The sequence below is a fragment of the Rothia terrae genome, from assembly GCF_014705925.2.
Lineage (GTDB): Bacteria > Actinomycetota > Actinomycetes > Actinomycetales > Micrococcaceae > Rothia > Rothia terrae.
Map to the genome: position 1 here is coordinate 1,672,475 of NZ_CP061539.1, position 230,686 is coordinate 1,903,160.

Consider the following 230,686-nt stretch of genomic DNA (forward strand, 5'->3'; position numbering starts at 1 on the left):
ATCGCTCAGATTCACGGCTGGAACGATGAGCGCATGACCCACCTGCTGGAGCGCTACGGCTCAGATATCCACGAACTTCTGGCACTCATCGAAGAAGATGGCTCGTTGGCAACTCCTCTGGCTCATGCACCCCAGTTCTTGCGCGCTGACGTTCTGTTTGGCGTTCGCTTTGAAGGCGCACTTCACCTTGAAGATATCCTGATTCGCCGTGTGCGCCTGGATCTTGAACAGCGTGACCGCGGACTTTCCAGCGCTGAAGAAATCATCGAGATTATGAGCGAAGAACTCGGTTGGGATGCTGCTACCGAACAGCACGAGCTAGATACGTACAAGGCACGCGTTGAGGCTATCGCAGCAGCAGAAAATGAGACCACCGACTCAGCTGCAACCGGGCACTTGAGCAACGCTCAGACCGTCGTTTCACGCGCATAAACCCAATAAGGTTTAGCTCGTTTGAATGAAGCGGTGCGAACATCGACACTAAAGGTGCTCAATTATGTTTGCACCGCTTCACCCCTTAAACTTTTCGAATCTAGACTAACCGGTCAGATTCGCACAGGGGTATCGCCTACGGTGAATACCCCGCGCATCGGTACAACGCCGTGCCGTGCGAAACACACCTTTCACAGTTCAAGGACGAACTATGTCAGAGCATAAATCCTCTCTCGGATTTCTTACAGCGCCACCTGCTGGGTGTAGTTGTTCTTGCGTTGATTCTCATGACGATCATTGGCAAAGAAGAACGCAAGCTCCTGGCGGTCTCTCGTTCGCACCAGCCCTAAGGATGCGTGCGCGCTGGTGGCCGGGAAACGGCACTGACCACCGGTTTCATGTTTTGGAAATGTTTTCGCGGATTTAATGTCTCACGGCGTTGGATCAGCCCCTAGACTACTCATCAGTAGCAAAAACAATTTAAAAGCTAAGACGATTGCTTGAGAATTCGAGCCAACGTCTTTCACTGGAAATCTATACGGTTTCCACTGACTTGATGCACAAGGTTGTGCAGAAAGGACACCTACGTATGTCTCTTATGGCTCAGGCACCGATGCTTCTTGCCGACGGTGCGACTGCCCTGAAAACTGCTGAGGGTACGGCAACAACGTTAGGAGTTTTCTCCTCTGAGGTTTTGGGTACTGCGGTGCTCTTGCTGTTGGGTGCCGGTGTATGTGCAGCTGTTACTCTGCCTAAATCTGCAGCGCGCAATAATGAGTGGTTGTTGATTGCTTTTGGTTGGGCAATGGCTGTGTTCGCAGCTGTATATGTTTCTGCGCCCTCGGGTGCGCACCTTAATCCTGCGGTGACCATTGGTCTTTTTGTAGCGGGAAATGATTTCGCCCCCGGTGTAGCTCCCACCGTAGGCAACATGTTTGTCTACTTCGCCGGTGAATTCCTCGGTGCCTTTATCGGTGCGTGGCTAGCTTACCTGGCGTATAAGAAGCTCTTTGATGAAGCAGAGCCCGGCAGCACTCTCGGCGTATTCTCAACCGGCCCCGCTGTACGCTCTTACGGCTGGAACGTAGTTACCGAAGTTATCGCGACTTTTGTCCTCGTGGGATTTGTCGTGGCATCGGGTCTTACCCCCTCCGGTCTGGGTCCGCTCGGTGTATCGCTGGTGGTTCTCGCCATTGGTATCTCACTCGGTACCCCCACCGGTTACGCCATCAACCCTGCACGTGACCTTGCACCCCGCGTCGCTCACGCCCTCATGCCTATCAAGGGCAAGGGCTCATCAAACTGGGCATACGCGTGGGTACCGGTTGTTGGTCCTATCATTGGCGGAGTCCTGGCGGCGCTGATTGTCCCCGCGATGCTCGCTATCTAAATTTTTCGCGCGGACGCGGGCAGGTGACAATCAGCTAATGCCCAGCGTCCGCACCTACACTTATATAAACCCACCGGTTGAACTCAAACTTTGTTTTAACCGCACAACGATGTGAGGAGTCATCTCATGGCCGAGAAACTACCCGAACGCAAGAAGTACATCCTGTCCATCGACCAGGGCACTACCAGTTCCCGCGCTATCCTGTTCAACAAGAAGGGCGAGATTTGCTCGGTTGGTCAGATGGAACACAAGCAGATTTTCCCCAAGGCTGGCTGGGTTGAGCACGATCCCATGGAGATCTGGCGTAATATCCGCAAGGTCGTGGGTGAAGCGATGACCGCCCAGGAAATCAACCATCACGAAATCGCTGCTGTTGGCATCACCAACCAGCGCGAGACTGCTGTGGTGTGGGATAAGAACACCGGTGAACCCATCTACAACGCTATCGTCTGGCAGGACACCCGCACCCAGAAGATTTGCGATGAGCTCGGCGGAGAAGCCGGCGCGGGCAAGTATCAAGACATTACCGGACTGAATCTTGCAACCTACTTCTCGGGCCCCAAAGTCAAGTGGATTCTCGATAACGTTGAAGGCGCCCGCGAAAAGGCTGAAGCAGGCGATCTGCTCTTCGGCAACACCGACACCTGGGTTGTTTGGAACCTCACCGGTGGCACCAACGGCGGTGTTCACGTCACCGACGTTACCAACGCATCACGCACCATGCTCATGAACATTCGCACCCTTCAGTGGGATGAAAAGATTGCAGCTGAGATGGGTATTCCCATGAGCATGCTGCCCGAGATTAAGTCTTCATCTGAAATCTACGGCAAGGGCCGCGAAAAGGGCTTGCTCAACGGCGTGCCGATTGCTGGCATCCTCGGCGATCAGCAGGCTGCTACCTTCGGCCAGGCATGTTTTGAAAAGGGCATGGCAAAGAACACCTACGGTACCGGTAACTTCATGTTGATGAATACCGGCACTGAACCCGTTATCTCTGACAACGGTTTGCTGACCACGGTTGCGTACAAACTGGGTGACGCTGACCCCGTCTACGCTTTGGAAGGCTCCGTTGCGGTCTCGGGTTCACTGATTCAGTGGTTGCGCGATAACTTGGGTATGCTCAAGGACGCTGCGGAGTCAGAGAAGCTGGCTACCAGCGTTGAAGATTCCGGTGGGGCGTACGTCGTTCCCGCTTTCTCGGGTCTGTTCGCACCGCACTGGCGTTCAGACGCCCGCGGCGTCATCGTTGGTTTGACTCGCTATGTCAACCGCGCACATATTGTGCGTGCAGCTCTTGAGTCCGTGGCATGGCAGAGCCGTGAAGTTCTCGATGCTATGAACGCTGATGCTGAGGCAGCCGGCGTTGGTGTGCAGCTGGGCGAACTCCGTGTAGACGGCGGTATGACCGCTAACGAGTTCCTCATGCAGTTCCAGGCTGACATTTTGGGTGTTGAAGTTGTTCGCCCCAAGGTTATTGAAACCACCGCTCTCGGCGCGGCCTACGCAGCAGGTATCGCTGTTGGCTTCTGGGATGGCGAGCAGGATGTGACCGACAACTGGGTTGAAGATAAGCGTTGGACGCCTCAGATGGACTCAGAAGAGGTCGAGCGTCAGTACCGCAACTGGAAGAAGGCAGTCTCAAAGACCCTCGACTGGGTTGATGATGACGTTGAGCAGCACTAATTTGTGATGCGCTGATATCGTACGAGTTCTCGCCGGGTGAAAGCTCCCGGCGAGAACTCTTTTGTTTTAAACCTGTAGGGTGGAGAACATGGCTACTTCATCTTCGTTGGCTCAACGTTTACGTTCACTCGATGGAAAATCCTACGGTGCTCTCAAATCTTTGATGGGCACGTATGAATTTGAGGGGTTTTCCCTTCACATCGATAGGGTGCAGTCTGACCCGTATGCGCCGCCATCGCGCATCCGCATCAGCGTGCCGATCAGCAAAACCAACCTGTCAGAAGATACTTTGAGCACCTATGAGCAGAAGGTGGCTGTTCGCGACTTCATCGCTCGCGATATTGCGGATGCTATTGCTCACGGTCCACGAGATTTTCGGTTTGTATCCCCCGGCCAAGAAATTTTGGAACGATCATCGGTTGTTATTGATGACAGCGAGGTTCAGATTCGTCTAACGTTCGGGTTTCCTGCTGCCGGACGACGCGTCAAAGGTGCTCTTGCCGCGCGGTTACTGGTGGATGATTTGCCCGACCTTGTGCGTTTTAGTGCCCTGGGTGAGGACCTCGATCGTGAGGCATTGGCTGAGCACGTTATCACCTACACCGATTTTTTATGGCTGCAGAATAGTCTCACACATGACGGTCTGATTGGTTTTGTTGCCAATGGCTCGGTGCTCGCACGCGCTAGCGGTGATTCTGACCGCCCGCTGGCGCAGGCAGTGCCCTTTGAGTCGCCGGAGTCTTTGCAGGTGGACCTTACGGCCCCTAGCGGTCGCGTCCTTAAAGGTATGGGAATTCGCAAGGGCATCACTCTCATTGTGGGCGGCGGCTACCACGGCAAATCCACCGTGTTAAAGGCTTTAGAACGCGGTGTCTATGCTCATGTTCCCGGCGATGGACGCGAGTTTGTTATCACCGCGGCCGATGCTATGGCGGTGCGCGCTGAAGACGGACGAGCTGTCACGGGCGTCAATATCGATCCGTTTATCTCAAACTTACCCGGTGGAATCGATACGAGTGATTTTTCAACGTCTAATGCATCGGGCTCAACATCGCAGGCGGCAAATGTTGCAGAAGCTTTGGAAATTGGAACATCGGCTCTGCTGATGGACGAGGATACCTCAGCGACTAACTTCATGATCCGCGACACCGCCATGAAAGAACTGGTGGCTCCGCGCTTTGAGCCTATTACCCCGTTTGTCGATCGGGTCAGGGCAATGTATGACGAGCTAGGCGTATCGACTGTGATTGTGATGGGCGGCTCCGGGGCATTCTTCTCGGAGGCTGACACTGTGATTGCCTTGAATGAATACGTTCCGCAGGACGTCACCGCTCGAGCCCACGAAATCGCTGCGAGCTATGCGCCGCCACGGCCAGTCAGCGATATCCACAGTGAAGGTGAGAAAATTTATACCGGTTTTCTCAGTGCCTCTGAGCAAAAAATGCTCAAGCAAGATCCTGCGCCTTACCGCGTTGCCCGCCCGGGTGCTCTAGGTACTCAACAGGCGCGTAAAGCCCCGCGAGCGCGAGGTTTGCATGAGGTTGAGATCGATAAGCAGAGCACCGAGCTGCGCTATGTGTCTCAGCTTGTTGATTCCTCGCAGACCCAGGCTATTGCACTTGCGTTGAAACAGGTGGATCAGCAACTGACTCCGACCACCAGCATTGCCAGTACCGCGCAGCTTGTGATTGCGCAGTTGCGCGCTAATGGGCTGGATGGTTTAACCGGTGGCGGCAAGAACTTTCGCGGTGACCTTGCGATGCCGCGCGCGTCCGAGCTGATGGCGACCATTAACAGGATGCGCAACCTGCGTGTGCAGACACCTACTGGCTGAGGAAAGGCTTAGCTATTTACCAGCTTAAGTTCAGCAAAACAACAAGTCACGCCTAGCTTTGGCCGCTACTATACAACCCTCAGTTCCCAGGAAACTCATAAGCTACACAAAAAACGCACAGGTATTCTCAACGAGTAACACAGCGAATTAGACCTCAGCGGTCATTTTGGTTTTTGTTCTCAAGGGGAGTTTCATGCAGGTTTTGGGTTTACCGGCGCACCCGTTGGTTGTTCACTTTGGTGTTGTGCTGATGGTAGTTCTGGCTTTTGTAGGTATAGCACTTGCTGTCTCATCGCGTTTTAGCCGGTGGCTGGGCTGGGGTCTGCCGGTGCTGGCTGTGATCGCAGGCGTTGCAGCTCTGCTGACGAAAGAAACCGGTGAAATGCTGGGTAAGACAGTCACCGACGTGAATTTTCACCAGCATGAAAAGTATGCGGATGCGGCTGTAGCTAGTACTGGCGTGCTTGTGATTGCGTGCCTGCTGTGGTGGGTGTTGAGCTCGCAGGCACACCGCGTTAGCGCTTTAGAATCGCTTGCCGGCAAGCCTTGGGTATTTGCGGTTCTGCGCTTTGTTCTGATTATCGGTGCCCTAGCTGTTTTGGTCACCGGCGCACTGACCGGTCATACCGGCGCGGCTCTCACCTGGCAGCAGTAGCCTCTCAATAGCGCATCCTTGAAGTTAAGAGGCAGAAGGTGCAGATACGGCCTTGTATCTGCACCTTTTGTACCTGTGGCGTTATTTCTTTAGTTCTTCAAAACGTTCGATGGCAAAATCGTAAGTAGCTACAACATCAGCAATTTCAACGATGGGCGGCAGCAAACCTGCTTCTTGGTGCTCCAGTAAAAATTCAGCCAGGATGTACGCTGATTCTTGATCTTCACTAAGGATGCCTTCGGTGACGTCTTCTGCGCCGTTGAGATCAAGAATAGGTTTTGCAACACCGTAGTGTCCCATAAGCTGAGCCTGGTAGGTACCTTCATTTTCTTCGGTGATATCGATAATAAGGTCTGACAATTTTCGACTCCTCTTCAGGGGGTTTGCATCTTTTTCACCATACACCCGGGAGCACCCACCGCTTGAAAATTTGCTTAACAGATGCAACAAATATTTTCATGTCACAATATTGATATGGACGCACAACACACAGCAGACATGACCGACAGTTCTCAGCCGCTAGAATCTAACGACGCCACAGTTGCCTCCGGCGCACCGCAGACAGACGCCGAGGGCACTGAGGCAACCACGGTACATGCTCTGTACGAATCTCCACTGGGCACGCTCTATCTAGCTGCCACAGGCACTGCATTGGTGGGCTCCTGGTTTCAAGGCCAAGCACACTTTCCCACCCCGCACGTGCTCGGTGACCGCGTCCAACTCAACGATTCTCCCATACTGCAACAGGCCGCTGAAGAACTGAGCGAGTACTTTGAAGGTAAACGCACCAGCTTTGACCTCCCCCTAGCCCCTGACGGCACTGACTTTCAGCTAGCTGTGTGGGAGGCCCTAAAAGATATTCCCTACGGCTACACCACCACGTACGGGCACATCAGTAAAATCGTTGGCCCGGGAGCTCCTGCCCAAGCAGTAGGACAAGCCGTGGGCCACAATAAAATTTCAATCTTTGTCCCCTGCCACCGTGTGCTATCTGCAGACGGCAAACTGACCGGTTATGCAGCAGGCCTCGACCGCAAGCAATACCTGCTCGATCTTGAAGCGCCGTCCGCCGAAGAAGAAGGTCGCCTGTTCTAATAAGAGCTCACTCATGTCTGATTCTCTTTTTACCGACAGCGATTTACCGCGCCAGGCACGCGAAATTTTACCGGGAGTTATTCACCTTCCCGGCTGGTTAGACGTGACTCAGCAGCTCTTTTTAGTCCGCCAGTTTCAGCTCTTTGCCCAGCGCGGCATCCCGCCGCACAGCCCCGATATTTTCGGCAAGAAAATGTCTGTTCAAATGACGTCCTTGGGCTGGCATTGGAGCAACTACGAATACACGCAGTCTGTACCTGAACTAGGCGGCGCCGCTCCCCTGCCCGTCCCGGATTGGATTGTAAGGTTAGGACGCCGCGCGGTAGAGGACGCCTATGCCCGGCCAAATCTGCAGTGGCCGGTGGAGGAAACCGAACGCACGATACGTTGGGCGCGCTCCTACACCCCGGATATGGCGCTGGTGAACTATTACTCACCGCAGGCGTCCATGGGTATGCATCAGGACAAAGAAGAACGCTCCAGCGCCCCCATCGTTTCGCTATCCATAGGCGACACCGCCATTTTTAGGGCAGGAAACACAGAAACCAAAAACCACCCCTACATTGACCTTCGGCTGGCATCCGGCGATCTTGTTGTTTTCGGCGGCCCCAGCAGATTCATGTACCACGGGGTGCCCAAAATTCTTGTCGGGACAGCTCCCACCGACATCGGTTTGCACAGCGCAGGTCTTACCGAAGGTAGGTTTAACTTGACCCTGCGAGATACTGGATTAGCAGCGCTAGCAACAGCCGGATTACCGCTGAAATAGCAGTGAGGAAGACATGACTGACCAACTCGTTCGCCCCGCATGGGCACAAGCAGATTCGCTATTGCAGCGCTACTATGACACCGAATGGGGCGTGCCGGTGACACACGAGAGAGGCGTCTTCGAACGGGTGTGCCTCGAAGGTTTTCAAGCAGGTTTATCGTGGCGCACCATTTTGGCCAAACGCGAAGCGTTCAGGAAGGTCTTTGCCCATTTCGACCCCGAGGCCGTAGCCCAATTCACCGAGGACGATGTTGAGCGTCTTGCCCATGATTCCCGCATCATTAGGCATCGCGGAAAGATTCGTGCCGCCATCGCTAATGCGCAGGTAACTCTCGCGCTACGTGAGCGCGCAGCCGCAGGTGAGGCATCCTTGCAGGGCTTCACGGTAGATCGTGTTCGAACCAACGACGTTGAACCTGCCGGTACGCTCGACGTGGACGCAGGTCTCCCCGCCCTCATCTGGGGCTTCAGACCCGCCGCTACCCCGTGTCCTGCGTCCTTAGAAGAGATTCCAACGCAGGACGCGACGTCGGCAGCCCTTGCGCTAGAGCTAAAAAAGCAAGGGGTTAAGTTCATTGGCCCCACCAGTGCCTACGCTCTGATGGAAGCCATTGGCCTGATTGATACGCACCTGGTAGATTCACACCGGCGCGGAATCTCAGGTATTTACCGCGATTAAGTCAGAAATCCCGCCGGCGATTACCTGAGAAAAGATACAGTGCTGTGCTTACGCAACTGCCAGCAGAAGGACGCCCAACAGCGGAGGTACAAGCTGAATCAGGGCAGGTTTACGCTTATCGGGTGAGGTCAAAAATAAGAAGATTCCTGCTACAGCCATTGAGCCAGCCCCGGCAAAGATGAGTGCCGGACCCCAGGATGCGCCGGCGACAGTTGCACCTGCTCCTACCGCAGTTACAAGTGCCAGCATCAGGTTATACAGCCCCTGATTTACTGCCATTTCTTTGGTGATAGCGGCACGTTCGGGGGTGCTACCAAAGACTTTCATGCCCTTGGGCTGGTCCCATAGAAAGGTCTCAAGAACCCAGATATAAATGTGAATCAAAATTGCGCCAGTAACAAAAACTAAAGATGCGATAAGCACGGCAGACCTTTCAGGGGCAAAGTAGTGTCGTTCAAATATACAGCTGAGTTCTTTACTGCACAGTGAGTAGAACTATTGTGTTAATTACTTTCCTCAGTCTTTAAGCAGATAAGAGGTACTGCAAAGAATCTCTGCACATCTTTGGGAAAAGTTTACTGTCTGTCAGGATTATTAAAGAGTATCTTCATGGTATCGACGAGACGTAAGAAAAATGTCTAAGCATCCAACTCCACCGGTGAATCCAGATAATTCTAAAGGTCAACTGGAAAAGCTAGTTGATGATACAACGGATCCTCAGGTTGATTACACCATTGTCACGTTCTTTGCCACGGGTATTATCAGCGCGCCTGTGCTTCTGTACTTTATATCTGCGCTTACAGAACACCACTTTGAGTTCAATTTCTATGACGCTAACTTTTGGGCGAGCCTCATCGGCCTTATCGTTTATCTTGCCGGTATAGCTTTTCTTGGTCGCAAGTTATCAAGTGAGAATTTCAACGGCGAATGGTCAAAGTTTCTTATGCTGGTAGCGTTGACATTTACTCTTTTAGCTACTTCTGCGATGAAGTTCGAGTGAGTAAATTCAATTCCGAGTTTTATGGTCGTTGGCGGTCTTTTCGCTCAAATTTTCAAGATTTATCGCTGCATACAAAATTCCCGAGATACACACGGAAACTGTATGTATCTCGGGAACATCATATGTATCTGACGAAACCGCCTAGTCTAGTTGAGCTTGCCGGTTACGGACTGCGCCGCATCCAGAAGCTCGCCGTTTGCAACCATTTCTACTGTTGCCTCAATTTCAGGTGAGAGGAAGCGGTCGGTGCCCGGCCCCTGGACCTCTTGACGCAGGCGATCAATCACAGCGGCGGTTGCAGGTGCAGGCACCTGAGGTGCACGCAGATCAATACCGCGGGCCGCGGTCAGAATCTCGATAGCGATGACGCGGGTCAGACCATCGATGGCGCGGCGTAGCTTGCGTGCAGCGCTCCAGCCCATGGATACGTGGTCTTCCTGCATTGCCGATGACGGAATGGAGTCAACGGATGCGGGGTTAGCCAGACGCTTCAGCTCAGAGACGATTGCTGCCTGGGTGTACTGGGCAATCATATGGCCGGAGTCTACGCCGGGATCATCTGCCAAGAAGGGAGGCAGGCCGCGGTTACGGGCGGTATCCAAGAAGCGGTCGGTGCGTCGTTCCGAGATGGATGCGGCGTCCGCCACTGCGATAGCGAGGAAGTCCAGCACGTATGCCACGGGTGCGCCGTGGAAGTTACCGTTGGATTCTACGCGACCGTCGAGAGTTACCACGGGGTTATCGACTGCCGATGCGAGTTCGCGCTGAGCGACGGTGCGGGCGTGAGCGATGGTATCGCGTACAGCGCCTGCTACCTGGGGTGCGCAACGCAGGGAGTAGGCATCCTGTACGTAGGTGCTGTGGTTGCCTGAGTGGTGCTGAATAATGTCTGAGCCTTCGAGGACCTTGAGCATATTTGCTGCGGCATCTCCTTGGCCGGGGTGAGGACGCAGTTCGTGCAGGTCTGCAGAGAACACGCGGTCGGTGCCTACAAGACCTTCAACGCTCATTGCTGCGGCAACGTCTGCCAGCTTGGTCAGGCGGTCGAGATCATCAAGTGCCATCACGAGCATACCCAGCATACCGTCAGTACCGTTGATGAGGGCAAGACCTTCTTTTTCAGCCAGTTCTACAGGCTTAAGTCCGTACTTTTCCATGGCGTCTGCGGTTTCGTACAGTTCGCCGTTTTCATCGCGGACGTAGCCTTCGCCGATGATGGCAAGTGCACAGTGAGCCAGCGGTGCTAGGTCACCGGAGCAACCCAGTGAGCCGTATTCGTGCACTACCGGGGTGATACCGGCAGAGAGCATATCTGCGTAAGCCTGTGCAACTTCGGGGCGAACGCCGGTGCGTCCGGTCGCAAGGGTTGAAAGACGCAGAAGCATGAGCGCGCGGATTACTTCGCGTTCAACCTCCGGGCCAGAGCCTGCAGCGTGCGAACGAATCAGACCGCGCTGCAGTGCGGTGCGCATCTCCAGCGGAATGTGCTTGGATGCGAGCGCGCCGAAACCGGTGGAGACACCGTAGACGGGCTTTTCGTGGTTAGCAAGTTCGCGGATGCGTTCTGCTGATTTTCCGATTTCTGCCAGTGCGTCTTCGCTGAGCTTTACTTCAGCGTTGTTGCGTGCGACGTTGATGACGTCTTCGAAGCTGACGGCGCCAATGCCGACAGTTACGGTGGGGCGTGAGGTAGTCATTGTTTTCCCTTCGCGAGATTTTGCTCAGTTTATGCTGAGAAAGGTTGGTGGTGAGTGAGGGCGGTGTGGGCTAGGCGTGCCGCTGTTTTGGCGGTGCGTCCGTCGATGTCGAAGCTCGGGTTGAGTTCGGCGATGTCGAAGGCAATCAGTTTGCCGCTACGGGTGACCTGTTTGATGATGCTGTTGATGATTTCCAGTTGCACACCGTAGGCTGCTGGAGCGCTGACGCCGGGGGCGTTTGCTGCCGGTAGCACATCGAGATCAAGCGTCAGGTAGACGATATCAACGGATTCGATGAACCAGCGCACAAATGTTTCAATGTGTTCTTTATTCGAGACGGTGCATTCTTCATCGAGCAGGTATTTCACGCCGTACTCTTGGGCGGTGTCAAAGAGAACCTGGGTGTTGGATGCTTCTGAGATACCGATGACCGCGTATTTGGCGTTGGTGGCGTGAGCGCGTTCAGCATCCAGTGCCTGTTTGAAAGGTGTCCCTGAGGTGGGGCGATCAGCCTGGCGCAAATCAAAGTGGGCATCAAGGTTGAGGATGCCCACGGTACGTGGTTTGCCGTTGTGAGCGCGTAGCTTTGAACCGGCAACGCCGCTGTAGGTACCGAACGCTACTTCGTGGCCACCGCCGAAAACAACAGGCAGAGTTCCCGCGTCGATGGCAGTGGCAACGGCTTCAGCAAGTTTGCGGTGGCCGTCTTCAAGGTCGGTATCGACAACGATAGTGCCCGCATCTGCCAATGCAAGATCGGTGACGCGAGTGCTCTTGGGCGCCTTGGCTAAGGCAAGAGAACCCAACGCTGTACGTAGCGCATCGGGGCCAGCAGCTGCTCCGTCGCGTCCTGAATTGCGGCGCACACCCTCATCGGATGAAAAACCGATGAATACGGCGTCGCACTCCCCCAAAGAAGTCTCGGCTAAAGGCTTCACATTGGTGTGGATGCGGGCGTGTTCGGCGCCATCGCCGTCAACGCGCCCGCTCCAAGCGGCGGCTGGTTGGTCAACACTGATGGAGGTGCTCATGCACTTCTCCTTTCATACAATGATGCGCCGTCACGCCACACACCGCTGATGAGGTCAACGCCGGGGCGGTAGGCCAGGTGCAGGTGGTTGGGCGCATCCAGGGCAATAAAGTTGGCGCGTGCACCGACTGTCAAAGAGCCGATGTCGGTGCGCTGCAGTGCCGCGGCACCGCCGGCGGTAGCTGCCCATACGGCTTCATCCGGTGACATGTGAAGATCACGCACAGCAAGCGCAATGCAAAACGGAATGGACGTGGTGAAGCTAGTGCCCGGGTTGCAGTCCGCGCCCAAAGCCACGGTAGCCCCGGCGTCAATAAGACGACGCGCGTTAGGGTAATCGTTACGGGTTGAGAAATCAGCACCCGGCAAAACCGTAGCAACGGTTGAGCTGTTGGCGAGCGCATCCACGTCAGCATCGCTGAGGTAGACCACGTGGTCCACGGAGGCTGCCCCCAGTTCCACTGCAAGTTGCACACCGGCGCCATAGGTGAGCTGGTTACCGTGCACGCGCGGAATCAGACCGTGTTCCATTCCTGCTTTGAGGACAGTGCGGGACTCATCCTCGGTGAACGCGCCTTTTTCGCAGAACACGTCGATCCACTTGGCATGCGGTGCGCATTCGGGAATCATACGGTCAACGACCATCTGCACGTATTCATCGTGCTTATCGGCATATTCGGGCGGGGCAACGTGAGCGGCAAGCAGAGTCGCCTCATCGCTACAGGATGATGCCACCTGGATGCCGGTCAGCTCAGACTCAGCAGACTGCCCATACCCTGTCTTGATTTCAACGGTGGTGCTTCCGGAACGAGCGTACTCATCAAGGAGCTTACGCGCGTTGTTCTCAAGTTGTTCAGGTGATGCGGCACGGGTCTGCTCGATGGTGTAGCGAATACCGCCAGCTGAGTACTTGGTGCCTTCCATGCGCGCCGCGAAATCGTGTGAACGGTCGCCCGCAAAAATCAGGTGCGAATGCGACTCCACAAAGCCGGGCAAAACGGCGCGGTGATCCAGGTCAGTGCTGGAATCAGCATCGGGCGCCTGGGCAACTTCACCCACCCAGGCGATCCGACCATCTTCCACCACTACTGCCGCGTTATCGATAACGCCCAAGGCTCCTCGCTCGTGCGACGCATCGTTCGTCACGAGTGAGGAGATATTGGCGAAAAGATGAGAACTCAAATTTAGTCCTGTTCCTTCATGGGGATGCGAACGCCGCGTTCTTCTGCAACGTTTGCTGCGTGCTCGTAGCCTGCGTCCACGTGGCGGATAACGCCCATGCCGGGGTCGTTGGTGAGCACGCGCTCAAGCTTCTGCGCTGCCAGGTCGGTACCGTCAGCAATGCAGACCTGACCTGCGTGGATGGAGCGACCCATGCCAACGCCGCCACCGTGGTGGATTGAAACCCATGACGCGCCGGATGCGGTGTTAACCAGTGCGTTGAGTAGCGGCCAGTCAGCAACAGCGTCGGTGCCGTCCTTCATCGCCTCGGTCTCGCGGTAGGGTGATGCCACAGAACCTGAGTCAAGGTGGTCACGACCGATTGCGATGGGGGCTGAGATTTCACCGTTTGCAACCATTTCGTTGAACTTCAGACCAGCCTTGTGGCGCTCGCCGTAGCCCAGCCAGCAGATGCGTGCGGGCAAGCCCTGGTATTCAACCTTTTCGCCTGCCATCTTGATCCAGCGTGCAAGGTGCTCGTTCTCGGGGAAGAGTTCGAGGATTGCACGGTCAGTTGCTTCGATATCCTTGGGGTCGCCTGAGAGAGCTGCCCAGCGGAAGGGTCCAAGGCCTTCTTCGAACATGGGGCGGATGTAGGCGGGTACGAATCCGGGGAATTCGAAGGCGCGCTGGTAGCCTGCCTTGCGTGCTTCATCGCGGATTGAGTTGCCGTAGTCAAAGACTTCAGCGCCCTTATCCATAAAGCCGACCATTGCTTCTACGTGTGCCGTCATTGCCTCGCGTGAGCGCTTGGTGAACAGTTCGGGGTCGCGAGCTGCTTCTGCCTTCCATTCATCGAAGGTGACGTCGGTGGGCAGGTATGACAGCGGGTCGTGCGCGCTGGTCTGGTCGGTGACGATGTCGATGGGTGCGTCCTTGGCAAGAAGCTCGGGGAAGATTTCTGCTGCGTTACCAACGACGCCGATGGACAGCGGCTTCTTAGCGTCGCGAGCCTCTATTGCCAGCTCAAGGGCGTGGTCGAGGTTGTCTGCCTTGACGTCGAGGTAGCGGTGCTCGATGCGGCGGTCGACGCGAGATTCGTCGACATCCACGGCGATGACAACACCGTCGTTCATGGTAACTGCCAAAGGCTGTGCGCCGCCCATACCGCCGAGACCAGCGGTGAGGGTGATGGTGCCTGCGAGGGTTCCGTCAAAGCGCTTGCGAGCAACAGCGCCGAAGGTTTCATAGGTGCCCTGCAGGATGCCCTGGGTGCCGATGTAGATCCATGAGCCTGCGGTCATCTGACCGTACATCATCAGGCCTTCAGCTTCGAGCTTGCGGAAGTGCTCCCAGTTAGCCCAGTCGCCGACCAGGTTTGAGTTAGCAATCAGAACGCGAGGTGACCATTCGTGGGTGCGGAAAACACCAACGGGCTTACCTGACTGAACGAGCAGGGTTTCATCATTCTTCAGGGTCTTGAGGGTGTTGGTAATCGCGTCGAAGGCTTCCCAGCTACGAGCTGCTTTGCCGGTGCCACCGTAAACCACGAGGTTGTCGGGGTGTTCAGCGTTTGCCGGATCGAGGTTGTTCATGAGCATGCGCAGTGCGCCTTCTTGCTGCCAACCGAGGGTATTGAGGTCGGTGCCGGTGGGCGCGTGTACTTCGCGGGGTTCGTGAGCAGTCATAGGTGAGACTCCTTGTGTTCTTGAATCGACGGTGATTCATGAAGTGACTTATTGACGAGTTTGTTTAGTTGTGGCGTACCTTGCAGGTAGAATTTCTAGGTACGTGGCACAGCTTACACGATTTATTGTCTTGTATATACAACCTATTGTCAATGGAGAAGCGCGTGACTAAAGACCAAGAACTCGCGGAGATGTTTACATCGCACGCGACTCTCAAGCTGCCCGCCTACAAACTGCTCAAAGACATCATTGCCTCACAAGTACGGTCAGGACGCTGGAGCGCCGGCGAAATTATCCCCAGCGAAAATGAGTTGGTGGCGGCTCTTGGCATCTCGCGCATGACAGTCAACCGCGCCATTCGCGAACTTACCGGCGAAGGGCTACTCACCCGCATCCAGGGCATCGGCACTTTTGTTTCAGACACCAAGTCAACCTCATCGCTCTTTGAGGTACGCAATATTGCCGATGAAGTCACTGAACGAGGCCACCAGCACAGTACCGATATTGTGCTCATGGGCGTGGAGTACCGCAAGGATAGCGTGCAGCACTTTGATATTGAATTCGGTGAAAGCGCCTTTCACTCCGTGCTGGTGCACTATGACAATGGACGCCCCATTCAGCTAGAGGATCGCTACGTCAACCGCGAGGCCATCCCCCAGTACATCGAGCAAGATTTCACGCAAACCACCCCGAATACGTATCTGACTGACAAGGCACCGCTCACGCGCGGTGAGCATGTTGTAGAGGCAGTTCTACCCACCTCAGAGCAGGCCGAACTTTTGGGCATTAGCCCGGCTGATCCCTGCTTGCGACTGTCACGCAAAACGTGGTCGGGTACCACCCTAATTAGCGCGGCTGTGCTACTTCACCCCGGTAGCTCCAGCAGGCTCGAAGGCACATTCGGGGCATAGCCTCACCCTTTTCTCATAGGTGGGTACCAAAGCGTCCGGTCGAAATTTTGAGAGCGCTTTGAGACCTCTCTTGTGTGCCAGAACCTGAAATTTTGCGCCATACAGTAGACGGGCGTCACATAGTGTGATTATATAGACGCCATACGGTTAAAAACCGGCAATCCTAGGGTTGTTACTTAGGCAGTGATCTCACAAAATTCTGCGGAGTTTTGACGAAAACTGTACTGGAGGCAAGACCTAAGTGCTCTCGCATATTTGTGTACAGCACTTGGGTCTTTTTTGTTACCTGATGCCAGCGCACGCGCGTTGCACCGGCACGCAGAGGGAACGAAAAAGACTTGGAGTTGCTCGTTCTGCACCGCCTGTGGGTGGTGTTTGGCGTGCGCAACCCCGGGCTCGTCGGTCAGATACAAGGGAGATCCCGTGGCAACTAAAGTTGACTACGAAGCAACCGGCCAAGAGGTGCTACGCCTGGTCGGTGGCGAAGAAAACGTGAACTCACTCGTTCACTGCGCAACGCGTCTGCGTTTCAAGCTCAAGGATGAGTCCAAGGCGAACGATGCCGCTATCAAGGCGACCGAAGGCGTCGTCACCGTCATGAAATCGGGCGGTCAGTACCAAGTGGTTATTGGTAACGATGTACCGCGCGCCTACGCTGGCATCGTCAACAACTCGCGTTTAGGAAGCGACGCTGCAGACGACTCAGCCAAAGGTTCAAAGGGTAACCTGCTCAACCGCTTTATTGAACTGATCTCTTCAATCTTCTTGCCCATTTTGTGGACGCTTGCCGGTGCCGGTCTAATCAAAGCTTTCACTGCGCTGGCAGTTACTTTTGGTTTCAGCACCGAAAGTCAGGAATACATCATCCTGAACGCCATTGGTGACTCCATTATCAACTTCTTGCCCTTTGCCATCGCAATCACCTCGGCAAAGCGTTTCAAGGCTAACCAGTTCACCTCTTTGGCGCTGGCAGGCATTCTGCTCTACCCCACCATTATTGGTCTGCACACTGCTGGCGAGCCGGTTCATTTCTTCGGCATTCCGGTAGTGATGGTTTCATACGTTTCATCGGTTATCCCGATTATCCTGGCTGTTTGGGTGCAGAGTATTCTTGAACGCTGGCTACAGCGTGCACTCCCCTCAGCTATCCGAAACTTCACCGTTCCCATGCTGGTTCTGCCCATTGTCGGCCTGGCAACCCTGATGGTCGTCGGCCCCATTACCACCTTTGCATCTAGCCTAATCGCATCCGGCATTACCTCAGTCTGGAACTTCGCACCGTGGCTAGCAGGCGGTATTCTCGCTGGCTTCTGGCAGGTACTAACCATCTTCGGTCTGCACTGGGGCCTGGTTCCTGTCATGCTCAATAACCTCACCACGCTCGGTCACGACGTTATGGCAGCAACCATCTTCGCTCCTGTGCTTGCTCAGGGTGCAGCTGCACTGGCAGTTATGCTCAAGACCAGCGACAAGAAACTCAAGCAGGTTGCAGGCCCCGCATCGCTCTCCGGCATTCTTGCAGGTATCACCGAACCCGCAATCTACGGCGTTAACCTGCCCCTGAAGAAGCCCTTTATCTTTGGCTGTGTGGGCGGTGCAATCGGTGGCGCACTGGCAGCAGCAGGTGGCGCGCAGACCAGCGCATTCGTCGTACCTTCAGGTCTGACTCTGCCCGTATTTATCGGTACCCCCGCAATGTTCATGGTCTTCCTCGGCGTAGCAGTGGCAATGATCTTCGCGTTCGTCATGACTTTCCTGTTCGGTGTGCCCAAGGTAGAAACCGAAACCGAGAACGCCTTTGTTGAAAAGCTCGACAACGGCGAAGACTCAGGTATTCCGGCACAGACTGTTCCCGCCAATTCCAAGGTAGTTCCCGCCGACGCCGTAGTTGTACCCGCCGGAACCGTCGTTCCCACCGCAATTACTGAAGAGAACACTACCGACCTCGTCGCGCCCGTCTCAGGTACCGCCATCGCCATGAAAGACGTCAATGACCCCGTCTTCGCATCCGGCGCAATGGGCAAGGGTATCGTGATTGTGCCGACTTCAAACCAGGTGGTCGCGCCCATCTCAGGCAAGATTGTCACCGCGCTGGATTCCGGCCACGCCTACGGCATCCGCTCAGAAACCGGTGTTGAACTGCTCGTTCACGTCGGCATCGACACCGTGCAGCTAGAAGGCAAGCACTTTACCCGCCGCGTCGCCAAGGGCGACACCGTACGCGCTGGCCAGCCACTGGTCGACGTTGACTTCCCAGCTGTAGCAGCCGAAGGCTACGATACCTCCGTTCTCACCATCGTCACCAACACCGGCAACTTCTCCGTTGTCGAACCCCGCGTTGACGAAAAACTAAACGTTGGCGACCTCGCCGTCATCATCGAACGCTAATACCTAAGGACGCGCCGCACAGCAAACGCCGTGGGGCGCGTCCTGGATATGACCGCACCGCTGGCAACAACGATGCGACTCTTTTTCAGGGACTGGAACCACCATTGAGCACCGCAGTGAAGCTCAACGAGCGGTACCAGTCCCTGATTTCATGCCATGATTAAACAAAAACCAGCGCGCAAAGGAATTCTAAATGAGTACCGCTGATAAAGCCGCTATTGCCAGCATCGTCGATACAGCCCGGTCTGCCTTTAACACCGGCGTCAACTCGAGCCAAGAACAGCGCCGCACCCATTTGCTCGCGCTGCGACGTCTTGTGACAGAGAACGAGAACGCTCTACATGAGGCTCTACACGCCGACCTCCACAAAAACCAATTCGAGGCAGACTTCTCAGAACTCAACGTGCTCATCTCAGAGATCAACGCGGCGTTGCGCTCGCTGAGCAAGTGGATGAAGACTTCGCGAGTACGCACCGGTATGCCCGCTATTGGTGCGCAATTGCAGCCTGAGCCGCTGGGTACGGTGCTGATTATGGCTCCGTGGAACTACCCTGTTCAGCTGTTGCTTAATCCGCTGATTGGCGTACTGGCTACAGGTAATACAGCAGTACTCAAACCGGCACCTGAGACAGCGCATATGGCGGCGCTATTGGGTGAGCTGATTCCTCGGTATTTTCCCGATGGCGCGGTCACTATTGCTACCGGCCCCGTTGAGGTGGCGACTGGGCTTCTGACCCATCGCTTTGATTTCATCGTTTTTACGGGGTCAGGCAAGACCGGCAAAATTATTCTTGAGGCAGCTGCCAAGCATCTAACCCCGGTTCTGTTGGAGCTTGGCGGTAAGTCACCTACGTGGGTGGATGCGCAGGCTGATTTGGAGGATGTTGCACAGCGTATTGTGTGGGCTAAGTTTTTGAACGCTGGCCAAACCTGTGTGGCACCGGATTATGTGATGACTCCCGCGGCAAATGTTGTCCCGTTGAAGGATGCGATGGAAAAAGCGATCAGCCAAAGCTTTGGTGATGATCCGCAGACTGCCAAGAATTTTGGTCGCATTGTTTCAGAGAAACGTTTTGACCGCTTGGTGGAGTTGTTGGGCAGTGCCCCGCTTGATGATGAGGTATCTTACGATAAGGGTGACCGCTATATTCAGCCGACTGTTGTGGTACTGGATGAGTGGAATCAGGTTCTTGGTGAGGGCTCGAATCAGCCGTTGATGAGCGAGGAAATCTTCGGACCTGTTCTGCCGATTGTGCCTGTTGAGACGCCTGAGCGCGCTGTTGAGATTATCAACGCGTGGGATAAACCGCTGGCGCTCTACACTTTTGGTGCTTCCCGGGAGACACAGCGATTGTTTGAGCAGAAAACGTCGTCTGGAGCAGTGGCACATAATGCTGCTTTGATTCAGGCAGGCTTGGGCGCACTCCCCTTCGGTGGTGTGGGTGCCTCAGGTATGGGGCGCTACCACGGCAAATTCTCGTTCGACACGTTCTCGCATCACAAACCGGTGGTCAAGGTTTCCCCGCGCATCAATCCGCTGAAGGTTATGGATGCGAACAGCCCCAAGTGGCTGACGGACGCGATCACGAAGTTCCAGCGGAGGGGCTAGGTGAGACTAAACTGACGAAAAACGCGCCGCCCACCATTGACGGTGGGCGGCGCGTCCTTACGTCGCTAAAAACTAGGCCTTAACGCTCACTCGCACGCCGGTTGACGGGCGGGTCAGCACGCTAGTCCACGAGAAGGTAGTGTCGGCGGGGTCGTCTGAGATTTCAACCTTTTCGTCGCTCATCGCGGCCACGGTTGCTGACAGTGCCGCGATAGCGATTTTCTCGCCGGGGCAACGGTGGCCAGTCAGCACGTCCGCACCGCCCTGAGGCAAGAAACCCTTCACAGCTTCGTAATCCTCAACGCCCATCCAGCGTTCGGGATTAAACTCCGCAGGCTTCTCCCAAACGGACGGTGAGTTGTGAGTACCCACGATATCCATAAGCACGCGCTGGCCCTTATGAATCGGGCATCCCGAAATCTCAGTCTCCACCATCGAGAAGGCAGGGAGCATAGGGACGAAGGGGTATGCACGGCGGACTTCCTGCGCGAAAGCCACAGCCTCGGCAACGTTAATGAGGCGTCCGCCGTTGGCAACAACAGCCTCGCGAACCTTGAACGCCTCATCGGGGTTCTGCACCAACGCAACCGCCGCAAAAGCAGCAAAACGAGAGACAGCAACGGTAGGACGCGTCAAGTTCTGCAACTCAATGCCAGCAGTTTTAGCGGGTACAAGCTCACCGTTTTCATCGACCAACCGTGCAATGTGCGCCAGCACCGAATCCTGATCAACGGTCAAAGCACCCGAGCGAACATCGGTAATCAGCTTCTTTGCCCACTTATCGAGCTTGATGCGATCAACCTGCGCCAGCGCATTGTGCAAGGGCGAACCGAAGTTATCGAGCAGGTGGCTGTACTGTTCAGCGCGCTTTTGCAGTTCTTTATCGTTCATTGGGATGCCAGCCCAGCGGAAAGCCGCGCGACCGTAAGCGATAGCAACATCGTCGTAGACGTTGCCGGGTTTCTGCGCCCAACCGTCAATCACACGCTGAATTTCTTCTTCAACCAGAACTTTGAATTTCTCTACGCGGTCATCATCGTACGCCATAGCGGCAAGCTGGGTTTTGCGAACCTTGTGCGCCTCACCATCGAGGGTATGCACCGCGCCTTTACCAAACAGGGCGTCGCTAATCGGGCCGGGCATCGCTCCCCCGCGCGCAATCTTTGACTCATCGTAGAAGAAATCAACTGCTTCTTCACCGCGAATAATGGTTGCAGGCTTACCCAGCAACGGGAAGGTGAAGGGCTGGTGCGATGCCGGGGCTATGCCAGCCTTGCGGCGCATCTCAGCAGCAAAGAGGTAGCCCTTAGTGATAAAGCGTTGAAAATTTTCTGTGGTTGGAATTTTTGAAAATGAAGTAGCCATACTTAAAAACTACTGACTGGTAGGTGTTACTAAGCAATATGACAACAGTGTGTCGATAAGAAATTTTGTTCCACTTTGATGTTGAACATCGAAACCGTAGGTAATCTACAAAGTCTCAAGTCAGCTGGCTGTCCGATGAATACCATGCATATTTGAGGACGCCCAACTCGCTCTTGGATGAAGAATCTACGGTTACCTTTCATTTAGACTTAAGACGGTTTTCGTTTTCTACGCCACAGTTTTCTCAACCGCTAGGAGTCTCATGCGCATCGTGCATATCTACAACAACAACGTTGTTCTTGCGCAGTCAGATTCTGGTGAGCAGGCTGTGGTTTTAGGGCGAGGTCTTGCCTTTGGTGCTAAGAAGGGGCAAGAGATTGACTCCGCAAAGATTGAGCAAACCTTCACGCCGCAGTCAGCTGATGATGACCATGTGAGCGCTCTGCTGTCTGAAATCCCGTCCGATGTTCTGCAGGTGGCAACAGAGCTAGAAATCTACGCCAAAGAATAGCTTGGTCTCAAGGTCGCTCACTCGATGGTGTTGCCCCTGGCAGATCACCTCAATTACGCGCTATCGCGAGCGCGTGACGGTGTTCAGGTAGATTATCCGCTGAGTATAGAGGTGACGCAACTGTACCCGCGTGAGTTTTCGTTCGGCAGGTACGCTTTGCAGCTCGTGAAAGAGCGCTTTGACGTGGCCCTTCCTGAAGAAGAGGCCACGCCGTTCGCGCTTCACCTGGTGAACACGCAGTTCTCCAACGAGGATTTGAGCAAGATCTATCGCATGACCGAGGTCTTTGCGCAAATCTTCAACGTGATTGCTTTTGCTTACGGTCATCCGCTGGATCAGACGCATATGTCGGTGGCTCGTTTTGTCACGCATCTTCGCTACCTTTTTGTGCGCGCTGAGCAGGGTAAGACTGTCGCTGGCGGTGATCTAGCTGCTCCTGCCATCCGTGAGGCGGTGCGCACCAGTTACCCGAAGGCTTACGAGTGCGCTCACCGCGTCAAAATGCTCTTGGAGCTACATCTGAATGTTGATCTTTCGGCGGATGAGCACACTTACCTGACTATTCACGTTGCGCGTCTTGCCAAGGATTCGTGGGACGAGGCATCTGCCTAAGCATCTCTTGCAACAACTATTTACGACGCACGATGACAACGGTATCCTCGAAAGTCATGATTTCGTTGTGCCCGTGATGCGTACCTTCACGCGTCCAAATCTCTGCAGTGGCAACGTCCCACAGTTCCGGATCGAGATTTAGGGCGGTTAAGTCAGTGTCTGGTTGAGGGAACATCGAGCGGTCAAAATTTGGTTCTTTGCCTGACGGCGGCGCGGTATGCGAGGTAATCAGCATGGTGCCGCCGGACGCTACCGCCTGGGTTGCGCGCTTGAGAATCTCATGACGTTCCAAAGCTACCGGCGATTGGAAGAAGGACGCGGTCACCAAGTCATACTGTTGTTCTGGCTGCCACTGGTGTAAGTCCTGGGCAAAGAAATGTGTGCGCTCAGACAGGCCAGCTTTTTCTGCCGCCGATTCAGCACGCGCCACTGCGGTGCGGGAAAGTTCAAGACCTGTCGCATCCCAGCCTAAAGATGCCAGCCAGAGAACATCGCCGCCTTCGCCAGCGCCCAGATCAAGCGCGGTACCGGGGGTTAGTTCCGATGCCACTTTTTCAAGTACAGCGTTCGCTTTGCCTGACCAGATGTTATCGCCGGTACCGTAGCGTCCTTCCCAGAATTCGGTGGGATCCATCGTGGGGTCTACATCGTGCATTGACATTTTCGTTCCCTATCGTTGAAAATCGTTCTCATTCATTCTGTCATTCAACCGTGCAGAGCAACTGAGCAGTAGCATTCGGTTCACCGACAGCGTCATAGCTACTGCACACAAAAATCGGGTAGGCACTTGAGAAAAGTACCTACCCGATGAGTCAGTTACTCGCATCAGAGCAACCATCCCTCAGAAGCTGTTTCTATCTAGCCTCACAGCTCTTTAGACGAAGAGCGAGAGAACGAAAATCCACACCATTGAGATGACGAGCAAAGCAATGGAGTACTTGATAGCGGCAGAGGTAATCTGCGACTCCTGACCGCCTTTTTCTACTGCAGCAGCCGCAATAGCGATGGACTGCGGTGAGACGATTTTCGCCATAACGCCACCGGTGGTGTTGGAAGCAACCAACAGCGCGGGGTTAGCGCCAATCTGCTGCGCGGTAACGCTCTGCAGTCCGGCAAAGAGAGTGTTGTTGTTGACCACTGAGCCGGTGACGAACACGCCAATCCAACCGATGATCGGCGAGAAGAACGGGAAGATTGAACCTGCCGTAGCTAGCGCCAAGCCGAGTGACGATGACATGCCCGCGTAGTTCATCACGTTAGCAACGCCCATGACCAAGCAGATCATAAGAATCGGCATCCACAACTGTTTGATAGCACCCTTGAATTCTTCAAAGGCAGCGCCCCATGAGATGTTCGAGATGGCGATGGTAATCAGAACTGCAATCAGGATTGCGGTACCGGATGCGCCAATGATTGACCAGCTCCAGGTTGCGGGCATCGGGGTGGTCTGCGGTGCAATGGGAGCAACTTTCTCCATGACGTTGTGCAGGCCGGGAATCTTGAAGTTCAAGGTGGTAAAGCCAAGCAGACCTGCTTCTTTACCGGTCTTGGGGTCGGCAGCAGCGAAGAGGCCCTTGATGAAGGGGACGCTCCACAGCAGAATCATGGCGGAGAGAATGAGGAAGGGGCTCCATGCCTTAGCAATCTGTGAGCCAGTGTGGCGAACAGTCTGCGATTCAAGTTCTGCGAGAGTTGGCGCATTGGGTTCGCGGTAAATGTGCTTGGGCTGCCATTTGCGCATGATGAGTGCAAGTACAACCAGGCCAAGGAGCGGCGGGATAATGTCCACCAGGTCGGGGCCAAGAGCAACAAGGACGATAGCCTGAGCTGCAGAGACTACAAAACCGATGAGCAGTGCAACCCACCAGGTTTCCTTGATTCCGCGTACGCCGTCAAGAATTGCAACGAGCAGAAGCGGAATGAAGATAGCGATAACCTGCGCGCTAAGCACCATCATCAAGGCGAATTCGGCCTTGTCTACGCCACCTTGCTGAACAGCAACAATGGAGGGAATACCGATAGCACCATAGGCACCGGCAGCTGCGTTCGCGACCAGGGCAACAACACAGGCCTTAACAGCATCAAAGCCTAGGTTCACGAGCAATGCCGCGCAGATTGCGATAGGAATACCGAAGCCAGCGGCACCTTCTAAGAAGCCACCGAAGCAAAATGCGATGAGCAAAACCTGAATGCGCTGATCAGCTGAAATAGATGAGACGGAAGAACGGATAATGTCGAAGTTACCTGCTCGTACAGTAACGCGGTAGAGCCAAACAGCCATCAAAACAATCCAGCCGATGGGCCACAGACCACCCAAGAAACCCAGTCCGATCGCGCCCAAGGACGCGGTGAAAGGAAGCTTAAAGAGCAACACACCGATCGCAACAGCTGCAACCAGCGAGATAATTGCTGATTTGAGGCCTGTCAGCTTCAGTACCGTCAGACCTAAAAGAAAGATGATGATGGGCACTGCGGCAACCAAGGCTGAGAGCGCTTGGTTTCCTAGCGGGTCGTACACCTGTTGCATGGTGTTGGTGTCCTTTCACGAGGCGGTAGCCTCACGGGAGTGATGTGTTGTGGAGTTTGTTCCGTTAGAAAAATTACCACATAAAACCAACTTGATTTTCCGGTTTTATGGGGCGCAACTCCCCGCAAAATAGAGTCAAAACCAACATAAGTCCACAGCTCCACAAAGAACCGCATCACTATGCATAGTCACATCTAAACCTTATGACGCAGATTACTAAGTACTGTGATAGATGAAATAAAAAATATTTTCATCCTTCCTCAGCAACACACTCACTACCGCATCAAAACCCACCACTTCTTCAATCTCAAAATAAACCCGCAGTTAACCCCGCCGTGACTCGAGCCTCCCTATACTGAAGATGGAACCACCGCACTAACCACTGATCGTCACTAGGAACCTCCTATGAACATTCACTACCGCTGGCGCAAGCTCTCCTGCCTTGCCGCAACAACCTCCGTTGCCGCACTCGGCTTGGGCTCACTCGCGTCCTTACCCGCAGCACAGGCCGCCGAAGAAGTCAGTATCGCTCAGGTGCAAGGAACCACCGATGTCTCGCCTCTTGCCTCGCGCAGCGTGACAACCACCGGCATCGTCACCGCGGTCTACGCTGAGGGCGGTTTGAACGGTTACTTCATTCAGACACCCGGTTCTTCTTCCGCTGACTTCACGCCCGGAGAATCAGACGGCATCTTCGTGTACTCCGTCGACACCGTCAAAAACGTTGGTATCGGTGATCTCGTCAAAGTGACCGGCACGGTGAGCGAGTATAAGAAGCAAACTCAGCTGACCGTTCGAACCGGTGGACTCGAGAAACTCGGTGCTGGCCAGAGCATTGAACCCATTCGCGATGTTCTGCCTGAGGATGCCACCGCCCGCGAGGCACTCGAAGGCATGCTAGTTCAGCCAGCCGGTGACATCACGGTAACGGATAACTACAGCACCAATCGATACGGATCGTTTACCCTGGTCAACGGCGACTCTCCCCTGCGCACCGCCACCGACGTTGTAAAACCCGGTGAAGAAGCCATCGCGTACGAGGCTGCAAATAAAGAGAAAACTTTTGTTCTCGACGACGGGTCAACCGTTGATTACACCCGCGGTGGTTCTGAGACTCCAGTCGCCTATCTCTCGCAGGATAACCCGTTGCGCATCGGCGCGCCCGTAACCTTCCAGCACCCTGCCGTGCTGTCCTATTCTTTCGACGCGTGGACGTTGCAGCCCACCACCACGGTCAACGGGTCAACTAGCCCCAGTGATCTTCCCGTCTCATGGACAAACACTCGCGAAGCTGCCCCTGACCCTGTCGGCGGCGAAGTCAGCATCTCAAGCTTTAACGTTCTGAACTATTTCTCAACCACCGGCGATGAGCTCACCGGCTGCACCTTCTATAAGGACCGTCAGAATAACCCCGTGACCGTCAATTCAGGATGCGATGCGCGCGGCGCCGCCAACCAAGAGAATTTTGAGCGTCAGCAGGCAAAAATTGTCTCGGCCATTAACACTATGGACGTTTCGGTACTGTCTCTTGAAGAAATTGAGAACTCGGCCGTCTTTGGCAAAGACCGCGACGAAGCCCTGAATACCCTGGTGGATGCGCTGAATGCCGCCGCCGGTGAGAACAAGTGGGCGGCTGTGCCTTCACCTGCGCAGCTTCCAGAAACTGAAGACGTTATTCGTACCGCCTTCATCTACCAGCCCGCACGCGTCGCCCCGGTCGGTGAATCAGAAATCCTAACTGACACCACCGCTTTTGAAAATGCCCGCAAGCCGCTGGCTCAAACCTTCGCATCTGTAAACAGCGACGATAACGATGAAATCTTCGTAGCGATCGTCAACCACTTCAAGTCCAAAGGCTCTGGCTCCGGCGAAAATGCGGATCAGGGCGATGGTCAAGGCACCTCAAACGCATCACGAGTGACGCAGGCAACCGACCTCGTGAAGTTTGCTGACGCCCAAGAAGCTAAACACAACACCGGCAACGTTGTAGTGCTCGGCGATTTTAATTCCTACCTGCAAGAAGATCCGCTCCAGGTTCTCTATCGGGCAGGCTACATCAGCCTCGACACTCACTTTGACGCCGGCCAAACCTACGCCTACGGGGGCCGCACCGGCTCGCTCGACCATGTACTCGCGTCCGGCGATTTTATCGACAATTTCACCGACGCAGATGTCTGGAACATCAACTCCGTTGAATCCATCGGCTTTGAATACAGCCGCTACAACAGCAACATCACCAACCTGTACTCGGCTGATCCTTACCGCTCGTCGGACCATGATCCGCTAGTGGCTGGATTCAATCTTAGCCAACCCAACGATGAATCTGTAACGCCGCCTACAGGCAAGAAGAATCCGCGCGGCGAGTGCAACAATGGCAAGGGCAACACGGGATGCAAGAAAACCGTTTTGCCTCCGAGCCAAGCTAAAAAGCACGGCTAGTCGTTAGTAATTTTCAATCAGAAAAACGGGGCGCCCTCACACAGTGTGGGGGCGCCCCGTTTACGTAGCTTGACGGGATTTTCTAGCGGTTTAGCGGTAAATCTGAACCACCGAAGGACGCGGGTGCGCCAAAACACCGTGCTTTTCAGCAAGGGTTGACTGAGCCTGCCCCTTCTTGAACCACTTATTCTTCTTGTTCACGTAGTCCGGGAAGTATGAGTGAGGCTCGGCGAATGAACCATCTTCACCCGGGTGCTGCACGCAGACGTAGACCATCTTCTCTTGGTCGTGGATAACGGGACCACAGGTTTCAGCCTCACGAGGTACTGAAAGGAACTGCTCTACCTTGCCGCGGTTAGCACCTTCAAGACCAACCTTGAACAGTCCGTCGTTCTTCTGAATCTTATCGGGAGCGCCGTCTGTGGTCAGCCACAGGTTACCTTCCGAATCGAAGGCAACGTTGTCGGGGCAAGAGATAGGTGAGACGCGGGCGGGATCGTACCCTGCGAAGTAAACGGGTTCATCACCTGCAGGGTCACCACAAACCAGCAGAAGATTCCATGTGAAGGTTTTAGCGTCCACCCGGTTGTTGTCTTCGGTGATCTCGATGACGTGACCTGAGCGGTTATTAGCGCGCGGGTTCGCCTCATCGGGGCGAGCAAAAGTGCCGCCCATGCCGCGGTCGGTGTTATTGGTCAGCGCCGCGTAAATCTTACCGGTGTAGGGGGAGGGTTCAACGTCCTCAGGACGGTCCATCTTAGTGGGGTTCATCTTATCTGCAGCCTGGCGGGTGAAGACGAGCACCTCTTCAATAGACATACCGGGCACCAGCGACTTGTTACCGTCGGTGAGCTGAATCCACTCGCCAACGCCGTCGAACTCACCGTCTTCAGGCAGACGTCCTGAACCATCAATCAGGCTTGGAGTATCACCGGTAAAACGACCGACAAACAGTGAGCCTTCAGAGAGCAGAGTCTTGTTGTGCTCGCGGTCGCCCTCAATGTAATTCTTGGACGAGACGAACTTGTACATGTACTCAAACTTCTGGTCATCACCCATGTACGCCGCAACTTTGCCGGTCTTAGGATCAACGTGAATGTTCGCACCCTCGTGCTTGAAGCGACCCAGCGCGGTGTGCTTGCGCGGGGTTGAGGTGGGTTCCTCAGGATCAACTTCAACTACGTAGCCAAAACGCTGTGCCTCATTTTCGAAGCCGGGCACATTCGCATTAAAACGGTCATCTGCACGTTCCCAACCGTAAGAGGTTGCCTTGTTCTTGATGCCGTAACGCTTTTCTTCATCGGTGCCGCGGCCAAAGAAGAATCCGTCAAATTTCTCCTCGCCCGAGAGCACTGTACCCCAGGGGGTGTACCCACCGGAGCAGTTGCTGTTAGTACCCGAGACAAAACGACCTTCGGGGTCAGCCTTTGTCTTGAGCAAATCTGAGCCAGCGGCAGGGCCGTCAAGCTCAAAGGTTGTGTCTGCAGTGATGCGGCGGTTACGGCGTCCGTCGACAACATAGTTCCAGGGGCCGCCAACCTTCTTGCGTTCCAGTTCAACCACAGCAAGGCCGGTGGCCATCATGCACACGCGAAGCTGTTCAACAGAAAGCGGCGAGTTTGGGAACATGAGCGCGGGGTTAATGTACTCGTGGTTATTCACGAGGATGCCACGCAATGGGTTGTCGGGGTCCGGTACAACTGTCAGGTAGTCGTTGTTGTAGCCAAACTGTTGCGCCTGAGCTTCAGCGGTTTGATTGTTGATATCGAATTCAGGCGCGCTTGAGAACAGGGGATCTCCCCAGCGAATAATGGGTTCCCACTTGAAGCCACTGGGTACGTTGAAGTCATCAACAGTGGACGCAACCGGCGCGATGGGATTAAATTTTAGCTTGCCGTTGGCGCTACCGGGAACGCCACCAGGTGCTGCATAGGCTGAATTCTGAGAAGTAGCCCCGGTACCAACCACGAGTGCCGCGCCGGCAACGCCGCCGAGCATCGCGCGTCGTGAGATAGCGCCTTCAATTACGTCTTTGAAGTAGTGGTTATCTGAGCAGTTTGGGGTGGGTTCCAAACATGCATTGTTGCACTTGAGCGCGCAGGTTACAGCAGAGCGCTTACCGCGCACGTGGTTGAGCATGGGGAGCAGACGACGCTGTTGCGGTGAGTTCTGAGTGGTCATGAAAGCAGTCCTTTACATCCTGTGTGATCAGATGTTTGTTGTATGAGACTGCTTTACTCTGTCAGGTTCATGTGACGTACTTACTACCGGTAGGTGAATCGAAGGTTACTAGTGCTTGAATCTTGCTCACACGCGATATGAAAGATCCTTAGCTACCGATAGAGCATTTGCGACATCCCGGCAGCCCGGCAGGACGCGGCCGTAAGGCGGGTGGCGCGAGGTCTCCCGGTCGGGAGCAGCGTCCGAACCTGCGCAGGTAGGAGCCTCAACATTCTTTTTCCCCCTCTCCCTTTGTCTTCACCGTAGCCTTCTCACAACACAGTGACCACGTAAACGTCAAAGTACTGCTCAAAGTGCGCTGTTTGTGACGGTTTTGTGGTCATCCTGATGTTTTTGTGGTCACGCATCGTGGACGAGCAGGTGAGACAGCTGAGAAAAGTTAAACAAAAAATCCCGCCTACCGAAGTAGACAGGATTTGTTTTGTCGGGTTGACAGGATTTGAACCTGCGACCCCTTGACCCCCAGTCAAGTGCGCTACCAAGCTGCGCCACAACCCGATTGTTTTCAAGGGCTTGTGCCCTGAACACTCGTACTACTATACAGACCCTTTTTGCACTTTGCCAAATCGAGAACCCCACTTTTAGCAAGTTTTTTGCGCGCTCTATGTCACGTTTTTGAGAGCTCACCCATAAAACACTCTTTCCTCCCCGCATATCGTCTGCAGGTCTAGGATAAAAGTAGAAAACCCAGGTGCTCCACGCACCGCAAAAGGAGGAAACCGTGGCTGAGAAGACCAACCGCGTCCAACAAACCGAAGACAAACTTCAAGAACTTTTCGGCGGCGTCACCGGTGGAATGATGGACACCGACCCGGAGTTCATGGCAATTTTGCAACGCCAGATTTTCGGCGATATCTTTCACACCGCTGATTTAGATGATCGTGCCCGCGAAATTATCACCATCGTTGCTCTGGCAACGCTGCAGACGCTCCCCCAGCTTGAGGCACATATTCACGCCGCGTTAAACATTGATGTCAGCCCTGTGACTATTCGTGAAACTATTTACCAAACCGCACCGTTCATCGGTTATCCCAAGACGCTCAACGCTATTGCAACAATGAACAAGGTCTTTGAGTCTCACGAAATTGCTCTGCCGTTGCCGTCCTCAGCTACCACCACCGAAGATGACCGCTTTGAAAAAGGACGCGAGCTTCAAGAGTCTCTCTACGGTACAGAGATTAAGGGTGCGTTTGCATCGCTTCCAGCGCCGTTCAACGAGGCGATTGCCTACCACCTGTCGGCTACAGGTTTCGGTGATTTTGAGACGCGCAAAGATTTATCGGTCGCTCAACGCGAGTTGTTGATTGTGGTTATTCTGACCGCGCACGGTGATGTCGCGAACCAGCTGGTACCGCATTTTCACGGAGCAGTTAAGGCCGGCAACTCTCCCGAGAAAATCCTTGCCGCGCTACTTCAGGCTTACCCCTATGTTGGGTTCCCGCGTTTTATCAACGCGGTGCGGATCTTCCGCGAAACCGGACTGCTCGACTAGTTCAAACAGCAAAGGCCCCGTGCTCGATGTTGATCGGGCACGGGGCCTTTTTAGTTTCTAGACGCTGAGAACGTTAGCGGCGTCCACCACCGCGCTTCTTGTTATCAGCGTTCAGTGAGCGACGTTCGCGCACGCGCATGCTGACCTCAATAGGAGTACCGGTGAAGTCGAAGGTCTCGCGCAAGCGACGAGTGATGAATCGACGGTAGCCGGGGTCAAGGAAGCCGGTGGTGAAGAGAACGAACTTCGGCGGGCGTGAAGACACCTGGGTACCGAACAGGATGCGAGGCTGCTTACCACCGCGGACGGGGTGCGGGTGCGCTGCAACAATCTCGCCCAAAAATGCGTTCAAACGGCCGGTGGGAATACGTGAATCCCATGATTGCAGTGAGTGTTCCAAAGCGGGAACGAGCTTGTCCTTGTGCCAACCGGTCTTCGCTGAAATATTCACGCGAGGTGCCCACGCAACGTGCGCCAAATCGCGGTCGATTTCGCGTTCCAACAGCTCGCGGCGGTCTTCATCTAGGGTGTCCCACTTGTTGTAGGCAAGAACCATGGCACGGCCCGAGTCGATTGCCATCTGAATAATGCGAACGTCCTGCTCAGAGATAGGTTCTGAAACATCCAACAAAATGACGGCAACTTCAGCGCGCTCAATCGCGGTCTGTGTACGTAGCGATGCGTAGAAATCAGCACCCTTGGACATGTGAACGCGGCGGCGAATACCCGCGGTGTCCACAAAACGCCAAGGCTTATCACCCAGGTGAACGATTTCGTCAACGGGATCGCGGGTGGTGCCGGCAAGGTCGTTCACGACAGCTCGCTCTTCGCCAGCAATCTTATTCAGCAGTGATGACTTACCAACGTTGGGTCGACCAATCAATGCCACACGACGCGGGCCGCCACGAACCTCGGGTTCAGCAAACTGTGAGTGCTCCGGCAGAATCTCCAACAGCGCGTCCAGCATATCTGCCAAACCGCGTCCGTGAAGACCTGAAACGGGGTACGGCTCGCCCATACCCAGCGACCATAGGCTGGCAACTTCAGGTTCTTGGTGCAGGTCATCAATCTTGTTAGCCACCAGGATGATGGGCTTTTCGCTACGACGCAACATACGAACGATTGCCTCGTCAGTTGCGGTAATGCCAACCATGGCGTCAACAACCAAGAGCACCACGTCAGCACCGGCAACAGCGATTTCAGCCTGAGCTGCAACCTGCGCGTCAATACCCTTAGCGTCGGCCTCCCAACCGCCGGTATCAACTAAGGTGAAGTCCTTGCCGGAGTGTTCAGCCTTGTACGACACACGGTCGCGAGTTACGCCGGGCTTATCTTCAACGACAGCTTCGCGACGGCCAAGAATGCGGTTGATAATAGTTGACTTACCAACGTTAGGGCGGCCAACAATCGCTACAACCGGGTCTGCCTCATCGTCATCGTCTTCATCGATGTCAAAGCCCCACACACCCAGAAGGTCGCGGTCTTCTTCATCAAGGTCGTAGTCTTCAAGACCTGCAAGCAGTGCTTCTGCACGCTGATTCGCGGTCTCATCATCGATTTCGGCAAGGCGCTCGGTGACGTCGTCCTCGCCACCGCCTAAGAATTTGTCTTCGTAATTACCGGTGCTCATATCTAAGCGACCTCCCTGTTGTGGCGCCTCACGGCGCGTCAAGCATTGTGTACAAGTTTAGTGGAAACAACCTCAAAGGGTGTTACTTTTGGCGTGCTTCTTCGACGGCCTTGATGACGGCGTCGATAGTTTCTTCGAAGTTCAGGTCTGAGGAGTCTACGAGGGTCACGCCTTCTGCAGCCTCGGTGAAGTTGTTGACCTTGGAATCTTTGGCATCGCGAGCCGAAACCTGCTGAGCCAGCTGTTCGTTATTTTGCGTTCCGCCCAGCTGCAAGCCACGACGCGCCAAACGCACTTCTTCTGAGGCGGTGAGCAGGATGCGCGCATCAGCATCGGGGGCAACGACGGTGGTGATGTCGCGTCCTTCTGCCACCATGCGGTAGCCGGAATTCTTAATCGCGTCGCGCTGCATGTTGATCAAAAGGTCGCGCACACCGCGGTTGGACGCGATAGCCGAAACGTTCTCCGAGATGCGGGGTTCGCGGATTGCCTCGACCACGTCTACACCGTCGACCTCAATCATTTCTACGTCGGCGGTAGTTCCTTGAGACAGCGGGAAGTTTTGCGCAGCAGCCAACACAGCGTCTGCATCGGTTAGATCAACCTGCTGCTGGAGGCAGTACCAGGTCAGGGCACGGTACATCGCACCGGTATCGAGGTAGGCCAGACCAAAGTGCTGAGCTACAGCTTTAGCAACTGAAGACTTGCCCGAGCCTGAAGGGCCGTCCATAGCAATCACAAGACGTTCGGAGGTCATGAAATTTTCCTTTTCTAACGGTGCGTACCGTCAACTATTCTAATGGTTCTTAGCCGTGAACGTGCGGGTTTCTGCCCTAGCGCACAACCTTCCAACCGCGTTCGGTGAGGTCTTCAACCAGCTTTTCGTGTTCGTTAGGGTTGACCGAGATTTCGACAAGACCAGCGGGTTGCCCCGGTGAATGTTCAAGTCGAAGGTCCTCGAGGTTCACGCCCAGCTCGCCGATTTCTGCCAGCAGCTGCGCAATTTGGCCTGGGGTATCGTCTACCAGCACTGTCATCTGTGAGAAAGCCGCCGGTGCACCGCCGTGTTTACCGGGAATACGGTTCACGCCGTTATTTCCTTCGCTCATAAGCTGAGCGATATCAAGGCGAGCGCCGGATGCTGTGGGAGATTCAAGTGTTTTGATCAGGCGTTCGAGGTCTTCGCGCACACCGTAAAGCGTTTGCACCACAGGTTGCGCGTTGGCAGAAAGAATTTGCACCCACAACCCGGGGTCGCTGCCTGCGATACGAACGGTATCGCGTAGTCCCTGCCCCGCAAGCCCCAGGGCGTACAGCGGAGTGTCTTGCAGACGTGAGGCTAACAGTGAGCTCATGACCTGAGGTACGTGACTAATCAACGCCACGGTACGGTCGTGTTCTTCCACATCGAGGTGAGTCACCGTCGCGCCGAGTTCTACCGCAATAGTAACCGCAGTTTTCACGGCTTCTGGACGCGTGCTCTCGTGTGCGCAGATAACCCACGGCATAGAGGTAAAGAGCTCACCGCGTGCTGCCACAGGGCCGGATTTTTCGCGTCCTGCCATGGGATGCGTGCCCACGTAGCGCGATGCATCTACGTTAGCGGCAAGAACGTCCTCGACAATAGAGCGTTTGACGGAGGAAATGTCCATCACCGTTGCGTGCGGGTACTTACGTAAAGACTCAATAACGATGGAGGCCGTGACGTCCGGAGGGGACGCCACAACTACGACAGCGGGGTCTGGTAGGCTCTCTTGCGATTGCTCGAGAGCACGCAAAGAACGGCCCGCGCCAATGTCCTCAGCAACAGCCTCGTTTGTGGGCGAAGCATCAGACACCACAACATCAACGCTCTGAGCGCGTAGCCCCAGACCGATTGAACTTCCTAAAAGGCCGGCACCAATGATCAGCACCGGCCCTTCAACAGCTGAAAGACCGACGCTCATTACATGCCTACGGATGCCAGCAGCTCGCCGATTTCTACCTTCGACAGGTTACGAATGGTGCCCTGTTTCTGCGAACCAATACGCACGGGGCCCATCTGCACGCGAACCAGCTTCTCAACGGGGTGTCCCACTGCTTCGAACATACGGCGCACGATGCGGTTCTTACCCGAGTGGATGGTGACCTCAACGAGAATGTGACCGGGAGTTGAATCGATGAGCTTGAAGGTATCAACACGCGAAACGCCATCTTCAAGGCGGATACCCTTCTTCATCGCTGCGCCGATGCCCTGGTCCATCGGACCGGGAACCTGCACCAGGTAAGTCTTGGGCACTTCGTAGGACGGGTGGGTTAGGCGGTTAGCCAGCTCACCGTCGTTGGTCAGCAGCAGCAGACCTTCGGTTTCAACGTCCAAACGTCCAACGTGGAAAACGCGCTGGGACATGGACTTACGCAAGAAGTTGGAGATGTCGGGGCGACCGTCGGGATCATCCATGGATGAAACCACGCCAGCAGGCTTGTTCAGTGCCATGTACACGAGCTTTTCGTTGGTCTGAATACGCATACCGTCAACGTGTACTTCTGCCTGATCAGGGTTAACACGAACGCCGAGCTCGGTGACGAGCTCACCATTGACGGTCACGCGGCCTTCTTCAATCATCTGCTCGCACACGCGACGTGATGCTACGCCTGCCTGAGCCATCAGCTTCTGCAAACGTACGCCATCGTGATCGTAAAAATCGTAGTGATCTACAGGTGCGTTCTTGGGACGACGCGGACGGTGCGGACCAGCGTAGTTGTCGTTACGCTGAAAGTTCGATGACGGGCGGTACTCGCCGCGTTCTGATGCGAAAGGCTTGCCGGAACGGAAAGGCTTGCCCTGAGCTGACTTGCCGGGAGCGCCCTTACCGCGAGCGCCACCATTTTTAGCGCCGGGCTTACCGGGCTTGCCCGGCTTACCGCCGCCGAATCCTGCGCCTCCGCGAGGACCGCCGCCCTTTCCGCCGCGTCCACCTGCACCGGGCTTGCCACCGCGGTACTCATTGTTCTTGCCGAAACCGCGGCCAGCGCCGCCGCGTCCGTGGTTACCTGAACGTCCTTGTGCCATGTTGTTTCTCTCTTTCTGCGCTGTTTTCTCTAGCGCATATGTTCGTTGAAGTTAGTAAAAATTATGAATTTTCGGTTGCTATTTCGATGTCATTGATATCGGGGAGGAACGGCGCGAGCTTAGGTAGCTCGTCCAGGCTGTTTAACCCGAGTTTTTCAAGGAAGGTGTCGGTGGTGATGTACTGGGCTGCTCCGCTACCGGTTTCTGGAACGGTCTCGGTAATGAGGCCACGCTGTTTGAGCGTCCTAAAAGCTGCATCAACATTCACTCCTCTCACCTGCGAGACATACCCGCGGGTTGCCGGTTGCTGGTAGGCAATAACAGCGAGGGTTTCCATTACCGATGCGGTCAGTTTCTTTCCTTGCCCGCCGGTGACGAAGCGCGCTACCCACGGCGAGAAATCCTTGCGAGCATACAGGCGCCATCCGCCGTTGATGCGTCGTAGTTCAAATCCTCGGGGTTCATGCGAGTTGCCGTCAGAATCGGTATAGCCGTTATATTCCATGTACAGCTCGTCTAAAGCGGCATCAACCGCTCGTTCCGAGACGATTAAAGCGGATGCGAATTCTCGTGTGCTCACCGGAACATCAGCGACTGCCAGAATTGATTCCACTGCGCTTTTCACGCCGCCAGGAATCAGTTCGACTTTAGAGACCGCGTCCTCACCCGCTGCAATAATGGGTTCGTTAACAGTGGTCGCTGCATAGGTCTGAGCGGTGTCAGGAGTGTCCCAGGGGTTAGAAGGGGCGACGGTTGGCATTTCGCCAGCCGGTTCTGCATCAGCAGTTTCAGGTTCTGTGTCGTTTTCTGCAGGGTCAACATCTTCAGCCGGCTCTGAAGGAGCATCGTCGTCTGCACCAGGATCCCAGTAGCCTAGGTTCACAATCGACTCGTCATCGCGGTTGAACTCTTGTCCGGGGTAAATGCTCATTGCTCCTCCTTTCGGGCGCTGTCTGAAGTTTTGCCGTGTTCAGTTTCGACTGTTCTGGATGCGAGCTTAGTCAGGATAATGCTCGCTAACGGTTGATCCTGGCGCACATCGATGCGGTGTTCCTTGTAGAGTTCAAGCATCGCCAAAAATCGCACTACAGCAATCTCAAGTTCTTGGCTTCGGCTGGCAAGTTCTTCAAAGCTTACTGTCTGTTCCGTTTCTAACGCGTCCAAAATTGCTTGTTCTTGCGCTGCGATAGTTGTGAGGGGTGCTCTCAGGTGTTCGGTTTCAACCTGCTCAACGCTCTGCGACTCTTCTGCCGGTGAAAGCGCCTTATACGCGATGGACGCGAATTCCTCGGGCGAAACGTCAAAAACCAGTTCAGGTAGTGCTTTAGCAAAACGAGGTTCGAGGGTGACATCACGCATGTATCGTGATGATTCCTCACCAAATCGCTGTTCTAAAACAGAGGCAACTTCTTTGTAGGCTCGGTACTGCAACAACCGCGCAAATAGAAGGTCGCGGGCTTCAAGAGCTGCAAATTCTTCCGCGGTTTCTGGGGCATGCTGGGGCAAAAGCCTCGAAGCTTTGATATCAAGCAGGGTTGCCGCTGTGACAAGAAAATCGCTGGCCTGATCTAAAGCGGCTTCAGTGCCCAGCTCGTACATACGGTTGATATAACCAATAAATTCGTCCGTGACCTGCGCCAGCGCAATCTCGGTGATATCAAGACGGTGGCGGGCAATCAGTTGCAAAAGGAGGTCGAAAGGACCTTCAAAGTTATGAAGGTGTAGCGTGAATTCGTGGCTCTGCTGAGAAGAAGTGCTCGCAGAGCTCTTAGGCTGTGTCGGTACCCTCACGGCAGCGACTGAGTGTGCGCTCATAAAAGTGAAAAAGCGTCCTTTACGACTGAAAAATGATGTGCACTACAAAGTGCAGAATACTCGTATAAAGATTGTGCCGGTAAATGCCTGCGGTTTCAAGGTCTTAACGTCATTAGGTGCGCCACTACCCCATTCCGCCCGTCTCCTTCCCCTCACTGACACATCCGGGAATATTTTGAAAATCCCTCTTGTTTTACATCATGAACGTGTGTAGTGTTGAGGGTTCAGCAGTAGCAAGCACTTTGGCACGGCGCTACAGCTGACATCCCAACTCGTGGATTTTTCTTTTTCTTGCGCACTCATCACAAAGAGTTCCCAGCAAGAACACTGGCGCAATACACAGCAGATGCACCGCGCATCCTCGCGTCCATTCCATCAACTCACGAGTTCATGCGCTCACTTTTTACCCGAGCGCGCCATCAAACATTCTGGCGGGCGGTCCCATAGTAGAGGCGCGCCCCTTATAAACACCTTGTGGAGAAGATAATGACTATTGCAACTTTTGAAACCCTACCCACCAACACCCCGACTGCACGCCTCGATAAGACTCGTGTGCAGGAGCTTGCGAACCACGCAGAAAACATCATCCGTGCGCATGTGCCGATGCTCGAGAATCTTTGCGACGCTGATGCTGATTTCGCGGCTCGCGTGGTTGAGGTTGAAACCGACATGGTGATGCGTGTGCTCACCCGCGGTGAAGACATGTTCATGACGGATGCTGAGAAGGATCAGTTGCGTCAAAACGTTTACGCACGTCCTTCAGTTTCGCTCTACCAGCCAGTAGAAGATAACTTCATAATCAACGTGGGTTCAGCGGCAGCAGTAAGCACCGTGAACTAAAACCATGCCGCAGGTTCGTAGAACCTAGGAGGCTATCGATAGCAAAAGGGGCGCCCGCTCATCACGAGCAGGCGCCCCTTTTGCTATCTCAAGGCCTGGGCTTTAGGGTGCCCCACCGCGAGAAATCAGCTCGCGTGCGAGCTGGCGGTAAGCATCAGCACCGGGATGGTTGGATGCGTAGGACAGAATCGGTTCTGCTGAAACAGTTGCATCGGGAAACTTCACGGTGCGTTTGATAACGGTGTCAAAGACCTTGTCACCGAACGCATCGATAATACGAGCAAGAACCTCTTTAGAGTGCAGGGTGCGGGAATCAAACATGGTTGCCAGCACCCCGTCAATCTGAAGTTTAGGGTTCAAACGCTCCTGGACCTTCTCAATGGAATCAACCAACAAAGCCACCGCACGCAGAGCAAAGAACTCGCAGATCAGCGGAATAATCACACCGTGGCTCGCCGTCAGAGCGTTAACCGTCAACAGGCCCAGTGAAGGCTGGCAGTCAATGAGAATAACGTCGTAGTCGTTCTCCACCTTACGCAGAGCCGATGCAAGTACCTGCTCGCGTGCAACCTCGTTCACCAGCTGCACTTCAGCCGCTGAAAGGTCAATGTTTGCAGGCAACAAGTCAATATTTTCAGTATCGGTTGACTGAATAACCTCGTGGATATCAACCTTGCGATCCATCATGACGTTGTAGATGGTGAGGTCGAGCTCATGAGGGTTAGCGCCAAACCCAGCTGATAACGCCCCCTGCGGATCAAAATCAACCAGCAAAACCTTGCGTCCTGTCTCAGCTAAAGCAGCACCGAGGTTAATGGTCGAGGTAGTCTTACCGACTCCACCTTTTTGGTTCACCATTGAGATGATGCGCGCCGGACCGTGCGAAGACAGCGGCGCTGGGTCTGGGTAAACGCGCAGAGGACGGCCGGTTGGGCCGAGCTGTTCGTTTCCTGCGGTATCGGTCAATGTTTTCACCTTCGAGTCTTGGAGAAAAATATCTACAGTCAGTCTATAGGGTATCGCGTCTTTACACCCCATTGGTGACGTTCACCGTCGCACATCTGAAACATTTAGCGCCTCATCAGCGGCGATTTTCGAAAGTGATGGCATAAACGAAAAGCACACAAAAGGACGCGGTACCCTCCCCTACCCGGGAGGGTACCGCGTCCTAGTAGTAAGTGTTCAGAGCTTACTTATCGAGAACGGTAATTTTGCCGTCTGATGCTCGCACAATGTTCATCTGACGAGTCGGTGATTTTTCCATAATCGCGTGATCAACGCGCTGGTCACCGTGAATCTCGTGGGCATCGCCCATTGAGGATTCATCGAACGGAAGCTTGCCGTTGAGCACCTGGTGGGCGCGTTCCACATCGAGCTCGTGGTTGAGCTTACCCATGAGAACAGTAGCCACTGCGTTACCGGTAAAGTTGGTGAGCGCACGTGCTTCTGACATAAAGCGGTCGATACCAACGATCAAGCCCACGCCGTCGATGAGGTCGGGGCGGTGCGACTGCAGACCTGCCGCAAGCGTCGCAATACCCGCGCCAGAAACACCTGCTGCGCCCTTCGACGCAATGATCATGAAGACCAGCAGTGAAACCTGCTCGCCCAGAGCAAGAGGCTTACCCATTGCTTCAGCAACGAACAGTGATGCCATGGTCAGGTAGATCGCGGTGCCGTCCAAGTTGAAGGAGTAACCGGTGGGCACAACGATGCCTGCAACGGGCTTTGAAACACCGAGGTGTTCCATCTTTGCAATCAAACGGGGCAAAGCAGCTTCTGATGATGAAGTGGAGAAAATCAGCAGGTATTCGCGCGCCAGGTACTTCATGAGCTTGAAGATATTGAAACCTGCACCGACCTTGAGGACGCCGCCGAGGATGATAGCGATAAAGAGAATACAGGTGATGTAGAAGGCAACCATGAGTACCAGCATCGAACCAATAGCTTTAATACCGGTTGAACCAACAACGCCTGCAATAGCGCCGAACGCACCTAAGGGAGCAACCCACATAATCATCATGAGCAAACGGAAAATGAGAGCCTGCGCGTAGGTGAGGAACTTCAGAATCGGTTTACCGGTATCGCCCATTTTCTGCAGAGCAAAACCGGTGAGCAAAGCGACAAAGAGCGTCTGCAAAATATTGCCTGCAGTCAATGATGACAGCAGAGAAACAGGGATAATACCGAGCAAGAAATCAACAGTGGGGTTACCGGTAGATTTAGTATCCCCGCCATGGCCAGCTGCAGCAGGAGGCTCGTAGCCGGTGGGTTGGTAGTGGAGGTTGTGACCGGGTTCAATCAGGTTACCCACGACTAGACCGATAGCGAGCGCAAAGGTAGACATGAGGATGAAGTAGCCCAGCGCCATACCGCCAACGCGTCCCACCGTTGCTGCCTTAGCAATTGAGCCAACGCCCAGAACAATGGTGCAGAAAATGACCGGCGCGATCATCATCTTAATGAGGTTAATAAAGGCGGTACCAATGGGTGTCAGCGCTTTACCAAGATCAGGAGCAACCAGACCAACGATGCAACCCAAGATAACCGCGATAATCACGGAAACGTAGAGCATGTGGGTGGGATCTTTGTACCACGGCTTGTGCGCGGTAGCAGTTGAATTCATGTGTGCTCCTTCCAGCATGACGAACAGGTAAGTCGTGTGCGCGTATTTACACATGGTTGTGCAAATCACTTACTGTATTCGAAAAATTGTAAAGTCTCGCACATTCATTTAGTCACCCAGACCCTAACTGTGTCTTTTTATTACCTTAACTTTTACCGCCTTAACTACCGGGACGGATAAAAAATACCACCGGGGCTGTATGCCTGATTCGGCCGTGTTGAAGGGGATAAAAATGCGGGCACTTGCAGAAGTACCCGCATCCTTAAGGCTTACTCGGTTTATTCGAAGGTCATCAGAAGATCCAGCATCTGCGGGTCACGGTGGTCAGGTCCGCCGTTGCCGGTCTCGCGCTTGTCAATAGCATTGATTGCAGCTACTTCATCGCTAGACAGTTCGAAGTCCCAGATGTTGAAGTTTTCCTGCAAACGGTGAGCATGAACCGACTTCACAACGGCAGATACACCGGTCTGCACCAGCCAGCGCAGGATCACCTGGGGAACCGATTTGCCGTACTTACCTGCGATACCTGCGAGAACAGCATCCTCAAACAAAGCAGGGTTCCCCTGCCCCAACGGTGACCACGCCTGCAAAGTGGTACCGTACTTTGCAGAAAGTTCACGAATGTCTGCCTGCTGGTCATAAGGGTTAATGCGACGCTGATTGATTGCCGGAGCAACCTTGGTGAACTGAGCCAAATCGTAGAAACGATCCGGGTAGAAGTTAGAAACGCCTATAGCGCGAATCTTCCCTTCATCGTAAAGCTCCTCCATTGCACGCCAAGCACCGTAATAGTCGTTGAACGGCTGGTGAATAAGGTAAAGATCCAGGTATTCCAGGCCTAGATTTTCAAGCGACACTTCGAAGGCTTTCTTGGTGGACTCATAACCATGATCTTTAAACCAGAGCTTAGTGGTGACAAAAAGGTCTTCACGAGGAACATCGAGCTCAGCAAGCGCAGCACCCAGCGCTTTCTCGTTGTAATAACGGGATGCGGTGTCGATCAGGCGGTAGCCAGCATCAACCGTTGCAGGCACAGCTTCACGCACCTCTTCGTCAGACATCTGAAAAACGCCAAGACCAAGAGCTGGCATTTTCACGCCATTGTTGAGTTCGAAATAAGTCTGTTCGGCCATGATTTTCTCCTTATGCTTCAGGAATAGGAAATGAAAAGTCTTCAAAGGTCATGTCTACGGGTTCAGGCCCGCCACGCTTACCGGTATCGAGGGCATCGATAGCTCCCAGCTCTTCTTCGGTCAGTTCGAAATCGAAAACATCGAAGTTTTCTTCAATGCGAGAAGGCTTGACTGATTTGGGGATAACCTGGCGTCCTTCGTGCAGATGCCAGCGAAGCATCACTTGAGCAGGCGTCTTACCGTACTTCGTAGCAATCCCACCGATGGTTTCGTTGTCCAGGGTGCTGGGTAGACCGTTCTCAAAGCCGGGGTAAAACGGAATACCGCCGATGGGCGACCAGCACTGAGTTAAGATGCCGTATTTTTTATTGGTATTTACTACATCGCGTTGTTGAAAGTAAGGATGCACTTCAATCTGGTTGACTGCTGGAACGGTATCGGTCTGCTCTATCAGATTTTCAAGGTGTTCTGACATGAAGTTTGAAACGCCGATTGCACGAACTTTGCCGTCTGCCAAAAGCTTTTCAAGTGCCTTGTAAGCTTGAACAGTACGATCAAACCCCGTCGGAACTGCCTGGTGCAAAATCAGAAGATTGATGTGGTCGACACCAAGCTTCGTTACCGATTTCTCGAAAGCATGCAGGGTCTCTTCATAGCCGTAGTCGGTAATCTACACTTTGGTTTCGATAAAGATTTCTTCGCGCGGAATACCGGAGCGGCGGATGCCTTCTCCCACGCCAGCTTCATTCATTTATGCGGCTGCCGTATCGATGTGACGGTATCCAGATTTAAGAGCGTGTTCAACAGCCTCAGCAGTTTCTTCTGGCGGGGTCTGGAAGACACCCAGGCCCAAAACCGGCATTTTTACACTGTTATTTAGTTCAAAAAACATTTGTTCAGTCATGATGCTTTCTCCCTCTAAACCTTGTCACTGATACTTACTTGTTCTTGACATCCACGAATGAAAATTCGAAGGTTCCCAGCTTGAGCACTTTATCGCCGATATTTTCAGCGCTGGCAAGTCCAAGAGCGCTCATAGTATGGACGCCACCCGTCGCGTTGATAATAATGTCAGCAGATTTCGTCGCATCGGCGAAGGTTGCTACTTCAATGGTGGAGTGATTCTTATACCATTCGCTGAAGCTAACGGGGTCAAGCTGGCTGGTTTCGGTACTAGCTTTTGTTTTCTCAGGGTTACGAGTGCCGATGACAACGCTGTGCCCCACCTCAACTAATTTTTCAGAAAGTGCTTGGCCGACCATTTTTGAACCGAGTACTGCGATTTTCCTTGTTACCTTCCCACATTTATCCGGACTTACCATGTCCACTCCATCGGTGTAGCACTATACGGACACGATTTATCCATTTATGGCATAATCATCTGTATGACTAAAGCATCACCACGCAAGACATCACAAGAAAAGCCGCTCCGCAAGGACGCCGCCAGCAACCGCGTCCTCATCGTTGAGGCAGCTAAACGAGTGTTTTCCGAACACGGATTTTCTGCAACACTTCATGATGTCGCCAAAGAAGCTGGTGTGGGAGTCGGCACCGTCTACCGCCGTTTTGCAAATAAACAAGAACTCATGCAAGAAATCTACGAAGAGCAGATTGAAGAACTGCTCGGCATTCTGCACACGGCACTTGCTTTTGAAAATTCGTGGGAATGCTTGGTGCACTACCTGGAGAATGCAACTAGAATCCAGGTACGCGATCGCGGTATGGCACAAATTATTTCAGGACAAGACATGAGTTCCGAGGTCTTTGCATCTTCAAAGAACCGCATCGCTCCCCTGGTCAACCAAGTAATTGAGCGAGGAATCCAGGACGGTGTCGTGCGTGCGGATGCCCAGGGCACCGACCTTATCTTCATTCAAGTGGGGCTTATCAATATCGCCCGTTTAGTTGGCTCTAACCGTGCAGAGCATAAACCTGACACCAGCGAGCTATACCGCCGCTATTTGTGGTTAGCATTAGAGTCTTTACGAAAGCATCGCCCAACAGATTTACCGTTGCCGGTTCCGGCACTCACCACAGAAGAAACTCATCTCATTTTCTCCCATCATGATTAAGTACTAACCCCGCGAAATTCGCTGAATACTGCTGTTTGCAGAAGCTCATTACCCTTTTGCACAGCAAGAATTCCTATGTCCCAGAAAAGTTAGACGCTGGTAAAATAGTACTAATGAAGTTTCTGAATAATATGACGCCGTCAACTGACTTGACGTATTCTGATGTTTTCATGGTTCCCTCCCGCTCTAACGTGGGTTCTCGTATGGGTGTTGACCTCGCAACCAACGATGGCACCGGTACAACTATTCCGCTCGTCGTAGCGAACATGACCGCTGTCGCCGGTCGCCGTATGGCTGAGACTGTTGCCCGCCGCGGGGGCATTGCGATTATCCCTCAAGATATTCCCACCGAAATCGTGGTTGAAACCATTGAAAAGGTGAAGTCTTCTCACCTGATTTTTGATACTCCTATTACAGTGCGTCCGCACCATACAGCGGGCTACACCAAGCATTTAATGCCCAAGCGGTCCCACGGTGCCGCAATCGTCGTGAACGACGCAAACGAGCCCGTTGGTATTGTCACTCGCAAAGATCTTCGCGGCGTCGACAATTTTGATCAGGTGGGCGACATTATGTCTACTGCCCTAGTGACGTTGTCCGATACGGTGGATGCACGCGAAGCTTTTGAGCGCTTGCACGAGACCTCACGCAAGATCGCCCCTGTGGTTGATTCCAGCGGCAAGCTCGTGGGTGTCTTAACCCGAAAAGGCGCGCTACGCGCTAGCTTGTACGCTCCAGCAACCGACGCGAACGGTAAACTTCGTGTAGGCGCGGCAGTTGGTATTAACGGCGATATCCAGACGCGCGCTAAAACTCTGATCGACGCCGGTGTTGATGTGCTTGTTGTAGACACCGCGCACGGTCACCAAGAATCGATGATTGAGGCTCTCAAGAAGGTTCGCGCTCTCAACCCTGACATCCCTATCGCCGCAGGTAACGTGGTCACTGCCGATGGCGTCCGCGATCTTGCTGAAGCCGGCGCTGACATCATCAAGGTCGGTGTTGGTCCCGGTGCAATGTGCACCACCCGTATGCAGACCGGTGTAGGACGCCCGCAGTTCTCAGCCGTACTCGAATGCGCAGCGGCCGCACGTGAACTCGGTCTTCATGTGTGGGCCGATGGTGGCGTCAAAGATCCCCGCGATGTTGCCTTGGCACTAGCTGCTGGTGCATCCAACGTCATGATTGGCTCATGGTTTGCTGGTACTTATGAGTCACCCGGCGATATCCTGCAGGATTCCGATGGACGCGAGTACAAAGAGTCCTTTGGTATGGCATCGCGTCGTGCGGTCAAGAACCGCAACTCCAAGACTGAGGCATTTGAAAAGGCACGTCGTGAGATGTTTGAAGAAGGTATTTCTTCAGCTCGCATCTACCTGCCTGAGAATGCTGGCGGTGTTGAGGATCAGATTGACAGCATTATCTCCGGTGTCCGCTCGTCATTCACTTACGCGGGTGCATCCAGCATCAACGAGTTCTTTGAGCGCGCAACCGTTGGCATTCAGTCGGCGGCAGGTTACGCTGAAGGTCAGCCGCGAGCTACGCGTTAGGCGTGTTTGATATAAGAAAAACTGCCGGTGTGCTCTATAGAGCACACCGGCAGTTTCTGTATCTCACCGGTAAGAAATTTATCGAGCTCTAGGATGCGCCATTACAAAGACCTCACGCAAGGTTTCAGCCGTAACCTTGGTGTAGATCTGAGTGGTATTGACAGATGCGTGTCCCAAAAGCTCTTGCACCACCCGAATGTCCGCCCCACCTTCAAGAAGGTGCGTTGCAAAAGAATGACGCAAAGTATGCGGTGAAATTTCCTCGGTAAGTTGCGCCCTGTCGCAAGCCTTTTTCAGAATCAGCCACGCGCCCTGTCGGGTGAGGCGTCCACCCCGAGAATTTAGAAATAGCGCGGGGGTTCCCTTACCGCGGGCAGCGAGTTCTGGGCGAGCGCGCACAACATAGTCTTCAATAGCTTTAACCGCGTATGAGCCAACGGGCACAATGCGTTCTTTATTTCCTTTACCGAACAACCGTACGACTGCGGGCACAGGCGAATGCGAGTCTTTGGCAGAATGTGAAAGATCGTCCAGGTCAACGTTAATAACCTCAGAAATGCGGGCACCGGTTGAGTATAGAAACTCTAAAATGGCTTTATCGCGCAGCCCGGCCGCCGATGACACATCGGGGGCGGCAAGCAGACGTTCAACGTGAGCAAGAGGAATAGCTTTCGGAAGCCGCTGAGCCGGCGAAGGTGGCGAAACCGCCGCTGCCGGATCGGTAGTTGTTACTTTTTCGACCAGCCAGAACTTATGAGCACCGCGCACCGCAACCAGTACCCGAGCCACACTACGCACGCTTAGCCCCTGATGCTCGCCGTCCCCCGTAGCTAGCGACTGGGCAAAGTCACGAACGTGCTTTTTAGTGACCGTGCGGGCATCAATGATACCGACGCTTGAAAGGTACCCCCGGTACCGCTGTAGATCGCGGGTGTACGATTCAACGGTATTTTGCGCTAAACCGCGCTCAATGACGAGATGCTGAAGATACTTCTCGATACTCAGTGCAAGAGGTGTCTGCTCAGTTTTCTCGCGCTGCGTAGCAGATGCCTGGGCTACCAGATCCGGTGACTTACTCATGTGCTTTAGCTCAGGGACCCGCGGAAATCGCCGTCTCGTAGGTAAGGATGCGCGGGCCAGGGAGCGTCCGCAGGCTTGTTGCCCACGGTGCCGCGATGAAGAGCCGCATAGGTCGCCAAGATAGCCTGATTAGCGCTGGGGCTGTGCAAACGCGCGTTGAGTACAGCATCCACAGCCTCATCTAAATCGAACCAGCGCATAATAATCTCGGCCTCTTCGCCTTCGCGCTCAATCTTTTGATCATGCGGAATTTCAGTGATGCCGCGTGCCAGATACATACGGTTAGCTTCTGCCGAACAACCGGGGCTGTTATGGTATTCCATCAGCAGATCCCACTGTTCAGCCTGTAAATCTGTCTCTTCAGCAAGCTCTCGCTGAGCAGCATCCAGCGGCGCTTCGCCCTCAATATCGAGCATGCCCGCAGGAATCTCCCACAGGTTCATACCCACCGGCTGTCGGTACTGGTTAATCAACAGAATCTGGTTTTTGTCGTTGAGAACCGAGATGCACACAGCCCCGGGATGAGTAATGAAGTCGCGTCCCAAAGCCTCGCCGTCTTCTGTTAGTGAAAAATATTCACGAACAACGTCCCAGATAAAACCCTCAAATTTGGTCTCATGCGAGCGCACAAACCGCGGATTCACGACGTCTGCAAGCTGCTTTTGGTGAGTTGCTTCAGCGTGCGCGTCGATGCGAGGTGCGGTGCCGGTCTTTGCTGTTACTTGCTGTTTCATACTTTTATACTCCCCTAGTATTTGTTCTCTGTTAACTCTAGTCTGTGGCGGGCGCCGGCAAAAATAAGGGTGAGACGTATTGCTGTTCACCCTTGCGACTGCCAAAAAGGACGCCGGTGTGCGGCGCCCTTAGTGGTTGGGGTGAATAGGTTCTTCTATCAGAAATATGGTGGTTTCGGTTAGCTGTCTGCGATCGGTGGCAGCAGAAAGCTGACCGAATCCCCCATATTTCTAACAGCGTTTTAGATGAGCGATTACCCTTACTTCATCGGTGCAGGTGGTTTCGGTGCACCTGCGGGAGGTGCCAGCTTGGCAAACTTTTTCTGCTGTGTTGGAGTAGCTGCGGTGGGCGCTGAGCTAGTGGCGGTGGCAGAGACGCGACGCGGCGCCGGATCCCAGCGACCATCCACAAATTTCTTCTGCACGACCATAGCAGCTGCCAGAAGAACAAGCCCAATACCAGCAATCAGAATAGTTCCTACAAACAGCCCTGCTTTAGCTGAGTAACCAATCAGAATACCGAACCAGCCAAAGTCAGCATCGCCAAAGGTTGTGTTTGCATCGCCGAAGGAGCCAAGCACCTTCATCAGAAGCGCCGGTAAGAAGGTCACCAGCAAGCCGTTGGCAAAAGCACCAGCGATTGCACCGCGTCGACCGCCCGTTGCGTTACCGTAGACACCTGCCGCGCCACCGGTAAAGAAGTGCGGCACAAGTCCAGGCAGAATTAGCGCCAGGCCAAAGATCGGGCCAAAGACAGTGCCGAGCAATAGCAGCCCAATCAGACCACCCACAAAACTTGAGATAAAGCCGATTAGCACTGCGTTTTGTGCGTAAGGAAAGACGATGGGCGCGTCCAAAGCGGGAATAGCACCGGGCACGACCTTTGCGGCGATGCCTTGAAAAGCAGGTACAAGCTCACCCAAAATGGTGCGTACACCAAAGAGAATAATGGCAACCGAAATACCAAACTGCAGACCCTGAGTTACAGCTTTCATGAGGTAGTTGCCGATGCCCGTGGCAGCTCCCGCGCCGGTAGCATCCGCGAACGATAGGAAAGCGGCCTCTGCACCGGAGCGTACCAAGAACATGATGGCAACCACTAGGTACATGAGAACCATAGAAAGTGCGGTAGCCACCATGGAATCTCGCAAAAAGCGCAGCCCCTCAGGCACTTTGATATCTTCGGTGGAACGGCTCTTACCTTTGGGATCCACCCAGCGTCCAACAGTTCCCGATACCACGTAGCCTGCGGTGCCAAAATGGCCAATAGCGATGCTGTCATCACCAGTAATTTTGCGGGTCCAGGGGTGGGCTAAGGCAGGTAGAGCAACCATTAAGATGCCTAGCAAAACTGCTCCAAGGCCAACGACTAAAGCGGTGGGCAGGTGTGCTGATGCGAGGACGATAGTGATTAGTGTTGCCATAAAAAGCAGGTGGTGTCCGGTAAGAAATACGTACCGCAAGTTGGTAAAGCGCGCCAAAATAATGACCACGACAAAACCCAAAATCATGAGCCATGAGACCTGCGCACCGAACTGTTCTTGGGCGATACCGACAATAGCTTCGTTAGTCGGTACGACGCCTTGAACACCGAGTGCCCCCTCAATCATGAGTCCAAGGGGTGCTAGGGATTGGACGACCAGCCCTGCACCTGCGCCGATGAGTAAGAAACCCAGCGTTGCTTTGACGGCACCACCCAGTACCTGACCGGTATTTTTGCGCAATGCAGCCAGCCCGATGGCGGTGATGATGCCGATGAGAAATGCGGGAACGGAAAGGATCTCGTTCACCAGAAACTCTGCAATAGAAACTAGAGGATTCATTGAAGTTCCAAAAAGTAAAAATGTTTATACGTCGTAGAGTTCGCGCAGTGCCGCATCAATTTCTGCCTGTGAGGTGAAATCGTTGATGACGCGAACAGGCACGTCAACTTCGCCGAGGGTTTTGGCAATTTCACCTGAAGTAAGAATGAAGTCTGCGTCGCTGGATTTGCCGCGGGCTGAGATAGTGTCGGTGGCTTCAACAGTGAGATAGGGCGACCACCCCCAGTAATCCAGTACCTGCTCTAAGGTGTTTTTGAGAAAGAGACTGGTTCCTAGCCCGTTGCCGCATACGGTGAGAACAAGGTTCTTTCCGGTACGAGTTTCTGCGGCGGTGCTACCGGATGCGAGCGCTTGAGATTCCGAGGACGCTGTGGCTTTTCCGTCCCGGGCCTCAGATGTCTCAGAGCGAATGTGAGCGTCGAAAACCGCCAGAATTTCATCTGCGGTGAGTGCTTTTTCAAGTGCTGTGCGCTTGTCTGTATTGGAAAGTACCTTGGCTAACTGAGCAAGAGCAGCTTGATGTTGATCGGCATTTGTCGCAGCAAGTGCCATTACTAAAGTGACGGGGTCGTTATTCGGGTGACCGAATTTCACCGGTTCTTGCAAACGCACCAGGGACATTCCGGTCGCTGTCACTGAGTTATCGGGGCGGGCATGAGCAAAAGCAAATCCCGGCGCAATGACAATGTAAGGGCCGTGCCGGTCCACGGAATCTATCATCGCTTGGGTGTAGCTAGGTCCGGCTATCTTCCTGTTCTCTAAAATCGTCCCGGCGCGGCGGATCGAGTCTTGCCAGGTACGTTCGTCAATTCCTAGCTCAATAGCGTCTTTGCTGAGTAGGTCACGTATATCAGACATGGTGATACCTTCGTTGGTTCGTGTCTTTTTAGACCTAGTGAGCCTAACACGGTTTGGGGGCTAACAGATAAGGTGGATCACACCTTACCGAACAGTTATTTCATTCTTAGCTGTTGGCTAGATAAGCGCTCGCTCCATCATTTCACCTAGCCAAAGTGCTAAAGTGTCGTATTCAGGGCGGGTGACGATAGTGATACCGACGGGTAAGCCAGCGGTCGTAAAGCCCACGGGTATCTGGACGCTGGGTGAGCCGGTGTTTGCACTGATATCGGCTGCCGCAGTGCCCGCCCAGTTTTTACTGGCGGTCTCAGCAGATGTCGCAAAAACCAAAAAATCTACCTGGTTTTCTGCGAGATATTCGCTGAATCGATGCTTGTTATCAGCTGTTTTACGCTTATTAGCATCGATGGTTGAAGCGTCGTATTCAGCATCGTGGGAGCGCCAATTCGCCACGGTTTCGTCGCTAAGAGTGCTCTTTTTCAGGGTTTGGACGCAGGTAGGAATCGTGTTCTGGTCAGGTGCTCGAAAAGAGGTATTGTGTAGGTAGCCATCGATACCGTGGGTGATGCCGGTGAAGTCGCTTCCTGAAAAGTGATGGGCAAAGTCGATGCGGGTTAGTTCAGGCAGCTCTTGATGTCCTGCCTGAATATTTTCAAACAAAAGAGTGGCTGCCCGTTCAACTAATTGACGAACTTCTGCCTTATCCTGTCGGTGTTGGGTTCTCGGTGCACCAACAGTTTCAAACGGCCAGGTCAAAAACGTTCCCGTTAACCCCGTCGTTTTAATGTCTTGGTTGCCTAGCGCTGGATTCAGCAGCCGAGCAACCGTGCAAGTATCATGGGCTGTTGAAGCAATAACTCCCACGGCGTCCTGAGCAGCAGACAGCGGAATAACGCCATCGGTACTGACGCTTCCGTGGGTTGGACGAAAGCCTACTAAGGATGCGTGTGCCGCCGGTCCTGTGATGGATCCGCAAGTGTCGGTGCCCAGCGCAAACGGGGCGTATCCGGCGGCAACAGCCACTGCGCTACCGCCGCTTGATCCCGAGGCACTCAACAAGGAATCAAAAAAATTACCAGTCGTTCCGCCCACAGTGAAGTGGGTAAAAGTACCATGCCAAGCGTACTCCGAGGTGTTAGCAGTGGCAAGCACAATAGCACCGGCCTCTCTCAAGACTCTCACAGCGTCAGAATCATAGGTCGGCTGCATTTTTGCCAGGGACAAGTTACCCGATGAATTCGGCAATTCGGAGGTACCGATGTTCGCTTTCACGATGAACGGCACACCGGCAAGAGGCCCTATCTGCTTCCCCTGAGCAAGACGCTCGTCGATAGCTCCTGCCTGCACCAACGCGTCCTTATTGATATCAATAATTGCGTTAAACCTGCGCGATACATCGAAATCTTTTATTCGTTGCAGGCACTCCTGCACCAGGCTGAGGGAAGATCGTTCCCCTTCAGCAATCTCTTGAGCGGGTTCGTTTAGCCCTGTGCCCGCCCAACTACTTGGGGGCAATAGGGGCAGGTATCGCGGTGGGAATCACGTTATTTTCAGGCACTTTACAGCTGACCGGCGTCCTTGAGTAGCTCGCGTGCATGCTCCTGGGCAGAGGCAGACTGGTCATGGCCAGAAAGCATACGAGCAAGCTCAACAACTCGCTGTTCAGTAGATAGCACCTCAACCTTGGATTGAGAGGCGTCATCATTCTTTAGTACAAGAACATGGTGGTCAGCGAATGCCGCCACCTGTGGCAGGTGAGTTACTACGAGCACCTGCACGTGCTGCGCGAGTATTGCAAGACGACGCCCGATTTCAATAGCTGCTTTACCGCCTACGCCTGAGTCCACTTCGTCGAAGATAAAGGTGGGAACGGGGTCAACTTCAGCCAGCACGACCTCAAGAGCCAGCATCACGCGAGAGAGCTCACCACCGGATGCGCCTTTGCCCAGCGGACGCGGCACAGCGTTCTTGTGCGGTGCAAGCATAAAAGTTACGGTGTCTTTGCCGTGTGCTCCGAACTTTTCGGTCTGCTCAACCTCTACCACCAAGGACGCGTTGGGCATGGCAAGGGCTGTCAGCTCGTCAGAGACAGCCGCCGCTAGTTTCTTCGCGGCTTTGATGCGTAACTGGTAGAGTTCATCAGCCTGTTGGGTGAGATTCTCCCGCAATTCGCGTAGTTCACTCTCGAGTTCCTCGTTACGCGCGGGGTCATCGGAGAGTTGCTCTAGGCGCATCCGAGATTCTTCTGCCCACTCTAGAACCTCTGCAATATCTGCACCGTATTTACGGGTCAGCCCTTTGAGCTGTGCGCGGCGAGCTTCCACTTCAGCCAGACGTTCTGGTCCTTCACTGTCTAGCGATGCGGTGTAGCTACTGATTTCTTCGACGATATCAGTAATGTTGATGAGCGCCTCGTTCAGGCGGTTAGCGATGGTTTTGAGGTCGTCATCAGCGTCTGCCTCATTCAGAATTGCGGATCGCGCAACGTCTAAAAGCCCTAAAACGTTAGATTCGGTTCCGTCTGCGTACTCGTGCCCAGCCAGGGCTGCCGAGGCTGTCGTTGCCGCAATTCGCAGTGATTCCACGTTGGCGAGCTTTTGACTTTCTGCCTGCAAGCTCGTGTCTTCACCTTCAGCAGGGTTGACGCTATCGATTTCGGCGAGCGCCCCTTGCAGTGTCTGAGCCTCTAAAGCGCGGGCACGTGAATTTTCACGTACTTCTTTGAGTTCCGCGGCAGCTTCACGGTAGCGGTCATAGTTTTTTCGGTATTTTTTGAGGACGCGTGCAAGCTTGTCACCGGCGTAGGAGTCCAGTGCATGACGCTGTTCTGATGATGATTTCAGTCGGAGCTGGTCAGATTGTCCGTGCACAGCAACGAGGCTGTGACCGATTTCTGACAGTGTACCGATGGGCGCGGATGCTCCACCCACGTGCGCGCGGGAACGTCCAGTTGAATTCACAGTGCGTGCCAGCAGCAGTTCAGCACCGTTCTCGTCCTCAAATTCTTCAATGAGCCCGCCAGCATCTTCGGCAAGGGCGATGGCTCGATGGTCTTTGGGCAGGCGAATCACAGCCTCAGCGAGCGCGCTTTTAGCGCCGTTGCGCACTGAGGACGCGTCGCTTCTGGCACCGAGCAACATGCCAAGAGCAGTCACCACCATGGTTTTACCGGCACCGGTTTCACCGGTTAGCACCGAAAAACCGGGTTCAAGCGGTAGGCGGGCATCGTTGATAACGCCTAGATCGCGTAGATGAATTTCTTCAATCATTAGTTTTCCTCGATGCTTGTTGATGATGGTGAGGCATTACTTGGCCCGCGCCACCCCGTGGTCGGGAGCTCAAATTTACGAACAAGTCGTTCAGAGAACGGCGCAGGATGCATACGTGCCAGTCGTACGGGCTTACGTGAGCGCACGATTTCTACGCGAGTGCCAGGTTTGAGGTCGCGGGTGCGGCGGCCATCGCACCACAGAACACCGCCGACGCGGTTATGCGGCAAGATTTCTACGGCCATCATAGAACTTGGAGCTGTGACCAGGGGACGAGCAAACAAAGCATGAGCACTCAGAGGCACCAGAAGCATCGCATCTACAGTCGGCCACACAACCGGTCCGCCACCTGAAAAAGCGTATGCGGTTGACCCTGTAGGGGTTGCAAATACCACGCCGTCGCATCCAAAGGTAGAAAGCGGACGCCTATCAACTTCGATAGCAACTTCGAGCATCTTTTCGCGGTTGCCTTTTTCGACGCTGGCTTCGTTTAACGCCCAGTCAGTGAGAATCTTACGGTGGCCTTCCCACACATGAACGTCAATCGCCATACGCTCTTCAACGGTATATTTCTCGTTGACAATGTTTTCTACTGTTTCGGTGAGATCATATTCTTCAGCCTCGGCCAAGAATCCTACGTGCCCCAGGTTGACGCCAACCAGCGGAATATCAGTGTGTCGAATCTTCTCAGCAGCACGTAAGATAGAGCCGTCACCACCAAGAACTATGCCCAACTCGATATCTACAAGGGCTACTGTTTCACTCACGACCTCTACGGGAACGCAGTTATCCCAGCCAGACTGCAAAATCGCTAAGTCTTCTCGTTCCATGACCGGTATTAGTCCGGCCTCAACCAGTTGACGGCATACTGTTCGGGCTGCGTCACGAGCGTCTTCACGCCCCGTGTGCGCAAAGACCAAAATTTTACGTCTCATAAAGCATCCCTTACCGGTAAGATTCTCGTTAAGATCTGGGCTAATCCTTTACTAGGCTATTGCACTGCGCTGTTGTTTTTATGGATTTTTACTTACGAAACCACATAAAGAATTCGACATTGCCATCTTGTCCGGGCAGCGGAGATTCTTTAACAGCTTGCAGAGTCAGCCCGTGTTCAGTTGCCGATGCCGCTACCTTATCAACCGCTTGCTGATGTGCTTGCGGGTCGGTGACTACTCCACCGCGGCCGATCTGGTGTTTACCCACTTCGAACTGAGGTTTAACCATAAGAACCAAATCAGCACCTACTCGCGCAGAGTCAGAAAGAGCCTCCATGACGAGGGTGAGCGAGATAAACGAGAGATCAGAAACAACGAGCTCGGCTTCTCCCCCGATATCCCCCGGACGCATGTAACGTACGTTCATGCCTTCGTGGACGTCTACACGTTCATCTTCGCGAATACTTTGGACGAGCTGGTCATGTCCGACGTCAACGGCGACGACGCGTTGCGCCCCGCGCCGCAAAAGCACATCGGTAAACCCGCCGGTTGACGCGCCTGCGTCCAAACAGCGTTTGCCTGAAACTTCGATCTCGTCAAAGGCATCCAGTGCCCCCGCAAGTTTATGTCCGGCGCGGCTCACGTACTGGGTAATTTCGCTGTGTAAGACCTGCACATCATCAGTAGCTGATACCTTGTGCGAGGGTTTGGTAATCATCGCACCGTTCACTTGCACGCTACCTTCTTCAATCAGCTTGACAGCAATAGTGCGTGAACGCACTAGCCCGTTAAGAGCTAGGTACTTATCAATACGTTCCATGCGTGTTTCTTTCACGGTGAGATTAAAGGCGGTCACACTCTAGAGTGACCGCCCTTAGTTATATGCTTTTCTTTTACCGAAGATCCTCGCGAAGGTCTTCTGCCGTTTGGTCTAGTCTGGAGAGCCTTTCGATAGGATCCAAAGCCAGGATCGCTTCAAGTTCTTTCTCGAAATCTTTGAGCTCTTGGCCTTCGAGCGGTTCTGGGTTAGTCACGAGAAATATTTTCTGGTAGAACGGGCAATTCGTTATCGGGGTTTTGAGCCCACCAAGCGGCAGTAGCTGCGCGCCACCCATCGACGTCGTTTTCTGCAAAAATATTCAGGCTCTTACCGTCCACTTCAGCACGCGCGTCCGCACAGGTAGCGGTAAAACCGTTATCTGTTTTTTCTACAGACACCTGCGGGTACTCCTCAAAGAATCCGTCTAGCGTTTCGATGATATAGGTCGGACGCTCAGCAGGTACTGCAGAGAGCACGCTCTCATAGGTTTCAACGCCCGTCATGACCAGTGCCGTTGCCATGTGAGCGCGATTGCCGCCCAAAATGTCGGTGTCAAGTCGGTCACCCACCACAACGGGTGAAGAACTTTTCAGGGCTTTTGCAGCCGTCTCAAAGATAGGTGATTCTGGTTTACCCGCCACCAGAGGAGAACGCTTAGTAGCTGTTGCTACAGCGTTGACTAACGTACCGTTGCCCGGGGCGATACCGCGCTCTTTAGGGATTGTAAAGTCCGTGTTGGACGCCACCCACAGAACGTCGGCATCTGAAAGGGTGTAAGCAGCCTCTGCTAGGTTTTCCCATACCATCTTGGGGTTGAACCCCTGCACGACGGCTACAGGGGCCTCTGCCTGTGACCAGACGGGGGTTAGACCTGCAGCCTCTACACAGTCGGCCAGTGCCTGCGCACCGGTAATCAGGACGCGAGCCCCCGGCTCAAGGCGCTGAGCTAGAAGCTCCGCAGCAGCTTGGGCAGAGCTCACCACGTGATCAGCGTCAGTTTTGACTCCCAGCTCGATCAGGTGTTGAGCCACGGCGTCTACGCTTCGCGAAGCATTGTTCGTCACGAATGCTACCGGGGTGCCTTCTTCTTGTGCGCGGTTGAGCGCTTCGGGTGCACCTTCGATAGCGTAGGGACCAGCGTAGACAACGCCGTCTAGGTCAGACAGAATGGCATCGTGTGCAAAGAGCAACATTATGCTTAGTTCTTTCCTTCTTCGTTTTCTACAACGGTGAGGCGGTCTTCGGCAGCGTCTTCATCCGTATAAGAAAGAGCTTCCAGTACCTCAGGTTCGAGAGTGATGTCGTCGTCTACCGAGGAATCCTCAGTAATTTCTGATGTTCTTTCTTCTGAAGAGGGGTTCTCGGTATTCTCAGTGGGCTGTTCGGCTTCAACCTCTTTTTCTGATTCCTCGGACAAGTCTACGAACTTCTCTTCGGGCTCAAGCAGTTCCTGCTCGGTGAAGATATCGAAGATTTCAGGTTCAATGAAGTCGCCCTGTCCCAGTGCTGCTTCAGTCATCACTGCCAAGCGCATCCAGCTCTGTGCCTCTTTGCGGCGACCAGCTTCAGTGAGCAGATCTGCATAAGCGCTGAAGAGGCGGGGGCTGTATTCAAAACCGCGTTTTTTGTTAAGCTCTGGAATCTCTAATGCCTTGAGCGCTCCGTCAAGGTCTCCTGCATCATGTTTGATGCCTGATACTACGAGAGATACTTCTACGCGTGTGGCTGGTTGCAGCTCATCGTTGAGAGCTTCTTCCGCTAGTTCTAGAGCCTTTTCGATACGTCCTAGAGCGCGCTCATTATCGATTAGTAGAGCGATGTGCTCATTTGATCCCGAGATACGTCGATGTGTACGCAGTTCGCGCAGGGACATCTCAAAGTCTTCTGCTACGTATGCGGCGATGCCCGCTGCTTCTCGGACTGCAGCGATGCGTCCAGCGCGCTTGGTGGCGTACTTTGCGTGTTCGAGAGCGAACTGAGGGTCGATTTCGAGGTAGCGGCCAGCCATTACCAGGTGTTTAGCCACTGCTTCAGAATTTTGAGATTCAAGTGCACGTAGCTGGCGGAGAGTTGAGCCGTCTAGTTCTTTACCTGTTACGTCGGTATCGATATCGGGGCCAGTGACCTTCACAGGAGGTGTGTATGAGCCGTCTTCATGTTTTGTTCCACGACGCGCATTGTTACCTTCTCCGCCTCGGCGACGGCCGCCGAAACGCTTATCTTCGTTGTGGGAGGTGCGCGCGTTCTTGTTGAACTTACGGTCGTTGTTGTCACCACGTTTACCGGCGTAACCGTCGCGATCGTTGCGACGGCGGTCGCGGTTCTCGTCGCGGTTGCCGAAAGAAGAGCGTTCTGATCGTTTTTTGAATCCGTTGCGTGAATTGTTGGATCCAAAATTCTTCTTGGAATCTCGACGCGAGTATTCAGCCAAAGGTGCTCCTCTATTGAGTTTATGTTTGGGCGGCTCTACTGCTGTAGAGCAAAGGCAATTAGGCTCTATTTTATACGTAGTTTGAGGACGCGAGAAAGCCCTGGTTTGAAACTGGGATGCGGTTTTAGGCACACTCGCCGGTGTTATGTAGCAGCAAGACCTTTGTTGAAGGAAAACAATAGGTCCTACAACAGTAGTTGTAGGACCTATACGCTAGGATTTTTGGCGTAGCGAAAGTGTTGTTAAATGAAAAAAGACTGCCCGATAGGACAGTCTAAGTTCATATTAATAAAAAACCCGCGGTGACCTACTCTCCCACACCCTCCAAAGTGCAGTACCATCAGCGCAAAGAGCCTTAACTACTGGGTTCGGGATGGAACCAGGTGTTTCCCTCTCGCTATAACCACGGAAAACCTAACAAACCCCAAAACAACAGGGCAGCGGGATTATTACCCGAAAACCGCATAGTGGACGCAACAACAACCAAACAACTATTCATACCAACCACCAAAAAATGATTGAAAAGTAAGCCTTCGACCTATTAGTACCAGTCAACTCCACACCTCTTCAGTCGGCGCTTCCATACCTGGCCTATCAACCCCATCATCTATAGGAAGTCTCACACAGCACAACACTGCCAGGAAATCTCATCTCGAAACAGGCTTCCCGCTTAGATGCTTTCAGCGGTTATCCCTCCCGAACGTAGCCAATCAGCCATGCACCTGGCGGTACAACTGACATACCAGAGGTTCGTCCGTCCCGGTCCTCTCGTACTAAGGACAGCCTTTCTCAAATTTCCAACGCACGCAGCGGATAGGGACCGAACTGTCTCACGACGTTCTGAACCCAGCTCGCGTACCGCTTTAATGGGCGAACAGCCCAACCCTTGGGACCAACTCCAGCCCCAGGATGCGACGAGCCGACATCGAGGTGCCAAACCATGCCGTCGATATGGACTCTTGGGCAAGATCAGCCTGTTATCCCCGAGGTACCTTTTATCCGTTGAGCGACGGCCATTCCACAATGTACCGCCGGATCACTAGTCCCGACTTTCGTCCCTGCTCGACCTGCCAGTCTCACAGTCAAGCTCCCTTGTGCACTTACACTCAACACCTGATTGCCAACCAGGCTGAGGGAACCTTTGGGCGCCTCCGTTACTCTTTAGGAGGCAACCGCCCCAGTTAAACTACCCATCAGGCACTGTCCCTGAACCAGATCATGGCCCGAAGTTAGACATCCAGAATGACCAGAGTGGTATTTCAACAACGACTCCACGAACACTAGCGTGCCCGCTTCAACATCTCCCACCTATCCTACACAAGCCACACCGAACGCCAATACCAAACTATAGTAAAGGTCACGGGGTCTTTCCGTCCTGCTGCGCGTAACGAGCATCTTTACTCGTACTGCAATTTCGCCGAGTTCATGGTTGAGACAGTAGGGAAGTCGTTACTCCATTCGTGCAGGTCGGAACTTACCCGACAAGGAATTTCGCTACCTTAGGATGGTTATAGTTACCACCGCCGTTTACTGGGGCTTAAATTCTCAGCTTCGCACATAAATGCTAACCAATCCTCTTAACCTTCCAGCACCGGGCAGGAGTCAGTCCGTATACATCGTCTTACGACTTCGCACGGACCTGTGTTTTTGATAAACAGTCGCTTCCCCCTGGTCTCTGCGACCCATACACGCTCCAAGCAGCAAGTGCCCTTCACGCTCAAGGTCCCCCTTCTCCCGAAGTTACGGGGGCATTTTGCCGAGTTCCTTAACCATGATTCTCTCGATCGCCTTAGTATTCTCTACCTGATCACCTGTGTCGGTTTAGGGTACGGGCAACTAGAACCTCACGCCGATGCTTTTCTCGACAGCATAGGATCACCAAATCCCCCACAAACGGGGTCCCATCACATCTCAGGCAAACACGGCCGCATTTAACAAACCGATACCCTACATGCTTAGACCACGACAACCATCGCGTGGCTTGGCTACCTTCCTGCGTCACACCTGTTAATACGCTTACCGCCACAAATCGGGTCCCACAACCCACGATAAGCTCCCCTTGAAAAACAAGAGGTTACAAACCGCTTCGCATGGTTAGCATCAAAGTCTTGGTATGGACGGTTCTTCGTCGGTACGGGAATATCAACCCGTTATCCATCGACTACGCCTGTCGGCCTCGCCTTAGGCCCCGACTAACCCAGGGCAGATTAGCTTGACCCTGGAACCCTTGATCATCCGGCGCACGGGTTTCTCACCCGTGATTCGCTACTCATGCCTGCATTCTCACTCGCATACCCTCCACCACTGGTTTACACCGCAGCTTCACCGGATACACGACGCTCCCCTACCCAACATACAAAACGTACATTGCCATAACTTCGGTGGTGTACTTGAGCCCCGCTACATTATCGGCGCAGAATCACTTGACCAGTGAGCTATTACGCACTCTTTCAAGGATGGCTGCTTCTAAGCCAACCTCCTGGTTGTCTAAGCAACTCCACATCCTTTCCCACTTAGCACACGCTTAGGGACCTTAGTTGATGGTCTGGGCTGTTTCCCTCTCGACAATGAAGCTTATCCCCCACTGTCTCACTGCTACACTCTCACTTACCGGCATTCGGAGTTTGGCTGACGTCAGTAACCCTGTGGGGCCCATCGGCCATCCAGTAGCTCTACCTCCGGCAAGAAACATGTAACGCTGCACCTAAATGCATTTCGGGGAGAACCAGCTATCACAGAGTTTGATTGGCCTTTCACCCCTATCCACAGCTCATCCCCTCCATTTTCAACTGAAGTGGGTTCGGTCCTCCACCACGTCTTACCGTAGCTTCAACCTGGCCATGGATAGATCACTCCGCTTCGGGTCTAGATCCTGCCACTCAAACGCCCTATTCAGACTCGCTTTCGCTACGGCTACCCCACACGGGTTAACCTCGCGACAGAACACTAACTCGCAGGCTCATTCTTCAAAAGGCACGCTGTCACCCCAAAAGGCTCCAACGGCTTGTAAGCACACGGTTTCAGGTACTATTTCACTCCCCTCCCGGGGTACTTTTCACCATTCCCTCACGGTACTGATCCGCTATCGGTCATCAGGAAGTATTTAGACTTACCAGGTGGTCCTGGCAGATTCACACGAAATTCCACGAGCTCCGTGCTACTCGGGTGGTCACACATGCGGCGTGCCAAATTTCAGGTACGGGACTCTCACCCTCTCCGGCCGTCCATCCCAAGACGTTCCCCTATCCAACACAACATCACAACAGCAGCCAGTTAGAACTGCAACGGTAACTCCCACAACCCCCATGATGCAACGCCTAACCGCTATCACACACCACAGGTTTAGTCTCATCCGCTTTCGCTCGCCACTACTCACAGAATCATTACTTTATTTTCTCTTCCAGCAGGTACTGAGATGTTTCACTTCCCCGCGTTCCCCCCAACCAGCCTATACATTCAACTGGTGGTAACTAATATCACTACTAGCCAGGTTTCCCCATTCGGAAATCCTCGAATCAACGTCCTGTTATCGACTCCCCGAGGCTTATCGCAGATTCACACGTCCTTCATCGGCTCCTGATGCCAAGGCATCCACCGTGTGCCCTTAATGACTTACAAAACACACAAATAATCAAAGAATAAAATCTAAGTTGTTACAAAATCATGAAAACACCAAACAAACAATAAAAATCATTCGCTCACAGTTTCCAGAAGATGCTCGCGTCCACTATACAGTTCTCAAACAACAACCCACACACACAACTCAAAACAACCACCAACGATCATTCATCATCACGCGCCAGGCAAACAACAGGATAAACAAACCAAACGATTTGCTACCCCAAAACCCAACAGTATGCTCCGCTACGCCACCACAACGCGACGCCAAAAAACTAAATGCAATATTCCACCCATGAGCAAACCCAATGTCCAACACTCGTGAACAAACTAGGCCAACCAAAATGTTGTGCTCCTTAGAAAGGAGGTGATCCAGCCGCACCTTCCGGTACGGCTACCTTGTTACGACTTAGTCCCAATCGCCAGTCCCACCTTCGACGACTCCCTCCAAAAAGGTTAGGCCATCGGCTTCGGGTGTTACCAACTTTCGTGACTTGACGGGCGGTGTGTACAAGGCCCGGGAACGTATTCACCGCAGCGTTGCTGATCTGCGATTACTAGCGACTCCGACTTCATGGGGTCGAGTTGCAGACCCCAATCCGAACTGAGACCGGCTTTTTGGGATTAGCTCAACCTCACAGTATCGCAACCCTTTGTACCGGCCATTGTAGCATGCGTGAAGCCCAAGACATAAGGGGCATGATGATTTGACGTCATCCCCACCTTCCTCCGAGTTGACCCCGGCAGTCTCCTATGAGTCCCCACCATCACGTGCTGGCAACATAGAACGAGGGTTGCGCTCGTTGCGGGACTTAACCCAACATCTCACGACACGAGCTGACGACAACCATGCACCACCTGTATACCAGCCCCGAAGGGAAACCCTATCTCTAGGGGTGTCCAGTATATGTCAAGCCTTGGTAAGGTTCTTCGCGTTGCATCGAATTAATCCGCATGCTCCGCCGCTTGTGCGGGCCCCCGTCAATTTCTTTGAGTTTTAGCCTTGCGGCCGTACTCCCCAGGCGGGGCACTTAATGCGTTAGCTACGGCGCGGAAAACGTGGAATGTCCCCCACACCTAGTGCCCAACGTTTACGGCATGGACTACCAGGGTATCTAATCCTGTTCGCTCCCCATGCTTTCGCTTCTCAGCGTCAGTTACAGCCCAGAGACCTGCCTTCGCCATCGGTGTTCCTCCTGATATCTGCGCATTCCACCGCTACACCAGGAATTCCAGTCTCCCCTACTGCACTCTAGTTAGCCCGTACCCACTGCAAACCCGGAGTTAAGCCCCGGGCTTTCACAGCAGACGCGACAAACCGCCTACAAGCTCTTTACGCCCAATAATTCCGGACAACGCTCGCGCCCTACGTATTACCGCGGCTGCTGGCACGTAGTTAGCCGGCGCTTCTTCTGCAGGTACCGTCACTTTCGCTTCTCCCCTGCTGAAAGAGGTTTACAACCCGAAGGCCGTCATCCCTCACGCGGCGTCGCTGCATCAGGCTTGCGCCCATTGTGCAATATTCCCCACTGCTGCCTCCCGTAGGAGTCTGGGCCGTGTCTCAGTCCCAGTGTGGCCGGTCACCCTCTCAGGCCGGCTACCCGTCGTCGCCTTGGTGAGCCATTACCTCACCAACAAGCTGATAGGCCGTGAGCCCATCTAAAACCAGTACAAACCCTTTCCACACAGATTTCATGCGAAACTGTGTCATATCCGGTATTAGACCTCGTTTCCAAGGCTTATCCCAGAGTCAAAGGCAGGTTACTCACGTATTACTCACCCGTTCGCCACTAATCCAACCAGTGCAAGCACCGGTCTTCATCGTTCGACTTGCATGTGTTAAGCACGCCGCCAGCGTTCGTCCTGAGCCAGAATCAAACTCTCCGTTGAAAAACAAAAAAGAATGATAACTGTTATAGCTCAAAATAAAACAAACCATCACTTACACCCACGAGGCGGGCGCACTCACCGTGCTTAATGGTGAGACAAAGAGCGATGATCATAGCTGTCAATTATGAAAACCAAAGTTATCAAAATATAAATAAATAATTTGGTATCACATAAAGTTCTTTATAAACAAAGCACACTATTGAGTTCTCAAGCAACAAACCACCTCAACAACCACAACCCCACGCTCGGTGAGTCTTGCTCGTGTTGAGCAGTCAATTCTGTTATCATGTCACCCGCTCTCGCAGGCAACTCGTCTAGCTTACCAGGATCATCACCGCCATGCAACCCGAATCCATATGATCCGCACCACACTGTTTGCTACCAACACATCAACCACAACAGGACCAACACGCCGTCACAAACCAGCAACAACAACCCTATAAACTTCTCAAAACCACCGTCTGACTAGGAGCTTTACTCACTCCCTCGCCGCGACGACTCATACAACTATACGCACATGCTCCCCGGTGTGCAACTCGAGAGACCGTACCCTACGTCACAAAAATACTCCTTTTGCAACATTTGCCCACGTCAACCCACAGAAAACAAAGTGAAAAGTTTTTCTAAAAACTTTCAAAAGCCCTGTTTTACCTAGTAAATAGCCCATTTTTGTAAACCAGAGCATAAATCTACATCACAGATAAACACAAAGCGGGGTCTTTCACTCTGAAAGACCCCGCTTATTTCCACCGTCAATTAGCTAGTGGCAACTTCTACGACTGCCATGTTCTTTTTGCCTCGACGTACAACTGCGTACTTACCGAGCAACAACTGTTCAACCGAGATAGTCGCATCCTCACCCTGAACCTTCACGTTGTTAATAGCGGCACCGCCCTCTTTCAACGTACGACGCGCTGCTGACTTCGACTCTGACAAACCGGTCTCAGTCAAAACAGTAATCATATCCAGCTCATCGGCAGACAAGACTGCATGAGGAAGTTCAGCAGTAGCAGCCTTCAGAGTTGCTTCATCAAGTGCCTCAAAATCGCCCTTACCGAACAACGCTTCAGATGCCGCAATCACCTTACGAGTAGCATCCTCACCGTGAACCAGCTTGGTGACCTCAAACGCCAAAGTCTTCTGAGCCTCACGCTTAAAGGGAGCTTCATCAGTCAACTTCTGCAACTGAGCAATCTCATCACGAGACTGAAAGGTGAACACCTTCAAACGATCAGCGACATCGGCATCAGCAGTATTCAACCAGAACTGGTAGAAAGCGTACGGTGAACACATCTCGGGGTTCAACCAAATAGCATTGCCCTCGCTCTTGCCAAACTTAGTACCATCCGCGTTAGTAATCAGCGGTGTACCAATAGCATGAACGCTCTTGCCTTCAGTTTTACGAATTAGCTCGGTACCCGAAGTAAGGTTGCCCCACTGATCTGAACCACCGGTCTGCAACGAACAACCGTAACGACGGTTAAGCTCGCGGAAGTCATTACCCTGCAAAATCTGGTAGGAGAACTCGGTGTACGAAATACCCTCATCAGAATTCAAACGCTTAGCCACAATCTCTTTTTTGACCATGGTGCCCACGCGGAAGTTCTTACCAATCTCGCGCAAGAAATCAATAGCAGAAAGCTCAGAAGTCCATTCCAAGTTATTGACCATACGTGCAGCGTGCTCGCCCTCAAAGTCAAGAAAACGCTCAATCTGCTCACGCAACTTATCAACCCAGCCCTGGACAATCTCGGGTGAGTTCAACACGCGCTCTGACGTCTGACGGGGATCACCAATCAAACCAGTCGCACCGCCCACAAGGCCCAGCGGGTTATGCCCCGCCAACTGGAGACGACGCATCAACAACAGCTGAACCAAATGACCCAAATGCAACGAGGCAGCCGTGGGATCGTAACCGGTATAGAAAGTCAAAGACTCCTCAGCAAGCGCCTTCTCCAACGCTTCTTCATCGGTAGAGACGTGAACGAGTCCACGCCATTTGAGTTCCTGCCAGATGTTCTCAAAAGAATCATCGTTATGTTGTTCTGCCAAATGCTGAGCAGTCAAGACTTACTCCAATTCAAACTAAGGGCGGTATACAACCGATATGACTAAAAAATTACCAGTTCTGCCCGTCCTAATCCACCGGCGGGTAGTGCCTCAGCCAGTGAAAAGACAGGGCAATGAACCGTTAGTTGATTCCTGCCGGCAGCGGCTTTGACGCAACAAGATGCAAACGCTGAGTAGGACGAGTCATCGAAACATACAAGTCACCCACTGAACCGTTGGCTGCTTCGACTAGGTGAGCCGGTTCAACGATGATGACAACATCAAATTCAAGACCCTTTGCTTCCCACGGTGTGAGCACAAGAATCTGATGCTCCAATGCGCTCTCGCTCGTCCCTGTTTTACCTCGATGTGCGCGTCCAACCGCCTGAGCAACCTCTGCGTACTGACGGGGATCGACAATGACACCAATCAGACCTCCACCCGAAGCCTCAATCTCATGAGAGACAGTCTCCACAGTTTGAGCCACCAGCCGTTCCGGTGAGACTTCAGCAATCAAAGGGCCAGATTCGCCCTCTCGAACCGCACGAGGAGCAGAGATTTCAAGACCGGCGGCACGAGCCACTGCAACCGCCGTATGCGAAATCTGGGCAGGAGTACGGTAATTAACCGTCAGCTCATCAAGGTGGAAGCGCTCCCCCACAAAAGGTTCCAATGCCTGCGCCCACGACTTAGAAGCCGCTGCAGAGGACGCCTGCGCAATGTCACCTACGATAGTGAAAGACTTCATGGGGCAACGGCGCATCAGCAAACGCCACTGCATCGGCGAAAGCTCCTGAGCCTCGTCGACCACCACGTGACCGTACGCCCAGGTGCGATCGGCATTCGCCGCAGACGCCGCAGTCATACGACTGATGCTTTCCTCATTGAGATTAGTAATCTGCTCGGCAGTAATAATGCCATCTGCACCAATATCTTCAAGCGCATAGTGCATGTTCTCCAACGCCTTATTCGCGTTTTCAATATTTGCCTTATGCTCAGCTACCGCACGCGCAGCAGCAGCGGCACCGGTGACCTTTGAAAAATCGCCCAGTAGCTCAGCTGCCTCATCAAGCAAAGGAACATCAGACTCAGTAAACGGCGCATCGGATGACCGGTGCAGAAGATCGCGCTCTGTTTCAGAAAGTACCCCCGCAGTAGCGGATTCCAAGTAATGACGCTTCGCAAACAAAGAACGCACAAGGGTCTCCGGCGATAGCGGCATCCACAACAAATTCAGTGCACGGCGGACGTCCAAAGACTCGCGGACATCGTCCTGAAGGTAAGGACGATCAACCGCGCGCCCCGCTGAAGCGTCCAGCTTTTCATTGAGCTGCTTGGTGAGGTCTTTGAGAAGAACCTTCACGAATGTCTCGCGAGCCTCATTATGAGTCTTGCCCGTTGAACGGGCAGTTGCACGAGCATGTTTGACCATCTTAGGAGTCAACTCAATATCGGTAGAGTCAACATACAGACGCTGGTTCTTGGCGGGAACCTTCTGACGATCAGCTACAGCCTGTTTGATAACATCAGCCATTTTTAAATCGCCCTTGATACGCGCAATCACCGGGTTAGTTTCCGGTACCGCGCGCAAACCCGGATACAGGGTTCCCAACGAAGACATCACCACGCCGGTCTCACCCAGCGAAGGCAAAACTCGCTCGATATACCACATGAAAGATGCGCTCGGACCAACGACCAAAACGCCGGCATTATTCAAACGTTCACGGTAGGAATAGAGAAGATACGCAGCACGGTGAAGCGCCACAGCCGTCTTACCTGTACCGGGGCCCCCCTGAACCACGCGAACACCCGGTAAATCAGCACGAATAATCTTGTCCTGCTCAGCCTGAATCGTTGCAACGATATCGCCCATGCGTCCGGTACGCTTACGGTTCAGCGCCGCAAGAAGCGCGCCCTCACCATGCAAAGCATCATCGCCTTCAAGAACAGAAGCATCCAGTACATCGTCTTCGATACCCACAACGTCACGTCGTTCCAGCATCAAATGACGACGGCTGCGAACCCCCCGACGATCAAACGCAGTAGCCTGATAAAAAGTGCCTGCCTCAGGTGCACGCCAATCAATCATCAAGCGCTCATGATCCTCAGTGGCCAAGCCGATACGACCGATATAGCGCGAGCTCTCATCATCCATATCGAGCTTGCCAAACACCAGACGGTGGTCCACAGCATTCAACTGAGCCAGGCGATCCTCATAATGTTGCGCATAAGCATCACGTTCAGAGCGATTTTGATGGCCGCCCACCGACTGATTACGCCGCACGCCCTTCAATTTCGATTCGTTCTCAGCACGCAACTGATCAAGGCGTGTATACAACATCGAAACGTACTCACGCTCAATAGCAATCTGCTGAGCTAACGCGTCGTTAGACGTCTGAGTGCCCTGCTCATTTTGACGCTGCTTAGATTCGGTCACAAGTACCCTTCCACCTGAAAAATAAAAACTCTGCGCTATCATCGATTTGACGTTGAAAGTACGATGCACAGAAAGCGGAGATTAATCTTACTCGCTTTACGTCCCAACTAAAACCCGCTCCCTTAGGTTCGAGAACCGGCAGGTATAAAAATAGCCAAGAAGCGAAAATATCGCGTCCTCAGCCATTTTTCTTTATCTACTTACTCTGTAGTGAGACTCAAGCTCTCCACACGGTGATCGCCCATCTTAGAACGGCCGCCCAAACCATCAAGCTCCATCAAAAAACCGACGCCTGCAACTTCAAGTTTGGCCTGTTCCATCAATGAGATTGCGGCCTCAACGGTTCCTCCCGTGGCCAAAATATCATCGAGAATAAGAACTCGCTGACCTGCCGGGATATCTTCTTTATGAATCTCAATCGCAGCGGTACCGTACTCCAAGGTGTATTCAGCTTGGAAAGTTTCACGCGGAAGCTTACCCGCCTTACGAACTGTCATGACTCCCTTGCCCGTCTTATATGCGAGGGCGGCTGCCATCAAAAACCCGCGAGCTTCAACACCTGCCACAATGTCGTACGTACCCTCAAAACGGTCCGCTAACTCGTCGATACTGCGCTTAAAAGCAACGGAATTAGCAAACAAAGTGGTGACGTCATAGAACAAAATACCCTCTTGCGGAAAATCAGGAATCTGCGCACAAGCAGCAGGCACAAGTTCGTCAATTGGCATTTCAGCAAAATTGGGCTGAGACATCAAAAACCTTAGAAAAATCGACAGTAAACCAGATGCAAGTATACGTCACGCATCAACAACACACCGAGCTAGTAAAACATCTCCAGCGTTCAAGTAACGTCCCCGTACGGGGTCATAGATTCTTACGCTATTCACTTCATATTGATGTTTTACTAGCTCGGCTGAAGTACGTACTAACGTAAAGGGCTACTAGCTAATAACTTGCGGACGCTGTGCAAAATCTCGCTGGGCAGACAGCTCCTTCTTGAGCTGAGCCAGCTGTTGCTCAACAGCTGACGGTGCAGTACCGCCCTGGGCGCTTCGCGAGTTCAAAGAACCCTCAACCGTCAGCACTTCGCGGACGCCAGGCGTAAGATCTGAGGAAATCTGAGCGAAATCCTCGTCAGTGAGATCCCAGAGCTCAATTCCCTTTTCTTCGCACACCCGCACCGCGTCCCCCGCAACTTCGTGCGCGACACGGAAAGGTACTCCCTGACGCACCAGCCACTCCGCAACGTCCGTGGCTAAAGCGAACCCCTGGGGCGCAAGCTCCGCTAAACGCTCCGTGTTGAACTCGAGAGTATCAACCATTCCCGACACAGCAGGCAAGAGCACTTCAAGCTGATCAATAGCGTCAAAAACAGGCTCTTTGTCTTCTTGCAAATCGCGGTTGTAAGCCAGCGGAAGTGCTTTCAACGTCGCCAACAGCCCCGTCAGATCACCAATCAAGCGTCCTGCCTTACCGCGAGCAAGCTCAGCGATATCGGGGTTCTTCTTCTGAGGCATGATCGATGATCCAGTCGAGAAGCTATCGTGCAACTTGACGAACGAGAACTCTTTCGTCGCCCACAAAATCACTTCTTCGCTCACACGAGACAGGTCTACAGAAATCATGGCAGCAATCCACGCGAACTCAGCGTAAACATCGCGAGATGCGGTACCGTCGATTGAGTTCCACGTTGCCGAGTTGAAGCCCAAATCCTCGGCGACAGCCTCAGGATCAAGCCCCAGTGAAGACCCTGCGAGCGCACCAGATCCATAGGGCGATACCGCCGCGCGTTTGTCCCAATCCAATAAACGGTCTAGGTCGCGGCTAAGTGCCCAACCATGTGCTAAAAGATGATGCGAGAGCAACACCGGTTGCGCATGTTGCAGGTGGGTTCGCCCGGGCATGGGTGCGTAGGGGTGCTTTTCGGCTTGGGCAATCAACCCGTCAATGACGGCGATTATCCCACTGGCAATAATGGATGCGTGGTCGCGCAGGTACATGCGTCCCAGCGTCGCAATCTGGTCGTTGCGCGAACGTCCTGCTCGCAACTTGCCACCGAGTTCTGTACCGGCACGTTCAATCAGCCCTCTTTCAAGAGAACCGTGTACATCTTCATCTGACTCCGCCGGGGCATAGTCGCCAGAACGCACATCGGCTTCGAGCCGATCAAGAGCATCGAGCATTCCACCTAATTCTTCGTCTGTCAGCAGCCCAGCTTTCTTCAGCACTCGAGCGTGGGCTCGGGAACCGGCAATATCGTAGGGCGCCAAACGCCAATCGAATTGGGTTGACTTTGAAAGAGCAGCCAAAGCGTCCGACGGACCGCCAGCAAAACGACCGCCCCATAGCGCGCCGTCATTAGTGCCGTGTTTTTCGTGAGAAGACATCACTAAACCTCATTGTTGACCTGGTATAGAACGGTGAAAATTCAAGTTGGTAGGGCTCAGATCCAGGTGTCCAAGCCCTACCAGCTATTGCGTCTTACAGCGGGTTAATTCCCAGGTTCTGATCGCGACGTGAAGCAACCTTTGAAGACATACCGAACAACTCGATAAACCCACGTGCCTGTGACTGGTCGAAGCTGTCGCCTTCATCGTAGGTAGCCAAGTTAAAGTCATAAAGCGAAGTATCAGAACGACGGCCGGTAACAACCGCACGTCCACCGTGCAGATCCATACGAATCTCGCCGTTAACCATTTGCTGGGTATCAGCGATGAAAGCATCCAATGACTTCTTCAGGGGTGAGAACCACTGGCCGTCGTAGACAAGCTCTGTCCAGCGCTGACCAACAGTCCTCTTAAAGCGAGCCTGTTCACGTTCAATCGTTACGTTTTCGAGCTCTTTATGTGCCGCGATGAGAGCCATCGCGCCGGGAGCCTCGTAAACCTCACGAGATTTGATGCCCACCAAGCGGTCCTCAACAACATCGATGCGTCCAATACCCTGAGCGCCTGCGCGGCGATTCATCTCTTGGATAGCCTGCAAAGGAGTGACAGGCTGACCGTCAAGAGCAACGGGAACACCTCCTTTGAAGGTGATAACTACGGTGTCGGGAGCGGGAGAGAACGTGGGATCGTCAGTGTAGTCGTAGACATCTTTGCTGGGACCGTTCCAAATATCTTCCAAGAAACCCGTTTCAACCGCGCGACCCCATACGTTCTGATCGATAGAGAAAGGATTCTTCTTAGTAGTAGCAATGGGCAGATTATTCTTCTCTGCGTAGTCAATTGCCTTATCACGAGTTAGGGCAAGGTCACGCACAGGCGCGATGCACTTTAGATCTGGGCCGAGGGTCTGGATACCAACCTCAAAACGAACTTGATCGTTGCCCTTACCGGTGCATCCGTGTGCAACGGTCGTAGCACCAAATTCACGAGCTGCCTTGACCAAGTGCTTTGAAATAACGGGACGCGAGACAGCTGAGACCAGCGGGTAAGCCTCCATGTATAGTGCGTTAGCTTGCAAGGCAGGCATGCAGTATTCATTAGCGAACTCATCACGCGCATCCGCCACATAAGCTTCTACCGCGCCGCAGTCTAGAGCGCGCTGGCGAATGGTTTCAAGGTCTTCTCCACCCTGCCCTACGTCTACCGCCATTGCGACTACTTCAGCTCCGGTAGCCTCAGCAATCCAACCGATTGCTACTGAGGTGTCGAGACCACCCGAGTATGCAAGTACGATGCGCTCTTTCATTGCAGTTCCTTTCAAAGTTTTATTCAACTACACATAATTATTCACAAGTATTTATATTCATGCAACCCAACCTAGGTAATACTTAGAAATTTTCCATAAAAATTTGCTTTTTAACATCAAAAACGGGCAAGCTATTCAGCTTGCCCGCCTTGAACGACCTCTTATTGAGCGCCTAGCGCTGTGTGCGTTCCACCATCATCTTTCGCAATTCAGTCTTCAAAATCTTACCGGTCGGCCCCAGCGGTAACTGACGAATAATCTCATAGCCACGGGGGTACTTATACGACGAAAGCTTTTCACGACACAGCTCTTCAACTTCGCTCAGCACAGTGGCCTCATCTTCTTCAGTCACATCTTCGGTTGGGGTAATGAATACCTGCACCTCTTCATCAACCTTAGGATGCGGGTAGCCCACAACCGCACACAGGTGCACTCGCGGATGGGTGTAGATGATGTCTTCGATATCGCGCGGATAAATGCTGTATCCATTGCGCAACACCATATCTTTCTTACGATCAACAATAAAGATATTGCCCTTTTCATCGAGCCTCACAATATCGCCCGTTGCAAACCAAGCACCGTCAAAGACTGCCGCATTAGCTTCCGCGTTATTCCAGTAACCAGCCATCACGTTCTCACCGCGAACCCACAGCTCACCGGTTTCGCCCTGCGCCACAGGCTGACGATTTTCATCGCGCACCTCAACCTCAACACCGGGAATAGCAGGACCAACTGAGCCAATCAGCGTGCCAGTTTCGGGACGGTTGAAAGATACAACGGGCGAGGTCTCGCTCAGACCGTAACCCTCATAGATAGGCACGCCCAACGAGTTCTTAAACTGTTCATGAATGTGCTCCGGCAAAGCGGCACCACCAGAAATTGTTGAACGCAAAGTACCGCGATATTGTGCTGCGTCCTCCCCCATCTTTTCTAAAGCAACCGCAATAGCGGCAAACATACTGGGCACCGCAGAGGCATTGGTAACGCCGGTTTCTTTCATCAGGTTAAGTGCGCCCTTAGGCGTAAAACGAGGAAGCAAGGCCACGGAAGCGCCCGCAAAGAAAACAGCGTTCATAGCTACAGTCTGACCAAATGCGTGGAAAAGCGGCAAGCCACCGAAAATCACATCTTCACCGGTATACCCAAAGACGCTCGCAGTTTCAGAGGCATTGGACATCATATTCCGATGAGTCAACGTTGCACCCTTAGGATGGTTTGTCGTGCCGGAAGTATAAAGAATCACGGCAGGATCAGCACCGGTTACAGGCTCAGGCCCCCACGAGTAATCATCAAGGACAGGTAGCTGATAGGTAGCATCTAATTGCTCTACGGCAACTCCTGAGGACTCAGGAAGAGCCCGCGCGCTCTCAGCAACACGGGTTCCATCCCACGTCACTAAGATCTCCGCCTCGGAATGCTCTAACTGGTATTTCAGCTCATGAGCGCTCAGCAAAGGGTTGAGAGGAACACAAATCGCACCCAAAGAAATAATCGCGTAGTAGTAAACCGGCATGAAAGGCACGTTAGGCAGCGACAGCGCAACACGCTTGCCCGGCTCAGCACCGTGGTTTTGAAGGACGCGGCGCGCAGCAGCTACCGAAGCATACAGCTCACGGTAGGTCATCGATTGATCCGCCCAATACATAGCGGGACGGTTATTGGAATGATGATTGGCCACGAAAGATGCAAGGTTGTGCGTTGAAGTCGCTGATTCTACGGTAAGGCTCACGTTATCCTATCTCGGTCAATTACTAATACAAGGTACTAAGTTATCAGTGTCTGAGTTCACGAGGGATGCGTACTCGCATCTGTTAGCGTTTTTCTTGTGTGTCCACTAAAGGACCTCTACGAAACACCCGCCTTGCGAACCAGACGATGTGTACAGTTAATACACACTAAAAATCTCCCCATTATAAGGATTTCCATGTCAGGCGAACTCGCGCAAGAAGAAATTGAATTTCTCAATTCTGTCTTCGATTTAGCTCGCGATGGCAAGGTCACCGGTCTACATTCTCTGATCACTCAGGGTGTGCCGGTAGATCTCACCAACGCGAACGGCGATACTCTGCTCATTCTCGCTTCCTACCACGAAAACATTGAGGTCGTGAACATGCTGATTAACGAGGGCGCTGATTTAGACCGCATGAATGACCGCGGGCAAACGGCGTTAGTGTGCGCAGTTTTTCGCAATAATCTACAGCTTGCCCAGTTGCTTCTCGATAGTGGAGCGAACCCTTCATTGGGAAACCAGACTCCGCTGGATGTTGCTCGGTATTTTGAATACGCGCATATGCAGGAGTTACTAGAGAAACACTAAGCACAGATCAGATGCGCTAAAGGCCACCTACCGTCAGATGATAGGTGGCCTTTGGTGTCAGTCCTTATTCTGCCCAGGTTAAGAAACGGTCAGCGAGCGCTTCTCCGCCTTCTTTGTCGCGAGTAATCACCATGACGGTGTCATCGCCCGCGATGGTGCCTAGAATTTCGTCAATTCCTGAGTGGTCAATTGAGGATGCGAGGAACTGCGCCGCTCCAGGCGGAGTGCGAAGAATGACAAGATTTCCTGAGGCTTCTGCGGTGACAAGGAGTTCTTTGAACAGGCCAACCATGCGAGAGTCCGGTGCATCGGATGCTGTGCGACGTACCGGGTGGTTGGGGACCGCGTAGATGAGGCCGGCTTTAAGGTCGCGTACGCGCTCTGCGCCGATTTCGACGAGGTCGCGTGAGAGGGTTGCCTGAGTTACTTTGACGCCATCGTCAGTGAGTAGCTGTGCAAGTTCAGCCTGCGACCGCACTCGGTTGCTCTGCAGAATTTCAATGATGCGAGCTTGTCGAGCTGTTTTTGTTGCTGGAATAGCCATGATTTTTCTCTTTGAGGGTTGGTGGTTGGTGAGAATCTTGAGTTTCTACCTCTAGGTTCTTCATAGCTTTCGGTGTACGGATATTGCCCGTTTGCGCCCTTTTAGTATAGTGCATAATTTTTTAATATTTATTCAAAATTTTTGATTGTTCCCAGTTTTCTCAACAATTATCAGCCTCGCTTACTATTGCTGGGAACTGGCGGCAAAAATTTTCCACCTCGACGATGCTGATGTTGAGGGCTGGCGCTAGCCTTACCACGCTTGGTCCTGTCGCGTTGATAATAAACCCGTGATGACGCGCGCGTTCTACGACTGTTGGTGCTAGTGGCAGGCCTGAACGCGTTTTTTCATGGGTTAATCGGATGCCTATGAGTAGCCCTCTACCTGTTGTTTCGTCCACTTCGGGCAGAGAGCCTACACGCTCACGAATATATGCACCGACCTTTTCTGCGTTTGACAGTAGGTGTTCTTCATCGATGGTTTCGACAGTTGCAAGAGCTGTCGCTGTCGCCAGCGGATTGCCGCCAAAGGTTGTTCCGTGCATTCCCGGTTGAAAGAGCGCAGCAGGGTTCTGCCCCACCACTATCATGGCGCCGACGGGAAAACCTGCCCCTAGCCCTTTAGCCAGAGTAATGACATCGGGGAGGTTTTCTGCAGAAAGCTCGCGAGTACATTCAAACCAGAGACCTGTTCTGCCCATTCCTGTTTGAACTTCATCGACAATGAGCAGTGCACCATTTGCTCGCGTCAGTTCACGAGCGCGGGCTAAGTAGCCAGGAGGTAGCGGTAGCACGCCGGCCTCGCCTTGAATGGGCTCCACGATGAGAGCTGCAACTGTTTCATCGCAGTGCGCTTCAAGCGCCTCCAGGGTGGCGGGAATGTGCTTGATGCCGGTAGGCAGCGGCTCAAAGGGTTCTCGGTAAGCCGGTTTATGGGTCAGAGCAAGTGCACCTGTAGTTCTGCCGTGAAAACCGTGTTCGAGAGCCAAGATAGTAGTTCGTTGGGGGCTTGATAAATTACCATGACGACGAGCCAGCTTATAAGCGGCTTCGTTGGCTTCGGCACCCGAGTTACAGAAGAATACACGAGCGTCCTGCACCGGAGATAATTTTTCGATCAAAGTGGATGCAAGCCTTACCTGCGTGGGCGAAGTAAAGAAGTTAGAAATATGTGCAAGTTTGGCGGCCTGCTGCTGCACGGCTTGTACCCATCGGGGATGAGCGTGCCCCAAAGAGCTGACAGCAATACCTGCTAATAAATCAAGATATTGCTTACCATTGGCATCCGTGACGATGTTTCCGGAGCCTTCGACAAGCACGAGCGACGGGTCGCCAAACACGCCCAGAAGATCGTGTTTGTACTCGTCCAATATCTGTTGCTGAGTCATGAGAGACCTCCTTGCTCTAAAGTGGAAGACGCAATGCTGAAATCAGGTGGCGGCACCTGCCAGCCAGCATCATCATCAGCAGTTACCTGAGTACCAATGCCGGTGTCTGTAAAAATTTCAAGAAGTGATGAGTGCGGTAATCGTCCATCGACAATGGTCGCTCGGGGTACTCCCTGTTCGACTGCCATCAGACAGGCCTGCGTCTTAGGAATCATGCCCGACACTAAAGTTGGAAGCATCGCTTTGAGCTCACTGACCGTCAGCGAAGAAATCAGCGAGGATGCATCGGGCCAGTTGGCGTACAGACCCTCAACGTCCGTCAGCATCACAAGTTTTTCAGCTCCGAGAGCTGCAGCGACTGCGCTGGCAGCAGTATCCGCATTCACATTCAAAATTTCACCGGTCAGGCCTGCGGTTCCGTGACGATGATCAGGGTATTTCATCGGATCGTGCAGCTCGGGAGCTACCGATGAGATAACGGGGATTTTTCCTGCGTCAATCATGGATGCGATAGCGGTGGTATTCACACCAACGACTTCACCAACCAGCCCCACATCGGTAGCAACACCGTCAACTTGAGCTTTGATACGACGGGCACGCAATAAGCCGCCGTCTTCTCCACTCATTGCCACCGCGTAAGGACCGTGCGCATTAATAAGACTCACCAACTCACGGGCAACCTGCCCGGTAAGCACCATACGCACTACGTCCATCGCATCGGGCGTCGTGTAACGCAACCCTCCCCTGAATTCAGAGGGGATATTCATCTTTTCAAGCATGGCTGAGATTTGCGGACCCCCGCCATGCACTACTACCGGTTTGATACCGACAGACCGCAAAAAGACCATGTCCTCAGCAAACGCGGCGCGCAACTCATCAGAGACCATGGCGTTGCCACCGTACTTAAACACCATCACTTTGCCCGCAAACCTCTGGATCCACGGCAGCGCCTCCATGAGGGTTTGAGCTTTGCTTTGTGCCTCTAAAAATCGCGGTGCAGTTCTCCTCTGTTCAGTCATAAGTTCCCTAGCTCGAATACGCGGAATTCTCGTGAACATAATCGTGGGTGAGGTCATTCGTCCAAATCGTCGCGCCAGACTCCCCCATGTTCAAATCAATCTCAACAGTGACCTTGCGGGAGTTCTTCATCTGAACCTTTTCGCGAGGCTCACCAATCCCACCGCCGGTACACACCTGCACACCGTTGATAGTTACGTTTACTTTCTCAGGCTCAAAAGCTGCAGAGGTTGTGCCAACTTCGGATAAAATCCTGCCCCAGTTAGGATCATTGCCAAAGATGGCAGCTTTGAAAAGATTAGAGCGGGCAACAGCACGCGATACTTCCTCAGCGTCTTGCTCAGTCACCGCGTTCACCGTGATGACGTGAATATCGTGGCTTGCGCCTTCGGCATCACCAATAAGTTGAAGCGCTAAATTCTTACACACCTGAGATAAAGCCCACGTAAATTCATCCAATGACACCTGAACATCCTGAGCTCCCGAGCTCATCAATACCACGGTGTCATTGGTTGACATACAGCCATCAGAATCAGCCCTGTTGAAGCTCACCCGCACTGCCTCGCGAAGCGCATGATCTAACTGTTCAGCAGGCAACGGCGCATCCGTAGTGAGCACCACCAACATTGTCGCAAGGCCAGGCGCTAGCATGCCTGCACCTTTAGCCATACCGCCAATCGTCACACCGTTCGCAAGCTTGATACCAGCTTCTTTTGAAACAGTATCGGTCGTCATGATCGCTTGAGCTGCGGCAGTTGCGGACGCGGGCGATGGCGAAAGCGCCGCAGCAGCGTCCTCGATGCCCTCTGCCAGCCTCTCCATCGGTAGACGCTCGCCAATCAGCCCGGTCGAACACACCAGCACATCGCCGGCAAATATACCCAGGCTGTTCGCTACCTGCTCGGCACTTGCATGGGTATCTTGAAATCCTTGTGCCCCCGTGCACGCATTCGCCCCTCCGGAGTTCAGCAGTACTGTGTCCACCCTTCCATCAGAAATCACTTGCTGCGACCATATCACCGGAGCTGCAGCAAAACGGTTAGTCGTGAAAACAGCAGCTGCCTCAAAACTCGGCCCTTCGTTGACGACGAGTGCAACGTCTTTCTTGCCTTTTGTTGCGCTAATACCGGCGCTGACGCCAGCAGCGGTAAACCCTTCAGGGGCGGTAACACCTAACTGTTCTACAGTGTCAATATGATTCATTAGGGACTCAAACCTTCCTGCAAAAGTCCTAGGTTCTCGGGGAGTCCGAGCGCGATATTCATTGATTGGATAGCCCCACCAGCGGTGCCTTTGACAAGGTTGTCAATGACGCAAGTGACGATTGTTCGGTGCGCGTGGGGGTCAAAAGCCAGTTGCATAATGGCGTGGTTAGAGCCCTGAACCATCTTTGTCTGCGGCCATTGCCCTTCAGGAAGCAGGTGCACAAACTGTTCGTTGCCGTAGGCGGCTTCCCACACGTCGCGGAGCTGTTGTTCAGTGACCCCGCTGACGACCTTTGCGGTAGCGGTTGCGAGAATCCCGCGTGGCATCGGAGCTAAGGTCGGGGTGAAAGAAACCTGGACAGGCTGGCCAGCCGCCAACGAATAGCCCTGTTCAATCTCGGGTGTATGCCGGTGCATACCACCCACACCGTACGGACTCATACCACCGCTAGTTTCCGATCCCAGCAGGTGAGTTTTCGCTGTCTTTCCTGCGCCCGATGTTCCCGATGCCGCTACGATAACAACGTCTTGAGGCTCTAACACTCCAGCCTGAAACCCCGGTGTCAGTGCCAGTAAGGACGCCGTGGGGTAGCAACCGGGCACCGCAATGCGCTGGGTGTTTTTTAAATTTTCGCGTTGCTTAGAACCACATGGAAAGAGAAATTCAGGAAGGCCGTAGGGCCAGGTTCCGGCATGCTCTGTTCCGTAGAACTTCTTCCAGTCTTCAGCACTGTTGAGTCGGTGGTCTGCACCGGCGTCGATCACCAGCGTCCCTTCAGGCATACCGGCTACAAGATTTGCGGATGCGCCGTGGGGCAGGGCGAGGAAGACCACGTCGTGACCGGTCAACGTTTCAACAGTTGTGTCTTGCACTGTCATATCAGCAAAACGTCGCACATGCGGTGCCAGGTCTCCAAGTCGCTGGCCAGCACTTGAGTGTGCGGTGACTGTCTTAACCTCAACCTCCGGGTGCGTAGCAAGCAAACGAAGGACTTCTCCGCCCGCATACCCGGTGGCTCCTGCTACTGCTACTGAAATGCTCATATCGGCAGTTTACGCACATTTATTCATACATTGCTATATTTATTCATAGATTACTTGTAAATACGCCCCAAAATTTCACTATATGAATTTTTTATGCTGTGTGTAGATGCGTTCTCGGAGTATTCTGGGGGTATGAACAAGAGCATGAAAGCAACATCAATATCAGAGATAGGGGCTCCCTCAGTCCTCCAGAGCACCCAGATTCAGACCCCAACTCCCGGTAAGAATCAGGTACTGGTCAAGACAGCAGCCGTCGGTGTCAACTTTATTGAAACCTATCAACGAAGCGGCGTATACCCTGTACAGCTCCCTTTTATTCCGGGTTCAGAAGCCGCCGGCACGGTAGTAGAGCTGGGTGAAGCCGTTCACAATATTCAGGTGGGTCAACGTGTAGCAACCGCGTCCGCTACGCATACTTATGCCGAATACTTTCTGGTAGATGCACAAAAATGTGTGGCTATTCCAGATTCAGTCAGCGATGAAGACGCCGCCGCTGTACCGCTACAGGGCATGACAGCGCACTACTTGATTAACTCAACTTTCAACGTCAAAGCTGAACATACCGTGGTATTTCATGCAGGGGCCGGCGGTGTAGGCGGAATCGCCCTTCAGCTACTCAAGGCAAAAGGGGCAACCGTCATTGCCACCGTTTCTACCGATGCAAAAGAAAAGATAGCGTATTCTCACGGCGCTGACCACGTCGTTCGCTACGAAAATTTTGCCGATCGCGTCCTGGAAATCACCGATGAACAGGGCGTTGATGTAGTCTACGATTCCGTTGGCAAAGATACGTTCGACGATTCTCTGCGCTGTCTCAAAAAGCGCGGCATGATGGTGCTCTTTGGCGGCGCATCGGGGCAGGTTCCCCCGCTTGACCCGCAAAAATTGAATCAGCTGGGTTCGCTGTTTCTCACGCGTCCGACCTTAGCCGATTACACTCTTACCCGCGATGAAATTTCGTGGCGTATGGGAGATCTTTTCGATGCAATTACCGCAGGCACCCTGACTGTCACCGTCGATCAGGTCTTCCCCTTGAAGGACGCTGCGTCCGCCCACGAATACCTTGAAGCACGTAAGACCCGCGGCAAGGTAGTGCTGGTCCCCTAGCTCCGTAGCCCTCTCCACTGATAGAAAGATCATTTTCATGACGTCGCCTACCCCGCATATCAATCCCAACGGTGTTCCCATTGCAGAACCCGTACTCCTGCCAGGCGACCCCCTGCGTGCGCAGTTCATTGCAGAAAACTATCTCACTAACGTCCAACAATTCAACGGCGTACGCAATATGCTCGGCTTCACCGGTGAGTTCAAGGGACAACAGGTTTCGGTCATGGGCACCGGTATGGGCATCCCGTCTGCAAGTCTCTATGCGTGGGAACTCATTCACGTCTTTGGCGTCAAACGACTCATCCGCATTGGCTCATGTGGCGGACTGCAACCCGATCTCAACCTCTTTGATATCGTGGTCGCCTCCGCATCGTCCACAGATTCTAACTTTATGAACCAGTACAATCTGCCCGGTACGTTTGCGCCCACGGCCTCCTGGTCTTTGCTGAGCGCTGTTGCACAAGAAGCAAACCGTCAAGGGGTGAAGCTGAACGTCGGCAACGTCCTCTCTTCAGATGTTTTCTACAATTTCGATTCCACAGCTCACCAGCGTTGGGCTGACATGGGCGTGCTTGCCGTCGAAATGGAATCAGCCGGTATCTACGCCACTGCGGCACAAGCAGGAGCTGAGGCACTGGCAGTCTTCACTGTCTCTGATCACATCTTCAACGGACAAGAGACCACTTCTCAGCAAAGAGAAACCGCTTTCACCACCATGATGGAACTGGTACTGCCGGTTGCAGCGTCCTAACTCAAATACACCGCTGAGGTTCAAATAGAGCTCAGATATAGCAAAGGGGCGGGTGGATGCTAGTGCATCCACCCGCCCCTTTGAACAGCTGGCAAAACTTATGATTCTTTGCGGAAGAAATAGATAGTGCCGAGAACACCGCCAACCAGGACAAGTAGCGAAGCCACCATCATGGCCCAGCCTGTCACGCGTTGCATCGTCACGGTAGAGTTAGTCACCTCTTTCAAAGAACCTTCCTCGCCCGTTCTGACAACCTGCAACTCACCGTTATCTTTTTCGACCAACAAGGCATCAACTTTCTCCGGGAAGTCCTCACGCACATCGCCAGTCTGCGAGCCACGGAATTTAACGGTCTCACCCACCGACTTCACCTGCTGGACGTCCTGCAGGTCAGAACGGTAATCCGCGCCCACCAAACGCTGGTCAGCAGGCAGTGCCCCCTGATAAATCGCGACATTGGACTTAGTCTGCAGATCCGGGGTCAAATCCACGTAATCACCGCTGATCACCCAGGTGTGCCCTTCGTATCCTTCGTTAGCACTTGCCTCGTTCATCGAACGAACGCCAAACAAAGACAGCAAAATTGCGATGATGACGGCAGCTAGCATGGTTCCGATAGCAGCCAAACGAAACTTATTATTCTCGCGAGAAGAACGCTGCTCGTCTTCATCATCAAATTCGAAAAAATCAGTCTCTTGGTAATCCTGGCTCACGGTTTTCTCCTACCATTTCACCGAACATCTGTGAACAGTCAACTCTACCTCACATCACACTTATCAACGACACCGTTTGGGTAATATAACCGCCGATTCGCACCGAGTTCACAGATTTTACGGCTGAACACTCCAGCAAAAAGGGACGCTAGCTCACTAGCGTCCCTTTTCACTATCATCGATAGAATGTTTTAGCGCTGAGTAGCTCCAAAACGTTCAGCGGTTACAGCTACAGCAGCCTCACGAGCGGCTGATGCTTCATCAGCAGTCAAAGTGCGGTCATCTGCGCGGAATCGCAGGGTAAACGCAACAGACTTTTTGCCCTCTTCGATGCCGGTGCCACGGTAATCGTCAAACACGCGGATATCTTCAAGCAAGTCGCCTGCACCTTCAGCGAGCGCCGCCTTGATGTCGGATGCGGGAATATCCGCGTCCACAATCAACGCCACGTCCTGGTTGGTGGCAGGGTAACCGAAAATACCGGTTGCCTCAATCACGCCGGTCTTAGCCTCGATCAGCGCTGAGAAGTTCAGCTCGTAGGCCGCAGTGCGCTCGGGCATATCAGTGGTTGCAAGGAGCTTAGGATGCAACTCACCGGCATAGCCCAGGTGGGTTCCGTCAGCCAACGATAGGGCTGCGGTACGTCCCGGGTGGAAGGCCTGGTGAGTACCCCGAGAAATAACAATCTCTACCCCGGTCACGGAAGAAATCAGACGAACCGCATCTACTGCGTCCTGCCAATCGTAAGCTCGCGGGGTGACGCCGGGGGTTGCTTCGGTGTCAGTACCAGCGAACAAACCAGCGATGTAGCGAGGCTGTTCGGGTAAACCTGCGTTGATAGCCTCAAGAACATCGTCGGCGGGCTTCTGGCCCAGGCCGGGGATGCTCCCTACACCGAGTTCAGCCTTCGGAATGAAGACGTAACCGGTTTCGAAAATCGCTAAGTTGCGGAAGCCGCGCGCAGTATTGCGCTTGAGCACGGTGGTGAGCCCGGGAAGCAGTGATCGGCGCATCCAACCGGTGTTCTCAGCAATGGGGTTAGCCAGCTTGATGGATTCAACGGTCTCGTTGGCTGATGCTGATGCCCACAGGTTGTTATCGTCGGCTGATACGAAGGGGTACGCGAAGACTTCAACGCTACCTGCAGCAGCCAAAGAGTTGAGCACGCGACGGCGCACTGTCTGCTCAACGGTGTAGCCGCGTCCGGGAGGAGCTACCGGAAGGGTCGAAGGAATCTGGTCGTAGCCCACCAGACGTGCGACCTCTTCGGTCAAATCTTCCTTATCGATGATATCCGGACGCCATGACGGAACGGTGACGCGGTAAGCACTCTCCCCCGCTTCAACGCTGGCGCCGATTTCAGTCAGTGTCTGAGTGATCTGCTCGGGAGTGTAGTTGATGCCCACACGCGATGCAGTGTATGCGTTAGGAAGCTCTACCACGGTGGGTTCAAACGCATCGCCGAAATCGGTGACGCCTTCTTCAACAGTTGCCCCGCCGAGCTCTACCAGCAAATCAACAGCACGCTGGGCAGCTGCCGCCTGAATCTGCGGGTCAACGCCGCGTTCAAAACGCTTGGATGCCTCGGACGTCAGCTTGTGACGGCGCGCAGTGCGGGCAATCGAAACCTCGTCAAAGCGAGCAGCTTCAATCAGGATGCTGCTGGTTGATTCGGATACCTCAGTGGATGCGCCGCCCATAACGCCGGCTAAGCCAATGGGGCCGGACGCATCGGTAATCAAAAGATCTTCAGCGTGCAGTTCGCGTTCTTTTTCATCCAAGGTGGTGAGCTTTTCACCTGCGGATGCGCGTCGTACGGTGATGCTACCGTCCAGCTTGTCTGCATCGTAGAAGTGCAGGGGCTGGCCGGTCTCAAGCATGACGTAGTTGGAGATGTCCACTGCCAGCGAGATGGAGCGGACGCCTGCCAGACGCAGACGCGATGACATCCAGGTAGGTACGGGTGCGGATGCGTCGAAGCCGGTTACCTTGCGAGTGACAAAGCGGGTGCAACCTGAGTTTCCGTGAATAGGAGCTGAGTCATCAACTTTGACAGGGAAGCCTGCCGCGTTAGCAGCCGGTGCTTTCGCAGCCAACTCGAGCACGAAATCGTCGAAGGAGTTGCCGGTCGCGTGGCAGTATTCGCGGGCAATACCGCGAATGGAGAAACCGTAACCGCGGTCGGGAGTCACATTGACTTCAGCAGCCTGGTCGTACAGCCCCAGCAGTTCCATCGCGTCAGTGCCGATTTCAGGATCAAGACCGAGAGCAGACAGAACGAGGATTCCGCCGTGGTCGTCACCAATACCGAGTTCTTTGACGGACGCAATCATGCCTGCTGACTTGTGGCCGTAGGTTTTACGCGCAGTAATCGCAAAACCACCGGGCAGAACAGCTCCGGGCAGCGTTACTACCACCTTGTCACCGGGTACAAAGTTGTGCGCACCACAAATGATGCCCTGCACACCAGATTCTTCAATGCCCTTACCGGTCAGAGTCTGGGTCTGTCCCTCAGGGACAACTCGAACCTGGCACCAGTTGACAGTCTTACCGTTGGAGTGAGTTTCGGGTTCCATCGACAGAACCTGGCCAACGACAATTGGGCCGGACAGCTCGTCAGAGGGGCGGTGAACGTCCTCTTCTTCAAAACCAACCTTCACCAGGTCAGCCATCACATCTTCTGCAGTAGCATCTGCAGGAACAGGCGCGTATTCACGCAGCCAAGACAAAGGAATTCGCATTATTAGATCTCCATTCCGAACTGCTGTGAGAAACGAATATCGCCCTCAATCATGTCGTGCATATCGGCAACGCCGTTGCGGAACATGAGAGTGCGTTCAATACCCATACCGAAAGCAAAGCCAGAGTAGACTTCAGGGTCAATCCCAGCAGCGCGCAGAACGTTGGGGTGAACCATGCCGCAACCGCCCCACTCGATCCAACGGGGACCGCCCTTAGCGGTGGGATGCCAGATATCAAGCTCAGCGGAAGGCTCAGTGAACGGGAAGTAATTAGGACGCAGGCGAATCTTCGCTTCGGGGCCGAACATGGAACGTGCAAGGTGTTCCAAAGTGCCCTTCAAATCAGCCATGCTCAGGCCCTTATCAACCGCCAAACCTTCAATCTGGTGGAAGACGGGGGTGTGCGTCGCGTCCAGCTCATCGGTGCGGTACACCTGACCGGGGCATACAATATACAGCGGAACATCACGTGACAGTAGCGAGCGCATCTGCACCGGTGAGGTGTGAGTACGCAGCATCAGATGCTTCTCAACAGGATCAACGAAGAAAGTATCCTGCAACTCACGCGCGGGGTGGTCGGGTTTGAAGTTCAGCGAATCGAAGTTGTACCACTCAGATTCAAGCTCGGGGCCATCAGCAACTTCCCAGCCCATACCCACAAAGATGTCGGTCAGAGATTCCTGCAAAACGTTGATGGGGTGACGCGCGCCGGCATGACGACGACCGGACGTAGCGGTCACATCGACAGCTTCTTCAACGAGGATGCGAGCCTCGCGCTCAGCTTCAAGCTCGGCGGTACGGCCCTCAAGAACCTTGTTCAAGCGTCCGCGAGCCTGACCCATGAGCTTACCGACCTCAGCCTTGTGCTCCTTTGAGAGACTACGCATCTGCTTATTCGCCAGGGTAAACGCGCTCTTGTCGCCTGTAAATGCCAAACGCACGCGCTTGAGCTGATCGAGATCAGTTGCCTCTTCAGCCACTGCCTGCTGAGCACGCTCAAACTCGCCGTTAAAAGCCTCACGAACTTTCTCTAAACCGTTGTCGGGATCGTTCTCTAGGACCTGTGCGATATTCGCCAAAACCTCGTAAGATTCTGGGTTCTGCGCATTCTCGGTCGGTGAATCAGTCATAAAACTCTTCTTCACATCGATGAATCTGGGATAACTGCCGTATTTCAGGCATTCTCTACCAGTCTAATACAGGTAAGGGACGCGAGAAAAAGGTGAAGAGATAGTGGGAATAAATTACTGCTTCAGCTGAGATCCAAAGTGCTGTTTGGAGGGTCTTTGGTAGTCGAAAACAAACCACGCTAAGCCCAATACAAGGTAGCTAGAAGCTACAGCAATATCTGCGAAAGTGTATGGGTTAGACAGCGTCAGCACCAACCCCAAGCCACCACCGATGACAGAGAATATCGCGCAGATAAAGCCAATCATGCGCGCGGTACCGTTGCGGGCGCCCAAACCGCGCACGACAAGCCTGCAGATAAAAAAAGCATAGGAAAGCACCAAGAAGAATGCTGATCCACCCGCGCCGGTCGGTTAAGAGGTAGGTATCAAGATACGTGAGTATTGGTCCCACAATTGCCACCGCTTGCAGAACCCGCACCGTCGCTGGGGTGGCTGACACGTCTTTGCCTACAAAGCGCTCGGTCACGCGCTCGCTATACGTACTGTGCTCGGAAAAGTCGTTGTGGTTTTGACTCATTGTTCCTGCTCACTAGGTATCTAGGACTTCTTCCACCTTGCCGGCGTCAAAAGAGTATCTCTACTGTGCGGAAACATACTGCGTTCCGAATGGGCTTGCAGGTGCCTATGAGTAAGCCCTTTTCTATTCGAACAGGCCCGAGGCAATGAAATCATTTTCATCGCGGATACCCGGCGGCACCGCAAAGAGTGCTGAGCCATTGTGTTTGAGGTACTCGCTGAGCGCATCTGAACTGGTCATGGTGCGAAGCATCGGAATAAAGTGCGTGCGCGGGTCGCAGACAAAGGCAATAAAGAATAGCCCTGCATCCAGGTGACCGAGACCGTCCGTACCATCGGTGTAATTGAAGCCGCGTCGGAGCATCTGCACACCATTATTTTGGTCGGGATGCATCAGATACAGGTGCGAGTTATGCGGGATAATCGGCCCGCCGCGTCCCTTCATCGAAAAGTCGGGAGCATCGAATTCACCACCGCCTGAAAGCGGTGCACCCTCACGCTTAGTACGCCCGATAATATCCTCTTGCTCGCGCAACGGCGCCCTATCCCACGGTTCAATGAGCATACGGATGCGGCGCGTCGCAAGGTAAGATCCACCGTTCATCCAGTTGGGATTCCCCTTAGAATTCTCGGTGGACGTCCACACGTGTTGCGCTAGCAAGTCTGCATTCTCAGTTTTCAGGCTGTTCGTGCCGTCTTTAAAACCGAAAAGATTACGCGGAGTTTTCTGCGTGGTTGAGGTGGATGAGGTTCGCCCGAAACCGAGCTGGCTCCACGCGACGACGGCCCGTCCGGATGCGATACGCACAAGGTTACGAATGGCATGGACGGCGACCTGCGGATCATCAGCGCAGGCTTGAATGCAGAGGTCTCCCCCGCTACGGTTCTCTTCAAGTGCGTCCCCGCGCATTTTAGGAACTTCCACAAGAGCTTCGGGGAGCTGATGGGCAAAGCCAAAACGGTCCTTGCCGTTGCCATCTACAAAAAGCGAGCGTCCCAACCCGAAGGTGAGAGTCAGGTGAGCTGCAGACAGATCCATTGCTTCGCCAGTGTCATCGGGCGGAGTTTCGTAGTTTGTGGCGTCTCCTAGTTCGTGGCCTGCCATCAGAATCGCCGCGGCTTCACTCCATTCCTGGAACAGCTCCTTGAGTTCTTCGGCAGTTTCAACTTTGACGTTGAGAGCAACAAAGTGCATGCGGTCCTGTGCCGGGGTTTCGATACCGCTTTGGTGCTCTCCGTAAAAGGCGTGAGAATCATCAGCGGCCTGGGCTGGGGCTGGACGTCCTGCCCAGTAGCCTGCGCCGGCCGCCGATGCCGCCGCAACAGCAGCACCTGCACCACCGAGCGCGGCGCGGCGAGTAAAACGCGGTTGATTATTGGTGGGCATGGGTGCTCCTGTCGCGGGGGTAAGTGGGTGATGAAATTTAGCTGACGACTGTTCCGGTGAGTTTAGAAAGGGGTTCGCTCAACGAATCGATTGCGTCTGAAAGCTCGCGTACTTGGTCTTCAGAGAGCTCTTCGTAGCTGACAAATGTGCCGTCAGTTGAGTGCTGGTCAAGAAGCTGCTGAACATCAGCAAATTTCTTGTCGAGGTCCTTAGTTAGCTCGGCGTCCTTCTTTTCTGCGATGGGTTTGAGAACGTCGTATGCGACCTTAGCGCCGTCGATGTTTCCTTGGAAGTCTGACAGATCGGTGTGCGACCAGATTTCTTCTTCACCGGTTACCTTACTTGCTGCGACCTCATCGAGAAGTCCCTTCGCACCGTTGCCAATCTGGTCAACGGTCAAGGCCAGGTCGCGAGATTTCTCTTGGAGACTCTTGGTATCTTCAACGAGCTTGTCAGCTACTTCTGCGCGCTCAGCGTCGGTCAACGGCGTGTACTTTTTGCCGTCATTTTCTTCAGCGGTAGGCTGCCACAAATCCTTTTCGATGCGATGCCACCCCGTCCATTCCTGACCTTCTTCAAGGTCAGCTTCACGCGCATCCAGTGCGGGGTCGAGATCCCCGAATGACTCCGCCACCGGTTCTACTCGTTCAAAGTGCAGTCGTGCAGGTGCGTACTGTTCACGAGCAGCATCATCGTCACCTGATTTGTAGGCTTCGGCAAAAGATTCGGTGGCAGTAACCAACTGATCAATCTGATCCTTGGTGTACGCAGCGTACTGGGTCTGTGCGTCTTCGCGGAGTTTTTGCTCGTCGGCTGAGACTTCTTGTGCATCGGGGTTAGCCGTAACCGTGAGATCACCGCGGATGCCATCGCCAACCATACCCGGCTTACACGCGGTCTTGTAGTTGCCCTCGGACAGGGTGACTGTCAGATCGCGAGTAATGCCTGGCCCGATGTTTTCAACTTCTGAAATGATGCGCAGACCGTCCTCTGCCAGAATGTAGAACTCGGTAACCTGTGAGCCATCGTTGGTCACGTTAAACACTGTGTTACCGGCTTTAATTTCGGTGGCGGACACCTTGCATTCGCTCTCGGTTGACGAAACCTTGATCGAGCCGTCGAAACCTGAAGCTGGATTATTAGGAGTGCACCCTGCCAGCGTCATTGCTGCCAAAGAGGTGATTGCGAAAGTGCTGAGAATACGATGAGATGTCATGGTTTTCTTTCGATTGAATGTGAGTGAATTAGCGGCGCGCGCGGGTGTTTCTACGCTGAGCAGCGATAAAGAAGAAAAGGGCGATTGCTACGTAAAGCACCCATACAATAGCCTGAGCCCAAGTGGTCGCGGGCGAGAAGTTAAAGATGCCCTTCAGCAAGGTTCCTGTCACTGAGGTGGGTGCAATAATATGCGAGACATCAAACGCAAGATTGTGCAGGCCGGGTAAGAGGCCAGCCTCTTGCAGGTCATGGACACCGTAAGCGAGGACGCCCGCGGCAACAAAAATCAGGAAGGCACCTGTCCAGGTGAAGAAGGTTGAGAGGTTCAGCTTGAGAACGCCCTTCATCAGTAACCAAGCAAGGACGATTGCCACCGCGATACCGGCAAGAGCACCCATCAGAGCCACGCTGATTCCTTGGCCACTGGCCTTAGTAGCTGCCCATAAGAAGAGCGCAGTTTCTAGCCCCTCGCGTCCAACAGATAGAGCAGCCAAGACAATCACAGACCATGTGCTGGTCTGTACCGCATCAATTTTTTGGCCGAGTTCGGACGATAGATGTCGCGCGTTGCTTGCCATCCAGAAAATCATCCAGGTAACAAAACCAACGGCGATAATGGACAGTGAGCCACCGATTGCTTCTTGAGCTTCGAAGGTGAGGCCCTGCGGCCCGAAGGTCAGAAGCGCGCCAAACCCAAGTGAGACGAGCACTGCGAAACCAACGCCAGCCCAGATTTTAGGTACAAGGTGGTGACGGTTGGTCTTACGCACGTAGGCAAGCAAAATGCCTACGACGAGAGCTGCTTCAAGCCCTTCGCGCAAGCCAATCAAGAAATTTTGTAGCACCGTAAACCTTACTTAAATGAGACTTAGAAGTTATTTAGGCAAGACTAATGTTACTCTCAGGGGTGGGTAATACGAAAAATTTGTATGTTCAAATTATTTATTACTTAACGAAAAAATGGCGACGTCCACGCTAGACGCCGCCATATCACTATTTTTTATCTCTGAATGGTCGCTAAAAGGGCCTCAACAATAGGAAAATCTGCAGGAATCCAGTCGATTTCCTTCAAAGTCTCAGCCACATCAAACCACTGCACTGCGAGTTGCCTTTCAAGCGCTCGTGGCTCTCCCGCTGAAATCTCAGCACACCACACTCGCATGGCGTGGCGTTCAGTCAGTTGCCACCCCTGCTCAAAAGGTCCGGGGATTTCTACGCTGAGCTTTGTCTCAATACCGAGTTCTTCGACAAGTTCACGCACAAGCGCCTCTTGGCAGGTCTCCCCCGCCTCCACTTTGCCACCGGGAAACTCCCATTTTCCGCGCAAAGATTCAGGACCACTTCGCTGGCTTAACAAGATTTTGGTGGGATTCTCTAGAGAATCCAGGATGGCGGCACCCACTACCTGAACGTCAAACTGCTTGGACATCGAACACCTCAAGCCTCATGAATCGCACGAGCAGACGCGTACAGACAAACGGCCGCGGCGATACTCACATTCAAGGACTCAGCGCTACCGTGCACCGGCACAGCAACTCGCGTATTCGCCAGACGCTTTTCTTCAGGACTCAGCCCCTGAGCCTCATTACCGAACAGCCACATGGTCTTACGGGATAGATCGTACTTCGGCTTATTCTCCAACTCAACGTCAAGACGCTTTGCCGCAGCCGCATCCTCAAGGTCGTTGAGGTTAACCTTGCCGTAGCCATCAGCTGCCAGAACACCAATGCCTTGGGCTTTAGCGTCCTCGGCAAATTCTTCGAGCTCAACGCCTGAAATCATGGGTACGTGGAAAATTGATCCCGCTGTTGATCGAACCACCTTAGGGTTATAGACATCAACGGTACCTTTAGACAGAACCACAAGATCGGCACCGGCGGCATCGGCAGTTCGAATAATAGTGCCTGCGTTACCCGGGTCCTGGACGCGTGCCAAGACAGCAACAAGGTGGGGGTTGATAGCGTCTGCACCCCAAATATCGGCAGGGGTTTTATCTAACATAAATGAAACCGCAAGAACGCCCTGAGGAGTCACAGCCCCAGCCATGGCATCCAGAACCTCATCGGTCACCATACGCATAAACACCTTGCGTCCAGCTTCAGGGGTCGGTGTTCCGTGGACCTCTTCCATCAGCTCAGCAATGTCATCGTGACGTTCAAACGCCGCCTCGGTAATATAGACCGCGTCCAAGACTGGGTTCTCAAGGTGAGCTTTCAGCGCCTCACGCACAGCCTGAGGTCCCTCCACCAAAAATTGCTTCTTCTTAGTGCGGACGCTACGGGTAGCGAGCTTAGCGATATCCTTCACGCGATCAGCGTGAGGGTTTTCCATCATGACGGGGGTGCACAGGCGTTCTTTAAAATCCATAGCCTTCATTGTCTCACGAATGCCAAAATGCTGTACCGCTCAACGACTAGCGGGAAAAAGGCTTGGCGTGCAGTCTCAAGTATCAACTGCTCATAAAGGCTACGACGAGCACGTATTAGACCGTAACTGGTGAATGTTCCACGTTCGAAAATCTAAATCACCAACCGCAAACTGATCAGTCTCATGACTCTGCGTAGGCAACCAGTAGAAAGGGCTCTGCCGAAACATAATCTGCTGACCGCTGTATGATTTCAGCTTTGATTCTAAGTCACGAGGACAAAGATCAAAGTTGAATCCTTCATAGATAAAGGTAGTGCAACCTTCGGTTTTAAAAACCACCCGAGCTTCATTTCTTTCAGCCCGCTCAGCACGTTCAGAAACACTAGCGTCCTTGAGAGTGCAGGTTATGTAGGTGTCAGTATGCTCAGCACTATAACGCTGGATAGCTAGATAGCCAGTAGGCACGCAGATAAATACCATGGCAACAAAGCCTGACCAGAGATAGAGCATCAAAGGAGAGACATCAGGTTCAACGTAATCATCCGGTACAATGCGAAAACCCAAAGGCTCAAATAAAATTTTCACAGTTCCACCTTTTTCACGGAATTTTCTTTAAAAGGCGTCCCCGGAATTTCTTCTCTTTGAAGAGGGAAAACCTCAACTTCTATCTCTTGCCCTACGCGATTCATAAAATGAAACCTGCTCAGATGATATCTGCTCCCGCAGATGGAGCTTCCCACACTCAAGGGTGGAAAGATCAACGGTCCAGAAGTTATCTTCTTCTCGTGTTTCAACGAAATACACCGAACACTTCTTGCTTTCCACCGCACCCCGGGTAGAAAAATGCCAGATATGAAAGGCCAGAGCAACGATAGCAAGCAGGATAACCCAAACAATAATGGCAATTTTTAACTTTTTATATTCTGGCCAGTCTATTCTCTGCCCATTGGTTGCTTGCTCCATTGTGCCTCTTCATCAGGAGTGGTTTACCTCATCATATCTGATTGTTCGACTCAGCCTGAGAAGTTTTTTAAGAGCAAAAATGCCGCCCACCTGACAGTGAGCGGCATTTTCAAACGCTAAAAAGCTAAAACTTACGCAACTTTGGGAGCTGAGGTGTCCTCAGGCAGGTTATCCTTAGCAATCTTAACGAGAGCTGAGAAAGCAGCTGAATCGTTAACAGCGAGCTCAGCGAGCATACGACGGTCAACCTCAACCTCAGCAGCCTTCAGACCCTGGATGAAACGGTTGTAGGTCAGACCCTCTGCGCGAGCAGCTGCGTTGATGCGCTGAATCCAGAGACGACGGAAGTCGCCCTTCTTCTTGCGACGGTGATCGTAGCTGTATACCAGTGAGTGAGTGACCTGTTCCTTAGCCTTACGGTAAAGGCGTGAACGCTGGCCACGGTAACCTGATGCGCGATCCAATACGACGCGACGCTTCTTGTGCGCGTTAACCGCGCGCTTCACACGTGCCACGTGTGTCTCCTTCGTCTTATGTCCCCTACCAGCAAAAACTAACGCCGGTAGCAGGAGCGAGTTCTAAAAAGTTCTATCAGCCCAACAGGGCACAAGCGGTGAAAAGAAGGGTGAACCTTACTTGTTCAGCATCTTCTTGATGACCTTAGCCTGACCACCGGTTACGATCTGGTCAGATGCCAGACGACGGGTCAGACGTGAGGACTTGTGCTCCAGGTAGTGGCGGCGGTTTGCCTGCTGGCGCTTTACCTTGCCAGTACCGGTGAGCTTGAAGCGCTTCTTAGCACCAGAGTGGGTCTTCTGCTTCGGCATGTCTGCCGTTCTCCTTTACGTTTCGCCTTGCGTCCGCCTAAAACGAGCGCAAGAAACTTGTGTCTGTAGCAATTGTTTGCACAATGCCACCTCGAAAGGTTTGGCTTATCGAGATCCAATGGAGTGGCCTCTAGCAGCCTGCGTGTGCTTCCCGGTGGGGTTCACCGTTCAGTCACGCATTGACATTCAGTTCTTTATTCTGCTGAAGCCTGTGCCTTCAATTCCTCGGGCATTGCATCTGCCAAAGAATTGGATACAGGGGTTGCAGTGGTGGTGTCGACGCGTTCACGACCCTTGCGTCCGCCTGAGTTCTTGTTAGAGTCACGGCGAGCTTCTGCCTTACCGCGAAGCGGTGCCAGAACCATCACCATGTTACGGCCGTCAACTCGGGGGTTAGACTCTATGGTGCTAACCTCGGCCAAATCTGCAGCCATACGCTCAAGCAGGCGCACACCCATCTCGGGGCGCTGCTGTTCACGACCACGGAACTGAATCATAGCCTTGACTTTGTCACCGCCGTTGAGGAAACGACGAGCGTGCCCAACCTTGGTTTCATAGTCATGGGTGTCAATCTTGAGGCGGAAACGAATTTCCTTCAAAGCAGAGTTAACCTGCTTCTTGCGGGATTCACGTGCCTTGACAGCAGCTTCGTACTTGTACTTACCGAAGTCCATGAGTTTACACACCGGCGGCTTAGCGTTCGGTGCAACTTCAACCAAGTCAAGATCCGATTCGCGCGCCAGACGCAGTGCATCTTCAACGCGAACGATGCCTACCTGTTCGCCGCCCGGTCCGACAAGTCGTACTTCCGGAACACGGATTCTTTCATTGATACGGGGATCGCTAATGACAAAGCTCCTGTACTAGATGGGGGTGAAACCCTCAATTTTAAGATTGTTATACAAACGAAAAAAGCCTTCGTTGCATACGCAAGCGAAGGCTCAAATACTCCTTTGAGTACAGATGATAATCCGCGAAAGGACCTATCTCTGTAATACCTGTCAGCCATACGACCGATGCAGGTGGGAAGCGAACTTCCGCTTGCAAACTTGACACTACTTTACACGGGGATAATTTTTAAGACAAGGTTTACCGCGATATTCCGGTGTGAATATGACGATATCCCTGCGGTTTAGGACGGTAGATTTCAGCTCACCTCACAGATGTGAGATTCTTATGACATGGCTAACGAAGAAAACAACACCTTCCGTTTTGAAGAGACCTCCGCTGAAGCATCCAACGGGTACGACCCTTCGCAGGAAGAAATTGATGCAGTAAACGCACAGATGCGTGATATCGCCGAAGTACCTGCAGTCGAGATCATCACAACCGCCGCTGTACATCTGATGAGCGCTGCAGCAGTCAAGTGCGGTCTAGCAGCTGAAGAAAATGCGCAGGAACTCAAAGACCTTGATGAAGCCCGCAAACTCATCACCGCACTTGCAGGTTTTGTCACCGCAGCAGCTCCCGAAATCGGATCACAGCACGCAGCCCCCTTGCGCGATGGTCTACGCACCCTCCAGCTTGCATTCAAAGAAGCATCCCAGATTCCCGACGCCCCCGGACAGGGACCGGGCGAAAAATTCACCGGCCCCGTTTACTAAGAGGTGGCTGACGCATCCGCCACGGAATGCACGGTAAGACGGCGGCCGATGCTAGATACGCTGTCAAACAAATGAGGGCGGGTACTTCAGTGAAGAAGTACCCGCCCTCACGCGTCATCCGAGAAGGTTTTAGACTCGCTAAGGCTACAGCTAAGCCGAAGCCAAGGCTACATGCACAGAGTCGACCTTTTCAGAGACCACCGTTGAAGCAGCGAGAAGTTGCTGAAAACCCTGCACCGTCGCGTTGAGCTCCTCACGCGTCAGGGCAGGACGCAAAACCAGCGTAATTTTGAGCTCTGGACCGTGGCCGCCACCATCCAACTCGCGTCCGGACGCATGGACAGTATTAACTCCCTGACCGCGCGAAGCGCGAACCGCCACCACGGCAGGCAATTGAGCCCCGATGCGGGTGAGCTCATGAGCAACCGCATCATCCTTATAGGAAGGAACCCACGGCTCATCCTTTGCCAGCGCCCAAACAGCTGGTCGACGCACCACAAAAGTCACGTCTTGACCAGGATTTACAACCATCAGCTGATTCTCGTCTTCCACAGCACTCAAAGACGTCTTGCGGATATCAGCCGCCACAGGACGAGCCTGAGGGTGCCACTGCGTCAGTGCATCAACATCAGTGAAAAGAGGAAGAGCCTTGCGCCCGTCAGGAGCCTGGATGCTCACCAACGCCATGTCCGACTCCTTATCTGAAACCAAACCTTCATCAGTGATATGCGCCTGAGAAAGTTGCGCAACAACCGGCGCAAACACGCGCGTACCCCGCAGAGCCTGAACAACATCTTCTTCTCCAGCTTCACCGTGTGAAAACATCTCAAGCACACGCGCAAGCTTCTGTTCAGTTTCACCGGTATCAGTCGGATACTGATGCGTATGAGACGTGCCCTCCCCTAAGTTTCGCCCAGACCACGGCTGACCACCGGTATCAGTTTCTCTACCGGCACTTGCCAACTGAGCTTGAATATGAGCGGGAAGCTCACGCTTGCTATGGTGTTCGTGCGAGTGCTCAGCCATTATTCAGGACGTCCCGCAACCTTAAGAGCTTCCTCCAAGGTGAACTTACCGGCGTACAGAGCCTTACCCATAATGGCTCCTTCTACGCCCTCGCCCACCAGCTCACGCAAAGCACGAATATCATCTAATTGAGAAATACCGCCGGATGCGACAACCGGCTTATCAGTGCGGCGGGCAACATCGCGCAGAAGATCAAGATTTGGGCCCTGCAACGTGCCGTCCTTCGTAACATCCGTAACGACATAGCGAGCGCACCCATCATCCTCAAGACGATCAAGTACCTCCCACAAGTCGCCGCCTTCTTTAGTCCATCCGCGGGCCGCGAGCGTGGTTCCACGAACATCCAACCCCACAGCGATAACGTCGCCGTGCTCAGCGATGACACGACGCGTCCACTCGGGATCTTCCAAAGCAGCGGTACCCAAATTGATGCGAGCGGGGTTCAAGCTCAACGCACGAGCCAGCGACTCGTCATCACGAATGCCACCGGACATCTCAATCTTGATATCCAGCTTCTCAGCAACGCCCTTCAAGACTTCGATGTTGTCGCCGCGCCCAAACGCCGCATCCAAATCGACAAGGTGCAGCCATTCGGCGCCGGCTTCCTGCCAAGCCAGGGCAGCCTCCACGGGGTCGCCATAACCGGTCTCAGACCCAGCTTCGCCCTGAACCAAACGCACTGCCTGACCGTTTGCAACATCTACTGCAGGCAACAGTTCCAAATATTTTTTAGCCATCGAAAAACCTTCTCTCTTCACTCGCTGCCTGATTTAGTACGCGAAAAGCACGTAACCGCCGTAGGCAAAAGCAGCTAACCCAAGAATCAACAAAACAATCTGAGCGATAAGAGGCAGCCCCTGCTTGCGAAAGGAATAGCCACCGCCCACCAAGAACGCTCCAAAAGTCATCAAAATCAGACCGGATACTGTGGGATCCATTTATTCTCCTTCACTCTCGTCCAGGCGACCGGTCACAGGCAAAGAACCAATCCAGTTGCGCAACAGCTGCAAACCAGCCTCCGCTGACTTTTCAGGATGGAACTGGGTTGCACTCAACGGACCATTTTCAACCGCAGCAATAAAAGGACCACCGTGGTCAGACCACGTCACTTGAGGAGGAACCATCGACTCGTTGTTCTGATCGAAGTTCCATTCTTGAACAGCATAAGAATGCACAAAGTAAAAACGCTCATTCTCAATCCCGTGAAAGAGAACCGAGCCTTCAGGAGCTGAAATAGTGTTCCACCCCATATGTGGAACAACATCTGCTTTCAGTCGCTCAACAACACCGGGCCACTCCCCCATACCGGCAGCTTTAACACCGTGTTCCACGCCCTTATCAAAGAAAATCTGTAGCCCAACACAGATGCCCAGCACCGGACGCCCGCCAGCCACGCGGCGTCCAATCATACGCGGAGCATCGACCTCTTTCAGACCGTCCATCACAGCCTTAAAAGCTCCAACACCGGGAACAACCAAACCATCAGCACCCAGCACATCTTTTTCTCTACGCGATAAAACAACGCGAGCGCCAGCCGCTTCAAGTGCACGCACCACAGAACGCACGTTGCCCGCGCCATAGTCCAAAACGGTAACGGTAGGTTTACTGGTATTAGTCATTATTTACAATGCACCCTTAGTCGAAGGAATATCATTATGTCGGGGATCCGATTCTACGGCTTCTCGCAGAGCACGCGCCAATGCTTTGAATTCTGCCTCCGCAATATGGTGCGGATCGCGTCCGCCCAACACCTTGATATGCAGGCAGATTCCCGCATGATACGCGAACGCTTCAAATAGATGGCGCACCATCGATCCCGTGAAATGACCGCCGATTTGATGGAACTCAAACCCTTCAGGCTCACCACCATGCACCAGATACGGACGCCCTGAGATATCCACAACAGCCGAAGCAAGAGCTTCATCAAGGGGAACGGTCGCCTGACCAAAACGGCGGATACCCTTTTTATCACCTAAAGCCTGCTTGAGAGCCTCGCCCAGAACAATCGCGGTGTCCTCCACCGTATGGTGTACATCAATGTGAGTATCACCCGTGCACTTAATGTTCATATCAATCAGAGAGTGCTTGGAAAGGGCCGTCAGCATGTGATCGTAAAACGGCACAGAGGTATCGATGTTCGATGCACCGGTGCCATTCAGGTTGATCTCTACGCTGACACTGGATTCACTGGTAGTACGTTCAATTTTGGCAGTACGAGAGCCAAAATCTGTTGAAGATTGAGTCATGTGGTTAGCGTCCTTAACGAGGTGGTCTAGATTTTCAGAGCATGAAGCGAAACGGTTTTTCTCACAGAACTGTATGGCGGCTCTAGTGATCAGATGCAGGCAGGTAAGCGCCGGTGCTCACCAAATAATTCTCCAAAGATTGCAAGAAAGCTGTGGTTTCTTCTTGTGTACCTGCCGTCACTCTTAAATGCCCGGCAATACCGTTATCTCGAACTAAAATACCGTCTGCCAGCAAATACTCCCAGGCCTCCTTCTCATCCTGCAGCCCCGAGAAAAATACAAAATTAGAATCAGATTCAGCAGGCTTAAGTCCCAGCTCACGGAGCCTAGTCACGATGCGGTTTCTCGCATCCTTAATATCCTCAACGTTTGCTAACAGTTGCGTACGATGACGCAAAGCCGCCAAAGCTGTTGCCTGTGTGACCGATGACAGATGATAGGGCAAACGAACCAGTCGAACCGCATCCGCAATGGCAGGGTGCGCCGCGAAATAGCCCAGTCGCACACCAGCAAATGCAAACGCTTTACTCATGGTGCGACTAACCACCAAACGATTGCGTCCAGGTAACAGCGTCAGAGCTGTCTGCTCTGGATCTTGCGCAAACTCGGCGTAGGCTTCATCAACGATGAGAATGCCATCAAGTTCTTCGACCGCTGAGTAAACCCGCTCGATAACTTCTTTTTCCAGAGCGGTGCCGGTGGGATTGTTCGGCGAACACAGCACCACAATATGAGGGCGATGCTTGATAACTTGAGCAACCGCAGACTCTGCGGTGAGGGTAAAGTCCGCCGCACGCTCTCCGGCGATAAATTCGGTATTGGTACCATCAGCCAAAAGCGGGTACATGGAATAGGTAGGCACAAAGCTCATGACGCTTCGCCCTGGCCCGCCAAAGACTTGGAAAAGTTGCTGAAGTACTTCATTTGAGCCGTTAGCAGCCCATACATTGTCAGCTGTGAGCCCGTGTCCTAAAAACTCTGCGAGTTCTTGACGCAACTCAACGAATTCACGGTCGGGGTAACGATTGAGTCGGTGGGCAACTTTACCGATTTCAGCACCGATGGCTTCTACCACCTCATCGGGCATCGGGTGCGTATTCTCATTGACGTTCAGCGTAATAGGAACATCAATCATGGGCGCGCCATACGGTGAGCGACCACGCAAGTCGTCGCGAATAGGCAGGTTCTCAAGTGCTTGTAATGCTTCACTCACACTGCCAGTCTAATCACAACTACGACGTACTAACCATTCATTACGGGGATTTCCAGATTCTGACCAGTATGCAAAGTAGTGCTGGAAAGATTATTGACGTCGATAATCAGATTCACCACATCACGAGGATCCGATTCGGGGCTCACTTCTCGCGCAACATCCCAAAGGGTTTGACCAGCATCAACAGTCACTGTACGACCCACTGATGATGAATCAACCGGGCTTGAACCAGCTTGGGCATCCTGAGGGGCGATAAAGGATGCACCGACTAGGACGATGAGGGCACCTAGAGTCATGAAAGAAAGTCCCTTGAGCATAGAAAGTAGGCGGCCTCGACGAGATGTCCGGGCAGCCGGCGCGACGCTCGGGTTTAAATCTCGTTGGTTTCGAACAGGCTGAGGAAGCTGCCGCGCAGGCTTGATCACTCGAAGCTGAGCAGAAGGAAGCGGTGCGCTCTCTACCCGTTGCGGACGAACCACAGCGTTAGCACGCGAAAAAGCCGTGCCGGGGCGGACAGGACGCGGGATAACTACAGTACTCACTATCGGAACTCCTTCTTACTGAACAGGAAACCAAATATTCGAAACTTTGTTCGAACTTCGTATATATGTTCTATCAGAAAATTCGAACATAGTCGAGAAAAATTAGAACAAATGTTTGGTTTTCGAATAAAAGTGCCATAGGCTGATAGAACTAAGACACCAGTGAGCACTAGTCAAACACTGGGGACTGACAAAATAAGGACTACAGAAACGAGCAACCAGTGAGTTACAGCACGCCAGATACTCCGCAGGGTAAGCGTCCTCGCGGTGCTAAGCCCCTCACCGCTCGCCAACAGAAAATTTTGACCGCCATTTCCACCGCCATTGATGAACGCGGTTATCCGCCGTCAATGCGCGAAATCGGAGATCTCGTTGGTCTAGCATCGCTTTCTTCTGTCACTCATCAGCTCTCGCGTTTGGAGCAGATGGGATATATCCGTCGCGATTCAAAACGTCCCCGCGCTATTGAAGTCCTCAATTTTGGCGATGCGGAGCATTCTGCTGAAGAGACCACCGCAGACCTTGTGGCTTTACCGCAGATTCCCTCTTTCGAACCGCCCTCTCACGATCTTGCACAGGTTCCTTTGATGGGCCGCATCGCAGCGGGTGCTCCCATTACAGCGGAACAAAACATCGAGGATGTCATGGCACTACCTCGACAGCTTGTTGGAAACGGCGAGCTGTTCATGTTGCGTGTTAAAGGTGATTCCATGGTTGATGCAGCAATTATGGATGGTGACTGGGTGGTTGTACGTTCGCAGCACACCGCTAACAACGGGGATATTGTGGCGGCTCTTCTTGATGATGAAGCGACTGTCAAAACTTTCCGCCAACGCGATGGTCATACCTGGCTACTGCCCCAAAACACCCAGTATGAGCCCATTATCGGCGATCACGCTCTTATCATGGGCAAGGTAGTTTCGGTTCTCAGAAGCCTTTAGAGCAAAAGCATCTGCACATCAAAAGAGGCCGCCCCACCATCGTGAATATGGTGGGGCGGCCTCTTTTATGTGTTACCTGATTTTAATGGCGGGCAAACCTTCACTATTCTGCATGAACGCTATGCCCCGCACCAGGGTTATCTATTCTCGAAGTTACGAGCGATTTCTTCAGGGGTCTGAATCGGGATCATGCCGGTAACAGGCAGGTGCTCACGTTCCAATTTAGCTTTGGTAATCTTCCACAGAATGGTGAGGACAACAAACCAAAGCGGGATAAGAATCAAAGCGATACGGGTATCTTCGCCCAGTGCCAGTGCAAAAACGATAAAGGCAAAGAACGCAAGAATAAACCACGGAGTGATTTTAGGAAGTGGCATGCGGAACTGCGAGGCCGCATGACGTTCAGGGAACTTGCGATGGTAGTTGATGTAGCTGACCACGATGCTACCCCAAGTAAAGAGGATGCAGGTGGAGCACAAAGATGAGATCACGGTGAATGCCGAAACCAGGGTATCACCGGCTAGCAGCAACGGGATCGACAAGAATGCGAAAACCGCGGTGAAGAAAACAGCATTAGACGGCACATGACGCTTGTTTTTGCGTGCAAAAAGTTTAGGCGCATGCCGGTCAAGTCCCAGCGAGTACGCCATACGGCTAGCCGAATAAACACCGGAGTTGGCGCTGGACGCGGCAGAGAGCAGAACCACAAGGTTGACCACAAACGCTGCGCCGGTGAATCCGACCATGCCGAACATGGAGGTGAAGGGGCTCTGTTCTGGATCGATGTCTACCCAGGGAGTAACCATCATAATGATGCTCAGTGCACCCACGTAGAACACCAAGATACGCATGATGATGGAGTTAATAGCCTTAGGTAGGTTTCGGTGCGGGTTTTCGGTTTCAGCAGCTGTGGTACCTACCAGCTCAATACCGATAAAGGCAAAAATACCCATCTGGAAGCCCAGAATAAAGCCGCTCAGACCGGTGGGGAAAAATCCACCGTAGTTCCAAAGGTTAGATACCTGAGCTGTCGTTCCGTTGGGATTATGGTGACCGCTGAAGATCAGGTAAAGACCAACAACGATAAGCGCCAGAATCGCTACGACCTTGATAATTGCGAACCAGAACTCTGTTTCGCCAAAGAATTTAACCGGCTGAAGGTTCAAAATTAAGAGCGCTGAAGCCGTGAGCAAAGCCGGTAACCAGACAGGAATATCGGGGTTGAAATACTGGGCGTAGGCGGTGATAGCTACGATATCAGCGATACACGCAACAACCCAGGAGAACCAGTAGTTCCATGAGACGAAAAAGCCGGCCCAGGGACCGATAAGGTCTTTGGCGATATCGCCAAAGGTTTTGTAGTTGAGGTTGGACAGCAGGAGCTCACCGAGTGCTCGCATCACGAAGAAAAGCACGAACCCGATAATCATGTACACAAAGATTACCGAGGGGCCGACAAGGCTGATGAGCTTACCCGAGCCGAAGAACAGACCGGTACCAATCGCGCCGCCAATTGCAATCATTTGCAAATGACGGTTTGACAGGCCGCGATCCAGTTTTTGCTCAGAAATATCTTTAGTTTGAGCGCTAGATGCCATTGCTATTCACCTGTATTGATGTGTATTTCACGGTGTTGAAAGCTCAATACCTTGAGGCTACTGAACGTTTGGATTTTATGAATAAAATCCGCCAGTGAAAATTATAGATTTACTATGCTCTCAAGCACACTAATACCAATGGTACTTCCTTTTAAAACTGAAAGGATGGAAACCGCACAAAATAACGGGGGTTCTTCCTTCCTTTGTGCGGGGTTATCGATGATTACCCGCATCCAGCGAAGGAAATGACAGAGTTTGCTATGCAACGCTGATGCTCGTAAAAACAAGATGACGATGTATGTTCAAGTTTCTACAGTTGAGAAATAAAAATCGCGGGGCTGGTTTTCAGAAACCAGCCCCGCGACACCAAGACGTTTTCAAGGATCGGCAAAGAGCCTAGTCAATGCTGGCAGCGAGTCTCTCCAAAGCACCGACCGTAACGTCCTTATTTTGGGTCGTCCAAAAAGGCGGTAGAGCTTTCACGAGGTAGCTTCCGTACCGCTGAGTGGCGATGCGCGAATCTAGAACAGCAACTACACCGCGGTCGTTGACGGATCGCACTAGACGTCCTGCTCCCTGCGCCATACGAATCGCAGCGTGGTAGGCAGAAACAGCCATGAATCCGTTGCCGCCGGACTCAGCCACCGCGCGTGTACGAGCGGCAGACAGAGGATCATCAGGACGAGGGAAAGGAATGCGGTCCATAATGACCAGTCGGCATGAGTCACCAGGCACATCGACACCTTGCCATAGGCTCATTGTGCCAAACAGGCAAGAATCCGTGTCTGCGCCAAATTCTTTGACCAGCGCACGCAACGATGATTCTCCCTGCACGAGAATATTGAGATTGGTGCGTTCACGTACGTATTCTGCAGCAAGCTCTGCCCCACGTTTCGAGGAAAACAGTCCAAGCGCACCACCACGAGAAGCCTCAATCAGCTCTAGCACGCGCTCAAGTTGCTCTTCAGACACGCCGCGTCCGGGTTTGGGCAGGTCAGACGCAAGATAAAGGACGCCCTGCTTGGGGTAGTCGAAAGGCGAACCTACGTCCACGGCCTCCCAGCGAGGTGCGCCCGTTCCTTGAAGCCCCAGTGCCCCCGCGACGGAATCGAAAGACTCCCCCACCGTCAAGGTAGCCGATGTAAGCACCACGGTGCGGTCTTCGAAGAGTCCTTCGCGCAGGCGGCCTGCTACTGACAGCGGTGCGACGTGTAAGGTTGCAGGATCCGTATCGGAAGCAGCCACATATCCGCGTCCTGGCTCCCAAGAACCTACACGCGAGATCCAGACAACCTCGTACTTTTCATCGGCATTGAGCATGCGCTCGGCAAGCTCCATCACCTCGGTGAGCTTAGCGCGAGCCATCTGGCGGCCGGCATCGGAGTCTTTAGCGTCGCTCTTGGTATCGGACAGCGCCGTGCGTGTAGCGTCCAAAACCTGGCTCATGGCATGCCCAACACGTTCGGGCAGTCCCTTCGGCAACAAGGCGGCAGGAATTCCGTCTAACGCGTTATCCAAGTTTCGTGCAGCTGACTCAAGCGGAGAAGAATCTGCTTTCGTATTCTTCTTCATGCTGCGGGCTGCGGAATGAACCATCGCCGGTGAGAGCGCACCGGTAACAGCTCCGGTGACGCGGTCAGCAAGTTCATGGGCCTCATCAATGACCACAATTTCGTGCTCAGGCAGAACGCCGATGCCTTCAAAGGCGTTAATTGCCAAAAGAGCATGGTTAGTAATCACGATGTCAGATTCATTGGCACGAGTCTTTGCAAGCTCTGCAAAACATGACTCTACCAACGGGCATTTACGTCCCAAACACTCAGAGGCGTTAACTGAAACCTGTCGCCACGCTTTATCGCTGACACCTGGAATGAGCTCATCGCGGTCACCGGTATCGGTAGTTTCAGCCCAGGCGCGCAAACGCAGAACCTCTTCGCCTAATCTGCCGGTAGCTCCACCGGGATCAACATCGAAGAGAGTTTCTTGCTCATCATCGGGGTAACCGCCCTCAAGCTTGTGCAAGCAGACGTAATTGTTGCGCCCTTTAAGAATCGCTACCTCTGTCTCGCGCTCAGGGCGATCTCCCACTGACTCGAGCAGACGCGGAATATCGCGGTTAACAATCTGAGACTGCAAGGCCAAGGTAGCGGTCGCCACAATGATTGGTTTATCACTGTGTTGAGCATAGTGCAGGGCTGGAACAAGGTAGGCCAAAGACTTACCGGTACCTGTGCCCGCTTGAACCAGCAAGTGACGGTCTAGTTCGAGAGACTGCGCAACGTGAGCGGCCATGGTTCGCTGGCCGTCGCGTTTCTGCCCGCCGCTGGCGTCCACCACCGCGTCGAGAAGGTCAAGGACGTCTGCAGCCCCCGGCAAAGTCTCAAGCTCTTGACCGGTCAAGGGCTGGCGCTGGGATTCCTGCCCACCGCTCATTAGCGCACCGTTTCGGTTGCACCGGCATCCAGTGCTTCTTGAATTTCAGGTTCTAGAACTTCTAAAAGTTCTTCATCAAGCACGTACTCTGATAGCTCTGATGCGACTTCATCACGCACGAGTGCCTGTACGTAGGTGCCATCTGAGATAAAGGCGGTACGCAAAATTTCTGCGTCCCATTCGTGCAGTCGTGAGACTACCTCACCGTGTGCGTAAGGAACCATCAGATGGACCTCAATGGAAGGACGCGGAATCATATCCGCAATCAGCTCTTTGAGCTCGTCGACTCCCTCGCCGGTACGAGCTGAAACAACAACGCTGTTTTCCTCGCGTAGACGCAAACGCTCAACCACGAAAGGATCAGCAGCGTCAGCCTTATTGAGAACGATGAGCTCGGGAACGTGCCGTGCATCGACCTCAGTAAAGACCTCGCGTACTGCCTTGATCTGCCCCTCAGGGTCGGGGTGTGAAACGTCAACCACGTGCACAATAAGATCGGCGTCTGCCACTTCTTCTAGAGTGGAGCGGAATGCCTCAACCAGCTGCGTAGGTAGCGAGCGCACAAAACCGACGGTATCAGAAAGGGTGTATCCCACACCGTCAGGTGTTTGTGCCTTTCGGACGGTCGGGTCAAGAGTTGCGAACAGGGCGTTTTCGACGAGGACGCCGGCGTCGGTGAGGCGGTTAAGCAAGGAGGATTTACCCGCGTTGGTGTAACCCGCGATAGCCACCGACGGCACGCGATTGCGCTTACGGTTAAGACGCTTGGTCTCGCGGGCGGGCTTCATCTGCGCGATTTCACGACGCAGTTTTGCCATGCGAGCACGCAGGCGGCGACGGTCCAACTCAATCTTTGTTTCACCGGGGCCACGCGAACCAATACCTTCACCACCGGCGGCGCGTCCACCGGCCTGACGGGACAGGGATTCACCCCAACCGCGCAAACGCGGCAGCATATATTCAAGCTGCGCCAGCTCGACCTGGGCTTTACCTTCACGAGATTTAGCGTGCTGCGCAAAGATGTCAAGAATCAAAGCGGTGCGGTCGATGACCTTTACCTTGACAATATCTTCAAGTGCACGACGCTGTGAGGGCGCGAGTTCGGAATCAACAATCACGGTATCGGCGCCCTGCATCTCAACAATTTCTTTGAGTTCCAGCGCTTTGCCTGAACCGAGAAAGGTACTGGGGTCGGGCTTCATGCGACGCTGAACAAGGCCATCAAGCACCTCAGAACCAGCAGTTTCTGCCAGCGCTGCAAGCTCGCGAAGGGAGTTTTCAGCGTCCTGAACCGTACCTTCAGTCCACAACCCGGCTAAGACAACGCGCTCAAGGCGAAGCTGTCGGTACTCAACTTCGGTAACGTCTTCAAGCTCCGTTGAAAGACCTGCAACACGGCGAAGTGCGCGACGTTCTTCAAGATCCCGCTGTTCACCGTCATAGGATGAGTGTTCTTCGCGAAGGTCAGAGAGTTCGCGAGCGCGTTCGTCTAGGACTTTAGAGGATTTCGGTGTTTCTGCTCTGCCCAACACTCGCTCTACAGTTGCTCGCAACTGCTCGTCGCTGGGCAGTTTATCGGTGTTGGGAGTGTCAGTCACTACGGAAAAGTCCTTTCGACAAAAATAATGCTCCCCTATTCTATCGAGGGAATGAGCGTCCTGACTATGCTCGGTGTTGGCTTTTCCCCCACGGCGTACAGCTTGCGCGTTTAGGAACTAAGGTGTGAGCACGTAAAATGGGTTTTATGGCAGAGCAGCATTATTTTTCATCGAATCCCGTTTCTGAGTTCACTCCTCAGCAGGTGAAAGTTCGGTTGGCGGGGCAGGATCGTACCGTGGTGACGGCACCCGGCATCTTTTCACCTGCCGGTATTGATAAGGGCACCGCTGTTCTGCTCGCTGAGGTTCCGCCGGCTACCGGTTCGCGCATCCTTGATATCGGATGCGGGTGGGGTCCAATTACCCTCACAGCGGCTTTAGAATCGCCTGATTCGCAGGTTTATGCCGTTGACGTCAATCAGCGTTCAATGGAACTCACCCGCATGAATGCAGAGCGTTTAGGAGCTACCAATGTGCAGGTATCTTTACCCGAGGATGTTCCAACCGATGTTGAGTTCGATCTTATCTGGTCGAACCCGCCTATTCGCGTGGGTAAGGACGCTCTTCATAACATTATGCGCACCTGGCTACCGCGTCTGACGGTTGGCGGTAAAGCCTATTTGGTGGTGCAGAAAAATCTGGGGTCTGACTCATTGCAGAAATGGTTGGTGAACGAACTGGGGTCTGACTACTCAGTCAATCGCTATGCGACTTCTAAAGGTTTCCGCATATTGCTGGTGGAAAGAATGAGCTAAAGTTCGCAACGTTAGCGCTACATTAGCCATGACATAACGGTTAACCCGAAAAGAATTAGAGCAATTAAAGTAGCTACCGCGTTCCATCGGGTGCGAATGGTGGCGGAGGTTTATTCATAAGGGGTCCGACGCCGCAAAGAAAATCAACGCCCGCACCACCGAAGACACCTGCGAATAAGAACTCACCGGACGCCGAGAACCAGTTCGTAGAACTTATCAAATGCAAATAACATGTATGGGGACTAACTTCAGCCATACACCAAAACGCCCAAACATAGCTCACTACCTGTCACGGTGAATCATTGAAGGATCAGTTTCACCCCAATTACCTTCCGGAGTAACCAAAAAGGTACCCACAGTTCCAGACCAGAGCCCCCAGCTTGACGCATAGAGCCCGATCGAGCCACCACCACATACTGACCAGGTGCTCCCTGAACGTCGGGGAGATCCTGAGTGACAGCGGCTGTAATATCAGCGTTATTGTGAAATTTCTCCTGGAAAATGTATTCTGCTCTTCCCTGTTGGTTATCCACAATATTGGGGTATCCCGGCAGGGTGGGGCAGGCTGGTTTCTTCTCTAGAAGTCGAGATATTGAAATCAATTACCTTCAGGGAAAAACTCAGAATCCCTAGCCATCTACAAAATAATGAGTATACTCATAAATGAGTAAACTCATTATTTAGGTAAAGGTCAACCATGGGGTTAAGAGAAATCAATCGCGTAGCCACCCTCGAATCAATATTGAAAGTAGCCTCCGCACTCTTTGCCGAACACGGCTTCCATGCCGTGACGACCCAAAGCATCTCCAAACAAGTCAACATCGCATCAGGCACATTGTTCCGCTACGCCGCTACCAAAAGTGAACTACTGCTGATGGTTTTCAACAAAAAATTTGAGCACATCTTTCAATGCGGATATACAGACGCACTTGGACAGGACACAGCCCTAAAAGCCGTATTAGCCATGGTTCAACCTGCCTTTGAACTCTCAACCCAAGAGCTAGAAAACACTCTCGTATATCAACGAGAACTTCTATTCGGCGCTGACGGAAAATACCGAGACGAAGGACTGAAGATGATCGACACCTTCGAAAACACGATTTCTTCCACCTTATTAACCTTCGCACAAGAACAAGACCAAACCCTCAGCCAAGAAAATGCCGACAGTGCAGCTCGATCCATCTTCGCCACTTTTCAGCTTGCTTTGACACGTATCGGCCGAACCAACAATCCCGATGAATGTCAGCGAGAATTAATCCGCCAGATTGAACAAATTATTGCTGGCGCCACAAAAATCAACGCCCTATCCGAGGGCGAGTGTGAAAGTAGATGATAAACATGCAACTCACTGCAGGGAACTATGAGGCTTTTGCCCAGCCGCGTAAGCCAGAAGGAGTAGAAAAGAAAACTGCCCATATCGTCGGGGGAGGATTAGCGGGACTAGCGACGGCTGGCTTTCTCATCCGAGACGGGCGCATGGATGGCTCTCGCATTACAATCTACGAAAAATCAAGGTTACTCGGAGGCGCACTTGATGGCATCGAGAGACCAGAAAAAGGCTTTGTTATTCGCGGTGGCCGAGAAATGGAAAATCACTTTGAAACCCTCTGGGATTTATTCCGCTCAATCCCCTCTCTAGAGATAGAAGGAGCAAGTGTACTTGACGAGTTTTACTGGCTCAATAAAGATGACCCCAATTACTCACTCTGCCGAGCCACCTATGAGCAAGGTAAATCCTGGCCAACCAACGGCAAATTCACGCTGAGCAACAAAGCCCAAAAAGAGCTCATGAAGATTTTTCTAGCTGACACTGACTCTCTACAAGACAAACGTATTGACGAAGTATTTTCCTCAGAGTTCTTCAGCAGTAACTTCTGGATGTATTGGCGAACCATGTTCGCCTTTGAAACCTGGCACTCAGCCTTAGAAATGAAGCTCTATCTACATCGCTTTATTCATCATATTGACGGCCTGCCAGATTTCTCTGCCCTTAAGTTCACTAAATATAACCAATACGAATCATTGACTCTTCCCCTGGTCAAATGGCTTTCGGAGCAAGGCGTGCAGTTTAGCTATGATTCCGAAGTAACCGATGTTGATTTCGCAAATGACCCCCACAAAGGCACAAAACGTGCTGTGTCTTTCAATTTATTGGATCACCAACAAAAGCGTGTGATCAATCTGAGCGATGATGATCTTCTTTTTCTCACCATTGGCTCCCTCGTGGATAATTCCGATGAAGGCGATCATCATACCCCGGCTCAACTCAATAAGGGGCCAGCACCAGCGTGGGATTTATGGAAGAAGATTGCCCTCAAGGACCCCAGCTTTGGTCGTCCGGAGGTCTTCTGCTCGAATATAGACCAGACAAAATGGGAATCAGCTACTATTACTACTTTAGATGAGCGTATTCCTCGCTATATTGAGAAGATTAGCCATCGCAATCCCTACAGTGGTCGTGTTGTTACCGGTGGGATTGTAACGGCAACAGATTCAAGCTGGCTCCTGTCTTGGACAGTTAATCGTCAACCTCATTTCAAGAACCAGCCTAAAGATCAGATAGTTGTCTGGTTCTATGGTTTATACAATGATGTTCCTGGCGATTATGTAGGGAAGACCTTACAAGAATCCACTGGCGAAGAGATTGTTCAGGAATGGCTCTATCACATGGGAGTTCCAGAAGACGAGATTGCAGAATTAGCAGCCACTGGAGCTCAGTGTGTCCCCGTGATGATGCCTTATGTGACTTCCTTCTTTATGCCACGTAAGCATACTGACCGCCCTGCTGTTGTCCCTGATGGTTCAAAGAACTTTGCTTTTATTGGTCAATTCGCCCAGTCTGCCACTAGGGATTGCATTTTTACTACTGAGTATTCAGTGCGTACTGCGATGGAATCGGTGTATTCCCTGCTGGGTATTGAGCGAGGTGTGCCGGAAGTTTATAACTCCACTTTTGATGTGCGAGTGCTTCTGGGAGCTGCGCATAGCTTAGCTGATGGGCAGAAGGCTAAGCTTCCTGGTGGGCATTTCAGCAAAGGATGGCTTGATAGGAAGTTTAAACATACTGAGATTGTCCGGTTACTCAAAGAGTCTGAGCTTCTTTAGTTTTCATGGTGTGATATAAAAATAGTTTGGATTCTATAGCTGTGGCCCTAGGTGTAGAAAGCTACCCTTAGGGCCACATGTTGTACGGGGATTGGCGGATTCTATTGGGTGTTGCACCGAGGCTTGTTCATAAAGGTTCCGACGCCGCAAAGGCACTTTAGCTGATAAGGGTTACATCGGGTTGGGGTTGGTCACCCCGACGCGGCGTAGTAAGGCCCGTAGGATAGCTGCGGATGTGAAGGCGGTGAACAGGTTCATTAATTCACGCCGGGCGGTGGTGGAGCCGGTGATTGCCTAGATCAAGACGTGGCGTATTTTGCATTCTGGGTTTCGTAGGCCGCTGGGCTTGTATGGGCGGGTTTTTTCGGTGGTGCGGGGGTTGGTGTTTTGTGCTACTGGGAGGACTTTTGAATAAGTCTCATAGTCAATCATATGCGTGTGAAAGGGATTAATAATTTCTATTCTGGTTTCGTTGAGTACCACATGAGGATGCACTAGTACCTGCCATGCTAAAAAGACCAGCAGATACCAGCCCCAGCACCGCGTCCACAAAGCACTGGCACCATCAGTCATGACAGCGACGGTGCACATACCCGCCGCAAGAGCTAAGGCAAGCAGAAAGTAAAGATACACCAGTTTGAGTCTGCATTTCACAGGAAAACGGGGGATGTATCGGGTTTTCATGCGTTGCTCACCTCATACTTACCGTAGTGCAACTCATATCATTGTTGAGTTGGCATAATAATAGCCCGGTTCCTCCGTGAAACCGGGCTGAGCATGTAGGACGCGAGTCGTGGAGCCTTATGCCAGCGTCATTTTTCCTGTCATGACAGCGGGGCCAGCCAATACTACGTGCTCCAGGTTATCCGGGCCAAGCACGAAGGTCACCGCAAGCGTGCCACCGGGTACATGCACGAGCCATTCATCGGGAGCTTCTTCACCGCCCCAGAAACGAGTCGCGGCCGCAGCGGCGCACGCACCGGTACCGCACGAAAGAGTCTCCCCTACACCGCGTTCATGAACACGCATGCGAATAGCACCCACATTCACTTCGCCAGTCTCAGCCTCAGTCTCTTCAATCTCCTCAGGAACCACGAATTCAACATTGGTTCCGTTGGGAGGCACAGGGGTCACCTTAGGTGCAGTTTCAAGACCCAAGCCATCCAGCTTGCCCTCGGTGCCAAGAGCAACAACAGTATGCGGGTTACCCATCGAAATCGACACGGCAGGACGCGTAGTTTTAAGACCGCGAGCGTTGACCATGGCATCGTGACCGTTATCGCGTGCTGAATCACCGTCAATAAAGCTCCACGGCCCCATGTCAACAGCGTAACCATTTTCAACCATCGCAACAGCCTTAATACCGGCGCGGGTACCAATCACCACGCGTCCGCCCTCTTCAAGGTCAATGAGGTTTTCAGTTCGCAGGTATTCAATGAAGGCGCGAACACCGTTGCCACACATTTCGGACAAAGAACCATCGGCATTGCGGTAGTCCATGAACCAGGTAGCATCGGGGTGCTCTTCTAAAAGATGCTTACCCTCGATAAGGTTTTCGGTCTTAATAGCGCGGATAAAACCATCAGCACCGAAACCAAAATGACGATCGCAAGCGCGAGCAACCAGATCCTGGTCTAGCTCCAACGTGCCGGTGGGATCTTTGACGAAAATAAAATCATTACCGGTACCCTGACCCTTGGTCAGCTCAACGCCTGATAATTCGCCCCAGGGTGATGGTGTATTGCTCATGATGCTCCTCGTACAAGACCAAAAAGATATTCACTACAACCCTACAGGTGGTTACTCGACGGGTGTAAAGCTTTTAGTCAAATCAATTGCTTTTTCAAGCTTTTCTGGGTCATTCCAGTCCAGCCAGTTCACGCGCGGGTCGGCGTTGAACCAGGTGATTTGCCGGCGCGCAAACTGACGGGTTGCCACCGTGGTGTCATCGATAGCCTGCTCTACAGTGTAATTTTCGCTTTCGGGCAGAAGACCGCGCTCGCTATCAAGAACCTTCAGAAACTGCGCGTATCCCAGAGCCTTAGAGGCTGTCTTCCCTTCACGAAGACCTACAGGCTCTAACTCTTCAACCTCTTTTAACAAACCGCGTTCCGCCATTTTCACCACACGGGCATGCAGACGTTCGTGCAGTTGCGCTCGATCACCGTTCAGACCAACCTGCACAGTAGGACGTACGTACTCCCGCTGCGGCATAAAGGACGAGAACGGGCGTCCCGTAACCTCATGAACCTCTAGCGCCCGCACCAGACGACGGTCGTCCTTCACACGCGAAGCCGACTCCGGATCAACCTCTTTGAGCCTGCTGAGTAGCACACCGCGTCCTCGCTCTTTGAGCTCGCCCTCTAAACGGGCACGAACGGACGCGTCAGTTTCAGGAAATTCAAGGACATCTAGAGCAGCACGCACGTAGAGCCCTGAGCCACCCACCAGAATGGGATACTTGCCGCGAGAACTAATCTCATCAAAAAGGTCTCGTGCCTGCTGCTGGAATACAGCCACAGAAGCTTCTTCACGCACACCCATAATATCCAGCAAATGGTGCGGAATCCCGCGCATCTCATCGGTAGAAACCTTCGCGGTACCAATATCCATTCCGCGATAAAACTGCATCGAGTCAGCATTAATGCACTCGCCACCCAGCGCGAGCGCAAGCTCTATAGCGAGATCAGATTTGCCGCTACCCGTCGGCCCCACAATAGCGATGACGGGTAGCTGGCGTTCCGTAGCGTTCATTACTTACGCAAACCAATCGTGGGGAAGCCCAAGTTCACGGGACCGCCTGAAACCTGAGTGGTTCCGGTGCCACATGAATCAGCCTGCGCTCGATCCCACGCATCGCCCGCTCGTGAACGGCGCACAGAGTACTGCTCCGCAGTTGGGTCTGACAGAAGGTGGAATGAACCTGCCTCGGTAATGGGCAGAGTAACAAGGTCACCAGGACGCGGCTGCTCAGCACCTTCCGGGACGCTAAAGTGAACCAGACGCATATCGCGGGTGCGGCCTGAAAGACGGTGAGTCTGCTCAGCCTTACGACCTGACTCAGCCACGACCATCAGCTCAACGGTCTTACCCAGCTGCTTAGCATTTTCTTCGGCAGCGATGCGATCCTGCAAAGCAGTCAGGCGCTCATAGCGTTCCTGTACGACATCCTTTGGAACCTGATGGTCCATAGTCGCCGCAGGGGTGCCCGGGCGAATGGAGTACTGAAAGGTGAACGCCGATGAGAAACGAGATTCCTCGACTACGCGCATAGTTTCTTGGAAGTCTTCTTCGGTCTCCCCGGGGAAACCAACAATAATGTCGGTGGTAATGGCAGCATCCGGCATCTTCTCGCGTACCTTTTCCAAAATTCCAAGGAACTTCTTGGAACGGTAGGAACGCTTCATGTCTTTGAGAACCTTGTCAGAACCCGACTGCAAGGGCATATGCAACACGGGCATCACGTTAGGGGTCTCAGCCATAGCGTCAATCACATCATCGGTGAACATTGCAGGGTGGGGTGAGGTAAAACGCACGCGCTCCAGTCCCTCAATCTCACCGCAGGCACGAAGTAACTTTGAGAACGCCTGACGGTCACCGAACTCAACACCGTAAGAGTTCACGTTCTGCCCCAGCAACGTCACCTCGATAGCGCCGTCATCTACCAGCGCCTGAACCTCAGCAAGAATATCGCCAGGGCGGCGGTCTTTCTCCTTACCGCGCAATGACGGCACGATGCAGAAGGTGCAGGTGTTATTGCAACCCACCGAAATTGAAACCCAACCAGAGTACACGTGATCACGCTTAGTCGGCAGAGTCGACGGGAAAACCTCCAACGACTCAAGAAGCTCAGCCTGCGCCTCATCGTTGTGGCGGGCGCGCTCTAGTAGCGTCGGCAAAGAACCAATGTTGTGCGTACCGAAAACAACATCAACCCAGGGCGCCTTTTTCAAGATAGTGTCTTGATCTTTCTGCGCAAGACAACCGCCCACAGCAATCTGCATACCTTCGTTCTCGCGCTTAATCGGCGCAAGCATACCGAGGTTACCGTACAGCTTGTTATCTGCGTTCTCGCGCACAGCACAGGTGTTAAACACGACGAGATCGGGGCGCTCGCCCTCTTTAACCGGCACATAACCGTTTGATTCCAGAAGACCCGACATACGTTCGGAGTCGTGCACGTTCATCTGACACCCAAAAGTACGCACCTCGTACGTGCGTGCATTTTCGGTTGAGGATGTTTTGGTTTCAGCTACATTCAAAGTCACCATTCAAGGTTACTAGATAGGGCATAATGTGCTCCATGAGTATTCCGCCACGTTCGCCACATTTAGAAACCATTTGTCAGCAGGCGATTGCAGGATACACCCTGAAAACCGGCGATTCTCCCGTGGATACTGCCAAATTTGAGCGCTTGCTACTTTCGATGATTGCTGCCTCAGAAAAGTTTTTGGGGAAAGCAGTTTCGGCAAGAATTTTTTCAGCAGGCATGCGATCGGTAGTTATTAGCGTGGTAGGCGAGCATGCTGAGCGAGGCTCCGGTGCGCCGGCTACCGTGGTGGTCAAGCATTTTCGACGCAAAGACTCAGCAACGAACTCTGGCGGGTTTGGGTATCTAAGAGAAAAGCACGGGTTGAGTTCTTTGAATTCGCTAGTGAAAAGCTCATACTCCCAACTGCTGGGGTGGGACGATGACGCACGGTTCTTAATTCTTGAGTACGTTTTGGGAACTCATCTCAGCGAGTTTCTGTCGGTTAGCTCTCTCAGCGAAAACGGCAACGCTGGTCAGGATGCGAGCGCGCACATTGCCGAAGGCCTGGACCTTTGGAGCAATTTTTGGGCTACTCAGCTTAACTCCACGCGGCAACAGACAGTTCAAGAAACTTTTCAGCGTTCTCTTGTGACAGCGGATGCTCGTGCCCGATACCCCGGACGGATGACCTCGCCGCAGCTGGCTTTCAAGGGTTTAGAAAAGTTTGTGGCAGATTCAGGGCATTCCGCCAACAATGCCTACCATCGTGAACTTGAAGCGCAGCTTAGCTCCATTATCTTTCCCGATCCCGCACACTCAGTGCTCAGCTCAGCAGATTTTTCACCGCAAAACATGCTTGTTTCCCAGAGTCAACGCGGCACTGAAGTACGAGGAATTGATGCTGAAGGAACAGCTATCCACCACTGGGCTCTGCCCGTGGCCGAGATACTCCTGGGCTTCCCGTCGCATCCTGAATCTCGCTTTGAAAAGCTAAGCACCACCGCCTCATGGCATGATGCGTGCAATACTTTCTATCAGCAGGTATATAGAGGCGCTACATACCAAACAGCCGCTGACGATCCGTGCGTGCAAGCGGCGGTAATGACTATTCGGTGCACTCTCATAGAACAAACCGGGATGCTCTCACCGTTTAACCGCGTGCTCTGAAAAGGTGTGCCTAGACAGTTCTGCCTACCACTTCGCCGTTCTTCACGGTAAAGTCCCAGCTCAGCCCATTTTTGGTGAGTACTTCATGCCTAATCTCATCAGGCATCGTGAATGACTTATTTGAGTACCCCAGCAAATACTCGTCAAAAGCCGGTAGCTTATAGGTGCGTCGCAGGGCAGCTCGCATCTCAGCCTCGGTCACGTTTTTCTGCCATGCCGGTGCATAAAATTCTTCCCCGCCGATCATCAGCTTTACAGAATTACTCGCTGACTCCAAAGCCTTTTTGCTGTCTTTTTTGGTGAGATACGACCACCAGCACAAATCCTCCAGTTGCACAGGACCGTGCCCGTTGAGATAGCGGGTACCCAGTTCAGCAAGAGCCTCAGCTGAAGCCACCTCACGCTGAGAAATATTCAGCCGATCAACATGCACAAAAGTTTCAGCGCGCCCTTGCGGACGCAGTTGCACAATATCACCGGCACCGCCCAGAGCACGCAACAGGTGAGGACCGCGTCCTTCGCCCGCGTCAATCCCGGCATCGGTAAACAGCTGGTAAGCATGAGGACGCTCCAGCACCTGCCCCGTTTCAAGATTCAACAGGTGAGTGTTCAAAGCTTCGTGAGCTACCTCGAAATCGCCATCAGCAAACCCCAGAGCGGGGCGGCGTTTCGAAGCGCCTGACTCTACCCGAGGAGAACACAAACGCATCAACCACCGGGCGTCCTCGCCGTTTACAAAATGCAAAGTACCTCGAATCGGCCAGCAACGCACAATATCGTGAGCATCAATGCTGGCAAGAACGCCTTCGTCCTGCGGCTTTTGCCCGTTATTCACGCGAACAGCAATAGCGCGCACACCAGCTTTGAATGTTTGCCCTTGTAAGGCAAGCAGATGCTGTGTCACCTCGTGCGGCGAACTCAGTTCAGGACGCGCAGCACTAGCGGCTAGACCCTGAGCGATAAGCCTGCGAGCTTGCAGTTCTTTCCGAGGCGAAAGTCCCATGTCACTTCCTAAAAGTAATAATCGTCGTCGCTTGTTGCATCCAGACCGTTCTCCTGGACATAACGCTCAATTTCATCCTTAACGACACCAAACGCCATCGATGGCGGATACCCTTTACGCGCCAGCATCCCCACCAAACGACGCATAATCTTGTCTTTTTCCTTACGGTCAGAAAAATCCATGGACGGGCGAAGTTTCTTTGCCACCAATGCGTGAGCGTCACTCCGCTCATCCTCATCGCTGCGCTGTTCAAGTGCTACTTCAGCAGCCTCGCCTTCAACGCCTTTCTGTTTGAGCTCGCGTCGAATAGCGTTCTTGCTCAGCTTTTTCACGTTAGCGCGTGTACGCACGTACACCTCAGCGAACTCAGCATCGTTGATGAGATTGACCGCCTCAAAACGGCTCAGAATATCTTCCGCAGTTTCCTCAGAAATTTCCCGGTCAGCAAGTTTTTTCGCCAGTTGTGCACGAGAACGCGGAGCCATCGCCAACTGGTTCAGCACAATATTCTTGGCCTTGGTGAATTCGCTTTCAGGTTCCTTCTTTTTCCTTTTTCCGGATTTTTCTTCTTCGCCCGGCACACCTACACCGTGTAGGGCATACATTGCCAGGTCTTCCTCGGTGTCGGGCTGGCTCAGGCGACTGTCTTCACGGAACATAGGACGTTTAGCAGGACGCGCACCGGTCTTGAGGGAGCCACGATTTTGTGTTTCTTCCTCTGCACCTGCAGAAGCTCCCATAGCTGGCGCAAAAGGTGAATTCTGTAAGTACTTAACCGGGGGCTTGCGGAACCCCTTCTTACGAGCCGTGTTGTATCTGCGTTGACCGTACTTTGACTTCTTGCCGTTGTAGGTCTTGTTCCTGTCTGTACCTCGATCTTCCTCACCTGATGCGTTTGCACCGAAGGACGCTTTCTTGCCGCTAGTGCCCGTATACTGAGTTCCCACACGCTCGCTATTGCGCGAGGCGATAACGGTCTCCCCCGGTTTTTCTTCGCGGGCACCGGTAGCAGCCGGATGCCAGTCAGGGTATTCCTTATCAACCATGGGGAGCTCCTTTCTACGCGCGTTTTTTCTGAGGCATATGCAGGCGCAGATTGTGTTGTACTCACGCCATCTTCATATCGTAAGACCATTCGGCACGCTCTTTGTTCCTGCCATCAGCATCCGCTCACGTTAATTTTATCTATGATGAAGATCAGCATCACGAGCGGCTAAAGACCTAACGTATTTTCCGCCCGATATTCTGTAGCGTCTGCAACTACAAAAAAGTGCTGCCACCTTACATCAGGCGGCAGCACTTTTTATATCGTGGTTTAGAAGTTCTCAGGCAAGTCTTCCAAAGGATCAATGGTGTCATCGAGAGCGCCTTCAGGAACGATACCTTCGGGAGCTTCTTCGCCGTCCTCAATGATGCCAAGCTTTACAAGAGTCTTGTACTGAATCTCTTCTGCAAGCTCGGGGTTGTCTTTGAGGAAGCGGCGGGCATTTTCTTTGCCCTGCCCCAGCTGGTCGCCTTCATAGGTGAACCATGCGCCGGACTTCTTCACGATGCCGTTTTCAACACCCATATCGATAATGCCGCCCTCGATAGAGATGCCTTCACCGTAGAGGATGTCGAATTCAGCCTGCTTGAAGGGAGGAGCCATCTTGTTCTTGACGATCTTGGCGCGGGTGCGGTTACCGATGGGGTTCGCGCCGTCCTTGAGGGTCTCAATACGGCGGATGTCGATGCGCACTGATGCGTAGAACTTAAGTGCCTTGCCACCGGTGGTGGTTTCAGGTGAGCCGAAGAATACACCAATCTTTTCACGCAACTGGTTGATGAAGATTGCGGTAGTGCCGGTCTGAGACAGGCGACCGGTAATCTTACGGAGCGCCTGGCTCATCAGACGAGCCTGAAGACCGACGTGTGAGTCGCCCATTTCGCCTTCGATTTCAGCGCGCGGTGTCAGTGCCGCTACGGAGTCGATGACGATGATATCGATGGATCCCGAGCCAACGAGCATGTCCATGATTTCAAGCGCCTGTTCACCAGTGTCAGGCTGTGAGACCAAAAGTGCGTCGGTATCTACACCCAGCTTTGCTGCATAGACAGGGTCAAGAGCGTGCTCAGCGTCGATAAAAGCTGCAATGCCGCCCTCTTTCTGGACACTTGCAATCGCGTGCAAAGCCACGGTGGTTTTACCTGATGATTCGGGGCCGTAGATTTCTACGACGCGGCCACGAGGCAAACCGCCAATGCCGAGCGCCGCGTCCAACGACAGAGCACCGGTAGAGATAGTCTCTACCTTCTGCTGTTCACGATCGCCCAGTCGCATCACTGAACCCTTACCGTAGTTCTTGTCGATCTGTGCAAGAACAGTTTCCAGCGCCTTTTCGCGGTCGCTACCGGTTACCTGGCTTACTGAAGTATTTGAACGTGCTTTCGCTGCCATACGTACTTTTCCTCTTTGGTCGTGTGGTTACTTCAAAGTTTTACCGCGTTGATGCGGTCTTGCGTTATTTCTTAGTCACCACGGTACAGGTACCGACTGACAATATAAGGCGGTTTCTAAAATCTGTGGATAACTTCGCGATTTTTCCCGAAGTTTTTTCATTGTGGACACAAGCTTACAGCTTTTCGAACATATTTTCTATTAAAAATAGTACGGGAACACATCTTCGAATAATCTTTGAGTGAAATCCTTCAGAGCCACCGTTCATTCACTTACGGTTTAGGTGGAATATCCGGTCCCCAGCGACGCTCCGGCGGAACATCCTGCATCGCACACACGGCGTCCCACACATCAGCAACTTTTTCGCCACGGTCAATAGCCTCTAGCGCCGTGATATTTCCAAATTCACTCAGCACAAGATCCCGAGCCAGCACCTTAGAGTAGGTTTTTCCGAACTCGTTCTCCATCAAAAACCAAAATTGACTCAGCTTCATGTATTGCCTCCCCTACCAAACTTATTCTCCAGCTACACAACACAAGACCCCGCCCACCACACCTGGCGAACGGGGTATTGCGCTATAAAACTTTTTTAGCGAGCGGCAGTGTAAGTACCTGCATCACGCGGAATATCCTTGCTTGAGGTAGCGGAGATTCCGTATTCACGCTTGAACTGGTCTGAGAACTCAGCTGGAACGGTATCAGGAACAGTGAAGTTCTCCTCAGCCGCCATGCGGTCTGAAACCTCGCGAAGCATCTGTGAAAGAGTGATATCCAAAGCTTCGCAGATTGAGGCGAGCAACTCGGATGACGCTTCTTTCTGGCCACGCTCAACTTCGCTCAAGTAGCCAAGTGAAACACGCGCGCTGTGTGAAACTTCGCGCAGAGTACGTGCCTGACGCTGACGAACATCGCGCAGCACCTCACCAATAGCGTGACGAAGTAGAACGGACTTCGGTGCGTGGGTTGCAGGTGCAGCATTTTCAGACTGACCCACATCCCTCCAACGGACGACACCGTTCACGGATACGGGTTGCTTTGTCATTTTTATACCAATCTCCCGGTATGTCGGTGCGCTTTCTCTGTCATTGTGCGCAACTTATTAGTTCATAAGCCTACTGGATATCGTTCGGCTCGTATAGCTAAATCTAGAAGGTTACGGAGAATGTAACGCTCTATTCATCTATCTAAACGTTTAAACCTTTGATTTTCTTCCCTGTTTTACCAGTGATTAGCTGGCAATAACCTCAAAGAAACCTGAGTCCTTTGCTGAATCCTACTCAAAATTTTCTACGTTCACTTGTGTATAACGCACCGGCGTCGTTTTTATTCCGCACAGTACAGAAAAATTTTATGAAGAAAATTTTTTCATCGCAGTCAGCTCTTCGAGCAGAAGCTCCAATGCCTCTTGCACCGATTGCTGACGGATAGCCGCTCTATCTCCAGTGCAGTGAAGCTCGCGAGAACGTCGACCGCGAGGGCTGGCTACTCCCAAAAAGACAGTACCTACCGGTTTACCGTCCAAAGGATCAGGCCCGGCAACACCCGTAGTTGAGATGCCGACCTCCGCTTTACAAACACGGGCAGTGCCTTCTGCCATCTGCATGGCGACCTCAGCGTCCACTGCACCGCGCGTCACTAATAGTTCTGAGCTGACGCCAAGAACCTCCGCTTTGACATCGCTACTGTAAGAGATAACTCCCCCGCGATAGACCGCAGAAGCCCCCGAGACATCACAGATTGTTGCGCCCACCAGCCCGGCGGTTAATGACTCCGCTGTAGCTAGCTGAACGCCGGCGCCCTTAGCGCAAGAAATAACCTCGGCGCTCAGTTGCTGCACATCTGACATTAGCGCGCACCCTGGTTGGCATAGTAATCACGACGCAGCTGCATTGCTTTGACCACGTAATCAACACCGGTAACGACAGTGACCACCACGACGGCGCCCATGACAATCCACCCGGGCCACAGAGCCCACGTACCCAGCTGACCCAACGGGAGAATCATCAGAACGAGCGCAACCGTCTGCAAAACAGTCTTAAGCTTGCCACCCTTCGACGCAGCCATCACACCGTACTTGATAATAAACAAGCGCATGATGGTAATGCCCCACTCACGAACCAAAATAACGATGGTCACCCACCACCACAACTCACCGAGCATCGACAGCACCACAAAAGCTGCACCGGTGAGCAACTTATCGGCAATCGGATCAGCAATCTTGCCAAAGCTGGTAATCAGATTACGAGAACGAGCAATAGACCCATCAAGCCAATCTGTAATCATGGCAAGAATAAAGACGGCAACAGCCCACCAACGCATCGACAAACTGGCATCACCGTGAGTGCCACCTGCCCACAACAGCCAAATGAACACAGGAACCATCACAATGCGCAACGCAGTCAAAGCGTTAGGCAGGTTCCAGTTCGATGAGTTAGGTGCGGTATCTACACTCATGATGCCCTTTCAAAGCTAGAGAAAGCGTATATATCTTTACAGTACGCTACCTCGGAAGTTCAGGTGAGGTGACGCGGCGATGCGGTGACCACTAGCGACCGGTAAGATTCCAGGCGTCCTCGCTGTCCGGGTCATCGGCTTCATCGAAATAGTCAACAGCAGGCTCCCCCATCTGATCCTGTGACTGAGCTACAAGATCGACGGGCTGTTCAGCCGGTGCCGGTGGATCTTCACCGCGCAAACGAGCAAGAACGGTCGGCAGATCATCAGGCTGAACCAAAACATCACGTGCCTTAGAGCCCTCTGACGGGCCAACAATCTCACGAGATTCCAAAAGATCCATGAGGCGTCCTGCCTTAGCGAAACCAACGCGCAGCTTACGCTGTAGCATCGAGGTCGAACCGAATTGTGTGGTAACAACCAGCTCTGCCGCCTGCAACAGAACGTCCAGGTCATCCCCAATGTCGTCATCAATTTTCTTCTTGGGAGCCGCCTGAATAACATCGTCGCGGTAGTGCACCGGCATCTGAGTCTTTACGTGCTCAACGACCTCGTGAATCTCGGATTCACCAACCCACGCGCCCTGAACACGCATCGGCTTGGATGCACCCATCGGCAAGAAGAGAGCGTCACCTTGACCGATCAACTTCTCAGCACCGGGCTGGTCCAACACCACGCGGGAGTCAGTCACCGATGACGTCGCAAACGCCATACGTGAGGGGACGTTCGCCTTAATCAGACCGGTGACAACATCAACTGAAGGACGCTGGGTTGCCAGAACCAGGTGAATACCGGCGGCACGCGCCAGCTGAGTGATACGCACGATGGACTCTTCAACGTCACGAGGAGCGACCATCATCAAGTCAGCAAGCTCGTCAACAATCACCAGCAGGTAGGGGTAAGCCTTCAGCTCACGTTTAGAACCGGGATCCGCAGTAATCTTGCCGGCTTTGACAGCCTTGTTGAAGTCGTCAATGTGCTTGTAGCCGTAATGCGCCAAATCGTCATAGCGCGCATCCATCTCACGCACTACCCATTGCAAAGCTTCAGCAGCCTTCTTGGGGTTAGTAATAATCGGCGTAATCAGATGCGGAATCCCCTCATAGGCGGTGAGTTCCACACGCTTGGGGTCAACCATGACAAGACGAACCTGGTCAGGGGTTGCGCGCATCAAAATCGAGGTAATCATCGAGTTCACAAACGATGATTTACCGGCACCGGTAGCACCAGCCACCAGCATGTGCGGCATCTTAGCGAGGTTCGCCAAAACGAACCCGCCTTCAACGTCCTTACCAACGCCCATGACCATAGGATGCTCGTTGCTGTGTGCCTGCGGAGAACGCAAAACATCGCCCAAGACCACGGTTTCGCGGTCAGTATTGGGGATCTCAATACCGATAGCGGACTTGCCAGGAATCGGTGAAAGAATACGCACATCAGCAGATGCCACTGCGTAAGAAATATTCTTTGACAGTGCCGTAACACGCTCAACCTTGGTACCCGGACCAAGCTCAATCTCGTAGCGAGTAACGGTAGGACCACGTGAGAAGCCGGTGACTTCAGCATCAACGTTGAACTGGCTGAGAACACCTGTGAGTGCCTCTACTACTTGCTCGTTGACCTCTGAAGATTCCTTGGCGGGAGGCCCAGCTTCAAGCATCGACTCAGCCGGCAAATCATAATTGCCGGCAGATGACTGCACACTTTGTGCCGGACGCGGCGCCTGGGTAGGCTCAGCAACGGTGTTGTTAGCTACCCGCGCAGGTGCCTGCTGTTGAGCGGCAGGTGCTGATGCCGGTGAAGGCACAGCGGGTTTAGCAGCAGAGTTAGCTCCGGGACGCGGCACCGTAGGACGCGGTGCCTGCTGTTGAGCGGGTTCGGGTGCGGCAGCAGCCGATGGTTCTTCAGAGGATGCACTGCGTGAAGCTCTAGCTGCAGAAGCATCGCCCTTGTCAAAACGAGATGCAGCCACAGATTCTGCGGGTTCTTGAGGAACGCGTCCGTAGTCCTGTGCAGCCTGCTGAGCCTGGCTAAGGCGCTGTGCAGGAGCATCTGACTCGTCTTCCCAGTCGCCCTGATCGAACAAATCGGGAGTGCGCTTCTTTGATTTCTTGCGCTTTTTAGCGGGTGTTTCCACGTCGAATGCATGGGTTACGCGCTGCTGAGGCGCTGTTTCAGGCACAGAATCATCGGTGTGCAAAAGAGCGGTGTCGAACGCGTCGTCTCCGTCATAGCGGTCCAGTCGGCGGTCATCCTCATGAGAATGACCGAACCCAAGCCAAGCAAGCAGTCCCTTACGTTCATGGTGAGAAACGGTATCGGGTTCATCGTATAGGTAAGAACGATCGTGTTCTTCGCCGTCCAAAAGGCGCGTTTTATCGTTCTTTGACCGCGCTTCTGGACGTTCCGGAGCCTCACCGAGTGCAACGCTCATGAGATGGACTAGACGAGGCCCTACCTGACGCAGCGGCGTTTTGGTAACAATCAGCAAACCGAGAACGAATACGAGGAAAATGACCAGCCACTCAAAGAATGAGAGACCGTCCACAAGTCGAGAAACCGGATTAGCAGTCAGCAAACCGAGAATACCGCCGCCTGCCCAGACGCTCTCGAAACCGCCCACCAATGTAGGAAAGCCAGCTAGTTTAGCGCCAAGCATTGAACCGGCAAGCACCATAATGAACATGCCGATGGCAATGCGGTTGTTATCTCGGACTTCTAGCGGATGCCTGAAAATTCTAAACGAAAAGATTACAGCAAAGATTGGAATCAGCAGAGCACCCTGGCCGAAGGTACCGCCCACAAGCACATGCCAAGCACGCAAGGGAGCTTCGATCCACGAGTACGTATCTGCGGTGCGCCATGCCCACCACTCAACCAGAGCTGTTAACAACCCGAGCACAAGCACCAGCAAAGCACCACCATCGCGGCGGTCAGTAGCATCTAAATCGGTACGCAAAAAGCCCATGCGTCGCACTGCCCCACCCACAGTGTGGGCAAGCGCGAGCCACGCGCCGAGGACAACCTTGCTGAACCAGCTTTGCTCAGGATGCGACGAACGAGACTTTGATGAGGACGCGCGGGAACCTCCGCGCTTAGAAGCCGAGGTTTTGCGGGTATTTTTTCGAGTTGATGCCGATGAACGTGGAGCAGGTGTACGAGATGCCATACTTTCCAATGTTGCGTTGAATCAAAACATCTCACGCGCGTCAGACGCTCCTTGTACCAAGAAGTCAGTCTAACGCGCGCGTGATGAACCGTGAATAAAAGGTTTAACGTCTAGTTTAACCTACAGGATATTTAGTCCTCTTCGGTAGGGGTATCGACCACTACAGGGATAATCATGGGTTTACGACGCAGGCGACGTGCCACCCACGAGCCGATTGTGCGGCGAACAATCTGTTGCAGCTGGTGAGTAGTGTGAATCTTCTCGGGTGCCATGTGCAAGGCATCTTCCAAAGCTGCAGTGATCTTGGGCGTGATGTCGTCAAAGACAGAGTCGTCTTCTGCCACACCGCGAGCGTGAACATCGGGGCCGGTGACAACGCGCTTGGTGTCGCGGTCAATCACAGTAACGATGGAGATGAAGCCTTCTTCGCCCAGGATGCGACGGTCCTTGAGGTCGTCTTCAGTTACCTCACCGACCGAACGGCCATCAACGTAGACGTACTCGTTGGGGACAGCGCCAACCACGCGTGCTTTGCCGTCGACCAAATCGACAACTGCGCCATCTTCGCAAACCAAGACACCTTCGGGGTCAATACCGGTCTCGATAGCCAGTTCAGCGTTGGCAATGAGGTGACGGATTTCGCCGTGCACCGGCATGACGTTCTTGGGCTTGAGAATGTTGTAGCAGTACAACAGTTCGCCGGCTGCTGCGTGACCAGAGACGTGAACCTTCGCGTTGCCCTTGTGCACAACGTTAGCGCCGAGCTTCATCAGACCGTTGATAACACGGAACACGCTGTTTTCGTTACCGGGAATCAGTGAGGATGCGAGCACCACGGTGTCATCCTGCTCAATCTGAATCTTGTGATCACCGTTTGCCATGCGTGAAAGAGCTGCCATGGGCTCACCCTGCGAGCCGGTGCACATCATCACGATTTCTTCAGGACGGTAGTTATCGATCTTCTTGAGATCAACCAGAATACCTTCAGGAACATTCAAGTAACCGAGCTTCTCTGCAATGGTCATGTTGCGAACCATTGAGCGACCCACCAGAACAACCTTGCGTCCGCGCTCATGAGCGGCATCCAGCACCTGCTGTACACGGTGAACGTGAGATGAGAAGGACGCGACGATGATGCGACGCGGTGCATCACGGAAAACCTGAGACAGCACGCCGCCGATGTTCTTTTCGGTCGGAGTGAAGCCGGGAACTTCAGCGTTCGTTGAATCCGGCAAGAACAGGTCGATGCCTTCTTCTCCCAAACGAGCAAAATGACGCAGGTCGGTCAGGCGTCCGTCCAGCGGTAGCTGGTCCATCTTGAAGTCGCCGGTGTGCAAAACCTTACCGGCCTTCGTGCGGATGAAGACAGCGAGCGCGTCAGGAATCGAGTGGTTGACCGCAACGAATTCGCATTCGTAAGGGCCAAATGCCTCAACCATGTTCTCTTCAACGGTGAGGGTGTAGGGCTTGATGCGGTGTTCAGCGAGTTTTGCCTCAACCAGCGCAAGGGTTAGCTGTGAGCCGACCAAAGGAATGTCGGGGCGACGCTTGAGCAGATACGGAACAGCACCAATGTGGTCTTCATGTCCGTGGGTCAAGATGACAGCAACGATATCGTCAAGGCGGTTCAGCAGGTAGTTGATATCGGGCAGAATAAGGTCAACGCCGGGCTGTGATTCCTCGGGGAACAGCACGCCGCAGTCCACAACAAGCAGCTTGCCGTTGATTTCGTAGACGGTCATGTTACGGCCGACTTCACCCAAACCGCCCAATGGGATAACGCGTAGAGTGTCTTTTTTCAGCTTCGGCGGGCGGGGCAAATCAAATTCAAGATGGGTCATAGGACCCCTTTCTCTATAACCGTGAAAAACGGACCCAAAGACATTTGCAGTCTTTGAGCCCGCCGTCTCACGAGGGATATTACTTAATCAGTGTTGATGCAATCACCGACTGCTGAAGGTCAGCGCGCATAGCCGCTGCTTCGGCTTCGGTGGGCTCAACGTGCGGCAGGCGTACGGTGCTGTTCTCCAGCTCGCCCTGCCATTTCAAGATTTCTTTTGCTGCCACGCAGCCGGGCACGCGTCCCATAGCTGCGCGGATAACGGGCACGAGATCGCGGTGGATGCTCTGCGCGGTTTCAAGGTCTTTTTCAACGAATGAATCGATGAGTTTGCGGAAGAGTTCCGGTGCTACGTGGGTGGTCACACCTACTAGGCCAACTGCACCGATGCTCAGCCACGGAAGGGTCAGTCCGTCATCGCCGGAGTAGTACTGAAGGTCGGTAGATGCCATAACCTCGGATGCAGCGCCAAGGTCAGCTTTAGCGTCCTTGACTGCAACGATGTTGTCGAGCTCAGCTAGAACCTTGTAGGTATCGGGCTGAATCGGGATGCCTGCACGTCCGGGGATGTCATAGAGCATGACGGGAGTATCGGTGGACTGCGCAACAGTGCTGAAGTGCCCTACCAAACCGGACTGAGTGGGCTTGTTGTAGTAGGGGGTCACAACGAGCAAGCCGTCTACACCCACGCGGTCAGCAGCTTTGGTCAGGTGTAAAGTGTGTGCGGTGTCGTTTGAGCCGACGCCAGCGACAATCTTTGCGCGATCACCCACTGCTTCTTTCACGATGCGGAAAACACGCTCGTTTTCTTCATCGGTCATGGTGGAGTACTCGCCGGTGGTGCCACAGACGATAAGACCATCGTGGCCACGATCAATGAGTCGGGTTGCGAGCTCTGCAGTAGCCTTCTCGTCAACGGAGCCGTCCTGCGAGAAGGGGGTCACCATAGCGGTCAGAAGTCGACCGAAAATGGGTTCTCCGAAGGTACCTTGGGTGTTTACTGACTGCGACATATATCTAATTTACCTTGTCTTAGGGGTGGGGCTCACTGTTTTGCCCGTATTTGTGGTCAAAATCAGTAAGTGATGTGTTGAGTACAGGGTTTTACGATTCTTTTAAGTGAGCTGGGATTTTTCCGGCTTTGAGTGAGATGGCATCTCGCATGGCGCTTCTGGCGCGTTTGCGGTCTCCCGATGCGTCGTAGGCAAGTGAGAGGTTGAACCAGTTCTGCCAGCGTTCCGGGTGTTCTTCAACAGCGCGCTGGTAGGTAGCAAATTGTGCATCGGCATCGGCGCGGTTGATGCGTCCTGCTGCCGTGCGCTGGTAGTTATCGTGCGGCAGTTCTCCCGATGCTGCCATTTCATCAGCCATTGACTGGATGCGAGCACCAAAGATGATTTCTCGAACCATTGCCCAGGCGCCCACGATGGGCAAAACGACCAAGCTCAGTCCCAGCACAATTCCAACGAGAGAACCGCTCGTCAGAAGCAGCACACCGCGCTGGGCGGTGACGCCTAAATACAGCACCAGTAGCGCGATCACTATGCCTGCAAAGGTTTTGGTTTTACCGCTCCCCTCAACAAAAGCGAAAACGCCAACGCACGCCAGCACCACAAACACAGTGATTTTTCCGCCCGTGGGTAGGGGAAAAATCATCACAGTGATGGCTAGTAGTGCTAGCGCTACAGCTGAAAAGGCTTTCAAAGAATTCATTAACTAAGGTCCAAGAAGCCGTCAAGACCGTGGGTGAGTCCGGGGTGTGCTGCTACTTCGCGAACACCAAGCAGTACGCCGGGCATAAAGGATGCGCGGTCAAAGGAGTCGTGGCGAATGACCAGCTGCTGACCGGCATCGCCCAGAAGAATCTCCTGGTGAGCGACCAGTCCGCGCAGGCGAACAGCGTGAACATGTACGCCGTCAACGACTGCACCGCGTGAGCCACCTTCGTCCTTAGTGGTAGCGTCGGGGGACGCGCCAACGCCGGCTTCTTCACGTGCTTCAGCAATTTTGTGAGCGGTATGAACAGCGGTGCCAGAGGGAGCATCAACCTTATTGGGGTGGTGCATCTCGATAACTTCTACAGACTCAAAGAACTTAGATGCCTTTGCCGCAAATTCGGTGGCAAGGATTGATCCGATGGCGAAGTTAGGGGCAATGAGAACACCGACCTGAGGATGCTGAGTAAGAAGATCGCGCAGGTTAGCAACTTTTTGATCGTCCCAGCCGGTGGTTCCAACTACTGCGTGGATGCCGTGTTCAACAGCGAAACGCACGTTTTTCTCAGTAACGTCCGGCACCGTGAGATCTACGATGACCTCAGCACCTGATTCCACTACTTCATCCAAAGAATCCGAAGAACCCAGCGCAGCTACAAGATCCATGTCTTCTGCAGTATTCACGGCCTTGACGGCTTCTGATCCCATGCGTCCAGCGGCGCCGAGCACCGCGACCTTCCACACCTTACTCATCAAGCGTCCTTTCGTGAGGTAGAACCTTATCTACTGCTATTCACTGACACACTCTACCGGCTAGAACTTGTGTGAGTCCTCTTTATGTCGCCACATGAAACGCATCTCAATAACTTTATTCATAAAAGCTCGCTCGGTTTTTCGCCGTATCCTTGAGACAGTGACTAGACTGGTACAGTCACCCCAAGATATCCCCTTTGAATCAAGTGATGCTCAGCCTCAGATATCTATTGAGGGCTGGCTGACTTTAGGTAGCTTGCCCCGGCTCCCCCGTACTAGAAACGCGTTGAGGAAGTATGCAACAAGAGCACGTTTTCTACTCCGGTGTTCGCCCCGAAGAGGGGCAACGTCGTTTTGTTCTGGCAGGTTTAGACGGTCTGCGAGCAATAGCTGTTTCTCTTGTACTGGTGTATCACTTTTGGCCGCAAGTCTTACCTGGCGGTTTAATTGGCGTTGATATTTTCTTCGTCATCTCGGGTTATTTGATTACCGCGCTTTTGCTCAGAGAAGGCGCCTACACCGGCAAAATGGATATTGTCGCGTTTTGGGTACGCCGAATTCGCAGGCTGATTCCTGCAGTCGCTGTTCTCACGCTAACCATTACCCCGATCGCATTTTTTATCGGTGGCGATATCTTGGTGGGTATTGGCCGCCAGCTCCTTGGTGCTTTTACCTATTCTTCAAACTGGTTATCTATTGCAGCCGGTAATGATTATTTTGCGCAGACGTCCCCGGAGCTTTTAACTAACTTTTGGTCGCTGGCAGTTGAAGAGCAGTTCTATTTCTTTTGGCCCGTTGTGCTGGTTTTTGCCTGTATCTTCTTACGCCAGTGGTGGCAACGTGCTCTCGTCCCGGCATCCTTAGGCGCATTATCTCTGCTTCTTGCCACCATTCTTGTGGCGGTGGGTGCTAATTTTGCCCGCATCTACTACGGTACAGACACTCACCTGTTTGGCCTGATGCTGGGTGTACTTTTAGCCCTTTTGATCCCGTGGAGCATGTACCCGCCCATAGACGCTCGCCTCTACCCGCATGTTGGCTACGGTAACGGTCTACTTGGTTTTGCGCGGGCGCTCGCAGGATGGCTGAGCTTGCCCGCGATAGTACTTCTTGCCATGCACTTGAACGAACGCAATCAGGCTTTGCTCATGCCGTGGGGGTTGCTCGCTGGTTCTGTATTGGGGTTGGGAGTTGTGCAGGCTCTTCTTCCAGACACACGCAGCCCCCTCGCGATCGCGCTGCGTAAGGTGCTGTCTTTTGCTCCGCTGGTGTGGCTAGGACGCCGCTCCTACGGAATTTACCTGTGGCACTGGCCGCTTGCGGTCATTGCCCACTACTTGCTGGGACCGGACTACGGCACTGTAACCCGCGTAGTTCTCGTCTTGTTGACGCTTGTACTTGCTGGTCTTTCCTACATGTATGTAGAGACCCCTGTTCGACGTCTCGGTTTTAGGGGTGCGCTTTCTGAATGGGTGAACGCGATGTTCGGCCGTTCTAAGGCTCTTCCGCTGACCGCGGCTTTCCTGTTGCTTATCGGATGCGTGGGCACAGTTTTCGCGGTTCGTACGGCGCCCGAGATGACGCAGGCTCAACAGCTTGTTGCTGAAGGCGAGGCTAAAGCTCGTCAGCTTCAAGAACAGCAGGCTAAAGAGGCTGAAGAAGCAAAGAAAAAGGCTGCCGCTGAAGAATCTGCTCAGCCAAGTCCCACCGCGTCCCCCACGCCAACAGTCAAGCCCAATACAGTCACCGTCATTGGCGATTCCGTTGCGCTGGCATCAGCTGGCCAGCTTGAACAAAAACTCCCACAAGCGTCCATCGACGCTGAAGTTTCACGCCAATTTTCAACAGCCGACGGTTTGCTACAAAACAAACTTGATCAGGGCGTCCTCGGTGACACTGTGGTCATCTCGCTTGCCACCAACTCAACACTCACGCCAGAGATGGTCGATGACGTCATGAGCAAAACCAAAGAACTGGGCGTCAAAAACGTAGTGATGGTGACCGGGCAAGCACCTGCGAACCTTGAATGGGTTGCCACCTCTAACCGGGTTATTCAGGACGCCGCAACCCGCTACCCCAACCTCACGGTTGCAGACTGGGCAGCCGCATCGGCCGGCAAGCCTCAGCTGTTAGCATCCGATGGTGTGCACCCCAACGAGCAGGGGGCAACTCTCTACGCCGCAACCGTGGCGCAAGCTGTTAAGACTGCCCAGGCGAAATAACCACGCCCTCTCTTACCACCGTGCTAAATACTAAAAGCCCGTGAGGCCTACCGCTTCGGTAAATCTCACGGGCTTTAGAACTCGCTTACGCTAGCGGACAATCGTTGTTATCTGAGCCTGCTCGTTCAGGAACTTCAACAGTTCGTGAACATCGCCAAGAGTCACCGATCGAACCCCGGTCAGAAGCTCATCCAACGAGTAGTACTTACCGGAATCCAGCTCAGCGCGACCCAATCGGGACATGCGAGAACCGGCATCCTCACTACCGAGAATAGTGGCACCGCCGAGCTGTCCCACTACTTTCTGTAGCTCTTTCGGGCGCAAACCATCACGCGCCAATGCTTCAAATTCGCTGTTCATGAGCTCAAGAACCTGGTCGGTCTTTGCCGGCAAACATCCCGCATACATACCAAAGTAACCGGCGTCTGAATACGCACCGGAGAACGCGAAAGTTGAATAAGCAAGACCGCGTTTTTCACGGATCTCTTGGAACAGACGCGATGACATACCGCCGCCCAACGCTGACGTTAGAACACTCATAGCGTAACGTCGGTCGTCACCGGCGATAATGGACGGACGCCCCACCACAATATTGGTCTGCTCAAATCCCTTTTCGACATCGCGGTCTAGAGCAAACGGCTCAATAGCTGAAGCATGACGCTCACGACGAGCAACCGGCAACACACCCTCTTGCAGATTCCAACCGCTCTTTTCCAATGCCGAAAGCACATACTGAACAATCTCAGAATGGTTCAACGAACCCGCTGCAGAAATCACCAAACGATCAGGAGTGTAAAACTTCTTAAAGTGCTCCCACACAGCATCGCGCGGAACAGCTTGAATCTCTTCGGGAGTCCCACCAATCGGACGCCCGAGCGGGTTGTGCCCCATCAGCTGCTCAATGTGATTTTCAAAAGCAACATCGGTGGGATCGTCCTGATCCATCGCGATTTCCTCGAGAATGACGCCGCGCTCTTGCTCCAAATCCTGAGCATCAAGCTTTGCGTTACTCACCATATCGGCAATCACATCAATAGCCATCTGTGTGTTTTCATCCAGCACACGAGCGTAGTAACAGGTGTGCTCCTTAGCGGTCAGCGCGTTAGACTCGCCACCCACCTCATCAAACGACTGCGCAATATCCAATGCCGAACGGGTATCAGTACCCTTGAACAACAGATGCTCAAGAAAATGGGTGGAGCCCAGCATACCGGGCTGCTCATCGCGAGAGCCAACGCCCACCCAAAAACCAATAGAAACACTGCGCTGCGAGGGCATACGCTCCGTCATCACACGCACGCCACCGGGCAGAATAGAACGACGGACCTCGTTACCACCCTCGCCCGCATACACCAAACGCCCGTTTACAAAATCAAGTTCGTCCTGCACATCTGCTTGTGTGAGAGGAAGTTCAATGGGCATAAATCGCCTTTCAAATCTGTCAAAGCATCACCGCGCATCCTTACCTACCTGCGCCGCAACAAAAATGTGCCCCTTTAGATAAGTAGCCCCGACCCCTCACGGGCCGAGGCTACTCATATCAAAGGTTTAGATTGCTAAAAGCAAGGCAACCTTATGCTTCTTCAGCAACAACGGGTGCCAGTGAGAGCTTGCCACGATCATCAATCTTGGTGATCTCAACCTGAACCTTCTGGCCAACGCCAACAACGTCTTCAACGTCATCTACACGCTTGCCATCGTTGAGCTTACGCAGCTCTGAAATATGCAACAGGCCGTCCTTGCCCGGAGTCAACGACACAAACGCACCGAAAGTGGTGGTCTTAACAACAGTGCCCAAGTAACGCTCGCCGACCTCAGGTACCTGCGGGTTAGCGATAGCGTTAATCGCTGAACGGGCAGCCTCAGCTGAAGGACCATCGGTTGCGCCGATGTAAACGGTGCCGTCGTCCTCGATGCTGATGTCGGTGCCGGTTTCTTCCTGAATCTGGTTGATCATCTTACCCTTGGGGCCGATAACCTCACCGATCTTTGAAACAGGAACGTTCACTGAGATAACGCGCGGTGCGAAGTCGCTCATCTCATCCGGAGCGTCAATTGCAGCATTGATAACGTCAAGGATGTGCAAACGTGCTTCGCGTGCCTGGGTCAGTGCTGCGGCCAGAACGGATGCGGGGATACCGTCAAGCTTGGTGTCCAGCTGGATTGCGGTGACGAACTCTGAAGTACCTGCGACCTTGAAGTCCATATCGCCCAGTGCATCTTCTGCACCGAGGATATCGGTCAGAGCTGCGTAACGGGTTTCGCCGTTAACTTCGTCTGAGACCAAGCCCATTGCGATACCTGCAACGGGCGCGCGCAGGGGCACACCAGCGTTGAGCAGTGACAGGGTTGATGCACAAACTGAACCCATCGAGGTTGAGCCGTTTGAGCCCAGAGCTTCTGACACCTGGCGAATCGCGTAAGGGAATTCCTCACGTGAAGGCAGAACCGGAGTCAAAGCGCGCTCAGCGAGAGCACCGTGGCCGATTTCGCGACGCTTGGGTGAGCCCACGCGTCCGGTTTCACCGGTTGAGTAGGGCGGGAAGTTGTAGTGGTGGATGTAGCGCTTAGCCTTGACAGGGTGCAGTGAATCCAGCTGCTGTTCGAGCTTGAGCATGTTCAAGGTGGTAACACCCATAATCTGGGTTTCGCCACGCTCGAAGATTGCTGAACCGTGTACGCGAGGCAGAACCTCAACCTCAGCGGTGAGCTGACGGATGTCGGTCAGACCGCGACCGTCAATACGTACCTGCTCGGTGAGGATGCGCTGACGAACGGTGTGCTTGGTCAAGCCATTGAATGCAGCATTAACCTCAGACTCGCGTCCTTCGAACTCCTTGCCTTCACCGGCAAGAGCCTCGATGATTTCCTTCTGCAGGTTCTCGGATGCGATTTCGCGCTCCTGCTTACCTGCGATGGAGTAAACATCAACGATTTTCTCTGATGCGTATTCCTTAACGGCCGCATCAACGTCATCACCGTGTGAGCCGAAGAAGGGCAGATCCAGTTCAGCCTTGCCAGCGCGAGCCTTGAGGTCTGACTGTGCCTGGCACAGTGCCTTGATGAAGGGCTTTGATGCTTCAAGACCCTCAGCAACGATTTCTTCGGTAGGCGCTACTGCACCGTTTTCCTTGATGAGCTTCCATGAGTTATCGGTTGCTTCTGCTTCAACCATCATGATTGCAACGTCTTCAGTGCCGTCAGCACGGGTAATGACGCGGCCAGCGACAGCCATGTCAAATACAGCGTTTTCAAGCTGTGAGTGCTTGGGGAAAGCAACCCACTGACCATCAATCAAAGCAACGCGAACGCCACCAATGGGTCCTGCGAAAGGTGCGCCTGACAGAGTGGTGGAGCATGATGCCGCGTTGATTGCTACGGTGTTGTAGATTTCATCGGGCTCGATGGAGAGCACGGTAACAACAACCTGCACCTCGTTGCGAATACCCTTCTTGAAGGCAGGACGCAGGGGGCGGTCAATCAGACGCGCGGTCAGGATCGCATCGGTTGAGGGGCGTCCTTCACGACGGAAGAATGAGCCGGGAATTTTACCGGCTGCGTACATACGCTCTTCAACGTCAACGGTGAGCGGGAAGAAGTCGAAGCCTTCGCGGGGCTGCTTACCAATAGCGGTAGCTGAAAGCATTGAGGTTTCATCGTCAATGTAAACCATTGCTGAGCCAGCTGCCTGCTTAGCCAAACGACCGGTTTCAAAGCGAACGGTACGCTTACCAAACTTACCGTTGTCAATGATTGCTTCTGCAAACTGAATTTCGGGACCTTCCAAGGTTCCTCCATTTCTCGTATTTTAGTTTGCATTCCCGTGCATGTTTCGGTCTTCGATCGAGGCTCACGGACGCCCGCGCAATGCGGATTCCGGAAGCCACTACCGAGGACCGCGAAAGCCCTGCAAGGAGAATGCAAACTGTTGGGAAAATTAGCTGTACCCGAAAGATCCGGGTATGAAGCAAGGGCGGTACTTTGAGTCAAGAACGCCAGCACTTCTCTCTATCAGTTTATAACCGATATAAAAGTGATGAAACGTCTTACGTCAAAGATGCCGCCCTTACCTTCAAAAATATTTATCGACGCAAGCCCAGGCGCTCGATGAGTGCACGGTAGCGTTCGATGTCAACGCGCTTGAGGTAGCCGAGCAGGTTACGACGGCGACCAACGAGGATCATCAGGCCACGACGTGAGTGGTGGTCGTGCTTGTGTTCCTTCATGTGCTCGGTCAAGTCGGTGATACGACGAGTCAAAACTGCAACCTGAACCTCGGGTGAACCGGTGTCGCCCTCGTGGGTTGCATATTCTGCGATGATTTCCTGCTTGATTTTGGGATCAAGTGCCATGTTTATAACTCCTGGAGTTAGTGCCGTGATGGCCCGCACCAACTTTTGTTAGACGGGTAAGACGCGGGTGTGCGCCTGTGCGACAACCACGGACAGCAGTCACACGAGGATTAACTTTACCTGATATTGCAGGCAGAGGAAATAGTGGAGGTAATCTGCACACCGTGAAACAGTGTGCAACCGATTACTGCGTAACCTTCTTCTGGATGAAGAACTTGTAGTACAACCCCAGCAACACAGATGAAATGACACCGGCAATCAGGGCAATCTGCGTTTCGGGGAAGAATGCAAACATGACAACCACAAAGGTTAAGAAGGCCAGAGCCAGGTAAGACGCGATAGGCCACCCGGGTACGGGGAAATCAGTGGTCACCCCTTCGCGAGCTTTTTGCTTTTTGAACGCAATATGAGTTAGCAGAATCATGACCCACACCATGACCGTTGCATAGGTTGCCACGGCAGCAACCACCAAGAAGGCCTGCTCAAAGAAAACGTTGACGAGCACACCAACCACGAGCACTACGCCCATAGACACAACCGTCATGAAGGGAGTGCCGTTCTTAGAAACCTTATTGAAGGATGCCGGTGCCATGCCGCGCTGAGCAAGACCAAACAGCATGCGTCCTGCCGCGTAAACGTCAGCGTTGATAGCCGAGATTGCAGCGGTCACAACCACCAGGTTCAAAATATGAGCGGCCGCACCAATACCCAGTCCCTCAAAAATCTGCACAAAGGGTGAGGTCTCCCCCGTTATTTCATTCCACGGGTACAAAGACATAATCACGGTGAGCGTCAGAACGTAGAACAACAAGATACGCACGGGCAAAGTATTGATTGCTTTAGGAATAGAAACCTTAGGATTATCAGCCTCGCCCGCCGCAATACCAACTGTCTCAACGCCGCCAAAGGCAAACATCACCACGGTAAAGCACGCCAGGAAACCACCCAGTCCGTTCGGGAAGAAACCACCGTGCGACCACAGATTAGACACCGCGGGCGAAACATCGGCATTCAACCGCGCACCAAAAATCAGCAGAATAATACCGCCCACAATCATGGCAATAATAGCGGTCACCTTAATGACGGTCAGCCAGAACTCAGTCTCACCAAAAGCCTTCACCTTGGCAAAGTTGATAGCGAGAATAATCAACAGGACGCTGGTAATCCAGATCCACGACGGAGTTCCAGGGAACCAGAACTTCATATAGACCGCGAAAGCAGTTACATCTGCAATAGCCACCAAAGCCATCTCGATTGCAAACGTCCAGCCGGTAATAAAGCCAGCGCCGCGTCCTAAATAAATCGTCGCGTATTCAGAAAATGAACCGGCAACAGGGTGTGCCAGCGCCATTTCGCCCATAGCTCGCATCACCATAAAGACCGCAGCACCACCGATGAGATAGGCCAAAAGTACTGACGGACCGGCAAGCTCAATAGCCGATGCCGAACCATAGAACAGCCCCGTACCAATGGCTGAACCCAACGCGATAAAAAGAATATGTCGGAGAGTGAGACCGCGATGCAGGGCGTTGGCATCCACGGTGGATGTACCGGGCGTCATCTGCAATGGTGTACTCATATCTCTCCTGATGGTTGGACTGCCTAGCAGTATCTGGTCACCGCATCGCAGCTTTTCGTGCGGGCGGTGCTTGAGTCACACTATACAACCTCATGAAACCTGCGTCACCTTGATAAAAACCACTTAAACTCAAACAGTGCACGGTATCTTCTTGCTCAGATGCCGTGCGCTGTGAATACCTCAGGGTTGGGGTGCCTAGCGCTTCTTCGGACCGCCAAAGAGCAAGGACGCCGCTGCGCTAGTTCCAGTTACTGAAAGAACAGCGGGCCAAGCACCAATCTTTTTGTGAAGAACATGGGAATAACCAAACCCACCGAGGTAAACAGCAGTAAGAGCAGCCGCAGTTGCGGTACCACGGTTATTCTGCCACGCCTTGAATGCCGTTCCACCACCGGCAGCCAAACCAATAGCACCCAGCGGGCGGATGCCGGTAGCACGTGCAAGGTAGTAGCCGCCCAGCAAACCAGCTGAGGATGCGACGGTGGGAACCAAAACGTTAGTCATAATCGATACCTTTCTTTTGTGGTGCCAGTACAAAATATCTGCGTAGTCTGGGCTGGTACGGCAATCACGCAATCGCCTGCAGTCCCTCTCGCGGATCTCGCGCGGGGCGCTCGATCTGCGATTCACGCCAGTCCCGACGCCAGCAGGCAATAGTGCGCGATTACCGCCTATTTTCAGCGCATCCGGTGGTGCACAGCTTGTACCAGCGTTGTTCTCACTCTCAACTCTAAACCCGCTCTGTGAATAGTTGCCTAAAACACGCTGTCAGCGTGAAAGGTATGCCGCACTAGCAAACACTGTGGTTCTGCGAAAGAATGGAGACATGGAAAACTTCTCTAAAGACAAGACCAATGTTGAGTCATTCGATCTCGACCACACCGCTGTTGCTGCACCCTACGTGCGTGTAGCAGATCGTAAGACCTTGCCCGGTGGCGATGTGCTGATTAAGTACGATGTGCGCTTTACCCAGCCCAACAAGGGTCACTTGGGCATGAAGGCTGTACACTCCATTGAGCACATGACTGCTCACCACATGCGTAACCATACCGATGCGCTCATTGACTTCTCCCCCATGGGTTGCCAGACGGGTTTCTACGCTCTGACTTTGGGTCTAGAGCTTGAAGACTTCTTGCCCGTGCTTGAGGCTTCTATGAACGATCTTCTGTCAGCGACCGAGGTTCCCGCTGCTAACGAGGTTCAGTGCGGGTGGGGCGCTAACCACTCTTTGGAAGAAGCTCAGGACGCTGTTCGCACCTTCCTAGCTGGTCGTAGCGAGTGGGAAAAGGTGATGGCGTAGTGTCGCATCAGGCGCTGACCGGTTTTGAGAACGGCGTTATCGTTCAAGTAGCGATGGATGAAGAAGCTGGTCCGTTTCTCGATAAAACCGAGGTAGCGGCTCAGGATTTCATGGTGGGTGAAGCTCACTATTATCCGCGTACGCTGAAACTTGAGAACTCTGATGTGCCGCTTTTGCTGGTGCGCTCAAAAATCGGTTTGGTGAACGCGGCAACTGCTTTCACCGTGGCGTTGGAACTCGTGCCCAACCCGCGCGTCGTTATTTCTGCTGGTACTGCAGGTGGTCTGCGTCAGGACATTAATGTGGGTGATCTTGCTGTTGGTTTGGATTACACCTACACCGATGCGGATGCGACGGCTTTCGGTTATGTTCGCGGTCAGGTGCCCGGCATGCCGGAGAAGTACTCGACCTCAGCTGAGCTGTTAGAGGTAGCTCGCGAAGCTGCCGCTGACTATCAGGGCGAGGGCAATGTTTTCGTTGACACCATGCTTGCCGGTGGTTCATTCGTCACCGCGCACAATGTGAAAGACACCCGTGAGATTTTCTCCCAGGCTATTTCGACCGATATGGAAACCACCGCTATTGCCCAGGTTGCCTCATCGCGTGAGGTTCCTTTTATTGCGATCCGCGGTATCTCAGATTTGTGCGGACCTGCCGCTGACCAGGACTTCCATATGGCTGGCGAGATTGTCTCTGAACGCTCAGCTCAGCTTTCTACAGCTCTGATTGCGCGCTTAGTGCAGTCAGAAACTCACTGGTTGAGAGAAGAAAACAATGATTGAACATACCCTTCGTGACGGTCGTAAAATCCCTGCCGTTGGTTTTGGTACCTACCCGTTGAAGAACGTTGAGGCAGAAGTCCATGTCTCTGAGGCCATCCTCAATGGCTGGCGTCTGATTGATACCGCGGTGAACTACGAGAACGAAATCGGTGTCGGACGCGGTATCAAGTTCAGCGGCGCAGATCGTAGCAACCTCTTTGTGCAAACGAAGGTTCCTGGCCGTCATCACGGTTACGAGACCACTAAAGCATCGTTGCAGGAATCTTTGGAACGCCTGGGTCTAGATTATGTGGATATGTACCTGATTCACTGGCCTAACCCCATGAACAATAAGTTTGTGGATACGTGGCGCGCCATGATTGAACTTCGCGATGCAGGATTAGTCAAGTCTATTGGTGTCTCCAATTTCTTGCCCGAACATATCGAGGCTTTAAAGGATGCAACCGGTGAGACTCCCACGGTTAATCAGGTTGAGGTTCAGCCCGCTTACCAGCAGGAAAAACTGCGTGAGTATCACCAGCAAAACGCTATCGTTACTCAGGCGTGGTCACCTCTGGGTCGGGGCAAAGATGTACTCGATCATGATGTCATTAAGGATATTGCCCGCGAAACCGGTTGCACGCCAGCGCAGGTAGTTTTGCGATGGAATGTACAGTCCAATATCTTGCCGATTGTTAAGACTGCCAATGATAAGCGTCAGGTTGAGAACTTGCAGCTGTTTAATTGGGAGCTGACTGAAGAGCAGATGAATCGCATCAAGATGTTGCATACCGGCATTAGCTTCTCCGGTTTTGATCCGCGCACGCATCAGGAGATGTAGCGGGCGAGATTGGGGCGTTATCCGTCAGCTGGCGAACCTCCCACAAAGGTTTGCGCCAAGCTTCGTTGAGTAACGCCGCAACAGCGGGGTGCTTTCTTTCTGGAAGCACCCCGCTTTTGTAGATACGTGTAGTGAGGTTTATTGGTTAGAGCTTGAAATCGTTGCGCAAACATAGCGAGACAAACGTAGCTGACGGCTCAGCATTCCTTCTCTACCGATGCGCTTTCGCTTACGGGATAATTCATGCCAGTTTGCCACCCTCTGCGTTCGTTTACAGGTATGACCTGGGATAAGCATTGGCTGTTATGCAGTAAGCCCCAGCACTTCTTTTGCTTGTTCAACGTCCTGGTTCATCTGCTCGATAAGCGCTTCAACTCCGCGGTAAGCCACCATCGGTCGTAGACGCTGTACGAACTCGAGAATAACGCGTTGACCGTAGAGGTTGAAGTCTTCAACGCGTTCTTCGGGGCGTCCAATAACGAATGACTCCACCTGACGCTGCTCCACGCCCTCAAAGGTGGGGTTGGTGCCAATGGACGTTGCCACCGGCCACTTGTTACCGTGCGCGTCGGTAAGCCAGCCGGCGTAAACACCGTCAGCCGGCACAAAACCGTCTGAGTCAACGCTCATATTCGCAGTGGGAAACCCTAACTCGCGACCGCGGGCAGCACCGTGTACGATTTCTCCATGCATCAGATGGTTACGGCCAAGAATCTGGGCTGCCTCATCAACTTTTCCGTCGGTCAGAAGCTCACGAATCCAGGTAGAAGAGCAGCGACGCTGAGACTCGTGCGTCAGGTCTTCCACCGCTTCTACCTCAAACCCGTATTTTTTGCCGAGCTCAATCATGGTGTTGAGGTCACCGGAATTCCGGTAACCAAACCGCACGTCGTCGCCGATGACAACCCAGCGTGCGTGCAAGGCATCAACGAACACATTTTTGACAAACTCTTCAGGGGTTTGTGAGGCGAATTTTAAGTCGTAGTGCAACAGGACGTAGTTCTCAAGGCCCATGTCTTCAAAGAAGCGCTGACGATCTTCTTGCCCCATAATCTCAACGTGATCGACGTTAGGGTTGTGCACCACCGCCGGATGCGGGTCGAAAGAGACACCCACGGACGCCAGCTGGTTGTCGCGCGCAATCTGTACCACCCGTTCCATGACGCGGGTGTGCCCTACGTGCGCGCCGTCAAAGTTTCCTACCGTAACCACGCTGGGGCCAAAGTCGGTGGGAATCTGCTCAAGCTCGGTGAAGCGTTGCACTGTTCTCCTTGAAGTAGTGGGACGTATCTATCCTAACGCGCCTAACGCTTTTGCCCCTAAAGTTTGGCTTTCTACAACGTAAAACCCGCGTCCTGATTATTGCAGGACGCGGGTTGAGCAACAAATTACGCGGTGTGGGCGGTGGCTGGTTTGGTACGGTTTAGCCACCACAGTCCGACCATCGGCAGAATCAGCGGTATGTAGCCGTAGCCTGAGCCGAAGTGTGACCAGACCGAGGCAATCTCAAAGAGGTCGGGGCGCACGAACGAGAAAATTCCGATGAGCAGGACGCCCACCATTTCGGTAGACACAGCGGCTAAAGAGAGCTTCCACGCGTTGACGCCACGTTTTGCAAGGGCCACGGTTGCCACAATGTAAATGATGGCTGAGACAGCCGAGAGGCTGATAGACAGCGGTGCCTGATCGAACTTACGGAGCACCTGGTATAGCGCGCGGGCTGTAGCAGAGAGCGAAAAGACAGCGTAGATAACAACCAGCAGGCGACCAAAGCCTCGGTTTTTGGCGTGTTCAGCCATGAAAGTACCTTTCACAAGATGATGGTGTGGTGAAGCAAAGAGGTGAGCTGTTTTTAGTAGTAGTACCACAGCTGGTTCATGCGAAGAACCATGATGATCAGAACAGGTCCGGTGACGCCCAGCACTAGTGTTGACCATTTGGTGCGTTCCGAAAGTGACCATGTGAGCGTGCCCGCTGGAATAATCATGGCGGTCAGCAGGTACCCGTAGTACTCAAGCCAGTCGCCCTTAGGACCATCGGTCACAAGTTGCATGATGATTGAACCTACAAAGTAGACCATCAAGAAACCCTGCAAGACGATAATCGAGCCCTGCGACCAATCGTCCGCTGCCACTCCGCGCAAAAATTGAATCACGCAAATAACAGTCGACACTGTTCCGAGCACTACACAAATCCAGAACCACAAATCGAGTCCTGCAATCATCATGAGTTTTCTCCAAAAGTTTTGCCAGATTCAAAAACAAGCACGGGCGCTGCCACCAGGTGTCCTCGCCACTTCTTATTTTCAATCAGCGCCACGAGGGTTCCGTCGGGAGCAAATGCCGCACTGATACCGGCGGTGCTGGCATGTTTGCTCTTAGCCGCAGGTGTCTCAGACTCCCCACCATTATCGGTGGGAGTGATGCGACGCCCGTTTGAAATATCCGTAGCTTCTGCACCGCTCAACGCGCGGCTACCAAATAACTTACGAGCTGCGTCCTCTAATGACAGCATCGGTAGCGGCTGATCAGGAGCTCGATCCTTAATAAACTGCAACTGTTCCAAGGTAGCAGCGCTCGCTACCTCAACCTCTCCAATACGAGTGCGTCGCAGTGCTATCAGGTGAGCCGAAATACCCAGCGCTGCGCCAAGATCTCGCGCCAAGGCACGAATGTACGTACCTGAGGAACACGAAACGGTAGCTTCAACGTCAATCACCGATGCCTGTGCCGGCAAGTCAGTACCTTCAACCGGTTCACCCGTCATATCGACAATATGCTCAGGCCCCTCCACTACCTTGCGCGTCACGGACTCGATAGAAAACTCATCAACCGTAATGGGACGAGCCTCAAGCTTCACTTCCTGCCCCAAACGCACGCGCGCGTACGAACGCACACCGTCAACCTTGATAGCCGATACCGACGACGGCACCTGCATAATCTCACCGGTCAGCTGGGCGCTGGCGTCCTTGATCCGCTGCTCGGTGATGCTCTCAACGCGTGCCGAATCGGCAACGCTTATTACATCGCCCTCAGCATCGTCGGTGATAGTTCCCAAGCCCAAACGGATAGTGGTGGTATAGGTTTTTGACTCCCCTACCACCCACGTCAGCAACTTAGTCGCCTTATTGACGCCAAGAATGAGGACGCCGGTAGCCATCGGATCAAGCGTGCCTGCATGCCCTACACGTCGAGTGCCAGCAAGCCGGCGCATACGCGAGACCACATCGTGGCTCGTCATACCCGCAGGCTTATCAATAACAACCAGACCGGAAGGACCCTCAGGTGTTTTCTTCGCCAAAATTTAAGCCTGTTCCTCGGCGTCTTCTTCGTCAGCCTTCTTGTAAGGATCAGCATCGCCCGCGTACTGAGCACCCTCTGACGCTGCGGCCAGCTCCGCGTCGCGTTCGCGGGTTTTGCGTAGCAAGTCCTCAAGGTGAGCGGCGTTCACAGGAACCTCGTCAGCAACAAAAGTCAGAGTCGGGGTCAAACGAGCGGTGATGTTCTTACCAACCTCTGAACGCAAAATGCCCTTAGCTGATTCCAGAGCAGCGCGAGTTGATGCCTGCTCTTCTTCGCTACCGTACACGGTGTAGTAAACCGTTGCGTGCTGCAAATCGTTCGTAACGCGCGCATCGGTCACGGTGATAAATCCCAGGCGGGGATCCTTGATACGGCGTTCCAGCGCCTGAGCGACAATTACCTTAATGCGGTCCGCAAGTCGTGCGGCACGTGCTGCATCAGCCATGATGTTCTCCTTTTGATGAAAATTAGTCTGCTCACCAGTTTACCAACTAGTAAAAATCTCACGTGGTATGAGTACACAGCGTTGGAGGGATGCCGCCTAGTCGGCTGGCATCGGGGCTGGCGTTTAAGGGAAGCCGACGTAGCGGCGTCTCTCTACAATGTGCACTCTGGATATTAATTGAAAATAGGTGTGGGCTGGCACCTGCTGTGCCAGCCCACACCCTAACGAGTCAAAGACTTAGGCTTAGACGCGAGGCTTCTCGCGCATCTCCCAAGTCTCGATGATGTCGCCTTCCTTGATGTCGTTGAAGGAGCCAAGACCGATACCACACTCGTAGCCCTCGCGGACCTCGGTTGCATCGTCCTTGAAGCGACGCAGTGATTCAATCTTGAGCTTTTCTGCAACAACGGAGCCGTCACGTACCAAGCGAGCGTTAGCGTTACGCTTGATCAGACCGTCGCGAACGATTGAACCTGCGATGTTACCCCACTTGGAGGAGCGGAATACTTCGCGTACTTCTGCTGAACCAAGTTCAACTTCTTCGTACTCAGGCTTGAGCATGCCCTTAACAGCCTGCTCAATTTCTTCAATCGCGCGGTAGATGACGGAGTAGAACTTCATCTCTACGCCTTCGCGGTCTGCAAGTTCTGCAACGCGCTCTGCGGGGCGAACGTTGAAGCCGATGATCACAGCGTTATCGACGGTTGCCAGGTTGACGTCGTTCTGAGTAATAGCACCCACACCGCGGTGGATGACGCGAAGCTGAACTTCGTCGCCACCGGCATCAATCTTCATGAGTGACTCTTCAAGTGCTTCAACAGCACCGGAGACGTCGCCCTTGATGATGAGGTTGAGGGTGTCCATCTTGCCCTCTGCAACGGCCTCGTCGAATGATTCGAGGGTAACGCGCTTGCGACGCTTAGCCAGCTGTGCGTTACGGTCCGCTGCCTCACGCTTTTCAGCGATCTGGCGTGCGGTACGCTCTTCTTCGGTTGCGAGGAAGGTGTCACCTGCGCGGGGAACGGTTGACAAACCGAGTACCTGGACAGGACGTGAGGGGCCAGCTTCTTCGACGTTGTTGCCGTTCTCATCGAACATTGCGCGAACACGACCGTGAGCTACACCTGCAACAATGGCATCGCCAACGCGCAGGGTACCTGACTGAACGAGGACGGTTGCAACGGCGCCGCGTCCCTTATCAAGGTTAGCTTCGATGGCAACGCCGCGAGCTTCCTTATTGGGGTTAGCCTTGAGTTCAAGTGCGCCGTCAGCGGTCAGTACAACAGCTTCGAGAAGTTCATCGATGTTCAAGCTCTGACGAGCTGAAACGTCAACGAACAGGGTGTCGCCACCGTATTCTTCGGGCACCAGGCCGTATTCGGTGAGCTGGCCACGAATCTTATCGGGGCTAGCGCCTTCCTTATCGATCTTGTTGACTGCAACCACGATCGGCACATCTGCTGCCTGTGCGTGGTTGAGCGCTTCAACGGTCTGAGGCATAACGCCATCGTCCGCTGCAACAACCAAGATAGCGATGTCAGTGACCTTCGCACCGCGGGCACGCATAGCGGTAAACGCCTCGTGACCGGGGGTATCGATGAAGGTCAGGTAGCGTTCTTCGCCGCCAACTTCGGTGTGAATCTGGTACGCACCAATGTGCTGGGTAATGCCGCCAGCTTCGCCTTCAATGACGTTGGTGTTACGGATAGCATCCAGCAGGCGGGTCTTACCGTGGTCAACGTGACCCATAACGGTGACAACCGGTGAGCGGAATTTGAGCTTGTCGTTTTCCTCTTCAGCGTTTGCTTCTGCCTCAAGGTCGATGTCGAAGGACTCGAGCAGTTCGCGCTCTTCGTCTTCGGGTGAGACGATCTGGACCTTGTAGCCCAGCTCAGCGCCCAACAGCTCGAAGGTCTCTTCGTCCAGTGACTGGGTCTGAGTTGCCATTTCGCCCAAGTGGAAGAGCACAGTGATCAGTGATGCGGGGTTCGCATTGATCTTCTCTGCAAAGTCCATGATGGACGCGCCACGGCGCAGGCGAACTACGGTGTCGCCGTTACCGCGAGGTACTACTACGCCGCCTACTACGGGTGCCTGAATCTGATCTTGCTCGCGACGCTTGTTCTTGCGTCCCTTGCGCTTGCCGCCACCGCGACCGAATGCGCCCTGTGCGTTACCGCGACCGCCACCGGGGCCACCGCGACCGGGGCCACGGTTGAAGCCGCCGCCGTTGCCGCCACCGGGGCCACCGCGACGAGGGCCGTTGCCGCCACCGGAATTACCGCCGCGTGCGGGTGCCGGGGTTGCAGTCATCTTGGTGGGCATCATGTTCGGTGAAGGACGGTTACCGCCACCTGCGGGACGCGGTGCGTTGTTACCGCCTGCGGGACGGGGCGCGTTGTTGCCACCGGCAGGGCGAGGTGAGTTGCCTGCAGGACGCTGGCCGTTGCGACCGCCATTAGGACGGGGACCACCGTTGCCACCGGCAGGACGGGGGCCACCACGGTTTTCGCCGCGCTGGTTGCGTCCGCCGTTGGGGCGAGGACCGCCGTTACGACCTTCGCCGCGACCGTTTTCGTTGCGCTTGCCCATTCCCTGGTTAGAGGAGAAGGGGTTGTTGCCGGGGCGAGGTGCACCGGGCTTGGGCGCAGGTTTAGGCGCTGCGGGCTTAGGCGCAGCAGGCTTGGGCGCACCGGGCTTCGGTGCCTGTCCCATTCCCTGGTTAGAGGAGAAGGGGTTGTTGCCGGGGCGAGGTGCGCCGGGCTTAGCGTTGGATGCGGGCTTTGCAGTTGAAGCTTTTGACTTCTGCTGTGCGCCAGCGTTGGGCTTTACGGCACCGGGCTTAGGTGCGTTGTTCTTAGTAGCTGCACCGGGCTTAGGCGCAGGTTTAGGTGCGCCGGGCTTGGGTGCAGATGAAGTTTCGCTCTTTGCAGCGGGCTGAGGTGCTGCCTTTGAGTCAGCTGCGGGAGCAGTTTTTTCTGATGCGCCACCAGCGTTGGGGTATGCCGCGCGGAGCTTCTTAACTACCGGCGGTTCCAAGGTTGATGATGCGCTCTTGACGAATTCGCCAAGTTCCTGAAGCTTACCGAGAGCTTCTTTAGAGGGAATTCCGAGTTCTTTTGCGATCTCGTGAACGCGGGGCTTAGCCACATTTCTCCTGTCCTGGTTCGCACCAGGACGGCGCGAACCTTCAGTTTGTTATAAGCGATTGCCCGTACTTATTGAGCACAGGGGCAGTCTTTTTGCCGTGGGCAGAGCACAGGAAAGTACTCATTGTGCGGCACTCATTGGGTTTCCATCAGTTTTCTGACTCGCTTTCATGCTTTCAAGTCGTCAAACTAGTTGACTTACAGTTCGCGCAGTATTGACTGCGTTCACCGGCGATCTCACTATGTTTTGATCACCAGCTGATCGGTGGTGACGCGGGTGCGAAAGGCCCTGTTGAATGCTCCTTTTTTCAGGGCTTTATCAAGGCAGTCCTTGCCCGGATGAATCCAGGCGCCGCGTCCTCCCAGGGTGCGTTGCTCATCAAAAACGGCGGCAGGTGTTGAGCCTTCTACCGTTTGTAGAGCGACGCGAGTGAGCACTTGAGCAGGTTCAGTTGCGCGACAACCAACACAGGTACGCATGGGCACGGCAGATACTTCTGCCGACGTTTCATGGTGTGTAGTGCTAATTGTCAGTATCCTCTAAACCTATTTCAAGCGGTCAAATAACCAGTTTAGCCCCCTTACGGGGGCTAACGGCAAATATGTAATTTAGCTCTCGCCAATCGTTACGCGTCGGCAGGCGCTCCAGCGGTAGCTTCGTTGAAGCGTGATTCAGAGATAATGTCGATGCGCCAGCCGGTCAGCTTCGCCGCCAAACGAGCGTTCTGACCTTCCTTACCGATAGCCAAAGACAGCTGATCGTCAGGAACAATCGCGCGTGCTGACTGGGTAGCGGCGTCGGTAACGTCTACTGAAATAACCTTCGAAGGTGAGAGAGCTGCACGGATAAAGACGGTGGGGTCTTCATCAAAGTCAACGATATCGATTTTCTCGTTGTTGAGTTCGCTCATAACAGCGCGCACACGTGAGCCCATTTCGCCGATGCATGAGCCCTTAGGGTTAATGCCGGGGCGGGTTGCGCGTACTGCAATCTTGGTGCGGTGACCAGCTTCGCGGGCAATAGCCATCAGCTCTACTGAACCGTCTGAAATCTCAGGTACTTCGTGTTCAAACAGGCGACGTACCAGGTTGGGGTGTGAACGCGAAAGAACGATAGAGGGCCCTTTGTGTCCGCGTCGTGCCTCAAGAATGTATGCGCGAACGCGTGAACCGTGACGGTACTTTTCGCCGGGAACCTGTTCTGAGCTGGGCAAGACAGCCTCGATAGTGCCCAAATCAACGTGGACCATGCGGGGGGTCGGCCCCTGCTGGATGACGCCAGAAACAAGCTCGCCCTCACGGTCACGGAACTCGCCCAACACGTGTGAATCCTCAGCATCGCGCAGACGCTGGGAGATGACCTGACGAGCAGTAGAAGCTGCAATACGACCAAAGTTATTGGGAGTATCATCAAACTCGCCAATCTTCTGATCATCCTCATCAAGCTCAGGAGCCCAGATGGTGATGATGCCGGTTTCACGGTGAATTTCAGCGCGTGAACCGCTGATAGCGCCGGGCTGCTTGTTGTACGCCAGCAACAGCGCATTCTCAATCATCGGAATCAGCTCGTCGATAGAAATATCGCGCTCTTTTTCCAGCAGACGAAGGTTGCTCAAATCGATATCCATTGCTGGCCTTTCGTATATAACACTGCAGGGACGCGGTTGCGTCCCTGCATCACGTGAGTATGTCCTTGAATCAGCACACGCGACGCTGTGCGTACTTACCCAAGTGTTTAACTTTCAACAGTAATTCTAGCGAACCTTTTTTAGCTGTTGAACTCAATTTCAACTTTTGCAGAAGAAATTGTGCCCCAACCAATGGTTTCTGGGTCACGGTATGAAGGCTTCTGCCCTTTTTTGGTTTCTTTTTTACGCGCCATGACAGGGCCTTCTTCGGTGACGTCGTTGAGACGAGCAAGGTATTTCTCGCCATCAACAGTGGTAATCGCGATCAAGCGTCCAATGGAGCGCTTCCAGTGTCGACGCTCGGTGAGAGAACGGGTAGCACCGGGTGAGGTGACTTCGAGCATGTAGGGCGAGTCGCCGTCTTCAATCTCGTCCAGCTTTTTGCTCAACGCCTGGGAAACTTCTGCAAGAGTATCTAAAGACACAAAATCAGTGCGATCCTCGGGCAGGTCAATCACGATCTCCAGCGTCTTATTGGCGCCTGCCCCGCGAGCGCGAAGCTCCTCAAGGTATAGATTAAATTCTTCAATCACCGGCAGCAGCTGGATGCGAATCTCATCAGTATTCACAAACGGTGTTTTAGTCTTCGGGGCGCTCACACCCTGTGCAGCACGGTTAGCGGCGCGACGTTCACGCGAATTCAAATCTTTTTTATCGGTTGATTTAGCCATTGCGGTGTTCTCCTTACGTACGCACTAGCAATCGTTGAAAGTTCTGTTGTGCCCACCAGTCTACGCAACTTTTAGAGTTGGCACAGCGGCTCTTTGCTCTCAGCGTGTATGGTGAATACTGGTTCACAGGTTGATGAAGGTGAGGGACGCGGTGCGAAATCGTTGGAGTCTAGTAGCAGCAGTTTTGGCTGTGTTGACGGTAATTTTGCTGGCCACTGGTATTTTTTCAACGCAGAAAAAACAGTCGCTTCAGGATCAGCTTGCCGATGAGCGTCAGCTTGCTCAGCAGATTGAGAACCTTTCATCTGTTGCTATCAGCGATACACAGGCGAAAAAAAGTCTCGATGAAATGCTCAACCAACAAAAATCTCAGCTTCCCGACGCCGCATTTACCGATGTGGAGGCTCACGCATCCGACGGTTTAAGCTCCGGCATCACTGACGCCATCTCGTCAGCAACCGATATTTCTGTGAATTCCTCTGACGCATCTGCACGCGCCCTAGCGACAGATTTCACGGCGCAGTGGCTCGATTTCGCCGATACCCAGAAGCTCAACGGCTTCAGCGCTTCTCAAGCACTCGTATCCGTTAAGGATGCCGCTTCGAACGCTACCTGCCCGGCAGAAGAGAAAAACGCTGAGGACCAGCAGACCGCTGAAGGCACAGACTCCCTCACCGCCCTCGTGCAGTCTTTGGACGCCGCGGGCTACCTAGCTTCCGTAACAAATGCTCGCGCCGATGTAGAGAACACCGATAGCGCGCTCGCGCAGCGCATCGAATCGCAGGGCCAAGAAGCACAAAATATCAGCGAAAACCTGCGAACCAGCACCGAATGTGCAGTAGCGCCTATCGCACAACTCCCCGGCTATGACTTGTCGAACGACTCCCCCAGCGCTTCCTTCGACTCTCTAGAAACTCGTATTCACGACAATGCTCTAGCATTCCTGGGCGATGAGAAATTCAGCGGAGAAAACTTCCGCAGTGCCCGTGCCAACGCCGTACTCGCCGCCACCGAATTCTAAAAAACTAAATCGTAGCCAAGCTTGAGAATCAGTGCGCTCACCACGCACATCATAAGCACCCTAATAAAACCGGTGCCGCGAGAAATCGCGGTGCGGGCACCCAGATAACCGCCCAGCATATTCGCAATCCCCATCGCAAAGCCCAGCATCCACACCTGATGCCCGCCTAACGCAAAGAGAATCAGCGCACCCAAGTTGGTTGCAGTATTAACAATCTTTGTCTGAGCCGCCGACTGCAACATGGAATAGCCCAGCACAGTCATCATGGCAATCATCAAAAACGAGCCGGTGCCCGGTCCCAAAATGCCGTCGTAAAAGCCAATACCCGCACCAATCATCAACGCAAAAATGATGTGCTTTTTACCTAAGAATTTCAAAGCCGTCAGCTCACCGGCGTTCGGTTTAAAAATAGTGAAAAGCAACACCGCAAAGAGCGCCACCATGATGATGGGGGTAAAGACTTCGGCAGGAATCACAGCGGCAACAACTGCGCCACAAAAACTCGCTACCAGCGCTACCGCTGCCATTGGCAAGGCAGTTCTAATATCGCTAGTGGTTCTGCGATAGTACGTAATTGCGCTAGTCAGAGTTCCCATGAAAGAACTCAGCTTATTGACAGCCAACGCCTGGACCGGAGAAAGACCCGGCACCAGCAGTACTGCGGGAAGCTGAATTAGCCCTCCGCCACCTACTACTGCGTCTACCCAGCCTGCAAAGAGAGCGGCGATAACGAGTAAAACGATGGTAGTGGGGTCAAGAGCTTCCATGCACCCCAAAATACCGGATGCTCGCGCCGGCCAAGAATTTGTGGCGGAGTATGACGGAAAGCAAATATGGGCGCTGGTAGAGGGGACTCGCCAAACAACTGGCTCATGGCTTGCGTTCAAGGGAAGTCGGCTGGCGTGCCTCTTTCAGTAGGTCGCTAACGTTACACTTGTTTTGCCTTGTCAAAAGACCCCGGGTTCCTTCGAACCCGGGGTCTTGCCTATGAATCTATACGGGAAGGTTTAGCCGCGTACCTCAGCCACGATTTCTGCGGCAGCATGAGCTACCTCAATATCGCGAGCTTCACCGCTGCGACGGTCCTTGAGTTCCAGCTTGCCGTCCTTGTAACCGCGTCCAATGACAACGATGGTGGGCACGCCCAGCAACTCAGCGTCGCCGAACTTTACACCGGGCGAGGTCTTGGGACGATCGTCCACCATGACTTCAAGGCCCTGTGCTTCGAGTTCAGCCACCAGCTCATCACCGTACGAGAAGATTTCTTCACCCTTGCCGGTAATAACAACGTGAACGTCTGCAGGAGCAAGGTTGCGGGGCCAAATCAGGCCCTTGTCATCGTGGTTGCCCTCAGCAATTGCTGCCAGCGCACGGGTCACACCTACACCGTAGGAGCCCATAGTCACGGTCTGTAGCTTGCCGTTCTGGTCAAGAACCTTAAGTCCCAGTGCCTCAGCGTACTTGCGTCCCAGCTGGAAGATGTGGCCCATCTCGATGCCGCGTGCCGCCTGAAGAGGGCCGGATCCATCGGGTGCAGGATCGCCTTCGCGCACCTCGGATGCTTCGATCACGCCGTCAGCGGTGAAGTCACGTCCTGCCACCAGGTAGTAGACGTGCTTACCGTACTCGTTTGCGCCGGTAATCCAGTCGGTGCCGTCAACGACGCGGGGGTCGAGGAAGTAAGGAATCTCAGTTGCAGATTCTGCGCCCAGCAACTTCTCATCCGGGGTGAGGCCGGGGCCAATGTAGCCCTTGACCAGCTGTGGGAACTTCTTCAGGTCATCGTCGGTTGCAGCTTCAACCTCAACTTCGCCGCCGATACCCAGCAGTGAACCGATGTTAACCTCAACGCGTCCCATATCAACTGCGCGGTCACCGGGCAGACCAATAGCCACCAGGCGACGCTCGCCCTGCGGGTCGATGACAGCAACGATAACGTTCTTGAGGGTATCTGCAGCGGTCCACGCACGGTCATCGCGCGGGTGCAGTGCATTGGACTGATCAACCAAGGTTTCGATGGTCGGTGAATCCGGGGTGTCGTGCACCTGTGCCGCGGGAGTGTTGGACGCATCCTTGGGCTCAGGAACAACGGTGGTCACAGCCTCAACGTTAGCTGCATAACCGCCCTCGCTACGCACGAAGGTATCTTCACCGACGGGAGTGGGGTGCAAGAACTCTTCTGAACGGGAGCCGCCCATAGCGCCTGACTGTGCCTTGACGATAGCAATTTCAAGACCGAGACGCTCGAAGATGCGCTGGTAAGCGGCACGGTGAGCCAGGTATGCCTCGTCCAAACCTTCGTCGTCAATGTTGAAGGAGTAGGAGTCCTTCATGATGAATTCACGGCCGCGCAACAGACCAGCACGGGGACGTGCCTCATCACGGTACTTGGTCTGAATCTGGTAGAGGTACACCGGCAAGTCTTTGTAAGACGAGTACAGGTCCTTCACCAAAAGAGTGAACATCTCTTCATGAGTGGGAGCCAGCAGCATGTCCGCTCCCTTACGGTCCTTCAAACGGAAGAGGTTATCGCCGTACTCGTCCCAACGGTTGGTTGCCTCGTACGGTTCACGCGGAAGAAGAGCTGGGAAATGAACTTCCTGAGCGCCAATAGCGTTCATTTCTTCGCGGACGATGTTCTCGACCTTGCTCAGAACCTTCAGGCCCAAGGGCAACCAAGAATACACACCGGGTGCGGCACGACGAATGTAGCCTGCTCGAACGAGCAGCTTATGGCTTGCAACCTCGGCGTCAACCGGGTCTTCACGCAAAGTGCGCAGGAAAAGGTTTGAAAGGCGAAGAGCCACCGTAGATCTTTCCGTTCTGTCTCGGGTACTCCCCCGCGTCCTAACGCTGACTCAGCGCCGCGAGGGCATAATCTCTAGTATTCTACCGCGCTCAAGAACTAGCTGAGAACCCGAACGTCCTAAAACCGTATCGTCGGTTCAATCAATATTGCTGTTGTTACAAGAGCAGAAGATACAAAGACGCGGCGCCTTTCCTCAAAGGCAGAGAAAAGGTGCCGCGTCTTTAGACATTGTGAACGCACCGCTACTGACCGAGTCGGGCCTGCCCAATCTCGTTCAAAGTAATTGTTGCCTGATCCACGTTCGCGTAATCTTCAGAGAGCATTCGCCACGTAATGGTTCCACCCTCAAACTGTTGAGTTTCGTAGGAAACTCCATCTTTACTGGTGAGAACCGGGTCAGCAATCGGAAGACCTAAAGCGGTTGCATCTGTAGCTTCACCGCCCCAGTATCCATTAGCCCACTCAGCGTACTGAGTCCATGTACCGATTGTCTGCAAACTCTTCTGCGCACCTAGTAAGTGCGAACGATAGACAGGTGCACCCTCAGCAGGAGCAGTGCCATCCGCATTAGCCTTCACAATGAGAACACTCAGTTCATCGGTGTAAACCAACGCTCCCTGTCGTGGTTCATAGTAAGCCTGGCTCCAATCCACAGTTGCAGGGTCTTGAGGAACCCAGGTACTTGCCATATGCTTACCGCTGGTTTCAGTGTGCTGAGTACCGTCTGCTGCTGTAGTCGTAGTTTCAACGGTGTAGAAAACTGTATAGAACGCAGATGTGCCCGCGTCTACCATTGAAATGCTTTGTGAATCATTCAGTTTGAAGCTAGCTGAATGATAGGAGTTATTTGGATTAGTAAAAGAAGAATCGATTGCCCCAAATTTCTCGGGGCTAGCCATGTAGTTTTCGTAGATCGCGTGGGAAAGATGCGCCATATTTCCCGACTGGGTATCGAACACATAATATTCAGAGAACCCCTTGTTTTCATATCCGTATTGTCTCTCCGCTACATAAAATCGATCATCCTTTTTCTCTAATTTGATATCGGGAAAATAAGTTTCAAGATCGATCAGACGCTGTGCGCCCTCCACATTGAGTCTGACAGTAGGTTCTTTGCCCTGAGTCCAAGAGACTGTGCCGTACTTGAATTCTTGGACCGCGGTATCTCCATCCCACACCGCGTCGGCAACGGGGTAACCGATGATAGCAAATTGATTATTGCTACCTGCTGTAAATTCAACGGACGGGGATGGGTTCTGCCAAAGATTCGTAGCGTTTGATGCAACGCCCATCCAAGGAACTTCGTAGGCGGTCGCGCTAGGAAGAATATTAGTTTCATCGTCAGTAGCAATCACATATGTTTTGCCCTCGCGGACGAGCCAGCGACTTTGTTGACCTCGGTTTGTCATGGAGTGAGTCCAGTCAACGCCATCAATAATCATCTCTGGGGCGGGAGTAACTACTGAATCAGTCTGAGTCGGTGTAGGGGTCTCTGCCACGGCGTCAAAACACTGCTTGGTCTGGGCACGCTCAGCCAACCACTTCTTACCAGCATCAGAATTCAAATCAATCTTCGAACCAACCGAAGCCTTACCCTCATCAACGACCAACAACCAACGGCTAGAATTCGAACCATTAAATGTAGTCACTGACGGGCCGCAGAAGCTATTGTTCCAGGCATCAGACTCCAGCGCGCCCAAAGTCTTCACACCGCCAACGTCCACATAAGCCTGAGCACGCTCAGCCCCGCTGAGAACCTTCACACCGGTGTTACGGCTCCACGTGATCACAGCGTTTTCAAACTGCTGCGCACAACCAGCGCCGGTAACACAAACCTCTTTAGCAAGCGGCTTACCATAAGTTGCAGAATTCTTCTGCCACTGCTTAGTAATAGCAGCATTCGGATTCATGTAGATATCAGCCGCCGATGCTGCGGGCATCAAACCCAAGCTGGATGCTGCGGCAAGCGCGGCGGTTGCAGACGCAAAAAATGTATTTTTATTTCTCATGGTTTCCCCTAGAAACAAGAAGAGAAGTCTTACCCCGACCACTCATTCGTCGAGGACGCGAGCGCCTTCGTCTCGCGTCCTCGATGTGTGTGAAGAGCCAACCAGCGAGGCGGCTAACCCCGTCAGAGCTTGCCAAGAACAAGCTCAGTGAAAAGTAGCTAAGACAACCTATTTTTCACAGCAACAAAGGTTCTATAAAAAACAGGTTCTTAGCATCCGCTCAATCGGTTACAGGTTGAGTGAGTCGTACCAAGCCTTTTTAGCTTCGCCACGCTCATTCAAGCTGGCATTCACGAACTCAGTGCCCTTGTACCAAGTAGCGGTACCGCCTTCGAACTCCTGCTGTAAGTAAGCATCGCCGTTAGCGTCCACGCCCTCCACTGCTTCGCTGACGGGAGCACCCAGCATAGACATGTTGTTGTACATCTTGTACTCATCGCCGAATGCCCAGTCGCCATACGCTGAGAAACGAGGACGGTCTGAGAGCGCTTCGCTTTCAAGCAGCATGTTTGCTTGCACGGGCTTAGCACCGGGTAGCGGCTTACCATCAGCGGTTGCCTGAATGTACCAGTGGTTACCTTCCGCATCATCAGCCCACAGAACTCCCGGAAGCTTCAAGAAGACAGCCTGCGACCAGTCGAAAGTCGTGTCAACAGGAAGGTTAGCGTCGTACACACGACCTGTTACTTCATCGGGGAAGCCGCTAAGAAGCTCGGGGTTCTGACCGTGGTACATCATGTACGCACCGTTGTTCCAATCCAGCGACAACGGCAAGTAGAACATTGCATGAGAGGTGGGATCAGTCCACAAAATCGAACCGTCATCCTCGTAATTCTGCTTAAGTTCTGAGACTCTCATGACTACCGCCTGGATGGTGGTAGCACCGTTTTCAGTGGTGATGTCGTTGTACCACAGGTATGAACCGTAGCTCTTAGCGTCGCTGAGGTACTCAGTCACAGCATCGGTGTTCATCCAGATGGCCTTATTTTGCTCAGCGTTGTAAATTGCTGAGATGTTATTACCGAAATCCTGGGTGTAGTAAACACCGCTACGGTGGGTTACTTCGCCAGCAGGCTGTGAAGGGGTGAATTCGGTGGTTGAGGATACCAACTTGTCGATGGTAAGAGCCGCGTTCTCAATATCGCTCTTCGTCGCGTCCTTGGGGTTATTCGGAGTAACTGGAACAGTCGGCTTTACGTAGCCCTCCGGAGTAGTCGGTTGCGGCGTAGGTTGAGGAGCAGGCGCAGGACGCGGGTTAGTGAAGTCACCAATCACCACAGGTGAAGACCATTTAAAGTTGTTCGGCTCTGCTGCTGTTGCAGTATAGGGCGCATAAACTAGTCGCTTATAGTTCTGCACACGGAACTGGTACTGATGCAAATTATCTTTGGTGAAAGTGGTCAGAATATACGTGTATTCACCAGTTCCGTCCATAAAGCTGTGGGTGGGTAGACCGAATTGGTCAAGGTGTTGCAGCGCGTAATCCAGAGCTGCTGTTTCGATGAGTTCGACCTTGCCATCGCGTGCGTTGTAGACGATGGATGCGTGCTCGTGACGCTGTACCCAAAGCTGGTCAGCTTCTTTTTTCAAGGGCGATGTAACTTCCCCAAGTAGCTCGTTTTTATAGCCCTCTGCCAATGAGTTAACCTCGTCCACGTATTTCTGAGGTACTTCTTCAGCTACCGGAGTGGGCTTAGGGTCTTCGACCGGAGCGGGGTTATCGCCCGTTGTATCAAAGCATTCACGTGTCTGGTCACGTTCTGCTTTCCACTTTTTGCCCGCTTCAGAGTTCAAATCGAGGGCTTTACCTGCGGTGGATTTACCGTCTTCTAGAACTACCAGCCAACGGCTCTGGTTCTTGCCGTTGTAGGTGGTGACAGAGGTACCGCAAAAGCTGTGGTTCCACGCATCAGATTCAAGAGCACCCAGAACGGCAATGCCGCCTGCTTCTTTATAAGCGGCTGCTCGTTCAGCACCGTTGAGAACCTTCACACCGGTGGTACGACTCCACGTGATTACTGCGTTTTCAAAGGTCTGCGCGCAGCCAGCGCCGGTCACGCATTCCTCGTTGGAGGTCGGCTGCCCGTACTTGCCAGGGTTCTGCTGCCAGACTTTCGTGATGCCTGCATCTGGATTCTGACGGAAGGTAGCAGCCTGAGCTGTACCCGGTGTAATTGTCATCGCCAACGTTGCAAGTGCTAGCGCAGACGTTGTGATTGTGTATGTGTTTTTCATTTTTCCCCTATTTTGCGTAAGAGCCCATCGTGTGATGCACTCTTTACCCCGTTACCGGCAGGTGGTGAGCCGTGAGGTAACGGGAAAACTACGAGACCCCAATTCTCGTGTCAGTCTATAAAGCGCTAGATTCCCAGTGAAGGATCGTGCACTGCAGCATTATCAGCAAAACATGCTTTAGTTTCGGCGCGGGTGGCGTGCCATTTTTCAGCGTCCACCCCATCGAGGGATAGGTATGAGCCAGCCTGCGTGCCTGAATCCACCACAATCATGAAACGGTGAGTGCCGTCGAGTGTGGTGACCGATTCACCGCAGTATGCGCTTTGCCAAAATTCGGATTCAAGAGCACCGAGCTTTTCTGTACCGCCTGCGAGTTTGAAAGCGTCAACACGGTGAGGGCTGAGAATGGCGTGAGCGCCGGTGCGAGCGCTCCATGTGACCAGGGCTTTTTCATAGTTTTGTTCGCATGCTCCGTTGTTGTAGCAGTGAACGTCGTCTGTGGCTGCTCCGTAGTCAGCGCCAAGAACTTGAACGTGTGCTGAGATATCTTGAATGGCAGTTTCGCTTGAGTTTTCAGCGTGTGCTGCTCCGGTTGAGAGGGCTGAGATAAGCAAGGCCGCGCCGAAAGTTACGGATGCGGCACGGTGCATCAATGTGGGCATAATGATTGGCCTTTTGTGCGTGGTTGAACGTGGTTCTAGACCTTACTTTAGATTTATTCACGGGGTAATTAGACCAAAAGCATGTAGCCACTTATGTAGCACGCACCACACAATCGCCCACAATTAAAAGAGGACGGTGGCGAAAGTATCTGCTTGCTCAAAACCTACGCGGGCATAGAGCGCGCGGGCTCGCACATTGTAGTCATTCACGTACAAGCTGATGTGGGGATACCGAGGCCGTAACAGCTCACAGGCCTGAACAAGCAATGGGGCGGAAAGCCCGAAGCCACGATAAGCAGGGTGCAACCAGACTCCCTGAAGCTGACAGACGTCACCAGCTGCGATGCCCACATCGGTTTTGAAGACGACAACGTCTTCGGCGTTGACTGCCACTACGGTTCTGCGCTCGGCAATAAAATCGTGGACGCGTCGCTTATAGCCGATAGAATCGCGAGTCATCGGGTCGTAGCCCACTTCTTCGGTGAACATTGCTACGGATGCTTGCAGCAAGGTCTTGTTGTCAGACTCTCGGGCAAAGCGCACGCCCTTAGAGATCTGAGGTGCGGGCAAGCCCGGGCGGTAAAGGTCGCGTGAGTGGCTGATGGTTCGTTGCGGCGGAAGGTATAAGAGTGGTTGTTGTGCCCTAATATCGAGCACATTTTTGAAGGCGGGTTCTGCTTTTTCCCACAGCGGCAGTACGGTATCTGCCGCACCAAAGATAGATGCGATCTGACGATGATGCTGAGAAATAAAGGCCGCTACATCGGGAATATACTGCTCAGGAATATCCACCGGGACGCAGTTTCCGCCCAGCCAGAAAGCACCCACCAGCTTTTCTTCAACTGGCGCGATGGAATCGGCAGGGGCGTCCTGAGTATTCACCACAGATTCGGGCGAGAAAGGGAGAGGACGCGCGAATACCTGCGCCATCTGACGCAAAGCACGAGGAATAGCTGCCCCCAAAGCCAGTGCGCTGTTTTCTGCCGGAGCCGCAGCATCGTTCGGTGCTTCAAAAATCCCCATAAAACCAAAGGGCGAGCGCATGCGTGTAGCCCGTTGAGCATCGGGTAAACCGAACTTCGCTAAGTGTTCGGCGTTAAAAACAGAGACCACCGGGTCACGATCTATCAATCTACACAGCTGTTGCCGGTGCTCATGAGTGAGCGGACGAATGCTGACGGTCTGCGACCGCGTAGGTGTAGATTTCATAGATGTGCCGGTGGCCTCTGCGATGAATGAAAATGCGTATTAGCTGATGTTAACTGACGGAGAGCCTTCGGGAACGTATTCGCCGCTTGCTTCCATCTCGCCAGCAATACGGTTAGCTTCTTCAATCAGGGTCTCGACGATCTGATCTTCGGGAACGGTTTTGATAACTTCACCCTTGACGAAGATCTGTCCCTTACCGTTGCCGGATGCGACGCCGAGGTCTGCTTCGCGTGCTTCGCCGGGACCGTTTACAACGCAACCCATAACGGCTACGCGCAACGGAACCTTCATGCCTTCAAGACCTTCGGTGACCTTTTCTGCCAGCTCCCAAACGTTCACCTGAGCGCGACCGCATGAGGGGCAAGAAACGATATCGAGCTTGCGCGGGCGCAGGTTCAAAGATTCGAGAATCTGCGAACCAACCTTGACCTCTTCAACGGGAGGTGCAGACAGCGAGACGCGGATGGTGTCGCCGATGCCCTGAGAGAGTAGAGCACCAAATGCGGTGGAGCTCTTGATGGTGCCCTGGAAGGCGGGGCCAGCCTCAGTCACGCCCAGGTGCAGGGGCCAGTCGCCGGCTGCTGCCAGCTGACGGTATGCCTCAACCATGACGACGGGGTCATTGTGCTTGACTGAAATCTTGAAATCGTGGAAGCCGTGTTCTTCGAACAAGGATGCCTCCCACACAGCAGACTCAACGAGAGCCTCGGGAGTAGCGCGTCCGTACTTTTCCAGCAAACGCTTGTCCAAAGAACCACCATTCACACCAATGCGGATTGAGGTGCCGTGGTCTTTAGCCATCTGTGCGATTTCTTTAATCTGGTCATCAAACTTACGAATGTTACCGGGGTTAACGCGCACAGCGCCGCATCCAGCTTCAATAGCAGCATAAACGTACTTGGGCTGGAAGTGGATATCAGCAATGACAGGAATCTGTGACTGCTGAGCGATAATAGGCAGAGCCTCTGCGTCCTTATCGGTGGGGCATGCCACGCGAACAATGTCGCAACCGGCTGCGGTGAGCTCAGCGATCTGCTGCAAAGTAGCACCAATATCGTGAGTTTTGGTGGTAGTCATTGACTGCACTGAAATGGGCGATTCTGAGCCAACGCCAACTGAACCAACGTTGAACTGGCGGGTCTTACGACGCGGTGCCAGAACGGGCGGCGGGGGTGCAGGCATTCCTAGATTGACCGAGGTCAAAGCGTTCCTCCAAAAGTATTTTTATACGTAGCCACAAAGCATACGTATTGAGTCAACTTCTATTGTGCACCAGTTGGCTCGATTTTAAGAAGACGAAGCTACGACTCTTTCACCACAGGCACATTTACAATGCCGTATATGAGCCTTGAGACCCCCGTAAGAACAACCACCCCTCATATTGTGTCGACTAATATCGCGCGTCCTTTTCCCGCACCTGATCAGCCGCATCGCCCCACCGGAATTCACAAGGTAGCGGTCGACTCCATTAGCGTTTTTGCGCCAGGCCCGCGTTACGGTGACGGGTCAGGAGTAGAAGGCGACTTGGTGGGCAACGCAAAGCATCATGGTGGCGCCGACAAAGCGGTCTATATCTTTGCGCGCGAAGAACTAGATTTCTGGTCTGAGCAAGGGGGCGTGAATTACGCCAACGGAATGTTTGGTGAGAACCTTACAACTGTTGGAGTGAACTGGTCGGAGGTTTTAATCAATCAGCGATTTTCAGTAGGCACAGCCGTTCTCGAAGTGAGCGTGCCACGACAGCCATGCAGAACCTTTGCAATGTGGCTTGAGCGCCAGGGCTGGGTGAAAACTTTCGCTGCTCACGGTGACTGCGGGGCATATGCCAGGGTTATCGCACCTGGAATTATCAAACCCAAGCACGACATTGTTTTTCACGATAGACCTGAGCACGGGATTACCATGGGTATGGTATTCGCGGCAAAAATGGGCAACAAGAACATCGCACAAGATGTCGTTGCTGCCCATTGTCTGCCTGAGCATCATCACCAGCAATTGGTGAAGCTCATTTCTTAGTTTTTAGAGTTCGCGGCTTAGCTTTCTACAGCAAAGTAATGGGCTTGAAGATATCTGCGGTAATGAGAATCAGCGACATCAGCCCGAACGCACCTGCAACCACAAATGTCAGTGGCAGGAGCTTAGCGGCATCAAACGGTCCCGGATTCTGTCGCCCAAACAAGCGCGCAAACAACTTACGAACACCTTCCCACAGCGCGCCGAGTACATGACCACCGTCAAGAGGTAGCAACGGCACAAGGTTGAGAGCAAAAAGAAAAAGATTGAGCGTGCCAATCATCGACACCAGCGTGGCTGCTTTTTCTTTGAGATTAATCTGGTCGGTGGATGCAATCTCTCCGGCGATGCGCCCAACACCCACAACTGACATGGGGCCATTAACGCCTCGCTCACCGTTCGTCACCAGCACCCTGGCGGTTTCAAAAACACGCGCGGGCAGGCGGAGGACGCTGGAGTAGATGCTCTTCATCTGCTCCCCAACGGTCGGCAGAATATCTCCGGCAGTGCCGGGCACCAGCTCGGTTGACGGGGAGACACCAATAAAGCCAACATCGGTGGTCTTGTAGCTACCGTCCTCATTTTTCTCATAGGTTCCGGTCGTCTCATTCATCACAGGACGCGCAGTGAGCATCGGTTCGATGGTGAGGTTCTCAGTTTTACCGTCACGAAGCACGGTCACCTCAACGCTCTGGTTGGCGTGAGTTTTAATTTCATCGGTCAGCTGGTTCCAGCTTGAAATATCTTGCCCCGCAAAACGGGTGATTACATCTCCAGCTTTTAGACCGGCTGCAGCGGCTGGGGCTTTCGGGTCGCTCTCAGCGCACGCTGCGGTAGCATTATTCTCCTGCTCCGATGAAACAGTTTTAACGCACTGACTCACCGATGACACCGTGGTGGTGGGCTGTGCACTACCAAAACCAAGAATCAAAATCGCTACACACACTACGCCGATGAGTAGGTTCATCACCGGTCCGCCCAGCATAATAATGATGCGCTTATAAATGGGTAGCTTATAAAAAACCCTGTTCTCATCGGTTTCGCTGATGCGTTCGTGGTCAACCGCACGGGCGTCCTCGATGAGCTGACTAAAGGGGCCGGTGGTACTGGTGCGCAGTCCCTCACCGGTTTTTGCAGGCGGATACATTCCAATCATTGAAATATAGCCGCCCAGCGGAATCAGCTTGAACCCGTATTCGGTTTCTCCCCTGCGAACAGAAAACAGGGTTTTACCAAAGCCAATCATGTACTGAGGCACGCGAACGCCAAACTTTTTGGCGGGCACAAGATGCCCAATCTCATGCAAACCGATCGATGCACCAATCGCCACTGCCATGATGATGACACCAATAATAAATAGCAAGATGCCCATTGCGCCCCTACGGTCTCAGTTTTCACGCTTCTAACTAGCCATACTCTAGTACATAGCGTCTGTGGAACTAGAGTCAGAGCTTTCATCCTAAGATGAGCAGCTGAAAACTAGCTTTATAGCATCGGGGCGAAAGCTTGATATACGCGAATGTTATGAGCCGGGTTACAGACTGCTGTGACCTATATTCCACAGGTACTTTAGGTCATGTTCACCTCAAAGTTTAGGTCAGTTTCACCCAATTTTTTGTGTAGAAATAACCTTTACTTCATATTTGATATTTTTTCCGTACGCACCCTCAACGTTCCACCGCAACCTTTCTCAAAAAATTACAAAACAACTAGTCAGAGCCATATTTTTAAAAATCAAGCAACAAAACAACAGGCTGTCAAGATTTCTTTCCGCCTTTATTTTTACCTTCAGAACTCCTAGTGTTTTAAGCAAGATATTCCTCTATACATGCCCGCACAACGGACAGAAGAAAAAGGAGCAATCAGCACAATGACTGCACAAGCTCACATCGACGAAGACCTGTTGATTCGTCCCGAGTTTGCTGACGCGTGGCGTAACTTCGCAGACGGCGAATGGAAGCGCGGCGTTGAGGTACGCGACTTCATTCTCAAGAACTACACCCCCTTCGAAGGCGACGCTTCCTTCCTCGCAGGTCCTACCGAAAAGACCCTGCGTGTGTGGGACACTCTCGAGAAGAAGTTCCTCTCCGTAGAACGCAAGCAGCGTGTTTACGATGTAGATACCGAAACCCCCGCAGAGATTGATGCTTTCGGTGCTGGCTACATTTCAGAGGACGACGACGTTATCGTTGGTCTGCAGACCGATGTTCCCCTCAAGCGCGCTATGATGCCCTACGGTGGCTGGCGCATGGTCGAAACCGCAATCCGCGAGGCCGGCAAAGAACCTAACGAAGACGTTAAGAAAATCTTCACCGAGTACCGCAAGACTCACAACGAGGCAGTCTTCGATATCTACACTCCCCGCATCCGCGCGGCACGTTCTTCACACATCATCACCGGTCTGCCCGATGCTTACGGTCGCGGTCGCATCATCGGTGACTACCGTCGTGTAGCTCTCTACGGTGTAGATGCCCTCATCGCCGACAAGGAACGCGCTAAGGATTCAGTGGCCGACAAGGGCTTCTCAGAACACTGGGCACGCTACCGCGAAGAACACTCAGAGCAAATCAAGGCCCTCAAGCGCCTGAAGAACATGGCATCAAAGTACGGCTTTGATATCTCAGGCCCCGCTAAGAATGCACAAGAAGCTGTTCAGTGGACCTACTTCGGTTACCTGGCATCAGTTAAGTCTCAGGACGGCGCTGCAATGTCCATTGGTCGCCTCTCAGGTTTCTTGGATGCCTACTTTGAGCGTGACCTTGCAGAAGGCACCATCACCGAGTCCGACGCACAGGAAATGATCGACGCACTCGTCATCAAGTTGCGTATCACCCGCTTCCTGCGCACCATCGATTACGATCAAATCTTCTCAGGTGACCCCTACTGGGCAACCTGGTCAGACGGTGGCTTCTCAGACGACGGTCGCACCCTAGTCACCAAGACTTCATTCCGTCTACTGCAGACTCTTCGCAACCTCGGCCCCGCGCCTGAGCCCAACATCACCATCTTCTGGGACGAGAACCTGCCCGATGGCTACAAGGAATTCTGCTCGGCAATTTCTATCGAAACCTCGTCGATTCAGTACGAGTCAGACCCGCAGATTCGCCAACACTGGGGCGACGACGCCGCAATCGCCTGCTGCGTATCGCCCATGAAGGTCGGCAAGCAGATGCAGTTCTTCGGCGCTCGCGTCAACGCTGCTAAGGCTTTGCTGTACGCCATGAACGGTGGACGCGATGAGATGAGCGGCAAGCAGGTTGTTGAGGGTTACGAGCCCATCACGGGCGACGGTCCCCTTGACTTCGATGAAGTCTGGAACAAGTATGAGCACATGCTTGACTGGGTTATCGGCACCTACGTTGAGGCTTTGAATATCATTCACTACAGCCACGACAAGTATGCCTACGAATCCATCGAGATGGCTCTGCACGACTCAGACATCATCCGTGCAATGGGTTGTGGCATCGCTGGTCTGTCAATCGTCGCTGACTCACTATCAGCTATCAAGTACGCGAAGGTAACCCCCATTCGCGACGAGACCGGTCTGATTGTTGACTACAAGACCGAAGGCGACTTCCCCGCCTACGGCAACGACGACGACCGCGCAGACGATATCGCTGCAACCATCGTCCACACCGTCATGAGCAAGATCAAGGCAATCCCGCTCTACCGCGACGCAATCCCCACCCAGTCGGTTCTGACCATTACCTCAAACGTTGTCTACGGTAAGGCAACCGGTAACTTCCCATCAGGTCACCGCGCAGGCACCCCGTTCTCCCCCGGTGCAAACCCCGAGAACGGCAAAGACACCCACGGCATGGTGGCGTCAATGCTCTCCGTTGGCAAGCTCGACTACGACGACGCTCTCGACGGTATCTCGCTGACCAACACGATCACCCCGACCGCGTTGGGCCGCACCAAGGACGAACAGGTCAAGAACCTCGTTGGCATCTTGGACGCCGGATTCGTTCCGGAAGAAGACTAGTTTCTAGTAGTTCTTACACAAAATATTCATTTAGAAAGAAGGTCATATCATGGCAGTAAAGACTTACGAAGAGCGCCTTGCATCAATGAAGGCAAACCGCGAGGCAAAGCCCGCAGACAGCAAGGGCCTGTACCACGCAAACATCAACGTGTTGAACAAGGACACCTTGCTTGACGCTATGGAGAACCCTGAGAACTACCCGAACCTCACCGTTCGCGTTTCAGGTTACGCCGTCAACTTTGTTCGCCTTACCCGCGAGCAGCAGATGGACGTTCTCTCACGCACCTTCCACCAGGGCGCTTAATTTCATCTATGTCTATTGATGTTCAGGCTCCGGGGGAACAAGATTTTGCTCCCCCGGAGTCTCGCCAATCCGGGGCTGGCACCTGGGGTTTGGGTGAGATGACCGACCTTGAGCGCTCATCACAGCTACAGTTGATGCGCGAAGGTAAGCTCGGCTCCATCCATTCTTGGGAGCTTGTAACCGCTGTGGACGGGCCGGGCACCCGCATGACAGTGTTCATGAACGGATGCCCGTTGCGTTGCGTCTACTGCCATAACCCCGATACTTTTCAGATGCGAGACGGCAAACCGATTATGATCGATGAGCTGCTCAAAAAGGTCAAGCGTTATCGTAAGGTCTTCAAATCAACCGGCGGCGGAATCACTATCTCTGGCGGCGAAGTTCTTATGCAGCGTGCCTTCGCTGAGAACCTTCTGATTAGTGCAAAATCGTTGGGCATTCACACTTGCATCGATACTTCGGGGTATCTTGGACGCACCGTCACCGACGAGTTCTTGGACTACGTTGATCTGGTGCTTCTCGATGTGAAGTCCGGCGATGAGGACACCTATAAGAAGGTCACAGGACGCGAGTTACAGCCCACCATCGACTTTGGTGACCGTCTCAATGCGTTGGGTAAGGACGTGTGGATTCGTTTTGTAGCTGTGCCCGGCTACACGGATTCTTATGAGAATGTTGAGAAAGTAGCCGATATTGTGTACCGCTGGCCCAATGCGGTCAAGCGCGTTGAGGTTCTTCCTTTTCACCAAATGGGCACCGATAAATGGGAGTCCCTGGGCATCAACTACGAGCTCAAGGACGTCCAGCCGCCCTCGAAAGAAGAAACTGAACGCATCCGCGACCAGTTCCGCGCACGCGGTCTAGAGGTTTACTAAAGCGTCTCTCTGTAAAAAATTATGCCCCGGCTACGTGAGAAAAGTAGCCGGGGCATTACTCATTCAGCTGACGGCCAGTTCACATGGTATGCGGGGATGCCAGCTGGCTCGCGGCTAATGTGAATCGCGGAGAGCGCCCAACGCGAATCCGCGAGAGGGACTGCTGGCATCCCGCATCCTATGTGATTGCAAAAGCTCTAAAATTTCCTAGGCGAATGTCTAAGAGAGTCCCAGCATTTCATTGGCGCGAGCTCGTGCCCACTGTTCAGCATGCAACACCGCATCCAATGTGAGGTCTGCGTCCTCAGTTTTAGCGTCTGAGTTTTCGTGTTCGTCAAGCACTTTGCCTACGGTGTCGATGATGTCGGTAAAGCGGATGGTGCCAGCGTGGAAAGCCGCCACGGCTTCTTCGTTGGCAGCGTTGAAAACGGCGGGGAAGGTACCGGCACGTTTACCAGCGTCCTTAATCATGCCTACTGCGGGGAAAGCTTTGTTATCAAGCGGTTCAAAGGTCCACTCAGATGCAGTTGACCAATCGCAGGATGAAGCTACACCGGGGACGCGGTGCGGCCAAGTCAGTCCTAGGGCGATGGGTAGAAGCATGGTGGGCGGTGATGCTTGAGCGATGGTTGAGCCATCCACAAACTGCACCATGGAATGGACAATGGATTGACGGTGCACCGTCACGTCGATGCGGGCAAGATCAACGCCAAACAGGTGGTGGGCTTCAAGAACTTCAAGAGCCTTATTCACCATGGACGCCGAGTTAGTCGTAACCACCAATCCCATATCCCACGTGGGGTGGGCTAGCGCTTGCTTCGGTGTTACATCGCGTAGTTGCTCGTAACTCATGCCGCGGAAAGGGCCACCCGAGGCCGTAAGAATCAGACGATCAACCTCACGGTCAGTACCGGATGCCAGTGACTGTGCAAGCGCGGAGTGCTCAGAATCCACGGGAATGAGCGCTTGCTCTAGCGGCGACGAGTCAACGGCTGCTCTCACCAAGCGTCCACCGGCGATGAGGGACTCTTTGTTAGCCAGGGCAACCTGCTGACCAGACTCTAGAGCAGCCAGGGTGGGCGCGAGACCGATTGAACCGGTAATTCCGTTGAGTACCACGTCGGCGCCGAATCTCGCGGCTTCAGTTGCCGCGTCCTGACCGTGAACGATGTGCGGCTGATAGGCGATATTGGCTGCGCTTGCTAGCCCTGCGATGAGTTCGCTGAGTGTGCGGGCCGCTTCAGCGTCGCCTGAGGTAGCGACCAGCTTCACACGGGTTTCAACTGCCTGCTCAGCTAGTAGCTGTAGCGACGATGTGCCAGCGGCAAGCGCCACAACTTTCAAAGGCGCATCCGCGCTATCAACGGTGGCACCGGAAAGATGAGCGACGTGTCGAATGACATCCATTGCTTGGGTGCCAATAGAACCGGTTGAACCAAGAATCGTAACGGTGCGCCCTTCTCCCATGAATTTACTGAGTTCCGGGGTAAGGGCATCGCGTGAGCCAAAGTCAGGTGTTGTTGCGCCAAATTTCATGACTCTAGTATCTCACGCGACGCGCTCAACGGTTTTTATTCAGATGACTCCACGAAAAAATCACGGAGTGCTTTGAGCAGACTTGCGTTGAAGCTTTGAGTGCTAGTAGCGCGCGGCACAAGAACATCGGCCCCGTGGTACATGCCCGGTTCAACGTGGGTTTGAACGTTTACGCCAGCTTCTTTCAGTCGCTGAGCGTAGGCAAGATCCTCTTCATAGAACAGGTCTAATTCCCCTACCCCAATCCATGTTGCAGGCAGTCCGGCTAGATTCTCACGTCGTGCCGGTGCCGCATATTCGTGAATTCCGGGGCCACCGGGCTCGCGGTTGAGGTAGGTTCGCCATGCGTACTCGTTGTCGGTGCGCGTCCATACAAAGTTGCCGCGTCCTTCATCGTCTTTACGAAGCACAGCGCGGTCATCGAGCATGGGGTAAATCAGTGCTTGGAAGTTCACCGGATGGCCTTCGTCAAATGCTTTGTTGACGACTGCAGCGGCTAACCCGCCACCGGCACTTGAACCAGAGACTGCAATTTTGGCGGGATTAATGCCGTAATGTTCAGCATTTTCCTGAAACCAGTGCAGAGCAGTATAAACATCCTCTAGGTCAGCGGGAAACGGGGCTTCACCGGCATTGCGATACTCGGGGCTGAAGACGGGAACACCTAGTTCTTGTGCGAGCTTTGAGGGGTAGGCCTGATTAGCGCCAGCCGTAGCAATCACATGTCCGCCACCGTGAATCCACAACACTGCGCCGTCACCGGTAATGTGTTCGGGAATATTGAGGAAGCCGGTGGGCGCAGTGTGTCCCAGATAGTCGGGTGTTACCTCCTGCACTCGGACGCCTGCTGCAGCTGGTGCAACGGGCATCCAGTTGCGTTGCGGGGCAGGAAGCAAGGACGATATTTTCGTGAGGCCGCTGACAGGCATATAGAGCAGAGGGTGGCGTAATGAGGGTGCTACTGCATCCACTTTTTCAAAATGACGCTTGCGAGCAAATCCAGCGCCTGCAGCGACTAAAGCTGTAGCTAGAATTTTAGTTTTCATGTATCCCCTTCCATGAAGTATCTACAGTAACTGCAATTACTAGCGTAAAAGAACAAGCTGAGAACCACCTGAAAACACAGAGTCCTTATCAAAAATGCCCCGCTACTTTCGCAACGGGGCAATTTCAACTAGCTCACAATGTCATAATTTTTCAGGCGCTTCTTATCAGCCTTCTTCCCTGAATCCTGCAGGCTCAGCAGCTCAGCGTAAATACCGCCCGAACGCGCCAGCTCATCAGGAGTGCCGACCTCATCGATATTGCCGTCTTTGAGCGTGACGATTCGATCGACTGCAGAAATAGTTGAGAGACGGTGCGCAATAATCAGAGAGGTACGCCCCACCATCAACTTATCCAATCCGGCCTGAACCGCGCGTTCAGCCTTGGTATCAAGCGCAGATGTTGCCTCATCCAAGATCAGAATAGGAGCGTCTTTGAGAATCGCACGCGCAACCGCAATGCGCTGCTTCTGACCACCCGACAGCTTAAGGCCTCGCTCACCGATCAGCGAGTCGTAACCGTCCGCAAATTTTTCAATAAAGGCATGCGCGTTCGCCTTTTCTGCGGCACGGATAATTTCTTCGCGGGTTGCTTCAGGACGCGAGTAGGCAATATTTTCGGCGATAGTACCGGAGAATAGTGATGCGTCCTGGAACACCATGCCGATGCGCGAACGCAATTTTTCAAGGTCAGCGCTCTCAATGACATCACCATCTACAACCACTTTGCCGTCGCGAGGATCATAAAGACCTTCAAGCAAAGCCATGAGCGTTGATTTACCGCCACCGGATTCACCCACAAAAGCAATTTTTTCGCCACGCTTGACCGACAGGTTGATGTCGTTGAGGACGTTCGCTTCGCCTTCATACCCAAAGGCTACGTTCTCAAATCGGATGAGGTCGTCTCCAGCTAATGTTTTGAGGGGCTGCGATTTTTGCGAGCCAGAAGTACTTGCAACCAGGGCTAGTGCACGCTGATCAGGGGCAAGCTCCATGACCTCAAAGTAGTCTTTGGAACCTGCGATGGCGCGCTGAGCGGTATCCACTACCCAGCTCAATGAAGAGATCGGCTGGACTGCCATGCCCATGAGCTGAATCAACAGCACCATGTCACCGATGGTGAAATCACCGGCCAGGGTGCGCAGAAAAATCATGAGATAGAGACCAAAGAAGACGAGATCTAAGAAACCGCGGCGAGCAACGTCCATGCGGTGCCAGAACGATGACTGCGCCTGTGTGAGACCAATAGTCTTGTTGAAATGCTTTTTGAACAAACCCAACTCGCGTCGTTCCTGTCCAAATGATTTCACCACTCGAACCTGGCCGATTACCTCGTTGAAGCGGCCGGATGCGATGTCGATATTCTTGTTCTTCTCAGCCTCCCATACCTGCCATTTTTCGCTGGTTTTTGAGGTCAACCATAAGTAGGTGGGAAAAATAATGACCAGCAAAAGCGCCAGTGGCCAGTAGTACCAACCGCTAATACCAATCACCGCGATAGTAGTAATAATCATCGTGAAGAAGGTATTAGAGAACATCTTCACGAAGTTCGTCACCTCGGTGATCGAACGATTAAGGCGCGAAATGATAGTACCGGTTAGCTCTGAGTCAAAGTAGCTTTGCGGTAACACCAGCAGCTTTTCAAAATAGCGAGTGGAGAGGATGGTGCGCATTTTCTGGCTCATCACGTCTCCGAGAAAACCACCCACATTGGTGATTACCGTGTTGAACAGCTGAGCGGCAAAATACGCCACCGCAAACCAGACAATGACGCTCATCGGCGTCTGCTCGGTTCCATTGACTGAATTTACAACAGCATCAGTAGCACCCTTAATAATGAAGGGGCTAGCCAGTGAAGTCACCGACATCAAAATTGAGCAGACTATAATACCGGTGTAATAGGGCCACAGAGTATGGGTTGCCCTCATGATGCGGAAAATACTCTTCACGATTCTTCTTTCAAGACATTAGCTGTGTGTACATTAAACTCTGCCACCGCAAGGTTAGCTATTGCCAGCGTGCAACGGGTTAGCTTGACCATAGAGGACATAGCAAAAGCCCCCGTCCTCAAACGAGAACGGGGGCTTTTGAAAAAGCTAGGATTTAGCGGCGCTTGGTAACCAGGCCGTAGATCCACAGAACAATCAAAGCACCAATTACTGAGGTGATGATTGAGCCAAGACCAAGACCGCCAGTGTTTGATGACAAGAAGGGCAGGAAACTACCCAACCAACCACCGAGCAGTGCGCCTACGATACCGAGAATCATGGTAACGATGATGCCACCACCCTGCTTACCGGGCATGATGAGCTTTGCAAGCGCACCAGCAATGAGGCCGAGAATAATCCAACCGAGAATAACACCCATGATTTATCTTCTTTCTATGAAGTAAAAGTTTGTAACCCATTTGGGCGACAAATACTTGATAACAGAAACAAGCTTACTGTCCTTGACGCCGATTTCAAAGCTGTTTTAGAACAAATTCATCAGCATGTTTATTTATATACATCACAGTGGCATCGGGGGTTTTTGTTCCGTCACACTAGAACAAAAAGGTTTACAGGTAAATTTTTCGAGTTCGTAATACCTGCGAACAAGGTTTTATTCAGACAAGAGCGGCACAGAGACTACTTCAGGTCGTGAATCAACTCAATGCACTTATCCAAGAAGGCATCCACCTGAGTTTCCTCATAACAACGCGAACCTGTAGCACTTCGAAACACAGCTCCTCTGACCACATCAGCGCTCAGGTTATCCGAAGTCTTAAACTCACGCATCAGACGATTGCACAAAGCATCAACATCTTCAGTGAGATAACCCTTTGTCAGACGATGCGCAGGACGCCTAAAGCGCTCCCCGTCCTCTCGCCGCAAGCGTCCCATCAGCAGTTCAGCGATCTGCTCCACGTGCTCGCTCCACGCCTCACGCCCGTGCTCCGCAATGAAAGAACGTCGTTCAATGGCAGCAAAACGATCCTCCACACGCGATAAAGCAGCATCCACGTCAGCTACAGCATAGCCACCTTTCTGCGGTTGAAAGGTGCTTTGGCGAATCGCACGTGCCGTCGTGATTCCTGCATGAGAACCATCGGAACGCAAGCGTTCATAGTCGTTAGCTAAATCAGTGAAGAACTGATCAACAGCTTCGATGTTGTAACCAGTCTCACGCTCATCAACCACGCGAAACTCGCTAATACGCTGAGAGGTTTCAGGCATACCTAATGAAGTCCTCACTATTAGAGATTTGTAGAGAAAGGCGCAAGCAGTTCAAAAATCACGTACCCTGCAGCAATCGCAAACACAATGGAATCCAAGCGGTCCATCACGCCTCCGTGACCGGGCAAGATATTACTCATGTCCTTGATGCCGATTTCTCGCTTCACCATAGACTCAGAAAGGTCACCTACCGTTGAGGCAATGACCAAGAAGAAGGCGATGATAAAGCCGAACCACAAAGGCTCGCCCAAGAAAAACATGCAGATAACGCCAACGACGATGGAACCCACCATAGAGCCGGCAAAACCCTCCCAGGTTTTCTTCGGAGAAATCTTGGGAGCCATCGGATGCTTGCCCCACAGCACGCCCGCGATATAGCCCCAGGTATCGTTACCAATAGCCATAATCAAAATGGTGAAAACCTTGCCAGCGCCTGCGTCCTGTCTAAAGAGCAACAACGCAAGCGAAATAAGCAGCGGCACCCAGCTCATGACAAACATCGAACCCATCATCGACATAATCATGCCGTTTTTCGGGCCGCACGCTCGCCAGCCAATCAGTACCAAGCTAAAGGCTACGACAGCAAAAATAAGCCACTGTCCGCCACCGTAGTAAGCAAAAAAAGGAACAATCGCAGCCGCGACCACCGCCGGAATTACAGGAATACCCATTCCCCGTTTTTGATTCAGACCGTGGGTCACTTCCCACGCTCCTACAGCAGTCGCAGCGGCGGCGAGAACTACCAAAATAACCGGAACATAAAACAAACCCACCGCTAGGCCGGCGCCGAGAACAACGCCGACGGAAATAGCGGCAGGCAAGTTTCGACCGGCTTTGGAAGGTTTAGGTTCCTTAGCCGTGTCGGTTGAGAGCATATTGCTCATAGTCAAAGACCTCGATTAAACTTCGAGAAGCTCAGCTTCCTTGTGCTTGAGCAGAGAATCCACAGTCTCAACGTGCTTCTTGGTCAAAGTGTCGAGTTCCTTCTCTGCGCGAGTACCCTCGTCCTCACCGATCTCGCCGTCCTTCACGAACTTGTCGATAGCAGACTTAGCACTACGGCGAGCGTTACGAACTGCCACACGGGCATCCTCAGCCTTGTGGCTGACAAGCTTGATGTATTCCTTGCGACGCTCTTCGGTCATCTCGGGCATCACAATGCGAATCACGTTACCGTCATTTGAGGGGTTTGCACCGAGATCAGAGTCGCGCAGAGCCTTCTCGATTGCACTCATTGCACTCTTATCGTAAGGAGTAATCAAGATAGTGCGTGCCTCAGGAGTCTGGAAGGACGCCAGCTGCTGCAAGGGAGTAGGTGCACCGTAGTAATCGACGGTCAATGATGAAAACAGTGAAGGGTTCGCACGTCCGGTACGAACGTTTGAAAACTCGTGCTTTGCGGCTTCTACAGCCTTGTCCATGCGTTCGCCTGCATCAGCCAGGGTTTCTTCGATCACGGGGATCTCCTTCAATAGTGCGGTGGCGAAAAGCCACAGGTTGAGGCGAGTATCTACTACTCACCATAGAGTCTTTTCAATAGTCTAGTAGCCCGACCGCTGGCCGGGCTACTTTTAGACAATCAAGTCGCTGATTAGCTAGGTTTTTCAAGGTAACAACGTTCTACAAGGACGGGTAGCCACCTCACCGGTAGCTATTACTTGGTAACCAGGGTTCCCATTTCTTCACCAAGAATTGCACGAGTTACGTTACCTTCGCCCTGCATACCAAACACACGCATCGCTACGTTGTTGTCCTTGCACAGCGAGAACGCGGTCTGATCCATCACACGGATGTTGCGCTTCAGCGCGTCATCGTAGGTGAGGTTGTACAGGCGCTCAGCGTTGGGATCCTTATTCGGGTCAGCGGTGTAGATACCGTCCACGCCGTTCTTAGCAACCAGAACCTCATCCGCATGAATTTCCAGTGCGCGCTGCGCCGCAACGGTATCGGTCGAGAAATAAGGCAGACCGGCACCAGCACCAAAGATCACAACGCGGTCTTTTTGCATATGGCGGATTGCACGACGCGGGATGTAAGTCTCTGCGACCTGCGGCATGGTGATGGCTGACTGTACGCGAGTATCGATACCAGCCTGCTCCAAGAAGTCCTGCAACGCCAAAGAGTTCATCACGGTGCCTAGCATACCCATGTAGTCAGCACGTGAACGGTCCATACCCGCAGTTGACAGTTCTGCACCGCGGAAGAAGTTACCGCCACCAATCACGATAGAGGTCTCAACCTGACCAACGGTAGCCGCAATCTGATCAGCGATACCGCGGATAACGTCAGTATCAATACCAACCTTGCCGCCGCCAAAAACCTCGCCTGAGAGCTTCAGCAGAACGCGACGACGACCGGTGTCGTCCTTGTGGATGTTTGAAGCGTTTTCAGCCACGAATCCTCCATGTGGTGTAACGGTAGATAAAAATTTTTTGCATCAACCGGGCAAAATGCACAGTCATGCTCTAGAACAGCATACGGCAAAGGGGAGCACCTTAAGCGGTACTCCCCTTTGTCTTCCCTAAATCTGTGCACAATCACATGTTAATCATCCACAAATTTGAGGTAACAAGTTTGTCTAAACTTATGCGCCTACGCGGAAACGCTCGAAAGCGGTTGCGGTTGCACCGTTTTCTGATAGAACCTTCTCAACTGACTTTGATGAGTCCTTTGCGAAGTCCTGATCGAGCAGGGTGTTTTCCTTGTAGAAAGCCTTGAGCTTGCCTTCAACGATCTTCGGGATGATCTGCTCAGGCTTGCCCTCGCCGCGTGCGGTTTCTTCAGCAACGCGCTTTTCTGCCTCGATGTCCTCAGCTGCAATAGCGTCTGAGTTGAGGTACTTCGGTGACATAGCAGCAATGTGAACTGCAACGTCGTGAGCAACTTCGTCGGTGTTCTCACCGGTAACAGCCAGCAGAACGCCAACCTGTGCGGGCAGGTCCTTTGAGGTCTTGTGCAGGTAAACTGCAACGTTTTCGCCCTCAACGCGTGCTACGCGACGAACTACAACCTTCTCGCCCAGCAGTGCGCCAGCTTCGGTGGTCAGTTCTTCAACGGTCTTGCCGTCTGCGGTAGCTGCCTTGAGTTCTTCAAGGGTTGAAGCGTTAGCTGAGATAGCTGCTTCAAGAACGTTGTTAGCGAAAGCGATGAAGGGCTCTGACTTAGCAACGAAGTCGGTCTCTGAGTTAACTTCAACCATGTAGCCAACGCCGTTTTCAACGCGTGCTGCAACGATGCCTTCTGCGGTTGCACGGCCTTCGCGCTTGGTAACGCCCTTGAGACCCTTAACGCGGATGATGTCCATTGCCTTCTGCTGGTCGCCGTTAGCCTCGTCAAGAGCCTTCTTGACGTCGAGCATGCCAGCGCCAGTCTTTTCGCGCAGTGCCTTGATGTCTGCTGCGGTGTAGTTCGCCATTGTGAACTCCTTGATTGTTTTAGTTCAAAGGTTGGTGGGGCGGACGCCTGTAAGCGTCCACTGCGAGTATAAGACGGCGCCCATCCTTGCGAGGTTGGGCACCGTCTTATTTTCAGCAAAATTACTTAGCTGACTCTTCTGACTTTGCAGCTTCGTGCTGCTCAAGCAGTTCCTTTTCCCATTCAGCCATGGGCTCTTCGGTTGAGTCTGCCTTGCCAGCCTTCTTGTTGTTACGCTCGAGCAGGCCTTCTGCAACTGCGTCTGCGATAACGCGGGTCAGCAGGTTAACGGAGCGGATTGAGTCGTCGTTACCGGGGATCGGGAACGCAACTTCGTCCGGGTCTGCGTTGGTGTCGAGGATTGCAACAACGGGGATGTTGAGCTTCTGAGCCTCGTCTACTGCGAGGTGCTCCTTCTTGGTGTCAACGATCCATACGAGTGAAGGGGCCTTGGTGAGGTTGCGGATACCACCGAGGGTCTTCTCCAGCTTTTCGTGCTCGCGACGCAGAAGCAGGAGTTCCTTCTTGGTGTACTGTGAGCCTGCTACGTCGTCGAAGTCCAGCTGCTCAAGTTCCTTCATGCGGTCGATACGCTTTGAAACGGTTGCGAAGTTGGTGAGCATACCACCGAGCCAGCGGTGGTTAACGTAAGGCATATTAACGCGGGTTGCCTGCTCAGCAATTGCTTCCTGAGCCTGCTTCTTGGTACCAACGAACAGTACGGTGCCGCCGTGTGCAACGGTGGTCTTTACTGCTTCGTAAGCCTTGTCGATGAATTCGAGTGACTGCTGCAGGTCGATGATGTAGATGCCGTTACGCTCGGTGAAGATGTAACGCTTCATCTTGGGGTTCCAGCGACGGGTCTGGTGACCAAAGTGAACGCCTGAGTCCAGAAGCTGGCGCATAGTTACGACGGGCATGTCGTCTCCTTTTGAGATGGTGCCGGGCAGTCCCCTGATTCCAGGCTAGATCTGCCGCGCGCATAGTAGTTATCGGTTACATGGAACTTATTCGTTCCCCTGGCAATCTCGCAGATACGGCCCCTGAAAATTTTCATGGGACTCATCTTCAAGCCTTCACTGCTTAGTTTTAAGCAGACCGAAAGTCTCTTATGAGCTGCTGTGAATAAGCTAGCTCCCTGAGATTACGCGTTGTCAGACCGCACGCTAAGGCACGGTGAACGACGTGTAAATGACGTTCTTTCCCCTCGCGAGTTGCATCCCTCAGCAGAAGGACGCGCGCTTAGGCAAACTGCAATCGTCAACTATACCGCAGAAGCACCGGTTTCACAGCAGGATTCTGCGGTTTCCAGAGCCAACACAGGTTTAAGTGAGCAGCTACACACATCAAACCTGTGGATAACTCTTTTTTTGGCGGAGTTATCCACATTTTTAGACTTTTCTATAGATTCAACGGGAAACCCGTGGTGAGGTTTTCTTATGAACCACATTTTTCAGCAAGCCCCAGCGTCCAGCTCCAAGCGCACCGCCACCGCCATACAGGTAGCGATACTGCTTCTTGCAACTTTCCTACCCAACCCGTCGGCATCAGCAGGCACCTCACCACACTGGCAATCCCCCGTAGGCGACCCCTACAGCGTGGAACGGCACTTCAAAAAGCCACCCAAAAAATGGAATGCGGGGCATCGCGGCGTCGACTTTTCAGCAACCGCATCCACCAAGGTTGTTGCGCCCGAAGCAGGAACGATTTCATTCTCTGGCAAAGTTGTTGACCGTACTGTCATTACGATCACGCACCCCGACGGCAAGAAGTCCAGCTTTGAACCGGTAACAAACCCGCTCCCCATCGGCACCAAGGTCACCAAAGGTCAACCCATCGCAGCAATAGACGCCTCACAACACCACTGCTCGAGCCTGACCCTCTGCATCCACTGGGGAGTTCGCAAAGGCGATGAGTACATTAATCCGTGGCTTCTTATTGAGACCCAGGCACCGAGCATCTTGCTACCCATTGACGATGACTTTTCAGCCTAAACAGCAACCGCTCACGGTTTAAAAATATTTTCGCCACCATTCCAGTCCACAAAAATTGAGTAAAAATCTTCATAAATTTGTATTTAAATTCAATTTAAAGGGGGACACGCTGATAATTATTAATTTTTCTCATTAATTGAAATGGTTTACATTGAAACTATTAAGCTACATCACACAGTGTTATAGAGCTTAGAAACGAAGTGACTTTAACTAGAAAAGATCGTTCATTTTTATCAACAACCGAAGAATCGAAAGTATGCAGAGCTTTGAATCTGTAGCTTTTACAGTGAAATCACATCGACGACGATGTATTTCCCTTACCTAACTGGCAAGGACGATCTTTCTACACAACGTTCTTTCGTTACTAAGGATTGTCATGAGTTCAACACCGGACAGGAGTACTGACTCCGAACTCTCAACGGGCTCTGCCGCCCCGGGCGGTCTATCCTTCTTCGCCCTTCTAGCACTTGTCATCGGATCGATGATCGGCGGAGGAATCTTCTCACTCCCCCAGAACATCGCCGCAGCCGCCAGCGCTGGCCCGACCATCATTGGTTGGATTATCACCGGCATCGGTATGGTCTGCCTGGCCCTGGTTTATCAGTTCCTCTCCGCTCGTAAGCCTCAGCTCGATAACGGCATTTACGCATATGCTCGCGCGGGATTTGGCGATTACATCGGCTTCAATTCAGCATGGGGATACTGGCTCTCCGCGCTGATCGGTGATGTCGGCTACCTGATCCTTCTCTTCTCAACGATTGGTAAGTTCTTCCCAATCTTTGAAGGTGGCAACACTATCCCGGCAATTATTTGTGCATCAATCTTGCTCTGGGCTATCCACTTTCTCATCATTCGCGGAATTCAAACCGCGGCAATGATCAACACAATTACCACCGTTGCAAAAATCGTTCCGCTTCTCGTTTTCATCGTCATCTGTGCAATCGGCTTCAAATACGACCTTTTTGCCATTGACTTTTGGGGCGCGGACGCCGGCTTAGGCGATGTGCTCACCCAGACAAAAAACATGATGATGGTGACGGTGTGGGTCTTCATCGGCATTGAAGGCGCATCCGTTTATTCCAAGCGAGCTAACAAGCGCTCAGACGTCGGTAAGGCAACCATCATCGGTTTTGTCTTTGTTCTCGCGATTCTGATTGCTGTTAACCTGCTGTCGCTCGGTATCATGCAACGCTCCGATGTTGCTAACCTACCCGATGTTTCAACCGCAGACGTCCTGGCACACGCGGTGGGCCCGTGGGGCGCCTGGTTCATCAGCATCGGCGTTATTCTCTCACTCCTCGGTGCTTTGCTCTCTTGGATTTTGCTCTGTGGCGAGACCATGCAGGTTCCCGGTTCAGACGGTACGATGCCCTCTTTCTTCGGCAAGCTCAACAAGCATGATGCTCCCGCAAATGCTCTGTGGGTTACCAACATCCTCACCCAGATTATTCTGATTGCATCCTACTTCTCGGAGAACGTTTATCTGGCAATGGCGACCTTGGCTGCCGCCCTGATCCTGGTTCCCTACCTGCTCTCTGCGGTCTATGCCTTGATGATTACTGTACGAGGCGAGGGCTACAACAACGAGCCAAAGCAACGAAACCGCGATATCGCGATCTCGGTAGTTGCCACCATTTACGGTATCTGGCTTCTGATAGCTGCAGGCATGGAGAATCTGCTACTCACAGCATTGCTCTACTTACCCGGTGCTCTGGTTTATATTTGGGCTAAACGAGAAAAGGGCGAACGCCGATACTTCAAACCATTTGAGTGGATTATCGTTGCAGTACTCGCCTTAGCAGCAATCTACGCCATTGTGCTCTTTGCTAACGGCTCAATGAGCCTCTTCTAAATAAAACTTATCCCTACGAATTCCCGATGTCTGTGAATTCTTCCCTTGATTCTCTTGAAAGGAGAATGAGTCCCATGACTACTACAACTCCCATTGGTGCTTGGTCTGAAGTTGGCAAGCTACGCGAAGTAATGGTGTGCTCCCCCGGACTCGCTCACCAGCGTCTGACCCCTAGCAACTGCAAGGAACTCTTGTTCGACGATGTGCTCTGGGTAGATCGTGCTAAAAGCGACCACGACGACTTCGTTGCAAAAATGCAGTCCCGCGGGGTTGAGACCCTTGAGATGCACCAGTTACTACGCGAGACTCTGGACATTCCAGAAGCACGCGAATGGGTTCTCAAGCGCAAGCTCTCAGCTAACTATGTCGGTTTGGGCATCTCTGAAGAACTCGAATCATGGTTCTCTGAAATTCCTTCAGCAGAGCTAGCTGACTACCTCATCGGTGGTCTCGTCTACACGGATCTTCCCGATGACTTCCAGCGCACCGCAACCCGCGCACTGGCTGAAGTAAACAACGCCATGAGCTTCTTGCTTCCGCCTTTGCCTAACACCCAGTTCACGCGCGACTCCACCGCCTGGATCTACGGCGGTGTAGCATTGAACCCCATGCACTGGCCTGTACGCCGTCAGGAAACCCTGCTGACGACCGCGATTTATACCTTCCACCCGAAGTTCACCAACCGCGACTTCAAGATTTGGTACGACGCAACCGACGGCGATAACGGTCTAGCCACTCTCGAAGGCGGCGACATCATGCCTATCGGTAACGGCGTTGTGCTCATCGGTATGGGTGAGCGCACTTCGTGGCAGGCTATTTCGCAGCTGGCAAAGAACCTTTTTGCTGCAGAAGCAGCTAACCACATTATTGTGGCTGCGATGGCTCCGGACCGCGCATCCATGCATTTGGATACCGTCTTTACCTTCTGTGACCGCGATGTAGTGACCGCTTTCGATGAGGTCGTGAAGACCATTCAAACCATCTCTTTGCGTCCTGCAGACCGCGAGCGCAAGTTCTCAGTTCACGTCGAGAAGGAACCCTTTATCGATGTTGTGGCAAAGTCTTTGGGCTTGCCGAAACTACACGTTATTCCCACCGGTGGCACCGCGTTCGATGCTGAACGTGAGCAGTGGGACGACGGCAACAACGTTGTTGCTCTTGAGCCGGGTGTGGTTGTGGGTTATGACCGCAACATTCACACCAATGCACTACTGCGTAAAGCAGGCATTGAGGTTATTGAAATTAACTCCGGTGAACTCGGTCGAGGACGCGGCGGTGGGCACTGCATGACCTGCCCCATTACCCGCGACGCTATCGATTACTAAACCCTTTTTCGTCTAACGCAATAGCAAAGGAAATTATTCTCATGTCATTCAACCTGCACAACCGTCACCTGCTCAGCCTGACCAATCACACTGAGAAGGAGCTTCGTTACCTCATTGACCTGTCACGCGATTTGAAGCGCGCTAAGTACGCAGGTACCGAGCAGCAGAACCTCAAGGGCAAGAACATTGCGCTGATTTTTGAGAAGACCTCAACTCGTACCCGTTGTGCATTTGAGGTCGCAGCGTACGATCAGGGCGCAAACGTCACGTACATTGATCCCACTTCATCGCAGATTGGTCATAAGGAGTCGATGAAGGATACCGCTCGTGTGCTCGGCCGTATGTACGATGCGATTGAGTACCGTGGTTTCAAGCAGACTGTTGTAAATGAGCTCGCTGAATACGCCGGCGTACCGGTCTTCAACGGCCTCACCGATGAGTTCCATCCCACTCAGATGCTGGCAGATACTCTGACTATGGTGGAGCACGCCGGTGGCAAGGATCTGCACGAGATTAGCTTCGCGTACGTGGGCGATGCTCGTAACAACATGGGACGCTCATTGCTTCTTATCGGGGCAAAGCTGGGCATGGACGTTCGTATTGGTGCACCCAAGGGTCTGCAGCCAGAGGAAGACTTCGTCAAGCAGTGTGAAGGTTACGCGAAGGAAAGCGGCGCACGCATCACTGTTACTGACGATGCCAAGAAGGCTGTAGACGGCGTTGACTTCATTCACACCGACGTTTGGGTATCAATGGGTGAGCCTATTGAAAGCTGGGGCGACCGCATTGATTTGCTCAAGCCTTTCCAGGTCAATCAGGGTCTCATCAAGGCTGCCAACAACCCGCGCGTAAAGTTCATGCACTGCCTGCCTGCTTTCCACAACTCAGAAACTAAGGTTGGCAAGCAGATCGCTGAGCAGTACCCCGAGTTCGCTAACGGCATCGAGGTCACCGAGGACGTCTTTGAGTCTGCCTACAACATCGCCTTTGATCAGGCTGAGAACCGTATGCACACCATCAAGGCTGTCATGGTCGCATCGCTCGGCTAATCTTTCTTTCATTTATTCTTCGTTTTGAGTGCAAAGGAGCACACCATGAAGATTCTCGTAGCTCTCGGCGGCAACGCTCTTCTCAAGAGAAGTGAGCCGCTCACAGCGACTAACCAGCGAGCTAACATCAACATCGCGGCGGAGCGTATTTCACGCATCACCGAGAACAATCAGGTAGTTGTTGCACACGGCAACGGCCCGCAGGTAGGTTTATTGGCGCTTCAGTCAGCTGCCTACACCGAGGTTGAAGCTTACCCGTTGGACGTTCTAGGCGCAGAGTCAGAAGCGATGATCGGTTACATGCTGGAACAGGAGCTCGGCAATGTTCTGCCGCCTGAACAGCGCATTGTTACCATCTTGACGATGACCGAGGTTGACCCGAAAGATCCCGCGTTCGATAATCCGACCAAGTTCATTGGTCCGGTCTACGGCCAAGAGATGGCTGAGCAGCTCGCTGAACAGAAGGGCTGGGTTGTCAAGCCTGACGGCCCCTACTACCGACGTGTGGTAGCTTCTCCCCTGCCTAAACGCATCATTGAGCAAGAGGCTATCAACCACCTCGTCGATAAGAACACCATGGTGATTTGCGCCGGCGGTGGCGGCATCCCCACCTACCTCGATGAAAACCAAAAGTTGCACGGTGTAGAAGCTGTCATCGATAAGGATCTCTGCTCTGCGCTCTTGGCTGAGAACTTGGACGCTAATCTACTGGTTATCGCAACCGACGTTGAAGGCGTGTACAAGGGCTGGGGCACTCCGGATCAGGAGTTGCTCTCAACCCTCAAGGTATCTGAGATTGACGGACTCAACCTCGCTGCAGGTTCGATGGGTCCGAAGGTAGAGGCAGCTCGCAACTTCGCCCAGCACACCGGCAAGCGAGCAGTCATCGGTGCTCTTGCAGACATTGAGGATCTAGTGCTAGGTAAAGCTGGCACCACCGTTGTTCCTGACTAATCAGGTGCTCTCCTAAAAAGCATCGCCCGGTTGACAATCTCAGCCGGGCGATGCGTGTATAAACTTTGGTGTAAAAGAAATCGCTCCGGTCTGGCTATTGCGACCGGAGCGATTTCTTCGCTGTATTTATTTCTGTAGGGCCTGCGGGACTTGAACCCGCGACCAAGGGATTATGAGTCCCCTGCTCTAACCAGCTGAGCTAAGGCCCCCTGCTTTGAGCGTTTAAGCGATGCTTTTACGCCACTCACATAAGAGTACCTGAAATTGTGTTTTCTCTAAAATTTTTGGGTGTATGAGGCGCTTGATGACGCTAGTTCACGTCTGCGCTGGTTGTAGTAGAGATTTGAGGTGTAGAGGGATTCGAAGATTTCCCAGGTGGTCTCTGCACGGTGCATATCTACCATTACCTTGCTCGCTTTACCCATCGCTTGACGCTCTTTTTCGGGTAGCGAGAGAACCAGCTCGAGTTTCTCTGCTAGGTCCTGCGCATTGCCGGGGGCAAAAAGATAACCGTTGACGCCTTCATCGGCGAGATGCGGAAGAGCAAGGGCATCCGCCAGAACCACGGGCAAAGAAGCACTCATAGCTTCTAGCGTCACCAAAGACTGCAACTCTGCGGTTCCCGGTTGGCAGAAGACATCGGCGCGAAGGTAGCCAGCGCGCAATTCTTCATCGGATACATAACCGAGAAAACGCACCCGATTTTCTACGCCCAGCTCTGCAACGAGCTTATGCAACTTTTCTCGTTGTTCGCCGTCGCCAGCTATTTCCAAGACCACGTTAGATAGCGAATCCGGCAACAGGCTAAGCGCACGAATCAGCACATCAATATGCTTTTCTACCGCCAAGCGTCCGGCAAAGAAGATGCGAAGTTCGCCGGGATTTTTCTCGAGGGACTCCCCCGGAGCGAGCTCGTAATCCCCGATTTCAATGCCGTTAGAAACTGCCAGAGCCGGACGCTTGAACGCGCCTGATGCGCTCATTGCCTCCACCGCGATAGGCGTGGGGGTGGTAACGACCTGGGCTTGACGGAGCACAGCAGCCATATCCCACCACGAAATTTTGGCAAATGGCCCCTGCAAAAACTGTGGTAGTGGCAAGAAAGGAGCAATATTTTCAGGCATCACGTGGTTGGTCGCAATAACACGAATACCGCGACGCGACGCTTGATGCGCCAAAACGCGTCCAATCAGCCAGTGGCACTGAATATGCACCACATCGGGCTGAACAGCGTCCAAAATATCGCCAATCTCGCGATAAATCTCCCACGGCGCGCACAGGCGCAAATACTCGTGAGTAATGACCTTATGAGAGTGCAGGCGATGCTCGGTGATTCCATTAACGTCGCGAGTTTCAGACTCTCCAGCAACATCGTTGGGTACCACAACATGCACATTGTGACCGCGTCCGTGCATAGCAGTTGCTAAGCGCACACCAAACTGTGCTGCGCCGTTGACGTCAGGAGGATAGGTATCGGCACCGATCATGATGGTCAGCGGCGTTTGTGCCATAGAAAATTCAACTGCCTTTGCTCGCGGGTGTTGTGCACTTTCAAAGGTACTAGAGTTTTATTTCTCAGACCACATGCGCAAGCTCACCACAGCCTGATTAGTCCTCAAGGACGATACAAAAAATCGGTGCCGCACTGAAACCGTGCGACACCGATTTTAAAGGTTAGACCGGATTCGTTTACTTACGGATAATCTTTCCGAGGAAAACGAAGAATGCAGTCACTGATGCAGCAAGCGCTGCCAGAGGCTGCCAACGAGCCTGCAGATTCTGCTTAGTTGAAGCGTTAGAACCGAGCTGTGAACCAGCACCAGCAATACGTGAAGGTACGCGACCGACGTTGTGCTTTGAATCGCGAACAACAGTGGTTGCATTGTTCTGAATGTTGTTTGAGTAAACATTCAAATCATCGCGCAGAGCCTTGAGGTGCTCACGACGCTGCTTGGTGCGCTGCTTGAGCTGAGCCTCGTTAGCTGCAGGAGCCTCTGATGAACCATCGTTGTTGTTCTGGTTCTTTTCAGCCTGCTTCTTCTGCTTCTTCTTCGCGTCCTTTTCAGCTTCCTTCTGGCGCATCTCACGCTTAACGCGCTGTGAGTCCATAGCTGAACCTTCCTTCAGAACGCCCAAGTCGTACAGCAGTCCGAAGATTGCTGATTCGGGCTTGAAGGGAAGCTGCTTCTTAATCATCTTGAAGCCAACCAATCCGAGGATCGCAGCCAGTACCAAGAAGACGAGAACGAGAACGAGCGCTGCCAACCATGCAGGCATGAGCTTAGCTAGACCAACGAAGATCAAGATAACCAAAGCAATTGACATGAGCAGAGCAAATACGGCACCGCCGGCAGCAACAGCTGCACCCTTGCCTACTGCAATGCCCTTGTCCTTCATCTCGTGCTTAGCGATCTGGACTTCGTCTTTAATCTGCTTGGGTGCCAAACGAGTAATGACCTTACCCGCGTCGGCCATGCCGGTGACACCAGCTTTAATGTTGTTGATACCTGCACGGACGCCGGTAGTACGCTGACCAGCACCGCGAAGGGTACGAGTCTCGTAGACGTCGTGGGTACCTGCAGTGGAGTCAGTTACGTGATCTGCACGCACTGAACCATCGAGGTGTTCCTGAGTGGACATGTCCGCCTCTCCAAGTTACGGTAAGTGTACTTTTGATTATACCTTTAACTAAGGTAACATTTTTAGCTTTTATTGACTGGTTTTTCAGCCTTTTGTGGGTGAAAAATCACTTTACGGTGAAAATATTATGCTTCTTCTACGACGACTTCTACCATGCCTGTTAGAAGTTTGTGCACCGGGCACTTTCGCGCAATTTCAGAAAGCTTTACCTGGTACTCCGGCGAAATCTGAGGATCAAACTCAAGCACTACCGTAAAGTGGCTCTTGGCTTCTCGGGGTAACGCGGGAAGCTTTTTATAGGTGACCGAAGCACGAGTATCACCCAGCTCAACCCCTTTACGACGCGCATACATCCCCATGGTCATGAGAGTGCACGATGCTAAGGACGCCTGCATCAGCTCTAACGGGTTGGGGCCTTTCCCGAGGCCACCCTCAACGCTTTCAGGCTCATCCATGAGCCATGCGTGAGTTTTAGTCTGCACCAGCGTCCCAAAATCGCCGTCACCGGTCGCGCGCACACTCACCATACCCTGCGGCAACTTTGCGTCCGCAACCACTTCATAGTCGTCTGAAGAATAGTTATCACTCATGCCTCTTATTCTTTCAGATTCAATGAAATTTACGCGAGTGTAGCGGCCAGTTTTAGACGGCCAATCCAATTTCTTCCCGGTGAAGGTCTACACAGTCCAAAAGGGCAACGGCACGTTGCGCACGAACAAGCATTCACCCTCCCCAAAACTTCGAGATCCTGATTAATCGATCTCGGCGACCTAGAGGGCGGATGGTGTGACCTCACTTCACCTCGCCCACCATGCGACCACCTCGGGATTATAGGACAAAAAGTGTGCCCCACACACCCCCACCTCGCATCCGCGTCCGCAAGGTTAAACAAAAAATCCCACTCGCTTTCGCAAGTGGGATTTTGAATCGCTCCCCCGACTGGACTCGAACCAGTAACCCTTCGATTAACAGTCGAATGCTCTGCCAATTGAGCTACGGGGGAATGTTCCTGAACGATTTTCATCGCTGCAACGAATAATAACTATACACAGGTATTTGAGCCCTCGCAAATCGAAATAGAGTTAGCTGTATCACTCTTACCGTATTCAAGTTGGCGCGCTCGGATATACCCTAGTCTTGACCTTCCATGATGCGGCGTCGTTGCAGCTCCAGTTGCATGAGCTCCCGCTGAATTCGCTGGAATTCTTCGGGCGACGCGTCCGCGTTGAGAAGCTGAAGTTGCATCAGCAAATCAGATTTCTGGCGGTTGATCTGTTGCTCAAACAGTCTGTTCAAAATATCGTGAACGTATCTAGCGAGTTGTTCCTGTGAGGACGCCGGTATGGGCGAAACTGTCAGCTCGGCAAGCAGAGCGTGCGACTGTTCGGGGGCGAAAGAACGTACGGTATTCACCCATATAGCTCCGGGTTCAGGTGCAATAGTTGAAGCAGCACCAATAACACCCTGCGCAACACCTTCGTGCATACGGTAACGGAACTGAACCTGCGTCAGCTGTTGCCATTGCTCAAGGGCAAGGAGCTGGGGTACCTGAACGATAACTTCTAACGCTTCGCGTTCCATCCGCGCCACAGGATCGCTGAGGTCAGGTTGTTCAAAAGCATCGGGCGAAGACGAAAGCATCTGTTGCTCTTCAGCGGCCTTCACACGCTCTTCTTCAGCAATACGAGCGCGTTCACGCGCAGACACCTGCGGATTCTGCACAGCCCATGTGACGGCGCGCTGAACCTCGTCCATATCCAAACCGAGCTGTCCTGAAACGCGACGAATATACGCCGGACGCAGCGAGGAGTCTTTAATTCCCGCGATAATAGGGGCGATAGCGCGCATGCCGCGCACGCGTCCTTCAAGAGTGGTCATATCGTAGCTGCGCAAAGTGGAGTCAATAGCGAATTCAAACAGCGGACGACGCGAGTTAATCAGCGAGCGCACAGCGGCGTCGCCTTTGGCAAGGCGGAGGTCGCAAGGATCCATGCCTTCATCTGCCACAGCAACGTAGGTTTGCGCCACGAAACGTTGGTCTTCTTCAAAGGCTGAAAGCGCTGCTTTTTGTCCGGCGGCGTCACCGTCGAAGGTGAAAATCACTTCGCCGCCAGAACCGTCATCGCCCATGAGTCGGCGGATGACTTTGATGTGCCCTTCACCGAATGCTGTACCGCTGGTTGCCACTGCGGTTTCAATACCGGCAAGGTGGGCGGCCATAACGTCGGTGTAGCCTTCGACCAGCACAATCTGTTTTTGCTTTGCGATATTGCGCTTGGCGAGGTCGATGCCGTAGAGCACTTGCGATTTTTTGTAGAGCGCGGTTTCAGGGGTGTTGAGGTATTTGGGGCCTTGGTCGTCGTCGTACAAACGGCGCGCGCCGAAACCAATTGTTTCGCCGCCGAGTCCGCGAATGGGCCACATGACGCGTCCGCGAAAACGATCGTACAGGCCGCGGTTTCCTTCGGAGAACATACCGGTGCCGCGCAATTCGTCGTCGGTGAACCCGCGTGAATGCATGAATTTCAGCAGGTTATCCCAGCCCTTGGGTGCATAACCGACACCAAATTTTTGGCAGGTTGCGGGGTCAAAGCCGCGTCCACCCATGAACTTTTGGGCTTCCACTGCAGCCGGGGTGTAGAGGTTGCGCTGAAAAAATTCGGCGGCGACTTTATGGGCATCGAGCAAACGCTGACGTTTACCCACCTGCTCGCGGTCGGGCCCGCTCCCCTGCTCATAGTGCAGTTCATAGTTGATGCGAGCAGCTAGCTTTTCGACAGTCTCGGTGAACGAGGTGTGGTCCATCTCCATGACGAACGAAATGACATCGCCTGATTCACCGCAACCAAAGCAGTGGTAAGTTCCCATCTGCGGACGCACGTGGAAAGACGGCGTTCGTTCATCGTGAAAGGGGCATAAACCTTTGAAAGAGCCTATACCAGCGCTTTTGAGGGTCACATACCCCTCAACAATTTCGCGGATATCGGTGCGCGAACGCACCTCGTCAATGTCTTCACGTCGAATCAAACCAGCCACGGGTTCAAGTGTAGTGGACTATCCGCTACGAATGCGATGCGTGCGCAATCAGCGCAAAATGCTAGAGCAGTCTGGCGGTGATGCGTTTGAACAGATCGGTTGCCGAGCGGTCGGTCAAAGATGCCACCTGGTCAATCACCAGACGGAGCTTAGCAGCATCATCATTCGGGCCAATTTCTACCAGGTCAGCTTTAAAAGTGCGGTCGAGCAGGCTGGGGTTTTCGTAGAGAGATTCGACCAGCACCGAAAGAATTTCTCGCTGATTTTCATAGTGCGGAAGAGCATCGCGAGTAGTCATCACATAGGTGGTGGCAATGCCTTTCATCACGGCGATCTCGTGCTCGGTATCCTCGGGCACTACCAGCTGAGCCGAGTAACGTACCAGCGGGTCGTCCCCATACTTATCGCGAGTAGCCCGCACTGCTGCCGCAGCGAATCTACCAATGACCTCAGAAGTAAGCGCCTTAAATCCTGCCATTGACGCGCGAGAGCCACTCATGTGAGTGCCCCAGCGATCAAGATTCTCCAAGCGCATCAAAGCCGCGTTGAGCTGATCGTCCGTAGCATTGGGAAGGTACCACTGGCGGGTTTTCTCGAAAACTTTTTCGCGGGCGTCCGCGTCGTTAAGATAGTGCAACTGCACATGACCGCCAAAGACAGCGTCCTCGACATCATGCACCGAGTAAGAAATATCATCGGCAAGATCCATGACCTGCGCTTCCATGCACTTTTGCGTTGGAGGCACATCGGCATCGCGCGCACCACGTCTAAACCACTCAAAAACAGGCATATCATCGGTGTACACGCCAAATTTGCGGTTGGGTTTACCGTCAGCTCGCGCCGGCGCATCCGCCTGCACCCACGGGTATTTGCAGGACGCGTCCAAGGCGGCGCGGGTCAGGTTGAGCCCGGCACTGCCTCCGTCATGACGCATGACTTTGGGTTCAAGACGGGTCAGCAGGCGAAGCGTCTGGGCGTTACCTTCAAAACCGCCAGCGTCCTGCGCTAACTCATTCAATGCGGTCTCACCGTTGTGTCCGAAGGGCGGATGCCCCAGGTCATGAGAAAGGCAGGCTGCATCCACAACGTCGGGATCGCACCCCAGCATACGCCCTACTTCTCGACCAATCTGAGCGACCTCTAGAGAGTGTGTCAATCGCGTACGCACAAAATCATCGGTCTCAGGGTCCAGCACCTGAGTCTTAGCCCCGAGCCGACGTAGCGCAGATGAATGCAGGATGCGTGCACGGTCGCGTTCAAAAGCTGAGCGGTAGATGTTGCGATGATGCTCAGGAACCCACCGCTGGGCGTCCTTTTCAGAGTAAGAACCCCCAGCGCTTGTTTCGGGTGAAAAATCGTGAGAGTACATAGAGGTGCCTTAAAAATCGTCGTCGTCTTCGGCGCCAAATTCTGGCGAAAAGATTGCGGTACCGGGTGCCAATTCAAAATCGGGATTGAGGTTGAGAGCTAAGAAGTGGTTGCGCTGAGTGTCCAGTGTTGTTTTGATGCCTTCGAAACGAGCCTGTTCGAACCCTACCTGCTCATAGAATTCCGGTGCATAATCAGTGGATGCGTGTGCCAACAAGCACAGCGGGGACGCCGTCTGCCGAGCCTTGTTCCGAGCTTTTTCGATGAGGTGTTGAACAGCGGGTAGAGCCTTCTCGTGCGAGCCAGCTACCGAAACGATGACAAGAGCTGGAAAGGAGTCAATCCAGCATCGAACAGCCACTGTATGCGCCAGGATAGAGCCTTGAGCATTTTCAACAAGAATGGAGAGCTCCGGCGTCCACACCGTCGCGTTCTCTCGCAGGGACTGCACGAATTCCCATGCTTTAGCCCCTTCCGGTCGCTGAGCGTAAAGGTGCTCTAGCCCCGCTAGGTCCTGCGGAGTTTCTACACGTACGGTCTGGCTTTGTCTCATACATCTAAAGATAACGCGAGAGGTGAGATACCGAACGCTCTAAACCCTAGAAATGTCCGTTATCTCACCTCTCATGAAGTTTTTAGCCGCCCGAGATATCCAATTCGGCATCTACCAGGCCCAGTCGCTCAGCGTCACCCAGGATGCGGGAGTCCAGCCAGCCGTGCGGAAGGTGCGGCTTCTTGGGTGAGCCAGCGCGTCCGCGAGGCCCCTCTACAGCTGCGCCAGGGTACTCAATGGAGTGGTCCAGCTCAGCGAGGTACTCGCGGAAGGCTGCCAAATCAGGGACGGTTGCCATCTTGGCGCGCAGTGAGCCGCCCACCGGGTAGCCGTGGAAGTACCACGCCACATGCTTACGAATCTCTCGCAGCCCCTTGGTTTCGTCGCCAAAAGTTTCTACGAGCAACTCGGCGTGGCGATAAATCATCTCGGCTACCTCAGAAACACCGGGGCGGAATCGCTCTTCAGAACCGTCAAAAGCGTTCTGCAAATCGCCAAAGAGCCACGGGCGTCCCTGGCAACCGCGTCCTACCACGATGCCGTCAATACCGGTCTGCTCAACCATTGCAATAGCATCTTCAGCAGAGAAAATATCACCGTTACCCAGCACCGGAACGTCCGGAATAGCCTCACGCAAGTCGGCAATAGCGTTCCAGTCTGCTTTGCCCGAGTAGTGCTGAGCCATGGTGCGGCCGTGCAAAGCAATCGCAGAAACGCCCAGGTCACGCGCCATTTTGGCTGATTCCATAAAAGTCAGGTGATCATCGTCGATGCCCTTGCGCATCTTGATAGTCAGCGGAACATCGTTGCGGGACGCTTCTTCAACAGCAGTTTTAATGATTGCCTGAAAAAGGTCGGTCTTCCACGGAAGCGCAGAGCCACCACCTAGACGGGTGACCTTGGGCGCGGGGCAACCAAAATTCAGGTCAATGTGATCAGCGCGGTCCTCTTCAACGACCATGCGCACCGCTTTGCCCACGTTCACAGCGTCAACGCCGTAAATCTGAATAGAGCGAATAGCCTCATCATTATCGTGTTCAATGATGCGCAGAGCTTCTTCACGTCGCTCAACGAGAGAACGGGCGGTCACCATTTCGGTGACGTACAGTCCCCCACCGTATTCACGGCACAGGCGGCGAAAAGCCTTGTTGGTCACGCCAGCCATGGGCGCCAGCACCACGGGCACATCTACGGTGTGCTTACCGAGCTGAAGCGGCGGAAGTTTAAGCTGCTTAGAACGAGTTGTTGAAGTATCAGTCACCTAGCAATTTTCGCATACTCACTCCCTGCGCGGGAATTGCGCTTGCTCACACCAAAAATGCCCTTGCCGTTAGCTTGTATCAGCCAACGGCAAGGGCACTATATTAGCTATTTATCAGCTCTTACTACGGGGTCGGACGACCGCCGGTGAGGCCGAGGGTTTCGCCGGCAACGTACGATGCCTCGTCGGATGCGAGGAACACGTATGCACCAGCGATTTCAGCAGGCTGACCAGCACGACCCAGCGGGGTATCCTGGCCAAACGACTGCAACTTCTCCTGCGGCTGACCGAAGCTGGGCTGCAAAGGAGTCCAGAAGGGGCCGGGAGCAACCGAGTTCACGCGAATACCGCGGGGTGCAAGGCCCTGTGCCAGACCCTTGCTCAAGTTGTTCATCGCAGCCTTAGTCATCGCGTAATCCAGCAGAGTCTCTGAGGGCTCGTACGCCTGAATTGACGAGGTGAAGATGATAGATGAACCGGGTTCCATATGCTTTACAGCTGCCTTGGTCACGCGGAACGATGAGTAGATATTCGCCTTCATGGTGTGGTCGAAATCTTCATCGCTGATGTTATCGATGTTATCGTTCCACAGCTGACGGCTTGCGTTGTTCACGAGAATATCGAGACCGCCAAAAGCTTCAACAGTCTTTTCGACGATAGCCTCGCACTGCTCAAGTTCACGAAGATCTCCGGGAAGAGCCAGTGCCTTAACACCGGCCTCTTCAATAGCAGCCATAATCAAGGATGCGTCGGGCTCTTCTTCGGGCAGGTACGAGATTGCCACGTCCGCGCCTTCACGAGCGTACGCAATCGCTACTGCAGCACCAAGGCCGGAGTCACCACCGGTAATCAGTGCGCGGCGTCCTTTCAGACGACCATTGCCTTTGTAGGAATCCAGACCCAAATCTGCTTTGGGCTCCATTTCCTGATCCAAACCGGGCTCAGGCTGGGTCTGCTCAGGAGGGCTGATGACGGGGTACTTTGAACGCGGGTCAACTAAATTAGTCATTATGCTTCCTATTCTGAGGGTAAAAAGAGCCCCGCATCCAATAGTTTGAATGCGGGACTCCTTAGTAATTTACGCTAGGCGTAGCAGTTCAAATCAGAAATTAGAACTTCTTGCCGTTACGGGTGTTCTCTTCACCCTCAACAACGATTTCTTCCTTGCGTACTTCACCTGAAACACGCTCGGTGTCGGTGTGTACTTCCTTGCCTACTGAAACGCGCTCGGTTGCAACGGTCTCAGTTGAAACAACGGGGCGCTCTTCGTGAGCGGTTACGGTTACGTCAGCTGATGCTTCTGCTGAATCGAAGTCGTAGCCGTCTACAACCTTGCCGTCGTTTACGTTGGTGCGCTCAACAACGATTTCTTCACGGCGTACGGGAACCTCAACGGTCTCGGTCTCGCTGTGAACAACCTTGCGCAGGCGAACCTTGCCGGTCTCGCGTGCTGAGGTGTTGGTTGAAACGTTCAGACGCTCTTCGTGTGCAACAACGTCGCCGTTGTTTGCATCGGTGTGAGCGTGTACGTCGCGACGGTCTGCGTCAACGCGTGCGTCACGGTCGCCAGCTACGCCGGTACCTGCAACACCGGTTGCGGTGGTCTCGGTGCGGGTGGTGCCGTTGTTGAGTGAGTAGTACTCGTACAGGCGCTGCTCTTCAGCAGGTGACAGCTCGCCATCTTCAGCGATGTTCGGAGCGTCCTTTACGAAGTCCTTTGAGAAGGGAACAACGATTTCGTCGCCGTTGTACTGTGCATCATTCAAAGGAACGAAGGTTTCGTTTGAACCGAAGAGACCGGTTGCAACAGTAACGAAGGTGGGCTGGCTTGAGTCAGCGTCGAGGTAAACCTCACCAACCTTACCAATCTTTTCGCCGTCGGTTGCTACAACAACGCTGTTACGCAGGGTTTCGATTGAGTTGTTAGCCATTTATTAGCTCCCTTTCTATCTCTTCCACATACAAGTGAAGAGTATGTTGTGGAATCTCCACGTATAAGAGTTTTTCTTATATCTACATCTTAGACGGAATCAGCCTACTGTTCATCACGTTACTTATGAAAAAAAGTTTAATAAATGATGAACAAAAAAGTTTTACCTAGTCAGAGCGTTTTGTTACCCAATATTTCACAGGGTTTGTTGAGGTTACTCAAGGCGAGTCGGACGCGCCGCATCTCTAATTTGCCTTCTTCATCAAGCATTTTCTCGGCTTTCCACCGCTCTTTTGCGCTGATATCGTGACCTGGAATCTGCCCTTTTACATTCACCACGCGCCACCACGCCACGTTTGAACCGTACTCGGCCATCACGCGTCCAACCCAGCGAGGACTCTCACCGACAACAGCTGCGATATCCCCATAGATTGCAACACGTCCAGGTGGGATCTGTTCTACGACCTGTAAGACTTGCTCGACTCGCTCTTCATCCATTTCTACTGCACCTCTTCACACAACAAAACGGTACAACGTGATCGTTGTACCGCTATGTCAGATCTTTACGCATGAGCCAAGACGATGGTCTCTTCTTCAACTTCGGCTACGCCGGATTTAATCAAGTGATCAATCATAACGGTCAGGTCTTCCATAGAATCATCGACTTCAAGGATGACGGGGTACTGATGTGCCAGCAAAGACAGCAGCTGCATAATAGCTTCACGAGCGCCAGGGTACTCAAAGTCGTAACCGATAAGAACCTCGGTTGCTGCGTCCTCGGGCATTTCAAAACCGGGCATATCGGCTTCTAGCGGTCGATAGCTCACGGCGAAAGCTTTAATAGGTGCCTTTTTGCCTTCCTTCTTGGCGGTCAGCACGTCGTCACGCAAAACAACAGCACCGTAGGCTTCGGCCTCATCAGAAAGGAAAAGCCTATTGACGCGTGGCAGATCAATCTCCGCGGGTGGATCCCATTCGTGAGCCTTCTGATAAAAATCCCACAGGACGCGGGTGAGCTCGACAGAGCCGGTAGCGATATCTTCAATTTCTTGGGTGGGGCGCCCGTCTTCATCTTCACGCAAAGGCACCAGCGGAACGGTACCGGGATGCACGCGCACCATACGTGAACGCTGAATCGGGGAAAGCCCGTGCTCGGTTGCAAAATCATAACCGGCAGAGCCCTTTTCAACTTTGGTGCGCAAAGTACTGACGCCAGAAGGTGAGGATTGAGCAAGTTCCTGAAGCTGTTTGAGTAGCTCAGACCCTACGCCGTTGCGTCGATGCTCAGGAGCTACCTCAACGTAGCTCCACAGGTGGCGGTTATGCAAAGAGGTTTCATAAACAGTACCCGCAGCCACTGGAATACCCTGGTGTTCTGCAACAATGGTGCGCGACCACGGCGCTGAATCTGAGTCAACTGTAAATGCTGAGCGGAAAGCCTGCGACTGCGTATTATCGGCGTCATGCCAAATTTGTAGCAGAGCAAGGTCATCGCCGTCTTGCCACGGTCTGAAGGTGTAGTCGTTCATAGAACCCCTTACTTCGGGTGAAATTTATGCTTGGTGTTAAGTGTACGAGCCCAGGTTTTGTTGAAGCCACTTGTTAATCTACCCGCAAAGTATTTGTAGGCTCATCGACAGATCAATAATCTACGATGAACCCATGACACGTACTCTGTTGCACAAGCCCACACTCACCGGAAAATTAGTTGAACTACGCCCTTTTGATGAAGAAGCAATCAACGCCATGCTTGAAATCCTGACAGAACCAGACGTGCTCAAACGCACCGGAACCGTGGATTCTACAGATCAAGCTCAACGCGGCAACCCGTTGTCCGAAGAGAAAACCAGAGCCTGGTATGCAACGCGACACGAGCAGACAGACCGCATCGACCTCGCTATCTATTCTTTTGCTCTGCAGAGGTATATCGGTGAAGTCGTGCTCAACGATTATGATGCCGACAAATGCTCCCTGAATTTTCGCATCGCCATTGGAAAACGAGGCCAAGGCTCAGGTCACGGCACCGAAGCAACAAAACTTATTGTTGATTACGCATTCGATTACCTAGATATTGACCGCATCGAGCTAGAAGTCTTTGAATTAAACGAGCGAGCACGCCACGTGTACACCTCAGTTGGCTTTGTAGAAACTGGCCGCATCAAAAATTCTTTTACCTTCGATGGCACCTCATACGATGCGATTACCAAGGCTGTCACGCGCGACAACCGCCATGTGCCCCACCAACTGACATTAGCCGCCGCGTAACGAGATAAGCTCACCCGGTTTACAAAAAAGGACGCTTGCTCCCCCGAAATACGGGAGGGCAGGCGTCCTTGTTAGCGTCTGAGATAACTTAGCAAACCAGCTTGCCAGCCAAGTATGACTTCACTTGATCCAGCGAGACACGTTCCTGAGTCATGGTGTCGCGTTCGCGGATAGTCACAGCGTTGTCTTCGAGGGTGTCAAAGTCAACGGTGATGCAGAACGGAGTACCGATCTCGTCCTGACGGCGGTAACGGCGACCAATTGCACCGGCGTCATCGTAATCAATGTTCCAGTTCTTCGACAGCTCTTCCTGCAGCTTCTTAGCGGTAGGAACAAGGTCTTCTTTCTTTGACAGCGGAAGAACAGCAGCCTTTACAGGAGCCAAACGAGGATCAAGCTTCAGCACGGTGCGCTTATCAACGCCGCCCTTAGTGTTAGGCGCTTCATCTTCAACATAAGCGTCAACCAAAAACGCCATCATTGAACGGGTCAAGCCGAAGGACGGCTCAATCACGTAGGGAACGTAGCGCTCGCCAGAGGCCTGGTCAAAGTACTCGAGCTTTGCGTTGGAGTGTGCATTGTGAACACCGAGATCATAGTCGGTGCGGTTTGCAACACCCATCAGCTCGCCCCAGGGGTTGCCCTGGAAACCGAAGTTGTATTCAAGGTCGATAGTGCCCGCTGAGTAGTGAGCGCGATCGTCTTCAGGAACATCGAACTTGCGCATGTTGTCGGGGTTAATGCCTAGATCAACAAACCAGTTCCAGCAGTCCTCTACCCACTGGTCAAAGTACTTGGGGGCGTCCTCGGGGTGAGTGAAGAACTCGATTTCCATCTGCTCGAACTCACGGGTGCGGAAGATGAAGTTACCCGGGGTGATTTCGTTGCGGAAAGCTTTACCGATCTGGCCAATGCCGAAGGGAGGACGCTTGCGGGCAGCGGTGACCACGTTGTTAAAGTTCACGAAGATGCCCTGCGCGGTTTCAGGACGCAAGAAGTGCAAGCCTTCTTCGTTGTCAACGGGACCGAGGAAGGTCTTCATCAGACCTGAGAAGTTCTGCGGTTCAGTCCACTGACCCTTGGTGCCACACTTGGGGCAGTTAATATCGCCCATACCGTTTTCAGGTGACTTGCCGTGCTTAGCTTCAAACGCCTCAATCAAGTGATCCTGACGCAGGCGGGTATGGCATGAAAGGCACTCAACCAGCGGGTCGGTGAAGGTAGCAACGTGACCGGACGCCTCCCACACAGCCTTAGGCAGAATGATGGAAGAATCAAGACCAACCATGTCTGAGCGTGAACGAACAAAAGTCTGCCACCACTGCTGGCGAATGTTTTCCTTCAGCTCAGCACCGAGGGGGCCGTAGTCCCATGCGGAGCGGGTACCGCCGTAGATTTCACCCGCCTGAAAAACGAATCCGCGGCGCTTTGCCAGCGTAATGACGTTATCCAGCTTTGACTTCGGTGCCATGTGTTTCACTCCTTCTCGCGCCACCACTGGATGTGGTGTGCGAGTCTCATATTGATGTCTTAGGCGCATAGTTCTACCCCGATGAAATATAGCCGGGGATTTATGCGTGCCACTAGATTACCAGTGATTAGCGCACAAGGTGGTGGGCTAGAGTAGTGGCATGAGCAATATTGAAGAAGTTTTTATTCGTGACGAGATGATTCGTCTTGGCCAGTTTTTGAAGCTGGCTAACCTTGTAGAAAACGGTGTGCACGCCCGCGAGGTTATTCAGGACGGGCTAGTTCAGGTGAACGGTCAGATTGAAGAGGCTCGCGGTAAACAGCTTCATGCCGGCGACACCGTTACTCTCAACGGGGTTACGGTAAAAGTAGTCCATGAGAACTAAGTATTAAAAAGGATGCGCGTTCCCTGCCAAGCAGGAGCGCGCATCCTTTGTTTTAAGGGCGGAAGTAGCTGTTAGTTCAGAACGTTTTTCTCAATAAACGCGGTCACATCACCGATTTCTTCGGCGTTAACCGCGTGCGGAAGACCGGGGTATAGGTGGAAGTCGAGCTGAACCTTGCCGGGTAGCCACGCATCCGTAAAAGCGACTTTGTCGGCGTGAATCACGGGGTCGGAATCCCCGCGTCCGTAGAACAGCGGTATCTGCTTCTGAATAAGCTCTTCATCGTTGAAGAACTCTTCTGCACCGTCAACCACAAAACCGCTCAGGCCAATGACGCTTGCTACAAGATCGGGACGGTGGCGAGCAACAGAGGTTGAGATGGCCATACCCTGCGAGAAACCGAGCAAAGTGATTCCGCTGTACATCTCTCTACTGCTCTGCAGAAACTCCACCACGTACTGGGTTGCGAGCTTCACGCCCAGATGATCGGTAGCAGCATTTGTGACCCCTCCGGTCAGCGGCCACCACTGATACCCCATGGCAGCCCCCGGAATAACAGCGGAGACAGCATCATCGCTTTCACGAACCGCGCCTACAGGCTGAGGAGCGCGCATACCCGCATACGTGATCCCAGTGTTGGGAAGATGCGGAGTCAGCCCCAACAAGTCACGCTCGTGAGATCCAAAGCCGTGCAACAGAAGAACCAGGTGAGTTCCTTCGCGTTCTTCAGGGCGGTTTGAGTATTCAACGGTATATGTCATCCCATAATTCTTTCAGATACCTTCTGCTTACTTCAACCATACTTTCTTTATCAAATATTTCGAGGTATAGCTCACACCCTAAATTTGAAAGTCTCCACTTGCTATCTATAGCCACCGAACTTCTGGTTCTTTATACTGTTGTGAGGTCAACGCTGGTAACTGATACCCCACTCATTGACGTTCAGCGTCAGACCGTATTCAACGAGCCAAGAAACAAAAGCACATTACCTTCTCTTGTTCGTTGAAATACACTTTGTTCCCCGTCCCCCGGTGAAAGTTTCACTCGCACTATGCAACGTCCCCTGAAAAACTCTCTGCTTACACTTCTTGTCGCATCATGCACCGTCTCATCATTCGCAGGTGCTACCGCTCTTCCTACAGACACACAAGAATCAAGCATTCCAGACACTCCGCAGAAACTCTCTGCACCACCCCGCGAAGGCGATAACAATCCAGGTGCAACCATGGGCCAAAGCCAAAAACAGCTCTCCGATGTAGATCACCTCTCGCCCGCGTCGCAGGAACCCGATCAGAAACTTGCGCAAGCAGCAGCTGTTTCGCCCACCGGCACCGGAATCCTGGGTATGGATGTTTCAGGCTGGCAGCCCAACGTAAACTGGCAGGCAGAATACAACCAAGGCGCACGCTTTGCCTATATCAAAGCCACCGAGGGCACCTTCTACCGCTCCCCGGTTTTCAACTCTCAATACACCGGCGCAGCAGATCAGGGCATGTACCGAGGTGCCTACCACTTCGCTATTCCCAGCGACACCACCGGAGCTGAACAAGCCCGCTACTTTGTGGCTAACGGCGGCGGCTGGACCAACGACGGCAAGACCCTTCCGGGACTTCTCGATATAGAGCACAACCCCTACAGCGACCTAGGCGATATGTGCTACGACATGAGCCCTACCGAAATGATCAGCTGGATCAGCTCATTCGTCAACGAGTACCGCAACCTCACCGGCCGCTACCCCGCTCTCTACACCACCACCAGCTGGTGGAGCGAATGCACCAACAACACCACCGCGTTCTCCCACCTGCCACTACACATCGCTTCATACTCAGGCACCTCCTCACCCGGTCGGATGCCTGCGGGATACAGCACCTATGACATTTGGCAGTACAGCGCCTCGGGTCCTTTTTCCGGTGACTCCAATGTCTTCAACGGCGACCTCAAGCAGCTAGCTGACTTCGCGTCCAACGCGTCTTACAAAAACATCAGCACGCAGCGCCTTCAAGCAACCACACCGGTTCAGCCTATTTACTCTGTAGCAGGTGCTATTGGTGATCACTACCGCGCAACCGGTGCCCAGAACACTTACGGTTCACCCGCTAGCGCTGAGTACAAAACCGCTAACAACGGTGTAGCTCAAGATTTCTCAAAAAATAAGTCGATTTATTGGCACCCCTCATACGGTGCGTACAGCGTTGACTGGGCTACCACTATTGGCCAGCGTTACCGCGCCACCGGTGCTGAAAAGAACTGGGGCTACCCCACCATGGATGAGGTTCCATTCACCAACGGCGGTAAAAAAGCCTGGTTTGTGCAGCCGAGTACGGGCAAGAACACCGCTGTGTATTCCAGCTCAGCTTTTGGCGCACATGCCCTGAACGGTCGCGGCGCAATCTTTAATAAGTGGGCTGACGAGGGCGGTCTGCTCACCTATGGCTACCCCACCACCGATGAGGCGGACTTTGCCGACGGCGCTTCTGCTAGCTTCTCGATTAATAACCGCGAAACCGTTTTCTACTGGAGCTCACAATACGGTGCGCATTCCATGAACAAGCGAGGGGAAATTCACGCTAAGTGGATGACCTCGGGCAACTTTAGCGGTTACGGCAAGCCCATCACCGATGAGTTCCCAGTTGGCAACGGTGCCGCGGTTTACTTCGGCAACGGCAACGGACGTGAAACCGGCGTCTACTGGTCTGGACAAAGTGGCGCTCACGCCCTAAATTCTCGTGGCGCTTTGTACTACTACTGGGTACGCAACGGTTATATCAATACCTTGGGCTTTCCCACCACCGATGAATACCGAGGCGCAGACGGTAAAACTCACCTGAAGTTCACTTCCGGTGCTGAGCTTACCTGGACTGAAGCCCAGGGCGTGCGTCACGTGAAGTAATACGGCCACACATTAAATACGTCAGGACGCGGGGTGCTATAGGCACCCCGCGTCCCTTTGTTAAGAGCTGAATGAGAAAACCTTAGGCGGCGTTTTTACGTCTTCAGTGGTCTGTTGTTCTTTCTGAAAAGATTCTTGGTCTTCTTGATCACCCAGAGCCAGACGCAGAATTTTTTCAACCTGCTGAGTCTCAATCAAGAATCCATCGTGGCCAGAGGGCGAATGAATCACATAGGGCTCAACGGGCTGCGGCACCGCATCGGCAAGAATCAACGAGTCGCTGGGAGTGAAGAGCCTATCTGAATCTACGTAGGCAATCAGCCAGTGGCACCGTGTCTCAGCGAGCGCGTCTTTCAGACTGCCGCGACCGCGTGCAACATCGTGGCTCATCATTGCCTCGTTGATGGTGAGGTAAGAGTTGGCATCGAACCGTTGGGTAATTTTGTGTCCGTGGTGGTCAAGGTAGCTTTCTACCTGGTACCTGCCTCGCGGGCCAGGACCGGGCGCGAAAGGGTCCTCTTCTGGCTGTGACTCTCTACCAAAGCGAAAATCAAGTTCGGCAGCTGAACGGTAGGTGGTGTGAGCGACGCGTCGCGCCAGGCCAAGCCCGGTTTCGGGGGCCTTGCCTTCGTAGTAGTCTCCGCCGTTGAAGTCTGGGTCTTGGCGAATCGCAAGGTTTTGGATGTGCCCCCATGCCAAGACATCGGCGGTGGCGCTCGGTGCCGAGGCGATGACGGCGCATCCGCGGACGCGTTCGGGAAAGCAGGCCGCCCATTCCAGCGAGCGCGTTCCACCGAGGGAAGCTCCAATCACGTATTTGAAGGAGCCGATTCCCAGCTGGTCTGCAAGGAGGGATTCCGCGCGAACAGTGTCGCGAATGGTCAGGCGGGGAAAACGCGATCCCCACGGCTTGCGTTTTGCATCTACGGATGCCGGTGCAGGGGTTGCCGGACCGGTTGAGCCGTAGCATCCGCCTAAGATATTGGGCGAAACGACGAAGTACCTGTCGGTATCAATCACGGAACCGGGGCCTACAATTCCCTCCCACCAGCCTGGTGCCTCAGCATAGGCGCGCGTCGCCGCGTCCGCACTGTCACTGACGTTCCCGCGAGAAATATGAGTATCGCCGGTCAAGGCGTGAAGAATCAAAATCGCGTTGGAAGCGTCTTTATTGAGAGCACCCCAGGTTTCATAGGCAAGCGTGGCCTCGGGTAGCACTTCACCGGATTCTAGGTGAACATCGCCGATATCGGCGTAGCGCAACACCCCGTTGAGTGGTTCAACGGTTGTGGTTTTGGCGTGGGAGTGGATCGTCAATTTTCGCTCCTTTGCGTGGTGACGGTGTTGCGCTACGAGAGCTCGCTAGCTGATTGCTGAGAAGCCTAGTTCGAGGTCGGCGATGATGTCATCGATATTTTCGATACCCACTGAGAGTCGGATGAAGGCGGGGTTGATTCCGATTGCTTCGAGTTCTTCGACAGTTGACTGTGAGTGGGTGGTGGATGCCGGGTGCACAGCGAGCGAGCGCACATCGCCGATGTTGACCAGTAGCGAGTGCAGGGAAAGCGCGTTGACGAAGCTTTGCGCGGTGGGGGCATCCGCGTCCTTGAGGGTGAAGCCCAGAACAGCGCCGGGTCCATTGGGAATGTACTTCTGCGCCAGTTCGTAATAGGGCGATGATTCTAGGCCTGCCCAGGTTACTGATTCAACGCGGGGATGCGCTTCGAGGAATTCGGCGACCTTGCGTGCATTTTCGATGTGGCGTTCGATGCGAAGCGACAGGGTCTCAATACCGATAGCGATGTTGAAGGCGTTGGTCGGTGAGATGGATGAACCAAGATCGCGCAGCAGACCAACGCGCGCTTTGATGATGTACGAGACGTTGGCGCCGAATGCTGAATCCGGGCCGAGGTCGCGGGCGTACACCAGTCCGCCGTAGCCTTCGTCGGGGGTGTTGAACAGCGGGTACTTTTCAGGATCCTTGCTGTAGTCGAAGTTGCCGGAGTCAACAATAACGCCACCTACAGAGGTGCCGTGACCGCCTAAGTACTTGGTGGCGGAGTGGACGACGACGTCCGCACCCCATTCGATGGGACGCAAGAGGTAGGGGGTGGGAATGGTGTTATCGACGATGAGGGGTACACCTGCCTCGTGAGCTACACCGGCGACTCCTTCGATATCAAAAACATCACCGCGCGGGTTGGGCAGGGTCTCACCGAAGAATGCCTTGGTGTTCGGGCGTACCGAGGCTTTCCACTGGTCAAGGTCGCGGGGGTCTTCAACGAAGGTGGTTTCTATGCCGAAGTTTTTCAGAGTGTACTTGAGCAGGTTGTATGAGCCACCGTAGAGAGAGGGGGACGCGACAATGTGGTCACCTGCACCGGCTACGTTGATGATTGAGTAGGTTGTTGCGGCCTGCCCCGATGAGAGCAGGAGTGCGTCCACACCGCCTTCAAGCGAAGCGATGCGCTTTTCAACAGCTTCTTGGGTGGGGTTGTTCAAACGGGTGTAGATGGGGCCCAGTTCAGCGAGCGCAAAACGATCTGCTGCTTGCTTTGAGTCTTTGAAGACGAAGGATGTGGTTTGGTAAATAGGTAGCGCGCGTGCACCGGTTGCCGGGTCTGGCTCCTGCCCTGCGTGAATCTGGCGTGTTTCGAACTTCCAGCCGGCGGGGTTTGAGGGGGTAGGTACTGCAGCGTTGTCTGCCATGATGGTGAGCTCCCATAAAGTTACGTGATACGTCAATAATCTTTGTGTGGGGGCTACATGCCAGAGCATTCGGTGAGAACCGAAAAAGTTGGTGCACTGAATTGTTCTGTGCATCCAGCCCGCGCTTGCGTGAGGATATTTTTCACGCCAGGTCTTCACCCAGGGCACCCCACCGCGGTGAGGGTTGCCGGCCAGCTAGCTGGGGCTTAGTGCTGGCTCTCATGACCTGCCTCTATGTTTTCGCACGACGGTGTGGAGGGTCAAGAAACGCGTCTAAGTTTCTTAATGTGTAATCGTTACGTGTTGTGTTACGCAGTGTGAAAAACGTTCGACATATAAGCGAGCAGATATAGTTGTATATACAAACGTTGAAGTTCTAGGTTTTTCTCATTCACGCTTCACAGCCCACCAATAACTACTGATGAAGCCGGATGCGACGCGATAGTGAGGGCGCTACTCTCCAGACTGTTGCGCTTGTCCCTTGCAAGAGCTAATCCTCGTTATCCTGTAGTAGTACAGTCAACAATCAATACTGCTCACCGAACCAATGAAGTAGAGGTGCTACACCACCATGTCAGCTCCCCAGCCACCGCAGACTAAGAGGCTTTCAAGCGTCCGCTCGTATCATGGTGACTCGTTCACAGACTCGTATGAGTGGCTTCGCGATAAAGAAAACCCTGAAGTTATTGATTACCTCACCGCCGAAAACACGTTTACCGAACGTATAACGGCGGGTCAGCAGCCTTTACGCGACACTATTTTTGAGGAAATTAAAGAGCGCACGCTAGAGACTGATTTGTCTGTGCCGCAACGGAAAGGCAACTTCTGGTATTACTCGCGGTCGGTTGAAGGTAAGCAGTACCCCGTAATGTGCCGGGTTCCCGCCCAAACCGATGGCACTGACAGCGAGAACTTCACTCCGCCGACGGTTGAGCCCGGCACGCCTGTAGACCATGAAACCGTGCTACTAGATTGCAACGAGTTCGCTAAAGATTTACCGTTCTTCTCTCTGGGTTCTTTTAGCCCCGCTGAGGACGGCTCGCTCCTTGCTTTTTCGGTGGATGCCAGTGGCGATGAACGCTTTACCCAGCACTTCTATAATTGCGAAACTCAGCAACTCCTCGATGAGACAATCGATAATGTTTTTGCCGGTTCTTTCCTCGCGCCTGATGCAACTTCGCTGATTTATACCGTAGCCGATGACTCATGGCGTCCTTACCAGATACGCCGCCACGTGCTGGGCACGTCAGCGGATAACGATGCCGTTCTCTTCAATGAGCCCGACGTTACGATGTGGCTCGGTGCTGAAATTTCAGCTGATAAGTCGGCCCTTCTTATTGATTCCGGAAACAGTGAATTCTCCGAGATTTACGTTGTTCCCTTCGCTGAACTTGATACCTTCCATGAGGCTGCGACCCCTGTGATTGCTCGTGCTCAGAAAGTGCAGTACAGCGTTGAGCCCGTCACGCTTGATAGCCAAAAATACCTGTTGATTTGCCACAACTTTGAGGCAGTCAATTCGGAGCTTGTTCTAGCGCCTTACCCTGAATCCGAAGATTTCGACTCTTACCGCGCGCTGTGGAAGCCCGTCATGAAACATCGTGAGGATGTCCGAATTGAGGGGGCTACCCTCAGTGCAACTCATCTTGTGGTTTCAGCTCGCGCGAATACAACCAGCCGACTATTTTTCAGTCCGCTGTCTCAGCTTCGCGAACTGGCAATCAATGATCACCAGCTGGTGTTCAGTGAGCCAGCCGGGTTTGACGATGAGCTCTACACCTGCTCGCTCACAAGCGCCAGTGCAGATTCACCGGTCGTACGCTTCAGCTACGAAGCCTGGGTAACCCCCACCCGCGTCTACGATTTCTTTCCCGCAACCGATCAGCTGCTTTTGCGTAAAGAAACGCCGGTTCTCGGGGACTTTTCAACCGACAACTACACCGCATACCGCCTCTGGGCATCCGCTGAAGATGGTACGCGCATCCCGCTTTCTATCATGCACCGCGCAGACCTAGACATGACAGCCCCCCACCCTGTTCTGCAGTACGGGTACGGTTCTTACGAAGCCTCGATGGATCCTGTCTTTGGCATAGCCCGCCTATCCCTCCTAGACCGCGGCGTTATCTTCGTGGTGGCTCACATTCGCGGCGGCGGAGAACTCGGCAGAAACTGGTATCTCAAGGGCAAAAAGCTCCACAAGAAAAATACCTTCACCGACTTCGTGGCAACCACAGATTTCTTAGCTAGCCAAGAATGGGTTGACGAAAAACGAATCGCGATAATGGGCGGTTCAGCAGGTGGCCTGCTCATCGGCGCGACGCTGAACCTTGCACCCGAAAAATACTGCGCGGCAGTGGCACAGGTTCCTTTCGTAGACGCCCTCACCACCATTTTGGATCCCGAATTACCTCTCTCCGCCCTTGAATGGGAAGAATGGGGTAATCCCATAGAGTCATCCGAGGTCTACGAATACATGAAGTCGTACACTCCCTACGAAAACATTCGCCCGGTGGTTTATCCGCCCATTGCTGCAGTTACCAGCTTGAACGATACCCGCGTCTTCTACGTAGAGCCGGCTAAATGGGTAGCTCAGCTGCGCCACACCATTGACAAAAATTCCGCCACTCCCCTTCTTAAAATTGAGATGGACGGCGGCCATGGCGGAGGCTCCGGCAGGTACACCCGCTGGCGCGATATCGCCTGGGACTACGCTTTTATTCTCACCCACATGGGCATTCCCACTGCTGGCTAAGGAGTACTAAAATTCAGCACCTGTCATCGGAGCCAAAGTCAACGCTACCTGGCGTCATTCTGCAATCCTTACTCTCACGTTCGCCCTACCGCGAGAAGTGGGGGCCGTTCGTGCAACGACGCCGAGGCGACGGTATTAATCAGCGCGCCGTAGCTGCCTTCATGGCGGCAGAACTCAGCGATAGAACAGGGGTTGAGTACGATCCTGTTCAGCTTAAAAATAGGATTGCGCGAGCACTCAAAGGTGATGTCTTTACCGACGAAACTGCCGGGCTCTTTAGCTTCGCTTTTGATTTTTCATATAAGGATTCGCAAGAATTACGCCGCGCAATCGCAACAAGCTATCTCAACCAGCGCACCCACAAAGAGTTACGCAGTGCCGCCCCCATAGTGGCACACGAAAAGGACCATATCTCACTGGCCACAACATTTGTTTCTTATATCGATGATGATGGCTTTTTGACTTGTTTTGAGGTCACTCAAACGATTCAGATTGATGTTGATGAGACCCAATACATTTCCCCACTTTTTGAGGGTGCCGACTTAGAAAGCATCACCGTGTTATTCGGCGGTGAACTTGTTGACTTAGCTGATTCTGATGAAGAAACCTTCAACGAGTACAACAGGGTGTGGAAGCTCAAGATTAAGCTTCCGCGCGTCTTTACCAAAGGCGAGATTCACCAGTTCAAGTATCGTTGCGATCTCAATGAGGGCGTGGACGATCTTATCCCACTACCTGTAGCCGAAGGAGAGAAGCAGAAGTACATTGACCAGGTAACGTTTGGCCCCTTCGGTGCGCCGTACTATAACCTGACGATGATTCTGCGCTGCGATAAGACCCCTCAGAACATGACTCTGAATGTGTGGACGTCTCCCGATAATCGTGAGACGCTGATTTCCGAACCTGTCGAAGAGAATTCCAAGATTTTTACCGCATCCTACCCGGTGCTCTACAAAACATCGTTCGGTTACGCTTGGGAAGTTTCTCCATAAATCTTTGCCACCCCTCCCCTGTAAGAAAGTAGACAGTGGTGCTATCCCCCGATATTTCGCTTTTGCTCAACACCAACGTCCAAGTGTCGTCGATGGTGCTCACCAGCACACAATTGCGCCAGGCAATTGCGCAACCGTCGGCACGAAAAATCTTGTCCCAGTACTACCCGGCAAATACTCGCATTGAAGAGAACGACCTCAGCGTTCGTGCTATCTCGCGAGCTATTGCTGAGAGTCAGCAACGGCTCTACGGTGTGAACGTATCTCCTACCAAGTACAAGGACCGAGTGCGCCGGGCTATCGCGGGGCAAAGCCTTACGCCTGATACCGTGCACTTGTTTGCCGATGCTTTCGAGTTTGATGATGAGACAGTTAATCAGCTTCTCTCTCAGCTCAGCCATGAAAATGCGCTGTCTTCTACCGCGCTGACCTACCTCCACGAGTTCCCACAGGCATCCGTCAACCACGCCTTCTTGGATATTTCTCCTACAGGACGCGGCACCACAGAGCTTTCTATTAACTGCACTATTTCAGCGCTGGAATTAGGAAGTAGCTCGTTCATTCTTTTCGTACCGTTTACTGTGGGCGAGGCTTACAAGGTGCAGGGGTGCACGGCAACTCGTGTGAGTGCTGAAGGGCAGTGGCTCTTTGAACTTGATGAGCCGCTTGCGCCACTTTCGAACGCTTTACTGACTATGTGCTTTGAGGTTGATACGGAACAAGAGGGCGGTAGCCACTTAATGCTGTTGCCCTTTTGGGGTAAATACAACGCTATTGCGATTCGTGTGAACTCCGGATCAGACACCGGTGAAGTAGCTATTGAAACTCAGGGAATGGGCGCTACAGAATCGGTTCAGATTTCTGACGGTGTGTGCAATAGTGGCGTATATTCCAGATACTTTCCCGCGGTTGAAAATGAAACTCTGAAGATATTTTGGTAAACCACCGGTGGAATAAAAAGTAATCTTCTTTTCATTTTTAAAATATATTTTGAACTAAAAGAAACTTAAGAATAACTATAATATTTGTTATAGTAATAACGCTTCTCAGTACGCTTCTCATAAATACCGCTGCGAGTAGACAAAACACCGCTTCATCATGCGCTCCACCGGTACAAGTCAACTCTTCAGGTCCTTACATAATTCCGGATACCCAACAGTAAAAAAGCTGCTCTTAGCCCTCGCTATAAAGGCTGCGACATAAGCGCGACGCGTCCCACTTTAGACTTTTTACATAAGCAGTGATTGCCATACTCTCAATCATTGCTTAGATAAAGCATCGAACACAGGTTCTGATGAGATTAAAAATTCAATACGAGCTTTACGTCGTTATCGAACACAAAACCCCAATTATTATTCGAGGCGACACCGAAGATCCGGCACGCAAGAACCCCATCTGACAGTGCTGCTAGCTATTGATTCCACACTCATTAGTTCGATGCGTTATAAAGTGCCCACCCCTGGCACATCCCCCACACATTATGCATATTGGGTATCGAGTGAAGCCCGAGATGCTAATAACAAAATGGTTAGCTGATTGTTCGTAGCCTAGCTAATCTTATATAGACCGGCGGACCCCAAACGTCGATTTATATATGAACTCCTTGCCGGAGCTGTACTCGCCGGCAAGGAGTTCTTTGTTTAAGAACCGTGTTTTTAAGAGCCCTCTTCACCAGGAATGTTCAGGGGCAGGTGTAGCCGGGTTAGGTCTTTCTTGACAGACCTCGCCCTTCCCATAGCCCGCAAGAAGGCATACAAATGGCGGCCGCCGGGTCTTGTTAATTCCCAGCGGCCGCCACCTCAAGCGTTAGCTACGAAAATTAGCCTTCAACGCCCAGCTTTTCAAGAATCAGCTCACGGACGCGTGCAGCATCTGCCTGGCCGCGAGTTGCCTTCATGACCTGGCCAACGATAGCACCAGCAGCCTGAACCTTGCCCGCGCGAATCTTGTCCGCGACGTCGGGCATCGCGGCAAGGGCCTCGTCAATGGCAGTGTTCAGTGCGCCGTCGTCAGAGACCACGGCAAGGTTACGCTTCTCAACAATTTCAGCGGGTTCCCCTTCGCCGTCAACCACAAAACCGAGAACCTGGCGGGCAATCTTGTCGTTGATCTTCTTCGCTTCAATCAGCTTGTTAAGTTCAACAACGATCTGAGGCGTAGCACCGGTTTCGGTGAGCTCAACTTCGCGGTCCTTTGCGATGCGAGCGATTTCGCCCATCCACCATTTGCGAGCCACTGATGCGGGTGCACCGGCGGCCACGGTTTCTTCGATAGCGTCCATAGCACCGGCATTGACAACGTCGCGGAACTCTTCATCTGAGAAGCCCCAGTCGGTCTTCAAACGCTTGCGACGCTCTGAAGGAGGTTCAGGCAATTCTGAGCGCAGACGTTCAATCCATGCCTCGTCAGTGACTACGGGAACGAGATCAGGCTCAGGGAAGTAACGGTAGTCGTCAGCATCTGACTTAGGACGACCAGCGGTAGTTTCGCGGGTATCCTCGTGCCACATACGGGTTTCCTGAACGATCTTCTGACCCGATTCCAGTACAGCTGCGTGACGCTGAATTTCGTAGCGAACAGCGCGTTCCACCGAACGCAGTGAGTTCACGTTCTTGGTTTCAGTACGGGTACCGAACTCGGTGGTGCCCTTGGGCATGAGCGAAACGTTAGCGTCGCAACGCACGTTACCGCGCTCCATACGAGCGTCCGAGATGCCAAGGTTCTTCACGATTTCGCGAATAGCGGCAACGTAGGCACGAGCCAGCTCAGGTGCGCGCTCCCCTGCCCCCACGATGGGACGGGTAACGATTTCGACCAGCGGAACGCCCGCGCGGTTGTAGTCAACCAGTGAGAACTCAGCGCCCTGAATACGACCCGATGAGCCGCCCATGTGAGTCAGCTTGCCAGCGTCCTCTTCCATGTGCGCACGCTCAATATCGATGGTGAAGACGGTGCCGTCCTCAAGCTCGATATCAATCGAACCGTTAGCAGCGATAGGCTCATCGAACTGTGAGGTCTGGAAGTTCTTGGGAGTATCCGGGTAGAAGTAGTTCTTACGCGCAAAGTGCGAAACCGGAGCGATTTCACAGCCCAAAGCCAAACCGAGCTTGATGGATGATTCAACAGCTTTGCCGTTGACCACGGGAAGCACACCGGGCAGGCCCAAGGACACCGGGGTGATGTTGGTGTTCGGGGTGTTACCAAAGCCGTTGGGAGCAGCGTCGAACATCTTGGTTGCGGTGTTGAGCTCTACGTGCACCTCGAAGCCAAGTACCGGATCGTACTTTTCCATGGCTTCTTCAAATGACAAAATTTCGTCAGACATGTACCTTACGCTCCAAAATCGAAGTCACGGATAAGTTCAAGAGTGTCAGGCATCTGCTCGTGCAGGGGTGCACCCCACTGTAATTCAAGCAGAGCCTCGAGTCCTGCACCAACGCGGTACAGGCGAGCGTCCTCATGTGCCGGCGCAGTGAACTGAATACCAACGGGCAGGCTGTCTTCATCTGCAAGACCAGCAGGCAGTGAGATCGACGGAACGCCAGCCAGGTTGGTGGGCACAGTTGCGATATCACCCTTGTACAGTGCCATGGGGTCGCCCTTTGACTCTGCCCCCAGCTTGAAAGCCGTGGTGGGAGCGGTGGGTGATACCAGAACGTCAGCTACTTCAAATGCTTTTGCGTAGTCACGCTGGATGAGGGTACGGACCTTCTGAGCTGAGCCGTAGTACGCATCGTAGTAGCCTGCACTCAAAGCGTAGGTACCCAGAATGATGCGGCGCTTAGCTTCGTCACCAAAACCAGCAGCGCGGGTAGCACTCATGACGCGCTCGATGGTGATCGGGCCTTCTTCAGGAAGCACACGCAGACCAAAGCGAACACCGTCGTACTTGGCAAGGTTTGAAGAAACCTCAGAAGACATAATCAGGTAGTAGGCGCCGATAGCTTCTTTCACAGACGGCAGTGAAACCTCAACGATTTCAGCGCCAGCATTCTTGAGAAGCTCCAGAGACTCGTTGAAACGGTTGAGCACGCCTTCTTGGAAACCTTCGCCTGAAAGCTCCTTGATAACGCCAACGCGCAGACCCTTGAGACCGCCTTCTGCGGCGCCCTCGCGAGCAGCATCAACGAAGTTGCCTACCGGGCGGTTCTGTGAGGTGGAATCCAAAGGATCGTGACCTGCAACAGCCTCGTGCAACAGTGCGGTGTCCATGACGGTACGCGCACAGGGTCCCACCTGATCAAGCGAAGATGCCATAGCGATGACACCGTAGCGAGAAATTGAGCCGTAGGTAGGCTTCACGCCGACGCTACCGGTCACCGCAGCGGGCTGACGGATTGAGCCACCGGTGTCAGTACCCAACGCCAAAGGCGCCTGGTAACCAGCAACAGCTACAGCAGAGCCGCCGCCGGAGCCACCGGGAATACGATCAAGCGACCAGGGGTTGCGGGTAACGCCGAAAGCTGAGTGCTCGGTGGTTGAACCCATCGCGAATTCATCGAGGTTAGTCTTACCCAGAATCGGCATGCGAGCTTCGCGAACCTTCTGAGTGACGGTACCATCGTAAGGGCTCATCCACCCTTCGAGCATACGTGATGCTGCGGTGGTGGGCTGACCCTTGGTCACAATCAAGTCTTTAATAGCAATCGGAACACCGGCAAGAGCAGGAAGTTCCTTACCCTCTGCGCGATCCTCATCAACACCACGAGCTACTTCCAACGCCTCTTCAGCGTTCAGGTGCAAGAAAGCGTTCAGACCGCTTTTGCCCGCTGCACGGTTTTCAGCGTCAAGAGGCTGACCGTCGGTAGCAATAATGTGATCAATATGAGCCTGAGTAATCTCAACCGAGGTAAGCTCACCGGACTCCATCTTTGCAACTAGCTCAGCTGCGGAGAGTTTAATAATGTCAGTCATTTTATCCCTAGCCTTCATCCAGAATTGCAGGAACCTTGAACTTGCCGTCTTCTGCATCCGGAGCGCCGTCCAACGCTTCTTCAGCAGTCAAGGTGTTGCCAACGACGTCTTCGCGGAAAACATTCTGCAAAGGAAGCGGGTGGCTGGTTGCAGGAATATCGTCTGAGACGGCGTCCGATACCGATTTCACAGACTCAACAATGATCTCAAGCTCTGATGCCAAAGCTGTAAGTTCATCGTCTTTCATTTCAATGCGAGCCAGTTCCGCAAGGTGCGCAACTGTCTCACGTGTAATGGCAGACATAAATTCTCCGTACACTCGTTTGATTTTCTCTACCCAAGTTTAGCCGCCGCCGCTTGATTCTCCCACTCTGGACGTCAGCCACCGGCGCAAAGGTGAGTTTTTCAACTAATCCCCGCGCAGGACGCTTCCTAGCGGGCATATAAAAAGGTTCCCGTGCTCATAGAGCACGGGAACCTCAAAAACTATATAAAGCTACTCTCAAAGATTAGAGAGCGGGCAGGGTCAGAACCTGGCCAACCTCGATTACATCGGGGTTAGGGATGATGTCAGCGTTTGCTGCTGCCAGTGCTTCCCAGCCATTGTAGCCGTGTGCGTAAGCGATTTCTGACAGGGTGTCACCTGCAACTACGGTGTAGGTGTTAGCAACGGGTGCTACTGCTACGGGAGCAACAGGAGCAGCTGCAATAGGTGCCTCAGCAACAGGTGCTTCTTCAACTACGGGAGCTGCAGGAGCTTCAACAACGGGTGCTTCTTCAACTACGGGAGCTGCAGGAGCTTCAACAACGGGTGCTTCTTCAACTACGGGAGCAGCAGGAGCTTCCTGTACAGGAGCAACTGACTCTGCCTGTGCCTGAACGTTAGGTGCACCAGCTGCATCAGCAGCGGTCAAGCCCAGTGATGTTGAGCAAGCGGGCCATGCGCCCCAGCCCTGACCAGCCAATACGTTTTCAGCAACGCGAATCTGCTCAGCCTTTGAAGCAGCGGTAGGTGAACCGGTGCCACCGAATGCTGCCCAAGTTGAAGGGGTGAACTGCAGACCGCCTGAGAAGCCGTTACCGGTGCTGATGCCCCAGTTGCCACCGGACTCGCACTGTGCCAGTGCGTCCCAGGTCTGCTCTGATGCTGCGTTAGCGGGGGTCAGTGATGCTGCAACTGCTGCGCCACCGAATGCCAGTACGAGTGCTGAACGACGAATGTTGGAAGTAGTCTTCACAATGCTCCATAGAAGGCCACCTTGCGCTCGTTCCATCCCTGGACGTCTTCACGCTGTCGTCTACCTTATAAAGTTTAGGTTTCATGTGTTTAGGTTCTGCCCTGTAGACGACATCAGGTGTGCGGCAAAACCCAGCATGCGTTCGAAGTTTTCCTGCTTCGAACTCTCCCTATCAAAAGGGAGCGGATTTCTCGTTGATAACGATACTGTAACGATTTTCGTTTTGCCAACCTCTTTTTGAGACAAAACCGTGAACCTTGTTCCACCTCACAGACTTTAAGGTTGTCTAAATTTCTGGTATTTTCCGCGCGATTACCATCACAGGTGTTTTCCTTAAAGCGCGGGAACACGCGTTACCCCGGGGTGTTTTTGTTATCAAATCGTGACCAAAAGATGTATGAGAAACACCCGATTCCACCCGGCTGTCGATCGCGAAAAAAAATTTTAAATATTTTTCGCAAGCACGTCTCAGGCGGTCAATTTTCCTCGATTTTTAAGGCAGGATGCGGTGTTGCGCATCACTACACACACCGCATCGCCCTTAATTATTCAGCATCTTATCCCCCGCCTATGGGGACAAATTACGTGACATTAACCCACGTAACTTCGCTTTTTATGACGCAGAGCCGGTCGAAAGTAACTGCTCAAACCCGGCTTCATCCAAGATTTTGACACCCAGCTGTTCGGCTTTTCCAAGCTTAGAACCAGCCGAGGCACCGGCTACCACGTAGTCCGTTTTCTTTGAGACTGAACCGGATGCTTTACCGCCTCGAACGATAATCGCTTCTTTGGCAGAATCACGTGTGAAGTTCTCGAGTGTACCGGTCACCACCACCGTCAGCCCCTCCAACGTACGTTCGATGGAGGCGTCTCGCTCATCTTCCATGCGAACCCCGGCAGCTGCCCAGCGCTCTACAATCTCACGGTGCCACGGCACCGTAAACCACTCGGTAATAGAGTCAGCAATAATCTGCCCTACCCCGTCAACGGCTGCCAGTCGCTCTACGCTCGCCTCGCGAATTGCGTCCATAGAACCAAATTCGGTTGCCAAAGCGCGCGCAGCGGTAGGCCCCACGTGCCTGATAGAAAGTGCGACCAGGACGCGCCACAGCGGTTGCTGCTTAGCTTTTTCAAGCTGTTCGAAGAGCTTTTCAGTATTGCGAGAAGGGGCGGACGGCTTTTTAGCCGTACCTCGCGTATAGAAGTAAGGAACACGCTCGGTCTTACCCGTAGCAACTCCCTTCACTTTCTTCTCTCGCTCAATGCGAACGTCCGCCAGGTCCTCAGGCTTGAGATCAAAGAGGAAAGCCTCGCTCGTCAGAGGCGCGGTACCAGGCTCAGCAGGAGCCGTTAAAGCACGCGCTGCTTCTTCGCCCAGCGCCTCGATATCCAGTGCTCCACGCGAACCAATATGATAGATGCGCCCCATGAGCTGAGCTGGACACGATTTAGCGTTCAAGCATCGAATATCGATATCGCCTTCTTTAGCTGGAGCCAGCGGCTCACCGCACGAGGGACATTCCGTGGGCATCACGAATTCTCGCTCAGTGCCATCGCGCAAAGCCACCACAGGTCCAACGATTTCAGGAATCACATCGCCAGCTTTACGAAGCACGACGGTATCACCAATCAGAACACCCTTAGCCTTCACAACGTCCTGATTATGCAAGGTCGCCATCGACACCGTAGAACCAGCGACCTTCGTCGGTTGCATCATACCAAACGGCGTTACTCGGCCGGTGCGTCCAACGCTCACCAAAATATCGAGCAGCTTAGTGTTCACCTCTTCAGGCGGGTACTTGTACGCCGCCGCCCAACGCGGCACGCGAGAAGTATAACCCAGCTGACTCTGCGTCCTAAAATCATCGACTTTGATCACAATGCCGTCAATCTCGTGCACCAGATCGTGCCTGTGCTCACCAAAGTGAGCAATGAACTCAAAAATCTCTTCTGACGTATCGAGCAACTTCGTATACGGGCTCACCGGCAGACCCCAGGCTTCGAGCTGATCGTACACCTCAGACTGTGCCGCGAGGTCTAACCCCGGGTGAATACCAATACCGTGCACAAACATACTCAGAGGCCTAGACGCTGTCACCGCCGCATCCTTCTGACGCAACGAACCAGCGGCAGCGTTACGAGGGTTAGCAAAAGGAGCCTTGCCCTCTTCTACGATGCGTTCATTCAGCGCCTTAAAATCAGCGGATGAAATAAAGATTTCACCGCGCACCTCAAGCTCTTCAGGGTGGTTCTCCCCCGCCAACTGAGTGGGGATAGTTTTAATAGTCAGCACATTGTGGGTAACGTCCTCACCGGTATAGCCGTCACCGCGAGTAGCCGCACGCACCAGCTTTCCATTGCGGTAATAGAGGTTAATCGCCAAACCATCAATCTTGAGCTCGGTCAGCCACCGCGTCTTCTCACCCGCAATACGACGCGCGTTCTCACCGGTTTTCGCCAGCCAAGCTTCGAGCTCCTCAAGAGAGAAGATATCCTCGAGCGAGTACATCCGAGAAATATGTTGCACCGGCGCAAAAGCCGCAGATGCCTCGCCACCTACCTCCTGAGTAGGCGAATCATTAGCCACCAGCTCAGGGTGCAGTGCCTCAAACTCTTCAAGTTCTTTAAACAGGGCGTCATACGCCGCATCCGAAATGGTCGGAGCATCGTTCACGTAGTACTCGGTACGAGCATTACGCACACGATCAGCCAAATCGTCGTAGCGTTCCTTGAGCTCCTCGCTGACGCTCGGTCCCTCAACTTTTTCTCGATCGGTAATGTTCTCGACGGTATCTGCGGGATCAATAGCCACGGTAACCTCTTTTCCTGTTCTTCTCTCACTATTGTGCCCTATGGACGCGGTGAGAATAGAAAAATGGCCGGGCATTGCGGCGTGCCCGGCCATTCACAAAACGTGTTCTTACTGCTCGTGAGACAGCTCGCGCTCCGAAACAATCTGGGGATCATCAGGGGTAGCGGTGTGAGTCACGGTGTACTCGTTGGCGTCTTCTACAATCTGGTGAGACTCGGTGGCTGTTAGAGCCTTCAGTTCAGCAGCACGTCGGTTAGCTTCTTCTTCGGTAATCGCATCGGCAACCACCACAGAGATGTTGTCGCGTCCACCGGCTCGCAAAGCAGCGGTCTGCAGAACATCTGCGGCGTCTTGCGGGTGCTCAACGGTGGCCAGCACGCGCGCCATGTAGTTGTGTGAGAGTTCCCCCGAAAGACCGTCGGAGCACATCATGAGTCGGTCGCCAGGCTTAGCCGGAATAACCCAGAAGTCGGGTTCCCAGTAATTGCCGGTTCCCAAAGCGCGAGTAATCACGTTACGACGCGGGTGGGTCAGGGCTTCGAGCGCGGTAATCTGGCCGGTGTCAACCAGGTACTGAACCTCGGAATGATCAACAGTAATCTGCTCTAGACCTACGCCCTCGAGTTCGCCGGAGAGCGAGAGAGAGTCCGCTGTCTTTTCGAGGTCTTCACCGCGCACCAGGCGATAAGTGCGAGAGTCGCCCACGTTGAAGATAAACCACATATTCTGGTCACCGATGTAGGTGAGCCATGCGCCGGTCAAGGTGGTGCCTGCACGCTGGTTCAAGGTGGTCTTAATGGATTCGTCTGCCTCGCCAATAATCACGCGCAAACGCTCAAGTGTGTTCATGATCTGCTCGTTGAGCGCAGTGGTGTTCTTGCGTTTGCGTGAACGATACGAGGACGCGGTCTCACTCTTTTGAGCCTCACGCTCAGCCACCATATCGGCAAGTGCCTGCTCGTTCTCTTCTTCGGTCATACCACCGGGCTGCGTAAACAGGTGCGAATACGACAGGGTACGCACAGCAAGACGCGAAGCAACTTCGCCAGCCTCGTGCCCGCCCATACCGTCAGCAACCACAGCAAGGGTGCCCGCCACGGTCAAAGCGTCTTCATTATTATCGCGAAAGGCACCCTTATCCGTTGCAGTACCCGTAAAAATCGTCAGGTGTGAATGGGTGCTCATTCGAAATCTATCTCCAGTTCATTACCAATACCCGGGGTAATTGCCACGGGTGATACGTTGCCAAACCCGCGTACGTTGCGTACGCCTTGAGGAATCAGCACAAATTTTTCGTCGTTTTCAATGGTTTCAGCGGTGGTGTCGTCAGTGAGAACCACGCCCGGTTCAGCTAAGGCTACCAAACGCGAGGCAAGGTTGACGGTCGGACCGTACACATCACCCAGACGAGGTAGCACGCGTCCCCAGACAAAAGCCACACGAGCTTCAGGAAGGTCGGGGTTCTCACGAATCATCTTTGATAGCGCTAGAGAAATACGTGCGCCTGCCTCGGGTGATTCCGTCAAGAACATGATTTCATCGCCCACGGTCTTGATGATGCGTCCGCCGCCCACTGCAACAACCTCGGCGCACTTTTGCTCAAAGGACTTAATCAACGAAGCCAACGTTTTCTCGTTCATCTGGCGAGAGAGCGAGGTGTATGAGACCAGATCAGCAAAACCGATACCGCGAGCTAGGGGCAGAGCATTCTGATCTGTGACACTGTTTTCTTTCTCGGCTCGCAACGCTAAACGAAGCACCGCAGCGTTGAGCTGACGCCTGTAACCGTAGACCGCAATTTCCTCAAGCTCATCAATGAACTCGGGCAAAATAGTAAGTAGTTCTTCTCGCGCTTCGGCATCGGTCTTGCCACCGTTGACCACCATGTCTTCAACAAGCGCTTCGACCTGCCACGCGACCATGCGGTCCATCATCTGCCCCACCGAACGGGTGATGGAGATGGCGCCGTCTTCTGTCACCACGCCTTCTCGCACCAAACCCGTAATGCGACGCAGGGCATCGGCATCTAGTTCGGTGAAGTACTTATCGTCATCACTGACGTTGGGAAAACCCAGTGCTCGCCAAATTTTGCGAGCCGATAGCAACGAAACTCCCGCAGATTCAGCGGTCTCACGGCGGCGCAGAGTGCGATTTTGTCCGAGGAGAACGCGTTCTAACTCGCGGATGCCTGCTTTAGCGGCATCGCTACGGTACACATTATTTTGCACTCGGTTAGAAAGAAAGTTCAGCGCAGTGGTGGCCGGACCAGTGACGGGAAGGTTTACGGTACCTTCTTCTGCCTTTTCGTCCACTGTCATAACCTTTCATATGTCTTGTCTCGATGTATCGCTCAATAACGCTACGCCAATTTTAGCCGATGTGAGCCACAATACTTCACATAGAGTCTTAGTGCTGATAAGAGACGGACCGTGTTTGTTATTTGTCTTTTGACCTTAACAATGACCGACAGCCGTCTTATAAACTTTACGCTCTACTTAAAAACTTCTGCTGAGCAGACTGCGTCAAACGAGAAAATTTCTGGGGCACAGGAACACATTCCACACGATGAGTGGTACATAACGCGTCAACCACAATATCACCGGCGCCTTTGAGTCGGTGCATCTGAACATTCATACCGCGGATGCGATCAAGGGGCAACGATGCCTGCATCTGGCCCGCATCCATCAGAATCAGACGGTAATTGGTCAAGAAATACTGGCGGCGCAACCAGTGCACCCAGCGTTCAGCTGCCTTGTATAAAGCAACCGCCGCCGCAATAAAAACCACTGTGGCTAACACCAGCGAGGCCGGTTTAACAGTGCTAGCAAAACTAGCCAAAACAATAGCAAGCAAAACATAGAGCCCTGCCCCGGCAAGGGCTTTCGGATGCATTCGAGTAGCGGTTAGCACCTTTTCGTGTTCTACCAGCTCTGTTTTTAATTTCATAGCCTTATCACTGTAGTCAATATTGCTGGGTAATTGCTCAAAACCAGGACGCTAGGGCAACGCTATGCGCCGTATGATTCAGGGCGCATATGGACGATATCCCCGGCAGCAAAGCTCCACATCTTACCCCGAGCATCACGCACCTGCAGTTCCCCTTCACCATCGATATCGATTGCCCGCCCCTCAAGCACTGTGTTATCGGGTAAATGCACCTTAACGTCTTGACCTACGGTCGATAAGCGAGAACGCACTTTGTCCAAAAGGCATACTCCCGATGAGTCCGGTCTTTCAGCATCCCCGTACACACTCGCAAAAGCGCGGTAGTGACGTTCAAAATGCTCCGCCAGACTCCTCAGAACCGCGTCCAAATCGAGCTCTTTACCTAGAAGAACATAGGTAGAAGTGGCTGTCTCAACCGGCAATTCAGACTCGCTCATATTCACGTTCATGCCAATTCCCACAACCACCGATGCTCCCCCGCCGGGTTCAACGACCAGCTGGGCTAAAACACCGCAAATTTTCTTATGCCCCACCAGAACATCATTGGGCCATTTAATAGAGGCATCGAGAGAGAATCCGCGCAAAGTATCCACCGCTGCCACCGCAACCAGCATCGTAATCCACCGCAAAGACTCTAACGGAAGCACCTGCCCAGAACCCGCGTGCGGACGCACCACAAAAGAGGTACACAAAGCACTATTACGCGGAGCTTGCCACTGACGATCCAAGCGTCCTCTCCCCTGACGCTGATCAGCTGTTGCAAGTACAGAAAGCTCGCCCCATGCATCCGCGGAAGATGAGCTCAGCTCAGCCACAGCATCAGCATTTGTAGAACCCGTATGATCCACAATGATCACCCGAGAGAACCCTGCCCCCATGTCAAGAGAAGACGACAAGCCATTTCGCTGCATAAACTCCACCTCGCCAAACCGTCTGTATATTTACAGCAAGACTAGCACCGTGCACCTCGCGCCAGCTGCACGGATTACTCAGATGAACACCCCTGCATGCGGTACATTGAATACCAAAAGCACGTACGTGCCACAAACACTTCAGACTCACCAGGAGAAACAACTCATGAGCGTTTTCGCCGTCACCTATGTTTATGCAGATGCAGACACCCAGGCACTCTACCGCCCTGAACACCGCAAATACCTTGCAAGCAAGCTCGAAGAAAATAGCCTCATCGCGTCGGGCCCCTTCACCTCAGGAGAGACCCCCGGTGCACTGTTGATTTTCTCCGCAGAATCAGAAAACGAAATTGAAGAAATCATTGCCAAAGACCCCATGAATATCGGCGGCGCAGTGCTGAGCTACACCATTCGCGAATGGAACCCTGTTCTCGGCTCAATCGGAGCCTAGTCTCCACATAAAACACACCGGCGGTTATAAATAACGGCCGGTTTTATAATGTATAACGCCTATTCACACCGGTAAATTGCTCAAATGTGCACCGTATTTAGGGTGCTGAGCAATAAACTTATGTGACGCTACGCAAAAACTGCTTGGGACATTTGATGCACACCGGGCACCACAAAACTTGCTAGGAAGTACAACATGTCTGAAGAAACCACGCCTTCACCAGAATTCGACCTCACCACCACCGCCGGTAAAATCGCTGAATTTTACGCGCGTCGTGAGCAGTCACTCTTACCTGTCGGCGAAGCGCCCGTGGAACGCCAGCACGCTCGCGGCAAGAACACCGCCCGCGAGCGCATCGAGATGCTCTTAGACGAGGGTTCTTTCGTAGAGTTTGATGCTCTGACGCGTCACCGTACCACGGCATTCGGTATGGACAAAAAGCGTCCACTGGGTGACGGCTTGGTTTCTGGCTACGGCACCATTGATGGACGCCTAGTTGCTATTTACTCGCAGGATTTCACGGTCTACGGTGGCTCGCTGTCTCAGGTGAATGGTGAAAAGATTGTCAAGGTTCAAAAGTTCGCCTTGCGCAACGGTTGCCCTGTCATCGGCATTAACGACGGTGGCGGCGCTCGTATTCAGGAGGGCGTGGCGTCCTTGGCAATGTTCGCGGATATCTTCCGTATGAATGTGCGCGCATCGGGTGTTGTACCTCAGATTTCAGTGATTATGGGCCCCTGTGCCGGTGGCGCCGCGTATTCTCCCGCCTTGACTGACTACGTGATCATGGTTGATAAGACCTCTCATATGTTTATTACCGGCCCGGACGTCATCAAGACCGTGACCGGCGAAGAAGTAGATATGGAAACCCTGGGGGGTGCGCGTTCGCACAACTCCGTCACCGGTACTTCTGCTTACCTTGCTGAAGATGAAGAGGACGCGTTCGATTTCGTGCGCGAAATTGTAGAGTTCTTGCCTTCTAATAACCTGACAGAGAACCTGCCGCTGGAGCACAATCAAGAGCCCACCATCAACGATGATGATCTTGATTTAGATACTCTGATTCCTGACTCAGCGAATCAGCCTTACGATATGCGCGCCGTGATCGAAACAATCGTCGATGATGGGCATTTCTTAGAATTGCAGGAACTCTACGCGCCGAACGTGATGATTGGTTATGCGCGCGTGGAAGGCCGCGCCGTCGGTATTGTTGCCAACCAGCCCATGCAGCTGGCGGGCACCCTCGACATCAATGCCTCAGAAAAAGCGGCTCGTTTTGTGCGTAACTGCGATGCTTTCAATATTCCGATTCTGACTCTCGTTGATGTTCCCGGCTTCTTACCCGGCACTGACCAGGAGTTCAACGGCATTATTCGACGCGGCGCTAAGTTACTGTACGCGTATGCTGAAGCGACTGTTCCGCTGATTACCATCATTACCCGCAAGGCCTACGGCGGCGCTTACATTGTGATGGGATCGAAGAAGCTGGGGGCCGATATTAACCTTGCATGGCCCACCGCTCAGATTGGTGTGATGGGCGCCCAGGGTGCTGTCAATATTCTTTACCGACGCGAGCTCGCGGCAGCGGCTGAGGCAGGCGAAGATGTAGAGGCAAAGCGCGCTGAGCTCATTCAAAAGTACGAAGAAGAATTGCTGAACCCTTACCAGGCAGCAGAGCTGGGTTACATTGACGAGGTCATCGCTCCTAACGAAACCCGCGTCCGCATTATTAGCGCCCTGCACGCTCTGCGCGATAAGCGCGCTGCAACACCCGCGAAAAAGCACGGCAACATTCCGCTGTAAGGATTAGATGATGGCTACTTCTAAACGTAGAGGGTTCAGTTTCGGCTCTCGTAGCTCGGCGCCTGAGCCTACACCCGAACCTGCTGTTAGCGAAGCGTCGCAACCTGCGGAGCAAGCGCCTTATCTTAAGGTTCCCAAAGGTAATCCCACCGATGAGGAGCTGGCTGCGCTTGTGGTAGCCGTAGCGCTCACCGAAGCTAATGCCGAGAAGACCGACGCCGGTGCTTTCTCTGCTATGCAACGCACTTTGTTGCGCCGTCAGCGCCTCGGGGCAGGCCTGCGCCCCGGTGCCGGTTCGTGGAGGCGCGCGCGTCCGCAGTAATAGCCTGGCCTGTCTTTTTCGTAAATTATTGCCCGCTAGAAGCGAAAATAATGCAGGGTGTGTGCTTTAGGTCATAAGCTATGCCTATGACAACAAATTCACACATTCCTGAGGTCTACCGTGCCGAGCGCGCGCAGACCCAAATCGACACCATCGCCAATAACCACTACGAGCGAATGCTTGAACTCTCCCCTGAAACTGCAACGATTGCAGGTCGTAAGGGCCGCGAAACCGAGTACGATGACTATTCACCGGCGGGTATCTCTCTCACTATTCAGGCTATTAAAGACACCCTGGATGCTTTAGAGAACGCGACCGTTCAGGACGAGGTTGATGAGGTCACCCTCGATGCGATGCGCGAGCGCCTGGGACTTTCGCTCGAGTTGCACGAGGCCGGGCTGGATGCCTGGGAGATTAATAACCTCGCAAGCCCCGTGCAGGGAATTCGCTCTATCTTTGATTTGATGGGCCGAGAAACCGCTGAAGACTGGAAGAACCTTTCCGGACGCATGGGTAATGTGCCCGATGCAATCAACGGCTACATTGAAACCCTGGAGGCTTACCGCGCCAAGGGCAGCGTTGCCGCTAAGCGCCAGGTAGAAACAGCCATCGAACAGACCAGCGCTTACATTGCTGACGATGGTTTCTTTGCCCAGCTCACCGAAGAGATCATCAAAAACGCTCCTGAGCTCGAAGAAGAAGCACGCATCAACGGCAAACGCGCCATCATTGGGTACTCCGAACTCAATACTTATCTCTCAGAAGCTTTGCTTCCGCAAGCTCTTGCCGAGGACGCCGTGGGTAGAGAACGCTACTCACTGTATTCTCGCCAGTTCCTGGGATCAGCTGTTGACCTTGATGAGACATACGCGTGGGGTGTTGAAGAGCTCGACCGCATTATTGCCGAGCAGAAGAAGGTAGCCCAAGAGATTAAGCCCGGGGCAACCATCGAAGAAGCTAAAGAGATTCTTGATAACGACCCCGAACGCACTCTGCACGGCACCGATGCCCTGCGCGAGTGGATGCAGTCGCTCTCCGATGCGGCGCTGAACTTCCTCGCGGATGACTACTTTGAAATCGGTGGTCCCATGCGCGAGCTCGAATGCATGATTGCGCCAACCCAAGAAGGCGGAATCTACTACACTCCCCCGGCAGCTGACTGGTCGCGTCCTGGCCGTATGTGGTGGTCGGTCCCCCGGGAGAGGAAACTTTCGGTACCTGGCGTGAAACATCCACTGTTTATCACGAAGGAACTCCCGGTCATCACCTGCAAGAAGCAGTAGCTACCGCTATGGCTGACACCATGAACCAGTGGCGCGCTAATGGCGTGTGGGTGTCCGGCCACGGCGAAGGCTGGGCACTGTACGCTGAGCGACTGATGGAAGAGCTGGGTTATCTTAGCGATCCCGGTGACCGCATGGGTATGCTCGATGCCCAGCGTCTGCGCGCCGCTCGCGTAGTCTTTGATATCGGTGTTCACTGCGGTCTTGAGATTCCTGAACGATGGGCGAAAGAACTCGGGGTTGAGGGTGGCACCTGGACCGCTGAAACCGGTAAGAAGTTCTTGGACATCAACCTTGATCTCACCGACGGTCAGCGCGACTTTGAGTATGTGCGCTACCTGGGCTGGCCCGGTCAGGCGCCCAGCTACAAGGTCGGCCAGCGCATCTGGGAACAGCTCCGTGAAGATGCGCGAGCCGCCGGAGTCTCCGATAAGGACTTCCACACCCGCGCGCTCATGTTGGGCTCTGTCGGTCTCGACACGCTCAAGCGCGCACTGAGCGCATAAAGCGACGATTCAGCTATCAGGGGTCGGGTAGACATAATTTTCTTCGGTCAATGACGAGAAAATCTTCTCCCGGCCCCTTTGCCGTTTTAGAAGTACATTAGAGCAAAGAACATCTACCAAAGAAGGAGAACCAGAGTGTTGCGATTAGGTGTTATTGGCACCGGAATGATTAGCGAGCAGTTTATCCGCGCCTCGCACGGAGTATTTAAGGTCATTGCGGTCGCAAGCCGGCGCGAAGAATCTGCCCGTCAGCTACTCAATAACACCGGTATGACAGACGCTCGCTGGGTGGCGTCCATGGAAGAACTCGTCACCGAGCCACTGGATCTTATCTACATTGCTTCACCGAACTCTTTGCACGCTCAACACGCCTTGACCGCTATCAAAGCAGGAATCAACGTCATTGTTGAAAAACCAGCGTTCTGGAACCCCGCCCAGTGGGAGGACGTTTTCTCTGCCGCAGATGAGCACGGTGTGCTGGTTTTTGAAGCTGCCCGTAACGTGTATGAACCAGGTTTTGCCGCAGTTGCCCAAGCAGTCCAGGAGCGCGAGGTGACCTCCGCGTCCTTCACTTTTGCTCAGTATTCCTCGCGGTGGGACGCAGTACTCACCGGCGATGTACCCAACATTTTCTCCCTCGACTTTGGCGGCGGCGCACTGGTCGATCTAGGCGTATACACCGTCTATGCTGCGGTTGCCTGGTTTGGTGAACCCACAGGCGTCACCTATATGCCTTCCCTTGCTCCGACGGGCGTCGATGCACACGGTACGCTCGTGCTTTCTTACCCCGGATTCGACGTCAGCATTAGAATCGCCAAAGACTTCGCGTCCTCCCTGCCGAGCGAAATTTATTGTGGACGCGAGCGCCTGATCTTCGACGGCGTGCAGGATATTCGTGCAGTACATTCCGTTCAGGGGGAAGAAACCTCGCGGGTATTTGAAGTAGGTACAACTGATCCGCAGCCCCTACATCAGCTGATGCGCTATGAGGTAGAAGCCATTTCTTCGCTTATCTCATCGCACCTTGCCGGCGGTCTGAGCAACGGCCAGCGTGCATCCTACCTTCGTCTGACTGAACTATCACGCGTGGTCAATAAAGTCTGCACGAAAGCACGTCATGACGCGGGTATTTTCTTTACAGGAGAGAGTGAGACAGCGGAGATTTTATAACTTTCTTTACTTAACTTGAGCCCAACTACAAGCAAACTTATGCAATGACTGGCGTTTATGCAGGTGGAAGCATTGCACACCCACCTAAATATGTCATAATAATCCTCTGCTTCTCTTGACAAATTGAGATTTTTCTTAACCAAAGGGGGAAGTTAGAGTCCATCCCCCACGTTACTGGTAGTTGTACTAGAAACACCCCACTATTTTTCACAGCTATCCGTTCACCACAAGGAGCGCACATGCGTCCGAGCAAGAAGACAGATATATTAGAGGCTGCACTGCGCGTCATCGAGAAAGAAGGCATCACCGCGGTGTCTTTCAACTCTGTAGCAGCAGAAGCTGGCATGACCAAAGCGGGAGTGCTATACCACTTCCCTTCCCGAGAAGCCATGCTCATGGCTCTGCACCGCTACGACACCCTGCAGTGGAAAGAACGCCTTGAAAAGACAGCAGGTGGCAAAGCTGAAGAACTTTCACTTGCCAAGCGCCTGGAATCTTACATTCGCGTCAACTCAGATAGTGCCACCTACACCGACCTTGTTCTCTTATTAGAGACGATTACCGATGAGCAGGCCGCCAATATCTGGGTGGAGGTACTCGACGACTGGACTCCGCCGCAGCCCCCAGCTGAGCTCAACGAAACCGAACTCAACCAGATTATTGCTCAGTTAGCAGCTGATGGTTTGTGGCAGTACGAAGCCACCACCCGCTACACCCTGAGCGAACGCGCTAAAGAACAGATCATCGAACGCCTGACTCGCATGGCGGCGAGCTAACTTCTAACCCGCAGTCCTCCTTGACGATAGGAGGGCTGCGGTTTTCGTTTTAGACTGAAAACTATGAGTATCGAAAACACTTCTAATTCACCGCGCCTGATTTTGGCATCTAGTTCACCGGCCCGCCGCAAACTGCTCACCGATGCAGGTATCGAGTTCACGGTGCTTGTTTCTGACGTTGATGAGGACGCGGTATTGGCGCAAGCGCAACAAGAAGCATACGACAAGGGGCTGGGTGAGATCAGCCCCGCACAGACCGCTCAGTTGCTGGCAAAAGCTAAAGCGCAGAACGTGGCTCAGATGGATCAAGCACAGGGTGCTTTAGTGCTGGGGTGTGATTCTGTTTTTGAGTTTGAGGGCCAGGCCTTTGGAAAACCGCACACCGCTGAAAACGCTCTGACTCGCATCAGCGCGATGAGCGGACATGCGGGCGTCCTGCACACCGGGCATTGGCTGGTAGATACCCGCCACGCACCTGCAGGAGAATCCTCTGAACTTCGTAGCGCAACCGTGCATTTTAGCGAGATGAGCGAAGACGAAATTTCAGCGTATGTAGCCACCGGTGAGCCGCTGTGGGTAGCGGGTTCATTTACTATTGACGGTTTTGGTGCAGCCTTCATTGACAAAATCGAGGGCGAATTTCACACCGTAGTGGGGCTTTCCATTAACGCGCTGAAGTCTCTTTTGAAAGTCCACGGCGTTTCGATGCCTGAGATTTGGAAAAAATCATAAATAATTTCAAAATAGACACAGGCGGTTTGATAAACTGCTTGCTTGCGAGCCCACACTCTTTATTTTTATCCTGCGCCACGTCTTCTTCGCGCGCATTAGCTAGGAGCATTTAGTTGACACACACTGTTCTAAATCAGTTCACCGCGGTTGAAGGCAAACATACCGGCCCTGTTTCAAAGGTACTCATCGCCAACCGCGGTGAGATTGCTGTTCGTGTGATCCGCGCAGCGCAGGATGAAGGCATCAAAACTGTTGCTGTCTATGCTGATTCTGACCGCGACGCCCTGCACGTCAAGCTCGCTGATGAAGCATTTGCGCTAGGTGGCACCACTGCCGCGCAATCATACCTAGTGGTTGAAAAGCTCCTTGAAGTTGCCGAACGTTCCGGTGCCGATTCTGTGCATCCTGGCTACGGTTTTCTCTCTGAGAACGCTGATTTCGCGCAGCGTGTGATTGATGCGGGTCTGACCTGGATTGGCCCTTCACCTGACTCCATTAGCCGTTTAGGCGATAAGGTAGTAGCTCGCCACATTGCGCAAAAGGTGGGCGCTCCCCTGGTCCCCGGTACTAAGGACCCCGTGGAATCAGCGCAGGAAGTCATCGATTTCGCCGATGCGCACGGCCTGCCCGTTGCTATCAAGGCTGCTTTTGGCGGTGGCGGACGCGGCATCAAGGTTGCGCGCAAACGTGAAGATATCACCGAGATGTACGAGTCAGCTGTTCGCGAGGCAGTTGCCGCCTTTGGCCGCGGTGAATGCTTCATCGAACGCTTCCTGGATTCACCGCGCCACGTAGAAACGCAGTGTCTTGCGGATGCTCACGGCAACGTCGTGGTGGTCTCCACCCGTGACTGCTCGCTACAGCGTCGCAATCAGAAACTAGTGGAGGAAGCCCCTGCGCCGTTCCTAACCGATGAGCAGAACGAACGCCTGTACGAATCTTCTAAGGCAATCTTGCGCGAAGCTGGCTACCAGGGTGCAGGCACCTGTGAGTTTTTGGTAGGCACCGACGGCACGATCTCATTCTTGGAAGTCAACACTCGCCTTCAGGTAGAGCACCCCGTCTCAGAAGAAATTTCAGGTATTGACCTGGTGCGTGAACAGTTCCGCGTAGCCCGCGGTGAAGAGCTAGGCTACGACGATCCTGCGCTTCGCGGTCACTCCTTTGAATTCCGCATCAACGGTGAGGACCCCGGCCGCACCTTTATGCCCACTCCAGGCACCATCGAAAAGCTCGTCATACCCACCGGCGGTGGCGTGCGCTGGGATTCCGGCGTTGAATCGGGAGACGTCATCGGCGGTAACTTTGACTCCATGCTCGCAAAACTCATCGTCACCGGTTCCAGCCGCGAACAGGCAATCGAGCGCTCGCGTCGTGCTCTGAAAGAGCTGGTCATCGACGGCATGCCCACCGTGGTTCCTTTCCACCGCGCTGTGCTCGATGATCCCGCTTTCAACGCTGAAACCGCCGAAAATTTTGCGGTTCACACCCGATGGATTGAAACCGAATTCAACAACACTATTCCCGCTTACGACGGAGCCCCCGGTAGCGCAGAAGACCAAGAAGACACCCGTCAGCGCGTCGTCGTTGAAGTAGGCGGCAAGCGTCTAGAAGTTGTCATGCCCGCACTCGGTGGCGCTGGCGTTGCATCGACCAAGCCGGCAGCATCCAAGCAGCGCAAGCAGCGTTCCTCGAAGTCAACCAAGGCATCGGGCAACGACCTCACCTCCCCCATGCAGGGCACCATTGTGAAGGTCGCTGTCAAGGACGGAGCGAAGGTAGCTGAAGGCGACCTCATCGTCGTTCTTGAAGCGATGAAGATGGAACAGCCCATTACCGCACACAAGGCAGGTAAAGTGGCAGGCCTCAAGGCAAAACCCGGCGAAACAGTGACCGCCGGTGCTGTCATCGCCACCATCAAATAAGTAGCACTGCAAAACGCGTAGCAACGTAGCCGCACAAGCCATCGATTTGGCTTGTGCGGCTTTATTTTTTGATGCAGATTGCCTGAAGCTGTCACGCAACTTCACACCTTTTCAAAATATAAGACGGAACTTCATATATTGGTCACCGTCTTTTAGGGTAAAACCACAGCACCTACGAAAGACACACACGAAGGTTCAACTATGAGCTCAGTAGCCGCGTCAGAGGCGCCCACCACAACCCCACCCGTACCGCGCTCACGCGTCATCCTCGCATCCCTCATGGGTACCACCATCGAGTTCTACGACTTCTACATCTACGCCACCGCGGCAGTAGCAGTCTTTCCTGCCCTCTTCTTCACCGGCGGTAACGACACCGCCAAACTCCTGGCTTCGATGGCAACCTTTGGTGCAGCATTTATTGCCCGCCCCATTGGATCTATCGTCTTTGGCCACTTCGGTGACCGCATTGGACGCAAGGCAACCCTCGTTGGCGCACTACTAACAATGGGCTTGGCGACCTTCCTCATCGGCCTTCTGCCCACCTACCACCAAGTCGGCATCTGGGCACCGGCAATGCTCACCATTTTGCGCTTTACCCAAGGTTTGGGCCTAGGCGGCGAATGGTCTGGCGCAGCGCTACTGGCTACCGAATACGCCCAAGAAGGCAAGCGTGCTCGCGCCGCCATGTGGCCTCAACTCGGTGCACCGTTCGGGTTCATCCTCGCTAACGGATTCATGCTTCTACTCACCACTTTCATGGGCTTCAACTCCGCAAAGAACGCGGGAGAGCTCAACCATTCCTTCTTGGTCTGGGGTTGGCGTGTACCCTTCCTGTTCTCCATCCTCATGGTTCTGGTCGGTCTGTACGTCCGCTTTAAGCTCGAGGAAACTCCCGTCTTCAAGCAGGCAGCTGAACGCAACGAAAAAGTAAAGACTCCCCTGGCAGAAGCATTCAAGGTTGCGTGGTGGCCCATGATTCAAGGCACCTTCATCATGCTGGCAACCTACGTGCTGTTCTACCTCATGACCGCCTGGATCCTTTCGTTCGGCATCGGCAAGGTCGAATCAGGTGGCCTGGCGATTCCCTACCGCACCTTCCTCGTCATCCAGCTGATTACCATCCTCCTTTTCGCAGCGATGGTGCCCGTCTCTGGCTGGTTAGCTGACAAGTTTGGACGCCGCTCCTCCCAGCTGGTCATTACCGCAGGCATCCTGGTCTTTGGCCTCTCATTCGGTATCTTGATGAATCCCGCAAATGTGGGTACTGGCGCGGATGCGAATATCCTGCGCATCATCGTCTTTATGGCGATCGGTATGGCGCTGATGGGCCTGACCTTCGGCTCAATGTCAGCGTACTTACCGGAGCTGTTCCCCACCAACGTGCGCTACACAGCATCGGGTATTTCGTACAACGTCGCATCCATTTTGGGTGCGGCACTCACCCCGTACGCAGCTGTCTGGCTCAATAGCCACGGCGGCGTGGGCGCGGTTGGTTTTTACCTTGCAGGCGCAGCAGTTCTCACCATCATTTTTATGGCTATCACTCACGAAACCCGTGACGTTGATTTGAATACGATGGAACGCAAGTAGCTATCCTCCTCGCCTTGCCGGGCAAAAATTACTCCCAAAGTGCGTTTGTACTGACACTAGCGTCAGTACTTTCGCACTTTGGGAGTAACTTTTTATTCTCGGTGTCGAAGAGCCCGCTTTACAGCATCTGGTGCAGTTGACGTGCCGCCTCTGAAATTGAACCGCTCAACGAGGGGTAGACGGTAAAAGCCTCGGCAATATCATCAACGTGAAGCTTCTTATCCACTGCCAGGGAAATCGGGAAGATCAGCTCTGATGCGCGCGGTCCCACCACCACACCACCAATAACAGTGCCCGAGTGCTTACGCGAAATAATCTTCACGAACCCCTCGTTGACAGCCATCATCTTGGCGCGCGGGTTAGTGGTCAGTGACAGCTTGAAGATATCGGCCTGGTATTTGCCCTCTTCAACTTCTTTTTCGCTGACGCCTACGGTAGCGATTTCGGGAGCAGTGAAGATGTTTGCTGCTACCTGGTGAGTGCGGAGCGGCTTGACCGCATCGCCCACCATGTGCGCCACAGCGATGCGTCCC

Annotated in this window: 196 protein-coding genes, 3 tRNA genes, 3 rRNA genes, 2 pseudogenes and 1 riboswitch (2 of these 205 cut by a window edge); of the genes and pseudogenes, 58 read left to right on the top strand and 146 right to left on the bottom strand. The window is 53.3% G+C overall.

The window, feature by feature from the left end; genetic code table 11:
• The 6 genes from IDM49_RS07695 to IDM49_RS07720 all read left to right on the top strand — a co-directional run.
• Positions 1-432: the end of a glycerol-3-phosphate dehydrogenase/oxidase gene (locus IDM49_RS07695; protein WP_190724079.1), read on the top strand. It extends 1,317 nt beyond the left edge of the window; only the last 432 of its 1,749 coding nucleotides appear in the window; the start codon falls outside the window, past its left edge; its stop codon occupies positions 430-432.
• Positions 433-602: 170 nt separating this feature from the next.
• Complete coding sequence (locus IDM49_RS07700) at positions 603-782, top strand: hypothetical protein (RefSeq protein ID WP_190724080.1); 180 nt, start codon at positions 603-605, stop codon at positions 780-782.
• 239 nt (positions 783-1,021) lie between these two features.
• Positions 1,022-1,822: an MIP/aquaporin family protein gene (locus IDM49_RS07705; RefSeq protein WP_190724081.1), complete on the top strand. Its 801-nt coding sequence runs from the start codon at positions 1,022-1,024 to the stop codon at positions 1,820-1,822.
• 126 nt (positions 1,823-1,948) lie between these two features.
• Entirely contained in the window at positions 1,949-3,505 is a 1,557-nt protein-coding gene (glpK, locus tag IDM49_RS07710; RefSeq protein WP_190724082.1) for a glycerol kinase GlpK, read from the top strand.
• A gap of 88 nt (positions 3,506-3,593) precedes the next feature.
• Positions 3,594-5,339: an ABC-ATPase domain-containing protein gene (locus IDM49_RS07715; protein ID WP_190724083.1), complete on the top strand. Its 1,746-nt coding sequence runs from the start codon at positions 3,594-3,596 to the stop codon at positions 5,337-5,339.
• A 193-nt stretch (positions 5,340-5,532) separates the two neighbouring features.
• A complete protein-coding gene (locus IDM49_RS07720) occupies positions 5,533-5,994 on the top strand; it encodes a DUF2231 domain-containing protein (protein ID WP_190724084.1) in 462 nt (153 codons plus the stop codon).
• Positions 5,995-6,075: 81 nt separating this feature from the next.
• Here IDM49_RS07720 and IDM49_RS07725 read toward each other — a convergent pair whose 3' ends face one another.
• On the bottom strand, positions 6,076-6,354 hold the full coding sequence (locus IDM49_RS07725) for a hypothetical protein (protein WP_190724085.1): 279 nt from the start codon (positions 6,352-6,354) through the stop codon (positions 6,076-6,078).
• 114 nt (positions 6,355-6,468) lie between these two features.
• Here IDM49_RS07725 and IDM49_RS07730 point away from each other — a divergent pair, with 114 nt between their 5' ends.
• From IDM49_RS07730 to IDM49_RS07740, 3 genes are read left to right on the top strand one after another with little or no spacing between them, the layout of a single operon-like run.
• Positions 6,469-7,089, top strand: coding sequence for a methylated-DNA--[protein]-cysteine S-methyltransferase (locus tag IDM49_RS07730; protein WP_228008044.1), 621 nt, complete (start codon positions 6,469-6,471; stop codon positions 7,087-7,089).
• A 13-nt stretch (positions 7,090-7,102) separates the two neighbouring features.
• Positions 7,103-7,858: an alpha-ketoglutarate-dependent dioxygenase AlkB family protein gene (locus IDM49_RS07735; RefSeq protein WP_190724086.1), complete on the top strand. Its 756-nt coding sequence runs from the start codon at positions 7,103-7,105 to the stop codon at positions 7,856-7,858.
• Positions 7,859-7,871: 13 nt separating this feature from the next.
• Entirely contained in the window at positions 7,872-8,537 is a 666-nt protein-coding gene (locus IDM49_RS07740; RefSeq protein ID WP_190724087.1) for a DNA-3-methyladenine glycosylase I, read from the top strand.
• Between the two features lie 48 nt (positions 8,538-8,585).
• Here IDM49_RS07740 and IDM49_RS07745 read toward each other — a convergent pair whose 3' ends face one another.
• Entirely contained in the window at positions 8,586-8,960 is a 375-nt protein-coding gene (locus IDM49_RS07745; protein ID WP_190724088.1) for a DUF1304 domain-containing protein, read from the bottom strand.
• A gap of 211 nt (positions 8,961-9,171) precedes the next feature.
• Between IDM49_RS07745 and IDM49_RS07750 the strand changes: the two genes are divergently transcribed.
• Entirely contained in the window at positions 9,172-9,537 is a 366-nt protein-coding gene (locus IDM49_RS07750) for a hypothetical protein (protein ID WP_190724089.1), read from the top strand.
• 146 nt (positions 9,538-9,683) lie between these two features.
• Here the strand turns inward: IDM49_RS07750 and hutH are convergent, their stop codons facing one another.
• From hutH to hutU, 4 genes are read right to left on the bottom strand one after another with little or no spacing between them, the layout of a single operon-like run.
• Complete coding sequence (gene hutH / locus IDM49_RS07755; protein WP_190724090.1) at positions 9,684-11,234, bottom strand: histidine ammonia-lyase; 1,551 nt, start codon at positions 11,232-11,234, stop codon at positions 9,684-9,686.
• Positions 11,235-11,263: 29 nt separating this feature from the next.
• Positions 11,264-12,265 (bottom strand): formimidoylglutamase, encoded by a 1,002-nt coding sequence (hutG, locus tag IDM49_RS07760; RefSeq protein ID WP_190724091.1) that lies wholly within the window; start codon positions 12,263-12,265, stop codon positions 11,264-11,266.
• A complete protein-coding gene (hutI, locus tag IDM49_RS07765; RefSeq protein WP_190724092.1) occupies positions 12,262-13,446 on the bottom strand; it encodes an imidazolonepropionase in 1,185 nt (394 codons plus the stop codon). Before hutI ends, hutG begins: the two co-directional genes overlap by 4 nt.
• Positions 13,447-13,448: 2 nt before the next feature.
• Complete coding sequence (gene hutU, locus IDM49_RS07770) at positions 13,449-15,113, bottom strand: urocanate hydratase (RefSeq protein ID WP_190724093.1); 1,665 nt, start codon at positions 15,111-15,113, stop codon at positions 13,449-13,451.
• A 164-nt stretch (positions 15,114-15,277) separates the two neighbouring features.
• Here hutU and hutC point away from each other — a divergent pair, with 164 nt between their 5' ends.
• The 3 genes from hutC (at position 15,278) to IDM49_RS07785 (ending at position 20,021) form a co-directional block, all read left to right on the top strand.
• Entirely contained in the window at positions 15,278-16,024 is a 747-nt protein-coding gene (gene hutC / locus IDM49_RS07775) for a histidine utilization repressor (protein ID WP_228008045.1), read from the top strand.
• Between the two features lie 423 nt (positions 16,025-16,447).
• The gene (locus tag IDM49_RS07780; protein ID WP_190724095.1) at positions 16,448-18,412 is read left to right on the top strand and encodes a beta-glucoside-specific PTS transporter subunit IIABC; all 1,965 of its coding nucleotides are present in this window, start codon (positions 16,448-16,450) and stop codon (positions 18,410-18,412) included.
• A 193-nt stretch (positions 18,413-18,605) separates the two neighbouring features.
• The gene (locus IDM49_RS07785) at positions 18,606-20,021 is read left to right on the top strand and encodes an aldehyde dehydrogenase family protein (protein ID WP_190724096.1); all 1,416 of its coding nucleotides are present in this window, start codon (positions 18,606-18,608) and stop codon (positions 20,019-20,021) included.
• A 72-nt stretch (positions 20,022-20,093) separates the two neighbouring features.
• Here the strand turns inward: IDM49_RS07785 and IDM49_RS07790 are convergent, their stop codons facing one another.
• Positions 20,094-21,386, bottom strand: coding sequence for a cytochrome P450 (locus IDM49_RS07790; RefSeq protein ID WP_190724097.1), 1,293 nt, complete (start codon positions 21,384-21,386; stop codon positions 20,094-20,096).
• 262 nt (positions 21,387-21,648) lie between these two features.
• Here IDM49_RS07790 and IDM49_RS12250 point away from each other — a divergent pair, with 262 nt between their 5' ends.
• Both IDM49_RS12250 and IDM49_RS07795 read left to right on the top strand, forming a co-directional pair.
• Entirely contained in the window at positions 21,649-21,897 is a 249-nt protein-coding gene (locus IDM49_RS12250) for a CAT RNA binding domain-containing protein (protein ID WP_228008046.1), read from the top strand.
• A 24-nt stretch (positions 21,898-21,921) separates the two neighbouring features.
• Positions 21,922-22,509, top strand: a complete 588-nt coding sequence (locus tag IDM49_RS07795; RefSeq protein ID WP_228008047.1) for a BglG family transcription antiterminator — start codon at positions 21,922-21,924, stop codon at positions 22,507-22,509.
• A gap of 16 nt (positions 22,510-22,525) precedes the next feature.
• Here IDM49_RS07795 and IDM49_RS07800 read toward each other — a convergent pair whose 3' ends face one another.
• Together IDM49_RS07800 and IDM49_RS07805 are read right to left on the bottom strand one after the other, a co-directional pair.
• Entirely contained in the window at positions 22,526-23,170 is a 645-nt protein-coding gene (locus IDM49_RS07800; RefSeq protein ID WP_190724098.1) for an SAM-dependent methyltransferase, read from the bottom strand.
• A gap of 213 nt (positions 23,171-23,383) precedes the next feature.
• On the bottom strand, positions 23,384-25,036 hold the full coding sequence (locus IDM49_RS07805) for an L-lactate permease (protein ID WP_190724099.1): 1,653 nt from the start codon (positions 25,034-25,036) through the stop codon (positions 23,384-23,386).
• A gap of 405 nt (positions 25,037-25,441) precedes the next feature.
• Between IDM49_RS07805 and IDM49_RS07810 the strand changes: the two genes are divergently transcribed.
• Positions 25,442-27,475, top strand: coding sequence for an ExeM/NucH family extracellular endonuclease (locus IDM49_RS07810; protein WP_190724100.1), 2,034 nt, complete (start codon positions 25,442-25,444; stop codon positions 27,473-27,475).
• Positions 27,476-27,565: 90 nt separating this feature from the next.
• Here IDM49_RS07810 and IDM49_RS07815 read toward each other — a convergent pair whose 3' ends face one another.
• Together IDM49_RS07815 and IDM49_RS07820 are read right to left on the bottom strand one after the other, a co-directional pair.
• Positions 27,566-29,656 (bottom strand): PhoX family protein, encoded by a 2,091-nt coding sequence (locus tag IDM49_RS07815; protein ID WP_190724101.1) that lies wholly within the window; start codon positions 29,654-29,656, stop codon positions 27,566-27,568.
• A 484-nt stretch (positions 29,657-30,140) separates the two neighbouring features.
• Positions 30,141-30,214, bottom strand: a tRNA-Pro gene (locus IDM49_RS07820).
• Positions 30,215-30,437: 223 nt separating this feature from the next.
• Between IDM49_RS07820 and IDM49_RS07825 the strand changes: the two genes are divergently transcribed.
• A complete protein-coding gene (locus tag IDM49_RS07825) occupies positions 30,438-31,208 on the top strand; it encodes a carboxymuconolactone decarboxylase family protein (protein WP_228008048.1) in 771 nt (256 codons plus the stop codon).
• Between the two features lie 73 nt (positions 31,209-31,281).
• On the opposite strand, the gene der is transcribed toward IDM49_RS07825, so the two are convergent.
• The 6 genes from der to IDM49_RS07855 form a co-directional block, all read right to left on the bottom strand.
• Positions 31,282-32,838 carry a ribosome biogenesis GTPase Der gene (gene der / locus IDM49_RS07830; RefSeq protein ID WP_190724102.1) on the bottom strand — a complete coding sequence of 519 codons (1,557 nt, stop codon included), beginning with the start codon at positions 32,836-32,838 and terminating at the stop codon, positions 31,282-31,284.
• An 82-nt stretch (positions 32,839-32,920) separates the two neighbouring features.
• Entirely contained in the window at positions 32,921-33,595 is a 675-nt protein-coding gene (gene cmk / locus IDM49_RS07835) for a (d)CMP kinase (protein ID WP_168615181.1), read from the bottom strand.
• A 76-nt stretch (positions 33,596-33,671) separates the two neighbouring features.
• Positions 33,672-34,784 (bottom strand): prephenate dehydrogenase, encoded by a 1,113-nt coding sequence (locus IDM49_RS07840; protein ID WP_190724103.1) that lies wholly within the window; start codon positions 34,782-34,784, stop codon positions 33,672-33,674.
• Positions 34,784-35,890, bottom strand: a complete 1,107-nt coding sequence (locus IDM49_RS07845; RefSeq protein ID WP_190724104.1) for a pseudouridine synthase — start codon at positions 35,888-35,890, stop codon at positions 34,784-34,786. The genes IDM49_RS07840 and IDM49_RS07845 overlap by 1 nt, the downstream gene beginning before the upstream one ends.
• A 61-nt stretch (positions 35,891-35,951) precedes the next feature.
• Positions 35,952-36,821: an SMC-Scp complex subunit ScpB gene (gene scpB, locus IDM49_RS07850; protein ID WP_190724105.1), complete on the bottom strand. Its 870-nt coding sequence runs from the start codon at positions 36,819-36,821 to the stop codon at positions 35,952-35,954.
• Positions 36,818-37,705 carry a segregation and condensation protein A gene (locus tag IDM49_RS07855; RefSeq protein ID WP_190724106.1) on the bottom strand — a complete coding sequence of 296 codons (888 nt, stop codon included), beginning with the start codon at positions 37,703-37,705 and terminating at the stop codon, positions 36,818-36,820. Before IDM49_RS07855 ends, scpB begins: the two co-directional genes overlap by 4 nt.
• A 486-nt stretch (positions 37,706-38,191) precedes the next feature.
• Here IDM49_RS07855 and IDM49_RS07860 point away from each other — a divergent pair, with 486 nt between their 5' ends.
• Positions 38,192-38,545, top strand: coding sequence for a hypothetical protein (locus tag IDM49_RS07860; protein WP_168615186.1), 354 nt, complete (start codon positions 38,192-38,194; stop codon positions 38,543-38,545).
• Positions 38,546-38,647: 102 nt separating this feature from the next.
• On the opposite strand, the gene IDM49_RS07865 is transcribed toward IDM49_RS07860, so the two are convergent.
• The 5 genes and pseudogenes from IDM49_RS07865 to IDM49_RS07885 form a co-directional block, all read right to left on the bottom strand.
• Positions 38,648-39,520, bottom strand: coding sequence for a ParA family protein (locus tag IDM49_RS07865; protein ID WP_403214025.1), 873 nt, complete (start codon positions 39,518-39,520; stop codon positions 38,648-38,650).
• 214 nt (positions 39,521-39,734) lie between these two features.
• A complete protein-coding gene (locus tag IDM49_RS07870) occupies positions 39,735-41,171 on the bottom strand; it encodes a cation:dicarboxylate symporter family transporter (protein WP_190724107.1) in 1,437 nt (478 codons plus the stop codon).
• A gap of 278 nt (positions 41,172-41,449) precedes the next feature.
• Entirely contained in the window at positions 41,450-42,304 is an 855-nt protein-coding gene (locus IDM49_RS07875; protein ID WP_190724108.1) for an aldo/keto reductase, read from the bottom strand.
• Positions 42,305-42,314: 10 nt separating this feature from the next.
• Positions 42,315-43,196 (bottom strand): annotated as a pseudogene (locus IDM49_RS07880) (aldo/keto reductase).
• A 46-nt stretch (positions 43,197-43,242) separates the two neighbouring features.
• A complete protein-coding gene (locus IDM49_RS07885; protein ID WP_190724109.1) occupies positions 43,243-43,626 on the bottom strand; it encodes an NAD(P)-binding domain-containing protein in 384 nt (127 codons plus the stop codon).
• 63 nt (positions 43,627-43,689) lie between these two features.
• Here IDM49_RS07885 and IDM49_RS07890 point away from each other — a divergent pair, with 63 nt between their 5' ends.
• Together IDM49_RS07890 and IDM49_RS07895 are read left to right on the top strand one after the other, a co-directional pair.
• Positions 43,690-44,376, top strand: coding sequence for a TetR/AcrR family transcriptional regulator (locus IDM49_RS07890; protein WP_190724110.1), 687 nt, complete (start codon positions 43,690-43,692; stop codon positions 44,374-44,376).
• A gap of 113 nt (positions 44,377-44,489) precedes the next feature.
• Entirely contained in the window at positions 44,490-45,926 is a 1,437-nt protein-coding gene (locus IDM49_RS07895; protein WP_190724111.1) for a GuaB1 family IMP dehydrogenase-related protein, read from the top strand.
• Positions 45,927-46,004: 78 nt separating this feature from the next.
• Here IDM49_RS07895 and xerD read toward each other — a convergent pair whose 3' ends face one another.
• The 20 genes from xerD to IDM49_RS07995 all read right to left on the bottom strand — a co-directional run bounded on the left by xerD (position 46,005) and on the right by IDM49_RS07995 (position 73,292).
• Positions 46,005-47,006, bottom strand: coding sequence for a site-specific tyrosine recombinase XerD (gene xerD / locus IDM49_RS07900; RefSeq protein ID WP_190724112.1), 1,002 nt, complete (start codon positions 47,004-47,006; stop codon positions 46,005-46,007).
• Positions 47,007-47,011: 5 nt separating this feature from the next.
• The gene (locus IDM49_RS07905; RefSeq protein ID WP_190724113.1) at positions 47,012-47,740 is read right to left on the bottom strand and encodes an NUDIX domain-containing protein; all 729 of its coding nucleotides are present in this window, start codon (positions 47,738-47,740) and stop codon (positions 47,012-47,014) included.
• Positions 47,741-48,000: 260 nt separating this feature from the next.
• Positions 48,001-49,563 (bottom strand): PTS ascorbate transporter subunit IIC, encoded by a 1,563-nt coding sequence (locus tag IDM49_RS07910; RefSeq protein ID WP_190724114.1) that lies wholly within the window; start codon positions 49,561-49,563, stop codon positions 48,001-48,003.
• 24 nt (positions 49,564-49,587) lie between these two features.
• On the bottom strand, positions 49,588-50,421 hold the full coding sequence (locus tag IDM49_RS07915) for a PTS sugar transporter subunit IIA (protein WP_190724115.1): 834 nt from the start codon (positions 50,419-50,421) through the stop codon (positions 49,588-49,590).
• 117 nt (positions 50,422-50,538) lie between these two features.
• The gene (locus tag IDM49_RS07920) at positions 50,539-51,936 is read right to left on the bottom strand and encodes an amidase (protein WP_190724116.1); all 1,398 of its coding nucleotides are present in this window, start codon (positions 51,934-51,936) and stop codon (positions 50,539-50,541) included.
• Positions 51,937-51,980: 44 nt separating this feature from the next.
• A complete protein-coding gene (gene recN / locus IDM49_RS07925; protein ID WP_190724117.1) occupies positions 51,981-53,690 on the bottom strand; it encodes a DNA repair protein RecN in 1,710 nt (569 codons plus the stop codon).
• Positions 53,690-54,625: an NAD kinase gene (locus tag IDM49_RS07930; RefSeq protein ID WP_190724118.1), complete on the bottom strand. Its 936-nt coding sequence runs from the start codon at positions 54,623-54,625 to the stop codon at positions 53,690-53,692. Before IDM49_RS07930 ends, recN begins: the two co-directional genes overlap by 1 nt.
• 88 nt (positions 54,626-54,713) lie before the next feature.
• Positions 54,714-55,445, bottom strand: coding sequence for a TlyA family RNA methyltransferase (locus IDM49_RS07935; protein WP_190724119.1), 732 nt, complete (start codon positions 55,443-55,445; stop codon positions 54,714-54,716).
• Between the two features lie 73 nt (positions 55,446-55,518).
• Complete coding sequence (locus tag IDM49_RS07940; RefSeq protein ID WP_210729662.1) at positions 55,519-55,659, bottom strand: GTPase; 141 nt, start codon at positions 55,657-55,659, stop codon at positions 55,519-55,521.
• Positions 55,652-56,638, bottom strand: coding sequence for an HAD-IIA family hydrolase (locus tag IDM49_RS07945; protein ID WP_190724120.1), 987 nt, complete (start codon positions 56,636-56,638; stop codon positions 55,652-55,654). Before IDM49_RS07945 ends, IDM49_RS07940 begins: the two co-directional genes overlap by 8 nt.
• A gap of 5 nt (positions 56,639-56,643) precedes the next feature.
• A complete protein-coding gene (locus IDM49_RS07950) occupies positions 56,644-57,876 on the bottom strand; it encodes a tetratricopeptide repeat protein (RefSeq protein WP_190724121.1) in 1,233 nt (410 codons plus the stop codon).
• Positions 57,877-58,170: 294 nt separating this feature from the next.
• Positions 58,171-58,287: ribosomal RNA gene (gene rrf / locus IDM49_RS07955) — 5S ribosomal RNA — on the bottom strand.
• 110 nt (positions 58,288-58,397) lie between these two features.
• Positions 58,398-61,494 (bottom strand): 23S ribosomal RNA (locus tag IDM49_RS07960).
• Between the two features lie 360 nt (positions 61,495-61,854).
• Positions 61,855-63,384, bottom strand: a 16S ribosomal RNA gene (locus tag IDM49_RS07965).
• Together the 16S, 23S and 5S rRNA genes form the textbook arrangement of a ribosomal RNA operon.
• A 756-nt stretch (positions 63,385-64,140) precedes the next feature.
• Positions 64,141-65,451, bottom strand: coding sequence for a tyrosine--tRNA ligase (gene tyrS / locus IDM49_RS07970; protein ID WP_190724122.1), 1,311 nt, complete (start codon positions 65,449-65,451; stop codon positions 64,141-64,143).
• Between the two features lie 124 nt (positions 65,452-65,575).
• On the bottom strand, positions 65,576-67,774 hold the full coding sequence (locus IDM49_RS07975; RefSeq protein WP_228008246.1) for a HelD family protein: 2,199 nt from the start codon (positions 67,772-67,774) through the stop codon (positions 65,576-65,578).
• A gap of 296 nt (positions 67,775-68,070) precedes the next feature.
• A complete protein-coding gene (locus IDM49_RS07980) occupies positions 68,071-68,622 on the bottom strand; it encodes an adenine phosphoribosyltransferase (protein WP_228008049.1) in 552 nt (183 codons plus the stop codon).
• 189 nt (positions 68,623-68,811) lie between these two features.
• Entirely contained in the window at positions 68,812-70,257 is a 1,446-nt protein-coding gene (gene argH / locus IDM49_RS07985) for an argininosuccinate lyase (RefSeq protein WP_190724123.1), read from the bottom strand.
• A 94-nt stretch (positions 70,258-70,351) separates the two neighbouring features.
• Complete coding sequence (locus IDM49_RS07990; RefSeq protein WP_168615462.1) at positions 70,352-71,563, bottom strand: argininosuccinate synthase; 1,212 nt, start codon at positions 71,561-71,563, stop codon at positions 70,352-70,354.
• 172 nt (positions 71,564-71,735) lie between these two features.
• Positions 71,736-73,292, bottom strand: coding sequence for an AMP-binding protein (locus IDM49_RS07995; RefSeq protein ID WP_190724124.1), 1,557 nt, complete (start codon positions 73,290-73,292; stop codon positions 71,736-71,738).
• A 195-nt stretch (positions 73,293-73,487) separates the two neighbouring features.
• Between IDM49_RS07995 and IDM49_RS08000 the strand changes: the two genes are divergently transcribed.
• Entirely contained in the window at positions 73,488-73,880 is a 393-nt protein-coding gene (locus tag IDM49_RS08000) for an ankyrin repeat domain-containing protein (protein ID WP_190724125.1), read from the top strand.
• 64 nt (positions 73,881-73,944) lie between these two features.
• On the opposite strand, the gene IDM49_RS08005 is transcribed toward IDM49_RS08000, so the two are convergent.
• The 5 genes from IDM49_RS08005 to argC all read right to left on the bottom strand — a co-directional run bounded on the left by IDM49_RS08005 (position 73,945) and on the right by argC (position 79,077).
• Positions 73,945-74,424, bottom strand: coding sequence for an arginine repressor (locus IDM49_RS08005; RefSeq protein WP_168615459.1), 480 nt, complete (start codon positions 74,422-74,424; stop codon positions 73,945-73,947).
• Between the two features lie 160 nt (positions 74,425-74,584).
• Positions 74,585-75,811 (bottom strand): acetylornithine transaminase, encoded by a 1,227-nt coding sequence (locus IDM49_RS08010; protein ID WP_190724126.1) that lies wholly within the window; start codon positions 75,809-75,811, stop codon positions 74,585-74,587.
• Positions 75,808-76,830, bottom strand: a complete 1,023-nt coding sequence (argB, locus tag IDM49_RS08015; RefSeq protein WP_190724127.1) for an acetylglutamate kinase — start codon at positions 76,828-76,830, stop codon at positions 75,808-75,810. The genes IDM49_RS08010 and argB overlap by 4 nt, the downstream gene beginning before the upstream one ends.
• A gap of 7 nt (positions 76,831-76,837) precedes the next feature.
• Positions 76,838-78,031: a bifunctional glutamate N-acetyltransferase/amino-acid acetyltransferase ArgJ gene (gene argJ, locus IDM49_RS08020; protein WP_190724128.1), complete on the bottom strand. Its 1,194-nt coding sequence runs from the start codon at positions 78,029-78,031 to the stop codon at positions 76,838-76,840.
• Positions 78,031-79,077, bottom strand: coding sequence for an N-acetyl-gamma-glutamyl-phosphate reductase (gene argC / locus IDM49_RS08025; RefSeq protein ID WP_190724129.1), 1,047 nt, complete (start codon positions 79,075-79,077; stop codon positions 78,031-78,033). The genes argJ and argC overlap by 1 nt, the downstream gene beginning before the upstream one ends.
• Positions 79,078-79,221: 144 nt before the next feature.
• Between argC and IDM49_RS08030 the strand changes: the two genes are divergently transcribed.
• The gene (locus IDM49_RS08030; protein WP_228008050.1) at positions 79,222-80,184 is read left to right on the top strand and encodes a quinone oxidoreductase family protein; all 963 of its coding nucleotides are present in this window, start codon (positions 79,222-79,224) and stop codon (positions 80,182-80,184) included.
• Between the two features lie 37 nt (positions 80,185-80,221).
• A complete protein-coding gene (deoD, locus tag IDM49_RS08035; RefSeq protein ID WP_190724131.1) occupies positions 80,222-80,935 on the top strand; it encodes a purine-nucleoside phosphorylase in 714 nt (237 codons plus the stop codon).
• A 98-nt stretch (positions 80,936-81,033) separates the two neighbouring features.
• Here the strand turns inward: deoD and IDM49_RS08040 are convergent, their stop codons facing one another.
• The 14 genes from IDM49_RS08040 to infC all read right to left on the bottom strand — a co-directional run bounded on the left by IDM49_RS08040 (position 81,034) and on the right by infC (position 93,705).
• Entirely contained in the window at positions 81,034-81,648 is a 615-nt protein-coding gene (locus tag IDM49_RS08040) for a hypothetical protein (RefSeq protein ID WP_168615452.1), read from the bottom strand.
• A 191-nt stretch (positions 81,649-81,839) separates the two neighbouring features.
• Positions 81,840-84,389, bottom strand: a complete 2,550-nt coding sequence (gene pheT / locus IDM49_RS08045; protein WP_190724132.1) for a phenylalanine--tRNA ligase subunit beta — start codon at positions 84,387-84,389, stop codon at positions 81,840-81,842.
• Between the two features lie 2 nt (positions 84,390-84,391).
• Positions 84,392-85,519, bottom strand: coding sequence for a phenylalanine--tRNA ligase subunit alpha (pheS, locus tag IDM49_RS08050; RefSeq protein ID WP_168615450.1), 1,128 nt, complete (start codon positions 85,517-85,519; stop codon positions 84,392-84,394).
• Between the two features lie 114 nt (positions 85,520-85,633).
• Positions 85,634-85,861 carry a hypothetical protein gene (locus tag IDM49_RS08055; RefSeq protein ID WP_190724133.1) on the bottom strand — a complete coding sequence of 76 codons (228 nt, stop codon included), beginning with the start codon at positions 85,859-85,861 and terminating at the stop codon, positions 85,634-85,636.
• 358 nt (positions 85,862-86,219) lie between these two features.
• A complete protein-coding gene (gene efeB / locus IDM49_RS08060) occupies positions 86,220-87,482 on the bottom strand; it encodes an iron uptake transporter deferrochelatase/peroxidase subunit (protein ID WP_168615448.1) in 1,263 nt (420 codons plus the stop codon).
• 37 nt (positions 87,483-87,519) lie between these two features.
• Positions 87,520-88,698: an iron uptake system protein EfeO gene (gene efeO / locus IDM49_RS08065; RefSeq protein WP_190724134.1), complete on the bottom strand. Its 1,179-nt coding sequence runs from the start codon at positions 88,696-88,698 to the stop codon at positions 87,520-87,522.
• Between the two features lie 28 nt (positions 88,699-88,726).
• Positions 88,727-89,545 carry an iron uptake transporter permease EfeU gene (efeU, locus tag IDM49_RS08070; RefSeq protein WP_168615446.1) on the bottom strand — a complete coding sequence of 273 codons (819 nt, stop codon included), beginning with the start codon at positions 89,543-89,545 and terminating at the stop codon, positions 88,727-88,729.
• A 155-nt stretch (positions 89,546-89,700) separates the two neighbouring features.
• Positions 89,701-90,129, bottom strand: a complete 429-nt coding sequence (locus IDM49_RS08075; RefSeq protein WP_190724135.1) for a (deoxy)nucleoside triphosphate pyrophosphohydrolase — start codon at positions 90,127-90,129, stop codon at positions 89,701-89,703.
• A gap of 8 nt (positions 90,130-90,137) precedes the next feature.
• Positions 90,138-91,067: a TrmH family RNA methyltransferase gene (locus IDM49_RS08080; protein ID WP_190724136.1), complete on the bottom strand. Its 930-nt coding sequence runs from the start codon at positions 91,065-91,067 to the stop codon at positions 90,138-90,140.
• 99 nt (positions 91,068-91,166) lie between these two features.
• Positions 91,167-91,652: a hypothetical protein gene (locus IDM49_RS08085; protein ID WP_190724137.1), complete on the bottom strand. Its 486-nt coding sequence runs from the start codon at positions 91,650-91,652 to the stop codon at positions 91,167-91,169.
• A gap of 72 nt (positions 91,653-91,724) precedes the next feature.
• Positions 91,725-92,030, bottom strand: a complete 306-nt coding sequence (locus IDM49_RS08090) for a hypothetical protein (protein ID WP_190724138.1) — start codon at positions 92,028-92,030, stop codon at positions 91,725-91,727.
• A gap of 131 nt (positions 92,031-92,161) precedes the next feature.
• Entirely contained in the window at positions 92,162-92,545 is a 384-nt protein-coding gene (rplT, locus tag IDM49_RS08095) for a 50S ribosomal protein L20 (protein WP_190724139.1), read from the bottom strand.
• A gap of 117 nt (positions 92,546-92,662) precedes the next feature.
• On the bottom strand, positions 92,663-92,857 hold the full coding sequence (rpmI, locus tag IDM49_RS08100; protein ID WP_168615440.1) for a 50S ribosomal protein L35: 195 nt from the start codon (positions 92,855-92,857) through the stop codon (positions 92,663-92,665).
• A gap of 194 nt (positions 92,858-93,051) precedes the next feature.
• Positions 93,052-93,705, bottom strand: a complete 654-nt coding sequence (infC, locus tag IDM49_RS08105; RefSeq protein ID WP_168615466.1) for a translation initiation factor IF-3 — start codon at positions 93,703-93,705, stop codon at positions 93,052-93,054.
• Positions 93,706-94,038: 333 nt separating this feature from the next.
• Here infC and IDM49_RS08110 point away from each other — a divergent pair, with 333 nt between their 5' ends.
• A complete protein-coding gene (locus IDM49_RS08110; protein WP_168615439.1) occupies positions 94,039-94,461 on the top strand; it encodes a DUF1844 domain-containing protein in 423 nt (140 codons plus the stop codon).
• A 150-nt stretch (positions 94,462-94,611) separates the two neighbouring features.
• Here IDM49_RS08110 and IDM49_RS08115 read toward each other — a convergent pair whose 3' ends face one another.
• The 7 genes from IDM49_RS08115 to IDM49_RS08145 all read right to left on the bottom strand — a co-directional run bounded on the left by IDM49_RS08115 (position 94,612) and on the right by IDM49_RS08145 (position 99,488).
• Positions 94,612-95,487 (bottom strand): SseB family protein, encoded by an 876-nt coding sequence (locus tag IDM49_RS08115; protein ID WP_168615438.1) that lies wholly within the window; start codon positions 95,485-95,487, stop codon positions 94,612-94,614.
• On the bottom strand, positions 95,487-96,224 hold the full coding sequence (gene priA, locus IDM49_RS08120) for a bifunctional 1-(5-phosphoribosyl)-5-((5-phosphoribosylamino)methylideneamino)imidazole-4-carboxamide isomerase/phosphoribosylanthranilate isomerase PriA (protein ID WP_190724140.1): 738 nt from the start codon (positions 96,222-96,224) through the stop codon (positions 95,487-95,489). Before priA ends, IDM49_RS08115 begins: the two co-directional genes overlap by 1 nt.
• Positions 96,225-96,257: 33 nt before the next feature.
• The gene (locus IDM49_RS08125; RefSeq protein ID WP_168615436.1) at positions 96,258-96,425 is read right to left on the bottom strand and encodes a hypothetical protein; all 168 of its coding nucleotides are present in this window, start codon (positions 96,423-96,425) and stop codon (positions 96,258-96,260) included.
• Positions 96,426-97,106 carry an imidazole glycerol phosphate synthase subunit HisH gene (hisH, locus tag IDM49_RS08130; protein ID WP_190724141.1) on the bottom strand — a complete coding sequence of 227 codons (681 nt, stop codon included), beginning with the start codon at positions 97,104-97,106 and terminating at the stop codon, positions 96,426-96,428.
• Between the two features lie 3 nt (positions 97,107-97,109).
• Positions 97,110-97,733 carry an imidazoleglycerol-phosphate dehydratase HisB gene (hisB, locus tag IDM49_RS08135; RefSeq protein ID WP_190724142.1) on the bottom strand — a complete coding sequence of 208 codons (624 nt, stop codon included), beginning with the start codon at positions 97,731-97,733 and terminating at the stop codon, positions 97,110-97,112.
• Positions 97,734-97,815: 82 nt separating this feature from the next.
• Positions 97,816-98,946 (bottom strand): histidinol-phosphate transaminase, encoded by a 1,131-nt coding sequence (locus IDM49_RS08140; protein ID WP_190724143.1) that lies wholly within the window; start codon positions 98,944-98,946, stop codon positions 97,816-97,818.
• 29 nt (positions 98,947-98,975) lie between these two features.
• The gene (locus IDM49_RS08145) at positions 98,976-99,488 is read right to left on the bottom strand and encodes a LysM peptidoglycan-binding domain-containing protein (protein ID WP_190724144.1); all 513 of its coding nucleotides are present in this window, start codon (positions 99,486-99,488) and stop codon (positions 98,976-98,978) included.
• 221 nt (positions 99,489-99,709) lie between these two features.
• Between IDM49_RS08145 and lexA the strand changes: the two genes are divergently transcribed.
• Entirely contained in the window at positions 99,710-100,429 is a 720-nt protein-coding gene (lexA, locus tag IDM49_RS08150) for a transcriptional repressor LexA (RefSeq protein WP_190724145.1), read from the top strand.
• Positions 100,430-100,566: 137 nt separating this feature from the next.
• On the opposite strand, the gene IDM49_RS08155 is transcribed toward lexA, so the two are convergent.
• The 3 genes from IDM49_RS08155 to hflX form a co-directional block, all read right to left on the bottom strand.
• Positions 100,567-102,027, bottom strand: a complete 1,461-nt coding sequence (locus IDM49_RS08155) for an amino acid permease (RefSeq protein WP_190724146.1) — start codon at positions 102,025-102,027, stop codon at positions 100,567-100,569.
• Positions 102,028-102,423: 396 nt separating this feature from the next.
• Positions 102,424-104,460: an ATP-dependent DNA helicase gene (locus IDM49_RS08160; RefSeq protein WP_190724147.1), complete on the bottom strand. Its 2,037-nt coding sequence runs from the start codon at positions 104,458-104,460 to the stop codon at positions 102,424-102,426.
• Positions 104,460-106,058, bottom strand: coding sequence for a GTPase HflX (gene hflX, locus IDM49_RS08165; RefSeq protein ID WP_190724148.1), 1,599 nt, complete (start codon positions 106,056-106,058; stop codon positions 104,460-104,462). The genes IDM49_RS08160 and hflX overlap by 1 nt, the downstream gene beginning before the upstream one ends.
• Positions 106,059-106,204: 146 nt before the next feature.
• Here hflX and IDM49_RS08170 point away from each other — a divergent pair, with 146 nt between their 5' ends.
• From IDM49_RS08170 to IDM49_RS08180, 3 genes are all read left to right on the top strand, one after another.
• On the top strand, positions 106,205-106,813 hold the full coding sequence (locus tag IDM49_RS08170) for a class I SAM-dependent methyltransferase (protein WP_168615427.1): 609 nt from the start codon (positions 106,205-106,207) through the stop codon (positions 106,811-106,813).
• Between the two features lie 697 nt (positions 106,814-107,510).
• On the top strand, positions 107,511-108,146 hold the full coding sequence (locus IDM49_RS08175; RefSeq protein WP_190724149.1) for a TetR/AcrR family transcriptional regulator: 636 nt from the start codon (positions 107,511-107,513) through the stop codon (positions 108,144-108,146).
• A 5-nt stretch (positions 108,147-108,151) separates the two neighbouring features.
• The gene (locus IDM49_RS08180) at positions 108,152-109,918 is read left to right on the top strand and encodes an oleate hydratase (protein WP_190724150.1); all 1,767 of its coding nucleotides are present in this window, start codon (positions 108,152-108,154) and stop codon (positions 109,916-109,918) included.
• A gap of 294 nt (positions 109,919-110,212) precedes the next feature.
• Here IDM49_RS08180 and IDM49_RS08185 read toward each other — a convergent pair whose 3' ends face one another.
• The 4 genes from IDM49_RS08185 to miaB form a co-directional block, all read right to left on the bottom strand.
• Positions 110,213-110,602 (bottom strand): hypothetical protein, encoded by a 390-nt coding sequence (locus IDM49_RS08185; protein ID WP_190724151.1) that lies wholly within the window; start codon positions 110,600-110,602, stop codon positions 110,213-110,215.
• 117 nt (positions 110,603-110,719) lie between these two features.
• Positions 110,720-111,667 (bottom strand): diaminopimelate epimerase, encoded by a 948-nt coding sequence (gene dapF / locus IDM49_RS08190; RefSeq protein WP_190724152.1) that lies wholly within the window; start codon positions 111,665-111,667, stop codon positions 110,720-110,722.
• Positions 111,668-111,718: 51 nt separating this feature from the next.
• Positions 111,719-112,672, bottom strand: coding sequence for a tRNA (adenosine(37)-N6)-dimethylallyltransferase MiaA (gene miaA / locus IDM49_RS08195; RefSeq protein ID WP_190724153.1), 954 nt, complete (start codon positions 112,670-112,672; stop codon positions 111,719-111,721).
• A complete protein-coding gene (miaB, locus tag IDM49_RS08200) occupies positions 112,672-114,189 on the bottom strand; it encodes a tRNA (N6-isopentenyl adenosine(37)-C2)-methylthiotransferase MiaB (RefSeq protein WP_190724154.1) in 1,518 nt (505 codons plus the stop codon). Before miaB ends, miaA begins: the two co-directional genes overlap by 1 nt.
• Positions 114,190-114,221: 32 nt before the next feature.
• Here miaB and IDM49_RS08205 point away from each other — a divergent pair, with 32 nt between their 5' ends.
• Positions 114,222-115,337, top strand: coding sequence for a hypothetical protein (locus IDM49_RS08205; RefSeq protein WP_190724155.1), 1,116 nt, complete (start codon positions 114,222-114,224; stop codon positions 115,335-115,337).
• 10 nt (positions 115,338-115,347) lie between these two features.
• On the opposite strand, the gene IDM49_RS08210 is transcribed toward IDM49_RS08205, so the two are convergent.
• The 12 genes from IDM49_RS08210 to dapB all read right to left on the bottom strand — a co-directional run bounded on the left by IDM49_RS08210 (position 115,348) and on the right by dapB (position 128,708).
• Positions 115,348-116,340 (bottom strand): DNA glycosylase AlkZ-like family protein, encoded by a 993-nt coding sequence (locus IDM49_RS08210; protein WP_190724156.1) that lies wholly within the window; start codon positions 116,338-116,340, stop codon positions 115,348-115,350.
• Positions 116,341-116,348: 8 nt separating this feature from the next.
• Positions 116,349-117,386: a regulatory protein RecX gene (locus tag IDM49_RS12255; protein WP_228008051.1), complete on the bottom strand. Its 1,038-nt coding sequence runs from the start codon at positions 117,384-117,386 to the stop codon at positions 116,349-116,351.
• Positions 117,387-117,655: 269 nt separating this feature from the next.
• Entirely contained in the window at positions 117,656-118,777 is a 1,122-nt protein-coding gene (gene recA, locus IDM49_RS08220; RefSeq protein ID WP_168614336.1) for a recombinase RecA, read from the bottom strand.
• A gap of 272 nt (positions 118,778-119,049) precedes the next feature.
• Positions 119,050-119,271, bottom strand: a complete 222-nt coding sequence (locus tag IDM49_RS08225; protein WP_168614335.1) for a DUF3046 domain-containing protein — start codon at positions 119,269-119,271, stop codon at positions 119,050-119,052.
• A 95-nt stretch (positions 119,272-119,366) separates the two neighbouring features.
• Positions 119,367-119,819, bottom strand: a complete 453-nt coding sequence (locus IDM49_RS08230; protein WP_168614334.1) for a helix-turn-helix domain-containing protein — start codon at positions 119,817-119,819, stop codon at positions 119,367-119,369.
• Between the two features lie 306 nt (positions 119,820-120,125).
• The gene (locus tag IDM49_RS08235; protein WP_190724157.1) at positions 120,126-120,623 is read right to left on the bottom strand and encodes a CinA family protein; all 498 of its coding nucleotides are present in this window, start codon (positions 120,621-120,623) and stop codon (positions 120,126-120,128) included.
• Complete coding sequence (gene pgsA / locus IDM49_RS08240; protein WP_190724158.1) at positions 120,623-121,231, bottom strand: CDP-diacylglycerol--glycerol-3-phosphate 3-phosphatidyltransferase; 609 nt, start codon at positions 121,229-121,231, stop codon at positions 120,623-120,625. The genes IDM49_RS08235 and pgsA overlap by 1 nt, the downstream gene beginning before the upstream one ends.
• Positions 121,232-121,322: 91 nt before the next feature.
• A complete protein-coding gene (locus IDM49_RS08245) occupies positions 121,323-124,400 on the bottom strand; it encodes an FtsK/SpoIIIE family DNA translocase (protein ID WP_190724159.1) in 3,078 nt (1,025 codons plus the stop codon).
• A gap of 131 nt (positions 124,401-124,531) precedes the next feature.
• Complete coding sequence (locus IDM49_RS08250; protein ID WP_168614330.1) at positions 124,532-126,241, bottom strand: ribonuclease J; 1,710 nt, start codon at positions 126,239-126,241, stop codon at positions 124,532-124,534.
• 79 nt (positions 126,242-126,320) lie between these two features.
• On the bottom strand, positions 126,321-127,253 hold the full coding sequence (gene dapA / locus IDM49_RS08255; RefSeq protein ID WP_190724160.1) for a 4-hydroxy-tetrahydrodipicolinate synthase: 933 nt from the start codon (positions 127,251-127,253) through the stop codon (positions 126,321-126,323).
• 91 nt (positions 127,254-127,344) lie between these two features.
• Positions 127,345-127,953, bottom strand: coding sequence for a hypothetical protein (locus IDM49_RS08260; protein ID WP_228008052.1), 609 nt, complete (start codon positions 127,951-127,953; stop codon positions 127,345-127,347).
• On the bottom strand, positions 127,953-128,708 hold the full coding sequence (dapB, locus tag IDM49_RS08265) for a 4-hydroxy-tetrahydrodipicolinate reductase (RefSeq protein WP_190724161.1): 756 nt from the start codon (positions 128,706-128,708) through the stop codon (positions 127,953-127,955). The genes IDM49_RS08260 and dapB overlap by 1 nt, the downstream gene beginning before the upstream one ends.
• Positions 128,709-129,004: 296 nt before the next feature.
• Between dapB and IDM49_RS08270 the strand changes: the two genes are divergently transcribed.
• Entirely contained in the window at positions 129,005-130,930 is a 1,926-nt protein-coding gene (locus tag IDM49_RS08270) for an acyltransferase family protein (RefSeq protein WP_190724162.1), read from the top strand.
• A 90-nt stretch (positions 130,931-131,020) separates the two neighbouring features.
• Here IDM49_RS08270 and IDM49_RS08275 read toward each other — a convergent pair whose 3' ends face one another.
• From IDM49_RS08275 to IDM49_RS08295, 5 genes are all read right to left on the bottom strand, one after another.
• Complete coding sequence (locus tag IDM49_RS08275) at positions 131,021-132,352, bottom strand: M16 family metallopeptidase (protein WP_190724163.1); 1,332 nt, start codon at positions 132,350-132,352, stop codon at positions 131,021-131,023.
• Between the two features lie 151 nt (positions 132,353-132,503).
• The gene (locus IDM49_RS08280; RefSeq protein ID WP_168614325.1) at positions 132,504-134,717 is read right to left on the bottom strand and encodes a polyribonucleotide nucleotidyltransferase; all 2,214 of its coding nucleotides are present in this window, start codon (positions 134,715-134,717) and stop codon (positions 132,504-132,506) included.
• Between the two features lie 295 nt (positions 134,718-135,012).
• The gene (rpsO, locus tag IDM49_RS08285; RefSeq protein ID WP_168614324.1) at positions 135,013-135,282 is read right to left on the bottom strand and encodes a 30S ribosomal protein S15; all 270 of its coding nucleotides are present in this window, start codon (positions 135,280-135,282) and stop codon (positions 135,013-135,015) included.
• Positions 135,283-135,466: 184 nt separating this feature from the next.
• The gene (locus IDM49_RS08290; protein WP_190724164.1) at positions 135,467-136,861 is read right to left on the bottom strand and encodes an amino acid permease; all 1,395 of its coding nucleotides are present in this window, start codon (positions 136,859-136,861) and stop codon (positions 135,467-135,469) included.
• A 195-nt stretch (positions 136,862-137,056) separates the two neighbouring features.
• Positions 137,057-137,365, bottom strand: coding sequence for a hypothetical protein (locus IDM49_RS08295; RefSeq protein WP_168614322.1), 309 nt, complete (start codon positions 137,363-137,365; stop codon positions 137,057-137,059).
• A 322-nt stretch (positions 137,366-137,687) separates the two neighbouring features.
• Between IDM49_RS08295 and IDM49_RS08300 the strand changes: the two genes are divergently transcribed.
• From IDM49_RS08300 to IDM49_RS08310, 3 genes are read left to right on the top strand one after another with little or no spacing between them, the layout of a single operon-like run.
• Positions 137,688-138,161 (top strand): S-ribosylhomocysteine lyase, encoded by a 474-nt coding sequence (locus IDM49_RS08300; protein WP_168614321.1) that lies wholly within the window; start codon positions 137,688-137,690, stop codon positions 138,159-138,161.
• The gene (mtnN, locus tag IDM49_RS08305; RefSeq protein ID WP_228008053.1) at positions 138,161-138,943 is read left to right on the top strand and encodes a 5'-methylthioadenosine/S-adenosylhomocysteine nucleosidase; all 783 of its coding nucleotides are present in this window, start codon (positions 138,161-138,163) and stop codon (positions 138,941-138,943) included. Before IDM49_RS08300 ends, mtnN begins: the two co-directional genes overlap by 1 nt.
• Positions 138,936-139,763: an aldo/keto reductase gene (locus IDM49_RS08310; RefSeq protein WP_190724165.1), complete on the top strand. Its 828-nt coding sequence runs from the start codon at positions 138,936-138,938 to the stop codon at positions 139,761-139,763. The genes mtnN and IDM49_RS08310 overlap by 8 nt, the downstream gene beginning before the upstream one ends.
• Positions 139,764-140,066: 303 nt before the next feature.
• On the opposite strand, the gene IDM49_RS08315 is transcribed toward IDM49_RS08310, so the two are convergent.
• The 9 genes from IDM49_RS08315 to IDM49_RS08355 all read right to left on the bottom strand — a co-directional run bounded on the left by IDM49_RS08315 (position 140,067) and on the right by IDM49_RS08355 (position 149,018).
• Positions 140,067-141,026 (bottom strand): bifunctional riboflavin kinase/FAD synthetase, encoded by a 960-nt coding sequence (locus IDM49_RS08315; RefSeq protein WP_190724166.1) that lies wholly within the window; start codon positions 141,024-141,026, stop codon positions 140,067-140,069.
• Positions 141,027-141,151: 125 nt separating this feature from the next.
• Entirely contained in the window at positions 141,152-141,562 is a 411-nt protein-coding gene (locus IDM49_RS08320; RefSeq protein WP_168614318.1) for a hypothetical protein, read from the bottom strand.
• 53 nt (positions 141,563-141,615) lie between these two features.
• Entirely contained in the window at positions 141,616-141,990 is a 375-nt protein-coding gene (locus IDM49_RS08325) for a hypothetical protein (protein WP_228008054.1), read from the bottom strand.
• Positions 141,987-143,063: a tRNA pseudouridine(55) synthase TruB gene (gene truB / locus IDM49_RS08330; protein ID WP_190724167.1), complete on the bottom strand. Its 1,077-nt coding sequence runs from the start codon at positions 143,061-143,063 to the stop codon at positions 141,987-141,989. Before truB ends, IDM49_RS08325 begins: the two co-directional genes overlap by 4 nt.
• 3 nt (positions 143,064-143,066) lie before the next feature.
• Positions 143,067-143,510, bottom strand: a complete 444-nt coding sequence (gene rbfA, locus IDM49_RS08335) for a 30S ribosome-binding factor RbfA (RefSeq protein ID WP_168614316.1) — start codon at positions 143,508-143,510, stop codon at positions 143,067-143,069.
• A 243-nt stretch (positions 143,511-143,753) separates the two neighbouring features.
• On the bottom strand, positions 143,754-146,660 hold the full coding sequence (infB, locus tag IDM49_RS08340; protein WP_190724168.1) for a translation initiation factor IF-2: 2,907 nt from the start codon (positions 146,658-146,660) through the stop codon (positions 143,754-143,756).
• 239 nt (positions 146,661-146,899) lie between these two features.
• On the bottom strand, positions 146,900-147,139 hold the full coding sequence (locus IDM49_RS08345; RefSeq protein WP_190724169.1) for a YlxR family protein: 240 nt from the start codon (positions 147,137-147,139) through the stop codon (positions 146,900-146,902).
• Between the two features lie 146 nt (positions 147,140-147,285).
• The gene (nusA, locus tag IDM49_RS08350) at positions 147,286-148,287 is read right to left on the bottom strand and encodes a transcription termination factor NusA (RefSeq protein WP_168614314.1); all 1,002 of its coding nucleotides are present in this window, start codon (positions 148,285-148,287) and stop codon (positions 147,286-147,288) included.
• 140 nt (positions 148,288-148,427) lie between these two features.
• Positions 148,428-149,018: a ribosome maturation factor RimP gene (locus IDM49_RS08355; protein WP_190724170.1), complete on the bottom strand. Its 591-nt coding sequence runs from the start codon at positions 149,016-149,018 to the stop codon at positions 148,428-148,430.
• A 151-nt stretch (positions 149,019-149,169) separates the two neighbouring features.
• On the opposite strand from IDM49_RS08355, the gene IDM49_RS08360 reads away from it, so the two are divergent.
• On the top strand, positions 149,170-150,039 hold the full coding sequence (locus IDM49_RS08360) for a hypothetical protein (RefSeq protein WP_190724171.1): 870 nt from the start codon (positions 149,170-149,172) through the stop codon (positions 150,037-150,039).
• On the opposite strand, the gene IDM49_RS08365 is transcribed toward IDM49_RS08360, so the two are convergent.
• The 7 genes from IDM49_RS08365 to ispG all read right to left on the bottom strand — a co-directional run bounded on the left by IDM49_RS08365 (position 150,036) and on the right by ispG (position 160,166).
• A complete protein-coding gene (locus tag IDM49_RS08365) occupies positions 150,036-150,806 on the bottom strand; it encodes a TSUP family transporter (protein WP_403214094.1) in 771 nt (256 codons plus the stop codon). The two genes, IDM49_RS08360 and IDM49_RS08365, sit on opposite strands and share 4 nt — an antisense overlap.
• A gap of 240 nt (positions 150,807-151,046) precedes the next feature.
• Entirely contained in the window at positions 151,047-152,846 is a 1,800-nt protein-coding gene (locus tag IDM49_RS08370; RefSeq protein WP_190724172.1) for a proline--tRNA ligase, read from the bottom strand.
• A gap of 244 nt (positions 152,847-153,090) precedes the next feature.
• Entirely contained in the window at positions 153,091-154,857 is a 1,767-nt protein-coding gene (locus tag IDM49_RS08375) for an LGFP repeat-containing protein (RefSeq protein WP_190724173.1), read from the bottom strand.
• Positions 154,858-155,085: 228 nt separating this feature from the next.
• Entirely contained in the window at positions 155,086-157,092 is a 2,007-nt protein-coding gene (locus IDM49_RS08380; RefSeq protein WP_190724174.1) for a hypothetical protein, read from the bottom strand.
• 125 nt (positions 157,093-157,217) lie between these two features.
• Entirely contained in the window at positions 157,218-157,754 is a 537-nt protein-coding gene (locus IDM49_RS08385; RefSeq protein ID WP_190724175.1) for a hypothetical protein, read from the bottom strand.
• A 123-nt stretch (positions 157,755-157,877) separates the two neighbouring features.
• Positions 157,878-158,963: a GNAT family N-acetyltransferase gene (locus IDM49_RS08390; RefSeq protein ID WP_193836649.1), complete on the bottom strand. Its 1,086-nt coding sequence runs from the start codon at positions 158,961-158,963 to the stop codon at positions 157,878-157,880.
• Between the two features lie 39 nt (positions 158,964-159,002).
• Complete coding sequence (gene ispG / locus IDM49_RS08395) at positions 159,003-160,166, bottom strand: flavodoxin-dependent (E)-4-hydroxy-3-methylbut-2-enyl-diphosphate synthase (protein WP_190724177.1); 1,164 nt, start codon at positions 160,164-160,166, stop codon at positions 159,003-159,005.
• 138 nt (positions 160,167-160,304) lie between these two features.
• Here ispG and IDM49_RS08400 point away from each other — a divergent pair, with 138 nt between their 5' ends.
• Positions 160,305-160,979: an MOSC domain-containing protein gene (locus IDM49_RS08400; RefSeq protein ID WP_190724178.1), complete on the top strand. Its 675-nt coding sequence runs from the start codon at positions 160,305-160,307 to the stop codon at positions 160,977-160,979.
• Positions 160,980-161,004: 25 nt separating this feature from the next.
• Here the strand turns inward: IDM49_RS08400 and IDM49_RS08405 are convergent, their stop codons facing one another.
• Positions 161,005-162,348, bottom strand: coding sequence for a M50 family metallopeptidase (locus IDM49_RS08405; protein WP_190724179.1), 1,344 nt, complete (start codon positions 162,346-162,348; stop codon positions 161,005-161,007).
• Between the two features lie 498 nt (positions 162,349-162,846).
• On the opposite strand from IDM49_RS08405, the gene pflB reads away from it, so the two are divergent.
• From pflB to pflA, 3 genes are read left to right on the top strand one after another with little or no spacing between them, the layout of a single operon-like run.
• Positions 162,847-164,961, top strand: coding sequence for a formate C-acetyltransferase (gene pflB / locus IDM49_RS08410; RefSeq protein ID WP_190724180.1), 2,115 nt, complete (start codon positions 162,847-162,849; stop codon positions 164,959-164,961).
• A gap of 49 nt (positions 164,962-165,010) precedes the next feature.
• Entirely contained in the window at positions 165,011-165,265 is a 255-nt protein-coding gene (gene grcA2 / locus IDM49_RS12420) for an autonomous glycyl radical cofactor GrcA2 (RefSeq protein ID WP_168614304.1), read from the top strand.
• An 8-nt stretch (positions 165,266-165,273) separates the two neighbouring features.
• A complete protein-coding gene (pflA, locus tag IDM49_RS08420) occupies positions 165,274-166,140 on the top strand; it encodes a pyruvate formate-lyase-activating protein (RefSeq protein WP_190724181.1) in 867 nt (288 codons plus the stop codon).
• A gap of 219 nt (positions 166,141-166,359) precedes the next feature.
• On the opposite strand, the gene dxr is transcribed toward pflA, so the two are convergent.
• The 10 genes from dxr to rpsB form a co-directional block, all read right to left on the bottom strand.
• Complete coding sequence (dxr, locus tag IDM49_RS08425; RefSeq protein WP_228008247.1) at positions 166,360-167,607, bottom strand: 1-deoxy-D-xylulose-5-phosphate reductoisomerase; 1,248 nt, start codon at positions 167,605-167,607, stop codon at positions 166,360-166,362.
• 104 nt (positions 167,608-167,711) lie between these two features.
• Entirely contained in the window at positions 167,712-168,722 is a 1,011-nt protein-coding gene (locus IDM49_RS08430) for an alpha/beta hydrolase (RefSeq protein WP_190724183.1), read from the bottom strand.
• A 128-nt stretch (positions 168,723-168,850) separates the two neighbouring features.
• Positions 168,851-170,668, bottom strand: coding sequence for an ABC transporter ATP-binding protein (locus tag IDM49_RS08435; protein ID WP_190724184.1), 1,818 nt, complete (start codon positions 170,666-170,668; stop codon positions 168,851-168,853).
• A 154-nt stretch (positions 170,669-170,822) separates the two neighbouring features.
• Entirely contained in the window at positions 170,823-171,086 is a 264-nt protein-coding gene (locus IDM49_RS08440) for a GlsB/YeaQ/YmgE family stress response membrane protein (RefSeq protein ID WP_168614299.1), read from the bottom strand.
• Between the two features lie 260 nt (positions 171,087-171,346).
• On the bottom strand, positions 171,347-171,934 hold the full coding sequence (locus IDM49_RS08445) for a DivIVA domain-containing protein (protein WP_168614298.1): 588 nt from the start codon (positions 171,932-171,934) through the stop codon (positions 171,347-171,349).
• A gap of 20 nt (positions 171,935-171,954) precedes the next feature.
• Positions 171,955-172,818, bottom strand: coding sequence for a phosphatidate cytidylyltransferase (locus IDM49_RS08450; protein ID WP_228008055.1), 864 nt, complete (start codon positions 172,816-172,818; stop codon positions 171,955-171,957).
• A gap of 15 nt (positions 172,819-172,833) precedes the next feature.
• Positions 172,834-173,391 carry a ribosome recycling factor gene (gene frr / locus IDM49_RS08455; protein ID WP_190724185.1) on the bottom strand — a complete coding sequence of 186 codons (558 nt, stop codon included), beginning with the start codon at positions 173,389-173,391 and terminating at the stop codon, positions 172,834-172,836.
• Positions 173,392-173,588: 197 nt separating this feature from the next.
• Positions 173,589-174,308, bottom strand: coding sequence for a UMP kinase (gene pyrH / locus IDM49_RS08460; RefSeq protein ID WP_190725461.1), 720 nt, complete (start codon positions 174,306-174,308; stop codon positions 173,589-173,591).
• 210 nt (positions 174,309-174,518) lie between these two features.
• Entirely contained in the window at positions 174,519-175,349 is an 831-nt protein-coding gene (gene tsf / locus IDM49_RS08465) for a translation elongation factor Ts (RefSeq protein ID WP_168614295.1), read from the bottom strand.
• A 121-nt stretch (positions 175,350-175,470) separates the two neighbouring features.
• Entirely contained in the window at positions 175,471-176,268 is a 798-nt protein-coding gene (rpsB, locus tag IDM49_RS08470) for a 30S ribosomal protein S2 (protein WP_168614294.1), read from the bottom strand.
• Positions 176,269-176,787: 519 nt separating this feature from the next.
• On the opposite strand from rpsB, the gene IDM49_RS08475 reads away from it, so the two are divergent.
• From IDM49_RS08475 to arcC, 5 genes are all read left to right on the top strand, one after another.
• Complete coding sequence (locus IDM49_RS08475; RefSeq protein ID WP_190724186.1) at positions 176,788-177,342, top strand: M23 family metallopeptidase; 555 nt, start codon at positions 176,788-176,790, stop codon at positions 177,340-177,342.
• 376 nt (positions 177,343-177,718) lie between these two features.
• Entirely contained in the window at positions 177,719-179,194 is a 1,476-nt protein-coding gene (gene arcD / locus IDM49_RS08480) for an arginine-ornithine antiporter (RefSeq protein WP_190724187.1), read from the top strand.
• Positions 179,195-179,268: 74 nt separating this feature from the next.
• Positions 179,269-180,519, top strand: coding sequence for an arginine deiminase (arcA, locus tag IDM49_RS08485; RefSeq protein WP_190724188.1), 1,251 nt, complete (start codon positions 179,269-179,271; stop codon positions 180,517-180,519).
• A 41-nt stretch (positions 180,520-180,560) separates the two neighbouring features.
• On the top strand, positions 180,561-181,568 hold the full coding sequence (locus IDM49_RS08490; protein WP_190724189.1) for an ornithine carbamoyltransferase: 1,008 nt from the start codon (positions 180,561-180,563) through the stop codon (positions 181,566-181,568).
• Positions 181,569-181,613: 45 nt separating this feature from the next.
• Positions 181,614-182,522, top strand: coding sequence for a carbamate kinase (gene arcC, locus IDM49_RS08495; RefSeq protein ID WP_190724190.1), 909 nt, complete (start codon positions 181,614-181,616; stop codon positions 182,520-182,522).
• A gap of 135 nt (positions 182,523-182,657) precedes the next feature.
• On the opposite strand, the gene IDM49_RS08500 is transcribed toward arcC, so the two are convergent.
• The 13 genes from IDM49_RS08500 to IDM49_RS08560 form a co-directional block, all read right to left on the bottom strand.
• A tRNA-Ile gene (locus IDM49_RS08500) sits at positions 182,658-182,731 on the bottom strand.
• 66 nt (positions 182,732-182,797) lie between these two features.
• Positions 182,798-184,033, bottom strand: coding sequence for a glycosyltransferase (locus IDM49_RS08505; protein WP_190724191.1), 1,236 nt, complete (start codon positions 184,031-184,033; stop codon positions 182,798-182,800).
• Between the two features lie 178 nt (positions 184,034-184,211).
• Positions 184,212-185,162, bottom strand: coding sequence for a phage holin family protein (locus IDM49_RS08510; protein ID WP_168614288.1), 951 nt, complete (start codon positions 185,160-185,162; stop codon positions 184,212-184,214).
• A 125-nt stretch (positions 185,163-185,287) separates the two neighbouring features.
• Positions 185,288-185,752, bottom strand: coding sequence for an OsmC family protein (locus IDM49_RS08515; RefSeq protein WP_190724192.1), 465 nt, complete (start codon positions 185,750-185,752; stop codon positions 185,288-185,290).
• A gap of 340 nt (positions 185,753-186,092) precedes the next feature.
• Positions 186,093-186,165 (bottom strand) — tRNA-Asn (locus tag IDM49_RS08520).
• A gap of 128 nt (positions 186,166-186,293) precedes the next feature.
• Entirely contained in the window at positions 186,294-188,198 is a 1,905-nt protein-coding gene (gene dnaG / locus IDM49_RS08525; protein WP_168614286.1) for a DNA primase, read from the bottom strand.
• Positions 188,199-188,259: 61 nt separating this feature from the next.
• Complete coding sequence (locus IDM49_RS08530) at positions 188,260-189,567, bottom strand: deoxyguanosinetriphosphate triphosphohydrolase (RefSeq protein WP_190724193.1); 1,308 nt, start codon at positions 189,565-189,567, stop codon at positions 188,260-188,262.
• A gap of 9 nt (positions 189,568-189,576) precedes the next feature.
• Positions 189,577-190,119 (bottom strand): hypothetical protein, encoded by a 543-nt coding sequence (locus IDM49_RS08535; protein WP_168614284.1) that lies wholly within the window; start codon positions 190,117-190,119, stop codon positions 189,577-189,579.
• A gap of 82 nt (positions 190,120-190,201) precedes the next feature.
• Complete coding sequence (gene dusB, locus IDM49_RS08540; protein ID WP_168614283.1) at positions 190,202-191,380, bottom strand: tRNA dihydrouridine synthase DusB; 1,179 nt, start codon at positions 191,378-191,380, stop codon at positions 190,202-190,204.
• 124 nt (positions 191,381-191,504) lie between these two features.
• Positions 191,505-192,389 (bottom strand): SDR family oxidoreductase, encoded by an 885-nt coding sequence (locus tag IDM49_RS08545; protein ID WP_168614282.1) that lies wholly within the window; start codon positions 192,387-192,389, stop codon positions 191,505-191,507.
• A 100-nt stretch (positions 192,390-192,489) separates the two neighbouring features.
• Positions 192,490-193,311, bottom strand: a complete 822-nt coding sequence (locus tag IDM49_RS08550) for a DUF2382 domain-containing protein (RefSeq protein WP_190724194.1) — start codon at positions 193,309-193,311, stop codon at positions 192,490-192,492.
• A 170-nt stretch (positions 193,312-193,481) separates the two neighbouring features.
• Positions 193,482-193,808 (bottom strand): MGMT family protein, encoded by a 327-nt coding sequence (locus IDM49_RS08555; protein WP_190724195.1) that lies wholly within the window; start codon positions 193,806-193,808, stop codon positions 193,482-193,484.
• Between the two features lie 65 nt (positions 193,809-193,873).
• Entirely contained in the window at positions 193,874-194,839 is a 966-nt protein-coding gene (locus IDM49_RS08560) for a GNAT family N-acetyltransferase (RefSeq protein ID WP_190724196.1), read from the bottom strand.
• Positions 194,840-194,972: 133 nt separating this feature from the next.
• On the opposite strand from IDM49_RS08560, the gene IDM49_RS08565 reads away from it, so the two are divergent.
• A complete protein-coding gene (locus IDM49_RS08565) occupies positions 194,973-195,575 on the top strand; it encodes a GNAT family N-acetyltransferase (RefSeq protein WP_190724197.1) in 603 nt (200 codons plus the stop codon).
• A gap of 88 nt (positions 195,576-195,663) precedes the next feature.
• On the opposite strand, the gene IDM49_RS08570 is transcribed toward IDM49_RS08565, so the two are convergent.
• A complete protein-coding gene (locus IDM49_RS08570; RefSeq protein WP_168614277.1) occupies positions 195,664-197,046 on the bottom strand; it encodes a glycine--tRNA ligase in 1,383 nt (460 codons plus the stop codon).
• A 160-nt stretch (positions 197,047-197,206) separates the two neighbouring features.
• On the opposite strand from IDM49_RS08570, the gene IDM49_RS08575 reads away from it, so the two are divergent.
• The gene (locus tag IDM49_RS08575) at positions 197,207-197,431 is read left to right on the top strand and encodes an RNA-binding S4 domain-containing protein (protein ID WP_190724198.1); all 225 of its coding nucleotides are present in this window, start codon (positions 197,207-197,209) and stop codon (positions 197,429-197,431) included.
• Positions 197,432-197,502: 71 nt separating this feature from the next.
• On the opposite strand, the gene IDM49_RS08580 is transcribed toward IDM49_RS08575, so the two are convergent.
• Entirely contained in the window at positions 197,503-198,192 is a 690-nt protein-coding gene (locus tag IDM49_RS08580; protein WP_190724199.1) for an alpha/beta hydrolase, read from the bottom strand.
• A gap of 290 nt (positions 198,193-198,482) precedes the next feature.
• On the opposite strand from IDM49_RS08580, the gene IDM49_RS08585 reads away from it, so the two are divergent.
• The gene (locus IDM49_RS08585) at positions 198,483-200,321 is read left to right on the top strand and encodes a GH25 family lysozyme (protein WP_190724200.1); all 1,839 of its coding nucleotides are present in this window, start codon (positions 198,483-198,485) and stop codon (positions 200,319-200,321) included.
• Positions 200,322-200,381: 60 nt separating this feature from the next.
• On the opposite strand, the gene metX is transcribed toward IDM49_RS08585, so the two are convergent.
• Positions 200,382-201,638: a homoserine O-acetyltransferase MetX gene (gene metX / locus IDM49_RS08590; RefSeq protein WP_190724201.1), complete on the bottom strand. Its 1,257-nt coding sequence runs from the start codon at positions 201,636-201,638 to the stop codon at positions 200,382-200,384.
• A gap of 45 nt (positions 201,639-201,683) precedes the next feature.
• A complete protein-coding gene (locus IDM49_RS08595) occupies positions 201,684-203,030 on the bottom strand; it encodes an O-acetylhomoserine aminocarboxypropyltransferase/cysteine synthase family protein (protein ID WP_190724202.1) in 1,347 nt (448 codons plus the stop codon).
• Between the two features lie 116 nt (positions 203,031-203,146).
• Positions 203,147-203,257, bottom strand: a riboswitch (SAM riboswitch).
• 344 nt (positions 203,258-203,601) lie between these two features.
• Between IDM49_RS08595 and IDM49_RS08600 the strand changes: the two genes are divergently transcribed.
• The 3 genes from IDM49_RS08600 to IDM49_RS08610 all read left to right on the top strand — a co-directional run bounded on the left by IDM49_RS08600 (position 203,602) and on the right by IDM49_RS08610 (position 207,715).
• Entirely contained in the window at positions 203,602-205,782 is a 2,181-nt protein-coding gene (locus IDM49_RS08600; protein ID WP_190724203.1) for a S9 family peptidase, read from the top strand.
• Between the two features lie 110 nt (positions 205,783-205,892).
• The gene (locus IDM49_RS08605) at positions 205,893-206,774 is read left to right on the top strand and encodes a hypothetical protein (protein ID WP_190724204.1); all 882 of its coding nucleotides are present in this window, start codon (positions 205,893-205,895) and stop codon (positions 206,772-206,774) included.
• 38 nt (positions 206,775-206,812) lie between these two features.
• Entirely contained in the window at positions 206,813-207,715 is a 903-nt protein-coding gene (locus IDM49_RS08610; RefSeq protein ID WP_190724205.1) for a hypothetical protein, read from the top strand.
• Between the two features lie 878 nt (positions 207,716-208,593).
• Here the strand turns inward: IDM49_RS08610 and gatB are convergent.
• The 9 genes from gatB to IDM49_RS08655 form a co-directional block, all read right to left on the bottom strand.
• Positions 208,594-210,099, bottom strand: coding sequence for an Asp-tRNA(Asn)/Glu-tRNA(Gln) amidotransferase subunit GatB (gatB, locus tag IDM49_RS08615; RefSeq protein WP_190724206.1), 1,506 nt, complete (start codon positions 210,097-210,099; stop codon positions 208,594-208,596).
• 5 nt (positions 210,100-210,104) lie between these two features.
• The gene (gatA, locus tag IDM49_RS08620; protein WP_190724207.1) at positions 210,105-211,688 is read right to left on the bottom strand and encodes an Asp-tRNA(Asn)/Glu-tRNA(Gln) amidotransferase subunit GatA; all 1,584 of its coding nucleotides are present in this window, start codon (positions 211,686-211,688) and stop codon (positions 210,105-210,107) included.
• Between the two features lie 7 nt (positions 211,689-211,695).
• A complete protein-coding gene (gatC, locus tag IDM49_RS08625; protein WP_168614267.1) occupies positions 211,696-211,992 on the bottom strand; it encodes an Asp-tRNA(Asn)/Glu-tRNA(Gln) amidotransferase subunit GatC in 297 nt (98 codons plus the stop codon).
• 205 nt (positions 211,993-212,197) lie between these two features.
• Positions 212,198-212,926: a LysM peptidoglycan-binding domain-containing protein gene (locus IDM49_RS08630; RefSeq protein WP_228008057.1), complete on the bottom strand. Its 729-nt coding sequence runs from the start codon at positions 212,924-212,926 to the stop codon at positions 212,198-212,200.
• Positions 212,927-213,539: 613 nt separating this feature from the next.
• The gene (ligA, locus tag IDM49_RS08635) at positions 213,540-215,813 is read right to left on the bottom strand and encodes an NAD-dependent DNA ligase LigA (RefSeq protein WP_190725462.1); all 2,274 of its coding nucleotides are present in this window, start codon (positions 215,811-215,813) and stop codon (positions 213,540-213,542) included.
• Positions 215,814-215,846: 33 nt separating this feature from the next.
• Positions 215,847-216,923, bottom strand: a complete 1,077-nt coding sequence (locus IDM49_RS08640; protein WP_190724209.1) for a PP2C family protein-serine/threonine phosphatase — start codon at positions 216,921-216,923, stop codon at positions 215,847-215,849.
• Positions 216,920-218,056, bottom strand: a complete 1,137-nt coding sequence (locus IDM49_RS08645; RefSeq protein ID WP_190724210.1) for an adenylate/guanylate cyclase domain-containing protein — start codon at positions 218,054-218,056, stop codon at positions 216,920-216,922. The genes IDM49_RS08640 and IDM49_RS08645 overlap by 4 nt, the downstream gene beginning before the upstream one ends.
• 166 nt (positions 218,057-218,222) lie before the next feature.
• A complete protein-coding gene (locus IDM49_RS08650) occupies positions 218,223-218,684 on the bottom strand; it encodes a YdbT family protein (RefSeq protein ID WP_190724211.1) in 462 nt (153 codons plus the stop codon).
• Positions 218,685-218,746: 62 nt separating this feature from the next.
• A complete protein-coding gene (locus tag IDM49_RS08655; protein WP_193836651.1) occupies positions 218,747-219,595 on the bottom strand; it encodes a biotin--[acetyl-CoA-carboxylase] ligase in 849 nt (282 codons plus the stop codon).
• Positions 219,596-219,761: 166 nt separating this feature from the next.
• On the opposite strand from IDM49_RS08655, the gene IDM49_RS08660 reads away from it, so the two are divergent.
• The 9 genes and pseudogenes from IDM49_RS08660 (at position 219,762) to IDM49_RS08700 (ending at position 230,153) form a co-directional block, all read left to right on the top strand.
• A complete protein-coding gene (locus IDM49_RS08660) occupies positions 219,762-220,046 on the top strand; it encodes a YciI family protein (protein WP_168614347.1) in 285 nt (94 codons plus the stop codon).
• A 195-nt stretch (positions 220,047-220,241) separates the two neighbouring features.
• Positions 220,242-221,849 (top strand): acyl-CoA carboxylase subunit beta, encoded by a 1,608-nt coding sequence (locus IDM49_RS08665; protein WP_190724213.1) that lies wholly within the window; start codon positions 220,242-220,244, stop codon positions 221,847-221,849.
• A gap of 10 nt (positions 221,850-221,859) precedes the next feature.
• Entirely contained in the window at positions 221,860-222,171 is a 312-nt protein-coding gene (locus tag IDM49_RS08670; protein ID WP_190724214.1) for an acyl-CoA carboxylase epsilon subunit, read from the top strand.
• Positions 222,172-222,257: 86 nt separating this feature from the next.
• Positions 222,258-223,960 (top strand): annotated as a pseudogene (locus tag IDM49_RS08675) (DUF885 domain-containing protein).
• Positions 223,961-224,095: 135 nt separating this feature from the next.
• Positions 224,096-225,130 carry a Gfo/Idh/MocA family protein gene (locus tag IDM49_RS08680; RefSeq protein ID WP_190724215.1) on the top strand — a complete coding sequence of 345 codons (1,035 nt, stop codon included), beginning with the start codon at positions 224,096-224,098 and terminating at the stop codon, positions 225,128-225,130.
• Positions 225,131-225,369: 239 nt separating this feature from the next.
• Positions 225,370-225,906 carry a TetR/AcrR family transcriptional regulator gene (locus IDM49_RS08685; protein ID WP_168614257.1) on the top strand — a complete coding sequence of 179 codons (537 nt, stop codon included), beginning with the start codon at positions 225,370-225,372 and terminating at the stop codon, positions 225,904-225,906.
• 63 nt (positions 225,907-225,969) lie between these two features.
• A complete protein-coding gene (locus IDM49_RS08690; RefSeq protein ID WP_190724216.1) occupies positions 225,970-226,638 on the top strand; it encodes a Maf family protein in 669 nt (222 codons plus the stop codon).
• A gap of 113 nt (positions 226,639-226,751) precedes the next feature.
• Entirely contained in the window at positions 226,752-228,563 is a 1,812-nt protein-coding gene (locus IDM49_RS08695) for an acetyl/propionyl/methylcrotonyl-CoA carboxylase subunit alpha (protein WP_190724217.1), read from the top strand.
• 201 nt (positions 228,564-228,764) lie between these two features.
• Positions 228,765-230,153: an MFS transporter gene (locus tag IDM49_RS08700; protein ID WP_190724218.1), complete on the top strand. Its 1,389-nt coding sequence runs from the start codon at positions 228,765-228,767 to the stop codon at positions 230,151-230,153.
• Between the two features lie 118 nt (positions 230,154-230,271).
• Here IDM49_RS08700 and IDM49_RS08705 read toward each other — a convergent pair whose 3' ends face one another.
• Positions 230,272-230,686, bottom strand: the end of a protein-coding gene (locus IDM49_RS08705) for an NAD(P)H-quinone dehydrogenase (protein WP_375546067.1). 1,004 nt of this gene lie beyond the right edge of the window; only the last 415 of its 1,419 coding nucleotides appear in the window; the start codon falls outside the window, past its right edge; its stop codon occupies positions 230,272-230,274.

Coding starts and splice junctions, on each gene's coding strand:
- IDM49_RS07855 (WP_190724106.1), bottom strand. CDS start 37,705: ATGAGCGCACACTCAGTCGCTGCCGTGAGGGTACCGACACAGCCTAAG.
- IDM49_RS08550 (WP_190724194.1), bottom strand. CDS start 193,311: ATGGCTAACAACTCAATCGAAACCCTGCGTAACAGCGTTGTTGTAGCA.
- IDM49_RS08115 (WP_168615438.1), bottom strand. CDS start 95,487: ATGGCTGAGCACTCGCACGAACACCATAGCAAGCGTGAGCTTCCCGCT.
- IDM49_RS08300 (WP_168614321.1), top strand. CDS start 137,688: ATGGAAAACTTCTCTAAAGACAAGACCAATGTTGAGTCATTCGATCTC.
- IDM49_RS07795 (WP_228008047.1), top strand. CDS start 21,922: ATGGTGTTGCCCCTGGCAGATCACCTCAATTACGCGCTATCGCGAGCG.
- IDM49_RS08000 (WP_190724125.1), top strand. CDS start 73,488: ATGTCAGGCGAACTCGCGCAAGAAGAAATTGAATTTCTCAATTCTGTC.
- IDM49_RS08450 (WP_228008055.1), bottom strand. CDS start 172,818: ATGAGCAATATGCTCTCAACCGACACGGCTAAGGAACCTAAACCTTCC.
- IDM49_RS08685 (WP_168614257.1), top strand. CDS start 225,370: ATGCGTCCGAGCAAGAAGACAGATATATTAGAGGCTGCACTGCGCGTC.
- IDM49_RS07735 (WP_190724086.1), top strand. CDS start 7,103: ATGTCTGATTCTCTTTTTACCGACAGCGATTTACCGCGCCAGGCACGC.
- dapF (WP_190724152.1), bottom strand. CDS start 111,667: ATGAGCAATACACCATCACCCTGGGGCGAATTATCAGGCGTTGAGCTG.
- IDM49_RS08230 (WP_168614334.1), bottom strand. CDS start 119,819: ATGACAAAGCAACCCGTATCCGTGAACGGTGTCGTCCGTTGGAGGGAT.
- IDM49_RS08005 (WP_168615459.1), bottom strand. CDS start 74,424: ATGGCTATTCCAGCAACAAAAACAGCTCGACAAGCTCGCATCATTGAA.
- rbfA (WP_168614316.1), bottom strand. CDS start 143,510: ATGGCTGATGCAGCACGTGCCGCACGACTTGCGGACCGCATTAAGGTA.
- IDM49_RS08235 (WP_190724157.1), bottom strand. CDS start 120,623: ATGTCAGATGTGCAGCAACTGAGCGCCGAGGTTATTTCTTGCGCTAAG.
- IDM49_RS08355 (WP_190724170.1), bottom strand. CDS start 149,018: ATGGCTAAATCAACCGATAAAAAAGATTTGAATTCGCGTGAACGTCGC.
- ligA (WP_190725462.1), bottom strand. CDS start 215,813: ATGCCCGGCCATTTTTCTATTCTCACCGCGTCCATAGGGCACAATAGT.
- IDM49_RS12255 (WP_228008051.1), bottom strand. CDS start 117,386: ATGGTTGATAAGGAATACCCTGACTGGCATCCGGCTGCTACCGGTGCC.
- IDM49_RS07845 (WP_190724104.1), bottom strand. CDS start 35,890: ATGGCACAAGGACGTTCAGGTAACCACGGACGCGGCGGCGCTGGCCGC.
- IDM49_RS07915 (WP_190724115.1), bottom strand. CDS start 50,421: ATGTCTGATATACGTGACCTACTCAGCAAAGACGCTATTGAGCTAGGA.
- cmk (WP_168615181.1), bottom strand. CDS start 33,595: ATGACCTCCGAACGTCTTGTGATTGCTATGGACGGCCCTTCAGGCTCG.
- IDM49_RS08110 (WP_168615439.1), top strand. CDS start 94,039: ATGGCTAACGAAGAAAACAACACCTTCCGTTTTGAAGAGACCTCCGCT.
- IDM49_RS08565 (WP_190724197.1), top strand. CDS start 194,973: ATGACACGTACTCTGTTGCACAAGCCCACACTCACCGGAAAATTAGTT.
- IDM49_RS08320 (WP_168614318.1), bottom strand. CDS start 141,562: ATGGCTGAACACGCCAAAAACCGAGGCTTTGGTCGCCTGCTGGTTGTT.
- argB (WP_190724127.1), bottom strand. CDS start 76,830: ATGACTGAACAGAGGAGAACTGCACCGCGATTTTTAGAGGCACAAAGC.
- IDM49_RS07980 (WP_228008049.1), bottom strand. CDS start 68,622: ATGTCTCAGCCCAATTTTGCTGAAATGCCAATTGACGAACTTGTGCCT.
- IDM49_RS08535 (WP_168614284.1), bottom strand. CDS start 190,119: ATGAGACAAAGCCAGACCGTACGTGTAGAAACTCCGCAGGACCTAGCG.
- hutG (WP_190724091.1), bottom strand. CDS start 12,265: ATGAGCACCTCCATCAGTGTTGACCAACCAGCCGCCGCTTGGAGCGGG.
- IDM49_RS08390 (WP_193836649.1), bottom strand. CDS start 158,963: ATGAAATCTACACCTACGCGGTCGCAGACCGTCAGCATTCGTCCGCTC.
- argJ (WP_190724128.1), bottom strand. CDS start 78,031: ATGAATCATATTGACACTGTAGAACAGTTAGGTGTTACCGCCCCTGAA.
- IDM49_RS08365 (WP_403214094.1), bottom strand. CDS start 150,806: ATGGAAGCTCTTGACCCCACTACCATCGTTTTACTCGTTATCGCCGCT.
- IDM49_RS08155 (WP_190724146.1), bottom strand. CDS start 102,027: ATGGCATCTAGCGCTCAAACTAAAGATATTTCTGAGCAAAAACTGGAT.
- IDM49_RS08010 (WP_190724126.1), bottom strand. CDS start 75,811: ATGACTCAGCAACAGATATTGGACGAGTACAAACACGATCTTCTGGGC.
- IDM49_RS08700 (WP_190724218.1), top strand. CDS start 228,765: ATGAGCTCAGTAGCCGCGTCAGAGGCGCCCACCACAACCCCACCCGTA.
- IDM49_RS08295 (WP_168614322.1), bottom strand. CDS start 137,365: ATGACTAACGTTTTGGTTCCCACCGTCGCATCCTCAGCTGGTTTGCTG.
- IDM49_RS08640 (WP_190724209.1), bottom strand. CDS start 216,923: ATGAGCACCCATTCACACCTGACGATTTTTACGGGTACTGCAACGGAT.
- IDM49_RS08570 (WP_168614277.1), bottom strand. CDS start 197,046: ATGGCACCGAAGTCAAAGCTGGATAACGTCATTACGCTGGCAAAGCGC.
- IDM49_RS08400 (WP_190724178.1), top strand. CDS start 160,305: ATGAGCCTTGAGACCCCCGTAAGAACAACCACCCCTCATATTGTGTCG.
- IDM49_RS08245 (WP_190724159.1), bottom strand. CDS start 124,400: ATGGCATCTCGTACACCTGCTCCACGTTCATCGGCATCAACTCGAAAA.
- IDM49_RS08545 (WP_168614282.1), bottom strand. CDS start 192,389: ATGACTAATTTAGTTGACCCGCGTTCAAAGTACCCCGTCATCAGCCCT.
- IDM49_RS08580 (WP_190724199.1), bottom strand. CDS start 198,192: ATGACATATACCGTTGAATACTCAAACCGCCCTGAAGAACGCGAAGGA.
- IDM49_RS08275 (WP_190724163.1), bottom strand. CDS start 132,352: ATGCCCATTGAACTTCCTCTCACACAAGCAGATGTGCAGGACGAACTT.
- IDM49_RS08310 (WP_190724165.1), top strand. CDS start 138,936: ATGATTGAACATACCCTTCGTGACGGTCGTAAAATCCCTGCCGTTGGT.
- deoD (WP_190724131.1), top strand. CDS start 80,222: ATGACGTCGCCTACCCCGCATATCAATCCCAACGGTGTTCCCATTGCA.
- IDM49_RS08510 (WP_168614288.1), bottom strand. CDS start 185,162: ATGTCCACTCAGGAACACCTCGATGGTTCAGTGCGTGCAGATCACGTA.
- IDM49_RS08555 (WP_190724195.1), bottom strand. CDS start 193,808: ATGGATGAAGAGCGAGTCGAGCAAGTCTTACAGGTCGTAGAACAGATC.
- IDM49_RS07935 (WP_190724119.1), bottom strand. CDS start 55,445: ATGGAACGTATTGATAAGTACCTAGCTCTTAACGGGCTAGTGCGTTCA.
- IDM49_RS07885 (WP_190724109.1), bottom strand. CDS start 43,626: ATGGTAAGTCCGGATAAATGTGGGAAGGTAACAAGGAAAATCGCAGTA.
- argH (WP_190724123.1), bottom strand. CDS start 70,257: ATGTCTTCTCACGAAAAACACGGCACTAATGACGGCGCGCTATGGGGC.
- IDM49_RS08210 (WP_190724156.1), bottom strand. CDS start 116,340: ATGGGACTTTCGCCTCGGAAAGAACTGCAAGCTCGCAGGCTTATCGCT.
- grcA2 (WP_168614304.1), top strand. CDS start 165,011: ATGGCAGTAAAGACTTACGAAGAGCGCCTTGCATCAATGAAGGCAAAC.
- xerD (WP_190724112.1), bottom strand. CDS start 47,006: ATGAGTAAGTCACCGGATCTGGTAGCCCAGGCATCTGCTACGCAGCGC.
- IDM49_RS07910 (WP_190724114.1), bottom strand. CDS start 49,563: ATGAATCCTCTAGTTTCTATTGCAGAGTTTCTGGTGAACGAGATCCTT.
- IDM49_RS08185 (WP_190724151.1), bottom strand. CDS start 110,602: ATGAAAACCCGATACATCCCCCGTTTTCCTGTGAAATGCAGACTCAAA.
- pgsA (WP_190724158.1), bottom strand. CDS start 121,231: ATGAGTGTAGATACCGCACCTAACTCATCGAACTGGAACCTGCCTAAC.
- dxr (WP_228008247.1), bottom strand. CDS start 167,607: ATGGGAGAAGGGCGCACCGTTACGATTCTTGGTTCAACCGGTTCTATT.
- IDM49_RS07790 (WP_190724097.1), bottom strand. CDS start 21,386: ATGGCTACTTCATTTTCAAAAATTCCAACCACAGAAAATTTTCAACGC.
- IDM49_RS08260 (WP_228008052.1), bottom strand. CDS start 127,953: ATGAATTCTTTGAAAGCCTTTTCAGCTGTAGCGCTAGCACTACTAGCC.
- IDM49_RS07730 (WP_228008044.1), top strand. CDS start 6,469: ATGGACGCACAACACACAGCAGACATGACCGACAGTTCTCAGCCGCTA.
- IDM49_RS08430 (WP_190724183.1), bottom strand. CDS start 168,722: ATGAAAACTAAAATTCTAGCTACAGCTTTAGTCGCTGCAGGCGCTGGA.
- IDM49_RS07875 (WP_190724108.1), bottom strand. CDS start 42,304: ATGGCCGAACAGACTTATTTCGAACTCAACAATGGCGTGAAAATGCCA.
- hutU (WP_190724093.1), bottom strand. CDS start 15,113: ATGACTGCTCACGAACCCCGCGAAGTACACGCGCCCACCGGCACCGAC.
- IDM49_RS07810 (WP_190724100.1), top strand. CDS start 25,442: ATGAACATTCACTACCGCTGGCGCAAGCTCTCCTGCCTTGCCGCAACA.
- IDM49_RS08505 (WP_190724191.1), bottom strand. CDS start 184,033: ATGGCACAAACGCCGCTGACCATCATGATCGGTGCCGATACCTATCCT.
- IDM49_RS08175 (WP_190724149.1), top strand. CDS start 107,511: ATGGGGTTAAGAGAAATCAATCGCGTAGCCACCCTCGAATCAATATTG.
- IDM49_RS08665 (WP_190724213.1), top strand. CDS start 220,242: ATGTCTGAAGAAACCACGCCTTCACCAGAATTCGACCTCACCACCACC.
- IDM49_RS07890 (WP_190724110.1), top strand. CDS start 43,690: ATGACTAAAGCATCACCACGCAAGACATCACAAGAAAAGCCGCTCCGC.
- hutH (WP_190724090.1), bottom strand. CDS start 11,234: ATGACTACCTCACGCCCCACCGTAACTGTCGGCATTGGCGCCGTCAGC.
- IDM49_RS07750 (WP_190724089.1), top strand. CDS start 9,172: ATGTCTAAGCATCCAACTCCACCGGTGAATCCAGATAATTCTAAAGGT.
- IDM49_RS08270 (WP_190724162.1), top strand. CDS start 129,005: ATGCAACAAGAGCACGTTTTCTACTCCGGTGTTCGCCCCGAAGAGGGG.
- IDM49_RS08405 (WP_190724179.1), bottom strand. CDS start 162,348: ATGGGCATCTTGCTATTTATTATTGGTGTCATCATCATGGCAGTGGCG.
- IDM49_RS08575 (WP_190724198.1), top strand. CDS start 197,207: ATGAGCAATATTGAAGAAGTTTTTATTCGTGACGAGATGATTCGTCTT.
- IDM49_RS08475 (WP_190724186.1), top strand. CDS start 176,788: ATGAACCACATTTTTCAGCAAGCCCCAGCGTCCAGCTCCAAGCGCACC.
- IDM49_RS07905 (WP_190724113.1), bottom strand. CDS start 47,740: ATGAAACAGCAAGTAACAGCAAAGACCGGCACCGCACCTCGCATCGAC.
- IDM49_RS08125 (WP_168615436.1), bottom strand. CDS start 96,425: ATGGATCCCACAGTATCCGGTCTGATTTTGATGACTTTTGGAGCGTTC.
- arcD (WP_190724187.1), top strand. CDS start 177,719: ATGAGTTCAACACCGGACAGGAGTACTGACTCCGAACTCTCAACGGGC.
- miaB (WP_190724154.1), bottom strand. CDS start 114,189: ATGGTGACTTTGAATGTAGCTGAAACCAAAACATCCTCAACCGAAAAT.
- IDM49_RS08385 (WP_190724175.1), bottom strand. CDS start 157,754: ATGCCCACATTGATGCACCGTGCCGCATCCGTAACTTTCGGCGCGGCC.
- IDM49_RS07815 (WP_190724101.1), bottom strand. CDS start 29,656: ATGACCACTCAGAACTCACCGCAACAGCGTCGTCTGCTCCCCATGCTC.
- IDM49_RS08080 (WP_190724136.1), bottom strand. CDS start 91,067: ATGGATTTTAAAGAACGCCTGTGCACCCCCGTCATGATGGAAAACCCT.
- IDM49_RS08650 (WP_190724211.1), bottom strand. CDS start 218,684: ATGAAATTAAAAACAGAGCTGGTAGAACACGAAAAGGTGCTAACCGCT.
- IDM49_RS08530 (WP_190724193.1), bottom strand. CDS start 189,567: ATGTACTCTCACGATTTTTCACCCGAAACAAGCGCTGGGGGTTCTTAC.
- IDM49_RS07705 (WP_190724081.1), top strand. CDS start 1,022: ATGTCTCTTATGGCTCAGGCACCGATGCTTCTTGCCGACGGTGCGACT.
- IDM49_RS08585 (WP_190724200.1), top strand. CDS start 198,483: ATGCAACGTCCCCTGAAAAACTCTCTGCTTACACTTCTTGTCGCATCA.
- IDM49_RS08345 (WP_190724169.1), bottom strand. CDS start 147,139: ATGCGTACCTGTGTTGGTTGTCGCGCAACTGAACCTGCTCAAGTGCTC.
- IDM49_RS08490 (WP_190724189.1), top strand. CDS start 180,561: ATGTCATTCAACCTGCACAACCGTCACCTGCTCAGCCTGACCAATCAC.
- recA (WP_168614336.1), bottom strand. CDS start 118,777: ATGGCAGCGAAAGCACGTTCAAATACTTCAGTAAGCCAGGTAACCGGT.
- pheS (WP_168615450.1), bottom strand. CDS start 85,519: ATGACTGATTCACCGACCGAGAATGCGCAGAACCCAGAATCTTACGAG.
- IDM49_RS08290 (WP_190724164.1), bottom strand. CDS start 136,861: ATGAGTACACCATTGCAGATGACGCCCGGTACATCCACCGTGGATGCC.
- IDM49_RS08445 (WP_168614298.1), bottom strand. CDS start 171,934: ATGCCTGAAACCTCTCAGCGTATTAGCGAGTTTCGCGTGGTTGATGAG.
- pheT (WP_190724132.1), bottom strand. CDS start 84,389: ATGCGAATTCCTTTGTCTTGGCTGCGTGAATACGCGCCTGTTCCTGCA.
- IDM49_RS08600 (WP_190724203.1), top strand. CDS start 203,602: ATGTCAGCTCCCCAGCCACCGCAGACTAAGAGGCTTTCAAGCGTCCGC.
- IDM49_RS08660 (WP_168614347.1), top strand. CDS start 219,762: ATGAGCGTTTTCGCCGTCACCTATGTTTATGCAGATGCAGACACCCAG.
- priA (WP_190724140.1), bottom strand. CDS start 96,224: ATGGCTAAAAAATATTTGGAACTGTTGCCTGCAGTAGATGTTGCAAAC.
- gatA (WP_190724207.1), bottom strand. CDS start 211,688: ATGACTGACATTATTAAACTCTCCGCAGCTGAGCTAGTTGCAAAGATG.
- IDM49_RS08225 (WP_168614335.1), bottom strand. CDS start 119,271: ATGAAGCTGAGTCAATTTTGGTTTTTGATGGAGAACGAGTTCGGAAAA.
- IDM49_RS08090 (WP_190724138.1), bottom strand. CDS start 92,030: ATGGAGCAAGCAACCAATGGGCAGAGAATAGACTGGCCAGAATATAAA.
- IDM49_RS07840 (WP_190724103.1), bottom strand. CDS start 34,784: ATGAGCGTCGGTCTTTCAGCTGTTGAAGGGCCGGTGCTGATCATTGGT.
- dapB (WP_190724161.1), bottom strand. CDS start 128,708: ATGAGTAAGGTGTGGAAGGTCGCGGTGCTCGGCGCCGCTGGACGCATG.
- pflB (WP_190724180.1), top strand. CDS start 162,847: ATGACTGCACAAGCTCACATCGACGAAGACCTGTTGATTCGTCCCGAG.
- IDM49_RS08170 (WP_168615427.1), top strand. CDS start 106,205: ATGGCAGAGCAGCATTATTTTTCATCGAATCCCGTTTCTGAGTTCACT.
- IDM49_RS08375 (WP_190724173.1), bottom strand. CDS start 154,857: ATGAGAAATAAAAATACATTTTTTGCGTCTGCAACCGCCGCGCTTGCC.
- IDM49_RS07895 (WP_190724111.1), top strand. CDS start 44,490: ATGAAGTTTCTGAATAATATGACGCCGTCAACTGACTTGACGTATTCT.
- IDM49_RS08690 (WP_190724216.1), top strand. CDS start 225,970: ATGAGTATCGAAAACACTTCTAATTCACCGCGCCTGATTTTGGCATCT.
- IDM49_RS07715 (WP_190724083.1), top strand. CDS start 3,594: ATGGCTACTTCATCTTCGTTGGCTCAACGTTTACGTTCACTCGATGGA.
- IDM49_RS07945 (WP_190724120.1), bottom strand. CDS start 56,638: ATGTTGCTCTTTGCACACGATGCCATTCTGTCTGACCTAGACGGCGTT.
- rpmI (WP_168615440.1), bottom strand. CDS start 92,857: ATGCCGAAGCAGAAGACCCACTCTGGTGCTAAGAAGCGCTTCAAGCTC.
- pflA (WP_190724181.1), top strand. CDS start 165,274: ATGTCTATTGATGTTCAGGCTCCGGGGGAACAAGATTTTGCTCCCCCG.
- IDM49_RS08515 (WP_190724192.1), bottom strand. CDS start 185,752: ATGAGTGATAACTATTCTTCAGACGACTATGAAGTGGTTGCGGACGCA.
- IDM49_RS12250 (WP_228008046.1), top strand. CDS start 21,649: ATGCGCATCGTGCATATCTACAACAACAACGTTGTTCTTGCGCAGTCA.
- arcC (WP_190724190.1), top strand. CDS start 181,614: ATGAAGATTCTCGTAGCTCTCGGCGGCAACGCTCTTCTCAAGAGAAGT.
- gatC (WP_168614267.1), bottom strand. CDS start 211,992: ATGTCTGCCATTACACGTGAGACAGTTGCGCACCTTGCGGAACTGGCT.
- rpsO (WP_168614324.1), bottom strand. CDS start 135,282: ATGGCACTTGATCCCAAAATCAAGCAGGAAATCATCGCAGAATATGCA.
- argC (WP_190724129.1), bottom strand. CDS start 79,077: ATGAGCATTTCAGTAGCAGTAGCAGGAGCCACCGGGTATGCGGGCGGA.
- IDM49_RS07720 (WP_190724084.1), top strand. CDS start 5,533: ATGCAGGTTTTGGGTTTACCGGCGCACCCGTTGGTTGTTCACTTTGGT.
- IDM49_RS07930 (WP_190724118.1), bottom strand. CDS start 54,625: ATGAGACGTAAAATTTTGGTCTTTGCGCACACGGGGCGTGAAGACGCT.
- IDM49_RS08030 (WP_228008050.1), top strand. CDS start 79,222: ATGAAAGCAACATCAATATCAGAGATAGGGGCTCCCTCAGTCCTCCAG.
- IDM49_RS07870 (WP_190724107.1), bottom strand. CDS start 41,171: ATGAATTCAACTGCTACCGCGCACAAGCCGTGGTACAAAGATCCCACC.
- hisH (WP_190724141.1), bottom strand. CDS start 97,106: ATGACTAATACCAGTAAACCTACCGTTACCGTTTTGGACTATGGCGCG.
- IDM49_RS07740 (WP_190724087.1), top strand. CDS start 7,872: ATGACTGACCAACTCGTTCGCCCCGCATGGGCACAAGCAGATTCGCTA.
- efeB (WP_168615448.1), bottom strand. CDS start 87,482: ATGCCCACCAATAATCAACCGCGTTTTACTCGCCGCGCCGCGCTCGGT.
- IDM49_RS08645 (WP_190724210.1), bottom strand. CDS start 218,056: ATGACAGTGGACGAAAAGGCAGAAGAAGGTACCGTAAACCTTCCCGTC.
- hisB (WP_190724142.1), bottom strand. CDS start 97,733: ATGACTCAATCTTCAACAGATTTTGGCTCTCGTACTGCCAAAATTGAA.
- IDM49_RS08595 (WP_190724202.1), bottom strand. CDS start 203,030: ATGGCAGACAACGCTGCAGTACCTACCCCCTCAAACCCCGCCGGCTGG.
- IDM49_RS08380 (WP_190724174.1), bottom strand. CDS start 157,092: ATGAAAAACACATACACAATCACAACGTCTGCGCTAGCACTTGCAACG.
- IDM49_RS08325 (WP_228008054.1), bottom strand. CDS start 141,990: ATGATGATTGCAGGACTCGATTTGTGGTTCTGGATTTGTGTAGTGCTC.
- der (WP_190724102.1), bottom strand. CDS start 32,838: ATGAGCACCGGTAATTACGAAGACAAATTCTTAGGCGGTGGCGAGGAC.
- IDM49_RS08655 (WP_193836651.1), bottom strand. CDS start 219,595: ATGCAGCGAAATGGCTTGTCGTCTTCTCTTGACATGGGGGCAGGGTTC.
- efeO (WP_190724134.1), bottom strand. CDS start 88,698: ATGACATCTCATCGTATTCTCAGCACTTTCGCAATCACCTCTTTGGCA.
- IDM49_RS08440 (WP_168614299.1), bottom strand. CDS start 171,086: ATGGGTGTTATTCTCGGTTGGATTATTCTCGGCCTCATTGCTGGTGCG.
- arcA (WP_190724188.1), top strand. CDS start 179,269: ATGACTACTACAACTCCCATTGGTGCTTGGTCTGAAGTTGGCAAGCTA.
- IDM49_RS08180 (WP_190724150.1), top strand. CDS start 108,152: ATGCAACTCACTGCAGGGAACTATGAGGCTTTTGCCCAGCCGCGTAAG.
- IDM49_RS08560 (WP_190724196.1), bottom strand. CDS start 194,839: ATGAACGACTACACCTTCAGACCGTGGCAAGACGGCGATGACCTTGCT.
- tsf (WP_168614295.1), bottom strand. CDS start 175,349: ATGGCGAACTACACCGCAGCAGACATCAAGGCACTGCGCGAAAAGACT.
- IDM49_RS08250 (WP_168614330.1), bottom strand. CDS start 126,241: ATGACCCATCTTGAATTTGATTTGCCCCGCCCGCCGAAGCTGAAAAAA.
- dapA (WP_190724160.1), bottom strand. CDS start 127,253: ATGTCGCAGTCAGTAAACACCCAAGGTACCTTCGGAGAACCCATTTTC.
- nusA (WP_168614314.1), bottom strand. CDS start 148,287: ATGGATATCGATTTGAGCAACCTTCGTCTGCTGGAAAAAGAGCGCGAT.
- miaA (WP_190724153.1), bottom strand. CDS start 112,672: ATGAACGCTACGGAACGCCAGCTACCCGTCATCGCTATTGTGGGGCCG.
- IDM49_RS08075 (WP_190724135.1), bottom strand. CDS start 90,129: ATGTCCAAGCAGTTTGACGTTCAGGTAGTGGGTGCCGCCATCCTGGAT.
- IDM49_RS08160 (WP_190724147.1), bottom strand. CDS start 104,460: ATGAGCGGTGGGCAGGAATCCCAGCGCCAGCCCTTGACCGGTCAAGAG.
- recN (WP_190724117.1), bottom strand. CDS start 53,690: ATGATTGAAGAAATTCATCTACGCGATCTAGGCGTTATCAACGATGCC.
- IDM49_RS07990 (WP_168615462.1), bottom strand. CDS start 71,563: ATGAAAGAGCGCATCGTACTTGCATACTCGGGTGGTCTCGACACCTCA.
- IDM49_RS08670 (WP_190724214.1), top strand. CDS start 221,860: ATGGCTACTTCTAAACGTAGAGGGTTCAGTTTCGGCTCTCGTAGCTCG.
- gatB (WP_190724206.1), bottom strand. CDS start 210,099: ATGTCTGACGAAATTTTGTCATTTGAAGAAGCCATGGAAAAGTACGAT.
- glpK (WP_190724082.1), top strand. CDS start 1,949: ATGGCCGAGAAACTACCCGAACGCAAGAAGTACATCCTGTCCATCGAC.
- IDM49_RS07785 (WP_190724096.1), top strand. CDS start 18,606: ATGAGTACCGCTGATAAAGCCGCTATTGCCAGCATCGTCGATACAGCC.
- IDM49_RS07975 (WP_228008246.1), bottom strand. CDS start 67,774: ATGTTGTATACACGCCTTGATCAGTTGCGTGCTGAGAACGAATCGAAA.
- IDM49_RS08205 (WP_190724155.1), top strand. CDS start 114,222: ATGAGTATTCCGCCACGTTCGCCACATTTAGAAACCATTTGTCAGCAG.
- scpB (WP_190724105.1), bottom strand. CDS start 36,821: ATGAGCATTTACCCCGGACAAGAGTTCAACCGCGATGACGAGTCGATT.
- rpsB (WP_168614294.1), bottom strand. CDS start 176,268: ATGCCCGTCGTAACTATGCGCCAGCTTCTGGACTCAGGCGTTCACTTT.
- IDM49_RS07800 (WP_190724098.1), bottom strand. CDS start 23,170: ATGTCAATGCACGATGTAGACCCCACGATGGATCCCACCGAATTCTGG.
- IDM49_RS07860 (WP_168615186.1), top strand. CDS start 38,192: ATGACTATTGCAACTTTTGAAACCCTACCCACCAACACCCCGACTGCA.
- IDM49_RS07805 (WP_190724099.1), bottom strand. CDS start 25,036: ATGCAACAGGTGTACGACCCGCTAGGAAACCAAGCGCTCTCAGCCTTG.